Origin of the sequence: Marinobacter sp. NP-4(2019), assembly GCF_003994855.1 — a bacterium.
Taxonomy (GTDB): Bacteria; Pseudomonadota; Gammaproteobacteria; order Pseudomonadales; family Oleiphilaceae; genus Marinobacter.
This window is the reverse complement of record NZ_CP034142.1, coordinates 173,015-403,700: the sequence shown is the minus strand read 5'-3', so window position 1 is coordinate 403,700 and position 230,686 is coordinate 173,015. Positions and strand designations below refer to the sequence as shown.

Here is a 230,686-nt window from a genome sequence, read left to right as displayed (position 1 = left end):
GGAGCGCAAAGCCTGGCTGCTCGACCATGAGGCAAAGAACCTGAAGCTCGTTTAATCCAGTGGGGCTGGGCATTTACATCGATAACGGCCACAATCACGACACGGATGTCCCTTGTAAGGATCAGGAGCCCAGCCGAACATGCCACCACAGACGACCCACGCCCAGCCCCCGGGCGCGCAGGAAGACAAACGCGCACTCTGGTCCTGGGCTTTTTACGATTGGGCCAACAGCGCCTTTTTTACCATCATTCTTACCTTTGTCTTTGCCCAGTATTTCAGCGTGTCGGTGATGCAGGATGAAGTCGCCGGCACCAACGCCTGGGGCAACATCGTGGGCATCTCCGGTGTCTTTATCGCGATTCTGGCGCCGATACTGGGCGCCATTGCGGACCAATCAGGGCGACGCAAACCCTGGTTTATCAGTTTTACCCTGCTGTGCGTGCTTTCATCCGCCATGCTGTGGACCGTGACACCCGATCAAAACCAGTTCTGGAACGCCGCGCTATGGGTAGGCCTGGGCACCCTGGGCGCCGAGTTCGCGTTTATTTTCTACAACTCCATGCTGCCGGACCTGGCCAGCCAGGAACGCACCGGGCGCTGGTCAGGCTGGGCCTGGGGACTGGGTTACGTGGGAGGCGTTCTGAGTCTGGTGGTCGCGCTGTATGGCTTTATCGAGACCGACGCCAATCTCTTCAACCTGGACCGGGACAAGGCCGAACACATTCGCGCCACCTTCGTTCTCGTGGCGGTCTGGTATATGGTGTTCGCATTGCCGGCGTTCATCTTCATCCCGGACCGGCCATCCACTGGCCTGGGCCTGGCGGCCGCCACCCGCGCCGGGTTCGGGCAATTAAAGGAATCCATCGCCCACGTCCGCCAGTACAAGGACATTGTACGTTTCCTGATCGCCCGTATGCTGTACACCGATGGGCTGGCCACCATTTTTACGTTCGGGGGTGTGTACGCTGCCGGCACCTTCAACATGAGTCCTACCGAAGTCCTGCAATTCGCCATCGCCCTCAACGTGACGGCAGGGCTCGGCGCCCTCGGATTCTCCTGGATTGACGACGCCCTTGGCGGTCGTAACACCATTCTGCTGGCATTGGTGGGGCTGGGCAGCAGTGCCCTGGCCATCCTGCTGGTGGACGGCGCCACCGCCTTCTGGATATGGGGCATGATCCTGGGTATTTTCGTGGGGCCGTTGCAGTCCGCCAGTCGCTCACACCTGGCCCGCGTCGCACCACCCCACCTTCAGACCCAGATGTTTGGCCTGTTTGCCTTCTCCGGCAAGGCAACGGCCTTCGCCGGCCCCCTCCTGGTGGGCTGGGTCACGGCAGTCACCGACAGCCAGCGCTGGGGCATGAGCACCATTCTGCTGTTCCTGCTAATCGGCTTCCTGCTGATGCTGACGGTACCGGCAACCGAGACCAAAGAGGTCGAAGAAGCCGCCTAGCGCCCAGCGCTTTCCGGTGCCGCCCACAGCGGCACCTCGTCACGACTGGGCGGCTGCCAGTCCTGCTTCATCACGTGACTGAGAGTGTCTTCCAGCTTCATGAACAGCTCACCGTAACGGGGGCTGAAACTGATTCCGGATTCGATATCTTTCCAGGCTTCGTGCAGTTCCGCCTCATGGGCCTTCTCGTTGTTTACAAAGGCCCAGGTCATCTGGCGGGCACGCAGGGGGTGTACGCCAAACGCCGTAAGCGCCTGTCCGCCCAGCTCCAGGGCGGAATGATAGGTCTCACTGACCACGTCATCGGCGCCCGCGTCCCGCAGGTCGTAGCCATGGCCCCGGTCGAAGGCCCGCGCCAGAATCCAGACACCCGGAAAGTGTTGCTTGACGTGGTGCACCAGGGCCACCGCTCTCTCCCGGTCGTCAATGGCTACCACCAGCAGACGGGCATTGGCGATACCGGCGGTTTCCAGCAGGTCCATCCGGCTGGCGTCGCCAAAGTAACTCTTGATGTTGATACGACGCAGGTTCTCGATCTGGTCCAGCGCCAGATCCAGCGCCACAATCGGAATGTTGTTGGCCCGCAGCAAGCGGCAGACAATCTGGCCGAACCGCCCCACTCCGGCCACAATCACCGGTGCCTGTTCCTCAATGGTGTCGGCATCCCGTTGCTCGTTACGGGCTTCACGATATCGCGGCAGGATCAGGCGGTCATAGGCAATGAACAACAACGGCGTGAGGAACATCGATAGCGCTACCACCAGGGCCAGTACCTGGGCAATGTCCATGGGAATCACCCGGTTCTGCATACTGTAGGTCAGCAGCACAAATCCGAACTCACCGGCCTGGGCCAAGCCCAGGGTAAACAACCAGCCGTCCCGGCCACGGAGGCCAAACAGCAGCGCCAGCAACAGCAGAACCCCGACCTTGACCACAATTACCAACAGCCCCAGCGTCAGCACCGTACCCCACTGCGCCGACAACACATCGAAATTGATGCCGGCACCGACGGTGATAAAGAACAGGCCAAGCAGCAGCCCCTTGAAGGGCTCGATGTTGGCTTCCAGTTCATGGCGGAATTCACTGTTGGCCAGCACCACGCCGGCCAGGAATGCGCCAAGGGCAGGCGACAGGTTCACCACACTCATCAGCGCCGCAATGCCAATCACCAGCATCAGCGCCATGGCAGTGAACACCTCCCGCATACCGGACTGCACCACATAGCGGAACAGCGGCCGGCTCAGGTAGTGCCCGCCCACAATCACCGCCGCCACCGCGCCAATCACAACCAGCCCATGGGCCCAGCCGGGCAGGTCCGCCACCAGACTGAAACTGCCATGGTGACCGGCATCCGCCGAGCCAACGGCGGCCACCTCTGAGATCGCCAGCAAGGGAATCAGCGCCAGCATGGGAATAACGGCAATATCCTGGAACAGCAACACCGAGAAGGCCCCACGACCACCCTCGGTCTTGCTCAGACCTTTCTCATTCAGAGTTTGCAGGACGATGGCAGTGGAAGACAGGGAGAAGATCAGACCCACGGCAATGGTGGTTTGCCAGGGCAACCCCAACCACCAGGCGATGGCCATACCCGCGACAGAGGTCAAGACCACCTGCAGGCCACCGAGGCCCAGCAAGCGGACCCGCATGGCCCACAGGGATTTCGGGTCCAGCTCCATGCCCACCAGGAACAACATCATCACCACACCAAATTCGGCGAAGTGTTGGATTGTGGCGGTTTCCTGGCCCACCAGGCCGGTCACCGGCCCGATGATCACCCCGGCCACCAGATACCCGAGCACCGAGCCCAGCCCCAGGCGCTTGGCCAACGGGACCGCGACAACCGCCGCCAACAGATAGATAAACGCCTGGATAAAGTATTCCGTCATTGGTGCTGTTCCGCTTGATCGATCGGGAGAGATTCCGTCAGGTTAGCGAAGGATCAAACTTTCGGAAACCGTTCTTTCCGGAATGCTTGACTGAATACATCGCCTTGTCGGCCTGGGACATCAGCGTGCCGAAATCGTCAGCGGTACCGGGAAACGTTGAAATGCCGATACTACAACCCACGGTGACTGTCTCCTTGTTCAGCGCTACCGGCTCGCTGACCTGGGCAATAATGCGTTCTGCAAGGGGCTCAAACGGATAAGTGTTGGCATCGTCCGTGGTGCCGTCCACCAGAAAGGCAAACTCATCGCCCCCCACCCGCGCCACCATTTCACCCGCCCGCTGGACCTGCCGGAACCGTTCCGAGATCACCTGCAGCAGGTGGTCCCCCGCCAAGTGTCCATGCCGGTCATTGACCTCTTTGAAGCCGTCGATATCAACCAGGTAAAGCACCACTTCGCCTGTCTGGTTCCGACGTTGCAGGGCAATGGCACTCTCGAGACTTTCTTCGAATGCCGCCCGGTTGTGCAGCCCCGTCAATGAGTCGTGGGAAGCCTTGTGAAGGATTTCCGCTTCCTTGCGACGGTCTTCGGTGATATCGCGGGCAATCGCAAACAGTTTGGTTGTGACGTTGGTAATGGCGGGACAGTACCAGGCAATCCAGCGCCAGCTTCCGTCCTTGGCCCGATAGCGGTTCTCAAAACTGACACTGTCGTACCCGGCCCCCAGCCCCTCCAATTCCCTGGTCGTTCTGGTCACGTCGTCCGGATGGACAAAGTCCACGAAAGGGCGGGACAACAACTCTTCTTTGGAATAGCCCAACGCGTTGGCGAACGCGGCATTCACCCGCTTGAAGTAACCATCCAACCCGGCAATGCACAGCATCTGAACCGAATGTTCGAAGAACCACTCCCACTCCCTCAGGCTTCGGTGGTACCTCTCCAGCTTGCTGGACAGCTGTTGCTTACAATCCAGCAAATCCTCACGTTCCTGCTCCAGCACTCTGAGCCTGGACTCAAGGCGCTCCAACCGCTCAGCCTTTTTCCGCAACCTGGCGATAATCTTGTTATCTGGATCATTCGCCGTGCCCATAAGCGCAGCCTCCGTACAACAACCTCCACCCGCCAGGAGTCATCGCCAGGCGCGAAAATGTGAAAGCTCACATTTTCAACATAGCACTCGCCCATCGAATTGTGAACATTCGTTCATGTTTAATACTACTAACCATCAGAATCCATTCTGCAAGGGTGCCGCCAGGCGTTCATCGCTTCCAGCTGGCGGCGCATTTGCCGTACATGGCTGCCATCCCAGTAGAGTTGGCGACACGGGGTACAGACCCACACTTGTTGTGCCCCCGCCTGGAAGCGCGGGGATGGAAATGCTGCATTTCCCACTCGCTGGCTGTATGAAGCGGGGTATTACAGTTCTTGCAGCGACTGAAAGGCGCGAAGCACCAGTCCAGATCCAGCTTGAGGGTCAGCTCCCGCAGATGCGCCTGCTCATCCTGACCCGCCAGATAAAGAACGTATAATGGGGCGCAGGCAAAATCCAGAAGGTCCGCATCCGCGGTGACCAGCCAGCGCTGCTCAGCACGAGCCTGATCCATCAACTGCCGGTCTGGCGAACCCAGAACGGGCATGGACGCATCGTAACCGGCAACACGTAGCCATTGCGCCAGACCATTCAACATCTCGTCGCATAGAAAACGCAGCGGTGCCAGTGAACACAGGCTGCCTTCAATCACTTTCATGAAATCCTGACCGAAATCTGCTTTGCCCCCTTCAGCTTAGCTGTTTTCAGCGTCGGGCTTCAGCCTTTAGGGACGTATGGCCGCACATCCCAGCAGAAATAACGTTTCAGGACGCTGTTCGCTTCCTGTTCTTTCTGACGCCAGCCGTAAACCTTGGGCTTACTGGTCTCAATCGCGAGGGTGCCAAAGACCAGCCAGTCATAAATCGCCAGTGTGGAGGTCACATTCTTGGCTGAGTTGGGACCACGGGCGTGGTGGTGATGGTGTTGGGTCGGGAACACCAGAATATGAGCCAACGCCCACATCGTCTTGCGCACCCAGGCCCAGCGGTGATTATGGAAATACAGATCGTAATTCCAGTTGACGTGGGTATGGGCCGCCCAGAGGCCCTTGAATGCGGTCGCAATCAGAAAGACATCCACCAATCCCAGGTAAAGGCACAGCAGCTGGAAGGTGTAGTTAGGCATGATCAACCACCAGGCCCACCCGTTGACGAACGTTTGCGTCACCGACAGTTGCCCCTTGTTATCCAGACCACCGGACATGTGGTGCGGCCGGTGACTCATCTTGTAGAACGCCTGTATCCACTGGAGGACCCTGTTGTTGGGGCGGCGCCGGTGCGCGAACAGGTGGAAACTGCCATGGATGAACTCCTCCACGCAGAAAAAGACAATCAGCGTCGGCCAGAAATACGCCTGCTCAAGCCACGCCAGCGAACCGGCGCTGCCCGGAATCAGCGTTGAAAGGACCAGTGTCAGCACCAACAATACCAGTGGTCGCTGAACCGCCACCATCATGAACGTGGCGAGAAACGCCATCCGCCAGTCCTGCTTGCTCTTGCGCCCCTCGCGGGTGCGGCCACTGACGACCTCCCAAAGGGCGGTCAATACGATAAAAGACGTTACCAGCATCGTCAGTTTTTGATCGTCCATTTTTGTTCTCCCAGACAGTCAGTGCAGGTATGCACTTTCGACCTTAATGGCGCCCCATATATTTTCCTATTCAATATTTGGTATAAGTATTATCCATGAAGCTGAACTTACGAAGTGTCGACCTCAACCTGCTGCCAGTGTTCGATGCCATCATGGACGCCGGCCAGCTCTCCCGTGCCGCCGAAACCCTGGGCATGAGTCAGCCGGCGATCAGCGCTGCCCTTCAGCGCCTACGCCATACCCTGGGCGACCCCCTGTTTGTGCGCACACGTCAGGGCATGCTGCCGACCCCACGGGCGCGGGAACTGCACGACAGCCTCAGCCAGCAACTGGCCGCCATGCGTGACACCCTGGACCCGGCCAATCGCTTCGTGCCTGCCACCAGCCAACGTCACTTTCGTGTGCTCAGTAATGACTATTTCGAGATGGTGATATTACCCCCGCTGCTGGCACGCCTGCGGACAGAGGCACCGAACGTGGTGGTGGAAGTGGCACTGGCCGGAGACGACCTCACACAGACCCTCGGTACCGCCCAGGCCGATCTCGCCGTGGACGCCTTTGGCCCTGAAAACGATCAGTTACACCGCCAGGTGCTGATGGGGGAACGGTTGGCCGTGGTTGCAAGGCAGGGGCATCCCACCCTGCAGGGCAATTGCAGTAAACAGCAATTCCTGGATGCCGAACACGTGGTACTACCGGAGCGGAACCGCCGCCTGCCGCTGGATCAGATCCTCAATGAACCGGGCTGGCAACGTCGTGCCGGTGCGCGGGTCACGCAGTTTGCCAGCATGCTGGCCACCTGCAGCCGATCCGATATGATTGCCACCGTCCCCCTGCGCCTGGCGCAACAATACGCCCACGCGCTGGGGCTTCAGACCCTGCCTTTTCCCGCCGATATTCCGCCGTTGCCGGTATACCTGCTATGGGCCCCCGTGCTGGACAACGACCCTGCCCACCAATGGTTTCGCCAACGATTGATGGAGAGTGTCATATGATTGAGCCACATCACTTTCAACAGTCCGAGATGTGAGCCATAGTTAACGTATGAAATCGCAAAACGCGAGCGGCAAGGAGAACAGTCATGAGTGAAGAGGAGTACAAGCAGCTTCACCCTATACTCCATGAGGTTACAAAAACCTACGTGGATCTCTACACCAATCGTCCCAACGAGAAGAATCGCGAGAAGCTGATCAAACTGGAGAAGCTTTTGCACGAACACCTGGAGAAGATCCAGGCAGCGGCCAAGGAAAAAGACAAGGAAAAGGACAAGGACTGAATGTCGTTACAGGTGGCCAGGAACGGAGGCGCGAATTGCGCCCACCATTCCTGGCCCAGATCCCGATAGCGAGGATGGTCCGACTGAGAGTCAGGCCGCCAGCAGTTCGGCAATCCTGTCATTTGCTTCGGCAAGGCTCTTGTCACGTGTCTCATCACCGATATTCAGCCCTTCGGCATGAATGATTTCCACGTCGGTGATGCCCACGAATCCGAGGTACTGGCGGACCAGTGCAGTCTGGGCATGATCATCACCGTAAAAACCACCCCGGGTGATAAACACGTAGGCTTTCTTGCCCTGCAGCAACCCTTCCGGCCCCTGCTCGGTGTAGCGGAACGTCACCCCGGCCCGCGCAACATAATCCATCCAGGCTTTGAGCACCGAAGGAATGCTGAAGTTGTACATGGGGATACCCAGCACCAGCACATCGGCTTCCTGTACCTCGGCAATCTGCTTGTCAGCAAACGCCACCATCTCCTGCTGCTCCGGCGTACGTTCAGCCTCAGAAGTCATCAGCGCCCCGAGCCGTGCCTGATCCAGGTGGGGAATATTCTCTGTCGCCAGGTCACGACTGATCACACGGGCATCTTCCTGCTGTGCCTGCCAGCGCTCGACAAACTGTTGAACCAGTTGCGAGGACTGACCAGCGTCTTCAAACAGGCTACTCTGAATCTTCAATAATGTTGTCATCATCTCTCTCCTGCGTTTCTGCCTATTGGGAACGGGAATGAGAGAATTAAAACATTGATTAATTAGATTCTATAGTTCAAAGTTTAGCCCAATTCTATCTAATATTTTGATCATATATGGAGCGCCTTCCTTCCCCCCATATCACCCTGGAGCAATGGCGTTGCCTGGTGGCGGTCGTGGAAGCCGGCGGTTATGCCCAGGCGGCCGAAAAACTGCACAAGAGCCAGTCCTCGGTGACCTACGCCGTGCAGAAGCTGGAGCGCCTGCTGGATATCAAAGCGTTCCAGATGGACGGCCGACGGGCCATTCTGACCCCGGCGGGTGACATGCTCTACCGGCGGGCCCGACAATTACTGGAGGACTCAGCCAACCTTGAAAGGGCGGCAGGCAAGGTGTCGGCCGGCTGGGAAAGTGAAATCAATATTGCCGTGGAGGCGCTTTACCCCACCTGGTTGCTACTGGAGAGTTTCGACCGTTTCGGCAAAGAAAGCCCCCATACCCGCATCAACCTGTACGAAACCATCTTCCAGGGTGGTCCGGAGCTGCTGCTGTCCGGTCAGGTGGAGCTGGCCATCCTGCCCGAAGTGCCGGCCGGCTCCAATGGCAAGGCGCTACCCCACACATCCCGCATTGTCCCGGTCGCCCATGCCGACCACCCCCTGCACCACCTGGGCCGCCCGCCAACCCTGAACGACCTGCGCAAACATCGCCACCTGGTGGTGCGTGACACCTCACAACAACGCGATAGCCGCACCTCTACCGTGGACGTGGCGCAACGCTGGACCGTTTCCAATATGGCCACCTCCATTGGCGCCGTCTGCCGCGGTTACGGTTTTACCTGGCTGCCAGAGGATAAAATCCGGCATGAACTGGCGTCGGGTCTGCTGAAACCCTTGCCCCTGGGCGATGGCGATGCCCGTTTTGCGCAACTCTATCTGATCTTTCATGACCCCAGCCAGATCGGCCCCGGCGTCAGACGCCTCGCGCAAATTATCGAAAAAGATGCGCTGCAGGCCGGCTGCAATAAAACATAAGGCCGCACGGTAAATGATTGAATCATCGTGTCACTGGTAGAATAGCGCCAATCAACACCGGACAAAGAGGCTAGCAATGACGCCAAATTACCTGCGCACCCAGGTTGTAACCGGCAGCGAGTTGGATCCTTGGCTCCAGGCGGTGGCTGAGCTGCGCATTCGAGTCTTTCGCGACTTCCCCTACCTCTACGATGGCTCGCTGCAATACGAGCGCGATTATCTGAAAACCTATGTGGAGTCCGACACAGCGATCTGCGTATTGGCCCTGGACGGCGACCGGGTCATCGGCGCCTCGACGGGTTTGGCCATGACCGACGAAACCGAGGAGTTTCGCCAGCCGCTGGTAGAGGCCGGGCTGGATATCGATTCAGTCTTTTACTGCGCCGAGTCCGTGCTACTGCCGGACTACCGCGGCCATGGCCTGTATCGGGCCTTTTTCGAGGAGCGGGAAGCTCACGCCCGCCAGCTGGGCAAGACCCTCAGCGTATTCTGCGCCGTGCAGCGGCCGGAGAACCACCCACTGAAACCGACGGATTACCAGCCGCTTGATCCGGTCTGGAAACGCTTTGGTTACCAGCCAATGCCGGAGATTCAGGCAACCTTTCCCTGGAAAGACATCGACCAGCCTGTCGAGACGGATAAGCCGCTGATGTTTTACCGGAAATACCTGGACCGTTGAGGGTGCTGCTGTAAAAAACCATATCAGTTCGAATCATATCAACGCCTGAGCTCAGGGGCGTTTGAGGCGGCGGCCGTTTTTGCGGTAGTAAAAATGGGCGACGGGTCAAAAGTCCCCTGCAGCGACTCGTTGGGCGGCCAGGGCACGGACTTAACCCCGTATTTCATCGGCCCGCCGGAAATGCGCCATTTGGTCCGTGAACGCTTTCCTGAATGCCGGTCGGTCTGTCACACGTGCTACGTAGGCTTCGGTTGCACTTCGGTCGCCGAAAGCACGCACTTTCGGCACGCGCAGCACATCAGCCATTAACAGATCCGCAATCGTGAACTGGTTGGCCGCGAGCCAATCTCGCTCGCTCAAAACTTCCTCTAATTGATCAAGACGCTTACCCATCCACCCCGCGAGATCATTTTCTGCGTCACCAGACATCGTCAAAAACCACCAGGGCACGCTGACCATTTCGATCGAATTTAGTGCGGCAATCACCCACTGCAGCGTTTGAGCTTTTCCAACAGCCTCAGTAGGCATCAATTTGTCACTCTTCTGGGCGAGGTGCAGAAGACACGCACCGCTTTCGAACAGCTGTAATTCTCCGTCGCTCAGAAAGGGAACCTGGCCAAAAGGCTGTTGCGTAAGATGATTGGTCTCGCGGTCATCAAATGGCACCGTTTTTACTGCATAGTGAAGTTCTGCCTCCTCGCACGCCCAGCGCAACCTCAGGTCCCGCACAAATCCGCGGGGACCCTCGGGCACCCAGTCGTAGGTCCAGATAGTCAATTCGGTCATTCTCTAATCCTCTCGATAAGCCGCCCAGCGTGTCCGCTCGCGCATAGGTGCCTCTATGAGTCAGTTTGATCCGATCACGATCCCATTGCCCTCGCTATCGCGGAACTGCGCGAACGTCTCGCTCGGGTTCCACGGTGCTGTGGTTGGTGGTTTTGTAAAGTGGACGCCTTTCTTATTCAGTTCCTGGTACATCGCATCAACGCTATCCGCGATGAGAACCAAACGCGGCGTATCCTCATTGCCTTCATCCTGCCGCTTTGTAAACATGATCCGGGTCTCAGCGCCCGGGATCTCCAGCTCAATCCAGCGCCATTCCCCCATATACGGCGCGTCCTGCGCGACCTTAAGACCGATCTTCTCTGTATAGAAGCGCAAAGCGCGATCCTGATCCATCACGGGTAGTTCAGCAAACTTGACGAACTTGAGCATCATTGCCTCCTAATTCTTCTTCCGCCCAGCACTCAGGCGGCTCGGCCAGCTTTGGAGCGCCAGCGGAGAGACCTCTCCGCGTTTAAACTGTTCGCTTCATACACATTAAACCACTCGCCTTAATCTTAGAGTCTCCACTCGAATTCGGCATAGGACTCACCCTCCAACTTCGCACCAGTCGCCTCAAAGGCGCGACGTGCTGCCACGTTCATCACGTCGGTGCCTGCCCAGATTAGCCTCACTCGGTCCTCTTGGCCGCATTCGATGAGAGAGTGGATGAGCGTGGTGCCAACGCCTTTGCGGCGATGGTCGAAGCGAACCTCAATGTCATACAGGTAGATCAACTCACCGCCCGTGACGACATCAGGGAAACGATATGCGCTCAATAAGCCGACAGGGTCACCATCCGCCTCGGCAACGACCAAATAACAGCGCGAGTCACCAAGAGCCTGGGCAATCTCTCGTTGGGACACCAATGGTCCTTCACGATCTTCTTCCGCAACAACCACTGAAACAGCCCTGGACCAAAGACTCTCTTCACCTGATGTAAGTCTATGAACTTTCATAGTTTAAGCCGCCCAACGAGGCTGTAGAAAAACTCGATTTCGAGCCGTCCCCAGCGCCTGTTATCTAAAATTTTTATAGCGGCCATCAGCTAGCTGATTATCGCCATTTCAATGTTCAGCCATCAGTTTCGGCCCTTTGACGGTCACAGTGCCGGTATTACTGGCATTCAGCGGCCACATTTCTGGCCTTCCACTCTTAGCATTACGCCGCCAACCGCCCGTAATTCGCCAGCTTTTCAATATTGTGCACCAGGCAGTATAGCTGCCACTGGCCCTCGCCAAAGGCCTGGGCGTCGATGATGACCTGGTGTTTCTTGTCCACCGTGGCCACGCCGTTGTAGCCCTGGATCGTGCCCTTGCTGGTGGTCATCTTGGCGCTTTCGTTATCGGTGAGGTTGCTCTTCACTTCCTTGCTCCGCTTCCCCCGGCCCATCCGTGGGCGGTTCGTCTTTAGGAAGCGGTCCACTTTCTTCGCGGCCTCATCCAGCGAGAGGATGGTCTTGGCTCGTCGGATGTCCCGGTCCAGCTCAGCTTCGGTCTCTGCCTCGTCCCGCTCGTAATGGGCCTTGAGGTGATAGCGAACCAGGCCTCGCAGCACCACTGCATCTCGCGACTGGACGTGATGCCCTTGGAGTAAGCAAACAGGATGATCTTGAGCAGGATGGCCGGATCGTAGGCCAGCCGGCCGGTGTCTTCGTTGCGATACTTGGGATGGAATACCGCCAGGTCCAGCTTGTGCTCAATCAGGTAGTGCACCGCATGTTCAAAGGTGCCGGGCTGGAGCTGCGTAGCGGCGGAAAACCGGTCGCTGTGCAGCCGATTGTTAAATCCTTTTGCGTACGGTATCCTGACCATGATCAATATCCTGTACAGGAGCAACTTTATGGATGCCATTAGCTACACAGCCGCTAGAACCAATCTAGCAAAAACCATGGAGCAGGTCTGTGAAGACCATTCCCCTGTGATCATCACCCGGAGCAAGTCGCCGTCAGTGGTAATGATCTCCCTGGAGGACTACGAGGCGCTGCAAGAAACTGCATACCTTCTGCGCGCACCAAAAAACGCACGGCGTTTGCTGGAATCCGTTGCCGAGCTGGAGCAAGGCGGCGGTCAAGAAAAGGAACTTCTTGAATGAAACTCATCTTCTCCGAGAACACCTGGGAAGACTATCTGTACTGGCAAAAAACCGACAAAAAGATCCTTAACCGAATCAACAAGCTGATCAAAGAGACCAAGCGAGAACCGTTCGAAGGTGTTGGTAAACCAGAACCCCTCAAGCACAGCCTGGCCGGCTACTGGTCCCGGCGAATCAATGATGAACACCGAATGGTGTACAAAGTCACGGATGACGCTTTGCTTATCGCCCAGCTCCGGTATCACTACTGATTTAACGCTTTTGTTCAGCGGTGCCCTTGTAGCGCAGCGAAAAGGGCATCCGGTGGAGGGCCTCATGGCCCGGAACGAACTGCCACAACTGGTTAGGCATTACTCAATTTCCAGCACCGCACGGGGCGACAGGCAGTTGGCCTGCTATAGTTCGCTGCCAATCGGTAGCAACTTCCTTGGAACTGAATGTCCCTTGTAAATCCCCGCTAGGAATTGGCACCCAGATTGTCGACCTCGAAAACTCACGATCACCGACAACAATGCGGACCGTTTTGCCGATATTTGCTTCCGTGAGAACTCCCAAACTTTTGGTACCAACTCCTGTTAATTTGACGAACACCGGCCAGCCATGATCTGTCTGCTCCCCAACTACAGATTTCTACAAACTCACCCAGTTCATGGTCGCATCGATCATTTTTCCAGTTGCCAACGCCACAAACCCTACTTGAACTGTACGTATATACAGCACCAAAAAAGGACTTGTATTCATGGATGACATTCCAGTCCCACTACCAGCTATCCCAACCCGGTTCATGGATCGTTTCCGTGCATTCATTCGCGCCCGGCACCTGGCCTATCGCACCGAGAAAACCTACTGCAACTGGGTGCGGGAATATATCCAGTTCCACAACAAGCGCCATCCGGAAACCATGGGGTCGGAAGAGGTCAATGCCTGACCGTCCTTAGTTCCGCTCCTGTTCTTTTAGTGCCGCTAGTGCTGCCTTCAGCTCAAGGTTTTCCTGGGGCTGCCCCCAGCCATTGCCATGCACCAGTTCCTCAATCGGTAACCGTGAGCGCCAGCCCTTGGCCTGCAGTTCCGGCTGGTCCAGAAATTCGCTGACATAGCCCAGGCACAGGTACGCCAGCGGGTAGACCTGTTCCGGCAGGTTAAGGGTGTTGGCCAGCTTCTGCTGATCCAGGATGCTGACCCAACCCACACCGATGCCTTCGGCTCGGGCGGCCAGCCACAGGTTCTGGACTGCCAGGCAGGTGCTGAACAGGTCGGTTTCGACGATGGAGTTGCGGCCCAGTACGTGGGTGCCGCCGCGGCTGCGGTCGCAGGTGATGCAGAGGTTGATGGGGCTTTCGAGGATGCCCTGTAGTTTCAGGCTCCTGTATTGGGTGTTGCGCTCGCCGGTGTAGTTGTCGGCGGCCTTGCGGTTTTCCTCTTCGAAGATGTCGAGGACGGACTGGCGCACCTCGGTGCTGTCGATGACGATAAAGTCCCAGGGCTGCATAAAGCCCACGGAGGGAGCGTGATGGGCGGCGGTGAGCAGGCGGGCCAGAACGTCTGCCGTGATCGGGTCGGGCAGGAACTGGGAGCGGACGTCACGGCGTTCGTGGATGGCGCGGTAGAGGCCCTGGCGCTCTTGGTCGGTGAAGGGGCGGTTGGGGTTGGTCATTGGTTTGGGGTGTCCTGGTTGGGTGTCGGGTTACGCTGCGCTAACCCGACCTACGTTTGGTTCGGTCGTCTGCGTTGGTGGTTTGTTTGCCCAGGCCTAGCAGGTTGCGTAGCCAGTCCGTGTCCAGATGGTCTTCCACCAGGTCGGCCAGCCGGTCGAGTTGTTGTTGGCGGTGTTGCTGGTAATTCACGGCTTCACCGGCCAGATCTGTGGCGGCATCCAGGCCCGCCCAGCGCAGGATCGCGGTGCAGGCTTCGGGTTGATCGAAGATGCCGTGAACGTAGGTGCCCGCTACCAGACCATCGTCACTGATGGCACCGTCCGGTTTGTCGTCCAGTTCTGCCATGGGTGATGACAGGGCCGGGCCGGTGGTGACGCCATTGTGCATTTCGTAGCCGGTGAAAGGGGCTTTATCCGGGTCGATGGCGAGGGTGCCGGCCACGTTCTTCAGCTGTTTGCCGGCCACCATGCGGGTGGTCATGTCCAGAAGGCCCAGGCCTTCGGTGCTGCCGGCTTCGCCTTCCAGTCCGTCCGGGTCTTGTACCTCGCTACCCAACATCTGAAAACCACCGCAAATGGCGAAGACTTTGCCACCGTATCGCAGGTGCCTGCGGATCGCCTGGGGCCAGCCCTGGGCCTTCAGCCACTGCAGGTCGTGGCGGGTGCTTTTGCTGCCGGGCAATAAGATCAGGTCCGCCGGGGGGATGGGCTGGTCCGGGCCGATAAACTGGAGGTTCACGCCGGGGTGCAGGCGCAGGGGGTCAAAGTCGTTGTGGTTGCTGATGCGGGGCAGTACCGGGACGATCACGTTCAGCGCGCCAACCTCGCTGCTGCCGCTGGTGCCCACGCTGTCTTCAGCGTCGATCACCAGCCCGTGCAGGTAAGGCAGCACACCGGTCACGGGTTTGCCGGTGCGTTCGGCGAGCCAGTCCAGCCCCGGTTCCAGCAGAGCAATGTCGCCCCGGAAGCGGTTGATGATAAACCCCTTGGTGCGTGCCCGTTCGCTGTCGGACACCAGTTCCAGGGTACCGACCAATTGCGCGAACACGCCGCCCTTCTCGATATCACCAACCACCAGCACGGGGCAGTCCGCCGCCTCGGCGAAGCCCATGTTGGCGATGTCATTGGTGCGCAGGTTGATCTCGGCGGGGCTGCCGGCGCCTTCGGCGATGATCACGTCGTAACGGGCGCTCAGGGCACGCCAGGCCTCCATCACCGAGTTCATCGCCTCGGCCTTGTAGGCGTGGTAATCCAGCGCGTCCATGTTGCCGTGGACCCTGCCCCGCAGGATCACCTGGGCGCCGCAGTCGCTCTGGGGCTTGAGTAGCACCGGGTTCATGTCGCTGTGGGGCTCCAGGCCACAGGCCAGGGCCTGCAGGGCCGTGGAACGGCCAATCTCGCCGCCGTCGACGGTGACGGCGCTGTTCAGGGCCATGTTCTGGGGTTTGAACGGCGCCACGGACACGCCCTGGCGCGCCAGCCAGCGGCACAGGGCGGCCACCACCGTGGTCTTGCCGGCGTCGGAGGTGGTGCCCTGTATCATCAGTGTGGTCATGGGGTCCGGCCTGTTACAGCTCTACGCCTTTCTGGGCTTTTACACCCTGGTCCTTGAAGGCGTGCTTGACCACACCCATTTCGGTCACTGTGTCCGCCAGGTCCACCAGTTCCTTCGGTGCCGAGCGGCCGGTGACGACCACATGCTGCATTTCCGGCCGGGCCTGCAGATCATCCAGTACCCGGTCCAGGTCGATGTAGTCGTACTTCAGGGCGATGTTGAGTTCGTCCAGCAGGATCAGATCGTAGCTGTCGTCCTTCAGCATGGCGGCGGCCACGTCCCAGGCGGCATTGGCGGCTTCCACGTCCTGTTCCCGGTTCTTGGTGTCCCAGGTGTAGCCCTGGCCCATGACGTGGTAATCCACATTGGGCAGGTCCCGGAAGAAGGCTTCCTCACCGGTGCTGAACGCACCCTTGATGAACTGGACGATGCCCACTTTCATGCCATGGCCCAGGGCCCGGGCCACCATGCCAAAGCCGGAGCTGCTCTTGCCTTTGCCGGGGCCGGTGAGCACCAGCAACACGCCCTGCTCTTTCTGGGCGCGGGCGATACGCTCCTGCATGATTTTCTGCTTGGCTTCCATGCGCCGGGCATGGCGCTCAGGATCTTTAGCACGTTCACGCATGAGATTGCTCCTTCGCTGTCGAGGCCGGGGTCAGAGACTCACCCCGGAAAATGGCCGCCACCAATTCCGGTGCGGAAGGGAAATAACCATGAAAATAGCTGGCCACCAGGCCGTTGTGGCAGAACACCGGCTCAGCCTCGGTGCCCGCCAGTTTGCGGGTCCGGGCCCATGGGACCCAGTTGGTGTCCAGGCGGGAATGATGATAGGTGTGGCCCCGCAATTCACCCTGCTCCGTGGCCAGACTTTGCAGTCCCAGTGCCTGCAGCTTGCCCGCCATTTCCACACCGCCGGGCATCAGCCCCAGCAGATGGTGGCTTTCGCCGTTCTTGTCTATCAGGGTTTCGCAACAGGCCATCAGGCCACCGCATTCGGCCAGGATCGGCTTGCCGGCTGCATGATGCTGACGAATCGCCTCCAGCATCGGTGTGTTGGCGGCCAGCACGGCGCCATGCAGTTCTGGGTAGCCGCCCGGCAGCCATAGGGCATCGGCTTCGGGTACCTCGTTGTCGGTCAACGGCGAGAAGAACATCAGCTCCGCGCCCATGGCGTGCAACAGGTCGAGGTTGGCACGGTAGATAAAGCTGAACGCCGCATCCCGGGCGATGGCGATGCGCACATCCTCCAGCAGCCGGGGTGCCGGTTCCGGTTTTTCCGCAGACAGGGTAACCGGCTGCGGCAAGCCGTCCAGCCCGGCCTCGGCCAACACCTCGGCGGCGGCATCCAGACGCTGGCCCAGATCATCCAGCTCGCCGGCCTGAACCAGCCCCAGGTGTCGATCCGGAATGTTCATGGCCTCGTTGCGGGGAATCGCCCCCAGCAGGTCGATACCTTCCGGCAGGCTTTCCCGCAGCATGTCCCCGTGGCGGGCGCTGCCAATGCGGTTGGCAATTACCTGATAAACCGGCAACTCCGGATCAAAACTCGCCAGCCCCAGGGCGACTGCCCCAAACGTCTGAGCCATGCCCCGGGCGTCGATCACCGGCAACGCCGGAATGCCCATCAGCTTGGCCAGATCCGCACTAGACGGGTCGCCATCGAATAACCCCATGGAGCCTTCCACCAGGATCAGGTCCGCATCCTGGGCGGCCTCAGTCAGCCGCCAGCGACACTCATCCTCACCGGTCATCCAGGGGTGTAATTGGTACACCGGTTGGCCGGAGGCGACTTCCAGCACCATCGGGTCCAGATAGTCCGGCCCATGCTTGAACACCCGAACTTTTCGCCCGGCATTCCGGTGTAACCTGGCCAGGGCTGCAGTCACCATGGATTTACCCTGACCGGAGCCAGGGGCGGTAATCATTGCTGCAGGTACAGTTGCTTTCATATAAACGCTAGGTTCGCCTACCACTGAATTTGGGCGGCCGGGGGCGGGTACAGCCTTCCGGGACCGTCAAAAACATGGATGTTTTTGTCGAGCGTACAGGGACGTATTCACAGCGTGTCCCGGAAGGCTGTACCCGCCCCCGGTCGCTACTCCCAAGCTTAAGATTTAACAGGCACAAACACCGGAGCCCCATCAGCTTCCACAGTAATCAGTTTCTGGCCATAGAGTCGTTCAAGCGCCTCCGGCACCAACATCCGCTCCGCCGGTCCCCAACAGGCATCGCCATTGGGGTACAGCAACAACAGATGGTCACACCAGCGGGCCGCCAGGTTCAGGTCGTGCAGACACATAAAAATGGATCGTCCTGAACGAGCCTGCTCGGTAAGTAACTGCAATACCGACACCTGATGATGCAGGTCCAGATGGTTGGTGGGTTCGTCCAGCAACCAGGTGTCCGGCGCCTGGGTCAGCACCGTGGCAATGGCCACGCGCTGGCGTTCGCCACCGGATAAGGTGTTCACCAGGCGGTCACTCAAATGGCCCACATCCAGTTGTTCCAGCGCCTGCCGCGCGTGGCGCTCATCGTCCCCGGACTCCATCTGCCAGGGGGACAGCCACGGGTGACGACCGATCAGCGCGGTTTCCAGTACCGTGGCGGGAAAGCCATCCTGCCGTTCCTGAAACACCAGCCCCAGTTGTTGTGAAATCCGCCGGCGCCGAAGCTCAGTCAGTGAGTGCTCACCTAAATGAACTTCCCCATGACGCGGCGCCCGCAAGCCCGCCAGGGTATGCAGCAGTGTGGTCTTGCCGGCGCCATTCGGGCCCAGCACGCCCCACATCTGCCCCGGCTCTACCTTGAAATCCAGGGGCTGACCATCGCCCCGACCGGGAATATCAATCACCAGTTCGTTTGCCCGTAACGGATTCATCAGCGGCTCCGGTACAGCAGGTATAGGAATGTCGGTACGCCCAGCAGGGCGGTAATTACCCCCACCGGCAACTGTTCCGGCGCGATGACCACCCGCGCCAGGGTGTCCGCCAGCACCAGCAGGGTGCCGCCGGCCAGGGCGCAGGCAGGCAGAATCAGGCGCTGGTCGTTACCCAGCACCAGCCGCAGCATATGGGGCACCACCAGACCCACAAAACCGATACTGCCGGCCATGGTGACCGCGGTCGCGGTGAGCAGACTGGCAAGGATGTAGATCGTCCACTCCAGCGGTCGCACAGCCACCCCCAACGCGGCCGCCTGCATAGGCCCGCGAGCCAGCACGTTCAGGCTTCGGCCCAGCGGCACCAGCAGCAGGCACACCAGTAACAGGAAGCCCAGCGCCGGCCAGGGCGAACGGGCGTAGGACACATCCCCCATCAGCCAGTACAGCATCCCGGGCAGGCGCTGGGCCGGACTGATCGCCAGCATCAGGGTGATTACCGCGCCCCAGCCGGCGGCCACCACCACACCGGTTAACAGCAAACGGGACGGTGTCCAGCTTCCGGTACCGTGGGCCAGGCCAAACACCATCAGGGTGGCCAGCAGGGCGCCGGCAAAGGCCGAACCGGAAATGATCAAACCGCCCAGCCCGGCCAGCATCGCGAGCAGGGCGCCGACGGCAGCGCCACCGGACAAGCCCAACACGTAGGGATCCGCCAGTGGATTGCGCAACAACACCTGCATCAGGGCCCCGGCCACCGCCAATAGCCCGCCGGTGGCAAACGCTGACAGGGTCCGGGGCAGGCGCAGTTCCAGCACCAGAGTCTGCTGCAGGTTGCCGCCTTCCCCCAGAAGTACCGCCAGTACCTGCCCCGGCGCCACACTGACACTGCCCGTGCCCACAGACAGCACCATCGCCGCCAGACTGGCCAGCGCGAGGATCAGCAGTGGCTTGAGCAGCGGCCGGCTCACGGGCGTAGTCTCCGGTCAGCGCTTGGCACGGGCTTCGTCCAGTTTCTGGCAAAACAGCTTTGAACCTTCCAGCATACGCGGCGTCGGGCGCTGTACCAGGGACGGCGGAATGAAATAGAGATTGTCCCTGGCGGTGGCTTCAATACCGGGGAATGCCTCCCAGCGGGTCAGCCAGTGCCGGTTCTCTTCCCCCATACCACCGGCCAGGATGGCTTCGGGGTTGGCGCCGATCACCGCCTCCGGGCTGATCCGTGGCACCAGCCGTTCCAGCTCACCGAAGACATTGACGCCACCGCACAGGGTGATCACCTTTCCAATCAGGTGCTCGTCGTTCACCGTCATCAGTGGTTCGTCCCAGACCTGATAGAACACCGGCACTGGCTCCGAATTGCGGTATTGGCGTTCCAGTTCGGCGATGCCCCGGCGGAAACGTTCGGCTTCAGCGAAGCCTTCTTCTTCAGTGCCTGCCAGGGTGGCCAGCCGTTCAATGGTGTGGGATACCGCTTCAAACGTGCGGGGCTCGATGGAGAACACCGGAACCCCGAGATCCTTGATGGCCTCAAGCTGCTCCGGCGGATTGCCGGTGACCCAGCCAATCACCAGGTCTGGCTGCAGCTCCATCAACCGCTCCAGATCCATGCGGGTATGGCTGCCCACGGAGGTGACCTTTTTGGCTGCTTCCGGGTAGTCACTGAAGGACACCACCGCGACCACGTGTTCTCCGGCACCCGCGGCCCAGACCAGTTCGGTGGCTCCGGGGGACAGGGCCGCGATCCGGCTGGCCCGCTGGTCAAGGCAGACTTCCGTGCCGGTGTCATCGGTGGCACAGACCTCAGCGGCGTGAACAGGCGCCTGCCACAAGGCCAGCACGGCTGCAGCAATGGCCGTCAATCGTCTGGAAACATTCAGCATGAGGCTGTCCGGTTAGTCGGGTTCTGGCAATCGTCATTGGCAGCAGCCCCCAGAGGATAGGCGGTCGAGCCTCCCTTGCGGGCGGATTCAAAGGCTTCCCGCTGTTGCGGATCAAGCTGTTCCGCCACCCAGTCCATCAACGGATGGTCCGGCCGGGTGTGGCCGCTGCCGGGCAAGCCATGGTCGATGATATTGCCGGCAAAGTCACGAGCCAGGGCTCGGCGGGTGAACACATCCGCCTCCCAGAATCCCCGCTTGGCCGCCAGCAACGCAATGGCCTGCATATGGGTTTTGACGTGAACATTGTGCCCCTCCGCCAGGAACTCATCCAGCCCCAGGTTATGGCGATCCTGGAAGTACACTTCGTTGATCTCGTCCCACATGCTGGAGCGCAGCACCTGAGGACTCGTGACCTGCCAGCCCCAGAGGTTGTCGAGAAAATCGCTGCCCATGGTGCGGGCCCCGGCATAACCATGCTCCATCAGCGGCGCCAGCCATTGCGGGTTGAGGTTACGGGCGCGCAGCTCCACCTGCAGCGCGCGCTGCAGTGAGTCGACCCGTGGGCTTTTCGGATCTGCGTACTGCAGTACGCGGTTCTGTGGGGGCTCGCCGCGCAGGTGTTCGACCGCGTTGGAGAGGCCGCCCTGGAAGTCAAAACCGTCGTCGTTATCCAGCAGACCATAAAGGTGGCTCGCGCGCCCCAGGTAGGTGTGATTGACGGTGTGCAACTGGCGATCAAAGGCCTGGTGAGCGGGCTCGCCCTGACTGCCCTTGCCGTAGACATGGCCCATGCGACGGCGGTAGGCATCGCCCAGTTGTTTCCGATCCTGCCAGGCGCCGGTACGGGTGGCCAGTCGGTTAACGCCGGCGCCATAGGCCCCCGGTGCGGTGCCGAAGACCCGGTGGGCGGCCTCTGCGCCGGCATCACGCGCAGAGGCTCCGGCCGCCATCAGCACCCGTGTATCGGCAACCCAGCGGGCCGCGACCCCGTTGACGGCCAGGGTTTCGTTACCACGTTCGCGCATGGCCACCGGCAGATCCGACAGGGCCTGGTCCAGGGCTTCCACCATGTCCGGGTATTCCGCTTCTATGGTGTTCGCCGCGCCGGCCAGGGCGTAGCGGGAGGCCAGGTCCAGCCATTTCAGTTGGCTTTGATAAAGATCCCGGAACAGCCCGGAAGTGGTGAAGACCACGTTGCGTCGAACCGGGGTCTCGGTTTCCGGCCCGGCGGGCAGGCGCTCCAGCCCCTTGACGATGCCCCGGCTGTTCCACACTGGCCGAATGCCCAACAGTTTCATGCCGAAGGCGATCATTACACCTTCGTCGCGCACGGTGTCGGAGGCCCAGAGCACCAGGGCATCACTCTCGCCCGGCTGTTTGCTCTTGTCGGCCACGGCGGCTTCCGCCAGTTCGGTCGCCAGGGACCAGGCCACGCGGGTCGGAATCAGGTCATCGGACAGGGCGTGAAAGTTGCGCCCGGTGGGCAATACCGCCGGAGTTCGCAACGGGTCGTTACCCTGCCCCGGTGCCACAAAACGGCCGTCCAGCGCGCCGAGGAGACTCTGGCGCTCGGCCGCCGGTGATGCTTCCAGGTTCTCTCGCCATTCGCTCTCGGGCGTCCCGGCCTTACCCGCCATGGAGTCCAGCATGGTCTCCACCATCTCGGCACTCCAGTCACGGCCGAACACGTGCAGCCCCAGGGGCATGAAGTGTTCCTGCATATCGGTGACGTAGTGGCCCGCTTCGTGGACCAACAGGTCGGGGGACAACTCATCCACCGAGACTTCGTCCACCGCCAGGCCCATTTCGCTGGCGATTTCCCGTTCCAGATCTTCGCCGATATCCAGTACCTGGATTTTCTCCCGTAGCATGTCCAGCGCCCGCTCCCGCGTCGGGCTGTCAGGCTCGTTGGCGGACTCCCAGGTTTCCACCAGCTGACGCAATTCCAGCAAGTCATCGTAGAGTTCGGTGGCCGCCAGCGGCGGGGTCAGGTGGCTGATCATCACCCCCAGGGCCCGGCGCTTGGCCTGTATACCCTCGCCCACGCCGTCAACAATGTAGGGATAGATCAGCGGCAGGTCGCCACCCAGCAGGTCCGGGTAATCATCCCCGGTCAGCCCGGCGCGGCGGCGGGGCAGGAATTCCCGGGTGGAGTGACGCCCAACGTACACCAGGGCGTCCGCCTGATAGTGATCCCGCAGCCAGTGGTAGAAGCCCACGTATTGATGGGTCGGCGGGAAGGTGGTGTTGGCGTGCAGCAGTTCCTCGTCCACTTCCCAACCACGCGGTGGCTGCGGGCCGATAAAGATGTTGCCGAAGCGCAGGCCGGGGAAAATCAGCCGGTCGTCCACCACCATGGAGTGCCCCGGCGCCTCGCCCCAGCCCTTGAGGCCGGGTATGCCGGTGTTGGCCAGGGCATCGCGGCGGGCCTTCAGTTCATCCCGATGACCGCCCTCATTCAGCCGACGCTGCCAGAGCGATTCGTACTCGTCCAACCGGGTCAGGGCGCTCTTGCGGTTGGGGTGCTGGAGGTGTTCAATCAAATGACGCAGATCGCGGATGCCCCGGTTCAACAGCCCGGTCGCCAGGTCTTTCTCGCCCATACCGTGAGCCTGCTCCAGCCGCTCGTGCAGATAGCCCAGGGGACCGTGGGCCATTTCCTGCTGCACCACCGCCGGCAAGGTTTCCAGATAGCGCCGGTAGGTGTCACTGTCCATGGAGGCTACCTGACCCGCCATTTCCCGCAGCGCCCGGAGATCATCCGGCAGGCTCACGCCGCGCTGCTGGATCAGATCGGTCAGGGCCTCCGGACCGTCCGGCAGCGGGCCGGTGGTGTAGCCCTCGGCCTTGAGCCAGGTCAGCATCTCGTAGAGGGAGGCGGGCACATCCAGGTTGTCCGCACCAATGTTCTGGCGCCCCGGCGGGTGGTTGTAGTAGATGATCGCCACGCGCTTGTCAGCATTGGGTTTGGTTTGCAGAACCTGCCAGCGTTTCAGGCGATCGGCCACGGCGGCCACCCGGTCCGCTACCGGTTGTGTCAGGGTCAGGGCCACGCCGGTGCGTTCGTCGATCACTTCCGGTTCAGCGGTGGCCAGCACCATGGGCTGACTGACACCCTGCAGTTCCGGCATGGCCAGTTTGTAGTGCACCTTGTCTGCCGGGATGCCGTCCACTGACAGCTGCCACTGGTTAACAGTGCGTGAGGCCAGTCGCAGCCCCTTGATCACCGGAACGTCCAGTTGGGTCAGCGCCTCGGTGACCTGGCGCCGGCCCTCACCGCCGCCAACGGTAAAATCCTGCAGGCTGACAATGCCGGTCAGGGTCGCCGGCCCAGTGGCTTTTTCCAGGGTACGCACCGCTTCCAGGCTGGCGCCGCCCCAGCGGGACAGGATGGCAAAGCACTGGATACCCCGGGTTTCCAGGGCGGCACAGGTGGCGTCCAGCAGGGCCCGGTCGCCCGGGCGGTCACCACTATCCAGATCCAGCAGAGTGACCACAGATCCGGGTTGCAGCTCCAGATCCCTGACATCCTCCACGGCTTCCCCGTTACGGTAGTAGCGAATCAGTGCCCGCGGTGGTAGGTCGGGCACGGTCAGGTCATGGCCAGCCTGCACCAGCAACCAGCGCAACAGGCCATCCAGATGTTGCGGAGTGCGGCCCTGATAAAGGGCTCGTCCGTCCAGCCAGGGGGCTTGATGCGGAAACTGTTGGCGCAAGGCCTTCCGGTGGGCCTTCACATCTGCGCCCGGCTCCGGGGCTTTCATCAGATCGTTAAGGGCAGAGGCATCGAGCCCGTCCAGCACCGCGCGCCCGTCCAGCCTCGACAACCGGGTCAACGCACGGTCGCCGTTGACGGCCAGTATCGGAAACGAGCGATCTGCCGCCTGATCCCGAACCGCCTGTTCAAGCCGCCCCACCTGATCGCCGAAGACCGCCGCCAGCAGCAGGGCATCAGCACGGCCGACCAGTTCATCCAATGCCTGGTTGTCCAGGGCAGCCAGCTGTTCCGGTGTTCGCAGTACGACCCGGTGGTCCGGATTGGCGACCAGGAATCGTTCCGCCCCGGCAGCCATTTCCGCCGCCGATCGTTCCGAGACCACGCCAACGACCGTGGCACCGAACACCGGGGTCGAAAGCAGCACTGTCAGTGCCAGGAAAAAGGCGAGTGCCGGGCCATTGATGGTTTGGTCTGGACGCGTGTAGTTCATGCCTTTGCCTCTCCGGGCCCGATCAGATGTCGTAACGGATGGTCAGCATCGCGGTGCGACCGGCGGCAACGTACTCGCTTCCATCGAAGCGCAGGGCCGTGGCGTATTCCCTGTCCAGGACGTTGTCCACCGTCAGGTTTGTGGTCCAGTGACTGTCAATCTGCCACTTTGCCCGCAGGTCCCAGGTGGCAAAACCGGCAATGCGCTCCTCATTATCGGCATCGTTATAGCGGTAGCCCTGCCCCTTCACCGTTGTGCCCAGGGACACCTGGCCAAAGGCCCGGTCCACATCCACCCGGAACTGCTTGGCGCTGCGGCGACGAATGCGGTTATCGGTCTCCTGATCCCGTGGGTCGGTGACCGAGGCAGCAGCCTGCACGGTCCACGCGTTCAGCTCCAGGCCAGCGCTGAGCTCGGCACCCCGGATACGCGCTTCGTTCACATTGAACGGGGCGAAGCGGCCGTCCTTCATGGTGAACACAATCAGGTCGTCAGCATCAGTCTGATAAATGGCGGCGTCCCAGAACCAGTGGTGGTACTGCCCGCCAATGCCCAGCTCCACGCTGCCGGCGGTTTCCGGTTGCAGGTCCGCGTTACCGAAGCCCGGGAAGTAAAGATCGTTGAAGGTGGGTGCGCGGAAGGACGTACTGTAGCTCACCCGGGCCCGATGATTCCGGTCCAGGTCAACGCCCATGGCCACTGCTCCGGTTTCCTCGCGGCCAAAGGCCTCATTGTCGTCCGCCCGCAGGCTCAGTTGAAAGTCAGTGGGACCGAAATTCAGCAGGGCCTGACCAAAAATGGCGGCGTTGGTGCGGCTGGATTCTTCATATTCGGTGGTGCTGTCAACTTCATCCACCAGCAGTTCACCACCCACAATGTACTCGTGACGACCGATGCTGATCTGGTTTTCCCAACGAGCACTGCGCGTCTTGGTGTCGAAGGTGCTGTCGCCGAAGGTATCGCGGTTGTCGGATTCATCGAGGGATTCCGCCAGCAGGATGCGGCTGCGCCAGTAATCGCTGATGGGCGTGTCCAGACGGAAACCGAGGGTCTGGATGGCGAAGTCGGTGTCACCGCCCTCGAATTCGGTATTGCCCTGGGCCCGCATGAGGACAACGCCAGCCTCACCGCCGGAGTCAAACTGGTGGGCAACGGACGCGAGGGCCGAGCTGTTGCGAAAGCCCTTGTCTTCACCGCCTTCCACGATGGCGGTGCCGTCGGTCTCCAGGTGGCTGGCGCTCAGGCTGTATTTCATCCGGCCTTCGGTGCCGGCGGCTCCGGCGGTGTATTCCTGCGTGTTGAAATTGCCACCACCGGCCTGGACCCAACCTTCATGGCCGGTCGGCGCACTGTGGGTAAAAGCCTGGATAACGCCGCCAACGGCATCGGCGCCGTAGAGGTTGCTGCGCGAACCCCGCACAATTTCCACTCGCTCAATCATCTGCGGCGGGAAATACTGCCAGGCGGCACTGCCGCTGGTGGCCGAGCGCAGGCGCACGCCATCCACCAGGAACACGGTGGATTCGCTGCCGGTACCCCGGGTGTAAACACTGATGTTCTTGCCGAACGATCCGTTACTGGAGATGTCCAGGCCTGGCTGTCCTACCAGCAACTCCTCGAAAGTCTGGGGCTGCAGGCGTTCGATGGCCTTTTCATCAATGACGGTAACAGAGGAGTCGCTTTCGCCCCGGGTTTTCGGGCCCAGGGTCGCGGTGACCACAATCGGGTCCAGCGTGGATTCGGAAGTTTCATTGCCCAGGGCGGGCTGGGTTGTGATCAACAGGGTTGCCGCAGACAGGGTCACGGTCGGTAGTGCGTACTTCATCTCAACGTCCTCATTCTCGTGCACGCCCGCACGAATGGATTAGGTAATGACGTTGGGGCAGGCAATCAGGTAACGGGAGAAGAAGCAGGTGTTCGGGGAGCATCCAGGTCGGGTTGGAGTAGCCGGCACCTGCCATACTGTCGCCCACCGCAACGTCTGGCAATTTCAGGCCGGTCTCCGGGCTTATGAGCGGTCTGCCTCGGGCACACCCGGGTGATCGCCTTCCCATACCCTCAGGGGGCACAGTGGCGCATTCGATCACCGTTGACTCAATTACCGTTGCGGGGGCAGCGCCGGAATCCAACCGGCTTCCCGTTTCACCCCTGTGTCGCTTTGCACGGGGCACCTGAAAAAGTGCGGCAAGGCTAGCAATCGGTTAACGATTGGTCAATGACATTCGGCAAGCTATCAGGGCCTGCGACAGCCTTTCCCACTCCGTTTCGGATCCAGGTAATCCAAACCGCAGGGCCGGCGGCTGATCAAACTGACGAACAAGAATGCCCTGCCTGGCCAGCGCGTCGGCCAGTTCTGCCGAGCGCGGGTGCTGAAAATAGCGAAACAGCAGGCTTCCCCCGGAACCGTTCAGGCCGTGAGCAGCCAGCAACCGTTCCAGCCGCTGACTGTCCGCCAACAACCGCTCGGCTGTGGCGGCTTGCCAATGGTCATCCGCCAGGGCCAGCCCCATCACGTAGCGGGCGGGACCACTGACTGTCCAGGGGCCAATCGAGTTCCGCAGGCGTTCCGCCAGCGCGGGTCCGGTCAACACCGCACCGGCCCGTACGCCCGCCAGGCCAAAGAACTTACCAAGAGAGCGCAACACCACCAGGCCTTCCCGCCCGGTCGCAAACCCCAGACTCAGCTCCGGGCGGCCATCCACGAACGCCTCATCGACGATCAGCCAGCCACCCCGGTGCTGCAGCCGTTGATGCCAGCGCAAAAGTCGGTCTGGCTCGATAGTCTCTCCGGTGGGGTTGTTGGGATTGATCCAGACCAGCACATCTAGGTTATCCAGCCAGGACTCATCCTCACCGGTGACCTGTGCCCCATCCAGGCTGACCACCCGATGCCCGGCACAGGACCAGCTGTGACCGTGCTCCCGATAGCCGGGGCTGGGAACACCCACACGGCACGAGACCCGCAACCGGGGCAACGCCATGATTGCCTCCTGGCTGCCGGCCACCGGTACACAGGCAGCGTCAGCGGGAGCCCCCGCCCACTGTCGCACGAGGGCTTCGAGGTCATCATCCGGCTCCGGCAACCGCTGCCAGACCTCCGGCGGCATATCCGGTACCGGCCAGCCGTTGGGGTTTATACCGGTGGACAGGTCCAGCCACTGATCGCGGGGAATGCCCCAGCGTTTTGCCGCTGCATTGAGTCGTCCGCCGTGTTCCGGTGCAGTCATGCCCCTACCCCCAAAAGAAGTCCTGCCACAGCAAACAGAGTGAGCACACCTAGCCAGAGCCAGACACCCATCCATACCATGCGAAGGGCACTATCCACCGTGTCCGCACTGGCCGCCGGCCCATGCCCCAGCACCGGTCGCTGCTTTATGCCCGAAGCATAGGGCGACGGACCGCCCAGAGTGACAGCCAGAGCCCCGGCACCCGCGGCCATTACCGTTCCGGCATTGGGGCTGTCCCATTGCGGCGCCTGGGTCCGCCAGCAACGCCAGGCCAGGCGGGTGTTACCTAGCAAGGCGTAGGTCAGTGCCGTCAGACGGGCAGGCACCCAGTTCATCACATCGTCCAGCCGGGCGGCCACCCGCCCGAAATACAGATACCGTTCATTGCGATAGCCCCACATGGCATCCAACGTGTTGACCATCCGGTGCAGCAACACTCCGGGAATACCCGCCACCAGAAACCAGAACAAACTGGCAAACACCGCATCGGCCCCGTTTTCCAACATGGATTCACTGGCCGCCGCAGCCACACCCTGTTCATCCAGCTCGCTGGCCTTACGGCTGACAATCCGCCCCACCTGTTCCCTTGCAAGTTCAAGATCGCCGCTATGCAACGCATTCGACACCGCCCGACCATGCTCCGTCAGCCCTCTGATCGACAGTGCAAGGTACAACACCAAAGTTTGCAGCAGCAGATACACCCATACGTTCAGCGTCCATCGCAATAGCTCGGCCACCATCAGCACTGGCAGCACTAAGATTAATACGCCCAGCAGCCCCAATGATATTGACCGACCTCTATGCGTCGGCGACCGGTTCAGCCATCGTTCCACCAACCCCGCCAGACGTCCGAACCCCACCAGCGGATGCCAACGACGTGGCTCGCCGAGCCCGCGATCCAGTAGCACAGCAAAAAGGCAAACAATCACGGAGAAAATATAGGCATTCAAATTGGCAGAATCTCTCTTAAGCAGACAAACCTTGGGAGTGAGGAATTGGTTGGGTAGGGCTCTCCAAAACACGCTGTGAATACGTCCATGTACGCTCCGCTCCGCCATCCATGGCTCCGCAGGGTTTTGGAGAGCCCTACCCAACCAATTCCCCAGACTATGGGCGTTCGTGATCAGGCAGGAGTTTAACCGAGTCACCGTCAGCCTTGACACCTTTTCGGACCGGGTAGACCATTCCCTGTTTTCACCGGCCAGGAATACTCCATGCCCTCACTGCCTCAGTGCTGGATCCACCAGCCCCGAAAACCCGACACACAAATTGTCACGCTGGCAACAGAACGCCAGCAGGTTCTGACCAAGCCACCGGGGTCCTTGGGAAAGCTCGAACAACTGGCCATCCAACTGGCAGGTCTGCAGAGAACTGAACAGCCGACGGTGGATCCCCTACGAATCACCGTGTTTGCCGGCGACCATGGTGTGTGTGAGGAAGGTGTGTCCGCGTTTCCGCAGGAAGTGACAGCGCAGATGATCGCCAACTTCGCCGGTGGTGGCGCCGCCATCAGCGTGATGGCAAAACAGCTGGATGCGTCGCTGGAAGTAGTGAACCTGGGCACGGTTGGCGAGGTGCCAGTATTACCCGGTGTCCGGGATGAACAGATCGCACCGGCGACGGCCAATCTGGCGGTGACCAACGCGATGACCGAAGACCAGGTGTGCGCCGCACTGGCCAGTGGCGACGCGGCGGCAGAACGCGCTGCTGACGCCGGCAGTCGGTTATTTATTGGCGGCGACATGGGTATTGGCAACACCACCAGTGCCGCTGCCCTGGCCTGTGCCCTGCTGAATCAGTCACCGGAGCAACTGGTTGGCCCCGGCACAGGTCTGGACAAAGCAGGGATTTCCCGTAAAAGTCAGGTGGTGGGCCGGGCACTGGAAAGACACGGTAAAAACACCGATCCTTTGACAGTACTGGCCTCTCTCGGCGGCTTTGAAATTGCCGGGCTGACCGGCGCGATACTGGGTTGTGCGGCGCGGGGCATTCCGGTGCTGGTGGATGGCTATATCGTCTCGGTGGCCGCACTGTTAGGTGTTCACCAACAACCCGCCCTGCGGGATTGGCTGTTGTTCGCACACCGCTCAGCGGAACCGGGACACACCAGGGTTCTGGAGGCTCTGGACGCAGACCCGCTGCTGGATCTCGGCATGCGACTGGGCGAAGGCAGTGGCGCGGCGGTGGCCGTTCCCCTGCTGCGGGCAGCCTGTGCCCTGCACAACAACATGGCCAGTTTTGCCGATGCCGGTGTCAGCAATAAAGACGCTACGTCCTGAAGGACCCTGATGAAAAACAGCACCACAACCATTGACCTGATCCGCCACGGCGAACCCGCCGGGGGCCCGATGTTCCGGGGCAGCCAGGATGACCCTCTCAGTCAGCTGGGATGGCAACAGATGCGGGCCGCCATATCCGAAAACGATGAATGGGACCTGGTGGTTACCTCGCCGCTACTGCGTTGCCACAGGTTTGCCAGGGAGCTTGCGACCGACCGGCAGCTCCCCCTGGAACAGGATGATCGTCTGCGGGAAATCAGTTTCGGTGACTGGGAAGGCATGACAGCCGACGCCATCCTCGCTGACGCCCCGGAGGCGCTGACCCGGTTCTGGAACGACCCTGTCGCCCATCCGCCACCCGGCGGTGAAACGATAGCCGGGTTTCACGCCAGGGTGGCGGATGCCTGGCATCACTGGTGTCGTGAAGCGGCAGGGCAGCGTGTTCTGGTGGTGTGCCATGGCGGTGTGATCCGCATGATCCTGGCCGAGGTCATGGGCATCCCGCTGAACCGGAGTTTCTCAGCCCTGTCGGTTCCCTATGCCTGTCGCAGCCGGGTGCGAATTGACCAGTCGGAGCACGGTGTTTTCAGTTGCCTGCTGAGCCATGGTTCCTGAGAACCATCACCCCTTGAGCCACAGCGGCTGTCCCGCCACGCTCATGACTACCCGGTCACAGGTGGCCGCAATCGCCTGATTCAGCCAGCCCAACTCATCGCAGAAGCGACGGGTCAGGGGATCCATGCCAATGGTCCCCAGCCCCACTTCGTTGCTGACAATGGCGACACTGCCGGGGTAGTTCCGCAATGCCTCCAGAAACGCCTCGCGCTCTTGACCAAAGGTCTCCCCACCAGCAAACAGCAGGTTGCTGACCCACAAGCTCATGCAGTCGACCAACAGGAAGGGTGGAAGGCGCTCACCCTCATAGGTTTTCAGGACACTGGCAAGCCTTAGCGGCTCTTCCGCCAGTCCCCAGCGGGCTGGACGACTGTCCACGTGTCGCTTCACCCGCTGCGCCATTTCCTCATCCCCCACCGTCGCCGTGGCAACGTAGACCACCGCATCGCCGGATTCGGTTGCCAACCGCTCAGCCAGCGCCGTTTTTCCCGAGCGGATGCCCCCGATAACGAGGGTTTGAGAAATACCCATGAATGCTCCTTCGGGTTCAGTCGATGTGATCAAAAAACGGCCCAATGTGACGTAGTTCACACTTTTTCAATATGCTACAAACTATCACGTTATCCCGGAGAAGGGCCTTTCCGGGCGACCACAACAATAATCGAAATGCCTCAACAATAAAAAAAGAATTGCCGGGCAAACCGGTAATGACGACGAATGAGAGGTTCACATGAACTATAAGAAACGGCCCATGCGTACAGCATGGGTATTGGCTGGTGCGCTGTTGATCACCGGATGTGGCGGCGCCGATGGTGGCAACGACAGCAGCCCGCAGCAGGGACCATCAACACCTTCCAACGATCCTGTTGTTTCCTCGGACACTGAAACCTTCAGGAAACAAGACCCGATTGACCGCTATAGCTTCGCCAATGGCTGTTACACCCTGGAAGCTGGCGGCAATTACCTGAGCGCCGACCCGCAATCGGGCCAGTACGCCACTACCCGGGATGCCGCTCAGGCCACCGCATTCAGGCTGCGTCCCACGCGCCTCGGCGCCTATCTGATGATGTCCGGATATCAACGCAACAGCGGGGAAGTTGGTCGGTTCGATTTGCTTGGCATCAGCGATCCCGCCGGTGAATTCCTGGACGAGGCCGGCAATTTCATCGGCGAAATTTCCTATCTGGTCGCCGGTCTCGGTGACACCACCAACCTGGTCCTGGATCCGGTGGCGCCGCTGGGAGATGCCCTGCGTTCGATCGGTGAGAGTCTTGAATTCACCGGCGACCAGCTCGGTGACACCACCGTCAACCCCTCGCTGGCCATGGTCAGTTCGCCCAGTGATCTGGCGGTATGGCAGTTGCAGCGGCTGGGCGATGAACAGCGCTATACCCTGGCCTCCGACGTCACCGGCCTGATGCTGGCAACCACGGATGACGGCCTCGCGCTGGTGTCTCCTTCCGTGATTGATGAATCCGGTGCCTTTGCCCTGCGTGAGGCCAAGGGTTGCGACCATTACCCGGAAGCGGAACTGAATGCCGAGATTCTCGATTCGAAAGGTCCGGCGATCTACCTGAAAGAAGTGGAGCGCTTCCGCCAGGTGAAAGGCATTGATAAGGACGACGTCTTCGGCTTTGTCGACACCCACTCCCACATCTCCGCCTATGAGTTCATCGGCGGACGGGTGAACTACGGCGCGCCCTTTCACCGCTTTGGCGTCACCCATGCACTCCATGACTGTGAAGCCGTCCATGGTCCCTGGGGCGCCACCGGTTTCGTTGAACTGGCCACCAGCGGCATCGGTCTGCACGACACCCAGGGCTGGCCCACATTCAATGACTGGCCCCGCTACAACTCCCTGCAACACCATCAGAGCTATTACCGCTGGATGGAACGGGCCCACCTGGCGGGCATGAAGATCCTGGTGAACCATCTGGTGCACAACGAGATTCTCTGCCGCATCAATCCGCAGAAACAGAATGACTGCGACCCCATGGAATCCATCCTGCTGCAGATCCAGCGCATGTACGAGATGCAGGACTACATCGATGCCCAGCACGGCGGACCGGGGAAAGGCTGGTTCCAGATCGTCACCAGCCCGGCCCAGGCCCGCGATGTGATTGATGACGGCAAACTCGCCGTGGTACTCGGCATCGAGATGTCCAAGGTCTTCAAGTGCGGCGAATTCCTCGGCGTGGCCGAATGCACCCGTGAAGACATCGTGGAACGGCTGGATCAGTTCTACCAGCTCGGAGTCCGTAATATCTTCCCGGTTCACAAGTTCGACAACGCCTTTGGCGGCCACCTGCCGGACCTGTCCACCGGCATTGGCATCGGTCCGATTCTCTATGCCGGCAACCTGCTGGAAACCGGTCATCCGGTGGAATTCGAGGAATGCCCCGAAAGCGTCGAATACACCGGAGGCGAGCCGGACCAGAACGCCGACCTGCAACCCTTCGGCCTGTTCGATCAGTTGCTGTACCAGATGGACTACCTTGGCGAGCGTTTCCCTGAAACCCCGGAGGAAATGGCCGCACTCGACCCGCGCCGGGGCACCGACCAGCTCTGTAACCGTCGCGGCCTGAGCGATCTGGGGGACTTCCTGATCAAGGAACTGGTGCGCCGCAAGATGATGATCGAAACCGACCACATCAGCCGCAAGGCCGCCGCGCGGATTCTGGAGATTACGCGGCCACTGGATTATCCGGTGATCAACAGCCACGGCGGCTGGGGCGGCACCGAGGCCCTGCGGGATCGTATCGCGGCCCAGGGCGGCATTACCGCCTCCTTCGGCGGCACCCGCGAAGACTGGGTGCGCAAGCTGACCCGGGATGGTAACCGCCCGCGCCACGAAGACCTCAAGGTGGGCCCTTTCGGTGGCGCAGGCTTCGCCTCCGACGTTAACGGCATTGCGCAGCTGGCGTCCAATCCTGGCACCGCCGAGGACGAAGCTGGCCTGTACCCGTTCACCTCGATCGACGGTCGGGTCCGTTTCGATGTGCAACGCACCGGGGATCGGGAGTTCAGCCTTTACGACGGCCGCGGTGTGGCTCATTACGGCCTGTACCCGGACCAGATCGAAGACATGATCCGCAACAGTGATGCCGATCCCGAACAGATTGACGACGCCATCAATCAGCTTTTCACCTCCGCCGAAGCCTACCTGCGGATGTGGGAACGGATTGAAAACGCGCCGCTATAAGAACAAGGACAAGACTATGAACCCAATAATACGAACCAACAGCTCGAAGCGCTGGCACTCGGGACTTATCCCAGTGGTAACAGCCGCCCTCCTGCTTTCCGGCTGTTTCGGTGGCAGCAGCGGCTCGTCGGATTCGACGGCGGCCAACGACAACACCGGAAACAATAGCGACGTGGCCGGAGAACAGGTTGACCGTTTCAGTGACGGTCGCACCTTCCTGGTGGAACCCGGCCCCGATGCCACCTACGACATGGTCAACGCGATGATCCAATTGCGCCCGGGAGATACCCTGGAGTTCGGCTGCGGCTTCATCGAACTGAACCACGGCCTGCTGATTCAGGCCACCGAAGATGTGCTGATCAAGGGCTGTGGCAAGGACAACACGGTGTTGTCCTTCCGCAACAGCGATAACGTTACCGGCCTGGAGGCGCTGAATGTGCGCGGTATTACCGTGCAGGACCTGACCATTGCCGACTCGCCGGGGGACGCGTTCAAACTCAAGGGCGTGAAATGGGGCACCCTGCTCAATGTACGCGCCATCTGGTCCGGCGGTGGCGAACCGATCACCGCCAGTAACTACACGGATAGGCTGCACGTGCAGTGCACCAACCCGCCGCTGAACGAAGGCGACCCCACGCCGGATTACATCCCCAGTTCCGCCAGCGGACGCTACGGCATCTACCCGGTGGAATCGGAAAATATCCTGGTGGATAACTCGGAATCGGTGGGCGCCTCGGATGCCGGTATCTACGTCGGCCAGACCAACACCGCCATCATCCGCAACAGCCGCGCGGTGTATAACGTCATGGGATTCGAGATCGAGAACGTCCAGGGCGGCGAGTACGACAGCAACCTTGCCGAGTGCAACACCGGCGGTTTTCTGATCTACGACCTGGAGAACATCACCCAGTACGGCGATACCTCGGTGATGCTCAACAACACGGCCCGCAACAACAACACCTACAACTTCGCCCACAGCGGTCTGGTCTCTGCGGTGCCCCGGGGCACCGGCTTCATCACCCTGGGCTATGACAACATTGAGGTCTTCAACAACACCTTCGAGGACCACAGCACCGCCGCCGTGATCTACACCAGCTACGAGCTGATCGACGGCGAGGGCAAGACCTCGGACAAGAAACTGGACCCGTACACCGAAGGGCTTCATATCCACAACAATGTGATGCGGAATTCCGGTTACGACCTGCCTCCACCCAACTTCGAAAAAGTGGTGTTGGAAGGCCAGGTGGAAACCGTGCTGCCCACCCTGATCGGTCTGAAAAACATCACCAATCCCGGCAAGGGCGCCCACATCGTCTGGGACGGTCTGCTGGATGAACTGGACGAGGATTGCCCCTACCCGGTGGACGCCAACGGTGATCCCGTGCCGGCCGATGAGAACGGCAAACCCATTCACACCAATGAGCACCCGAACCCGTCGTGCCACTACAACGCCTACAAGTTCAACGCCAATGGCGAGCGCAAGCTGCCCCAATGGGGCTCGTGCTTCCATGACAACGAACTGGCCGCCGACAGCCAGGCCTACATGAACTTCCACGGTACCGAAGGGCTGGAACTGGTACTGGCGGCGGCTGAACAGGACGCCAGCATTCTCACCCTGGAAGGCCTGCAATCGGTTCTGGAAGGCCTGGACGGTGTGGTGGCCGATACCGATATGTCGGTTCACGACTGCCAGGCCCGCTTTGGCAAGCTTCTGCCACCGCTGCCCCGGGTGACCATCCCGCCGTTCGAACCCAGCGGTGCCATCGATCCGGCACCCAGTGACGAATACATCAATCGGCTATGCAGCAAGCGCGGCAAGCCCGGCAGCGTCAACCGGAATGCCCTGGAAGTGAACTGCCCGACCCTGGACCAGTACAACCTGTTTGCCGATCCCCACGACCCCCGCAGCACCCCGAATGAAGGCGGCGTGCCCTTCGTGCTCAACAGCAAGTTGTTTTCCGACTACGCCACCAAGTACCGGGTCGCCTTCGTGCCACCGGGTACCAAAGCGGTTTATGTGGATGGCCAGGGTGGCAGCAACGTCAATGGCACCATTCACTTCCCCACCGGTACGGTGATTGCCAAAACCTTTGCCTTTACCGATGAGAGCAAGGGCACCGAAGAACTGGTGGAAACCCGCCTGTTGATCAAACGGGTCAGTGAGAGTGGCAAGGCCTTCTGGGACGGCCCCACCTACATCTGGGAGAAAGACAGCGAAGGCAAACCGGTGGCAAAACTGGCCCTGGGTGGCGGCACCCGAGCGGTGAGCTGGCATTATCAGGACCAGATCACCGGTGAGCTGATGGCGGGCAGCACGGACAACTACGCCATCCCCAACGCCAACCAGTGCATCACCTGTCACAGCAACGATGACGTGGAATCCGGCAGCGCCCCCATCGGCCCGAAACCCCGCAACCTGAACCGCGCCTATGCGCCGGAATCCGCATTCATGGGCACCCGCGGCCAGGGTGGTTTCCCACGGGTCAACCAGCTCAAGTACTGGCAGGACCAGGGCATTCTCACCAACGTACCGGACCTGCAGATTGATGGTCGTGGCATTGCCACCAATATCGAGCGCCTGCCCCACTGGAATCTGGCCGGCGACAGCGGTGAAGCCGCCGGCTCCGACGCCGATGTGGAAGCCCGCCTGCGAGCCTACCTGGAGGTGAACTGCCAGCACTGCCACAACGACCGCGGTGCCGCGTCCAACACCGGTTACTACCTGGATCACTACCGGGAGGTGGACGCCGGCTACGGCATCTGCAAGAAGCCCACTGCCACCGGCGGCGGTTCCTGCGGTCGCCAGCACATCGTGGTACCGGGCGACGCCGACAGTTCCATCGTCTCCTGCCGGGTCACGGCCAGCGCCGATCCGCAACGGCAAATGCCGCCCATCGCCCGCAGCGTCACCCATATGGAAGGTGTGGAGCTGATCAACTACTGGATCAACAACGTGGTGGACAGTGACTACGCCAACGGCGATGCCTGTAGTAACGGCAGTATCCTGCAATCATTAACGCCCTGATCCTCAAGACCGGGACCTACCGCAAGTGCACTGGTAAGCTGTCACGCCCGCTTACCAGTGCACGAGCCATAAAACCCTCCACCAAAAGCTTATTAGACATCATGTTATCCAAAATGTGCTAAAATAGTGGCAAATCGGATAACAGGATATCTAAACCATGCTATCCCTGATCAGCCCCGCGGACGTTCAGCAACGGCTCGCCAAGGCCCTGCGAGAAAGGCGGGAAGCCCAACGACTGTCCCGACGAGCCCTGTCGGAACGCAGCACGGTGCCCGAGCCGACCATTAAACGCTTTGAAACCACAGGGGACATTTCCCTGCGTCAGTTTCTTATTCTGTGGAGTTGCGTTGACGACCTGAAAAGACTGGATGAACTGACCCGGCCAGCCACCAGTTTCCCAAAATCCATTGATGAGGTGCTGTCATCGTGAGTCACTTCACACCAGTGCAAAAACTGCAGGTCAGCCGCCGCATGGCCAACGGTGACTGCGTCCCTGTCGGCACCCTGGCACAGAATCGCGACGGCGTATTTTTCCAGTATGATCGGGATTACCTCAACTGGGGGCACAGCCTATCCCCCTTCAACCTGGCCTTTGATGACTCAGTACAGGCCGCGCCACGGGCGCCCCACGGCGGGCTGCATGGACTATTCGCAGACTCTTTACCAGATGGCTGGGGGATGCTGTTGATGGACAGGGTGTTTCGCCGGCAGGGCATACTGCCGAACCAGCTCACCGCCATGGACCGCCTCGCTTACATTGGCGATCGGGGCATGGGGGCGCTGGTTTTCCAGCCGGTGTCCGAACTGGCTCCGAATGATGGCGAGCACACCATCGACCTGACCGCCCTTGGTCGTCAGGCGGTTGAAGTCTTTGAAGGGCAAACCGATGAAGTACTGAAAGAACTGGCGCAAGCTGGCAGCTCAGGTGGCGCTCGTCCCAAGGCCCAGATATACCTGGGAAGGAGGGGATTCGAAGATGTCAGCACCCTGCCCGCCCCGGGCCGCATCCCCTGGCTGGTCAAGTTCACTTCCGCCTCCCTGGCTCTGGGCCATGAGGAAGGCCTGTGCGAGGCGGCCTACCTGACCCTTGCCCGACAAGCAGGTATCACCGTTCCCGAATGGCAATTGATCCCGGCCCCCGAGACAACCGACGCCATCGCCTGGCTCGCCCTGAAACGTTTTGATTGCCACCCCAACCTTTCCCATCAGGGGCGCTACCACCTGCAAAGCGCCTGTGGACTGCTGGATGCGGATTTCCGGATGCCCTCGCTGGACTATGAGGATCTGATCAAAGCCACCCACATCCTCTGCAAGAGCATGCAGGCAGCCCGGGAGCAATTCCGCAGGGCATTGTTCAACCTGTTTACCGCCAACCAGGACGACCACAGCAAGAACTGGTCATTCCTGATGGACGATCTGGGCCACTGGCACCCAGCGCCGTTCTACGATCCCACCTTCAGCCCCGGGCCCCATGGCGAGCACAGCACCGCCTATCAGGGGCATGGCAAGCGACCACCACTCAAGGCCATACAGGCCATCGCGGCGCATGCTGGCTACGGCCGGTGGTCCGACGTTCGCCATGTCATCCGGGAAGTCGTAGACGCCATCACGGGCTGGGAGCATGAGGCCAAGGCCCTCGGCGTGTCCGCCAGCACCCGGAAACTGATAGCCAGGCATTTGGACCAGACCCGCAAAGATAACAACCACCTGTTGCAATAGCGACGGACCCAATGGCCCCTCCGCAGCCCTGCTGCTATATTGCTCCCTGAGAACGCCAAACGCGACAGCCGTTCAGGGAGACTCCATGCAGGCAGAGCTTATCGACATCCGCAACCATCTGGCCCAACATGCGCCGTTTGACGACATGCCGGAGGAGATGCTTGATAAGGTGGTCTCAAGCATCGAGATCTCCTATTTCCGCGCGGGTACACCCATCCTTGAAATTGGTCAGCGTAATACCTGGTTGTTCTATGTGCGCAGCGGCGCGGTCGAGATCTATCGCCGGTCTGGTGAACTTTACAGCCGAATGGGCGAAGGGGAGTTCTTTGGCCAGTTCGGATTGCTGATGCATAAGACCGTGCGCTTCCCGGCGAAAGCGATCGAAGACTGCCTGATCTACCGGATTCCCGACACGGTTTTTCAGTACCTGTGGGAAAACGACGAGAGCTTCGCCGATTTCGCGGACACTGAGGGCCGAAGCCGGCTGCGCTCTGCCCTCTCCCGTCGGGAAAAGTCCAACGCACTGATGACCGCGAAGGTCACCCGCCTGATCGCACGGAAACCGGTCACCGCGCCCTGCACCGTACGCCTTCAGGAGGCCGCGCGCATCATGACCGATCAGGGGGTGTCCGCGCTGCTGCTGATGGACGAGGAAGGGGACCGGCCAAAACTCAAGGGCATCATCACCGACCGGGATCTGCGCACCCGCGCCGTGACCGAGGCACTGCCGTCGGAAACGCCGGTCAGCGAAATCATGAGCGATGACCCGATCACCACCCGCGCTCGAAGCTTTATCTTCGAAGCCATGCTCACCATGCTGCACAACAATGTGCACCACCTGCCGGTGATGGATGACGATGAAGTTCGTGGTGTGATTGCCCTCTCGGACATCGTCAAGTACGAGAGTCAGAGCAGCCTGTTCCTGGTCAGCAACATCTACCACCAGCAGAATGTCAAAGGGCTCAAAAAGATCAGCCGCGAGGTTCGTGACAGTTTCGTGCGCATGGTGAACGAAGATGCCAACTCCCATATGATTGGCAGTGCCATGGCCGGTATCGGCCGCAGCTTCACCCAGCGCCTGCTGGAGCTGGGTGAAGAGAAACTGGGGCCGCCACCGGTGCCTTACTGCTTCATGGCCCTTGGGTCCATGGCCCGTGACGAACAGCTGGTGGTGACCGACCAGGACAATGCCATGATCCTGGACGACAGCTTCGACCCCAAAGAACACGACGAATACTTCCTGGCGCTGGCAAAGTTCGTCAGCGACGGTCTCGACGCCTGCGGCTATGCCTACTGCACCGGCGACATCATGGCCACCAACGAGAAATGGCGTCAACCACTGAAAGTCTGGAAATCCTACTTCATCGACTGGATCGAAAACCCCAAGGCGGAGGCGCTGCTGAACAGCAACATTTTTTTCGATCTTGACGGGATCTACGGGAAGACTGAATTTGCCGAGGAACTTAAAACCCTGGTTGCGGAAAAGGCCAGCCACAGCCAGCGCTTCCTCGCCATGCTGGCCCGCAATGCGCTGAACCGTACCCCACCGTTGGGCTTCTTCCGCACCTTTGTGATGGAGGAGGACGGTAAGCAAAACAAGACGTTCAACCTCAAGCGACGCGGCACTGCGCCCCTGTCAGACCTGATCCGGGTACATGCCCTGGCCTGCGGGTCCCGGGCACAGAACTCCTTTAACCGACTCAAGGCCATCGCGGAAACCAAGCTGATTCCGGAAGACGGTGTGGGTAACCTGCGGGATGCCCTGGAATTCATTTCCATTGTCCGTATTCGCCACCAGGCACTGGCCATCGAAGCGGGACGGGAGCCGGATAATAACGTTCGCCCGGAGGATCTGTCACCGTTTGAACGCAGTCATCTGAAAGACGCGTTTCAGGTAGTCAGTAACGCCCAGAAATTCCTGAAATTCCGCTACCAGTCCCAGGTGGGCCGGCATGGCTGATCAGAAGAATCCTGACCCGGAATCCAACGAAACCTGGCCGGAACTGTTCGAGCAGCTCGCGGCAGAGGCCAGGGATCCCCGACTCAAGGCCTTTTACCAGGCCGGTTGTGTCGCGCCAGACACGCCCCTGGCCGATACCCCGCTGGTGGCTCTGGATTTCGAAACCACTGGCCTGAATCCCGATGAGCATTCCATCGTCAGTATCGGCCTGGTGCCTTTTTCCGTCGAAGGCATTCAACTCGGCCAGGGTCGCCATTGGGTCGTCCGGCCACAGTTGCCACTGCACCAGACCTCCATCACCATTCACGGCATCACCCACACGGATATTGATAAGGCACCGGATTTAGATGACGTCCTGGCGGAGATACTGGAATCCATGGCGGGAAGAGTTGCGGTGGTCCATTACCGCAGTATCGAACGGCCGTTCTTCGATGTGGCGATGCGGTGGCGACTGAACGAGGGCATTCGTTTCCCGGTCATCGACACCATGGCCATCGAGGCCCATTTGTATCCCAATCGACGGCCAACACGCTGGCAAAAACTGAGGGGCATGCAACCGGTGTCCATCCGTCTCGCCGACAGCCGGACTCGTTACGGCCTGCCCCACTACCCGCCTCACAATGCACTGATCGATGCCATTGCCACGGCGGAACTCCTTCAGGCCCAGGTCCACCACCATTTCGGCGCAGACACCGCCGTCAAGGATTTATGGTTGTGACGCCGCCACCGGGCTACCACTGTCCGGTTTCACCTCACTGATATACTGGCCGTAGCCCTCTTCCTCCATCCGCTCCAGCGGGATGAAGCGGAGCGCGGCTGAGTTCATGCAGTAACGCAAGCCAGTGGGTGGCGGACCGTCATTGAACACATGCCCAAGGTGTGAGTCGGCAATGGCACTGCGAATTTCCGTGCGAGTCATGAACAGAGAGCGGTCCTCTTTCTCAACAACCACGTCATCCGCAATCGGTCGAGTAAAACTGGGCCACCCGGTGCCGGACCTGTATTTGTCCCTGGAGGAGAACAGCGGCTCTCCGGACACCACGTCGACATACAATCCCGGGCGTTTCTCGTCCCAGTATTCATTGGCGAATGCCCTTTCGGTGCCGTCTTCCTGGGTCACGTAATACTGCTCTTTGGTCAGCATCCGCTTGAGCTCTTCATCGTCCGGCTTCACAAACGACTGCAGATCTCGCGCATTGTTCTTCATGTTGTCCTCCTCCGGCTGATACTGGGAGTAGTCAACTTCCTGCTCGTCACCCCAGACCTTTTCGATGAACTGGTAACGGCCGGAATTGAAGGTGTAGAACTTGTACCGCACCGGGTTCTTCTTGTAATAATCCTGGTGGTATTCCTCGGCGTCGTAGAAAGACTTGAAAGGCACGATTTCAATCACGACCGGGTCATCGTAACGACCGGACTCTTTCAGAGCCCTCACCGAAGCCTCGGCAGCGCGCTTCTGCTCCTCATTGTGATAAAAAATCGCGGGCCGATACTGGCTGCCCCGATCCACATACTGACCCTTTGCATCAGTCGGATTTGCAGTGCGCCACAGAGCCTGAAGCAGGCCTTCGTAGGTGATGACATCCGGATCGTAATAGACCTGGACCGCCTCGGTGTGGCCGGTACGACCGCCAGAGACCTGTTTATAGGAGGGATCTTTTTCGTCACCACCACTGTAACCGGATACCACCTCGACAACCCCCGGCACTTTCTCCTCATACATTTCTTCCACACACCAGAAACATCCGCCGGCGAAGGTTGCTATCGCCAAGTCAGGATCGTCGGGTGCGTATTTTGAGTCCGTCTCATTGGAAGCGCCAACCTGGAAACCGATCAGTGCCAGGGCCGCTACCATGGACATCAATAACAGATACCGTTTCATAACCTTAACCTCTTGCCCTTTGTGTACTGTGACCAGTTTGCACGGAATTCATCACACCACTTTCCCCAGTTTATTACGTTTGTATAACGCCGGAGAGATCATTGCGGATGCAGGCAACTCAGTTCGAGGGTTTGACCGGTAACCGTATACAAAAGGATGCGCCGCCGGAATTCAGGTTTTCAACAGTGATATCGCCCCCCTGAAGGGTCATGATCCGGCGGGCAATCGCCAGCCCGAGGCCGGCATGGCCGCCTTCTCCGTCGGAAGATTCACCGCGGTAGAACGGGTCAAAGATGTGGGGCAGGTCCTGCTCCGGTATACCGGGGCCACTGTCCCGTACGCAGACTTCGGGCAGGCCGTCCGCCTGCCCGAATGCCACTTCGATCCGCCCTCCGGCCGGACTGTAGGCGATGGCATTACCGATCAGGTTATCCAGTACCCGCTCGGTCATGGCGAGGTCCGCATAGGCCAGGGGCTGATCCGGATCACCTTTGACGACCAGCTCCAACTGTCTGCTGCGCGCTTCCCGCCCATGCTTCTGAACCACATCATGCACCAGCTCCGCCAGCGGGAAAGGTTCCGGTACCGGCTGCTTTTCCCGGGCTTCCAGGGCGGCCAGTTCGAACAACTCATCCACCAGACGGCTCAAACGCCGGCCTTCCTTCAGCGCAATGTCGAGGAATCGGTCCTATTCTTCCGGGCTGAGGCGATCCCGCCGCAGTTTCAGACTTTCAATGTAGCCCTGCATAGACGCCAGGGGCGTGCGCAGGTCGTGGGACACCTGGGCCACCAGTTGGCGGCGCTGAGCATCCTTTTCCGTCAGCTGTTCGATCTGGGAGGCAATGCGGCGGGCCATGTCATCAAAGGTGACACCCAGGTAGTCGATTTCGTCACGTACCACGGGCCGCCGGTCACGCCAGGTACTGACAGGCTTCCGGCTCATGTCACTGTGCTCGAAATCCTCCACCAGCCGGGTCAGTAATGTCAGTCGACGGGTCAGCAACCGGAAGACCGCCAGCCCCGCAATCATCACCACCGCCAGGCTGACCAGCAGGGCCCAGGCGCTCAGCTCCAGCAACTGGCCGCCACGGGCCATGGTTTCCGCAGCGTCGTATTCCTCCCCCCGGAGCACCACGTAGAGATAGCCTTGCGGATTCTCCATTGATGGCACGGGGGTCACAGAAAAAACCTTCTGCCGATCATGGCTGCGGGGATCATCGCCCAACACGGGGTAGCGGCTCATATCGTCCATTAACCGCCGAATGGGCTCCAGTGAGACCTGCTTGCGCTTGATCTTTGCCGGGTCGGCAGAGTAGGAAAGGATGGTACCGTCCAGATCCAGCAGATAGATTTCAATGCTGGGATTGATGGTCATGTATAACGCGAACAGCTCTTTCAGGGCGCTGCGGTCAAGCTCTCCCTCATTGACCAGGTTTCTGTCCGACACCAGGTTTTTCGCCAGGTCCCGGTGCAGTTCCTGGTTCACCGACGCCGTGTACTCCCGCAGCGAGTACAGACTGATAAAGGTGTACAGCAGGCCGACGGCCAGTAACAACAGGAACAGCCCCAACGCCAGCCGGGTATAGAGAGTCTTCACCATGGATCAGTCCCGAAAGCGATAGCCAACCCCCCAGACGGTCTCGATAAACTCCGGTCGGGCCGGGTCTTGCTCAATTTTCCCGCGCAGGCGGTTGATGTGGGTGTTGACGGTATGCTCATAGCCTTCATGGTTGTAACCCCAGACCTTGTCCAGAAGCTGAGCGCGGCTGAACACCCGGCCCGGATGGCTGGCGAAGTGCCAGAGCAGGTCGAACTCCCGTGCGGTCAGTTCCACCTCCTGCTCCCGCACAAACACCCGACGGCGAGCTGGGTCGATGCGTAACCCGTCGGTCCGCAGTTCGCTACTCTCTTCACTCCTGGTATTTTCGGCTGGCACTGACGCCATGGCATCCACACGCCGGAACAGGGCTTTCACCCGTGCCGACAGCTCGGCTACGCTGAAGGGTTTGGTGAGATAGTCGTCCGCCCCCATTTCCAGTCCCAGCACCCGGTCCAGTTCCGTGCTTTTCGCCGTCAGCATCAGCACGGGCACGTAACCCGGGCCGGAGCGTATCTCGCGGCAGACCGAAAGACCGTCCATTCCGGGCAACATCAGGTCGAGAACCACCAGGTCAATATCCCCCTCACGGAAACGCTCAAGCCCGGTATCCCCCCGGTCGCACAGAATGGGGTTCATGCCCAGATCCGCCACGTGCATGCGCACCAGCTCACCAATGCCCGGGTTGTCCTCAACAATCAGTACGTTTCGTGTCATAGGTTCCTGGCTCTGGCACCCCTCGGAGGCATCCGCTTAATTCATGGAATCCGACTTCTTGTCCATGTCGTCTTCCTTCATGTCGTCGTGCATGGCCTTGTCGTCCTTCATGCCCATTTCATCATCCTTCATGCCCTTGCCGTCTCCGGACATGTCATCGTCTTTCATACCGTGGCCCATGGCGTCCGACATGTCATCCTTCTTCATATCATCATGCTCCATTGACTCTTTCATGTCGTCGTCCATCATGCCACCTTCGGATGCCATGTCGTCTGCCTGGGCGACGCTGGCCATCAGGCCAAACATACACATTGCTACGATTGTCATGAACTTGTTCATAGTGATCTCTCCCCAAGTGATTGAGCCTGCCGGACTGACAGGCTCGGTAACTATCCTGGGGGCACGCCATCACGGGAGAATCACAAGGTATTAAACAGTGTATAGCGGAAAGTTCACAAATCTGTCACGCCGCCAGCATCCCTCCAGGCGGGGTGCGGCCCCAACTCGGCACAACGTGCAATTCCCTGAACAGATCTTCCGGGGTAGGCTTTGGACATGACACTGGACATTTCGTTGATTCCGGCCCTCATAGCAGGCTGTCTGTTTAGTCGTTAGAATGAAATAAAATACCGATACGAGGTTGCAGTGACAGAAAAAACAACAACAAGAGCGACACCAGCGGACGCCTTCCGACGTGCACGGAGGATGTGGCTGAAGGGTGAAAAAATTCACCTGGCGTCTTTGTCCGCAGAACTGAATATTGGAAGGGCCACCCTGTTTCGCTGGGTCGGCAACAAAGACTTGCTTATTGGGGAAGTGCTCTGGTCGCTCTATGAACCCCTGAGATTGGAAGCCCTGAGCATAACGCCGGGACAAGGGGTGGATTTTGTGGTTGGCGTCTACCGCCATATCAACTCTACCCTGCTGCATTCCGAGCCACTGCGGCGCTTTATCCGCGAAGACCCGGAGTATGCGCTGAAGATACTCACCTCGTCCCAGTCCACCATTCACAGCCGTACCGTGGAGGCCAATACCCGCACGCTTCGGGATCAGATGGCATCCGGGTATATCAATCCGCCGCTGAACATCAACAGCCTGTCCTACTTTATGGTGCGCCTGGCCGAGTCCTGCCTGTACAGCGATATCATCAACGGTCGCGAACCTCGCGATGAGGAGTTGGAGGACGCCTGTACGGCTGTGCGCATTCTTCTCGGCGGGAAGGCCTGAGCTTTTGGGCTGGTCCCGAGGTGGGGGTACCTTTTCTTCTGGGAAAAATAACTCGCCTTGCTCAGACATCTTTTTCCCGGCAGAAAAGGTACCCCCACCCCGTGACCGACCGGACTTCCGGGTGCTTCTGTCGGATTACGGCTATCGCCTAATCCGACCTACATGAAAAAGGCCTCGTACAATTCCCGTAGGTCGGATTAGCGGAGCGTAATCCGACACCCAGTTATCAAGCCCTCACAACTGCAACGACCGTACCTCCAGAAACTCTTCCAGCCCCCACTTGCCAAACTCACGGCCAATGCCGGAATGACCGAAACCGCCGAACGGGGCCATCGGGTTGAAGGCGCCGCCGTTGACGAACACCTGGCCGGTGCGCAGTTTGCCCGCCACCTGCTTCGCCTTGTCGGCATCCGCTGACCACACCGCGCCGGACAAGCCGTACTGGGTGCCGTTGGCGATGCGGATGGCTTCCGCTTCATCGTTGTAGGGAATCACGCACAGTACCGGGCCGAAGATTTCTTCCTGGGCCAGGCGGCTGTCGGGTTTGACGTTGCCGAACACCGTAGCCTTGACGAAGTAGCCTTTGTCACAGCCTTCCGGCGCTTCCGGTCCACCGGTGACCAGGGTATGCCCCTCTTCGATACCGAGTTTGATGTAGTCGATGACCTTGTCTCGCTGCTGCGCCGAGGCCAGCGGACCGAGGCGGGTGGTTTCTTCCAGCGGGTTGCCCGGGGTCATCTTGGCGACGGCGGCGGCTGCCAGTTCACAGGCTTCGTCGTGCTGTTCCGCCGGAACCAGCATGCGGGTCAGTGCGGTGCAGGTCTGGCCGGAATTGAGCAGGCAGTTGTTGACCGTGCCTTTCACCGCGGCGGCCAGGTCTGCATCCGGCAGGATCACCGAGGCGGATTTGCCGCCCATTTCCAGGGCGATGCGCTTGAAGTCATCGGCAGCCGCATGGGCAATCAGGTGGCCGGTGCGAGTGGAGCCGGTGAAGGACACCATGCGCACGTCCGGGTGTTTGATCAGGGTGTCGCCCACGGTCTGGCCTTCGCCACACACCAGATTGAATACCCCTTTCGGCAGGTCGGTGCCGTCCAGGATTTCGGCCAGGATGTAGGCGCTCTGGGGCGCGATTTCCGACGGTTTGAGCACCACCGTGCAACCGGCAGCGATGGCTGGCACGATTTTCAGGATGACCTGATGCAGCGGGTAGTTCCACGGCGTGATGCAGCCCACCACGCCGACGGGCGTGTACTGCACTTCCGAGTTACCGGACTGCTCGCTGAACGGGAACTCCGGCAGCAGCTTCAGGTAGGTCTTGGTGATGGTGGCCGGCAACCCGGCCTGGATACCGGTGGCCAGCTTGATGGGCATGCCCACTTCCCGGCAGACGGTTTCGGCGATTTCACCGGCGCGCTCTTTCAGCCCTGCGTGAAGCTGTTCCAGCACCTTGATGCGCTGCTCCAGGGTGCTTTCAGACCAGGTTGCGAACGCGTCATCCGCAGCGGCGATGGCCTGTTCCATTTCTTCCCGGCCGGAAGCCGGGACTTTGGCAATCACCTCACCGGTGCCGGCTTCGTGCACGTTAATAGTATCGCCGGCCCAGTTCACCCATTGGCCGTTGATGTAATTCTTGCTGAGATCGTTCATTCGGTCACTCCTGTGTCTGTCTGGAACCGTCACTCGAAAACGATGACGCCACGGGCGTTCTTGCCTGCCAACATATCATCGAACGCCTGGGGTGCGTCATCAATGTGGTAAGTCCGGGTGACAAGTTCGTCGAGTTTGAGTTTGCCAGCCTTGTACAGCCCCAGGATACGGGGGAAATCGTATTGTGGACGGGCGGAGCCCAGCCAGCTGCCTTTCAGCACCCGCTCATCCGCAGGCAATGTCAGGGTGGTGATCGAGGTTTTGTCCTTCGGGTCCGAGACACCCACCACCACGGCAGTACCACCACGGCCCAGGCATTTGTAGGCCTGTTCCACCACCGGGCCGGCACCGACGCATTCGAAAGCATAGTCCACGCCGCCGGTAAGTTTTTTCACGGCCTTGGCGCCGTCCTCCACTTCGCTGATGTTGATAGTGTGGGTGGCGCCGAACTCACGGGCCATTGCCAGCTTCTTCTCGTTGTTGTCCGCCGCGACAATCATTTCCGCGCCGGCAGTGACACAACCCTGAATGGCGTTCAGGCCCACGCCGCCGATGCCGAAGACGGCGGTGCGGGAACCGGGCTCGACTTTCGCGGTGTTGAACACGGCACCAACGCCGGTCATTACCGCACAGCCCACCAGGGCGGCGTTCTGCATGGGTATGGTGTCATCCACTTTGACGCAGTTGTCCACGTGCATGGTGGCGTATTCGGCCATCACGCCGCAGGCGCCGAAGACATTGAGGTCCTCGCCATCCGCGCCTTTGGTGCGAACGGTGCCATCGGGCAGGGTGAACATGGCTTTGCGGGCATTTTCACAGAGCACCGGGCGGCCACGTACGCACTGGCGGCACTTGCCGCACATGGAGATGAAGGAACTGACCACATGGTCGCCTTCCTGAAAGGCGGTGACGCCCTCGCCCACTTCAACAACAACGCCGGCGGCTTCGTGGCCGAGGACCAGGGGAGCGGGGTAGGGAATCTTGCCGGTGGTGGCGGACTGGTCGCTGTGGCAGACGCCGCAGGCACCGATCTTGATGGTGATTTCGTCCCGTTTGGGGCCTTCCACGGTGATGGTCTCTACCTGAACGGGCTGACCCCATTCGCGGCAGACGACTGCTTTGGCTTTTCTGTCCATTCTTTTTAGCTCCTCGGTTTACGTAGCCTTCTTGTTTTGGGGGCTGTTCGCGGGGTGGGTTCCCACCCCACTCCACGACCGTTCTGACAATGTTGGCTTTATCGGATTAGCGAAGCGTAATCTGACAAACAAAGTCTCCGCTAAAATTCAGAATCCTGCATACCCAGCGCCGTGGTATCCACGGCACTCAGCAACCCTGACAGACTGAGCACTTTCGGCAATTCATACCGCGCAAAATATTCACAGGCCTTCACCTTACCCTCGTAGAATTCGGCTGTCTGCTCACCATTGCCTTCCAGTCCGGCAATGGCCTTGATGGCCTGTCGCAGCCAGAGCCAGCCGACGACGGTGTGGCCGAAAGCTTCGAGGTAGAGCGAGGCGTTGGCCAGGGCTTTTTCCACGTTGCCGTTGGTTTTCTCGGCGTTGATGGCATCGGTCGCGGTGGCCATGGATTTCACGGCCCGGTCGAGATGGTCGGCACACAGCGCCAGCCGTTCGTATTCACGGGCCTCGATGATGGTGGCTTCGATGCGCTCCATCAACGCCTCGTAAAACCGGCCGCCGGCCATGGAGACCTTGCGGCCCAGCAGGTCGATGCCCTGGATGCCGTGGGTGCCTTCGTGAATGGGATTGAGACGGTTATCCCGGTAGAACTGCTCGACGGGATACTCGCGGGTGTAGCCGTAACCACCGTGCACCTGGATCGCCAGGCTGTTGGCTTCCAGGCAGAACTGGGACGGCCAGGATTTGATGACCGGTGTCAGCAGATCCAGCAGGCCGGCGGCGAGTTGGCGCTGGTCTTCGGTCGCTCCGTGCTTTTTCTCGTCCACCAGCGTAGCGCCCTGCAGGCACAGGGCCAGACCGCCCTCCACGTAGGCTTTCTGGGTCAGCAGCATACGGCGAATATCGGCGTGGCGGATCAGTGGCACCTGTGGGGTATTGGGGTCTTTCTCGCCCACCGGACGACCCTGTTTGCGATCGCGGGCGTACTCGAGAGCGTGGAGGTAGCCAGTGTAGCCGAGCATGACTGAACCCAGGCCGACGCCGATGCGGGCTTCGTTCATCATGTGGAACATGGCCGCCAGGCCATTGTTGGGCTCACCCACCAGATAACCGACAGCCCCGTCCTTCTCACCAAAGTTGAGCATGGTGGAGGTGGTACCCCGATAGCCCATCTTGTGAATCAGCCCCGCCAGCGCGACGTCGTTGCGTTCCCCCAGGCTGCCGTCCTCATTGACCAGCACCTTGGGCACGATAAACAGGGAAATGCCTTTCACCCCGGGAGGGGCATCCGGTAGACGGGCGAGTACCATGTGGATGATGTTGTCACTCAGCTCATGGTCACCGGCGGAAATGAAGATCTTGTTGCCGAACAGGCGATAGCTGCCATCGTCCTGCGGCTCCGCCCGGGTACGCAGGTCACCGAGGGAGGAACCGGAATGGGGCTCGGTCAGACACATAGTGCCGAAGAACCGGCCGGCCATCATTGGCTCGGCGTATTTTTTCTGCTGGTGCTCATCGCCCTGGGCCATGATCAGGTTCGCCGCCGCAATCGTCAGCCCGGCGTAACCCTGGGTGCCCACATTCGCACCCTTGAGCATACCCACGCACATCTGCGCCACCGCCGCCGGCAGCTGCATACCGCCACGTTCGTAGTCCTGGCCAGCGGCCATCAGGCCGGTATCACGCAGGACGTCCAGCGCCTTCTTGACCTCCGGGCGCATCTCCACCCGACCGTTTTCGAACCTGGGCTCTTCTTCGTCGACCAGGCGGGCGTGGGGCGCAAACTCTTCTGCGGCCACCTTCAACGCCAGATCGAGTGCAGCCTGAAGCGTTTCACGGTTGTGATCAGCATAGCGTTCATATCCCAGGGTCTGTTCGACTTCGTGGAGTTCGAACAACTGGAACGCAAGGTCCTGAGTGTTGATGATTTTTTGTTGCATGAGGTTTAAACCACCTCGAACAAGCCAGCAGCGCCCTGACCACCACCGATGCACATGGTTACCACCACGTACTTGGCACCGCGACGCTTGCCTTCGATCAGGGCATGGCCGGTCAGGCGCGAGCCGGTGACACCATAGGGGTGACCTACTGCAATGGAACCACCGTTTACGTTCAGCTTCTCCATGGGAATGCCCAAACGATCGCGGCAGTAGACCACCTGTGAGGCGAAGGCTTCGTTCAGCTCCCACAGATCGATGTCATCCATCTTCAGACCGGTACGCTCCAGCAGGCGCGGGATGGCAAAGACGGGGCCAATACCCATTTCATCCGGCTCACAACCGGCCACCGCAAAGCCACGGAAGATGCCCATGGGTTCGATGTTGTTCTTCTCCGCGTAGGTGCTGTTCATCACCGTGCACACGGACGCGCCGTCTGACAGCTGGGATGCGTTACCCGCCGTGACGAACTGGTCGTCCCCACGCACCGGGTTCAGCCCCTGAAGGCCCTCCAGTGTGGTGTTGGGGCGGTTGCACTCATCACGAGTCAGAGTGACATCCTTATAGCTGATGTCCCCGGTTTCCTTGTCTTTCACCATCATGGAGGCATCGAACGGCACGATCTCGTCGTCGAACTTGCCAGCTTCCTGAGCCGCGGCGGTGCGCTGTTGGGAGATCAGGGCGTATTCGTCCTGGGACTCACGGCTGACGCCATAGCGCTGGGCCACGATGTCGGCGGTTTCAATCATCGACAGGTACAGCTCGGGCTTGTGCTTCATCAGCCACTCGTTGGTGGCGTGAAAGCTGTTGAGCTTGTCGTTCTGAACCAGGGAAATGGATTCAACACCACCCGCCACCATGGCCGGTACCTTCTCGGAAACCACGCGCTGGGACGCCATGGCAATGGCCTGCAGACCAGAGCTGCAGAAGCGGTTGATGGAAACACCGGCGGTGGTTACCGGCAGGCCGGCACGGATAGCCGCCAGACGCGCCATGTTCTTGCCCTGGGCGCCTTCGTGGAACGTGGCGCCGAGGATCACGTCTTCAACAATGCTCGGGTCGATGCCCGCACGCTCAACGGCATGCTGAATAACGTGACCAGCCAGGTCCACGCTGTGAGTGTTGTTCAAAGCGCCGCGGTAGGATTTACCGAGGCCGGTACGGGCGGTGGAAACAATAACGGCATCAGACATAACAGTGTCCTTCAAAATCAGAGTACGGGTAGGTCGGGTTAGGCGAAGCCGTAACCCGACACCTATATTGAGCTTTACATCTGGGTTGTCGGATTGCGGCTTCGCCTAATCCGACCTACGGGATATACCCCAGAAGTAACGGTGGTTCCGGGGTGGGGTGCCTTTTCTGCCGGGAAAAAGATGTCTGAGCAAAGCGAGTTATTTTTCCCAGAAGAAAAGGCACCCCACCCCGGGACCGGCCCCCACACCAGCAGGCTAGTCCTTAAAGATCGCCGAACTTGCGACCTTCAGCGACCAGCTTCTCCAGCAGGGCCGCCGGCTTCCACTGCTCACCACCCAGGGTGTCGTGGAAGTTCTTGACCGTGCTGAGGATGGTGTCCAGACCAACCTGGTCAGCCCAGAACATGGGGCCACCACGGTAGGCCGGGAAGCCGTAGCCGTAGATCCACACCACATCGATGTCCAGTGAACGATCGGCGATGCCCTCTTCCAGAATCTTCGCACCCTCGTTGATCATCACGTACATGCAGCGCTCCAGGATCTCCTGATCGCTGATTTCACGCGGCGTAATGCCCTGCTCCTTGCGGAAATCGGCGATCAGCTGATCCACTTCCGGATCCGGGATCGGCTTGCGGCTGCCTTCCTCGTATTTGTAGACACCGGCCTGGGTCTTCTGGCCCAGGCGGTCCATCTCCACCAGCTTGTCCATCCAGCTCGGAGGTACATCTTCACCGGCATTACGACGCTCTTCGCGGATACGGTAACCGACATCGATACCGGCCAGATCCGACATGGCGAACTGGCCCATGGGGTAACCCAGATCGGTCAGCACCTTGTCCACCTGCTGCGGGCTGGCACCTTCGTTCACCAGCGCCATGGCTTCAGCACCACGCTTGTGCAACATGCGATTGCCGACAAAGCCGTGGCAGTTGCCAACCAGTACGCCGACTTTCTTGATCTTCTTCGCAACGGCCATCACCGTGGCCTTCACTTCATCGGACGTCTTGCTGCCACGCACGTTTTCCAGCAGTTTCATGACGTTCGCCGGGCTGAAGAAGTGCATACCCACCACGTCTTCCGGACGCTGGGTGGCCGAGGCAATTTCGTCGATATCCAGGGTGGACGTGTTGGAGGCCAGGATGGCGCCGGGCTTACACACCTCGTCCAGCTTGCCGAAGATTTCTTTCTTGATCGCCATGTTCTCGAACACGGCTTCAATCACCAGATCCACATCCCTGAAGTCGTCATAGGTCAGGCTGCCATTGATCAGCGCCATGCGCTCTTCAACCTGCTTCTGGGTGATGCGACCTTTCTTGGCGGAGTTCTCATAGTTCTTGCGGATGATGCCGAGGCCCTTGTCCAGGGCTTCCTGCTTCACTTCCACGATGGTTACGGGAATACCAACATTGGCGAAATTCATGGCGATACCGCCACCCATAGTGCCGGCACCAATGATGCCAACGCTGTTGACGTCGCGGACCGGCGTGTCCTTGGACAGACCTTTGACCTTGGAGGCTTCGCGCTCGGCAAAGAAGGCATGAACCAGGCCGGCACGCTGCGGCGATTCCATGCACTCTATAAACAGTTCGCGCTCGCGCTTCATGCCCTCATCGAATGGCAGATTGAAAGCCGCTTCCACAGCATCCACGCACTTGAACGGCGAGAACAGGCCACGCGCTTTCTTCTGCAGACCGGCGCGGAATTGGTCGAAAATCTCGCTGCCTTTATCGGCTTCGATTTTGTCGGTCAGGTCGCGGACGCGACGGGCCGGCTTGCCTTCGTCGGCAATCTTTTGCGCGTACGCCACGCCAACGGCCTTGATATCGCTGCCGTCTTCAACCGCATCGACAATACCCAGAGCCAGGGCATCGTTGGCGCCGACAAACTCACCGGAGGTGATCATTTCCAGCGCTTTCTGTGCGCCAGTCAGACGCGGCAGGCGCTGGGTACCACCGGCACCGGGCAACAGACCCAGCTTCACTTCCGGCAGGCCAACTTTGGCGCTGCTCAGGGCCACCCGGTAATGACAGCCAAGGGCGGTTTCCAGGCCACCACCGAGGGCGGTGCCATGAATGGCGGCGACGATCGGTTTGTCGCTGTTTTCATACTGATCTATAACAGAAGACAGCCCCGGCTCCTGCATGGGCTTGCCGAATTCGCGAATATCGGCGCCGGCAATAAAGGTACGGCCCTCGCAAACCAGCAACAGAACTTTGGCGTCTGCGTCGTTCTGCCCCTGCTCCAGCGCGGCCACCAGGCCGGAACGAACCGCATGGCTCAGGGCGTTCACTGGCGGGTAGTTGACTGTGATGACACCAATGGCGCCTTCCCGGTTATAAGTTACGACCTCAGACATAATCTCTCCTCGCCTTCTATGGAATGTAGTTTTAACAAGCGAAACATAAGTACGATTTAATACAAGTTTTCGGCAGGTTTCAACCATGAATTAAAATGCAGGCACAAAAAAACCCCAGAACGAATTCTGGGGTTTCAGGCATCTCAACTTTGGGGGGAAGGCCCGGGCGGGGGATCTCCCTCCGAAACACGCTGTAAATACATCCCTGTACGCTCGGCTCCGCCATCCATGGCTCCGCACGGTTTCGGAGGGAGATCCCCCGCCCGCCCCCCCGTACTTTGTCAGCTAGCCGGTAAAATCAAACGCCAAGCGACTCAATATCACTCGCCAGCATCGCCAACTGGTGAGCGATGGACTCACGCAGCTTTTCTCCCGAGATCAGGTAGGAGGGCGCGGCTGAGGTCAGCACCATGATGGTGCCATCCTGAAGGTGGATGGGTACGCCGGCGGAGTTGATGTTGCGATCCCATTCGCCCAGGGACAGACAGAAGCCGTGCTGCTTGAAGTCCTCCATCGCACGGTCAAGCCCTTCTTTCTTTTCCGGCCAGACATCCGGGCCGTACTTCGCTTCCATGGCATCGTCGATCAGCTTGCGGCCCTTGTCGCTGATGGCGCAGTAATAGGCGCGACCGGCCGACGTTGTGGCCATCGGCAACTTCAGGCCGATGTCCATGCGCAGCAATGATGCTTCCGGCGGCAGGCGGTTCTCGACATAGATCATGTGCAGGCGGTCGCGGCAGGTCAGGCCCACGGACATGTTGGTCTGACGGGCAAACTCATCCATGTAGGGCTTGGCCAGCTGGCGCACCTTGAGGTTGGACACGTAGGCATAACCCAGGGCCAGCACGCCGGAACTGAGCTGGTACTTTTCCAGCTGGGCGTTGTAGCTGAGGTAACCCAGTTTTGTCAGAGTGTAGGTCATGCGGGAGACTGTCGGCTTTGGCAAGCCAGTCAGCCGGGCGATGTCCTGGTTACCGAGGATGACCGATCCCTGACTGAAGGCACGGAGTACATCCAGGCCACGGGAGAGCGCTTCTACAAACTTGCGGTCTTTTTCCGGTTTCACCGGTTCACCATCTCCGGAGGCGACCAACAACTCCGGTTTTGTGGTTTCTGCTTTTGTCATAAACTGGCGTCCTCCAACAGCTGCGCCTGATCCGGTGTGCCCGGGATACCCGGTGGTAGTCAGATAATAAGAAAAGTTGCGGTATTTTAATCGCTGCAGATAGCAAGTACCACAAACCATTATCAAAAGCCGTGCCAAACATGAAACACTCTTCCTTTATGTTTCACTTTTCTTTCGCCGGCACACCACAACACCCCGGGTTTACGAATGTATTTCGGTATATTATTCTGCAAAGCGAAATATAGTAAACAAAATTAATGCAACTGACGATCCCCGGAGAGCCCATGAAAGTTCTATTCGTCGCAGGAGACCCCAAGCCGGAGCGCTGGACCGTGCCCATCAAGGAGCTGCTGCCGGAGGCCGAGGTTCACGTTTGGGACGCCAATGGCCCGGCCGTGGATGCCGATTACGCCATTGTCTGGCAGCCGCCGGCGGAACTGTTTGAACGCGAGAAGAAGCTGAAGGCGGTATTCAACCTCGGCGCCGGCATCGACGGCCTGCTGGCGGTCCCCAACCTGCCGCCTCATCTCCCGGTGGTGCGCCTGGAAGATGCCGGTATGTCCGTGCAGATGGCGGAATATGTGCTTCACCAGTTACTGGAAGCCAGCCGTGGCATGGAGACTTACCGCGAACAACAGAGGGAAGGGATCTGGAAAATTCACCGACCGATCAAGCGCAGCGAGTGGCCGGTCGGCATCATGGGGCTTGGCCACATTGGCAAACGGGTGGCACGCACCCTGGCAGATCTGGATTACCGGGTTAACGGCTGGGCGCGCAGTGAGCACGACCTGGATGGAATTACCACCTTTGCCGGCGCGGATAACCTGTTCGGATTCCTGAAATCGACCCGGGTGCTGGTCAACACCCTGCCGCTGACCGATGAAACACGCGACATCCTCAACTACCAGCATCTCAGCCAACTCATGCCCGGCGCGGTGGTGATCAATGTTGGCCGTGGCGAGCACCTGGTGGAAGACGATCTGCTCCGGGCCATCGACGACGGCCATGTGGCACGTGCTTCCCTGGATGTATTCCGACAAGAGCCGCTACCCTCGGACCATCCATTCTGGCAGCGACCGGAGATCACCATCACACCGCACATATCCGCCCGCACCCTGCGGGATGCCACGCTGGAACAGATTACCGGCAAGATCCGCGCCCACCACAACGGCCAGTCGATTACCGGCATCGTGGACACCAGCCGAGGCTACTGACAGCCAAAACAACCGCGCCGGCCACGCTTCTATCAACCCATGGCCGGCGCCAACACAAACACTCCCCACAACATCAGCAACAATAACGGGATGGACAGCAACACAAACAGCCCGTTCCAGCCAAACGCCACCACCCAGCGCGACACCTGACCAAACCGTGACAACAACATCACCGCCGGCCCGAACGGTGACAGCATCATCGCCAGGGAGAAACCGATCACCAGCGCCACGGCGATGGGCAGAGGATTCACGCCTTCCGCCACTAGTTGCGGCATCAGGCCTGCCTGAACACTCAACACGGTAATCGGAATGATGCCAATAGCCGAGAGCATCGGCATCATCAGCAAACCGCAGATCGCCAGTAACAACACACCCAGCTCACCCGAGGCCATACCGGCCAGGACGTCTGCCGGAATCACCGCCACCAGCGCCACACCCAGCCCGGCGGAACCGGCAAAGATGGACATTTCATTGCTCATTCCCAGCATGTTGTCGGACGCTTCCCGCGCCACTGCGGCCGGCGCACCGTCATGCCAGAGCATATAAAGGAGGGTGACCACCGGCACGGTCAGCATGGCCGCGACGGACACTCTCAATTCCGTGAACTGCACCAGCAAAGCCATGCACGTGAAGATGACCAGCACCAACAGTAACAATCGCCCACTGCCGGCCGGCCAGCTTTCCAGCGGCTCGCGCTCGCTGCTGACCAATCGGAAACGCCTGTGCTCCAGCAGCCAGCCGACCAGGATCAGCAGAATCGCGCTGCCAATGCCGTAGGGCAGCAGGCCGGACCAGCTCAGTGTCGGCACTTCCCGGGTAATAATGGCCACCGCAACACTGGTGGGTGCCACCAACGGCACCAGTGCGAACCCCCGCAGGGTACTGATCAGCACACTACGCAGCCAACGCAGGCGCGAGGCACCGGTGATACCACGTTGCCTCAGGGTATCCGCCAGGGTGCCGCAGAGCAGATTCATCACCCCGAAACTCAGCACCGAGGCAATGCCACAGCTCACCACCGCGTATTTGGGATACAACAATGCCGGACGACCACCCAGCAATACGTCGTGTATACGCTGCAACACTTCAAGCCGACGCACCAGGCACTGCATCATCCCCAGGCTTCCCAAAAACGCGGCGTAAAAGGCGGCATTGGACGCCGCCCGCAACAGATCGTCGCCCCCCAACTGCCCGACAAAGCCCAGATAGCCAATCACCAGCAGTGAAATCAGGAACAGGTAGCGGGAATAGGCCTGCAATTTCCTCAGCGCCAGCAAGAAATAAAGTACAAACAACACGCCGGCGAACGTACTGAGATGCGGGGTGGAGAGACCAAGCGCCACAAGTTCCAGCAGAACCGCAACGGGAACCAGAAAACGGCTCATAACAGATTCGCGCCCTTCGATGATGGTATCGGTTGCATTTCACACAGACCCGGATTAGTCTTTAACAACCAATATACAAAACTTAATTCCGCTATACGAAACTATATCAACACTAATGACATGACAACCCCCAGCCCTTTCCTCCTTATGAAGGGAAGATCACAATGGGATCATGTCTTCTGATGAAACGGGAGATGCCATGAGCGCATTTATCTATGACGGGTTAAGAACCCCCTTCGGTCGACACGCCGGCGCACTCGCCAAGGTGCGGCCGGATGACCTGCTGGCCAGCGTCATCAAGGTATTGGTAGAACGTAATGCGTTTGCCGCGGACGCCTACGAGGATGTGATTGCCGGCTGCACCAACCAGGCTGGTGAAGACGCCCGCAACCTGGCCCGCCATGCCGGCCTGATGGCTGGCCTCCCCGTGGAAACCGGCGGTCTGACCGTTAACCGCTTGTGCGGTTCCGGTCTGGCGGCGATTATCGATGCCTCGCGGGCGGTTCGTTGCGGCGAAGGCGATCTGTTTGTCGCCGGTGGCGCGGAAAGCATGAGCCGCGCTCCGTTTGTCATGGCCAAGAGTGAGAGCCCGTTCAGCCGCGACTTCCGCGCCTTCGACAGCACCATTGGCGCGCGTTTCCCCAACCCCCGCATTGAAGCGGAATTCGGCGCCGACACCATGCCGGAGACCGCCGACAATATTGCCCGGGAGCTGGACCTGAGCCGCGATTCCGTGGATCAGTTTGCCGCCCAGAGCCAGGCCCGCTATGCCGCCGCCCTGAAGGACGGCTTCTATAATGAAGAGATACTGGCCATCGACGTGCCCCAGGGCCGGAAAAAACCACCGGTCAGCGTGAGCGCCGATGAGCACCCGCGCCCCCAATCGACCGCTGAGGCGTTGGCCGGGCTGCGCCCGCTGTTCGAAGGTGGTGTGGTTACCGCTGGCAATGCCTCCGGCATCAACGACGGCGCTGCGGCCCTGATCATCGGTTCCCGCGAGGCGGGCGAAAAAGCCGGTATTCAGCCCCGCGCCCGCATCGTATCTGCCGCCATCGCCGGGGTTTCGCCGCGGGTCATGGGCTACGGTCCGGTACCGGCCAGCGAAAAAGCCCTCGCCCGTGCGGGTCTGACCATCAACGATATGGACGTGATCGAGATCAACGAGGCGTTCGCCGCCCAGGTTCTCGGTTGCACCACCAAACTGGGTATTGACCCGACTGATTCCCGGCTGAACCCCAACGGCGGCGCTATCGCCGTTGGCCACCCCCTGGGGGCATCCGGCGCAAGGATCGCATTGACCGCCACCCGACAGCTCGAACGCAGCGGCGGCCGTTACGCATTGATCAGCATGTGCATTGGCGTCGGCCAGGGCATTGCTGCTGTTATTGAACGAGTGACTGACTAATCTTTTGAGGAGATACACCATGGCTTCCGCACCCTGGGATGACCTGCTGCAATTCGACAAACAACTGGATGAAACCGAGCGTCAGGTCCGGGACAGCATCCGTTCCTTCTGTGATCAACGTCTGATGCCGGGCATTATCGAGGCAAACCGTCACGAGAAATTCGACCGCGCCATCTTCACCGATATGGGCGAACTGGGCATGCTCGGCGCGACCCTGCCGGAAGAATACGGCGGCCCTGGCCTGAACCATGTCTGTTACGGCCTGATTGCCCGTGAAGTGGAGCGGGTGGATTCCGCCTATCGTTCCGCCCTGAGCGTGCAGTCTTCATTGGTTATGTACCCGATTTTCAGCTACGGCCAGGAAGCGCTGAAAAAGCGCATCCTGCCGAAACTGGCCTCCGGCGAATACGTCGGCTGCTTCGGCCTGACCGAGCCCAACCATGGCTCTGATCCGGGCGGCATGGAAACCCGCGCCAAGAAAGTCGACGGCGGCTACCTGCTGAGCGGCTCCAAGATGTGGATTACCAACTCCCCCATTGCCGACATCTGTGTGGTGTGGGGCAAGCTTGATGGTGTAGTGACCGGCTTTGTGATCGAGCGTGAGGGCGCCAAGGGCCTGGAAACACCAAAGATTGAAGGCAAATTCTCACTGCGCGCCTCCGACACCGGCTCCATCTTTATGGATGAAGTGTTTGTACCGGAAGAGAACAAGCTGGAAGTGGAAGGCCTGAAGGGTCCGCTGAGCTGCCTGACCAAAGCCCGCTACGGCATCAGTTGGGGTGCCCTGGGTGCCGCCGAGTTCTGCTGGCACGCTGCCCGCAACTACACCCTGGAGCGCCAGCAGTTCGGCCGCCCGCTGGCTGCCAACCAATTGATCCAGAAGAAGCTGGTGGACATGCAGACCGAAATCACCATCGGCCTGCAAGCTGTGCTGCAACTTGGCCGCATGATGGACGCTGGCGTTGCCACTCCGGACTCTGTGTCCCTGCTCAAGCGCAACAACTGCGGCAAGGCCCTGGACATTGCCCGGGTTGCCCGCGACATGCACGGCGGTAACGGCATCTCCGACGAGTACCACGTGATTCGTCATGTGATGAACCTGGAGGCGGTGAATACCTATGAAGGTACCCACGACGTCCACGCCCTGATCCTGGGTCGTGGCCAGACGGGGATTCAGGCGTTCAGCTGATCCAGCAACGCTCCCGTTAAAAGCAGAGCTCCGGCTCTGCTTTTTTTATGGCCACAAAAAAGCCCCGCAGCGGGGGAACACTGCGGGGCAAAGCAAAGGAGTGCAAAAGCACCTGAGAATCGTTTGTTAACTCATAGCAGGCTTTGCAACGGCGGTTCAGAACCGCAGGGTTGCAGAGCCCATGACTTGCTCATATTGTTCGCGGCTGCTGGTGGCGATCTCTCCGAAATCCCAGTATGCGTATTCCAGCCCCAAGGTCAGTTTCGGGTGGGCCGACCACAGCAGGTTGGCGTGGACCGAAGTGGAGGTGTCGAAATAGCTCAGGGTACCAGCGGGCGAGGCCTCCAGGTCATCCACAATTTCCAGGTGGGACACCGACAGGGTGCTGCGCCAGTTCGGGTTCCAGTGGTGGCGGTAGGCCGCGGTGGCCCCATAGCTCTTCAGCGGTTTTACGTCGCCGCCGGCCTGGGCTGCCAGATCGACATCCGGGTAGGTGAACAGTCCGATGTAGCGGCCCAGGGCGCCGTAGTTATACTGCAACTTCAGGTCGTCACGGCCTACGGTGGGAATGCGGGCGCTAACTGAAACCGCACCGGTCACCTCGGTTTCATCGGCGGCGTCATCTTCCAGACTGCGCAGCAAACCGGCAATGGAGTATATGCCGTAACTGTTACGCAGCTGGTACCGTGCCACCAGGTCCGGGTAGGACTGATCGTCATAGGAGTTGCTGCCGAAGCCGTCTTCGGGGTTCTCCAGAGCGACCATCAGCTTGCCACCCGGCGCTGCCATGTTGTAACGCACCATGGGCTGGCGAGTGTAGATGAAGGCAGCCTGCTTACCCTGGTCAAGGATTTCCGGCAGGGCAGCCAGTTCGGAGAAAGTGGTGTGGGTCTGGCCAAAATCCCAGTTATTCCAGGAACCGTAGGCCTGGCGGAGACGGGGGGCGTAGCTGTTGGAGACCACCTCGTTACCCGGCGCATCGGCACCCTGGTTGAAGTCCATCTCCAGGTAAGTGGTCAGGTCATGCCCCGCCACATCCAGAGTCTTGGTGGCCAGGCTCAGGCGGGTCTCGCGGGCGCTGAAGCCGGTTTTCCAATCGCTTTCGCCGTTTTTCGCCGCGTTGGCAAAGGAACGAGCCAATCCAACAGAGTAGGCATTTTCCCAGCCATTTCCATTAGAGCCGGCCAATACGTCAGCCTTGATAAAGCCGCCGATGGTCACAGTGGTGCTGCCAATCCGGATGCCGTTACCGTCCCTTCTGAGATAGTTGTTTTCTTCTTCCATCTTAGACTCTGCCGGAACCTCCAGCCTGGATTCCAGTTGCTGGACGCGCTGGCGAAGCTCTTCCAGTTCAGAACCCTGGGCCAATGCACTGCCCGAGCCCATGGTCACCAGGGGCAGCCCGGCAAGGGCAACGGCACGGACGAGTGGACGTGTCTGGAAACGGGTTGTTGTTGTCATCTCAAACCTCTTAACGGAGTTGATTGCATGTCGTTGTTATTGAAATTCCGGCGCTGGCACTGGCTCGCACCAAATCAAACACGCTGTTTCACTGTGCGGTATTTAGTGATTTTATAATTTCGCATAGCAGTACCAGCTTCCGTGTTTGCGAATATAGACGATGCATTTGTCATCAACAAGGGGTTGAAACCAAATTTTGATGAAAGTCGTAGTTACTATGTGTTTTCTTGTTTCATTATCATTGACAGGGACACAACCTTTGAAAGATCATTGAGTAATTCTGCTATGCGGTATATATTTTCGCTGTAATGCATTGACGAGGTCTATCCGATGAACATGAACTACACGGCCGAGGAACTTGCCTTCCGTGACGAGGTAAGAGCGTTCCTGGATGAGAAACTGCCGGCAGACATCGCCGCCAAAGTGAAAGGGTTCCGCCGCCTGTCCAAAGAGGACCATCAGCGGTGGCAGAAAATTCTCTGCGAGCAGGGCTGGTACGCCACTCACTGGCCGGAAGAGTATGGCGGCGTAAAGTGGACACCGGTTCAGAAGCACATCTGGGACGAAGAGTCCTGCCGTTACGGCGTTCCCCGCTCCATCCCGTTCGGGGTGAACATGGTGGCGCCGGTGATCATCAAGTTTGGTAACGAAGAACAGAAGCAGAAGTACCTGCCACGCATCCTCAGTGGCGAGGACTGGTGGTGCCAGGGTTATTCCGAACCCGGTGCCGGCTCCGACCTGGCATCGCTGAAGACCCGCGCGGTGCGTGATGGCGATCACTACATTGTCAACGGCCAGAAGACCTGGACCACTCTGGGTCAACACGCCAACATGATTTTCTGCCTGGTGCGCACCAACACCGAGGTCAAGAACCAGGAAGGCATTTCGTTCCTGCTGATCGACATGAACACACCGGGCATTACCGTGCGCCCAATCATCACTCTCGACGGTGAGCATGAAGTCAACGAAGTGTTCTTCGAGGATGTGAAGGTTCCGGTGGAAAACCTCGTCGGCGAAGAAGACAAGGGTTGGACCTACGCCAAATACCTGCTGACCTATGAGCGCACTGGCCTGGCCGGCATTGGCCAATCCAAAGCAGCGCTGTCGCACCTGAAGGAGCTGGCTTCGCGCCGCCTGAAGAATGGCCGCCCGCTGATTGAGGATCCGTCATTCAGCCAGCGCATTGCCAAAGTGGAAATCGACTTGACGGCCGCGGCCATCAGCAACCTGCGCATCATTGCCTCGGTCGAAGGCGGCGGAGTACCGGGCGCGGAAAGCTCCATGCTGAAAGTGAAAGGCACCGAGATCCGCCAGACCATCAACGACCTGGCCCGCCGCGCGATCGGCCCCTACGCACTGCCATTTGTAGAAGAAGAGCTGGATCTGAATTACGACGGCGAATTCCTGTCGGACGAAAACGCCGCGCCGCTGGCGGCCCACTACTTCAACAACCGCAAGCTGTCGATTTTCGGCGGATCCAACGAGATCCAGAAGAACATCGTGTCGAAAATGATTCTCGGGCTTTAAGGAGGCGACCATGGATTTCCGACTCAACGAAGAGCAGCAGATGCTGCAGGACACCGTGGCCCGCCTGGTGCGCGGTGAATACAGTTTTGAAAAGCGCCTGGAGTTCAGCGAGACTGAACTGGGCTTCAGTGCAGATTTCTGGCAGCAGCTCAGCGAGCTGGGCCTGACCGCCGTGCCCTTCTCCGAGGAAATGGGCGGCTTCGGCGGTGGCGGCGTGGAAATTCAGTCCGTCATGTCCGAGCTTGGCCGCGGCCTGTGTCTGGAGCCGTATCTGCAGTCCGTTATTCTGGGCGGTGGCCTGATCGATCAGGCCGGCAATGACAGTCAGAAAGAGAACTGGTTGGCCGGAATCGCCAGCGGCGAGCTAAAAGCGGCCGTGGGTCTGCAGGAGCCCCAGAGCTTCTATGACCTGAACAACGTTGAAACCCGCGCCGAGAAAAACGGTGAGGGCTATGCCCTGAACGGTCGTAAGGCGGTGGTGATCGGAGGCCACTGTGCCGATCTGATCATCGTTTCCGCCCGCACCTCAGGCGACAGCCGCGATGCCAAAGGCATCAGCCTGTTTGCCCTGAGCCCGGAGACCGCCGGTGTTGAGCGGCGCAGCTACCCCACCATCGACGGCTCCAAGGGGTGCGACATCACCCTCAATAACGTCCAGGTCGGCGCGGATGCGCTGCTGGGCGAGGAAGGCAACGCCGCTGACGTTATCGAGTATCAGGCCGGCCGTGCGATCGCTGCCCTGTGTGCCGAAGCCGTGGGTGTGATGGAAATGGCCAACGAGCTGACCCTGGACTACCTCAAACAGCGCAAGCAGTTTGGCGTACCCATCGGCAAATTCCAGGTGCTGCAGCACCGCATGGTGGACATGATGTCAGAGCTGGAGCAGGCCCGTTCCATGGCCATCCTGGCCGCCAGCGTTGCCGACGGCGAACAGAGTGACGAGCGTCGTCGCATACTGGCCGCGGCCAAGAACGTGATTGGCCGCGCCGGTCAGTTTATCTCCGAGGCGGGCATCCAGTCACATGGCGGTATCGGCATGACCTGGGAATACAATTTTGCCCATTACGCCAAGCGGCTGATCACCATCAACCACCAACTGGGCGACGACGACTTCCACCTGGAACGTTACGCCTCCCTGCTGCAGGCCAGCTAACAGGCTGCGGACTTGTGAGCCTGAGGTCTCTCTATCCAGTCAGAGGCCTTTTGCGGGGGTGGCGTCAGCCACCCCCTTTTTTATGCCGTACACTACGGGAAACAGCCGTCACAGATTGAGGAGATCATGATGACAACAACAAGCGATCTAACACAGCAACAGGATCTGAGAAAAGCCGAATGGAAAGTACGCGCCGAACTGGCCGCGGCCTACAGACTGGTCGCCCTGTTTGGCTGGGACGATCTGGTCTTCACTCATCTGTCCGCCCGGGTGCCGGGACCGGATCATCATTTTCTGATCAACCCCTATGGGCTGCTGTTCCATGAAATCACTGCATCCTCTCTGGTAAAAGTGGACAAGGACGGGCAGGTGGTGGAGTCGGGTAACGTCAGCCGTGTGAACCCGGCGGGCTTCACCATTCACAGCGCCGTACACATGGGCCGCGAGGATGCCGGTGCGGTGATGCACCTGCACGCTCCCGACGGCGTAGCAGTCTCAGCCCACCGTGACGGCCTGCTGCCCCTGAGCCAGACTGCGATGCTGTGCCTGAATCACCTGAGCTACCACGATTACGAGGGCGTGGCCCTGAATCTCGACGAACGGGAGCGACTGATCAGGGATCTGGGCAACAAGTCGATGATGTTGCTGCGAAATCACGGTGTGCTGACAGCGGGCAAGGATGTACCGGAAACCTTCACCTATCTGTATTTCCTGATGAAGGCCTGTGAGATCCAGGTCAAGGCCCAGAGCTGTGGTCCGACCTACATGCCATCGGAACAGGCTATTCAGACCACTGCTGACCAATCACAGGCACTGGGCGGTGCGGCCGCGCTGACCTGGCCGGCCCTGGTGCGACTACTGGACAGCAAGAATCCGGGTTACGCCGTTTGACTCTATAGCCTCGTACCTGGTGCGCAAGCAGGTGGGGAGACTCGTCCGGGACACGCTCGCTTCTGCTTCAAATACTCAGCTTCCATAGATAAAGGACGCAGACATGCTTTCAGTTGAATTAAACGATCTTGAAAACTTTCGTGGCACAACGATCGGCCACAGCCCCTGGAAAACCATCACCCAGGAAATGATTCAGGCCTTTGCCGATGCCACGGGCGATCATCAGTGGATTCACGTGGATGTGGAACGGGCAAAACGGGAATCGCCCTGGAAGAGCCCGGTGGCTCATGGTTTTCTTACCATATCGCTGATTCCTTTACTGAATCAGGAAGTGATTGACGTTCGGGGCAAAAGCGCCAGCATCAATTACGGCATGAACAAGCTGCGCTTACCCGCTGCAGTGAAGTCCGGGTCCGCTATTCGCACAAAAATGGAGCTGCTGGATGTGTCCACGGTGGACAACCAGCGCATGATGGCCACCTATAAAACGACAGTGGAAATCCAGGGCGAGGACAAGCCGGCGTGTGTGGCGGAAAATCTGGTGATGTACGTGGCCTGATACCTCCCGGCTCCGGGTGCAGCCATGACCTGGCAGTGCCAGGATTCTCGCTCACAAAACCATGGCTTATCGGCGCACTGGCGCTGCTCCGAGATGGGCGCCACCGTCGATCAGAATGGTTTCACCGGTCGTGAGATCACCACCAATGATCAGGCCAAGACAAATATCCGCCACCGTCTCCGGAGAGGCGGTGGCGTGCAACGGCGCAGCCGCCCTGGTTTTTTCCAGCATGGCGTTGTACTTGTCTTCGCCAAGCCCCTTCTTCAGCCACTCGCCCTGCACAAAGCCAGGGCACACCGCATTGACACGGACCTCTGGTCCCATGACCCGGGCCAGTGACCGGGTCATGGTCACCAGAGCGCCTTTCGATGCGGCATAGGCGATGGAGCTGCCGATGCCCGCCAGACCTGCGATGGATGCCATGTTGATCACGTGGCCGGAACCATTGGCGCGCAGGGCCTGCTCTGCCGCTCGGGTCATCTGGAAGGGCCCCACGGTATTAACGGCGTATTGATCCAGGAAGTCCTGTTTGTCCAGCCCTGCGAGGTTGGCGTGGTCGCAGAACTTGGTGGTACCGGCGTTATTGACCAGTATATCCAGGCGTCCGAACTCTGCCAGAGTTGCTTCCACCAGCCCGCGACAGTCGGCATCCTCGGCCACGTTGGCGCGGAAAACCAGGGTCCTGACGCCGTACTTTTCACAGTCAGCGGCCACCGCGCGGGCACCGTCTTCGTTGTTGCTGTAGTTGATCGCCACATGACAGCCATGCTCGGCAAACAGGCGCGCGATGGCCGCGCCGATGCCCGATGACGAACCGGTGATAATGGCAACAGAGTCTTTGAGTTTCATAGATAGTACCGCTGTTTTAATCTTTGGATTCCGACCAGGACGTTCGCATCACAGTGCCGAACTCTACAACGCCCGCAACAACAAAAAGGGGCAAGCCATGGTGGCCTGCCCCTCTTCAGCGGAAAGCGTGTTACTTGATGGCTTCCCGCACGATCTTGCCATCTTTCACCACCGCCAGCGTGGTGTCGGTGACAAAGCCTCCGTTTTCAGTCACTTCGGTGACTTCATACGGGTTCTTGCTCACATCCATGCTCTTCAGGGCATCGCCGACTGCGGCACGAAGGGTTTTCGGGTCGGTGGACTCGGTCACATCCATGGCCTCCACAAGAGCATGCAGCGCCAGGTAATTGTAGGCCGCTTCGGAGCCGGGCATCTTGTCGAACTCAGCCTTGTAGCGCTCGATGAAGTCTTTCGCCGCATCGGTTTCATACACGCTCAGTGGCACCACGCCGATAGCGCCTTCCAGCATGTCCAGGCCACCAGCGACCTTGGCCACTTCATCAATCTTGGCCTGATCCATGACGATGAAGCCGCCCTGAAAACCCATCTGACGTGCCTGCTGTACCACCAGGCCAGTGGGCTCGGAGGCGCCACCAACAAACATCACGTCCGGGTCCTCAGAGATAATGCGGCTGACGCCGGTAAAGAAATCCGCCGACTTGTTGTAGTCCATGGGGTTATCGGAAACGACTTCCCCCCCTTGGATTCCCACTCTTTCTTGACCATGGATCCCCAGATCTTGGCGTACTCGTGAGTAGCGCCGCCCATGCCCAGCTTCTTGCCCTCATGCGCCAGGGCGTAGTCGGTAAAGGCTCTGACGTAACCATCAAAGGTGGGCGGAATGCGCAGGGTCAGACTGTTTCCCTTTTCGGTGATGCTGGGCACGCTGGAATAGGCCATCACCAGGAAATCATCTTTCTCGTTGAAGTCCTGCAGGGCAAAAATACCACCGGAATGAGGTACGAAGATCGCCGAGACGTTGGATTCCTGCTTCAGGCGCTTGGCGTTGGTGGCCGCCTGAGCCGGTGAGTACCGGTCATCCAGGGAAACCAGGTTGACCGTGGTCTTCTCACCGTTCAGGTCAAAGCCACCCGCAGCATTGATTTCCTCCACGGCCATCCGCAGTCCGGACAGGGTGTTTTCGCCGTACAGGGCAGCGCCGCCGCTCAGCGGACCGGTAAAACCAATATTGACTTCGCCCGCCATGGCGCCGGCGGACAGACTCATACCAAGGGTCGCCGCCGCGACAGCCTGACCCAGTTTTTTGGCTATTTTCATTGTTGTCTCCTGGTTGTGTTGTGCGTGTCTCTCTATTTGTTGTTTGAGGCCGGTCAGGCCCCGATATACGCCTTGCGAACCTGCTCATTGCCAAGCATCGCTTCACGGTCACCTTCCATAACAAGATGGCCGTTTTCCATCACGTACGCTCGGTTGGCAATCTTGAGGGCTGCAAACGCATTCTGCTCAGCCAGCAGCACGGTAGTGCCCAGGCTGTTGATCTGTCTGATGGTTTCGAACATCTGCTTGACCACCAATGGGGCCAGCCCCAGGGATGGCTCGTCCAGCATCAGTAAGCGCGGACGGCTCATCATGGCGCGACCGATGGCCACCATCTGTTGCTGACCGCCGGACAGCGATCCAGCCGGCTCATTGGCCTTGTCTGCGAGGATCGGAAACAGCTCCAGCACCTCATTCAAGCGCTTCCGGTTGCCCTGACGATCCCGACGGTGCACATAGGCACCCATCATCAGGTTCTGCATCACGCTCATCTCGGGGAATAGTTTGCGCCCTTCGGCGCACTGCACCACACCGTTGGAAACGATCGCGCTGGCTTTCATTCCGTTGAGCTGCTTATCCTCGAAAAGAATGTCACCGGCGGCTGGCTTCACCAGACCGCTGATGGCGTTGAACAGGCTGGTTTTACCCGCGCCGTTGGCCCCAAGCAGCACCACCAGTTCCCCGGTATCCACGGACATCGTGATATCCGTCAGGGCCTTGAAGCTGCCGTAGCAGACGTCGACATGATTAAGCTGCAGCATCTTCATCACCTCCCAGATACGCCTCGATCACCACCGGATTGTTACGAACTTCCTCCGGTGTGCCTTCGGCGATCTTTTCACCGTGGTCCAGCACCATAATCTTGTCCGCCAGGCTCATGATCATGTCCATCTTGTGCTCGATCAGACAGACGGTCAGCCCCTTTTCGTCCACCATCTTGCGCATCAGCGCGGCAAAACCGACGGTTTCCTCCGGATTTATCCCGGCGGCCGGTTCGTCCAGCAGGACAATCTTGGGATCGGTAGCCAGCGCCAGCGCAAAGGCAACGCGCTTGCGCTCTTCCTGGGTGATGTCGGCGATGAACTGCCCGGCCACGCGGGTAAGCCCTACAAACTCAAGGGCTTCCATCGCTTTGTCCCGCGCGGACTTTTCTTCCCGTTGCAGGCGCTTGCTGTTGATCAGCACGTCCCAGAGCCCGGACTTGGTACGCAGTCGATGCCCAACGATCAGGTTATCCAGCACGGTCGCCTGTTCGAACAGGTTGGTGGTCTGGAAGGTCCGCCCCACACCGAGGCGTGCCACCTTGTCGCTGGGCAATGTGGTGACATCCACACCGTCCAGAAGGATGCGACCAGACGTCGGCTCATGCATACCGGAGATCAGGTTGAAGAAGGTGCTTTTCCCGGCGCCGTTCGGGCCGATGATGGCGTTGATTTTGCCCGTTTCGAATTCCACCGAGACATCGTTCACAGCCGCCAGGCCGCCAAACATTTTGGTCAGATGTTCTACCTTAAGCATTGCTTTCCGCCTCCCTGGGTTGAACCGTGCTCACTTTGCTTTCCTCACGCTTCTTTCCAGGCACCAGCGCCTGGGACTTGCGATGCATCCAGGTCAGGAACGAACCGGCGATCCCCCTCGGGAAGAAGATCACCAGCAGCACCAGCAGCGGACCGAAAATGATCATCCGGTACTCTTCCAGGAACTGCAGTGACTGGGTGATCCACACAATGCCGATGGTACCCAGCAACGGCCCCATGATGGTGCCGATACCGCCCACCAACAGGTAGGTGATCATGTCGAACGTATGGTTGATATTGGCCTCGTCCGGGCCGATAAAACGAACCATCCCGGCGTACAGGGCACCCGCCAGGCCGGCGTAGGTGGTGGACAGGACAAACGCCAGGACTTTGTTGCGCATCAGGTTGATGCCCAGGGACTGGGCCAGCTCGTCACCGTTGCGAATGGCGAGGAACGTCCGCCCCAGCAGGGACTTGGACAGCCGCCCCATGAACCAGATGGCGAACACCAGGAACGCCAGCACCAGGTAGTAGAACGGCGTGGTGTCGGTGAAATCCACCATGCCGAAGCCGTAGGGGGCGGCGATATCACGAACGCCAATGGCGCCGTGGGTCAGCTCTTCCCACTTGTCGATCAGCAGGAAAATGATAAAGCCCACACACAGGGTAAAGATGGCGAAGTAGTGCTCTTTCAGACGCAGCGACACAACACCCACCAGAAAACCGAGCACGGCCGTCATAACCAGGGCCGCCGCGAAGGCGGGCCAGAAGCTCCAACCATAATCGGCGGTCAGCAGGCCCAGGGTATAGGCACCGATGGCAAAAAAACCACCGTGAGCCAGATTCAGTTGGCCGCAAAAGCCGGTGATAATATTCAGGCCGTAGACCGCTATTGCCCACACAAAGGCGGTGGCCATCACGTAAACCTGGTATTCGTTCGCCGCGAAAAACGGGAACAGCACAGCAAAGGCCAACATCAGGTACTTGGCAGCTGGTGTCATCAGCAGGGATGCAAATTTGAACATGATCAGTGCGCCCCCTTCGCGAACAGGCCTTGTGGACGAATGGACAGGATCAGCACCAGCAGACCGAAGGCGATGATGTCCTTATAGGATGTGGAGATGTAGAACCCCCCGAGCGCCTCGGCGAAGCCGATAATCATACCGCCGACGATGGCACCGGGAATGCTGCCCATGCCGCCGAGGATGATGATCACGAAGGCTTTCATGATGACCAGGTGGCCCATGGCGGGGTACACCAGGTTGATCGGCGCATAGAGAGTCGCGGCAAACGCGGCCAGCACCCCTGAAATGGCAAAGGTCATCATCGCCACACGGTTGGCATCAATCCCTACCAGGAAGGCACCGTCCCGGCTCTGGGCCATGGCGATGATGGTCGCACCGGTCATGGTCTTGCGCAGAAACAATTGCAGGGCCACCACCAGCACAAATGCGCCGGCAATAATCAGCAGCCGCTGTTCAGGAATAATCAACCCGTCGAAATTCAGGATGCCGGTAAACGGCGAAGACATGCGGCGGAAATCCGAGCCCCAAAACATCTGCACCACCGCTTCTAGGAACAACAGGATGCCTATAGCAGCGATCTTGTCATGGATCGGCGGCGAGTGCCTCAGGGGGTGGAACACCAGTCGCTCACACAGTACCGCCAGGATGGCGACCACAATGGCGGAACCAGCCATGGCAACCCAGTAATGCACTCCCAGATCCACCATAAAGAAGTAGGACATGAAAGCGCCGACCATATACAGCGCACCGTGTGCGAAGTTCGGGATATGGAGTATCCCGTAGACCAGGGTCAGCCCCAGGGCTACGAGACCGTAGATACTCCCCAGGGTTAACCCGTTGATGATTTGTTGAAAGAAAAGGTTCAAGTGTGCTCCTCCGCTGTTTTGTTGTTGTAGCGAGTTATGCGGTTTTGGGCAGGGCCTTGCGGCCCTGCACCAGCATTATGAGACAATTACACCGAACGTCTCGGATGTCAATATTTAGAATTTCATTCCGCTTAGCGAAACATGATGCAAAGTAAAGCCCATCAGGCCTTGCTCTTCCACTCCTCTTCCTGCAGCGCACGCCACATCAGCTTGCCCGTGGGTGACTTTGGCAGCTCATCCAAAAACTCAATGATTTCAGGCACCTTGTAAGCCGCCATTTGCTCCTTACACCAGCTGACAATGTCCGCTTCGGTGGTCTTTCCGTCCGCATCCGGGGTCAGAACAATGCAGGCCTTTACGGTTTCTCCGCGCTTGGGGTGCGGCGAGGAAATGATGCACACCTCGTGGATCGCCGGATGCCGGTACATCAACCCTTCCACCTCCGAAGGCCAGACCTTGAAACCGGAAGCATTGATCATCCGCTTGACCCGATCCACCATGAAGAAGTAGCCATCTTCGTCGTAGTAGGCGAGATCGCCGGTACGGAAGAAGCGCTTGCCGTCTATTTCCACAAAGGCTGCCTCGGTCTCGGCCGGACGATTCCAGTATCCCAGGGTCACCTGGGGGCCGTTGGAGACAATCTCACCAACCTCACCCGGGCCTTTCTCTTCCAGGGTCTCCACATCAATAATGCGGCTGTCGACATCGAATACCGGGATGCCCAGGCACTGGGGCTTGGGGTGGTCCGGCGGATTGATATGGGTAGCGGCCATGGTTTCCGACAGCCCATAGCCCTCGATGTAGTCCAGCCCCGTCATGGTCTTGAGTTTGGCGGCCACCGCTTCCGGCATCGCCGCACCACCGCCGCCGATGGTGTTCAGGCTGCTCAGGTCATACTTACCAATGTCCGGATTAGACAGGAAATCCACCGCCATGGTGACTATGTTGGTCCAGCCGGTGACCTGGTAACGCTCGATCAGCCGGGCGGCAGTGGTACGGTCCCAGCGCGTCATGATGACGGTGGTTGAACCGCTGTAGATGGGACCATTCATAGATCCGGTCATGCCGGTGACGTGGAAAAACGGCAAGGTAGCCAACTGTACGGTGTTGGCCGTACTCAGATTCCAGAACGCACGATGCACGGCGGTGGCCATGACACTGCGATGGGTGTGCATGCAACCCTTGGGCGCGCCAGTGGTGCCAGAGCTGTAGGGAATCACCGCCAGGTCGTCCGGACCGGCCGTGTGCGCCGTCGGTTTATGGTCCGCGGCCAGCGCCTGCTCCCAGGTCACAACACCCGGAACCTCTTTGGACCAGGCTGGGGCGGCCACTTCCGCCGGCAGCTCCAGGTCAGTGTCCGGATCGATGTATGTATTGTAGGAAGCAACCACGATCTGGTTCAGGTCCGTGCTGTCCAGCAGCGGCGCGATAAACCCTGCCAGTTCCTGACCGGCGAGGCACACACTCGCGCCGGTATCGGCAATATAGTGCTCCAGTTCGGCAGCCCGGTTCATCGGGTTGACCGGAATCACCACGGCATCGGCGCGCAGGATCGCGTAGTAGGCAATCACATACTGGGGCGAGTTCTGCATGTAAAGCAGCACACGGTCACCCTTTTTAACGCCTTGGGCCTGCAAGTAGCCGGCCATCGCTTCCACTTCAGTCAACAGCTGGCGGTAGCTCATGGGCGCGTCGTAATAGATGATAGCCGTATGGTTCGGGTACCGAAGGGCGGAAATTTCCAGGTTGGTGAAAACGCTGGTGTCTGGCAACGTCAAGGATTTCGGTAATTCTTTTGGCCAGACTTGGTGATGGCGTGTAAATGTCATTGTTGTGATCCCCTCATACAAATCAGTGGGCCGCCGTAGCGGCCAGCTCAAATACCTCGGAGCCACCGGGCAAGGCTTCCGAATGACGCAACGGTGTTATGGCAATGGCTTTTTCACGCAGCACAGTGACATCTTCATCCGGCGTCCGGATGTGCCGGGAGCTGCGATCAAACCCCAGCCACCAGTAAGGCAGGCTGCGGGCATCCCGCCCCGCCAGCAGGCGGGGACGCTGAATTGAACCGGTGGACTGGCGACACCACCGGGCCTGTCGAATCGCATCGGCGTTGCAAGCCGGAAAGTTCACATTCCAGGCGCGGCTGTCGCCGGGTTGCCAGAGCTTGCGGACAACCTGTTCACCGAAGACCGCCACCGGCGACCAGTCCACACCCTCACGACTCAGGAAGGCCTGACTCAGGGCGATGGCGGGTATACCCATGTGCTCGGCACTGAGCACTGCACCCACGGTTCCGGAGTACTGCACTGAGTCACTGATGTTGGCGCCACAGTTCACCCCGGACAGCACCAGGTCCGGCGGGGTCTCCCCGAACCACTGGGCCAACGAATACAACACACAATCGGCCGGTGTGCCGGACACGGCGTAACGGTTCTCACCTTTTTCATACACCCGCAGCGGATCGTGGATGGAAATGCTCTGACCGGCGCCACTGCGATCATGCTCCGGTGCCACCACCCAGACCTCTTCCGCCAGGTTGCGGGCGATACGCTCGAGAATCGCCAGGCCCGGAGCGTTGATGCCATCGTCGTTGGTAATCAGAACGCGACGGACGATAGATATGCTCATGACCGGTCTCCCTCACTGGCAATTTTCCAGCCCACCTCCGCCAGCTGGCTTGCGCGCTTACCCACTTGCAGGGCATCGGCATTGGCGGCATTACCTTGCAGCGCGCGGGCGTAAACGCCCTGAACAATCGCCGCCAGACGGAATAGCGAGAACGCCAGGTACACATGCCAGTCGGCGATACCATCACGGCCGGTCTGTTTGCAGTAACGGGCAATGGTTTCCTGCTCATCGGGAATGCCCAGTGCCTCCAGGTCTTCCCCCAGCAAACCACGGGAGCCTTCCATATCCGACGGCAGGTGGTACGGCAGACAGTAGTACGCCAGGTCCGCCAGCGGGTGGCCAAGCGTCGAAAGTTCCCAGTCAAGAATGGCGATAACGTCCGGCTCGTCCGGGGCCAGCATCAGATTACCGAAGCGATAATCGCCATGGGCAATGGCACACTCATCGGTAGACGGCAGGTTCTCCGGCAACCACTCCATGAGTTTATCCATGGCGGGCATATCGTCGGTCTTGGACGCCAGATACTGTTTCGTCCACCGGGCAACCTGCCTGGCGACATAGCCCTCCGGGCGACCAAAATCACTGAGTCCGACGGCGTTCACATCTACAGAGTGCAATGCAGCCAACGTATCGATGGCCGATATGTGCGCAGGCATCCGTTCCCGACGGTCCAGCGCCCGCAGCGCCGGATGGCTGACAATCCGGCCTTCGAGAAAATCCATAACGTAAAATGGCGTGCCGATGATGCCGATGTCTTCACACAGGACTCTGGTGGCAGGCACCGGCACGTCGGTGTGTTCGGAAAGAGCCCGCATGACTTTGTATTCCCGCTCTACCATGTGAGCGGATGGCAGCGTTTTTCCGGGCGGCTTTTTGCGCAGCACGTATTGACCGCTGTCAGTATCCAGTAGAAACGTGGGATTGGACTGCCCACCCTGGAACTGCTTTACGCCCAGCGTTGTCCCAAAGTCCGGAATGGCTTGCTGAAGCCAGGCCAGGAGTTTGGCTTCATCGAATTTGTGGGCTGGCAGGACGTCTACCAGTTCAGGGTTCATGCTCATCTTTACTGTTGCCTTCATTTATTACGTATCGGCCCGGTAATGGGGGCAGCGGCAGGCAGGTGGGGGTGTCTTTGCTCCGGGAAAAAGAACTCGCTTCGCTCAGACACCTTTGTTCCCTGCACAAAGACACCCCCACCCACCTGCCTCGGCATACTATCGGTGATGCCTGCTTAACAAATCGTTTCGCCGCCGTCGGCGACAATAACCTGTCCGGTGATATAGGCGCTGGCCTTGGTGGACAGGAAAACGGCCAGGCCGGCGATATCGACCGGATCGCCGATTCTGCGCAGCGGGGTTTTGTCCTCGGCGCGCTTTACGCGGACCGGGTCTTCCCAGAGAGCCTTGGCGAAGTCAGTCTTGATCAGGCCGGGGGCAATGCTGTTAACACGGATGCCTTTTGGGCCCCATTCCACCGCCAGGTTACGCGCCAGAGCTGCTTCTGCTGCCTTGGAGACGCCGTAGGTACCGATGGTGGTGTTGCCGCGGATACCGGCAATGCTGGAGAGCAGTACAACAGCCCCCTCGCCTTTTTCCGCCATCTGCGGAAGCACCATATTGGTCAGCCAGAAGGTGCCTTTGACGTTGGTGTCCATGATCTTGTCCCAGGCGTCGTCGGTCATTTCGGCGGTGGTGCCATAGACCGGGTTGGTGGCAGCATTGCACACCAGTACGTCGATGGACCCCCAGGCTTCGTTGGTCTTGTCCACCAAGTTTTGCAGGTCTTCTTTCTTGCCCACGTGACAGGGAATGGCGATGGCCTCATAGCCCTGCTCTTTCAGCTCGTTGGCGACCTGTTCACAGGCGTCGGCCTTGCGGCTGGAAATCACGACTTTGGCGCCCAGGCGGGCCATTTCTTCGGCGATGGAACGGCCGATGCCTTTGGTGGAACCGGTGATTAAAGCGACCTTACCGGTCATATCAAAAAGCGGGTTAGTCATAACATGATCCTCATACTCAAAACTTTGGGATCGAGCGGGAAGGCCCCTTCCCGACCGTTCAATCCCCCGGAGTACCGGGCTGAAAAAATTACCGGTACTGCTTCAGTTCAAGCTTGGCCACCGAATCCAGATGCACCTCATCAGGGCCGTCCGCCAGCCGCAGGGTCCGCACCTTGGCCCAGGCTTCCGCCAGGAAGGTGTCCTGGGACACACCGGCGCCACCGTGAACCTGAATTGCACGGTCAATGACCTTCAGCGCCATGCTCGGCGCAATCACCTTGATCATCGCAATTTCCTGACGGGCCACCTTGTTACCGACGGTGTCCATCATGTGCGCCGCCTTCAGCGTCAACAACCGCGCCTGCTCAATCTCGATGCGACTGCGGGCGATGTCCTTGCGGATGGAATCGAAGCTGGACAGCGGCTTGCCGAAGGCTTCGCGGGCATTGGCACGCTGGCACATCAGCTCCAGCGCGCGCTCGGCAACGCCAATGGTACGCATGCAATGGTGAATTCGGCCCGGCCCAAGGCGGCCCTGGGCGATTTCAAAACCACGGCCCTCACCCAGCAGAATGTTCTCCACCGGCACCCGCACGTTGTCATAGTGAATCTCGGCATGGCCGTGAGGCGCATGGTCGTAACCAAACACCGTCAGCGGGCGAATCATCTTCACGCCCGGGGTGTCCAGCGGCACCAGGACCATGGACTGCTGCTTGTGCTTCTCGGCATCCGGATTGGTCTTACCCATAACAATGGCAATCTTGGAGGTGGTGGTCATGGCACCGGAAGACCACCACTTGCGGCCGTTGATCACATACTCATCGCCTTCGCGGCGGATTTCACAGGCGATATTGGTGGCATCGGAAGAAGCCACGTCCGGCTCGGTCATGGAGAAACAGGAACGTATTTCGCCATTGAGCAACGGCTTCAGCCACTTGTCCTGCTGTTCTTTATTACCGTAGCGGGCAATGGTTTCCATATTGCCGGTGTCTGGCGCGGAACAGTTGAACACTTCTGGAGCCATGGCCGAACGGCCCATGACTTCGCACAGGTGCGCGTACTCGTAGTTGGTCAGACCGGCGCCGAACTCGCTTTCCGGCAGGAACAGGTTCCACAGACCGGCAGCCCTGGCCTTGACCTTCAGTTCCTCAATGATCGGCACGGGAGCCCAACGGTTCTCCGCCTGCTCGACCTGCTCATGGTGCTTGTGTTCATTCGGATAGATATGCTCATCCATGAATTCGTTCAGCTGCGCCTGCAGCTTCTTCGCCTTGTCAGACAGTTCAAACATGTCCGCTACCTCTCATTGTCGTTGGTTCGGTAAACTGGTGTACTTCAGGCCAGTCGCTGGTGTTTCCGTATTCACGGGTTTCAGACCGGCACCCCTTCAGGGCCCTCACTGCCGGAACGGATACGGAAGGTACCTTCCCCCATGGCCAGCAGGTTGCCTTTGTCGTCATGGATCTCGCAGCTACTGTTGAAAATGCGGGAACCACCGGCACGCTTGCGTCCGGTCGCACGGATTACGCCACCAGAACACTGTCCGGTGAAGGTGGTGGTCATGGTCAGGGTCAGCGCCTTGCGGCGCCGTCCCGGATAGGGACAGTAGGTGCCCGCGTCAGCCATCACGATATCCATCAGGGAGCTCAGCACCCCTCCGTGAATGACGCCCGCCAGGTTCAGGTGCTCAGGCCGGACCTCAAGTTCGATAACGGTCTCGCCATCCACCCAGGACACATGGTGATATCCCAGCAGATTGTGAAAGCCCGGCAGGTCTTTGGCACTGGTAATAAGGTGCTGCTGGTTATTCATCAGACTTTCATTCCCGGCAGGTTAAGAGAAGCGGTGTTACCACCATCCACGGGCAGTGCCTGACCGGTAATGTAGCTGGCATCGTCACTGGCCAGAAACAGGATGGCCGCCGCGATTTCCTCCGGTGCACCGTAGCGGCGCAGCTCGCAACGGGAGCCCAGCTTGTGAGCCTTCTCATTAGCGCGGGCATAGTCGAAAACCGCCTGGGTCATCCCGGTTTCTACCAGCCCCGGACACACGGCATTCACGCGGACATTATCCGTTCCCAGATCACAGGCAGCCGTCATGGTGAGGTTGATAACCCCCGCCTTGGACGCACTGTAGGCATTACCACCGGCACCGGAACGGATACCTGCCACGGAGGCGGTATTCACGATTGATCCCAGCTTCCGGGCCTGCATATGGGGCGCCACATGCTTGATAAACAGCATGGTGCCGATCAGGTTTACCGACAGGACTTTCTCCCATTCATCGCGATCATTCCCGGTGATACCCGGGTGACCACCGCCGGTACTGGCAATACCGGCGACATTACACAGCACGTCAATCCGGCCGAAGGTGGCAATCGTTTCCTCAACCAGTGATCTGACCTGATCTTCGTCGGCCACATCTCCGATACGGCGCAGAATTTCAGCACTTTCAGGAATGAGGCTTTCGGTATCCAGCAAGCCCGCTTCGGAGCGATCCATCATCACAACCTGTGCCCCTTCGCGGGCCAGTCTGACGGCGGTGGCCCTGCCGATGCCGCTACCCGCCCCGGTGACGATGGCTACTCGATTATCGAAACGCCCCATGCCGATGCTCCTTTTTTGTGGTTTGTTGCGTCGTCATAAAATTCATCTTGACTGTAATTTGTCACGCCACCCGCTTTTGAGTCAATATATTCGGAAGTTAATTTCACTAGATAAAACACAATAACACCGAGAGGCGGAAAAATGAAAAGCACACAGCACATGCCTGTCTACGCTCCTGTTGACTCCGAGGAAACCATGGAAGCCCTCGGCCACCGTATCCAGCAGCTGGCGACGGAGCGCCCGGACCATATCGCACTCATTGATGGCGAGACTCAGCTCAGTTGGCGGAAGCTGGTGGAGCGCGCCAACCGCATTGCCAACCGGTTGAGGTCCGCCGGACTGGAGCAGGGTGATGCCGTGGCAGGGTTATCGGAAAACAGCATCGACTACGTCGCGCTGTACCTGGGCACTTTGGTGGCCGGCGGCTGCATGGTGCCGCTTTCAGGCATGGCCAGCGGTGACAGCCTGGCGTTGATGCTGGAAGATTGCGGTGCCCGCTTCCTGTTTGTATCCGAAAAGAATGCCTCGCTGTTTGCAGACGTCGCCGACAAACTCGACACTCTCGGCCCCGATCAGTGCATCGGACTGGATGGTCGTGGCCCGGGGATGAGCCAGGATCTTGAGTCCTGGCTGGGCGATATCGACGCCAGGCCCGACCCGGCGCCGGTGACCCTGGATGATCCGTTCAACGTCATTTACAGCTCCGGCACCACCGGTACTCCCAAGGGCATTCTTCACGACTACCGTTTCCGCCAGCGCCAGATGGTCCGTATGAGCCGCTTCGGACTGGACGGCGATGCCATTAACCTGGTCTCCACGCCGATGTATTCCAACACTACCCTGGTGTCCATGCTGCCCACTCTGTTCCACGGCGGCACCCTGGTACTCATGGCGAAATTTGATGCCCGGCGGTTCCTGGAACTGGCCGAACGCTACCGCGTGACCCACGCCATGTTGGTGCCGGTCCAATATCAGCGCATCCTGTCCGATCCGGAATTCGATCGCTTCGACCTGTCCTCGTTCCAGCTCAAGCTCTGCACCAGCGCGCCCCTGGGAGCGAACGTCATCAGGGAAGCCATGAAGCGCTGGCCTGGCAACATCCGGGAGGTGTACGGACTGACCGAAGGCGGCATTTCCACCAGCCTGGACTGCGCCGCCCATCCAGATAAATGGGACTCGGTCGGGACACCAACAGAGGGCGCCGAAGTCCGGGTGATCGACGAGGACGGCAACGAGTTGCCTCAGGGCGAAACCGGCGAGATCGTGGGCCGCGCCATCTCGATGATGCGGGGGTATATCAACCGCGAAGAACAAACCCGAGAGATGCTCTGGACCAGTCCCGAAGGTCTGGCGTTCTATCGCAGCGGTGATATGGGGCGCATCGACGAAGACGGCTTTGTCTACATTCTGGACCGCCGCAAGGACATGATTATCTCCGGCGGGTTCAACATCTATGCCGTGGATCTGGAAAAGGTGCTGCAGGCCCACCCCGCTGTCGCCGATGTTGCGGTGATTGGCATTCCCAGCGAGCAATGGGGGGAGACACCACTGGGGCTGGTCGTGCGCAAGCCCGGCCACACGGAGGATGAAGCAGAGATCCTGGACTGGGCCAACGGGCAACTGGGCAAGACCCAACGACTGGCGGCCATTGAGTTCCGCCCGGAACTGCCCCGCTCCACCATCGGCAAGGTGCTGAAGCGGGAACTGCGGGAACCCTACTGGTCTTGAACCAGTGATGTCGCGCGTTAACCACGATGAGCTCCTCCATGAACTAAACTTTGGTAATCGATGTCGACGACTATCCTATTGCAAAAAACAAAGTGTGTGATAGATTCAGGCACACGGATTCATTCTGCAGTCATTAGTTCTGCAGAGCGAAATTACGAACAGGACGTCCAACACAATAATGATCGAGGTCCAACTATGAAAATGCTAACCACCGCCAGAAAAAACCTGACCGTATACGGCTCCGCCCTGGCTCTCGGCCTGGCCGCCGCCCTGTCCAGCGCCCCGGTTACCGCCGAGGAAACCTACACCTGGAAGGTCCAGTCCCACTGGCCGGGCTCCAGTAGTTCCTATGAAGACAGCCTGGTTCGCCTCAAGAATATTATTGAAGAGCGCACCGATGGCCGCCTGGAACTGGAGCTGTACGAAGCCGGCTCACTGTTCAAGGCCAAGGAAATCTTCAACGCTGTCAGCCGGGGCATTCTGGAAATGGGTACCATTTCCCCGGCCTATGCCCAGGACAAGATTTCCCTCGCCGGTATCGCTTCCGGCCTGCCATTCGCCTTCCGTAACGTCTGGGAAGCCGCCTATTTCCACCAGGGCCTGGGCTTCGAGCAGATGCTTCGCGATGAGGCCGCCAAGCATGGCGTTTATTGGGCAACCGACAAGGTCTACCCCACCGAGATGGTGGTTAAGCAGCCGATCAAAAGCTGGGATGACTTCACCAAACTGAAAATCCGCTCTTCCGGGGCACTGCAGACCTTCCTGACCGAAGCCGGTGCCGCCGCATCCTACATCCCGGGTGGTGAGCTCTACACCGCGCTGGACTCGGGCATTGTCGACGGTGCCCACTGGGGCGCTTCCCAGGGCGCCTTCTCCATGGGTCTGTATGAAGTGGCCAAGCACCACGTACAGCCGGCTCTGAACATTGCCGGCACCGACGTCATCATTGTCAGCCAGAAGGCCCTGGACAAGCTGCCAGAAGACATGCAGAAGATCGTCAAGCAGGCGCTGGCTGAGCAGTTCTGGTTCCGAACCAATGAGTACCTGTACAAGGAACGCATCACTCTGGCCAAGGCCATTAACGAACACGGCGTGCAGGTCAACACCCTGCCGGATGATGTGCAGGATCGCCTGACCCAGACCGCCCAGAGCCTGTGGGATGAGGAAGGCAAACGCAGCGACAACGCCAAGAAGGCGCTGGAGATGCTGAAAGACTACCTGTCGGAGCTGGGTTACCTGTAAGCGCCTGACACCTGAAACCGGCCGGGCCAGTTCATTCTGGCCCGGCCTTGCTTATGAACTCACCGTTTCCCGGAGAATACCAATGGGTGTGCTGACTGCATTCATGCGAGGGGTAACCCGCCTCAATGATGTTATCGGGCGCGGGATAGCGCTAATCGTTTTCGCCATGTTCGCGTTCCTGATCATGGAAGTGGCCTTCCGCTATCTGTTCAACTCACCCACCGTGTGGACCAACGAACTGACCCAGATGCTGTTCGGCATCTACGCGGTCATGTCGGGTGGTTACATCATGGCCCATCGTGGCCATGTGAATGTCGATCTGCTGCATTCGCACCTGCCACCTCGCGGTCAGGCCATCCTCGACATTCTGACCTCGGTGGTCTTTTTCATCTTTACGCTGGCGCTGTTGTACTTCGGCTACGATATGGCGAGCGAATCCATCGCCAGCTGGGAAACCTCCTATTCCGCCTGGAACCCGCCTATCTGGCCCGTGAAGGCAGCCATTCCACTGGGCACTGGATTACTGGTTCTGCAAGGCATCGTCAAATTACTGGAAGACATCGCAGTGGCCTTCAACCTCAGTTACTACACCCCCGAACCCCAGGAAGACGAGAAAGGAGAGGCACTGTGAGCATTGAAGTCCTGACCCTGCTTTTCTTCGGCTCCCTGCTGTTTTTCCTGCTGCTCGGCCTGCCGCTGGCCTTTGTGCTGGGCGGCGTATCCGTGGTCTTCCTGTATTTCACCTGGGGATTCGATTCCTTCTACATGGTGTCCTCGCAGATCTGGGGCACGATGGAAAGCTTCACCCTGGTGGCGATCCCCCTGTTCGTGTTCATGGCGATGATCCTGGAGCGAACCGGGGTCGCCAAGGATCTGTACCGCATGATGCACCTCTGGTGCGGTGGCCTGAGGGGTGGTCTTGCCATCGGTACTCTCGGTATCTGTGCGGTATTTGCTGCCATGGTCGGTATCAGTGGCGCGGCAGTGGTCGCCATGGGTACCATCGCACTGCCGTCCATGCTGGAACGGGGTTATGACAAGAAGATGGCCCTGGGTGTGATCAACACCGGCGGCGGCTGGGGCATACTGATTCCCCCCAGCATCCTGATGATTCTTTATGCCCTGATCACCGGCGTATCCGTGGGCAAGATGTTTGCCGCCGGCATCATGCCGGGTATTCTGCTGATGGTGCTGACCGCCATCTATATCCTGGTGCGCAGCCACCTGCAGCCCGAACTGGCACCCGCCCTGCCCAAAGAAGAGCGCGGCACCTGGCCAGAGAAGCTTCGGGCCCTGCGAGCGGTGCTGCTGCCCATCGGCGTTGTGGTCATGGTGCTGGGCTCCATTATCGGCGGCATCACCACACCCACCGAAGCCGCCGCCATGGGTGTGCTCGGCGCGCTGATTTCCGCGGCTGTGTACAGGCAGCTCAAGTGGAGCATCCTGCAGGAAGCGGCGGTCCGGACCTTCAAGCTTACCGGCATGATCATGTGGATCCTGTTCGCGGCCCACGCCTTTAGCGCCGCCTATCAGAGCATGGGTGCCCAGGACCTGATCGAGAGCCTGATGAACATGATTCCCGGCGGGCCCTGGGGCATCATCATCGCCATGATGGTCATCATTTTCTTCCTGGCCATGGTGCTGGACCCGGTCGGCATCATGCTGATCACCCTGCCGGTGTTCATGCCGATTGTGGAATCCCTGGGGTTCGATCCGATCTGGTTCGGCATCCTGTTCGTGATCAACATGGAAATCGGCTACATGACACCGCCGTTCGGTTTCAACCTGTTCTACCTGAAGGGCGTGGTGCCACCGAGCATCACCATGAAGGATATCTACTCTTCGATCATTCCCTTCGTCATCGTCGAAATTGTCGGCATTATTCTGATCATGATATTCCCGGAAATCGCCACCTACCTGCCGGATCTGTTCTTCTGAGCTGATCCGGCTCATCACCGCCCCTGAGGACTCCCTTGGGGGCGGACACCTTTATCAATAAAAACAACAGTCTCAGGGAGCATATATGCAGTTGCTGACCCGACTCTACGCCAATCTTCCGATTGGCCTTAAGCTGGCCTCCGGCTTTGCCATTCTCATTGTCCTGTCCGTTGCCCTGGGCCTGATCGGTATTGGAGCATTGGACACGTACGGCGACAGTGCAACAAACGCTGCCAAAACCAGTGCCATTGAAAGAGCCATTCTCGCTGCACGAACCGAGGAGAAAAACCTTCTGCTCCGCGGCGACACCGGGTTCGCCGAGAAAGCCCAACTCAGTCTGGAAACAGCGGAAAAGACCGCCACGAAGCTCGCCGACAGCGCCGGGCCAGCAGACCCTCGTCAGACGGAGCTCCTGGCCGCGATCATTGAGGGCACCCGTCGCTACTCTGACCTGCTGACGGAAGTCAGCGAGGTATTGGCGCAAACCGAAAATGCCAGAGAGCAGCTCACCCTGAATGGCCGCATCCTGGAAGCGCAAATGAATGCGGAAGATCGACTCTATCTGGCGTCTGCGATCTTCAAACAAATGAGACGGGATGAGCGGGCATATCTGCAAACGGGAAATCCCGATGCCCTGACCCAGTTCAACAACCGGCTGGAGCGGGCCCAAGCCTCCATTCGCTCCTCTTCCCTGAATCAGGACGAAAAAGACAAGGTAAACGAACTATTTGACGCCTACGCCAGTTCCTTCCTGGCCTTTGCCGAGCACACCAAACTCACCGATATCCTGGAACAGGAGATGGTGACCACCGCCCGCCAAAGCCTGGAAGCCAGCAATACCCTCCAGCAACAACAAGTAACTGCAATGAGAGGCGAACGACAGCAGGCCCGCCTGATCATGGCGGCTTCTACCGTCACCATCATCCTCCTTGGACTACTTATGGCCTGGCTGTTGACCCGCCTTATCACCAGACCGATTCGCGAGGCGGTGATCACGGCCCAGCGTGTTGCGCGGGGGAATTGCGTGCCGACGTTCATAGCAATCACAACGATGAGACGGGGCAATTACTGAACGCACTCGGCACCATGATCGTCAACCTGCGCGAATTGGTTAACCGCATCAACAGTAACGCAAACGAAATTGCCTCCTCGTCGACCCAACTGTCATCCGTCACTGAACAGAACAGTCGGGGTATGACGGAGCAGCTGGACCAGACCGACCAGGTCGCCACGGCGATGAACGAGATGGTAGCCACCGTTGGCGAAGTCGCTCTCAGCGCGGAAGAAGCGTCGACTGCCGCAACCGATGCCAGTGACAAAGCCAGCACCGGGGAGCGGGCAGTGGAGGAAACCCTGACCCTGGTTACCGATATGAACCAGCAGGTCGAACAGGTCACGGCACGTCTGGGGACTCTGCAGGAAGACACCCGTAACATCGGCACCGTGCTGGACGTCATCAAATCCGTGGCGGAACAAACCAACCTCCTGGCTCTGAACGCCGCCATTGAAGCCGCCCGCGCCGGTGAACAGGGCCGCGGGTTTGCCGTGGTTGCCGATGAGGTTAGATCACTGGCACAGCGCACCCAGAGTTCCGCACAGGAAATTGAGGGACTGATTACCAACCTGGTGAACAGCGCAGAAGAAACCGGCATTGTGATGGAAAGTAGCGCACGCCTGGCAGGTCAGACGCTGGACAGCGCTCATTCAACGGGTAAAGCCATTCAGCAAATCACCCTCGCCGTCGACAATATTACTCGCCTGAACCAGCAAATCGCCACAGCTGCAGAGCAGCAAACCTCCGTCGCGGAGGACATCAACCGGAGCGTCACCGCCATCCGCGACGTCAGTGACCGAACGGCTGCCTCGACAGATCAGGTATCGAGCGCCAGTGCCGAACTGGCGAATCTGAGCGCGGGTCTGCGTCAGCATGTTGCGCGCTTTGAAGTGTAGCATCCATTTTATGGATGCCCCCCTACACCAGGATCCGGCAGCAAATAACACTCCGGACACCGGCCAGGAAGGGGAAACAAGAGGGCAGGCCGGCTGGCCTGCCCTCTTGTCTTACGCCGTCAGGTTGTAAACAAACACAACGGCCACCGCAATCGGTGTCACAAAACGGATCAGATTATACCAGAGGGCAAAGCTGCCACTCTCCAGCGCCAGATCCGCCTTCAGGGACTCTTTCGCGACAAACCAGCCAACAAATACCGCCGTCAGCAGGCCGGACAACGGCAGCATGACGTTAGCGGTAAAGAAATCCAGCAAGTCGAAGATGGTTTTGCCTTCAAAGCGCTCGAACATACCCAGCGGCGCAAAACCAGACCACTCGTTAAGGGACAGTATCGAAGCGATACCCAGCAGCCAACAGGCAACGCCGACCAGGATAGCACTACCCACACGGCCCATGGACAACTTTTCCTCGACCCATTCAACCACCGGTTCCAGCAAGGAGATTCCGGACGTCCACGCTGCGAACAGAAGCAGCACAAAGAACAACGTCCCAAACAGGCTACCCAAGGGCATCTGACCAAACGCCAGAGGCAGGGTCTGGAAGATCAGGCCGGGGCCGGCACCGGCTTCCAGGCCATTGGCAAACACCACCGGGAAGATGGCCAGACCGGCCAGTAGCGCGACCACCGTGTCCATGATGGATACGGTCACGGCAGTTCGGCCAATGGAAACGTCACGGCTGAGATAGGAACCGTAAGCCATCATGATCGCCATACCCAGACTCAGAGTAAAGAAGGCATGCCCCAGGGCTATCAGTACGCCATTGACGGTCAGTGCACTGAAATCGGGGGTGAACAGGAAGCTCACTGCCTGGCCAAAGCCGTCGGTCGTTGCCGCATAACCAACCGCCAGAAGCAACAGCACAAACAGCGCCGGCATCAGGATAGTGACCGCCCGCTCAAGACCGGACTTGAGGCCACGCGCGACCACAAAAATAATCAACGCCATGAACAGGGTGTGCCATGCCAGCAACAGAGCGGGACTGGCGAGCAGATCACCGAATAGTGCGCCAATGGCATCCGCATCCTGGCCGGTAAAATCACCGGTGGCTGCGTGACCGATATAGGAAGCAGCCCAGCCGCCAATCACGGAATAGAAGGAAAGAATAATGAAGGCCGCCAGCACACCGACAATCGCCGAAACACGCCAGGCTGGCGAACTGAGATTACGTTCCGCCACCAATCGCATACTGGTCACCGGGTTATGGCGACCGTTACGACCGATGAATACTTCCGCCATCATGATGGGAATACCGATGATGGCGATACACAACAGATAAACCAGTACGAAGGCACCACCACCATTCTCACCGGTCACATACGGGAACTTCCAGATATTACCAAGGCCAACGGCAGAACCGGTCGCGGCCAGAATAAAGGCCAGCCGTGAAGACCACATGCCACGTGGGGCTGCAGCCGGATTATTGTCAGTCATGTTTTCATCCTGTGCTTTTGGCTGAGGAATCATTTTATTTGGATTTGCCGGAGACAGCCTCCGGCAATTGGGGCAGGATTTTGCCAGTAGTCGCAGGTGGATGCCAGTTAACCGGGGCGCAGCACATGACAGCTCGACGCGCCCGGTATGCTAACCAACCGTTTTTACTTTACAAAGCGTGACACCAGGTCTTTCAATCCGTGTGACATTTCACTCAGTTTTGTACTGCTGCCCTGGGCGGAGTTGGCCTGCTCGGTGCTGTTATCCGCCAGTTCCGCGATGCTCACAATCTGACGATTGATCTCATCCGATACGTGGCTTTGCTCTTCAAAGGCCGCGGACATGCTGATAAAGCTGTCGGAAATGTTCTGGATGGCCGACACAATGTCCCGCAATGAGGTTTCTGCCTCGCGGACTTTTGCCAACCCCTGGCCAGCCACTTCCTCACCATCACGGGTTGCAGATACCGCCTGTTCAACCTGTTGGCGGAAATCGTCAATGACTTCCTGGATCTTCACGGTCGACTCCCGGGTCCGACTGGCCAGGGTGCGGACTTCATCCGCTACCACCGCAAAGCCCCGCCCTTGCTCTCCGGCACGGGCTGCCTCGATCGCCGCATTAAGTGCCAGCAAATTGGTCTGGTCTGCAATGTCGGAGATCAGATTGGCGGCTTCCCCGATGCTGTTGGTGGATTCGCCCAGTCGGCCGATCACCTCACCGATACCGTTAACCCGCGTCACCAGTTGCTCAATGGCTTCGAGCGCCTCCTCACTACGCTTGCTGCCCGAGGCGGCAAAGCTATTGGCTTCCTCAGCATCGCGGGCATTAGCGTTAACCGTTTCCGCGACTTCCTGAATGGAAGCAGTCATTTCGTTGATTGCAGACGCCGTCTGGTCGGTTTCCGCGCGCTGCCGGGCGATGGCCTTGGCACCCTCAGTGATGTATCCATGGGATGCTTCGGCCTGCGCCGACAATAGTTCCGCCTGATCCTCAATACGGGCCAATGCGGTGCGAATACGAGCGTCTTCGCTCAGCAATACCATCGAAAGCTGGGAGAACAGGCCACTCTCGTCACTGTATGTCCGGGCCACCACGGGATCACGGAACGCATCCGCGCGAAGCTTCAGAATCTGATTCAAACGACCGGTCACGGATTTGAAAACAAACGTCGCCCCGATGGCGTGGCCAGCAACGATCATGGCAGCAGCCAGTGCTTTTTCACCCATGGCCAATGCACCCAGGCTCAACGCCAGGGACAGCAAAAATGGCCAGCCGGACTTGAGTATGGAAACGATCCGGCTCTGAATGCCAACAATGGAACGTCCCGCGTTGATGCGCTTGTACAGATTCTCTGCGCGGCTGACCTGTTCCCGGGTCGGGGGAACACGAACCGATTCGTAACCCACAACCTGTCCATTCACACTAATCGGTGTAACGTAAGCACTCACCCAGTAATGGTCACCGGACTGGGCTCGGTTCTTTACCACCCCCATCCAGGCCTTGCCAGCTTTCAGGTAATCCCACATACCCTTGAATACGGCCTGCGGCATATCCGGATGGCGAATGATGTTGTGGGCCTGACCAACCAGCTCCTCGCGGCTAAAACCGCTGATCTCGGCAAATTCATCGTTGCAGTAGGTGATAACCCCTTTCAGGTCAGTGGTGGTGATCAGGCGACCGCCCTCACGCATTCTCACTTCCCTTTGGGTAACCGGCAGGTTTTTTCTCATATCGACATCCGTCTATTTAGGCGCTTTGGCAGCAGTTTTTAACCAGATAGTTGCAAGGTAGATTAGTATCACAGCTCTACCAAAGGCTACTACCATTGTCTGGTTACCAATGTTATCGGCCAGTAACGGAAAACTTTTAGTTCGAAAGTTCACGTAATAGCGAGACGGGCCCGGGGATGAAAGCGGGCGTTGAGCCACAGGGAAGCCGCAATCACAGCGCCCCCGAGGGCCAGCCGCATCAGGTCAGCATCCCGGTTCCAGATCAACAGGTTAACCAGCAATCCCGCTGGTACCAGCGCGTTGTTCATGATCGCCAGAGTGCCTGCGTCAACATGACACCCCCCCGGTTCCACAGAAACAGGCCAACACCGGAGGCCGCCAGCCCCAGCCACGCGAGAATGCCCCATTGCAGACCGGTTTCCGGCAGCCGGCTGCTGTCGCCAAAAATCAGGAATGAGGGCAATGCAATGAGCAGTGCACCGAAGAAGAAATACCCGAAAGTACGGAAAGCGGGAATCTCAGACGGGTAATGACGCATGACATGCTTGTAGCCCACCTGCCCGGCGGCAAACGTAAAGTTGGCCACCTGCAACAGCAGGAAGCCGGTAATGAAATCCTGACTCAAGCCATCGTAGCGAATAATACCGGCACCCAGCGTAGCCACGGCGGCGGCCAGCAAAGCCACGGGCGAAAACCGGCGAAACATGGCATCATCAATCAGAGTGACATACAACGGCGTAAAGATTGTGAACAGCAATACTTCCGGCACCGTGAGATAGCTGAAAGACCGGTAGAGACACAGGTAGGTAATGCCAAACTGCAGCATGCCGGTCACCAGGATACCCAGTTTCTGGCCTGTAGCGACACCGCGCCAACGGGTAAACGGCAGGAACACCAGAGCCGCCAGCAGAACCCGCGTTAATACGGCGAAGTCACTGTCGACCTGACCAGCGAGAAACTCACCGATCAGGCTGAAAGAGAATGCCCAGAGAACCGTTACAAAGACCAGAAGACCCATAAACCCGACGCCAGTTGTTCAGAAAAGCGGCACTTTACCGCTTCGCTCCCGGGGCTGTACAGCCATGCACGACCATTCGCCTATACCGGAAAAGCGGTATGCCGGTGACGACGCTGTTCGGTTACCATGCCCACTGACACAACACCGGTTCAACCTCCCAAACCGTCAAGGCAGCATCACACCCCATGGACGAGACCCATCAGCCCCTACCCGCCAGCCGACAACCACTGATCCAGCGGACTCTCACTGAGTGGCGAACCCTGGCAATACTGGGCGGGCCGATTCTGATCGCGCAACTGGCACAGATGGCCAATGGCGTGATTGATACCGTCATGGCGGGTCATGCCAGTGCCGAAGACCTGGCGGCAGTGGGTATCGGCAGCAGCCTCTGGATGCCGTTGTTCCTGTTTTTCATGGGATTGCTGGGCGCCCTGCAGCCCATCATTTCCGGCTACAACGGCGCCCGCACCACCGACAGGATCATGCCCGCCACGTGGCAGGGGCTCTACATTGCTGCCGCCGGCTCGGTGGTGATGATCCTGCTACTGACCCACGTGCATCCCGTTCTGGACCGACTCAACCTGGAACCCCATACCGCCAGCATCACCCAGGGCTATCTCGACGCCTTTGCCTGGGGTGTGCCGGCCCTGTTGCTGATGACCGCCTTGCGGGGACTGACCGATGGTCTGGGACATACCCGTGTGATTATGGCCTTTGCGGTCTTGAGCACCCTGCTCAACCTGCCACTGAATTACATCTTCATCTATGGCAAGCTGGGGCTGCCAGCCATGGGGGGCGTGGGCTGTGGTTGGGCCACTTCGTTATCCAACGGTGTCGCCGCCATTGCGTTGCTGGTGTATCTGAACCGCAGCGAAGTGTACCGGCGTTTTCACCTGCTCGCCGACCGGGTAAAACCGGATCCCGCGGGCATTCGCTACATCCTGAAAATCGGCGTGCCTATTGGCTTCACGATTTTTGTCGAAGCCAGCCTGTTCTCCGTCATCGCCCTTTTCCTGGCACCACTGGGCCCGGTGGTGGTCGCTGGCCATCAGATTGCCCTCAACGTGGTGTCCCTGGTGTTCATGCTACCGCTGAGTATTGGCATGGCCCTGACGCTCAGGGTCAGCTTCCTTGTCGGTGCGCGGGCGCCTGACACTGCACGATTGATTTCCCGCAGCTCACTGATCCTCGCAGCGACCGTTGCGCTGGTGTTTGCCACCCTGTTGTTCACCTTTGCGGAGCAGATTGCCGCACTGTACACCAGCGATACTGCGGTCAGGGAGGTGACGGTCAGTCTGCTGATGTTCGCGGCACTGTTCCAGATTGCCGACGTCATTCAGGTCACCTGTATCAGTGCCCTGCGGGGCTATAAGGACACCGGCATTCCCATGTTTATCATGCTGTTTTCGTTCTGGCTGGTGGGGTTGCCATTGGGCTACGCGCTGACCTTTACCGACTGGCTGGTACCGGCCATGGGAGCGGCGGGGTTCTGGGTGGGGCTCACGGGCGGGCTGACATCCGCCAGCATCCTGCTGGGATTGCGACTGTTTTTCTACGCTCCGAAAGCCTAACTATCTGAAAGCAGGACTAAGCCACATGCTCAATCTCTCATTTAAGCATTAGACAAAAACTCACTGAAGCTTTCATCCAGTTCGCCCTCGTATTGCTCCAGAGCGTAACCAACGTCGGCAGCCAGCAAATCCAACAGAACGAAACTGTTAACTCCTGCATCCTCGCTTTGACTCGCTCTGAGTCGTTGACTCATTCCGAGATTCAATTGCCGCAAGTCCGCATATATCCGGCGCAGACCCTGTAGGCTCCAATCCGCTTTTTTGTTGTGCTGATCCCGCAGATATTGCCCCAACAAATAGGTGCTAAAAGCACGGACTACCGTTTCTTCAGGGGAACTGAGGGGGAGGTGGTGTCTGGCCATTGGTCGAAGGATGGCTGTCACCGGACAGCCCGAGAAAGGTCCAATCAACCCCAGCAACGATCCCATTGCACGCTGCAGGGTTGTTTCCGCGCGGACTTCACGGCCACGCACGTTTACAGAAACAGATACCGGTTCGTGGGAAGGTCTGTCAGCGGTAGCCCTGGCCGGCTCCAGGAGCGCCAATGCGTATGGACAGTACCTTACTTCATCCGTTGATAATGGGCAGTGACTACACTGGCAAAATCCCAGACGCGTCCACTCGGGAAGCTCAGCACTGCGTTTATGGCGCTCAACCTCCATGGCCACTTCGCATCGCCACTCACTGCCATCACTGAACTCAAACCGATATTGCACATTGTTGCCAGGCATATAGCCTCCTCTGTTAGAAGCAAACATCCCACGCCTGAGCGCAAACCAAAACCTCTTTATGAATTAATTAACTTAATTCCTTAATCCAGATACCAAAAATAACGTTGTTACTATTTCATAGGCTCTATACTTGAATCAGTTCACATTTTCGCAAAACAACTTTCAAAATGGGTTCATCCGTCTCACCTTGGCTGGTCTTGCGCACTGCATAACAGTATTGGAATCGAACAGGCTCAGTATATGCCAAAAACAGGACATTCCGCACCGGAACAGGAAAAGCTGAACGAGAGGCTGGAGCAGGCAAATCGCCAGCTGCTGCAATCAGAGAAAATGGCAGCCATCGGGCAACTGGCCGCCGGCGTAGCCCATGAAATAAACAACCCCGTCGGCTATGTTTACTCAAACCTCCAAAGCCTGGAATCCTATCTTTCAGATTTATTTCGGCTCACCGATGCGGTGGATTCCGCTGCGTCTATCGACGACTTGAGGGCAATCAAACAGAACATTGACTACGATTTCCTCCGGGATGACCTGAACGATTTGCTGGCGGAATCCCGGGAAGGTATCGAGCGGGTTAAAACCATCATCTCCGCCATGAAAGACTTTTCTCACATTGAGGAGGAGGAGTTCAAGCCTGCCGATCTTCACCGTGGCATCGAAACCACGCTGAACCTGGTGAATAACGAGTTGAAGTACAAGGCTGAGATTATCAAGGAGTTTACCGACATCCCGGAGGTGGAGTGCATCATCTCGCAAATCAATCAGGTAGTGATGAATCTGCTGATCAATGCGGCGCATGCTATTGATGATTTTGGGCGCATTACGATCAGAACCCGTCATCAGCAAGATAAGGTAGTCGTCGAAGTTGAGGATACAGGCAAGGGTATTACGCAAGATAATCTCAACCGAATTTTCGAGCCCTTCTTCACAACCAAGCCGATTGGCAAAGGCACAGGACTTGGTCTCTCCCTCTCGTTCAATATCATCGAAAAGCACAACGGGCGCATTGACGTTCACAGCGTTCCCGGTGAAGGCACCTGTTTCAGGATCACGCTTCCAGCGTCACAGCTCCAGCGCACGACCGATGGTAAAACGGATCACGGAAGAGTCTGATCATGGCCGATTCACTGCCCACTACCGCTCGGCTGCTGTTGGTGGACGATGAGGAAAACATTCTCCGGAGCCTGCAGCGAATCCTTCGTAAGGAACCCTACGAGCTGGAGACGGCCACATCTGGTGAAGCCGCGCTATCCATGATGGAGGAACAGAAATTCGATCTGGTGATCTCCGATGCCCGGATGCCGGGCATGGACGGTCCGACGTTGCTTGCGAGGATCAAGAAAAAATGGCCGTACTGTATTCGAATTCTGCTGACAGGCTATGCGGATGTCACCTCCACGATCAGGGCGATCAATGAAGGACAGATTTACCGATATATCAGTAAACCATGGGATGACGAAGAGCTGAAGCTCATTGTCCGTCAGGCGTTGGCTTTCCAGTTTTCAGAACGTCGCCGCCTGGCATTGGAAAAACTTACACGCAAGCAGAACAAGGAACTCAAGGCGCTCAACGCCAATCTGGAAAACAAGGTGCTGGCTCGCACGGAGGAACTGAAAGAAACGGCTGACATGCTGGAAGCTGCGTACACTGAGCTTAAACAAAGCTATGTAACCACCACCGAGGTTTTCTCGAACCTGATCGCCAAACGCCTGCCGATTCACAAGCAGCCCAACCCTCTGGTCATTACCATGGTGAAAGCCTTCGCCGAGTACCACAATCTTGATGAAGATCTCTCCCGGGATCTTTCAATGGCGGCCGCGCTCTATAACCTCGGCAAACTGGGCTGGCCCGATGAACTGTTCTTTGCACCATCGGACCTGCTAAGTCGCGACCAACGTCTGGAGTATCTGAAATACCCGGTCAACGGCGAACAATTGCTAATGTCCCTGGAGCCTCTGAAAGAAACCGCACGGATCATTCGCCATCACCAGGAAAAATGGAACGGCTATGGTGTGCCGGAACGTTTGCAAGGCCAGGACATCCCCTACGGTTCCCGTGTCTTGCGGCTGGCTGTGGATTTCATTGAGTTGCAGTATGGCCTGATCCTCGAACGGAAGGTATCACGGGATAATACCCTGAAACTGATCAGGCGTTACAAGGACCGCCTGTACGACCCTGAGATCGCCGACCAGTTTCTGGAGGTCTGCATTGAAGTCGCTCCAGACGTGGAACACGATGACCCGGAAATTCTGGTGCTTGACACTCTGCGGGTGAAGCCCGGCATGGTGCTGGCAAAAAATCTGTACGCGGCCTCTGGCATGCTATTGCTTAACGAGGGCAAGGAACTGACTGCCCCTCTTATCGATAAGCTCGCTTCCTTCGAAAAAGGAGAACCGGACGGATACCGCTACACTCTGTATGTACACCGTCCGGATGACGAAGAAACGGAGAACAAATCATGATCAAGATCCAGCTGGTGGATGACGAGCCCAACATCCTGAGCGCACTCAAGCGTCTACTGAGGCCACAAGGCTGGGACGTCCACACCTTCGAGACAGTTGAATCGGCGCTTAAGGGGCTGCTGGAGCATGATTATGCCGTTATCGTCTCGGATTACCAGATGCCCACTGCGGACGGAGTGACTTACCTCCAATTCGCCAAACAACGACAACCAGATGCCATGCGCCTTGTACTGAGTGCCCACGGCGATCGCAACTCCATGATCAAGGCCATAAACCAGGCGGAGGTCTACCGGTTTCTGTCAAAACCCTGGGATGAATACGAAGTGGTCGCCGCAATCAAATCCGCGATTGATCTTTACGAGTTAAAAACCGAAAACCGCCGGCTTATAGCGGAGATTCATGAACAGAGACAGATGCTCTGGGCGCGGGAGCGGGAATTGCTCAGGCTGGAATCAGAGAATCCAGGTATTACCCGTGTCAAGCGGGATACAGACGGCTCTGTCCTCATCAGCGATAAGGGACTTTGATTAAAAAAATATGGCTGAATATACCCCGGAAGACAACAAACTCGCCCTCAAGGTGGTGTTTTACGGTCCGGCCCTGAGCGGAAAGACCACTAACCTGATGCAATTGCACTCTCTGCTGAACCCGGAGCGCAAGGGTGAACTGATGGTGCTCGAAACCCGGGATGACCGCACATTATTCTTCGACATGCTCCCCATCGGCCTGAAGAGCGATTCCGGTCTCGACCTGCGTCTGAAAATGTACACCGTTCCTGGTCAGGTCCAGCACGACAGCACCCGCAAAGCCGTTCTCTCCCGTGCGGACGGCGTTGTCTTCGTGGCAGACTCACAGCCCAGCCAGCAAGACAATAACGCCACCGCTTTTGGCAATCTGGAAGAAAATCTCGAAAAAGTCGGTCTGGACATCGACACACTCCCGCTGGTGGTGCAGTTCAACAAGCGGGACATTCCGGGCGTGATGGATGAAACTGAACTGCAGGCGCGCTGGTCCGTCACGCCCTGGTCTCCACTGATTATGGCTTCCGCCCTTCAGGGGCAGGGTGTCATCGAAACCTTGCGAACCCTTTTGGATCGACTTTACACCGAGGTCGATAGCGAGTTCGATCTGGATGCCCGCCACGGCATCGGCCGCGACCTGTTTATCACCAGGCTAAGTGCCAGCCACGAGGTGGCCCGTGCGTAATTTTGAAGACGATCCCACCCTGGATGATCTGCTGACCGCAGAGCAGCTGCAGCGCCTGAACCATGCCCTGAGCGCACTGTGCCGCAAATCTGTCACTATAACGCCACACCGACAGGAGGACGCCGTTGCCGTCGAGTTCAACCTGGAAACCGTTGGCTGGTTGTCCGGCGGTGCGTCCCCGGGGGAACGGCAGGCAGCGTCCGAGTTGGTGTCGTTCCTGATGATGTTTGTCGCCAAATATCGGTTGGCGGCAAACCTCCACCACGACACCACCGAGGCAAGTTATGCCGAGCTTCAACGACAGAATGAGGCTCTGAAAGCCTCTGAAGCCCGCTATCGCGAACTGTCCGACCAGCTGCAGCAACGTGTCGACGAACAGGTGGAAGTCATCCGCCAGACCCAACAGGACCTGTACGAAAGCTCCCGTCTTAGATCCGTCGGCCATTTGGCAGCGGGCGTAGCCCACGAGATTAATAACCCCATCGGCTTCATCTCCAGCAACCTGAGGGTGGCAAGGGACTACCTGGAAGACCTGCAAGGCCTTCTACCCAATACAGAAGCAAACCGTGAACTGCTGGATGATTTCAACGACCTGATCGGGGAATCGGTAGATGGAGCAAAGCGTATTGCCAGCATTGTTTCGGACCTGAAAACTTTCTCCAGCATCGATCAGGCCGACTACACCCTGTGTGATGTCAATGAATTGCTCACCAGTGCCATTCACCTGCTCCAAACTGAACATGGCCATCAATTGCACATAATGGAAAGGCTGGACGATTTGCCCAAAATTTCCGGTCACCCGGGACGCCTATCTCAGAGCCTTTACAACCTGCTGGACAACGCCGCCCATGCGCTACTGGATGCCAAACCGAAAAAAGGCCAGGGCCGCATCCTGGTGAAAACCACCGTTCGGGACAATGAGGTGGGCATTACTATCCAGGACAACGGCTGCGGCATTCCCGACGCCAGTCGCAGCCAGGTGTTCGATGCTTTCTACACCACTCGTCCGGTCGGTTCCGGCACAGGCCTCGGGCTAACGGTCACCCGCGACACAGTTCGCGCCCACCGGGGCACCATAAAGATAGACAGCCGGGAAGGAACAGGCACACGGGTAACCCTGACCTTGCCGGCGACATAAGGACCTCCCATGGCGAAACGTTACGCATCACTGTTCCTTGGCCAGGAGAACGGCAACGAATCGGAACCAAAGGAAGAGAAAAAGGCGCCCTATCGGATACTGTTGGTCGATGACGAACCCAACATCCTGGCTTCATTGCGCCGGGTATTCCAGCGCGAAAACTATGAGCTGTTGTTTGCTCGCGATGCTGAAGAGGCCTTGCGAATTCTGGAGAAACAACCTGTCGAACTGATCATGACCGACTTCATGATGCCAGGCATGAACGGAAGCGAACTGCTACGGGACGTGCGCGAGCGATGGCCCCAGACCATCCGCATCATGCTTACCGGTCAGGCCAACACCGACGCGGTGATGGGGTCCATCAAGGATGGTGCAGTGTACCGGTTTATTCTCAAGCCCTGGAACGATGACGACATTCGCCTGACCATCGCCCTGGCGCTGGAACAGTATGAACTGATCCAGCGTACCCGCTCACTTGAACAACAAACGGAAAAGCAAAGCAAGGATCTGGAAACCATCAGCAAGCTGACGGCCACCAACCGCAGTCAACTGGCGATCCTGCTGCACAAGAAAGGCTGGCTGAACCCGCAGCAGATCCAGCAATTGCACCGGGAAATGCAAAGTCAGAAAACCCCCGTGGTGCGCCAGCTTCTCAAGCACGAATGGGTCGATTTCCGCAAGGTGTACGAAATGCTGCGGGATGACATGATGTTCGAGGAAATTGACCTGCGGGAATTCCAGCCGGACCCCAGCCTCCTCTCTTTGGTTCCCCAGAAGATCTGCACTCGCCAGCTGGTATTACCGTTGCGGGTACAGGGTCAGCGACTGAGACTGGCCATGGTCGACCCCATGGATATAAACCTTATCGACGAGCTGGGTTTCATGACCGGCTACACGATCCATCCGCTGCTGTGCGAAACCTCGCAGATGCAGGCCAAGCTGTCAGAAATTTTCGGAGAAACCAACGACCTGGATGAGATCGCCACCAAGGTAGGCACAGACGATCCCTATGAGGGCATCGAGATTGTTCTGGATGAAGATACCGAGAAGGAATCTTTGGAACAGTTGCTCGGTAGCTCCGAAGAACCACCGGCGATCCGCCTGGTCAATGCCATTATCCTGGAAGCGCTGCGCCTGGGAGCAAGCGATATCCATGTGCACCCGCGTACCAAATCCCTGGTGGTTCGCTACCGGATTGACGGCGTACTGCAGGACAAGATCCATATTCCCACCAACTTGCTGATGTCCGTGGTATCGCGCATCAAGGTCATGGCCGAGTTGGACATTACCGAACGTCGCAAACCCCAGGACGGCCGTATCACCGTAAAAACACCCATGCGGATTGTCGATCTGCGTATTTCCACACTCCCCACTATTAATGGAGAGAAAGTGGTGATGCGAGTTCTGGAACGCCAGTCCTCAGCGCAATCCCTGGAAGATCTGGGATTGTCGGAGCACAACCGCAAACGACTGATGCACGTGGTGGCCAAACCCCAAGGCATTATTCTGGCCACCGGTCCTACCGGTAGCGGCAAAACCACAACCCTGTATGCCCTGCTGCAGCACAATGCGTCCCCGGAACGCAATTACGTCACCATTGAAGACCCGGTGGAATTCCACGTCGACATGGCCGGCCAGGTGCCGGTAAAGGAGCGAATTGGGCTGAACTTTGCCAGCGTGTTAAGGGCCATCCTGCGGCAGGATCCCGACGTGATCCTGCTGGGGGAAATCCGCGATGAGGAAACCGCCGATGTCGCATTCCACGCCGCCATGACCGGGCACCTGGTGTATTCCACACTGCACACCAGCTCCGCAGCGGCGACGGTTGCTCGCCTGCTCGATTTGGGCCTCAAACCGTTCGTGTTGGCCTCAGCCCTTGAAGCCATCATTGCCCAGCGTCTGGTACGCCGAATCTGTTCGAGCTGTCGCGAGGAGATTGCACCGCCCATGGAAGTTCTGGACCAACTTGGCCCAAAGTTTACGGGTGCCAACCTGACCTTCTATCAGGGCAAGGGCTGTGGAAAATGCCACAAAGGTTACAAAGGAAGAGTCGCAATTCACGAAGTGCTGACCATGAACGAAACTTTGAGAATAGCCATCACCGAAGGCGCCAGCGCGATGCAGATTGAACATATCGCGCAGGAGCAAGGCATGGAAATTCTTCTGGATGACGCATTGAAAAAACTTAAGGATGGACTGACCACGGCAGACGAAATTCTTCGACTGTTAGGGCCGCAGGTGTTGAATGGCTGAACGTCAGCTCACTTTCTGGTTTTGTCTGACGTTAGCATTGTCGATCTCATTGGCGGCGATAGGCGTCACTGTTCTGTTTGACGCAGCCACTCTCCACAATGGAGCTGTTGGTCGCATTACGCTGAACCCTGGCAGCGGTTTGATGGCTATTGCCATCAGTATTGCCCTTTTTGCGGTTCTGTTCAGGTTACGGATAGTCGCGACTGTTACTTCAGCGACGATTATTGTGATGGCTTTTTTTTTCGCAGCCATACACCACCTCCTGCCCACGACAATTGCCGTTCACAACTACCTTGATAAGTTCCATATCAGCCCGGCAGTTTTTGTTGTCGTTTGCGTGATGGCTATTTGCGTATTAAGCGCCATCCACCTCACCCGGGGGTGGCTGGTTGGCTTGATTGCAGCCCCCGTAATAATGATTATCGGCCTCCTGTCCCTGTTATCTTACTGGCATCCACAGCTTGCTCTCATGAACCTGGGCAGCATCCCGGAAGCAACGATTGTCGCCAGCCCCCTGGCCATACTGACAAGCCTGACGCTCCCCTTCCTCTTCCACTTAAATAAGTCCACCCCCCCCTGTTTTCCCGGGGATTAGTATTGGTCGGTGTTCTGGGGATCACCATTACCACGATTACCTGGTACATCATGCGCTTGCATGCCAGTGAACACCTACAGCAGCGGGCCGAAACCCTGGCGATCCAGATGCAGGCTGCCGCTGATTCTGCTGTCAATCTCAAGTTGGCCCTGTTTCAGCGGTTGGCCGAGCGATTCCAGTTAGTGGATGGCCTGCCCTCTGATCACCTGTGGCAGCAGGAAGTGAATAGCTATTTTCGAGATTTTCCCGAGATTCGCCTGATCACCATACTCGACCAGAAAATGCGACCGGTAAAGACGGAGTCACGTTCGCCGGACGACCGCTTCTGGATCCATGACTTTCTGGGGTTACCACAAAATCAGGCCTGGCTGCGTCATGTGAGTGAAACCAACGTCACTCACCTTAGTACACCCGAAAAAGATTCGCCGGATACGTCGTATGCTGTCATTGCCGCTCCCTCCGCCAAGCTCCAAAACCGCTCCTGGCTGGTGGTTGCAACCATGAACCTCAATGAAGTCTTTAGCGAGCTGCAGCAAAGGAGAAGGGGGGCGTTGGAGTTACTCGTTAAATCCAGCGGGCAGACTATTTTCGATTCCACTGATGGGGCTCGTCCTGAAGACAGCCATTCGCTGGCGACACAGGATATCTACACCCACCATGACAGCGAATGGCAGATCGAAGTTTTCACAACAGACCGCGCATTGCATGGTGATGAATTCTATCTTCCTCCCTTGATTCTCTTTACCGGACTGGGGCTGAGTTTCCTGATGATGCTCAGCCACTTTTTCTGGCGTGAATCCGCCCACCACTCCCGGCGCCTGTCCACACTCAATGAGACACTGAATCGTCACCTGGAGAAAGAACGACATCTCAGACACACCCATGAAAGAATTTTGGAATTCTCCCGGGAAATCCTTTGTTCTATCAGTCACGAAGGTGTGTTCACTGCCGTCAGCCCTGCCTGTAAAACCGTTCTCGGCTATTCCCCCCAAGAGCTGATTGGCACCCGATACGATCAATTACTGCTGCCAGAGCACAAAGCGTCGGCTGCTGACGAAATCAGGCGACTGGTGACGGGTGAAAATGCAAGGACTCAAGATCTTAAAACTCGCCTGAGGCATAAGAACGGCCATACGGTTACACTTGCCTGGACAGCAGAATGGTCAAAGGATGACGATGCCCTGTTCTGCGTAGGTCGTGACGTCTCCAATGAACTGGCGGCGGAGATCCTCACTCACGAACGAGAACAATTCTTCTCTCTCTCCCCCGATATGTTCTGCATAGTAGACCTGAATAGTCACTTTTTTGAGGTGAACCAGAGTTTTGTGGAAACCCTGGGTTATGAAAGAAACGAGCTTTTGGGCACTTCCTACCTGAAACTTATCCACAAGGACGACAAACACGCCGTCGTTGAAGCAGTTCGGTCCCTCGTAGCAGGCAACATTGTTAATGACCTTTATGTTCGCGCTCTTCACAGAGATGGAACGGAGCGTTGGCTACAAATCAACGCCATCCTCAGTGCCGATGACCTGATCTACACCGTGGCACGGGACATCACAGAGGCTCAAGCCATTCAGGAAAAGCTCAAAGAAAGTGAAGCTCTACTTCGTATCGCGGAGCAATTGGCCCAGGTTGGTGCCTGGATTGTTGATATATCGTCCGGAAAGACCTTATGGTCTGATGCCGTGTGCGATATACACGAAGTTCCCAGAGGGCATCTGCCTGACATTGAAGAGGCTATCCACTATTACATTCCGGAACATCAGCAACGGATCAAGGAGGCTGTGGAGCTTTGCATCAAAACCGGCGTTCCATACGATGAAGAGCTGCAAATCCGCACCGCTATGGGGCGCCTTCGCTGGGTAAGAACAATTGGACACGCAGTGAAGGATGCGAAAGGCAACATTACCAGGCTACAAGGTGCATTTCAGGACATAACCGGAAATCGCCAGGCCACGGAACAACTTCGAAGATACGCAGAAAGACAAGCCACGATCTTCGAAAGCATCACCGACTCCTTCTTTACTCTGGATAAGGACTGGCGATTCATTTACGTAAACAAGCGTTCAGAAGAAACCCTGCGCAGAAGCCGCGAGGAACTTTTGGGCAGGACGATCTGGGAGTGGTTCCCCGAAGCCATCGGATCAGAATTCGATGACCAGTATCGATATGCCATGGAAACCGGGGAATCGGTCTCTTTCGAGGCCTACTACCCCCCCTTGAGGCAATGGTTCGAAGTCAGTGCATACCCGTCCGAAGAGGGCCTGTCCGTCTATTACCGTAGTATCAACGAACGCAAAGAAGCCCAGGAGAAACTCGAAACCACACTTCAGGAACTGGAGCGCAGTAACAGGGAACTCCAGGACTTTGCGTTTGTTGCCTCGCACGACCTTCAGGAGCCGCTGAGAAAAATTCAGGCATTCTCTGACCGCCTGATCAGTAAGTCGGATCGGTTAACCACTCAGGATCAGGACTACCTCAAGCGGATGCAGTCCGCCGCTATGCGAATGCAGGCGTTGATTCTCGATTTGCTGAGCTACTCCCGGGTAACAACCAAGGCCAAACCCTTCGTCAACTGCGATACCAACCAGATATTGCAGGATGTTCTCCAGGACATGGAGACAACGATTGCACGGGAAAACGCCGTACTGGAGATATCTGGCTTACCCCCGATTCACGGAGATCCGACGCAGATCCGCCAAGTGCTGCAGAACCTGGTGAGTAATGCTGTCAAATTTCATCCAAATAATCAGCCGCCGAGGATTCTGGTCTACGCTGAAAATGAGACACCGGACGGGTGGACACTGGTGGTTCAGGACAACGGTATAGGTTTTGACCCGAAGTATGTGGACAAGCTGTTTCACCCGTTCCAGAGGCTTCATCAAAGGCAAGAGTACACCGGCACAGGGATAGGCATGGCCATCGTCAAAAAAATACTGGATCGTCATAACGCATCGGTGGAAGTGGAAAGCGCCCCGAATGCTGGTACGACTTTCAGGATTCGGTTTATAGCGAACCGAAAGGAGGCCCTCGAAAAAGATGAATAATCAGGATGTATCACCCTTAGTTCTCGTTGCAGACGACGATCCGGATGATCGCCTGCTGATACAGGATGCGTTTGATGAGCGGTGCAAAGAGTGCCACCTTTGCTTCGTGCGGGATGGTGACGAACTGATGCGGTTCCTCAACGGCGAACCCGGGGTTGTGACACCGGAATCCTGTCGTGGATTACCAGACCTGATCCTGCTCGACCTTAACATGCCCCTGAAAGATGGGCGACAAGCCCTGCTAGAGATCAAATCCGACCCAAGCCTGAGAAAAGTACCGACGGTGGTATTGACCACCTCCGGCGCCGAGGAAGATATCGATGAATGTTATGAGCGGGGAGCAAATTCTTACATCATAAAGCCGGCGCGGTACTCAGAATTGCTGGATGTTGCCGAATCATTGAAGAAATATTGGGTAGATACCGTCCGTCTACCCGGGAATGCGGATAATCATGAGTAAATCTGATCCTGAACTGAACATCCTCCTGATCGAGGACGACGAAGACGATTACCTGATCACAAAGGATCTGCTTCAAGACATCGCCCCCGTTCGCACAAACCTCGACTGGTACAGCACCGCCAGTACGGGACTTGAAGCACTGAAAACCAGAACCTATGCCGCAGCCCTGGTCGACTTACGCCTTGGCCCGGATTCAGGACTTGATCTTATTCGCGACGCCAAACGGTCGGGCATTACGACTCCAGTAATTCTGCTGACTGGTCAGGGCGACGAGGAGCTGGATGTCAGGGCGGTTGAGCTCGGTGCGACTGATTATCTGGTCAAAGGCATGCTGGATGGTCATACCCTGATCAGGAGCATCCGCTATGCCATTGATCGGGCGATAGCTACAGAAAGTCTTGCCAACAGTGAGGCTCACTATCGTTTGTTGTTCGAGAACAATCCGGCCCCGATGTGTCTGATGCACCCTGACACTGAGCAGTTGCATTCGATGAATCGCGCTGCCCGGGACCTTTATCAATACGACAACGATTCTGTATGCAGCCTGAGTCTTGACGACTTGAGAACCAGTCATAACCAAACGGATTCTCTGAGTTCGGAAGACATTTTATTAACCAAGGGGGCAAGACTGGAGAGCCACCAAAGCAACTCGGGCAACAGGATACTGGTTGAGATTATCAGCCGGGACATTGAAATCAACCATCAGCCTCTGCAACTTCTGATGCTCACCGACATCACGGAACAGGTTGAAAGTAGTCGCCAATTGCGCCTATTGAAGCGCAGTATTGAATCCACAACCAATGGTATCGTGATTGCGAATGCAAACGCTGTGGACTTACCCATTATTTACGTGAACCCGGCCTTTGAGCATATAACCGGCTACTCTAAGGAGGAATCTCTCGGACAAAACTGCCGCTTTCTCCAAGGGACCACCGCTGATCCTTTCAATGATGGTGCCTTGAATGAAATACGTGAGGGACTCAAAAAACAGAGCCCGGTTAAGGTTGTCCTACGCAACTATCGAAAGGACGGCATCCCGTTCTGGAACGATTTATACCTGGCACCAATTCCGGATAACAAAGGCCAGGTGACCCATTTCATTGGCGTCCTGAACGATATTTCGGACCGTAAGTCTGCAGAACATCAGTTGGCCTATAATATCAGCCATGATGTCCTGACAGGCCTCCCGAACCGCGCGCTACTGGAGGACCGGCTCACCCAGGCATGCCAGTTTGCGTCCCGATATGGCCGAAAAGTTGCCGTTCTGTTCGTCGACCTGGACGGCTTCAAACTGATAAACGATTCTCTTGGTCATCGTTTGGGTGACAAGGTATTGACCGAGGTCGGGAAGCGTCTGGCCCAAATGGTACGATCGGGAGATACCGTGGCGCGCATCAGCGGAGACGAATTCATTATCCTGCTTCCCGACCTCGCGCACACCAACGACGTATTGCAAGTTGTCGAAAAGCTTATCAGGGAACTCTCTGTTCCTTACAGGGTTAATGACCATACTCTTCACCTTACAGCCAGTATTGGCATCACCACCGATGACGGCGATATCTGCACCCCCATGGAGCTATTACAGCAAGCAGATATGGCAATGTATCGGGCCAAACAATTGGGAAAAAACACCTACCAATGGTATTCCACAAACCTGAATGCGGAGGCCAATTACCGAGTCAGGCTGAGAAATCAGCTGCAGGACGCTATCGATAACGACAACCTGACATTGTTCTATCAACCCATAATTGACGCGAGAACGGGTCATCCCAGATCGCTGGAAGCTCTGGTCCGCTGGGACCACCCGGAACTGGGGCTGGTTTCCCCTGCCGATTTTGTTCCTCTTGCGGAAGAGACCGGGCAAATTATGGGGTTGGGGACGAGGGTTCTGGAGCAAGCATGCCGCGATACCGTGCATTTGCACTCCAAGGGGTTCAGACACTGCAGCGTGGCAGTCAATGTATCACCGGTCCAGCTGCGCAAAACCGGATTTACCGATATCGTAAAGCAGGCTCTCAAAGCATCCGGACTCCCACCGGAAAGTCTGGAACTGGAGATCGTGGAATCCGCAGTACTGTTCGACACTGATCAGGTCATCAGCACGCTACGTACAATCTGTGATCTTGGCGTTAAGGTTGCAATTGACGACTTCGGAACCGGCTTTTCGAGTCTCAGCTATATCAAACTGCTTCCAGCAAGCAAGATCAAAATTGACCGGTCATTCATTAAAAACGTCATCAAGAACCGAAGCGACGCTGCTATTACACAGGGGGTCATTTCCATGGCCCACCACCTTGGCCTCGAAGTGGTAGCCGAGGGCGTAGAAACGGAAGCACATGCAGCATTTCTTCGGAAGCATCAATGCGATTTGCTACAGGGCTTTGCGTACTCTAAGCCAATACCATTTCAGCAACTTCTGGAATACCTGCACTCGCATTATAATAAAACACCACTTCCCTATACTGGACCAGACGCTGCAGAGGAGCAGAGAACGTTACTTCTTCTCGACGATGAAGCCAACATTCTCCGAGCACTAACCAGAGTCCTGCGACGCGATGGTTACCGGATACTATCGACGACCAGTGTGCATGAGGCTTTTGATCTGCTTGCCCAGAATCATGTACAGGTGATCATTTCGGATCAGCGAATGCCGGAGATGTCCGGCACCGAGTTCTTTAGCCAGGTCAAGGCACTCCATCCTGATACCGTGCGCATCGTGCTATCTGGCTACACCGACCTGAAATCCGTCACGGATGCCATCAACGAGGGAGCAATATACAAGTTCCTGACGAAGCCGTGGGATGACAAGCAGATAAGGGAACATATTCAGCAAGCCTTCCACTACTATGCTCTCATGCAGGAGTAGCCTGAGAACATCGATGTGGCCTCCGTAGCTTCTGGAGTTACCCTCGAGTTTGGCGTTAGACTGCGATGCAAGAAAAACAAAGCTCAGGAAATCAACCCGTGTCGAATCTTGTCCGTATCGCACCCGGCGCCCTGGTGGTGGGTAAACCCCTGCCATGGACGGTATATGACGTTGAAGGTAACGTGCTGTTGCGCCAAGGCTACGTTATCCAGAATGACATGCAGCTTGAGCAGCTGTTTGACCGGGGATTGTTCCACCCCCGCAAGATTGAGCGTGAACAGGAGGAAATCCTCGAGGATACTCGTCAGCGTAATCCTTTTGCCGATTATCCGGTACTGTTACAGACTCTGGAAGCGACCCTGAACGCCATCACCTCTGGTGACGACAGCGCAGAAAAGCGCCTGCTCGGCCTGACCCGTCTGATTGAGAAAACCTGCGACGAAGCGCCGGATGCCTCTCTGGCATTGATCCATCTGTATTCCGTCGAACCCACCATTCACGAACAGGTTCTGTTCTACGCCATTCTCTGCCACTTCACCGGGCAGACATTCGGACTGGATAACAAACGCACTAGCCTGCTCACCAGCGCGGCCCTGGTCGCCAACCTGGCGCTGGTGCCTGTAGCCGATCAGTTAAACGCTTCCCGCAAAATCCTCAATGGAGAACAACGCGCGGTCATACGCAAGCATCCTCAACGCAGTGTCAACGCCCTGTATGCTGCTGGCATCCGAAATCCGGCCCTGTTCGACATCATTGCGCAACATCATGAGCAATCGGACGGCTCCGGATATCCGAAAGGGCTCAGCGGTACTGAAATTCGGGCGGAAGCGGAAATACTCGCGTTGGCTGAACGCTATGTGGCAATGATCACCAAACGGGCCTATCGGGAGCGGATGACCATTACCGATGCCCGCAAACTGGTCGCCAGTCTGACCGACGGTCAGTTACGTCCGGCCATCCCAAGGGCTCTACTGGCGGTACTGACAGAGTATCCGCCCGGCACCCTGGTGCGGCTCGCCAATAATGAGGTGGGTGTCGTGACCCAACGCCCTGTCCGCCACCTGGGTCCCTTTGTCAAAGCCATTATCAGCCCACGGGGCAACCGTTACAGCGGAACGTTTGAGCGGGACTGCAGCCTGCTCGAGTTCAACATCCGCGCTGTGGAGCAGCCCGACATCATGCCCTCCATGGATTTCAGCCTGATCTGGGACTGGCACTAGAAACAGCCGTCTACTTCAGACCCAGGGCCTCGGCATGGTGATCCAGATGATCATCAATAAACGAGGCAATGAAGAAGTAGCTGTGATCGTAGCCCCTGTGCATTCTCAGATTGATGTGGTGATGCATTTTCTCACAGGCATCGGCCAATACATCCGGGTTCAGCTGGCTATCCAGAAACTCGTCGGAGGTGCCCTGATCAACCAGAAGCGGCAGTCGTTCCCGTGCGGTCGGAATCAACAGCGTCGCATCCCATTCTTCCCAGCGACTCCTGTCGTTGCCCAGGTATCCGGTGAACGCTTTTTGCCCCCAGGGACATTCCGTGGGATTGGCGATGGGTGCAAATGCTGACACCGATGCATAACGCCCAGGATTTTTCAGGGCGCAGATCAGGGCCCCATGACCACCCATGGAATGGCCACTTATGGCGCGTTTGTCGGTCACCGGCAGCTCGCTTTCCACCAACTGCGGCAGTTCTTTCACCACATAGTCATACATCCGGTAATGCGGTGCCCACGGCTGTTCCGTCGCATTGATGTAAAAGCCGGCACCCGTGCCGAAGTCATAGCTGTCGTCTTCACCGGGAAGCCCCAGCCCGCGCGGACTGGTGTCCGGACAGACGATCGCCATGCCCAGCTTGGCCGCATGCTTCTGCGCCCCCGCTTTCTGCATGAAATTCTGGTCGTTACAGGTCAGTCCCGACAACCAGTAAAGCACCGGGACCGGGCGAGGATTATGGCTGACCGCCAGCGGCGGCAGGTAAACGGCAAACTCCATGGTACAGCCCAGGGCTGCCGAGGTATGACGGTAACGACGGTGTTCACCATCGAAACAAACGTTGGTGGATAGCAGTTCCATGATGACCTCGGTTAAGGGTGCAAACGCTGATCAGTCTTCCGCTTCAGCGTATTTTGGTAATTCGATGCCACAACCGGACCTGGCCAATTCAGCCAGTATGGCGGAGCGAGTCACGATACCGACCAGGCGCCCATGATCCACCACCGGATAGACCTTGGGTTTGCCCGCACCCAGATTCTGAGCCAGGTCCACCATGGCCATTTCCGGGGAGATCGTCACTGGTTCGCGGAACATCACGTCATCCACGATGGGATCTCCCTCGCAATGGTAGCTGCTGACCAGTAATGCGTGGATGCAGTCCTGCTCCGAGATAAACCCGATGACCTTGCGGTGCTCATCCACTACGGGCAAACCGGTAACGTGATTCCTCAGAAGCGCCTTCACGACCCGGGTTAAGGGCTCACCACATCGAATCGGTTCGATGTGATTCCACATGACATCAGAAGCTTTTAATGAGCGCATGGGTCACCCCCGCAGTTATCGTTCCGAAGTAACGTCGCAGAACCGACACGTTCTCCTATAACCATAGGCAATGGGGGCGAAAAGTGAAAACACAAAGGAGAGGATATTGTGAATACTCTCCTCGAGGCAGGTTCCGGTATCAGGAGGGAGCACGCATCACCGACAGGCTTATGGCCGCAAAGCGTTCCAGCAGGGGAGCTGGCAGGTCATGCCCCATACCATCGATCAATTCCAGGCGGGCATGGGGAATCAGGTATTTCAACTGCTGCGCAGACACCGGTCGTACCAGTGGATCGGCCTTGCCATGAATAATCGCCGTCGGCACCCGAATCCGCCGGCTCAGGGACGACAGGCTGCCCGTGGCCAGAATCGCCCGGGTCTGACGCAGGATACCCGCCGGATGGTAGCTGCGGCGGTATTCCCGGATCAATCGCTCACGAACTTCATCCTCCGCCGGTGGGAATGCCGGGCTCTGGATCAGTTTCCAGAAATCCAGGGAGCGGGCCACCACCGATGCTTCGTCGTGTCCCCTGGCACCGACACCGGCCAGTCGCCAGATCAGCCTGGGTTTGGGCATCGGCAGCCGCGGACTGTTGGTCGACGTCATGATCAGGGTGGCACTGCGCACCCGCTCCGGCCACAGTGAAGACACCAACTGACTGATCATGCCGCCCATGGATACCCCAACCAGGTGTGCGCTTGGCAAACCAAGGGCGTCCAGGACGCTAACCGCATCCGCCGCCATGTCTTTCAGGGTGTAGGGGGCAGGAATCGACAGCCCGACCCGGGAACGCGCCATCATTGCCACCGGATGGCCCTCCAGCCGATCCTTCAGGTGCGAGGACAGGCCAATATCACGATTATCAAAGCGGATCACGTGATACCCCTCATCCACGTATCGGTCCAGCAGGGCCTCCGGCCACAGTGTCATCTGGGCGCCCAGCCCCATAATGAACAACACCGGCTCCCCCTCGGGATCGCCCCGTGTTTCCACGCAGAACGACAGCCCGTTGGCATCGACAAATCGATGATTCACAGCATGGGAGCTGGCGGGTCCGGTTTCCGGATTCGCCTGTGCGACAGCGCTTTGGGACATCGGTCTTCCTCATAAACAAGCCGGATTGCTTATCAAACAGTACCGCAAATGCAGTGAAATCCAATCACTTTGATGACATTCCCCGGTGTTCAACCGGCAAATTCCCTGACCAGGCGGTTTACAGACAGGAATATCCGACTAAACTCAATCAGTTATACCCTTACAAGGGTGAAAACCATAAAACCGTCTTTGGCAACAACACAGGGAGATCCCCATGGAAGCCATTGAAAACTTTGTAAGTGCAGTAAACGGACTGGTCTGGGGCCCTCCCATGCTGGTCATGATCCTCGGCGTGGGGCTTTTCCTCAGTCTTGGCTTGAAACTGATGCCGGTGCTCAAACTCGGTGCGGGTTTCAGGCTGATGTGGAAAGGCCGTTCCGGCGCGGAAAGCGATGGCGAGATCCCGCCTTTCCAGGCATTGATGACCGCCCTGTCCGCCACCGTAGGCACCGGTAACATCGCGGGTGTTGCCACCGCCGTCTTTCTCGGTGGTCCCGGCGCCCTGTTCTGGATGTGGCTGACCGCCCTGGTGGGCATGGCCACCAAGTACTCCGAAGCGGTTCTTGCGGTTCGCTTCCGGGAAGTGGACGAGCGCGGAGCACACGTCGGTGGTCCGATGTATTACATCCGTAACGGGTTGGGCAGTAAGTGGGCATGGCTGGGTGTGCTGTTTGCCATCTTTGCCGCCATTGCCGGCTTCGGTATTGGCAACACGGTACAGGCCAACTCCGTCGCGGACGTGCTGAACGCCAATTTCGGCCTGCCTCACTGGATGACCGGGGTGATCCTCATGGTTCTGGTGGGCATGGTGCTGATTGGTGGCATCAAGCGTATCGGTCATGTGGCCAGTTCCCTGGTTCCGCTAATGGCCATTTCTTATATATTTGTCGGCCTGATCGCCCTGGCGGTCAATGCTGATCAGATTCCCACGGCTTTTGCGCTGGTCTTCAAGCATGCTTTCAGCCCGGTTGCCGCCGAGGGTGGTTTTGCCGGCGCAGCCGTGTGGGCGGCCATTCGCTTTGGTGTCGCCCGCGGCATCTTTTCCAACGAAGCCGGCCTCGGCTCCGCACCAATCGCCCACGCCGCCGCACAGACCAAAAACCCGGTGACCCAGGGTATGGTGGCCATGCTGGGCACCTTCATCGATACCATCATTGTTTGCAGCATCACTGGCCTGGTTATCATCACCTCCGGTGCCTGGACATCCGGCGAAACCGGCGCGGCCCTCACCTCACTGGCATTCGAAGGTGGCCTGCCTGGCTTTGGTAACTACGTGGTAGCCATCGCGCTCGCCATCTTTGCTTTTACCACCATTCTCGGCTGGTCGTTCTACGGGGAGCGATGCGTTGAGTTCCTGTTTGGCGTCAAAGCCATCGTGCCGTACCGTGTGCTGTGGATACTTGCCATTCCGGTTGGCGCCACCATCAACCTGGGCTTCATCTGGTTGCTGGCAGACACGCTTAACGCGATGATGGCCCTGCCCAACCTGATTGCATTGCTGTTCCTAAGCCCGATTGTGTTCAAACTGACCCGTGAACACTTCGAGAAAGAGAAGGCACTCGGCGTCAACAATTGATCCAGTGCTTCAGTGACTATACTGTTGTCATAAGCTTCACCGAAGGAGGTTACGCTATGAGTTTACGTCTGGGAGATACCGCACCGGATTTCGAACAGGACTCCACCGAAGGCAAGATCCGTTTTTACGACTGGCTCGGCGACAGCTGGGGCATCCTGTTTTCTCATCCTGCGGACTTTACACCGGTTTGCACCACCGAACTGGGCCTGACCGCCAAGCTTAAAGACGAGTTCGCAAAGCGCAACGTCAAGGTCATTGCCCTGAGCGTGGATCCGGTTGAGTCACACCATGAGTGGATCAAGGACATCAACGAAACCCAGGGCTGTTCCGTGAACTTTCCGATCATCGCAGACCATGACCGGAAAGTGTCCGACCTGTATGACATGATCCACCCCAATGCCAATGAGACCCTGACCGTGCGTTCGTTGTTCGTCATCGACCCCGCCAAGAAGGTAAGGCTGATCATCACCTACCCGGCGAGCACCGGTCGTAACTTCAACGAGATACTAAGGGTCGTTGACTCGCTGCAACTGACCGACAATCACAAGGTGGCAACCCCGGGCAACTGGGAAAGCGGCAGCGATGTGGTCATCGTGCCGTCGTTGCAGGACGAGGACGAAATCAAGGAGCGTTTCCCCCAGGGCCACAGGGCGGTAAGGTCCTATCTGCGGATGACGCCGGATCCCACCTCCAACTGGAGCGGTGACTGATCATTCGCAGTCTATAACGAAAAATGCCGGGCATTTGCCCGGCATTTTTTTATAGAGAACGCGGTATCAGAAGGCGGGAACGACCGCACCCTCGTACTTCTCCATGATGAAATCCTTCACCGCGTCAGACTTCAGGGCATTCGCGAGCTTCTGCATGGCGTCGCTGTCCTTGTTGTCCGGACGGGCAACCAGAATGTTGACGTAGGGTGATTCGGAACCCTCAATCACCAGCGCATCCTCCGACGGGTTCAGGCCCGCTTCCAGCGCGTAGTTGGTGTTGATCAGCGCAACGTCCACCTGCCCCAGGATACGCGGCAGGGTGGCAGCTTCCAGCTCTTTGAACTCCAGGTTTTTCGGATTGTCGGCAATATCCCGAGGTGTGGCGGTGATCTTGCTTTCATCTTCAAGAGTGATCAGCCCGGCCTTCTGCAACAGTAGCAGCGCACGACCGCCGTTGGTGGGATCGTTGGGAATCGCCACTACTGCACCGTCTTCCAGCTCATCCAGTGATTCGATCTTGCTGGAATAAGCGCCGAATGGCTCCACGTGCACACCGGTCACGGTGACCAGATCGGTGCCACGGCCGTCATTGAATTCGTCCAGGTACGGCTGGTGCTGGAAGAAATTGGCGTCCATCCGCTTCTGATCCACCTGAATGTTCGGTTGGATGTAATCGGTGAATACCTTAACGTCCAACTCGACACCCTGCTCGGCCAGCTGCGGCTTCACAAATTCCAGAATCTCCGCGTGGGGCACCGGGGTAGCCGCAACAGAGAGTGTTTCTGCTGAGGCAGCAGAAGAGAAAGTAGCAACGGCGGCCAGGGCCACCAGGGTTTTCTTGAAGTTCATAAGCACGTTCTCCTGTGGGACTATCGGGCAATTTATTGAGCTTTTGAGTACGGCCCACGGTCGGCAACACCTTCCGAAAAACGCCCGTAAATACGTCCATGTAGGGCTCGGTCGCGCCATCCTTGGCGCTCCACGTTTTCGGAAGGTGTTGCCGACCGCGTGCCTATATCCGGCTATGTCGATTTACTTCCGGCTGAAATACAGAACGAGACGGTCGCCAGCCATTTGCAACAACTGAACGAAAATGACCAGTAGCGCTACAGTAATCACCATGACGTCGGTCTGGAACCGTTGATAACCGAAACGGATGGCCAGGTCACCCAGGCCACCGCCGCCAATGACACCAGACATGGCGGCATAAGACACTAGTGTAATCGCCGTTACGGTAATGCCGGCGATAATGCCCGGCAGCGCCTCTGGCAGCAAGGCACCGAAAATGATCTGTCTCACGTTAGCACCCATCGCCTGGGTTGCTTCAATGATGCCACGATCCACCTCACGCAGCGACGTTTCCACCAGCCGGGCAAAGAACGGCGCACCACCGGCTACCAGCGGTGGAATGGCACCGGCGACGCCGAGGGACGTACCGATCAGCATCACGGTAAACGGAATCATCACGATCAGCAGGATAATAAAGGGCACCGAACGCAGCACGTTTACCACGAACGACAACACTGCGTAGGCCGCCGGCTGCTCCAGCAACTGGCGCTTGCCGAACAGGAACAACAGCACGCCGATCGGCAGGCCGATCAGTACGCTGAACAGCAGCGACATGCCCACCATCACCAGGGTATCCCAGCTGGCAATGCCGATTTCGGCCCAGTCCACGTTGGTCAGTAAACCTTCCATCAGCGCACCACCTCCACGTGAACTTCTGCCGCTTCCAGTGCCTTCATCGCCACGTCCAGGTCACCACCGACCAGGGACAGGGTCAGTTGACCGTAGGGTGTGTCCTTGATGTGGTCAATGCGGCCGGAGAGGATGCTGAAGTCCACGCCGGATTCCCGCGCCACGCTACCCAACAGGGGCTTGTAGGTGGACTCACCACGGAAGGTCAGGCGCAGGATACGTCCGCTGGCCTTTTGCAGGTCTTCCTGCAATTCGTCATGGTCGATGTTTTCGCTCTCGAACACGAAGTCCCGGGTGGTGGGATGTTGCGGATGGAGAAACACGTCGCTGACCGCGCCCATTTCCACCACTTCACCGGCGTCCATGACCGCTACCCGGTCGCAGACCCGGCGCACCACATCCATTTCATGGGTGATCAGCACGATGGTCAGCCCCAGTTCGCGGTTGATGTCCGCCAGCAGGCGCAATACAGATTGTGTCGTCTGGGGATCAAGGGCGCTGGTGGCTTCATCGCACAACAGGATCGTCGGGCGACAGGCCAGGGCACGGGCAATACCCACTCGCTGTTTCTGGCCGCCGGACAACTGCGACGGGTACTTGTTGGCGTGATCCGTCAGGCTGACCCGGGCCAGCAATTCCTCCACCCGCTCGCGAATCTCGGTGCGGGAGTAGATGCCCGCGAGCTTCATCGGAAAGGCAATGTTGTCTGCCACGGTCTTGGAGGACAGCAGATTGAAGTGCTGGAAGATCATCCCGACCTTGCGACGGAAAGCCCGCAGTTCGGCGGCGTCGTAGCCGGTGATGTTTTCGTCATCAACAAGAATGCGACCGCCGGTGGGCGGCTCCAGCAGGTTAATCAGGCGAACGAGGGTGGATTTCCCCGCGCCTGAGTGACCGACGATGCCAAACACCTCGCCGGTTTCAATGGTCATACTGGTGGGATGCAACGCAGGGATCGCCCGCCCGCCTACCTGGTATGACTTCTGGACCTGGTCAAATACAATCACGGATCAGCCTTGTCAGCGCCTTGTGGGTGCAGTGTTAAAACCGGCCATTATAGCCTAATCCCTGGCCAAACCCGAATTGACGGCACTTGGTATATCCCCGTACACGTTCTGTTACCGACACCCAGCACTCCGCTGGGCTAAACTCGGGTAATAAAAAGTCTTTCAATCCCGAGGCGTGCGCCAGAGTGAACCGATAACGTGACCACAAGAACCGATACTCCGCCCTCAAGGATGAACTCTACCCAGGCATGGGTCAGTTATCTCAGCAAGGTTGAACTGCCGGTATTGGCCAATAGCCTGAAACGGATCAGCGAACTGACCGACAGTAAGAACAGCACGGTCAATGAACTGGCCAACGTGATACTCAATGACGCCCAACTCACCTCCCAAGTCCTGAGGCTGTCCAACACCGTTTTCTACAACCAGACCCGAACCCAGGTCAGCACCGTCAGCCGCGCGATCACCCTGATTGGCTTCGACTCGGTGAAATCCATGGCCATCTCTTCGCTGATTGTGGATGCGCTGCTGCAACGCAATGACCGGCCCCACCTGCTGCGATGCCTTGCCAGAGCCATTCATGCCGCCGTTCAGGCCCGCTGCCTGATGCCCAGACGCAACGAAAACGCCCTGGAAGAAGTCTTCATCGGGGCGTTGCTGATGAACATTGGCGAACTGGCATTCTGGTCCTGCGAAACCGCGCAGGCCACCGAACTGGAGCAGCGGTTGCGATTGGAAGAACCGCCGGTGGACGCTCAGAAAGCGGTATTGCACAGCACCTTCACGGAAATCACCCGGGGCCTGGTGGATGCCTGGGCGCTGGGGCCGTTCATCAAGGATGTAGTCTCGCCGGGCCAGGCCAATTCCATGGCTGCCAGCCTGGTACGTCACTCGGTGGACATGGCACGGCTGTCGGAAAAGGGGTGGCGCGGTGCCGAGATGGACAAGGTGCTGGAACGCCTGAGCAAAGACACCGGCGAGACGCCTGCCGCCATTCGGGATCAGATCAAGGTCAACGCGGAAGAAGCCGCGAAAGTGGCGGTTTCCCTGGGCATTCCCCAGGTCACCGCACTGATGCCCGGCAGTCAGGAAGGTAACAACCGCCAGTCAGCCCAGGCACCAACCATGGACCCGGCGCTGCAATTGCAGATCCTGCGGGACCTGACCCTGAGTCTGACCGAAAAGCCGGATATCAACGAGGTCTGCCAACTGGTGATCGAGGGCATTCACCGGGCCATTGGCATGCAACGGGTGGCCTTGTTGATGGCCGACAAGAGCGGCCAGAACCTGACCCCCAGGAAGGCCGGCGGACGCGGCACGGAAAACTGGCGCGAGGACTTTATCATTCCCAGGGATGGTACTGGCCCACTGGGCAAACTGATTCCCCACGCAAGCTGTGCCGTGTTCAGGCCTGGCCCCAGTGACAGCGGCGTACCCTACGATCGCTGGCTGGGCAAAGTGCCGGCGCTGATCGGCCCACTGACCGCCAAGGGGCGGCTTGTCGGCCTGTTTTACGCCGACAACGCCGCCGGTGATTACGTGCCTTCGGACGAACAACTGACGGCGTTCGGGCATTTCGTCCAGAACGCCCAGCTGTGCATTACGTTGCTGGCATCCAACTGAGCACCACTCTCACCGGAGTCACAGCTCGTAGAGCTTGGTAACATGGAGGATCGGGCCGGTTGGCGCGCCGGTTGGCGAACCACCACGTGGCTCAAGGCTGATAGCCAAAGTACGGCTCTGACTCAGGGTTTCACGAGCTTCGTCCGTGAGTTCCACCTGATACACCTCCCCCACCGGAATCACCCCCAGTGACAGCGGATCGCCATTGTCCGGCACGATCCACAACTCGTAGTCCTTGCCAACCTCGGCCGACGTTGCGGCCACAGACCTCAACCGCAGACGGTTATCGCGACCGGATTCACTCACCAACCACAGCGGATCACTGACGTCTGCCTGAACAATCGCACCGGACAGCGTCGGCTCCGGGGCGGGCTGCTGAACCAGCATGACCGCCAGCACCACTGCTGCCGCCGTCGCGAGCAGGCTCCAGGCTGGCCAGACTCTGTTTGCCGCCTGCCTGGGCGCGGGACGTTTCGTTTCCTGGGGCCAGAGCCGCTGCTGGATCGCCAGCCACACGGATTCCGGCGGCTCCCGCTCCGGCACCCGATCACCCAATTGCCCGAGCTTTTCCTCCCAGTACCAGACTTCCTGCCGGACCCGCCCCGACTCCATCATCCAGCGTTCAAAGCGGTTTCTCGCTTTGCCCTTCAACGAGCCAAGGACATACTCAGCGGCGAGACTTTCGATTCTTTCCGGCGTCTTTTTCATCGTTCCAGGCACCTCTTCAACGCCATCAAACCACGGCGGATCCAGCTTTTGACGGTGCCAATAGGCGAACTCAGCGCCTGGGCCAGTTCGTCATGGGTGAACCCCCGGTAGTAGGACAACAGGATACTGTCTCGCTGGACATCGCTCAGTTCGTCAAGGCAGCCAGTCAGCTGTTCTGCACCGGCACGTCGTAACGAATGGTCCAGGGGACCGCTGCGGGGATCCTCCACCTGCTCCAGGTATTCGTCTCCGGCGGTTTTTCGCACGGCGCGGGCCCTCATCAAATCGAGGGTGCGGTAGCGGGCAATGGTCAACATCCAGCTCAATGGTGTCCCCCGATCACTGTGATACTCCCCGGCATGATGCCAGATCTGCACAAACGCATCCTGCAAGGCTTCCTCTGCCAGTTCCTGATGTCCCGCCAGCTTGAAGCACAAGCCGAACATTCGTGCTGCAATCTTCTCGTACAGTCGCTGAAACGCCTGACGATCGTTACGGGCAACCGCCACCAGCAGCGTCATCAGCTCTTCCTGTTCTACTTCTGTGTTTATCATTGCGTTCTCCGCACCGTGTTCTTCCACTGACCTATTGCCTACTACGTTTCCCCGTCCGGTCAGGATGCACCCGCGTCCGGTTAGGCCCACTCAATTTTTTCTTTGTGACCTGCATCTTTTTTTTAAGCCGTACCGTTTCTCCGTATGCAACACCAACAATAGATGAGGAAAACGGAATGAACACAGTAATTAAACGCTCCGGCCTCGCCCTCGCGATTGCCGGAATCTGTCTGACAGCAGGCACAGCCTCTGCCTCCAGCCACCGCGAGGCGCCGTTCATCACCGAAGTTCCCAAGGTTGATGGCACCGACTTTTACATGTTCCGAAGCTACGAAAGCGGTCGGGAAAATTTTGTCACCCTGATCGCCAACTACCTTCCGCTTCAGGACGCGTACGGCGGTCCCAACTACTTCGACCTGGACGAGGACGCCATCTACGAGATTCATATCGATAACTCCGGCAACGCCCGGGAGGACATCACCTTCCAGTTCCAGATGCAGGATGTTCTCAACGACATTCAACTGGATGTTGGAGGCGAAATGGTTTCTGTGCCGCTGAAGAACATTGGCGACGCCACCGACAATGCCAACGTGCAGATGCGACAGGAGTACACCGTCACCGTTATTCGTGGCGATCGGCGCACCGGCACACGCCAGATGGCCACCAACGCGACCACCGGCACGGAAACGTTCGCCAAGCCACTGGATAACATAGGTGGAAAATCCTTCGCTGACTACGAAGCCTATGCCAACCAGCACATCTTTGACATTGCGATTCCCGGATGCGGTACCGAGGGCCGGGTTTTCGTAGGTCAGCGCAAGGAAGCATTTGCGGTGAACCTGGGTGAAATCTTCGACCTGGTCAACACCAACCCACTCGGTCCGCGCAATGGTGAAGGCGCGGGGGATCTGGCCGACAAGAATACCACCTCCTTTGCACTGGAAGTGCCCACTGCCTGCCTGACCGGCAGTGCCCAGACTGCCTCGGGTGACCCGGTCATCGGAGGTTGGACCACCGCCAGCGTACGTCAGGCACGTGTGCTGAATCCGGCGCCAAGCGCCAATGGCAAGGGTGCAACGGTGGAAGGCGGTGCCTACACCCAGGTTTCACGGCTGGGTATGCCGCTGGTCAACGAGGTGGTTATCGGCCTGAAGGACAAGGATCGGTTTAACGCCAGCGAGCCCAAGGATGATGGCCAGTTCCTGACCTATGTGACCAACCCGACACTGCCCGAGTTGTTGGAGATTCTCTTTGGTGTGACAGCCCCCAACAACTTCCCGCGGAACGACCTGATCACCGCCTTCCTGACCGGTGTTCCGGATCTGAACAGTCCCGATGGCGTCACCGCTTCAGAAATGTTGCGGCTTAACCCGAGCATTGCCACCACTGCCGCCGGCGCGCAGAACGACCTGGGTGTCCTCGGCGGGGATAACGCAGGTTTCCCCAATGGCCGCCGCCCGGTTGACGACACCGTCGACATTTCGCTTCGCGTTGCCATGGGCGTGCTGGCGGATCCCGCCGACGCTCCCGATGGTGACCTGGAGTACACCGACGGTGTACAGCTGGACCCAACGGAGCTGAGAACCGCCTTCCCATACCTGGCAACACCGATTGCGGGTTCACCTAATGACATCTGAGGGAGGGACAACCATGACACTCCGAATTGGGATTGCCCTGATCGCAGTACTGGCACTGGCAGGCTGTTCTGACGGCTCCAGCAATGGTCGGGGATTGGGTCTGTCGGTTGATTTCACCACCTTTGTGAAGAATGAAATCAAGCAGACCGACAACGAACGCAACGCGGTTAACATCAACGAACTGGAGTTCATCTTCAATGATCAGGACAACGAACAGGCCTATGACGACCTGTTTTGAATCCTGCGGGCTCCGCCGTCAGTCTGACTCCGATCCTGGGCTGACGGCCTTCTACCCTGCGCTGCGGCGCAGGGCTTTTTCCATCGTCTTGCTGATCACAGCGCTGGCCATGGAAACGGCACTGGCTGCTCCCGCAGCGATTGAAACAGAGTTCAACGATCAGGAAATACTGATCACGCTGCCCCCGGAAGCATTAACACCCGAGACACATCCAGATTCGGCACCGGCGCTAGCCGACCACGTTCAGGATTACCTGCTACAGGCACGTTCCCAGGGGGACCCACGCTACCTGGGCTATGCCCAGGCGTTATTCGAGCGCTGGCCAGAAAGCAGAATGACCGACCGACTGAAGATTCTCCGCGCCACACTCAATCAGAGTCTTCACCGTTTCGAGCCCGCCCGCGAGGAACTGACCAACATCCTCAGCGCGTCGACCAGTGATCACCGGCATATCAACCAGGCCCGGCTGACTCTGGCCAACCTGGAACTGGTGCAGGGCAACTATGAATCCGCACGTTCCCATTGTCAGCAATTGGCGGATGATTTTCCCGGCCTGATTGCGGCCAGTTGCCTGGCCCAGGTGGAGGCACGAACCGGCAACCCGGAAACCGCTTACCAATCTCTTCTGGCGCAGACACGCCGGTCACCCACCGGCGATACCAGCAGCCGGACCTGGGCCCTCGGCACCCTGGCCGACATTGCCGCGCAACTGGGCAGACCCGAAGCCGAAGAACACTGGCGCCAGGTGCTCACCCTTACACCAGACGACCTCTACACACGAACGCAACTGGCTGACTGGCTGCTCGAGCGGGGCGAAAATGAAGCGGTGATAGAGCTGACCGAGCAATACGAACAGGTCGACTCCCTCGCGGTCATCCGCGTCATTGCCATGAAGCGCCACCGGCATTCCGACGCCGGAACACTCTCCGCCAGGCTGGATGAACGCTTTTCTGAGGCACGCTGGCGCGGCACCCTGCTGCACCAGCGGGATCTCGCACGTTACGCCCTGGACGTTGAAGGCAATGCCAAAGCTGCCCTCGCCCACTCCCTGGCCAACTGGCAGGACCAACGTGAACCTCTGGACACCCGCCTGCTGCTCCGCGCCGCAAAATCAGCCGGTCGCGATTCGGTTTCGGCCGACGTCAGGGCCTGGCTGGATAAACATAACCAGCGCGATGCCCGCTATCCGGAGGTGCGCTCATGATGCCCGGGCTTCTTCGACTCACCCCGGTCCTTGCCGCGTTACTGTTCATCGCGATGCCGGCATGGGCTCACAAGGCCAGTGACAGCTTTATTTATGTCGACCAGACACAATCACAGGTACGCATTGATCTCGCCCTGCGAGACCTTGCCCTGGTATTGCCTCTGGACCGCAATGGGGATGGCAAACTCAACGGCGCCGAAGTCCGCACGGGTCGCGTCGCCATCACCCGGCTGGTCGATCAGGGTCTGGCCCTCAGCAACGACAGTGGCGCCTGTCGGTTGACCGGCAGGCAATGGGGCCTGTCCCGCCACAGCGACGGCCCCTACGTCGCCGGGCGCTACCAGGTTGCCTGTCCGGACAATCAGGCACCGGAGTCCCTCACATACTCGCTGCTGTTTGAGCAGGATCCCCTGCATCGGGCACTGGTCAGCGTGACTGACCGCCAGGGTGAAAGCCTCGGTGTATTGGCGCCCGATGACCGAACAATGCCTCTGGGCACCGGCGCCAGTACATTCGGCAACAGCCTGAAACTGTTTGCCAGCTTCCTCTACGAGGGCATCATCCATTTGCTGATCGGGCTCGACCATATTCTGTTTCTGCTGGTACTGATGCTGCCTGCCACCCTGCCAATGAACACCCGCCGGGCATCCGCTCAGCATTACGATCTCAAACCCCGTTTACTGGAGTTGGCAGGCATAGTCACGGCCTTCACCGTGGCGCACTCCATCACCCTGGCATTGGCGGCACTGAATATCGTGACACTGCCCATCGCCTGGGTGGAAACCGTCATTGCCCTGTCCATTGCCGTCGCTGCGCTGAACGTGTTCTGGCCGATCCTCGGTCGCAAAACCTGGAAGCTGGCCTTCGGGTTCGGACTCATTCACGGCTTCGGTTTCGCCAGTGTGCTGGGGGATCTGACATCCGGCGTATCGCAGACAGTCATCGCGCTGGCTGGCTTTAACCTGGGTGTGGAACTGGGGCAGCTGGGCTTATTGGTGATTCTGTTCCCGCTGCTGTACCTCTGCGGCCGGTTCCGGCTCTACCAACGTGCCGCAGTACCTGCCGTATTGCTGATGGTGGGCGCTCTTAGCCTGTACTGGGTGGCTGAACGGGCCACCGCTATCTAGCGGCTAGTGGAACCTGAATAAACGCCCGGCGCCATTACTGTCGTCGGGCGTTTCCGTCAGCTTGTTGTTCAGCAGGGCTCAGTGCAGGGCGCGCATCTGCCTTGGGTAGAGCGCTGCACTCACCTCCGGCTCTTCCAGCAGATCTGCCAGCTCGCGATCCACTTCGGTTTCTTCACCCTCATCCGGCAACGGCTCGAACAAGGTGCTCAGCCAGGCTGTCACGGACGGAGCTTCATCCCGCTTGTAGTCCGTCGACAGGGCCTTGATGCGGCGGAATCCGATGATACGTTGGTGCTTGGGATCCCGGATTTGCTCAAACCCTCGCCAGTAGACGTGGTCACGGGTGTGCAGCTGCACGAACAGTGTGTCGATGGGGTCGGAGGGCTCGGCCTCCTCAGCGTTATCTTCCCTGGTTGCCCCGGCGGCATCCGCAGTCTCGTTCTCGGGTTTCTTATGGCGAATGGTGGTCCAGGCGGGATAGAGCACCGCCACGGCGTCTGCTTCCACATGCTCGCGGGCAGCACGGAGGATTAAACCCCAGCGAGCCTTGTCGGCATCGGTTTCAAGAGAATTGATGGGCAAGTCGTAGCTTTGTTCACTGGACAGGACAATAGCCATCATCGGGGCATCAAGCTCCCCCATGGCCTCGGCCTGTGCTACAGATACCAATTCGTCGATTGCCATCGGTTGGTTCATAAGACGCTCGCCTCCTCGATGCCATCAGGGTCTGTCAGGAAGACTGAGGCCTTCCTGACTTACAGCATAGCCTGTTCCGGCTATAAAGATAAACGTGGAATTGGCCGGGACGGATCACAAACCGGAAATGCAACCCTGCCCGCCAACGCCGGGCGTCAGTTGATCCCTTCTTCCAGTTTCTCATACCGGGAGAACCAGGGATTGGCTTCTTCCAGCTGGGCCGCCAGTTGCAACAGCAATCCTTCGCTGCCATGGGCACCCCCGAACTGGACACCAACCGGCAGGCCCGACGACGTCCAGTGCAGGGGCACGGACATCGCCGGGGTTCCGGTCAGATTCGCCAACTGGGTGAAGGGCGTGCGGGCGAGGTTTTCCATGGCCATCTGATCGACCTGGCCGCTCTTGTGCACCAGCTTGCCGGCCTTCAGTGCCAGCATCAGCCTGGAGGCGAGTTGCAGGTGGGACGGTGTCTCCAGCTCTCCAATCTTCGCCGGGAGCTGGCCGGTGGTCGGGCACAGGTACAGATCAAACTGACCGAAATACGCCCCCAGGGCGCGGGAGAAATCGTTCCATTGCTGGCGGCGGCTGACATACTCCGGCAACGGCAGGGTACGTCCCAACATGCCTATCAACCGGGTGTCCAGCTCGAAATCATTCTCGCTGGCACCAAACTCCACTTTCGCCTTTTCCATCAGCACCGACACTTCGCCGAAATACAGCCCCAGGTAACAGCGGGCCAGTGCCATACCATCAAATTCGGGGCCGGCATATTCCACATGGTGGCCCAGGCTTTCCAGCAAACGCGCGGTTTCCTCCACCGCTTCCACGCATTCCGGTGCCACCTCGGTCTGGTAGGGCGACGTGGTAAACATGCCAATGCGGAGTTTGTCCGGCGTCCGGCGCACCAGGTCCGCATAGGGTTCGGAGGGCGGTGGAATCACGAACGGGTCACCGGGCGCCGGCCCGGCCAGCACGTCCAGCATGGCGGCACTGTCCCGAACGGTGCGGCTGACCACATGATCGGTGGAAGCACCGGTCCAGGCCTCCCCCACAAAAGGCCCGGAGGATATACGACCACGAGAAGGCTTAAGCCCGAACAATCCGTTATAGGCGGCCGGAATACGGATAGAGCCACCACCGTCATTGGCACCAGCCATGGGCACAATGCCGGCGGCCACCGCCGCACCGGAACCGCCACTGGAACCACCAGGCGTCAGGCCGGTATCCCAGGGATTGCGGGAGGGGCCCCAGAGAATGGATTCGGTGACCGCTTTCAGGCCAAACTCCGGGGTGGCGGTGCGTCCGAGAAAGACCAGGCCACCTTCCCGGGCGCGGCGGACAAACTCCGAATCCCTGGAAGCAATATTGTTTTTCAGCCCGCGACTACCATAGGTACACGGTTGACCTTGCTGCTCCTGGGCCAGGTCTTTCAACAGCAGGGGAACACCGGCAAAGGCCGCCTCCTTGTCGTATGACTGGGCCAGGGCTTCGGAAAACTGCGGGGAACAAATGGCATTCAGGCGGCCATTGACCTGATTTGCACGCTCGATCGCCGCTTCACATACTTCCCGGGACGACACGTCTCCCCGGCGAATCAGGTCCGCCAGTGCCACCGCATCGTATTTTTGGTATTCGGATTGCTTCATTGTTGCTTCCATTTGTTATTCTGAGATCTGAGGAGTCACGGGTATAACGTTTATGAAGACAAGACTCAATAGTCGCCTCCTGACTGTCCTGTTTGTCCCGCTTGTATTTTTGGCGACCCTGGCCAGGGGGGCGGAGTCGGTGGATGACTGGAAAGACGTCGTTCGCAGCTCACCCTACTGGGTCAGTCAGGGCGTCTACGACAACATTGTCACTATCCGGCGCTGGGTGCTGAAGGAATCCGGTTACTGTTCCGATAGCGAACGACACATCCTGTACAACATGCGCGGGCAGTTCCTCGGCTATATGAACGATGGCAAAGACCGTGAGGAGACCCAGAAGCGACTCAATGAGACCCGTGCCCGGCTGGCAGCGGAAGGGCGTGCCGACACCTGGGCGCAAGGTAGCGAGGGCACCACCGGCTATCCCTTTGCCCTGGCGTGCGATCAGCCCCACGTTAACCTTGAGGAAGCCAGGGCCCGCTATCTCGGCACCCTGCCCGCCGACCTGGTCTGGGGCGACTGGGATGACCTTAGCTTTGCTTCCGCTGACAGCCCGCAGTCCCTCCACAACGCGTTATTGTATGTATACAACACCCGCAAACAGCAGCAGAGGGTTGATCTGCCCAGAGAGTTGATCCGCTATCTCGGCGGCCAGGTGCTGATTGAAAGCGGCGGTCAGCAACGGGCACACTCCACCGCCAATGCCCGCGGCATTCTTCAGTTGTCCCCACCAGCCCTGAAAGATTGCAGGATTCAGCCCGTTCACTACTGGCACCGACTGGCGCAAATTGACTGTGCCCTGCGCCTGATTGACCAGAATGCGCGCAACCTGCAACCCGCCTTTGAGGAACGTTTTGGTCATTTGCCACAAGCCAAGCAGGATCGCCTGTTTACCCTGATGCTGGTACAGGCCTATCACGGCGGCGCGAATCGCGTGAGGAGCCTGCTGGACGACGACAACCTGTCCAAACCGGCGGCCTATTTTGCTCAACATCATGATAACTATACGGCTGGGGATATCGCGTTCGGCATGATCTTCCATAACCTGGGCCGGGACCGGTTCGGACTGGCCTCGCTGTATTATGTGGCGGATGTGCAACTGGCCACCGAAGCCCTGTGCAACAGCCCGAAACTCAAGGATACCGACTTTTGCAACTGACCGCCGGCAAACACTCGTGGAGCTGATCCTGATCCCGGAGAACCTGTCTCCCTACATCGCGGTGTTCCTGCTGCTCGCCTCCGCCATTACTTCGATGATTACTGCCAGCCTGGGGGCCGGTGGCGGGGTGTTGTTGCTGGTGCTCATGGCCATGTGGGTACCTCCCGCGGCCATTATCCCGGTGCACGGCATGATTCAGCTTGGTTCCAACGCGGGGCGGGCGGTCCTGGCGCGCCGCCACACCGACTGGAAAACCATTGCTGCCTTTGCCCCGGGGGTCATCGCTGGTGCCGGGCTGGGTGCCTGGCTGTTAGTGGACCTTCCCGCCCACCTTTGGCAACTGACGATAGCCCTGTTTGTGCTGTACCTGTGCTGGGGGCCAAGCCTGCCGAAAGGCGCATTCGGGCCTTTCGGTGTCTTCCTGGCTTCGACGGTCACCAGCTTTGTCAGCCTGTTCGTAGGTGCAACCGGCCCCCTGGTCGCGGCGTTTATCAAGCAGATGCATACCGAAAGGTTTACCACCGTCGCCACCTTCGCCACCGCCATGTGCCTGCAACATGCGCCCAAGGCACTGGTGTTCGGGGTCGCCGGCTTTGTCTTCCATGATTGGCTGGTGTTCATTCTGGGTATGATTGCCAGTGGCTTTGCCGGCACCTGGATTGGCCTGCACATGCTCAGGACCATGAGCAACCGGTTGTTCAGCCTGGCTTTCAACATTCTTCTGACAGTGCTGGCACTCAGACTCCTGTGGCAAGCGGCCAGTGCCGGCCTGTTTTGACCGGGAAGGAAATCAGGGCTCGGGAACCGGCACCACAACGACTTTGTTGCGCCCTTGAGCCTTGGCGATGTAGCACCCCTCATCGGCACGGGCCACCACCTCCCGGGGTCCGGAATCCCCGGGCGACAACCCTGTCAGGCCAATGCTGGCAGTCACCCCGAACGAGCGTCCGTCCTGCTTGATGCGCAGCGCCTGAACACCCGCGCGGATTTTTTCCGCCAGCACCTCGGCACGATCCAGCCCGCAGGCCGGCAGAATGATACCGAACTCATCTCCGCCCAGGCGCGCCACCGTGTCTGACTGACGTACGGAGTCCTTGAGCAGGTCCGCCAGGCGTTTCAGCAGGTCATCCCCAAGCAGGTGCCCGCCTTCGTCATTGATCGGTTTGAAGTAGTCCAGATCAATCAGCATCAACACACTGACGGACGCCTGCTCGTCAACCTGGCCCAGGCATTTCACCAGTGCAGCACTAAATGCCCGCCGGTTCAGCAACTGGGTCAGGCTGTCGTGAGTGGCTTCCCAGGACAGCCGCTCTTCCTGGCGCCGGCGTTCGCTGTCATCCCGCAGTACAAATACCAGCCGTTCATTTTCCTGGCCCTTGCGCAGGTGCAACATGGTGAGATCGATATCAAAGATCTGCCCCCTGGCATTACGCAGGGTCACATACAGGCTCTCAAAGTCTTCGCCCGCGAGAAAATCCGGGGCTTGCCACTGACGCTCCTCATTTTCGATGACGATGCGTTCGAAGAAATTCTGATTCTCGCAATTCTCCCCATTGCCGATGAACGAACACGCGGCGCGGTTGGCGTAGCGGATCACTCCGCCGGTATCCACCATCAGCACGCCTTCCTGCAACACCGCGAGGATGCTGTCCGCCCGCTGCTGCTCTTCCCTTAGCGCCTGCTCGACTTCCAGTTCATGGGTAATATCCCGCACGACCGTGATGGTCCCCAGGGATTTTTCCGGCGTCTCGATCGCAGCCGTCATCACATCCGCCCAGATTGCCTCGCCGGAGGAACCACGCAGCAACCGGAAACGCCCGCGGAACACCTCGTGGTTACGCAAGGCGGCGTACCATTTCCGCAACGCATGCTCCCGATCATCCTCATGGACACCCGCAATCAGATACTTATGGAGCAGCCCGTTGCCGACGCTGTCGGTAATTTTTTCAAAGGTCGGATTCACAAACTCTATCCGGCCCAGGACATCTGTCTGAACAATGCCAATGGGGGCACTCTGGGTCAGTGAACGGAAAAACGCTTCCCGCTCAGCCAGTGACGACAGCACCTCATCCCGCTCCTCCATCACCGTATTGAAGGTTTCCGCCACCTGGCGGATTTCCCGTACGCCCGTGACGTCCACCGGTGTCGTACGGACCCCCAGGTGTCGCTCGGTAATCTGGTGTCCGAGGACATCCATGGGCGTCATCAGCCGCCGAAACACCACATAGGCGAGGGGGGCGAGCGTAACGATCACCACCAACAACACCCATAGCAGGTTATCCAGCAGGCGCCCGGCGGGCGCAAACGCCTCCCTCGCGGGCCACACGGCGGCAACAAACCACGGGACCTGGTCCATCTGTTTCACCGCCATGATGGTCTGATCGCCGTCACCATTTTCCGAATCGAGAACCCCTTCAAATCCGGACATCGCCTGCTGCAGGGCGGCATTCCTGGCCGGCACGGGTTCCATCACGACACCGGTCCTGCCATGGGCCAGGGTAATGCCAGCCCGGGAGGCGACACCAACATAGCCGGATTTGCCGATACGTACCCGACCGACATCCCCCATGAAATTGTCCGCATCGAGCAGTATCGCGCCCGCGATCATCCCGATAAATTGGCGGTCATGATCGAAGACAGGGGCAGTAATCATGACGACTGGCTCATCCTGATAGAATGATCGGAAAGGCTGGCTTATGACGGGAGTCAGTTGCCGGGACGTTTTTAGGAAATACTCCCGGCCACTGACATCCCGGCCTTTCTGGGCATACGCCTCCGGGTACTCGGCAAGGATCCTGCCATCGGCGCTGACCAGGAAAAACGCATCGAACAGATGACGCAAAGCTATCTCACGGCGAATCAAAATGGTGGCCCGGGAGTGCATGACATCCTCACTCATACTCAAGCCTTCGCTGATTTCGGCCAGGATGGCCAGGCGTTGTGCAAGTTTGTCATCCAGTTCCCTTGCGACGAGACCGGCAATGGTGACCACTTCGGCCTTCGCCTGGGTTTCCAGTTCACCCTGACTGACCAGAGTGCCAGCAACCGTGACAACAACCGCCGACAGAACGATAACAAGAATGACGAACGCAACGGCACGGTTTACCAGACTGCCCAACCAGCGTTTAATCAGCACAGCGACGCGACTCCGGACACACAGAAACAAGATAGCCCGCTCTGTAGTAAGTGATAGAGATGATTAAGCACAGGTTAGTTCACGGCTATTGAAGTTAACGACATGGTTTCAGAATCTTAACAGACCCCCTACCTCATCTCAGGTTACAAAACTTGAATATTTAGTGATAATCGTTATTATTTAGATCTATTTATTCGTTTCGAGGCAAAACCATGTCTGAAGTTCCCCTTGCCAACTCTCCGGAAACCCTGGCGACACCGCTCAGCCAGCTGATAGACATGGGTGGGCCCGTGATGGTGGTTTTGCTTGCGCTGGCCGTTGCAGGGGTGGTGACTTTTATCTATCTGATGCTTTTTGGCGCCTTCTACGCCCCGCGCCTGACCGGAAAACTTAAAAACGCGATTACCTTTTGGCAAGAAAACCTGTCTGATCAGGCCCCGAAACGGCTTCGCAACCAGGCAAGTTTCTGGTCACGGCTGAATCCTCTGCACCACCTGTTGGCAGACACCATGGAAAACCAGTTGGCGGGCCGTAGCCCACAACAGGTGCGTGAGACCGCAGCCCGGGACGCACAGCGATCCCTTGAACCGTTCGAGGCACCACTGAAGATCATCGAAGTGATTGCCGCCCTGGCCCCCCTGCTGGGCCTTCTGGGCACGGTTCTCGGTATGATGGAAGCCTTCAGCGCCATGGCCGCAACCGAAGGCCGGGCCAATGCCAGCCAGCTCAGTGGCGGCATTTACGAAGCGCTGACCACCACGGCGGCCGGTCTGGTGGTGGCCATCCCCTTCGCCGCGCTGGCGGCCTGGATCGAATTCCGCCTGCGCCGGATCCACAAAACCGTCAACGGCGCCCTGGTCAGCGTGCTTGCCGTCGACCCGAACAGCCAGCAGGATACGATTTACTCCGCTGCTGACGAGGCCCCGGAACCGGCAGCCGATGCGGCTGCGCAACCCACCCGCGAAGTCGCCACCGAGTCCCGGAGCCATCTGGCACATGCAACTGGTTGATCCGAGGCCACGCCGCCCGATACCGATCCGGATAACACCGCTGATCGACGTCGTCTTCATCCTGCTGGTGTTCTTCATGCTCACCAGTCGGCTGCTGCCGGTGGATTTTCTGGAACTGTCCAACAAGACAAGTGATACCAGTCCCACCACCGGCGAGCCGATTCCGGAGCTTCGGGTGTTGACCGATGGGCGTCTGGAATGGAAAGACCAAACTCTCACCCTGCCAGAGATCTTGCCCACGTTGCAGGCAAACGGGATTCAGGAGGTGAACGTCAGTACCGCACCGGAAACCGGGCTCAACCACTTCACCCTGACCTTGAGCAGGCTTGAGGATCAGGGCATTACCGCCCACTGGAAACGGACACCGGTATCCGGGAGCCGCCCGTGATCGAACTGGTTCCACCGCCGGCGACGTCCGGCAAGACTCTGATGGAGCGTGTGGAAGACTCTCTTCTGCCGCTGATCAACCTGGTGTTCCTGCTGCTGATGTTCTTTATCGTGGCCGGACAACTGGCGGATACCCCCTTACCGGAACTGCCGGCTGCAGCCCAGGCCGAAGGCCGGCAACCACCCCATGCCGATCTCATGATCTCGGCCGACAAGGGCTGGCACATCGACGGCGAAGCGGTCTCCAGGGAAGCCCTACCCACCAGGCTTCCCGCCCCGGACGCATCCACGCCGCTGAAGATTGCCGCTGGCGAAAATGTGCCCATGTCGGACCTCGAGGACTTGCTTCAGCTGCTGGAGGATAACGGCTACACCGAAGTCATTCTGCTGACGGAGCCCATGCACTAATGGTGGCAAACCGCAAAGTAAGGGGACTGTTTCTGGTTCTGGCCGTCTTGATTACCGCTATAGCGGTGGTTGTTGCGATGCCTCGCAACGTGCCGCCGCTAGCCTCCCTTGGCGAATCATCCGTCAACACCGCTCCGGCCATGAAAATCTCCCTCGCGGGCGCGCCCCGTAATGAAGCCCCCAAGGAAGAGCCCAAGGAACAGCCCGTCGAGCCAGAGCCAGAGCCAGAGCCAGAGCCAGAGCCAGAGCCAGAGCCAGAGCCAGAGCCAGAGCCAGAGCCAGAGCCAGAGCCAGAGCCAGAGCCAGAGCCAGAGCCAGAGCCAGAGCCAGAGCCAGAGCCAGAGCCAGAGATTGTGCCGGAGCCAGAACCGGAACCACAACCCGAGCCGACGCCAGAGCCGGTGAAAAACCCTGCCCCTGAACCGGTGGAAGAAACGGATCTTCCGGAAGCGGAGGAATACGCCGAAGACACCACGGAAGAGAGCGCCGAGGACAGCAGCGCTGATCAGCAGGTTGAACTCAGCGCCGGTAATTCCTCGGAGGTGGACAATTACCTGACCCGACTGAGCCGCCACCTGAGCCGATATTACGAATACCCCCGACGGGCCCGCCGGCTGGGGCAGGAGGGTGCACCGGTGATCATCTTCGAGTTCAGTCGCGACGGCACCCTGCTGAGCCATTCCCTGAGAAACTCATCGGGCCATGAGCTGCTGGACGAAGCGGCCATGGACATGCTGGAACAGGCTGCACCGCTACCAGAAGTTCCTGAATCCATGCAAGGTAAAAGCTTCAGCTACGCGCTCCCGGTGCGCTTCCGGTTACGCTGAAGCCGGGTAATTTATTGCCCGGCCAGCAATCCCCCGCCTGACCCGAAGCAAGCTCTTGCCCAACCACCTCACACGCACCGGCACCAATACAAACTAGCCTTTGTTTTTAAAGACTTTTCCAGTTCTGGCACAGCTCTTGTTATGACGTGGACCGTCCAGGGAAGAACCCGGGGACATTTATTCATTCACACGTCATGGAGCATGACTATGCCAACTCCTTGTTATATCAGCATCGAAGGACAGACTCAGGGCAACATCACCGCTGGCGCATTCACTTCCGACTCTGTCGGTAACATCTACGTGGAAGGGCACGAAGACGAAGTGCTTGTTCAGGAATTCAGCCACGTTGTCACCGTTCCGACCGACCCACAGTCCGGCCAGCCTTCCGGTCAGCGCGTCCACAAGCCGTTCAAGTTCACCTCTGCACTGAACAAGGCCACCCCGCTGATGTACAACGCCCTGGCATCCGGCGAGATGCTGCCGAAGGTCGAGCTGAAGTGGTACCGCACCTCCGTTGAGGGCAAACAGGAGCACTTCTTCTCCACGATTCTGGAAGATGCCACCATTATCGACATCAACTGCAACATGCCGCACTGCCAGGACGCCGCCAGCGCCGACTTCACCCAGTTGGTCACCGTTTCCCTGTCCTACCGCAAGGTGACCTGGGAGCATGCCGTTGCCGGTACTTCCGGTGCTGATGACTGGCGTTCGCCGATCGAGGCATAAGAACCACAAGCTTTTGGGGCCCTTAGGGTCCCTTCTCTTTTTTCAGGGATGAAAATATGAATACTCAACTATCCGGCGAGGACATTGATAAGATCAGAGCAATCATGAAGGCATTTTACGGACAATCGGTTGCAACGGGATTCACTGAGAGCAGCGTAACAGAGGAAACCGTTCGAGCGATCGCCCACATGCTCGTTGAAACAGTCGACTGTAGTCGATGGGTTGATGCAGTTCCAACTCCGCAGGACTTGCTAAGACCGACCCGGACGATCACTAAATGGGCTCTGCGACTGATTCGCGAGGCTGGGAAACCTTTTCTACAGAATCAAGTAAGAGTAAGCTGGCTTTGCCGAAATGTCCGTTCTGCCCAGTTCAGAACTTCCATCGAAACGACATTAAGATGAGAATCGCATCATGCCAAGGATCGGTCTAGTTGTAGCTTTTTTTCTCCTGCTTTCAGGCTGCGCTTCACATTCTGCTCTGACAATTCAACCCCACAGTCAATTGGCTATAGAAGTGCCAAGCGATATGTTTTCCTCCATCAAGGTGAGGGACGGCGAACTTCTTTTTCTGACGAACAATCAAATCATTGGTTTCGTCAAATCAGATGAAATCCCCAAAGCAGTGCGCTCGGAAAAAGCAGCGGACACGGCACTTACCCTTTTTGAAAGCGTCTCAGAAGGCTCTCAAAAGCCGTCATGGATAGATCACGTTCCTGAGGCTCAGGTGTTTGGAGTAGTTCAAGGAGATTTTCGAACGATATTTATCGTGCCCAACGGCTCCGAGCAATTTCTCGTTACCTTCCAGGGGCCATCTGAAAGCTCAAGGGCAATTCGTATTAATGGCGCCAAGGTCTTCAATTAGACAGGCATATTGATAGGGAATGTCTGCATCAATCCCTATCCGATAGACCTGCAGCGTGATGCCGACTATCTCGACCTGCTCGATACCTTCACTGAACGCCCGCCCGGAGAATCAGACTAACTGTCACCACTTATTTATATCTGGTGACAGTTAGTCTGATTCCGGGCGGTGGTTCAAGCGGCAGCTTCGTCTGAGGCTTCCGCTTTCTCGCGCAGCATGGACGGTGGTAACCTTAAGACCACCCATCGAAGGAAAACGAACATTCAGGTTTGCTCACGATGACCATCTCCAGAAATAACGCTATTGGCCTGGGCAAACTGATGTGTTCGGTCACCGAAGAATTGCTGTGGCAACCAGCCGCCAGCTGGATCAGGGCGCGCGGCCGTGGCGGTTCGCTGCTATGCCGGGTCGGCTCCGGCCAGGCTACTTACCACCGTTACGACCCCCGAACCAGGCAGCATCAGATTACCTATGGTGTTCGCATGATCATCGCCAAGCAGCAGGCTGAAAGTGCCATGGGCTGGCTCTCAAGCCGGGAAATCCAACAGCGGGGGTATTTCGGCGGCGAACTGACCACTCTCAACCTGCTGGCACACACCTGTTGCCATGAGTTTGCCCACCTGCTGCAATACAGCGCTGGCAAACGCTTTCATGGATCGGTGCACAACCGCCATTTCTACGAGATTCTCGATCAGCTTCATGAAAGCGGAGGCGCGCGGGCAACGAGGGATTACCTGGCTGAGCTTGCCCGGCAACAAGGGCTGCCGCTGCCTCACGAGCCGTTCGAGATCATCCAGCCCCGACAACTGGCGGCCAACTGGCAGGTAGGGGATGAGGTCCGATTTGACCATGGCCGCAGCCAGCACCATGGCAAGATCATCCGGGTAAACCGGAAAACCTGTACCGTGTCAGGTATCGGCCCCTCACGGGGACTCCGCTATCGGGTGCCGGTATCATTATTGGGCACTCCAGACGGTTAACCGGTGGTTTCTTCTACCCGCGGCGTGGCTGGCCCGGCGGTCTGTTGTTCCACCAGTCCCTTCAATTCCGGCAGGCAAGAGCCACATCCGGTACCGCACTGCAATTGCTCGCCCAGCAGCTCAACACTGTCGGCACCTTCCTCGATGGCCCGGCATATCTGCTTTTCCCCGACCTGGTAACAACTGCATACCAGAGCACCGATGTCCTCGGTGTCGACCGAGCGGGCCGCCAGCAGGCAACGACGGGTAGCTTCGCCCAGCTCCTCCATCGTAAAACAGTCGGCGAGCCAGTCCACGGCGGGCAGGAGCGTTGGGTCCCGCTCCACCATCAGCACCGCCTCCAGTTTGCCCTGCGACAATCGGGCTGCCCGGAACCGGCCTTGCCGCTGATCCTGCATCACCAGTTGCGGTCGGCCACCCAGCCACTCCTGAACCATGGCCGGCCAGTCAACGTTGGTGCGCCCCGCCAGCCACCAGCTATCACAGGCGTCCAGGGGCTGCATCGCCCAATAATCCGCCCGCCAGCGCCGGGGCCGGTTCTTGCGCACCAGTAACCGGCCGTGCCAGCGTGCAGGCCAGCGCGTCAGTCTGCCCCGCCCATGCTTGGCTTCGGGCTGGCCGGAAAGCGGATCCGTAATACTCCGGGTCAGGGCGGTGGCGACCCCCTCTCCGGTAAACTGTCGATTCCAGTGAATCGGCACAAAAACCTCCCCCTGCCGCTGGCCCGGGTTGATATGAACCCGGCCAACAAACTGCCCCTGATCGCCTTCCAGGGTGGCCAGCCCATTCGCCTCCACACCCAATGCTTCCGCATCCCTGGGGTGGACATCCACGAAAGGTTCAGAGCGATGAGCCAGCAGACGGGATGCCCGTGCCGTGCGGGTCATGGTATGCCACTGGTCACGAATCCGCCCAGTATTGATAATCATCGGGAATTTGCCATCAGGCTGTACTTCCGGCAAGCGGGTCTTGACCGGCACCAATCGGGCGCGTCCATCGGCGGTGGCAAAACAACCGTCGGTGAACAGCCTCGGGGTCGTATTATCCGGACCTTCCCGCACCGGCCATTGGGTTGGTTGTAGTGAGTCGTAGGCGCTATCGCTCAGGTTCGCGAGACCGGAAATATCAAAGGCCCGGCTACCGTCATTCTCGTAGCCGGAGAGCGCCGCATGCTCACGAAAGATATCCGCAGGGCCGTTATAGTCGAAACAGGCCCTATGCCCCAGGCGCCCCGCCACGGCGGAAAGTATCCACCAGTCCGGCTTCGCCTCACCCGCAAGGGGCAGGAACCGGCGCTGGCGCGAAATACGACGTTCAGAGTTGGTGACCGTGCCGTCTTTCTCTCCCCACCCCGCGGCGGGCAACAGGATATTGGCGTAGTCCGTGGTATCCGTGTGGCGGATGCAGTCGGACACAATCACCGTCGGACACTGTTCCAGCGCCTTGCGGACCCGGGCGGATTCCGGAAGGCTCACTGCAGGGTTGGTTGCCAGGACCCACAACACCTTGATCTCGCCCCGCTCGACCGCATCGAACAGCTCGACGGCCTTGAGCCCTGGTCCATCGGCCACGTTATCGCATTGCCAGAAACGAGCCACCCGGTCCTTTGCGCCCGGGGTGTCATAGTCCATGTGGGCGGCGAGGGTATTGGCCAGGCCACCCACTTCACGCCCACCCATGGCGTTGGGCTGCCCGGTCAGGGAAAACGGACAGGCCCCGGGCTTGCCGATGCGGCCAGTAGCCAGGTGACAGTTGATGATGGTGTTGCACTTGTCGGTGCCGGAAGCGGACTGATTGACACCCTGGGAGAACGCGGTCACCGTCCGTTGCTGCTCGGTGAACCAGCGATAGAAGACTTCTACGTCATCCCGCGCAAGGTCACAGGCTTCGGCAACGAATTCCAGAGTGGGTGCCGCCGCCTTCGCTTCCGCCAGCGTCTCTTCAAATCCACTGCAATGGTCAGCAATGAATGCTTCATCAATCGCCCCGGCTTCCGCCAACCACACCAGCAGCCCGTTGAACAGGAGGGTGTCGGTCCCCGGTTTCAGGGCCAGATGGAGATCTGCCAGATCACTGGTGGCGGTCTGGCGGGGGTCGATGACCACCACCTTCCTGCCCGGACGGGCTGACGCCTTCATGCGCTGATAAAGCACCGGATGGGCCCAGGCCGCGTTGCTGCCAGTGAGTACCAGCAAGTCCGCAAGCTCCAGGTCCTCATAACAGCCGGGAACCAGATCCCCGCCAAAGGCCCGTTTGTGGGCCGCCACCGCCGATGACATGCAAAGTCGGGAATTGGTGTCCACATTCGGGGTACCGATGAATCCCTTCGCCAGCTTGTTGGCCACGTAATAGTCTTCGGTCAGCAGCTGGCCCGACAGGTAAAAGGCAACCGAGGAGGGGCCGTAAGTCTCCACAGCGGTTCGAATGGCATCGGCAACCGTATCAATCGCCTCCGGCCAGGTTACGGTGGCGCCGGCCACTCTCGGGGCCAGCAGCCGGCCATCGTCGCCCAGGGTTTCTCCCAGGCTCGCGCCTTTGACACACAGGCGCCCGCCGTTCGCGGGATGGCTCTCGTCACCAGCCACTTCCGGCTTTCCCGCGACAGACGCCACCACACCACAACCCACCCCGCAATAAGGGCAGGTGGTCTTTATTTCGTTTTCCTGGTCACTCAGAGGCACCAACATGTCTGCTCCACTGATGAAAGGCCAACAAAAAAGCCCGCCATGATCCCACCTTGCCTGACGGAGGAATCGTGACGGGCTTCGTTGCCTGCATCCGTTTAATACTCTGTGTCTGTATAGAGTGGTTAGCAAATCGGGGGCCAGGCCGACAAAGTGCCTGATAACCAACAGCTTGGCGGAAATGTGGCCGGTACACCGGCTGCTGGCGGCCACATTGTGGTGCATATTCCGCACTTCGTGCACAGGTGAGAGGCACCACACGCTGCTGTCGAACCGGCCATTACGCCCAGAGAGCGCTCTAACCTCCTGTTTTCCGGCCACTCGCCATGTATGGCAGATAAATTGCTGTATCCGGGTTGTGAACGTCCGATAACGGACTCAAACCAAACGCTATGCCGCGGAGTGTCGATCATTCCGCGTTATGAACATCGAGGAAACGTCATGCAGTCATCAGAGTCTTTGCGAATTCTACTGATCGACAACAATCCGGAGCGCGCCAGTAAGGTGTGTGCGGCCCTGACCCACAGCGGTCATGAAGTCATCCGCCAGCGCCCCGACGCAACCGGACTGACGGCCGCTGTCGCCCGTGATCAGCCGGATATGGTGATCATCGATATGGACTCCCCGGATCGCGACACCCTGGAAAACATGAGTACGTTGAACGACCATGCACCACGGCCCATCGTCTTCTCCGCGGACCAGCCCGGCGATCGCGCCACCATTCAGGCTGCGGTTCGTGCCGGCGTCAGCGCCTATGTGGTCGACGGCATCAAACCCGAGAGCGTCCGCTCAATCATCGATTCCGCCATTGCCCAGTTCGAATCCTTCCAGGCCCTGCGGACCGAACTGGCGGAGACCCGCGGTGCCCTTGAGGATCGCAAGTACATCGAGAAGGCCAAGGGCCTGATCATGAAACACGAGAACTGTGACGAAGACAGCGCGTTCCAGATGCTGCGGTCGGCGGCCATGGACCACAGCGAACGTCTTCCGGATATGGCACGTCGGATTATCACCCTGCTGGAGGGGCAATCGGCCGCCCCGGCGGTAAAAAAGGCGTCCTGATCACCCGAGGCGAATCTGCTCCCATGGCCATTCCCACCCCCATCCGTCGCCACACTGTCTTTCATCTCAGGCTCGGATTCGTGCCGCTGCTCGACAGCGCCCCCCTGATCATGGCCCAGGAAATGGGCCTGTTCGAGGCCGAAGGGCTGAGGGTCGAGCTGGTTCGTGAGAGCTCATGGGCGTCCTTGCGGGACAAGATCAGCTTCGGTCTCCTGGAAGGCGGTCACATGCTGGCCCCCATGCCACTGAGCATGTCCCTGGCAACGGATCGCCCCAGGGTACCGGTGACCACCGGCATGGTATTGAGCCGCAACGGCAACGGCATCACTCTGGGCAACGATCTGTTTGATAGACTGGTCCTGTCCGGCGTTGACCTGAGACAACCGATTGAAACCGCCCGCGCATTAACCCGGCTCGCAAGGAAGCGCCAGAAGCCGATCCAGCTTGCGTCGGTTGCTCCGTGGTCAAGCCACGATCTGCAACTCCGTGACTGGCTCGATTCCGCCGGAGCCGTTAACGGCGAGGATTTTCACATCATCCCGGTGTCACCGGTACAGATGATGGACGCCCTTCGGAGTGGCGCCATCGAAGGCTGTTGCGTCGGCGAACCGTGGAACAGCGTCCTTGAACGGCGCCAGCTTGGTCATATCCTGCATTCCGGGCACCAGATCTGGCAAAATGCCCCGGAGAAGGTCATGGGGCTTCGGGCCGACTGGGCCGAGCAGCACCAGGAAATGCATCGCCACTTGATTCGCGCGCTTCTCGCTGCCTGCCGCTGGCTGGACAGCCCCAACAATCACGCCATGCTGGCGCGGATTCTCGCCCGCCCGGAATATCTTGGGGAATACTTCAATCGCAACATTGGCGAGCAGTTTCCCCTGCACCCGGCCGGTGGTAACAGTCCGTTCCACCCCAGGCTGCACCAACATTTTTTTCACAACTCGGCCAACTTTCCCTGGCTTTCCCAGGCCCATTGGCTGGCCACACGCCTGATTGCTCATCAGCAGCAACTGGCACACCTCGATATGCCGTCGATACAACGAATTTTCCGCCCCGATATCTTCCGGGAGGCCGCCGGCTCCCTGGGTATAGATGCACCGGTTATCGACAGCAAAACCGAGGGACAACATCCCTGCGCTTTTACACTGAATGGTCAGTTCGGTCCTGTGGATGTCTCCAGCGATTCCCTGCTGGGAGAACAGCTTCACGACTGGCAAGCCAGCCCGACCGTGCCCGCAAACAAAGCCTGACGCACCAATAACGCTCGCCTTTGCCGGGCCCACAGCCCTTGCCAGCCTCAAAGACACAACAAAACTCTTTATTTTCAGAATCTTAAAAACATGGCACGAGGCCTGCAAAGACAACTAGAGATGACATTTTACCGATAACCAACCAGGTTTCCCGGGCATCGACGCCCGTTTCCCATTAGTGGGGAGCGGGCGTTTTTTGTTTGGGGAAAAGCAAACTGCGGGAGAGACTCATGAAGCTGAAGACACTGGCAATCTCACTACTGATACTGGGTGGAACCGGCACGGTTCAGGCCGACATCGGACCGGCGGAGAAGCCGGACCTGAAACTGGGCTTTATCAAGCTCACCGACATGGCGCCGCTGGCCGTTGCCTGGGAGCAGGGCTTCTTTATGGACGAAGGCCTGTTTGTGGAACTGGAAGCCCAGGCCAACTGGAAAGTGCTGCTCGATGGGGTGGTGACCGGTTCGCTGGACGGCGCCCACATGCTGGCCGGGCAGCCGCTGGGTGCGACCATTGGCTACGGTACTCAGGCCGACATCATCACCGCTTTCAGCATGGATCTGAACGGTAACGGCATTACCGTATCCAACGATGTCTGGGAACAGATGCGCCCGCACATCGACGATAACGACGACGGCCAGCCGGCGCATCCGATCAGTGCATCCGCCCTCAAACCGGTCATTGAGCAGTACCGCAACGAAGGCGAGCGCTTTCGCATGGGGATGGTGTTCCCGGTTTCCACCCATAACTATGAACTGCGCTACTGGCTGGCGGCCGGCGGACTGAACCCCGGCTACTACGCTCCACAGCGTGGCGATACCAGTGGCACACTGGAAGCGGATGTTCACCTGTCAGTGACACCGCCGCCACAGATGCCCGCCACCATGGAGGCCGGCACCATCCAGGGCTACTGCGTCGGCGAACCCTGGAATCAACAAGCGGTGTTCAAGGGCATCGGCGTACCGGTGATTACCGATTACGAGATCTGGCCCAACAACCCGGAAAAAGTGTTCGGGGTAACCGAAACCTGGGCGGAACAATACCCCAACACACACCTGCGTCTGCTGCGCGCGCTGATTCGCGCCGCTCACTGGCTGGATGCGAATGACAACGCCAACCGGGAACAAGCGGTGAAGATTCTCGCCCGCTCAAATTACGTCGGCGCCGACGAGGAAGTGATCGCCAACTCTATGACCGGCACCTTCGAGTATGAGAAAGGCGACGTGCGTGAGGTACCAGACTTCAATGTGTTCTTCCGCCATTACGCCACCTACCCGTACCCGTCGGACGCCATCTGGTACCTGAGCCAGATGCGCCGCTGGGGCCAGATCCCCGAACCCAAGTCCGATGATTGGTATATGGAGACCGCCGCCAAGGTTTACCGCGCGGACATCTATAAGGAAGCCGCCCGCTCACTGATCGAGGATGGCACCCTCAGTGCGGAAGACTTTCCGGACCTGGACGCGGAAAACTTCGCCCGTCCCTACCAGGGTGAGCTGATTGACGGCGTTGCCTTTACCCCCCGGGAGCCAAACGCCTACATCGACAGTTTCGACATTGGCCTGAAAGGGTCACAAACCCCTTAATTACGTGATTGTCAGGAGAGATCCCATGACCACACTCAGCCAGACCGATCAGACACCGGCTGCCACACACTGGCTCCGTACACTGACCGACAAACTGCCCCGGCCGAACCTGGCCGACTCCGGTCGCCAGCTGCTGCTTCCGATCATCGGTATCCTCCTGTTCCTGGGGTTCTGGCACCTTGCCGCGCCGCAGGTACAGACCTCCCTCGGTGCGTTTCCGGGACCGGCGGCGGTACTGGAGCAATCGGGCCAGCTATGGCAGGAACACAGCGACCAGCGGGAGCGAGCGGCCCAGTTCATCACCATGCAGGAGCAACGTAACGAGCGCATTCTCGCAGAGAATCCGGACGCAGAGGTGAAAATTCGCCCCTATCCGGGCGCCCCCACGTTTATTGATCAGGTGGTAACCAGCCTGGGCACGGTGCTGGCCGGCTTTGTACTGGCAACACTGATTGCGGTACCCCTGGGCATCGTAATCGGGCTCAACCGCCACTTTTCGGCGGCGGTGAATCCACTCATACAGATCTTCAAACCGGTCTCGCCGCTGGCCTGGCTACCTCTGGTCACCATGGTGGTCTCAGCGACCTACGTCAGTGACGATCCAATGTTCGAGAAATCGTTCGTGACGTCGATGATCACCGTCACTCTGTGCAGCCTGTGGCCAACGCTGATCAATACCAGTGTCGGCGTGGCAGCGGTCAATCCGGACCTGCTGAATGTCTCGAAGGTTCTGCGGCTGTCGTTCTGGACCCACGTTCGCAAGGTGGTACTGCCGTCTTCGGTACCGATGATTTTCACCGGCCTGCGGGTTTCGCTGGGTATTGCCTGGATGGTGCTGATCGCCGCCGAGATGCTGGCCCAGAGCCCGGGCCTGGGTAAGTTTGTCTGGGATGAGTTCCAGAATGGCAGCAGTCAGTCGCTGAGCCGGATCATGGTGGCGGTGCTCGCCATCGGTTTCATCGGGTTCCTGCTGGACCGAATCATGCTGCTAGTTCAGAAAAAGGTTGCCTGGAATGAGTGATTTTTCATTTTGGTGCATGCCGCCCCGAGCAAGGATGGCCTCACGGGACACGCTGTGAATACGTCCCTGTACGCTCGACAAAAACATCCATGTTTTTGACGGTCCCGTGAGGCCATCCTTGCCCGGGGCTCCGCAGACATTTGAGGATATCGCCATGAGTAACAAGCCACATCTTGAATTAACCAATGTCCAAATGGCCTTCGATACCCCCACGGGTCCGTTTGTCGCACTGGAAAACGTGGACCTGAAGATCCGCAAGGGGGAGTTCGTGTCCCTGATCGGTCATTCCGGCTGCGGCAAATCCACGGTGCTCAATATTGTCGCCGGGCTGTTGCAGGCCACCCGTGGCGGTTGTGTGCTGGACGGGCATGAAGTGGATACGCCGGGGCCGGAACGGGCGGTGGTGTTTCAGAATCATTCGCTGATGCCCTGGCTGACGGTGTATGAAAACGTCGAGTTGGCGGTTCAGCAGGTATTCCGTAAAACCATGAGCAAGACCGAACGCCGCGACTGGATACTGCACAATCTGAATCTGGTGAATATGGGACACGCCCTCGATAAGCGCCCCGGTGAGATTTCCGGGGGCATGGCGCAACGGGTGGGGATTGCCCGGGCGCTGGCGATGAAACCCAGCGTGTTGCTGATGGATGAGCCGTTCGGAGCACTGGACGCCCTGACCCGGGCACACCTGCAGGATTCGCTGATGGAGATCCAACAGAACCTTAACAGCACCGTGATCATGATCACTCACGATGTGGATGAGGCCGTGCTGCTGTCCGACCGCATCGTGATGATGACCAACGGCCCCGCTGCCACGGTGGGGGAGGAGCTCCACATTGATCTGCCCCGGCCCCGTAACCGGGTCACCCTGGCGGACCATCCGGAGTACGTGCATTACCGTCAGGCAGTGCTGTCCTTTCTGTATGAAAAACAGTCTTTCCCGTCCAAACAGGATGCGCCAGCGGACGAACCCGAGGCACGAGCGTCCGACCAGGACCCTGGGCAGTCATCGGGCACCTTCACGGTGCACGCCGCCCCGTCGGGGCGCACGCACGCCGGGGCGGAAGTGGAGGAGAGCGCCTAACCTGTTGTTTAAATTAACCTAATAATGTTGGCACGGAGTTCGCTTTTACCTGTTTAAGGATGAATGTCCCGGCTAAGGATCGGCCGGACCATCAGATCATTAGTGTTGGCATTGGCGCCGAACCATTGAATCCCTCCGGGGGTGAGATGCTTCGGCTTTTTTTGTTTGGATAGAAAGGGGATGGCGACCATGAACACCGGGGCACGACAAACCCTCGTAATCTGCGGCCATGGCATGGTGGCCCAACGGCTGCTGGAAAAGCTGGTTGCGCAGCCACACCAGCCGTTCAACCGGATTGTGGTGTTCAATGGCGAGGCCAGTCCCGCCTACAACCGGATCCAGCTGTCCGCCCTGTTGGCCGGCGATACCAGTGAGAAAAGCCTGGTGCTGAAACAGTCCGACTGGTTCCAGCAACACAATATCGAGATTCACCAGGGTGACCCCGTTGCCGCCATCAACCGGATGGAAAAAACCGTCACCACCGCCAGTGGTGTGGTACAGGACTACTCCCGCCTGGTGATTGCCACCGGCTCCCGCTCAGCCAGCCTCGGGATCCCCGGCGAAGAGATGGCAGGCGTGGTCGGCTTCCGTGACCTGCGGGACACCCGCAAATTGATCAATATCAGCCAGCGGCACCGGCGGGCCGTGGTGATCGGCGGCGGGTTCCTGGGCCTGGAAGCGGCAGAGGGCCTGCGCAGTCGTGGGATGTCGGTTACTGTCCTGCATCGCAGCAATCACCTGCTGAACCGTCAGTTGGACCCGACCGGGGGAGCCCTGCTGGAAGACGCCCTGACAACCAGAGGCCTGGCCATCCGCACCCGCACCTCCCCGGTTGCCCTGTTGGGCAGGGATTCCATTCGTGCGGTTCAGTTGGACGATGAAACCCTGATCAGCACCGACCTGGTGGTCATCGCCGCCGGTATTTCACCCAATGCCCAGCTGGCCCGGGACGCTGGCCTGGACTGTGATCGGGCCATCCAGGTTGATACCCGGCTGCGCACCAGCGACCCGAATATCTATGCCGTTGGCGAGTGCTGCCAGGTCGACAAGCAGACCTTCGGGCTGGTGGAGCCTGGTTACCAACAGGCCGAAGTGCTTGCCCAGGTGCTTTGCGATGCCAACAGCGATGCCACTTTTGAACCGTCGGTCATTCCCACACGACTGAAGATCAGCGGCATTCCCATTTTTTCCTGCGGCCAGACACAGCCGGACGGCGACACCGAATCGGTGGTCTGGCAGGACTACGAAACCAATCGCTATTGCCGCCTGCTGATCCGCAACCAGCGCCTGACCGGCGCGGTCCTGTTCGGTGAAACCACGGACGGCCCCTGGTACAGCGAACGCATTCAACAGGCCGATGACATCAGCCCCATCCGGGCCCACCTGGCCTTTGGCAAACATTACTGCGACGCCGCGTGATGCCGTCGGTGAAAGAGAGAGGAAATACCATGAGCAAACAAACCCTGATCGTGATCGGCAACGGCATGGTGGGTCACCATTTTCTGGAGCAATTGACCAGTTCGGCTGCCGCTGACCGCTTCGATATCAAGGTGTTCGGCGAGGAAAAGCTGCTGGCCTACGACCGCGTGCACCTGTCCGAGTATTTCGGCGGCTCTACTCATGCTGACCTCGCTATGGGTACCGCCGACTGGTACGCAGAGAACAACATCGACCTGCATCTCAACGAACAGGTCACCGCCATCGACCGGGACCAGAAGACCGTGACCACGTCCGAGGGCACCTACGGTTATGACGAACTGGTACTGGCCACCGGTTCCTACCCGTTCGTACCGCCGATCAAGGGGAACGAGCACCCGCATTGCCTGGTGTACCGCACCCTGGAAGACCTCGACAGTATCCGCGCCAGCGCCAAAGGCGTTAAAACCGGTGTAGTGGTCGGCGGTGGCTTGCTGGGGTTGGAAGCGGCCAATGCCCTCAAGAGCCTGGGTCTGGAAGCCCACGTGGTGGAATTCGCCCCGCGTCTGATGCCGGTACAGCTCGACAGCGATGGCGGCGCCCTGCTCAGGCACAAGATTGAGGAACTGGGTGTTCAGGTTCATACCGAGAAGGCCACCACCGAGATCGTCGAAGGCGAAGACTGCCGCCTGCGGATGAACTTCAGCGATGACAGCCACCTGGAAACCGACCTGATCGTGTTCTCCGCCGGCATCCGCCCCCAGGACGCGCTGGCCCGCTCCAGTGGCCTGGAGATCGGCGAGCGTGGCGGCATCGTCATCAACGATCAGTGCACCACCTCCGATCCGCACATTCACGCCATTGGCGAATGCGCCTTGTGGGGCGGCAAAATCTTTGGTCTGGTGGCCCCGGGCTACACCATGGCCCGCACCCTGGCAGCCGCACTCAACGGTGACAGTGAAGCTGCCTTTACCGGCGCTGACATGAGCACCAAGCTCAAATTGCTGGGCGTGGACGTGGGTTCCATTGGCGATGCCCACGGCCAGACCCCGGGCGCCCGCAACATCCGCTTCAACGACGAGCAGGCCGGGCACTACCGCCGTATGGTGGTCAGCGAGGATGGCAAGACCCTGCTCGGGGCCATTCTGGTGGGCGATAACGGTCCCTACGACACTCTGTTGCAATATGCTCTCAATGGCATCACCCTGCCGGACAATCCGGAATCCCTGATCCTGCCGGAAAGCGAGGGCGGCGCGCCGGCCCTGGGCCCCGATGCCCTGCCGGAAACCGCTTCCATCTGCTCCTGCCACAACGTCACCAAGGGCGATATTTGCGGCGCGATTGATGCCGGTTGCAGCGACCTCGGAAGCGTTAAAAGCGAAACCAAGGCCAGTACCGGCTGCGGCGGCTGTGCCGCGCTACTGAAGAATGTCGTGGACAGCGAACTGGAAAAACGCGGCGTGGAAGTGAGCAAGGACATCTGTGAACACTTCCCATACAGCCGCCAGGAGCTGTTCCACCTGGTGAAGGTCAATGGTATCCGTACCTTCCAGACCCTGATCCGCGAGCACGGCCACGGTCATGGCTGCGACATCTGCAAGCCGGCCGTCGCCTCCATTCTTGCGACTTGCTGGAACGAGCACATCCTGGCCACCGACCACGTGCCGTTGCAGGACACCAACGACACCTTTATGGCCAACATGCAGAAGAACGGCACCTATTCCATCGTGCCCCGTGTACCCGGTGGTGAAATCACCCCGGACAAGCTGATTGTGCTGGGCGAGGTGGCCAAGGAGTACAACCTGTACACCAAGATCACCGGTGGTCAGCGGGTGGACCTGTTCGGTGCCACCCTGAGTGAACTGCCGGAAATCTGGGAAAAACTCATTGCCGCCGGCTTCGAAACCGGCCATGCCTACGGTAAGTCCCTGCGTACGGTGAAATCCTGCGTCGGCAGCACCTGGTGCCGCTATGGCGTACAGGACAGTGTGGGTATGGCGATCTATCTGGAGGAGCGCTACAAGGGCTTGCGTTCGCCCCACAAGATCAAGATGGCGGTGTCCGGCTGCACCCGAGAATGCGCCGAAGCCCAGAGCAAGGACATCGGCGTGATCGCTACCGAGAACGGCTGGAACCTGTATGTCTGCGGCAATGGCGGCATGCGCCCGCGCCACGCCGACCTGTTTGCCACCGACCTCTCCGACGAGGAACTGGTCCGCACCATTGACCGGGTGCTGATGTTCTATGTCCGTACCGCGGATCGCCTGCAGCGCACCAGTGTGTGGATGGAGAATCTGGAAGGTGGTCTGGACTACCTGAAAGAGGTGGTACTGGAAGACAGTCTGGGTCTTGGCAAGGAGCTGGAAGAGCACATGGAAAGCATTGTGGGTACTTACCAGTGCGAATGGAAAACGGCGGTGGAAGATCCGGAAAAACGCAAGCGCTTCCGCGAGTTCGTCAACGCGCCGGAGAAGAAGGACCCGGTGCAGCAGTGGACTACCGAGCGGGATCAGCGCCGGCCTGTTTTGGAGTCTGAGTCTGCGTAGCCTGCTGGTTTTGGGGTGGAGTCTGCTTAGCCCGCTAGCAATGCGGGTGGAGCGAGGGGCACGGGGGTGTTTTTCTTCTGGAAAAAGAACTCGCTTCGCTCAGACACCTTTTTCCTGACAGAAAAACACCCCCATACCCCTCACTCACGTGACTGTACAGATATATCTAGGGATTACTTTGGAGACTGATTATGAAAGCTCGCACTAGCTGGGATGTAGTTTGTAAGGTGGAAGATCTGGTGCCGGAATCCGGTGTTGCGGTCTGGACCGAAGATGGCCCTGTGGCGGTGTTCTACCTGCCCCACCGGCTGCCGGCGCTGTTTGCCATCAGCCACACCGATCCGTTCAGCGGCTCGAACGTTCTGGCCCGGGGTATCACCGGTGACATCCAGGGTGAACCGGTCGTGGCGTCCCCGTTATACAAACAACACTTCAGCCTGATCACCGGCCAGTGCCTGGAAGATGAAACGGTGACCGTCAAAACCTACCCGGTGCTGCTGGACGGCGACCAGATCCGACTGGAAGTACCGGTGCTCCAATCAGAAACCGTCGCTGCCTGAGCAAACGGTTGACGGGAGTTGGTTGCCATGTTTCCTGACCGGGGTTTACCAGGGGTCAATTCCCTCCCGACACGGCTAGGGTAAGATCACGGAAAATCCAACAACAAGGATGGCCCCGTGAAGCCACTCAGCCCTGCCGACCAGATGTTTCTCTGGCTGGAAAAGCGCCAGCAGCCCATGCACGTTGGGGGACTCCAACTGTTTTCCTTCCCGGAGAATGCGCCCGAGGACTATGTGGCACAACTGGCGGACCAGCTCCGTGAACACACCACGGTCACTTCGCCCTTTGACCGCCGCCTGGACAGCAAATTCACTCAACCCGTGTGGGTGAAGGATGATCAGCTGGATCTGGAGCATCACTTCCGGTTTGAAGCATTGCCGACACCGGGCCGCATTCGCGAGTTGTTGTCATTTGTGTCGGCGGAGCACTCCCATCTGATGGACCGGGAGCGGCCGCTGTGGGAATTCTACCTGATTGAGGGCCTGAGGGAGCGCCAGTTTGCGGTGTATACCAAGGTTCACCATTCCCTGGTGGACGGCGTATCGGCCATGCGCATGGCCCAGCGCATGCTTTCCCCGGACCCGGAACAGCGCGACATGCCCCCTATCTGGGCACTGCCTCCCAGAGCCAGACATTCGTCAGACGCTGGAGGGATGTCATTATGGCGCAGCATCGGGCAACTGATCGGTGAGTCCGGCAAACAGCTGGGCACTGTACCCACGGTCGCCCGGGAACTGCTGAAAACCGTCAACCAGGCCCGCAAGGACCCGGCGTACGACTCCGTATTTCACGCCCCCCGCAGCCTGTTCAACCGGAAGATCACCGGCTCCCGCCGCTTTGCGGCCCAGTCCTACTGCCTGAAACGCATTCGCGCGGTCGGCCAGGCTTATGGAGTGACGGTGAACGATGTGGTCATGGCCATGTGCGCCAGCGCCCTGCGCACCTACCTGATGAACCAGGATGAACTCCCGGAGCAGCCGCTGATCGCCATGGTGCCGGTCTCCCTGCGCCGGGACGACAGCGAGGAGGGCAACCAGGTCGGTATCATCCTCGCCTCGCTGGGCACCCATCTGAGCGACCCCGCGGACCGGCTGATGCACATCCATCACGATGTCAAAATGGCCAAGGATCGCTACTCGACGATGTCCTCAGAGGAGATCCTGAACTACACCGCCCTGACGCTCGCGCCGGCGGCGTTCAACCTGCTCACCGGTATGGCACCGAAGTGGCAGACCTTCAATGTGGTGATTTCCAACGTGCCGGGGCCTTCGGAAGACTGCTACTGGAACGGCGCCCGAATGGAAGGCATGTACCCGGTATCCATCGCCATGGACCGGTTGGCCCTGAACATGACCCTGACCAGCTACCGCGACCAGATCGAATTCGGCCTGATCGGCTGCCGCCGCACGCTGCCGAGCCTGCAGCGGATGCTGGATTACCTGGAAGAGGGATTGAGGGAACTGGAAGTGGCTGCGGGGAACTGAGTTTGGGTGGCTGAGACCTTCTGCTGCCTTCTTCCAAAACACGCCTACAAGCACATCCCTGTGGGCTCGGGTCGGGCCATCCCTGGCCCTCTACGGTTTTGGAAGAAGGCAGCAGAAGGTCTCGTCAGACTCCGGAGAGGCTTTCCTCAGGAGATCAGCTGAATTTAACTTGCTGGTTTCGCTCTGAAATCTGACCGTTCAGTGTCCAGAAGTCGTAGAGCACGCCAACCAGAAACAGGCCACCGGTCAGCAGGTAGATAATCCCGGTAATCCACTTGCCCATGTACATCCGGTGCAGGCCGAACACGCCGGTAAAGGTCAGCAGAAGCCAGCCAATGTTGTAGCTGACCTCGCCTTCCCGAAATTTCAGATCCGCCTCCCGGTCCATCGCCGGAATCAGGAACAGATCAATGATCCAGCCGATAAACAGCAAGCCGAGGGTGAAGAACCAGATGGTGCCGGTAATCGGTTTGCCGTAGTAGAAGCGGTGGGATCCTAGAAAGCCGAAGATCCAGAGGAGGTAACCGAAGAGTTTGCTGTGTGTGTCTTTTTCGGGTGACATGGTGATTCCTGGATTAGTGGTGGTTTGTTTCGGAAACCTCAGGGCCCCAGCTCAGGCGCCGGATCCGGCCCGTCTTCGCGGAATTCGCTGGCCGACTTCCCGGTCCACTTGCGGAAGGCCCGGCTGAAATTGGACAGGTCCGCATAACCCAACTCGTAGGCAATCTCGCTGACCGACTGGTTAGTGTACCGCAGCAACTGAATCGCCCGGTCCTTCAGCACCGACTCCAGAATCTCGCGATAGGTCGTATCCTTCTCCGCCAGACGGCGTTTGAGTGTCCGCGACGACACGCAGAAGCGCTCCGCCATGGCTTCCAGGGAAGGCAATGGACCCGGCGTCATCCGCAGCATATTGCGAATCGCCAGGGTGATGTCTCCCTGGTCCTTCAACGCCTTCTGCAACTCGAATTCGCACTGCTCCCGGGCCATGCGGGAAGCATCCGCGTCCGCCAGCCGCATGCGCACATTCAGCAGAGCCTTCGGGAACACCATCATTTCTTCAGGCTTGCCGTATTCGAAACGTACCGGCAACTGATGCGCAAAGCGGGCGTAATAATCCGGCTCGGGCTTGCTCAGGTGTACGGTGACCCCTGGCAACTTGCCGTCAGTCAGCGCAAAACCGCGCTTTTCAGCGTCCTCGCGGTCCAGCAACTGCTCGGTCAGCATAATCAGGGTGGCACTCACGGTTTCCGCCAGGAACGGGTACAGCCCCGGCACATCGAATTCGGTACGAAGCTGGACCAACACATTCTCACCCGCCTCGGACTGGCTCATGCTGAGAAATGGCGCACGAAGCTGCAGATAACGGCGCACCGAATCCAGGGCATCGGCAAACGTCGGGCTGGTCAGTGCAGCAAATCCCAGGGTGCCATGAATGGTCAGCCTGAGTTCCCGCGCCAGCATGAAGCTCAGGCCATCCTTGCCCGCCAGGTTCAGTGCCCGCTCAGTCATCAGAATGGCGTCGGTCACGAACACCCGGCTGTCATTCGCCTTCAGGTCTTCCGCTGAAAAGCTTAGCCCCTCGTACAACGACCGGTCGTTGTAGCCGAGCTGTCGCACAGTTTCAGCCATGACTCGCATATACACGCCAGGCACCAGGAAAAACCCCAGCATTTGCCGTTCTTTGTCCGGGCTGGTGTTCGCCATAGGTTGTCCTTATGGGTGTTTTGGGGAAGTTATCCTGATGCTAACAGAAGCCAGCGACCACGGCACTGGGGCTGGAAGCACCTGTGATACTGTCATCATAGTCAATTTAAACCGCCCCCTCTGTCCCAACCTGAACGATGGCCGTCCTCTTCACGCATTCACAGTTGTCGTTGACTTACCCAAACTGCAGCCATGACATCAGCCAAAGCGTTCAGTCGCAGAGGAGTATGAACATGCTGAGAACAAAAACTGCAGAGTCCAGGGCGCCGGTTTCCAACACACCGGATAACGTTTCCATCAAGCCCCAGCGTATGGGCTTCGAGTTTGGTGAAAAGGTCCCCCGTTACTGGCTCGACAACAGCTACATCCTGAGCCACACCATGAACGCACTGTCTGTGCTGTTCCCCCAGGGTGAGCAGTTCTTCGTGGATTCCGTGCGTTACTACCGCGACCAGATCGACGATCCCAAGCTGAAAGCGGAGATGCGCGGCTTTATCGGTCAGGAAGCCATGCACTCCCTGGAGCACGACGCCATGAACCAGCACGTGCGGGATCAGGGCATGCCCGTGGAAGAGCTGGAAAAGCACCTGGAAGTGGTTCTCGGCATTGCCAAGAAACTGCCCAAACGGCATCAGCTGGCCATTACCTGCGGACTTGAGCACCTGACCGCGATGATGGCGGACATGCTGCTGGAACGCAGTGACGTTCGTGAGGACATGCACGAAACCATGCGCCCCCTGTGGATGTGGCACGCCATTGAAGAGACCGAGCACAAGGCTGTGACCTACGACGTGTTCCAGCAGGTAGGCGGCACCTATGCAGAACGCTCCTTCTACCTGGCCTTCAGCACCGCGATGCTGGGCGTGATGGCAAGCTATTTCACTACGCGGATGATGCTGAACGATCCCAAGCACTTCTCACTGAAGGACACCGCCAAGGGACTGTGGCGCATGTGGGGCAAGAACGGCACATTCTCCAGCCTGATTCCCACCTGGCTGGAATACTTCAAGCCCGGCTTCCACCCCTGGGACCATGACAACAGCGAACTGATCGCCAGCTTCAAGGAGCAGATCAGCGAGCATATCGCCCCCCAGTACCAGAACGGTAACCGCCGCACTCTTCAATAACCACTGCGGTCGGTCATGCGGCGTCAGGGTCGGGTTATGCGAGCGCGTAACCCGACCGAATAACTTCCCCTCTTTGCCACAACCGCCATTCACCAGGCTGGTAAATATCCCATTTTTCGTCCGTCGTCAGCGGCTCGGTCACGATGACACTGACAATGTCGTCGGGCGTGGTTTCCGACTCGAAGTCCACAGTGACATCGGCATCTTTCAATCGCGCCGGACCAAACGGCGCACGGCGGGTAATGCTCGCCATTTTGGTGGTGCAGTAGGTAAACAGCCAGTCGCCATTGCTCAACAACAGGTTGAACACGCCCTCACTGGCATAGTTCCGGGATAACGCCACAAGACGATCCACCACTTCGTCAACCGGGGTCTCACGGTCACAGTGCTGGCGAAGATCGTTGAGGATATCGCAGAACATGGCTTCGCTGTCTGTCGTGCCCACTGGCTCGTAGAAGCCCGGCGGCGAGTGGAACGAAGATAATTGGCCGTTATGGGCAAACACCCAGTAACGCCCCCACAACTCCCGGATAAAAGGGTGGGTGTTGGCCAGACAGATCTCACCAACATTGGCCTGGCGGATGTGGCAGATGGCCACCTCGCTCTTGATCGGATGTGTCTGGACCACTTCGGCAATACGGGAGCTGGCACTGGCACCCGACTCATGAAAGGCTCTCACGCCCTTACCCTCATAGAACGCGACGCCCCAGCCGTCCTTGTGGGGACCAGTCTGCCCGCCCCGGCGGGTCAGGCCGGTAAAACTGAAACACAGGTCGGTCGGGGTATTGGCACTCATGGCCAGCAATTCACACATAGCTTCCTCTGTCAGCCCGCCAGTACTTCACCATACAAGCTGGTCGGGCCTGCCCGTGCCACACGGTTGCGGCCAGCCCGCTTACCACTGTACAGACAACGGTCGGCCACGCGAAACAGGGCTTCCGGTTGACGGCCATGATCTGGCCACTGGGCAATACCAAAAGACGCGGTGACGCGGATCCTGGCCTCACCATAGACGAGCTCACTGTCAGCAATACGCTGACGCAGTTCATCCATCAGCTCAAAGGCATCAGCCGGTCTGACGTCCCTCAGGATCAAACCGAATTCCTCGCCGCCGAGACGACCAACGGAATCCGTCACCCGCAAACGCTCCATCAGGCAATGACCAATATTCCGCAATACATGGTCCCCGGCGTCATGCCCCATGCTGTCGTTCACCACCTTGAAATGATCGATATCCATAATTACCAGGGCGAAGCCGGTGCCACTGCGTTCGCACTCGGCAATGGTGCGGTTCAGCTTATGCTGGAAACTGTTGCGATTCGCCAGGCCGGTGAGGGCGTCGGTCTGCGCCATGGTGACCAGCCGCTGCTCTGCTTCTTCCCGGCGAATCTCATACATATGCACGAACGTCAGCATCAGGGTGCCACAAAGGACCATATTGAGCAGGTCAATCATCACATGGGGACTGCCAATGGCCCCCAGGTGAACAAAATAGATGACACAGCCCACGATCATGAACGGCACACTCAGAATCAGGCCCTCATGCTTTCCCAACAGCAGGTACGCCAGCACCGGCATCATCAGCACCCAGACAAACGCCGACACCGACGCTTCCGGTAACAGCATGATCACCAGGAAGAAGGAAAACAGGGTCACCAGATACCCATAAATCCATTGCTGCAGATGGGGGGACGTGCGCAGGCGGGCCATGCCAAAAAACAGCAGGGCACTGGCAAGCAATTCGATTGTTGCGACCCACCAGAAACCGTTCAGTAACTGCAGGCAGGCAAAAATAACCAGTGACGAACCGGTTATCAGAAACAACAACCGCATTAATGAGCGGCGATGATTGTCGCGAAGACCCGAGCGGCTCAGTTCCAGTGTAGCCCCCAGATCGGAGTGATGAGGCGTATTCATGCTGACTCTTTCCCTAGATGAACAGCAAGTATAGGAGGAAAACTCTGTATGTAAAATGTACAGCAGATTGCGATCCAGTCGCAACCTGCTACACGCTACATCATGCCTCAGACATACAGATTTTTGCGGGAGAATCTCGCCACCAGCGGCTGGTAAGCAGACCCCAACAGGCGGTTGATGGCATCGATGCCCCAGGCATCCGGTCCCACCAGAATGCGGGATTCATCCTTGAGAATACCTTTCACAATAATCTCGGCAGCCTTGTCGGGCGTGGTCATGGCCAGCTTGTCAAAACCCTTGCGCTGGGCATCGGCATTTTCCGATTTACCCATACGGGCGGCGTTGGCAATGTTGGTCCGGATGCCACCGGGATGGACACAGCTGACGGCCACCGGCTGGTTCTCCAGCTTCATCTCCTGACGCAGGGCTTCGGTAAAGCCTCGCACGGCAAATTTGGCGGCATTGTAGGCGCTTTGCTTGGGCACCCCAATCAGGCCGAACACGCTGGATACGTTGACCACATGGCCGTCACCGGACGCGATCAGATGAGGCAGGAAGGCGCGGGTTCCGTGGGCAACGCCCCAGAAATCGATGTCCATCACCCATTTGAAATCATCATCGGTCATTTCACGGACGGTGGCAGACAGGGCCACACCGGCGTTGTTGATTACCAGGTTCACCTGACCAAAATCCTTGGCGACTTCTTCAGCATGGGCGTAAATGGCGTCACGGCTGGACACATCCAGCCTGTAGGTTTTGACGTCGGCGCCACCCAGCTCCTTCGCGGTTTCCGCCAGACCGGTTTCATTCACGTCCGACAGGGCAAGGCGACAACCACGGGCAGCCAGTGACTTGGCGAGCGCGCGACCAATGCCGGAACCTGCACCGGTAACAACCGCAACTTTGTTCTTCAGATCTTTCATGGCCGGGGCCTCTTCATTGTTTTAAAGTAATTACTCTAACAGGTGTCCGGTTCCTGACCATGGCATAAGAGGTCCCCGGTCGCGGGCACTCAGGCCAACCGTGAGAGCCATGCTACAATCCATCGCGACTTTCCAAACCAACCACTGACGGATATTACCTGTATGGAATGGAGTCTCACGCATTTCTGGCTGATCCTGGCCCTGATTCTGAGCCTGGCAGAGCTGGCCTCCGGCGTCCTTGTGCTTCTGGCCCTGGGTGTCGCGGCGGCGCTGACGGCATTGCTGGCGTTCGTCGGCGTGTCTTTCGAGTGGCAGCTGGTGGGTATGGGGGTGTTTTCAGGCATCCTTGTTCCTGTCGCCATTCTCTGGCTTCGCCCCCGGTTTTCCCCGAAAGGCGTCGCCTATGGCACCACCGGCACCGGCGTCGAACATGGCCGCCGCTACCATTGTGAACGTCGGGATTTCGACGGCGCCATCGGCATCAAGGTCAACGGCGATTTCTACCGGATCCGTACCAGCGATACCGGGTTCACGGAATTGCCGGAAGGCACGGAAGTCATTTTTGAACGATTCGACGGCACCACCGCCGTTGTCCACAGCGTCAATCACACGGAGTAACGAGTATGGAAGCCTTTCTGTCCCCCGGACTGATCATCAGCCTGGTTCTGGTTGTCATCGGCATCGCGATTATCGCCAAGGGTCTGGTGATTGTGCGCCAGTCCGAGGTCATGGTGATCGAGCGCCTGGGCTCCTTCAACCGGGTACTGGAAAGTGGTGTCAACATCATCATCCCGTTTATCGAACGCCCCCGGCCGATCACCATGATTCGCTACATGCGCATGGGGGATGACTATCACCCGGTTACCAGCGATGAGACTCGCATCGACCGGCGCGAAACGGTGATGGACTTTCCCGGCCAGCCGGTGGTCACCACCGACAATGTAACGGTCAAGATCAATGGTGCCCTGTATTACCAGATCATCGATCCCCGTCGCGCCGTGTATGAAGTGGCCAATATGAGCCAGGCGGTGGAAGTGCTGGCGAAGACGACCCTGCGTTCAGTGGTGGGCAAGATGGAACTGGACAAGCTGTTCGAGTCCCGCAGCGAGGTCAATAATGCCATCCAAGCGGAAATGGAAGAGCCGGCCTCCAAGTGGGGGGTCAAGCTGACCCGGGTGGAAGTTCAGGACATCAGCATGCCCGAGGAAGTGGAAGAAGCCATGCGTTTGCAGATGGCCGCTGAGCGGAAGCGCCGTGCCACGGTGACCGAAGCGGAAGGTGAGAAAGCTGCCGCCATAGCCATGGCCCAGGGCCAGCGGGAATCCGCCATTCTCAACGCCCAGGGCGACAAGGAATCGGCTATCCTGCGTGCCCAGGGTGAGCAGGAGTCCATTCGTCTGGTGCTCAGCGCCATGGGCGAAACGGAAGAGAACAAGCAGACGGTCATTGGCTACCTGCTGGGTCAGAGCTACATCAAGGTGTTGCCGAACATGGCCAAGGATGGCGAACGGGTATTCGTGCCTTACGAATCGTCCGCACTGCTGGGCTCCATGGGCATGTTCCGTGAGCTGGCGGGCAGCCCGGAAGACCTGGTGCGCCAGTCGGTCCAGCGTGATGGCCTGAGGGGCGGGATGGTTGCCTCCTCGGGCGCCGCTTCCTGACCGGGGATTACTCCAGCAGGTTATCCAGGGGTTGCTGGTAACCGGGAGCAAACACCTCCATGAAATAGGCAACCTCTGGCAAGCCGTCCTGCTCCAGCCGTCTGGCGATTTGCTCGGCGGCTGGTTCAAATTCCTTGTTACCGGTGCGAATCTCCGCCTGACATTTTAGCCAGGCCGACAGCCGGTCCGCAGCCTTGATCAACTCCTGCTCCTCTGCCGACAAGCGGGATTCCCTCACATAGGGGGCGAAGTCCTCCCTCAGGTCGTCTGGCAATAGCGCCAGCAGTTCCGCCTCTGCCTTGTGCTCGATGTCCCCGAAAGCCGCTCGCATGACCCGCGAGTGATATTTGACCGGCGTTGGCATATCCCCGGTTATAACCTCGGTGGCATCGTGATAGAGGGCCGCCGCCGCAATCCGGTCGGCGTTCACCGAACCGCCAAAATGCCGGTTACGAATCAGCGCCAGGGCATGGGCCAGGGTCGCTACCTCCCAGGAATGGGTGGCCACATTCTCCTCGATGGCATTACGCATCAACCCCCAGCGCCTGATCCAGCGCAGGCGTGAGACATAGGCAAAAAAGTGGCTCAGGGGGCGGCTCACTATGACAGTTTCCTTTTACTCATGTGTCTATACTTGACCCTTTATGACCAGGATACTCTAACGGTATTCTAGTCGACGCTCATACCTATACCCTGAGATTACTATTGTGTCACTTCTCCATATATTAAGAAGCAAGGTTCTGGTGGCGGCACTTTGCGCCGTGGGGCTGACTCTCTCCGCAGCCAATGCCGAGACCGAGATCCGGGTGGGCGTGTATAACTTTCCCCCCATCGCGAACATCAACGGGGATAATCAGGTCACCGGCTTGCTCGCGGAGACGCTGGAGCGACTCGCCAGGGCCCATCAGGACATCCGGTTCAAAATCATTCACACGTCCCCTCAGCGGCGCCATCTGGATTTTGAAGCCGGTCTGTACGACGTTATTTTTTTCGAGAGTCCTAACTGGGGCTGGCAGGCACACAATTTCGACGCCACCATACCGATACTGACCGATGAGGATCTCTATCTGGCATTAAAGAAACCCGGTCGTGATATGAGTTTTTTTGATGACGTGAGCAAGCGGCGGATCGTTGCTATCTCCGGATACCACTATGGTTTCGCCGATTTTGAAACCAACAATTCGGAGCTGGAAAAACGATTTGATATCGAGTTTTCCGACAGTCATCGGCGCAACATTAATCTGATTAAGGCCGACAGGCCCTCAGTCGCGGAAGTCGCGGTTATCAGCCGCGCCTATCTCCAGCAGCATCTGAAACGCCATCCGGAAGACTGGGACACCTTTCTGATATCCGAGGTCCCGGATCAGTCCTATGATCTGTCGATCATTACCCACACAGACGCGCCCATCGACGCCGAAGGCATGATCCGGCTGTTTGAACCGCTGATGGAAAGCGGGCAGTACCGACTGCTCGTCGAGCAGCGGGGGTTGCAGCTACCGCCAGGCTTCCTGACCGGTTTTCCCTACCAAAACTGAAGCCGGCTATCGCGCATCCAGCGCAAACTCAACAGCAACCTGGCCCTGATCATCCGCCATGGCGTCCCGTACCGGGTCCAGTAAAAACAGCTGTTCGGGCGCAACGTCATACTCCTCCAGCATTTGCCGCCGCAGCCAGACACCGCGGGCGGATGCCAGGTTTCCCAAGGCCTCCGGGGGCAATGAGCGGTCGCCGGCCAGGTATTCCTGGCGCGCCTGCTGCCAGGCTTCATCGCTCAGGCTTCCCCCGTTCTGCTCCTCCAGCCGCTGTTTCAGCAGCGCCAGTCCATCGGCCTCCGGTGCCACCACACCCCGGATATTGAGCAACAACGCAGGCCGCTCCGCCAGCGCATCCGCAAGGGCATCCAGTTTCGCCTGCTCACCCTCGGCCAAGGCCACCTGACCTGCCAGAAAGTTGACCTGGCTCAGTTCCTCCCCGGACAACCCCGCCAACTCCGCAACCGACCCCAGCACGCTGAATGGCGACGCCGCAGCCTTGGCGAGAATATTCACAAACGCCCGCATCACCACTTTGCCGACGCTGAAATCGGGATCGTCCAGATTGCCGCTGATCGGCAGATCGATTTCAATCACGCCCTTGCGGTCCCGCAACAGCGCAAGCCCCAGTTTGACCGGTGCACCCACCGCTTCTTCACTTGCTACCGGCTGCCCCAGCTCCAGTCGGTCCATTACAATCATGTTGGCGGCTTCGATACGACTGCCGGCGATTTCATAGTCCAACTCAAGGTTGAGCTTGCCGCTGTCCACGCCATACCCAAGGTAGCGTCCGAAATAGGGTGACAGGTTGGGCAGGGAGGCGTTTTTCATCTCCAGGCTCAATTGGCTGAGGTCATCGGTACCCAGTGTTCCCAGGGAGCCCTCGAAGTTTAGATCGGAAACGCCGTCCACCCGGCCGCGCACCGAGACCTTGCCCTGCTGGGGAGCAATATTACTGATTCCGGTGACCGTGCCATTCAATTCGTCGAAGGTGGTGGTGAACGACGGATCAAGGGTGCGATCGGTGTAGGACACAGTGCCTTCTTCCAGCAACAACTGTTCTATGCGGAAGATAAAATCCGGTTCCCCGTCCCTGCCTGCCGTCGAGACCTCCGCTTCAGAATCGGCTGGCGCTGCGGAAGCAGGGACAATCCGTTCGATATTGTGGAGACCATCGCCACCGCGCACGACGTTCACCGCGGGCTCACTCAGGGTAATGGTGCTGATTTCCAGGCGGGCCGGATGCACGTTGTATTCAAGCGGTGCCAGGCGAAGTGTTTGCCAGGCCAGCAAGGGATCATTGGAGTCCGGCAGTGTCAGATTGAGTCCGGCCACTTCCGCGGTACCGCTGAACGTACCGGTCAACGGTTCCTTCTGGCCGTCCAGGTCGAGATTCCCGTCCAGCGCCAGCTGCCCGCTTCGCACGTTCAGGTTCGCCGCCTCACGGATATAGGGTTCAAAGGTCGCCAGCTGGACACCGGAGCCGGTCACGCCGGCTTCCAGGGTAAACGGCTGTATCGTCGCCTGACCCTCCAGACCCAGCGAACCACCGTCGGCAAGGGTTCCTTGCAGCCGGTAACGAATGGGTTCCTCCAGCTCATGGCTGACACCACCCAGGCTCAGGGACAGGTCCTCAACCGCGATATCCGCCGGGGTTTCCAACTGGCGGTCCCGCCATTGCACACGACTGTCAGACAGCTCCACCCCGGCGATGGACCACAGGAATCCGGCACCGCCGGCTGCCGAGCTGTCAGTGTCTGACTGCTCTTGCGCGCCTTGCTGCAGTGGAGCCAACAGGTCAATCTCGCCTTCGGCACCGCGTGCCAGCGCCAGATCCAGGGCGTCCACAGTGATCATGCCAATGTCCGCCCTGCGACCCGTCAGACTAAATCGAATCTGATCAACGGACAGGCGCCCGTTCTTGAGGGCAGCATCCTCCTGTTCCCCGTCCAGTGCCAACACCAGCTCCTCAAACTCCAGCAACCCATTGCCAGTATCCAGGTACAACTGCTCCGCCGCACGTAATTCATAATCGGTACTGACGGTCACGTTCCCACCCCTCAGGTCGTATGGTATATACGGCTTCAGGAAATGCTTCAGCGTTGCATGATCAATATCCGCAACTCGTATAAAGCCTTGTGAATACAGAGGGTTGATGCTCAGGTCGCCCTCCCATTCGATGGTCTGGCTACCCAGTGCCGCCAACAGGTAGTAATTGCTCTGGGTATCATCCCGCTGCCAGGTGGCCAGATCGTTAAGCGTCAGGTCCAGGGGTGAAATCCGGAATTCGGCGAACTCTTCCTTGCTGAAATCCCGGAACAGCAGCTCACCACCATTGATGGTGATTTGCTGGAAGTACAGCTTTGGCGGCGCGGCAGTCCCGTCTTCTTCCGGTTCCGACTCAGCAGGCGCAGGGTTGGCCTCACTCCAGTCCCTGGCGAAATTCACACTGTAATCGTCCAGCAGATCCAGCCGGATAAAGGGCTCCTTGAGCTCAATGGCCTGCAGCCCCACGACGCCTGTGAACAGCTTCCAGAACCCCAGGTCGACAAACAGCCGGTCAAACCCGATGACTTTCTCGCCCTCCGCGTCGTCCGCCACCAGGGTGCGGATATCCAGGCTCATACTGAAAGGATTGGTCCTGATCTCCTCGACCTGCGCTTGCCAGCCCATCCGCTGTTCCAGCTGTTCCGGGACAAAACGTTGCAGCCACCAGGGGAGCAGAAAAAAGCCGGCCAACGTATACACCAGCAACAGCAACACCAACCAGAACCAGATCTTTCTGTACACAGGTTTTTGCGTTTTCGCCTTGGCCACAGCAGAACTCCCCGATTGTTGCCCGTCAGTTTCCATCACTCGCCAATCCTGAAAGAATAGACCACCGTATCCTAATGCTTGCAATAGTACTGAAGACTCACCCTTTACGACAGGATCCATCCGATGGATATCAGCGACATGCGACGCGACTTCGAGAGTGAAGGCCTCGACCGGGACGCGCTGGATGATAACCCGATAAGACAGTTCCATAGCTGGTTCGACGACGCACGAGCCGCGGGCATTCTGGAGCCCAACGCCATGTCCCTGGCGACCGCCGGCAGCGATTTAATGCCAGACCTGAGAACAGTGCTGCTGAAGTATTATGATGAACGTGGTTTTGTTTTTTATACCAACTATGGCAGCCGCAAGGCCCGGGAAATGGAGCAGAATCCGAGAGCGGCCCTGCTGTTTCCGTGGATCGGGCTGAATCGCCAGGTAAAAATCCAGGGCACCGTGGAGAAAGTGAGCAAGGCAGAATCCCTGCGTTATTTTTCCTCCCGCCCAAGGGGCAGCCAGATTGGTGCCTGGGTCTCGGAACAAAGCAAGGCCATTACCTCCCGCGGTCTTCTTGAGCAAAAAGTGGCGGAAATCAAGCGCAAGTTCAGTGAGGGTGAAATCCCACTGCCCAGCTTCTGGGGGGATACCGGGTGATACCGGAGCGCATTGAATTCTGGCAAGGCCGGCCCAGCCGTCTCCATGATCGTTTTGAATACGTGAGGCAAGGTGATGGCTGGCACATCCAGCGGCTGCAACCCTGAGCACGCGCCCATCGCACCCAGCACCCAGCACCTGATCCGAAAAGGAGCCCTTATGGATGAGAACAACCGTTGCCCCTGGTGTGGAACCGATCCACTCTATACCGACTACCACGACACGGTATGGGGACGCCCCGAATTCGATGAACTCGCACTGTTCGAAAAGCTGTGCCTGGATGGCCAGCAGGCCGGCCTGAGCTGGATTACCATTCTTCGCAAACAGCACAGTTACCGGTCCGCGTACGACGGCTTCAACCCGGAAAAAATTGCCCGTTACAGCGATCAGAAAGTGGAGCAGCTGCTCGGCAACCCCGGCATCATTCGCAATCGGCTGAAAGTCCAGTCGATCATCCGCAACGCCCGAAGTTTCCTGGACCTGAAAGAGCAGGGCGTTGATTTCAGCGATTTCCTGTGGTCCTTCGTGGACGGCACGCCGATTCAGAACCACTGGCAGACGCTGTCCGAGGTGCCGGTGACCACCGCCGAGGCCGAGGCCATGTCCCGCGCTCTGAAAAAAGCAGGCTTTAACTTCGTCGGGCCGACCATTGTCTACGCCTTTATGCAGGCCACCGGCATGGTCAATGATCACCTTGTCAGCTGCCCGCAACACCGGGAGTGCCAGGCACTGGCGAATTGATCCTATTGCTGCCGGGGATCGTAAGTACTGGCGTACCACGTCACCCCGGAGCACCATGGTGAAAACAGCATTCAACAAACCCGGTAATAGCCACGACAATACCCTCGGGATACTACCTTTTGGTCATTACTGTCTGGGGCAGGCATCGTGATTGCGGTAGCCCGACTTGCGGTTCTTGTTGGCATTCTCGGACTGCTGCCTTTCGTGGCAGCAGTGCTGTCGCTCTTCCTTGTCCCGTCGCACAGCGTAGTAATCATCGACTGGTTCTATTTGTACAGCGCCGGGATCCTTGCATTTATGGGGGGCGTATACTGGCCCATTGCCATGCAGCTGGAGAACCGTTGCTATCCGCTTTCGCCCCTGGTAACGATGCTCCTCAGCCAGGTGTTCTTTCTTTCAGCCGGTCTCGGCCTGTTACTCGTAACAGTCGGGCAAATAGCGCTGTATACCACCGCGTATCTGGCCCTTTACCTTGTCGATGCCCGATGGATGAAAGCCTTCTGGCCAGCATGGTACCTGAGGCTACGACTGGTCCTCACTGCTGTTGTCGTGGCCTGTCAGGTTACCGCCGGCGCATGGTTCTTTACGGCCCATTGAGCGGCGCCACCCCCAGTCTTGACTGAAGTTTGCGGATGGCCGCCTTCTCAATCTGTCTCACCCGTTCGCGGCTGATGCCCAGATCATCAGAAATGACCTGCAAGGTGTCAGGCTCTGACATTCCCAGCCCGAACCGACGGGACAGCACCGTTTGTTCCCGCTCCGTCAATTGGCCCAGAATCCCAGCCAGGGTCTTTTTCCGGTCCCGCTGCGCCATGGAGTGTTCGGGCGCCAACTGCTCATTGGCGCTCAAGCTGTCACTCAGGGTGATGTCCGCACTGCCGGAAACCGGCGCATCGACCGACAACTCCCGGCTTGCCAGTGCCCGCAGCTCACCGATACGGGAAGGCGATGCCTCCATTTCCCTCGCCAGTTCACTCTGAAGAGGGGCACGCCCCAGAGCCTGGTGCAACCGCATGGAGACCTTGCGCAACTGGCGTATCTCATCGACGACGTTTTCCGGCGTATGAACCAGACGGACGCCGCGTTGGAGACAACGCTTTACCTCTTCGCTGATCCACCAGTAGGCGTAAGTGGAGAATCGAAAACCCCTGGTCGGATCAAAACGCTCCACCGCCTTGATCAGCCCCACGTTCGCATCCTGTATCAGGTCCGCCATCGGAATGCCGTAGTGGCTGTAACGGCGGGCAATGTGAACCGCCAGACGCAGGTTGCTCTCGACCAGCCTGGTACGACAGGCGCGGGCAAGATGATAGGCACGGCGACATCGGGTTGAGAAAGTGCAGGCATCGCCAAGACTGCCAACGATTTCACGGTAGGTCTGCGGGGTATCGTCAGGTAATGCCAGTTCGCGGCCAATGACCTGATAACTCCGCGTGAGTTGACGCACAAGGCGTTGCTCGCCCTTGTCTCCCAGAAGTTCATACCGGGACGCATCCCTGAAGTACAGCCCCACCAGGGAATCCGTTTCACCATTTGGGGTTAGAGTCGGGGACGGTCCCGGCCTGACTGACTTGGTCATGGCTTTGGTACCGTTCAAAAATGTACTCAAAGATACGATTGGGGGCGGGGTGTGGATTCCCCGGACGGAGTGACTGGTTCCGTCCGGGGGTAACGCCGGCAGGTATTACGCCGCGACGATGGCGTACTCGTGGTTGTGCGGTTCGATAAGAACACCGTGAAGGGCGACGATGGCCTTCTCATAGTGATCCTCGTCCACCACAAACTGGATGTCCACCTGACGCATGCACTGGTGCAGGGCAAGAACACTGATGTCCTCGTCCGCCAGCGCCTTCACTGAGCGAGCCAGGATGCCCGGCACTTTCATGTCACTGCCAATGGCGGAAACCACAGCCACCTTGCGGGTATTGATTTCCGCATTCGGGAACTCTTCCTTCAGCGCCTTGACCACCCGCTTGACGTGTTTCAGCGTGCTGCCGACATAGTGGGTGATGGTGTTGGCGTTGGTGTCCTTGGACATGAAGCGAACCTTGAAGCGGCTCAGCACATCAAGGATGCGGCGGTCGGAGCCCGGCTCACCCTGCATGTCCTGGTCGAACACCTCAATGGCGAATACGCCCTTGGCGCCTGCAATGATTTCCACCTGGGGCTTCTCACTGACGTAATCGCCGGTGATCAGGGTACCGGTATGCTCCGGCTCAAAGGTGTTCATCACCCGCAGCGGGATTTCGTTCTGGCGCATGCCCTTGCCGGCACGGGGGTGGATAGCTTCCATACCCAGGTTGGCCAGCTGGTCGGCGACGTCATAGTTGGTCCGGCCCAGCGGCACCACCTTGTCAGCACCAACAATATTGGGATCGGCGGAACTGAGGTGGTATTCCTTGTGGATAATCGCCTCGCGGGCCTCGGTGATCACCGCCACCCGGCTGAAGGTCATCTCGCTGTAGCCACGGTCGAAAGTCCGCATCAGACCTTCCTTGCACTGGGCATACCCGGTCACGATGGGCAGTTCCCGGGTCAGGTCGACCGCATCGAACGCCTGCTTCAACTTCTCATCCAGCGGCAGCAATTCATTGTCGCGCCAGCCAGTGAGATCCACGAAACGGGCATTGATGCCTTCCTGCTGAAGCTTCAGCGCCGTGTTGAAGGCACTGTGCGCCTCTCCGATACCGGCAAGCATTTCACGTACAGTCAGCAGATGCTCTTCCAGCTGGAACTGACCATAGGAACACAGACGCTGCAGGTCGATCAGGCAACCGCGAACACCCTCAATACGGTCGGTGATGAACTGGTCCGCCTGCTGTTTGAGCATGGGATCCTCAAACAGCTCACCGTTAATATCGGTCAGGAACTTCACCAGTTTGGTGAGGTCGTCACCCCAGGCCCAGTCGGATTCAGCATCGGCAAACAGGGCATACACGCCCGGCTCACCGGTTTTCTTGTGTTCCAGCAATTCATTGGTAACGCCACCGTAGGCGGACACCACAAAAATGCGCTGGTACAGGTCTTCCTTGCTGCGTCCACCGATGATGATGTTGTCACGGACGGCCTCGTAATTGCTCATCGAGGTGCCGCCGATCTTTTCTACGGTATGTTGTTGGGTAGTCATAGTGTCGCCTTCGCTATCCTGCAGAATGAGTGTCTGGATGAGGGAAGCGCCTTACGACGCCTCGCTGATCCCCTCCTGCATGATTTCGTCCACACTTTTTGCCAGCAGCTCGGCACCTTTCTTCAGGTCTTCCTCGCTTGTGGTCAACGGCATCAGGCACTTGATCACTTCGTCGTTGGGACCACTGGTTTCGATAATCAGGCCATGCTCGAAAGCACGCTTGGTAATCGGACCTGTTACATCGGCATGTGTGGCTTCAATACCACGCATCAAACCGCGTCCCTTCATTTTGAACTCACCCGGGTACTTGTCGCAAATCGCCTGCAGGGCGTCGCCCAGAACCTTGGTTTTGGCCTTCACTTCGTTGGCGAATGCATCGTCTCTCCAGTAGGTCTCCACTGCGGCACGTGCCGTCACAAAGGCCATGTTGTTGCCACGGAAAGTACCGTTGTGCTCACCGGACTCCCACACGTCCAGCTCCGGCTTGAACAATACCAGGGCCATCGGCAGGCCATAGCCACTGAGAGACTTGGAGACAGTGACGATGTCCGGCTTGATGCCAGCGAATTCAAAGCTGAAGAACTCACCGGTGCGACCGTTACCGGCCTGGATATCGTCCAGAATCAGCAGGATATCGTGCTTCTTGCACAGCTCGGACAGCCCCTTCAGCCACTCGGCGCGGGCCGCATTCAGACCGCCTTCGCCCTGTACTGCCTCAACGATCACGGCAGCCGGCAGCTCAACACCGGAGGAGCTGTCAGACAGTACCTTGTCCATGATTTCCAGGGTGTCCACGTCATTACCGAGGTAACCGTCGTAGAACATGAAATCGACATTACCCAGCGGCGTCCCGACACCACCCCGGTGATGCTTGTTGCCGGTCGCGGCAACGGCACCCATGGTCACCCCGTGGAAACCGTTGGTGAACGAGATAATACCGCTACGGCCCTTGACCTTGCGCGCCAGCTTCATGGCCGCTTCCACGCAGTTGGTACCGGTGGGGCCGGTAAACTGCATTTTGTAATCCAGGCCACGGGGATCAAGGATGTACTTCTTGTAGGACTCGATGAAGTCGTGCTTGGCAGTAGTAAACAAGTCAAGGCCCTGGCTCACGCCGTCGGCCTCTATGTACTCCAGCAGCGCTTTCTTGAGGATATCGTTGTTGTGGCCGTAGTTCAGGGAACCGGCACCGGCCAGGAAATCCAGGTACTCTTTGCCATCTTCGGTGTACAGATGCGCGTTCTTCGCGCGGTTAAAAACCACCGGAAAGGCGCGGGAGTAAACGCGTACTTCGGATTCGGTCGACTTGAAAAGTTCCATTGTCTTGCCTCTTAGCATGTCAGGTTCGAGGTAGAAGTGGGGCGGCCCATCGGGTTACGTCGCGATCAGCCAGCCACACGTTGGTTAAAGCCTTCTGGCAGACCTACCTCAGTGGTCTGCCGGCTACTCCAGATAGCGGTCAATGACGCCTGGTCAGTAACAGACTCTCAGACTGGCTTGGTAAAGGGCCCGATGCGCAGCAGGAATTCGGAATCGTGCTTGCCGCCAAAGTGGGTCTCTTTCTCGAAGTGCTCGTGGTAGGTGAGCTCGGCTCCCAGGTCACGGGCAAATGAGCGGAACAGTGCCCAGGACGCTTCGTTGTCCTCGGTGATGGTGGTTTCCAGGTGCGTCACGTTCTTACACGCATCCCGGGCCACGATCTCTTTCAGCATCCGCTTGGCCAGACCCTGTCCACGACCTTTCTCGTGAACGGCCACTTGCCAGACAAACACGGTTTCGGGCTGTTGGGGAGGGATGTATCCGGAGATAAAGCCGACCAGATCGCCGTCCTTCTCCGCGGCCACGCCGGCCTCGGCAAAGTGGCTGCACTGCAACAGGTTGCAGTAAATCGAGTTGGGGTCCAGCGGCGGGCATTCAGCCACCAGCTGGTGGAGCCTGTAGCCATCATCTTTCACAGGTGTGCGAAGGGTGATGGCGGTGGTATTCGAGCCTTCTGATGTCATAGCGTGATCAATTCGCGTCAAAAAATTAGGGTTAAATTATATAGACCACAAAATATATTTCAAGTTGAGCCTGAATGACCTGCGCTGAACAGGCCACACTTGTTCTATTAGAATAGACCGGATTGAAGCAACCGCCAGTGACAAATTGATTACGAATTGGAAGGAAAAACGATATCTACCGGGCTCAGGGAGGTGCCTGAGATAATACGGTTGCGGTAGGACACCGCCGCCGGTGAGCCATCCGGCCAGAGCCGGTCGAACTGCGGCAACCAAGCCTCCAGATCATAGGAAACAGGCATCAGCGAAATGTTCAGGCCACGATGCTCAATGCCCGTCACAGGCTCGGCCAGGGGGCTTGTGAAGCCCAGGCGAGTAATCAGCCCACGGGGGTCCGACAGCAGATTGCCCATGCCCGCAGAGCCATTATTGGCCACCACACGAAACCGCTCATCGACCATCCCCGACCACAGGACGGGAAGGCACGTATGGGTGGACACCATCACGTCCGCATCCGACTCTCTGAACCATTCTGCCAATGCCAAATCGTTGCCCGCCACAAAAGATTCGTGGGCCAGTCCCCAGCCTGCCAGTGACTCCGGGTCGCCGTGTAGCACCAAAATATTTAGGCCTCCAAACATCAGACACCGATACCTCGGCAATCCGGACAGCTGTTTTTGCACATCCGGATGTTCACCGGCCAGCGCCTGGAGCCGCTCCATTATTCGGTTGGAACGCTCAACGACGCCCTGGTCGACATAATCCGGATAGGCACAACCACAACCCGCACCTGCGCTGGGAGTGGCCAGTTCAAAATCCACATTACCCAGGGTCACCGTATGATCCAGTACCCGGTTATTGATCTGCCGGAACAACGTGTCACTGGCATTGAACCAGTTGAAGTCGCCATTGAAGACCAGTTTTACCCGCTGGCCCTGGTGTTCCTCTGCCAGGGCCATCCGTTCAATTTCATCCAGGGCGAAGGGGTTACCGTACAGCCCGCCGATGATATACAGCACATCCTCGGACACCTGACTGACTTCCCGGCAAAGAGCAGCCGGGCTGTAGCGGTAGGCCAAGGGGCAACTGCGACCTTCAGGATCAGCCATGCCTAGACACCACTGGTAGCCAGGGATTTGCCTGCGAGGCGCCTTAGCACCAGCGGCAGGAAGAACCCGGCGGAACAGATCAGGAAGCCGTAGGCATTCACGCCAAGCAGCATGGCGTATTTGCCGTCACCAATGGCCCAGCCTGACGGAATCAACCCGGCGGCCAGCAGAACCCCCAGCCCCAGACCGGTCCAGAAACTCAGATGAAAACTCCAGGGCGACCAGCGGGTAAAGCCATAGAACAGGAACACCGGCGCCAGCCCCATCACCATGGTGCCGGAGATGGTGGTGGCCTTGAGAATATCGGTACCGGCAAACATCGGCAGGTTACCCAGGAACGCAAACACAATCATCACCACCGCACCAACACGCATACTCGGCAACTTGTCCTTTGCGCGCTGAGCCAGCCGTGGCAAATCCACCGCCAGCGATTTCGCCAGCGAGGTAAAGGTGGAATCCAGCGTTGAGCCTGCCGAAGTCATCATCACCACACTCATAAAGAACAGCGCCGCCAGCCCCAATGACTGCCCCACAGCCGCCGGCGCATTACCCATGGCGTCAATGCCGTTCAAACGGGCGTGAACACCCACCAGACTGAAGACAAACACCGCCACAAAACCCAGCAGCCCGGCCACCACAAAGCTCTTGAGCATGGTCTTTTCCTTGTTCACAAAGCCCCGATCGGTCAGCACCGGATCGTGGAACGGGTAGCTGAACAGCTGCAGCAGGGCTACCAGAAGCAGATCAAAGCCGGCGTTAAGCCTGAACTCGCCATTACTCAGCAGGGCACTGGTATCGTTGGCCGGAATGATCAGGAACAACACCGCGCCAACGAAGAAGACAAACACAAAAGCCTGAATAACATCGGTAAAAATCGATGACCGCAACCCGCCCTTGAGACTGTAGGCCAGTGTAAACACAGTGAACAACATCGCCGCGGCATAGTATTCCCACTCACCCGGCAACCCGAAGTAACCGCCCACCACGGCGGTATTACTCCAGACCTCGTTATACAACCGAATCAGAATCGCCGCCGCAAACGCCAGACTGGCCAGCCGCCCAAAGCGGGACGTCAGAAAATCCTGCAGGCTGCGGGCGCCGGTCTGGGTACGAATCAGATAAATCACGTAACCGGCCACCGGAATCGACAACCAGTAACTGGCATAGGCCAGGCCACCGACCACACCATAGGCCGCACCCAGGTTGGCAGCATTGGTCACCGACTTGGCAAAAATCCAGCTGATAAAAATACTCGCCGTGAGTGACCACTGACCCACCGGGTTACCGTGATCATCAGCGCCTTTATAAAACGAATTCGCGTTCTTGCTCTTCGGCGACAGGGCATACATAACCACGCCGTATACCAACAGGAATCCCCAGAACAGGGAGGCTTCAGTGAAGTTCATTGTTCATTTCCGGTTCGTTGTCTTTGGGGGCAGGCCGGTAAGGGGTGGGTATGGTTTTCCAAAACGGAGAAGCGTGGCTTCTTTGAATGTTTTGGAAAACCATACCCACCCCTTACCGGCCACCATGCTTTGGCAATCGCCGTCTGAAATACCACTTCAGTCAGACACGGCCTTTGGGGTTGGGGAGACCCTCCAAAACAGTCAGAGAAGCCACGGTTCTCGTTTTGGAGGGTCTCCCCAACCCCAAAGGCCGCAACTCCAAGTTCTCAGGCTAAACCGAAGCCCGGAAAATCAACCAGGCTCCGAACAACTGGCACCAAACCGATAACAGGCAAAACACCGGTGATGCCGCAACATGATGCGTTCATCCATGCTCTCGGCCAGCGACCCGCCCAGATCGTACTGGGGATCATCGTCCACCAGCGTGCAAGCATACACCCGAACCTGATCGCCCTTTTTCACCAGCATCCGTGTGTAGGTACACATGAAATGGGCCCGGCTTTCCTTCGTCGGGTACTTCTCCATGCAGGTTTCGGTGATTTCCGGGCTGCCATCTTCGGAGCCCGGTGTACCCAGATCCGGGAAGGCGGTGAACGCCAGATTCTCGGGAATACGCCATTCACGGAAAATCTCGCGGAACGCGGCTTCCACGTCAGCGGGAATCTCATCTGGATCGGTCTGGCGGGCGATGGATACCTTGAAGCCCTGTTCGATCAGCCAGCAGATGCCATCCAGCGCCTGGTCAAAACTGCCTTCGCCGCGATCCTTGTCATGGCGGGCACGGTCCGGAAAGTCCAGACTGACACGGAAATGGATTTCATAGGGATTGTCCAGCAACGGCAGCAGCTGGTGCTGGCGCTTGTGCAGCGGCTCGGTGGCGTTGGTAAGCACGAAGCAGGGCCGGTGCTGGCTGGCGTAATCGAGGATGTTGACGAAGTCCCGGATCACGAAGGGCTCGCCGCCGGTGAACGAGAACTGCTCCACGCCCATATCGATGGCTTCATGGATAAACGGTTTCACATCGCTCAGTTTCATGCCCGGAATCCGACCGTCACCAGGGTGAGACCCTTCCAGGCAGAACGGGCAGGCCAGGTTGCAGGCGGTGCCGGTATGGATCCACAGTTCTTTCAACTTATCCGCGTCAATATAACCACGCGGGTCGCCGTTGCGGGTGTGGGTCCAGCTGTCGAACGCCCTGGGTTCGAGGACTTCCACGGCCGGAATGCGCTTACTTCGGGCCGGTCGGGTTTCGATCAGGGGCATAGGTACTCCTCGGTGTTTTCGTGTTTTTGCCACGGCGCCAGCCGTGCAACTTTTCCAGCAGATTCAGGACAGCCTGAGGTGCGTGGGCACGTTTCCACTCGCCGGCGGCGTATTTGGCCGATTCGTTCCAGGTCGGGTACGGGTGGATCGTTCCCAGAATCTTGTTCAGGCCCAGGCCGTGTTTCATGGCCAGGGTGAATTCCGCGAGGATTTCCCCGGCATGGCTGCCCACCACCACCGCGCCCAGAATTCTGTCCTTGCCCGGCGGGGTCAGTACCTTGATAAAGCCAAAGTCCTCGCTTTCGGCAATAGCGCGGTCCAGGTCATCCAGGCCATAGCGGGTGACTTCATAGGCAATTCCTTTCTCCTTCGCTTCCGCCTCACTGAGGCCCACGCGGGCCACTTCCGGTGAGGTGAAGGTCACCCAGGGCATCACCCGGTAATCCACCCTGAAACGCCTGAACTGTCCGAACAGGCCGTTCACCGCCGCGTACCAGGCCTGGTGGGCCGCCGCATGGGTAAACTGGTAGGGGCCGGCCACATCACCACAGGCAAAGACGTTGGGGAAGCGAAGACTCATGTCTTCCTCCACCGGTACGGTGCCGTTGGGCAGGGTCTCAACGCCGATGTTACTGAGGCCCAGGCCTTCGGTATTGGCTGCACGGCCGACGGCCACCAGCACCTCGTCAAAGGCAATCCGGATGCGTTCGCCCTGATGCTCGCAGTACACCACTTTCTCCCCGTCCTCGACCGCGAACTCTTTTGCAGCGTGGCCCAACCGCAGGTCGATGCCGTCCCGCTCGAACTGTTTACGGATCAGCTCGGAGACCTCGACGTCTTCCTTTATCAGCAAACGATCCGCCATTTCCACCTGAGTCACCCTGCTGCCCAGTCGGGCAAAGGCATGGGCCAGTTCGGAGCCTATGGGTCCGCCGCCCAGCACCAACAGGCGCTCCGGCTGGTCCTGTAACTGCCACAGGTTGTCCGAGTTAAGCGGGTTCATTTCCTTAAGCCCCGGAATCGGTGGCATCGCCGGTTTGCCGCCGGTGGCGACCACAATACTGCGAGCAGTCAGTCGCTCGGTGCGGCCATCGTTGTGTTTTATCTCCAACTCCCAGGGAGATACGAACGTTGCCTCGCCAAAGATGCAATCCACACCCAATTTTCGATAACGGTCGGGGGAATCGTGGGGCTCCACTTTGGCAATTACCTCCTGCACCCGGTGCATGATGTTCCTGAACGAGCCTTTTACCGGCACCGATTCCAGACCATAACGATTGGCATGGCGCAGGGTATCCGCTGCCTTGGCACTGCGAATCAGCGCCTTGGATGGCACACATCCGGTGTTCAGGCAGTCGCCGCCCATCTTGTGTTTTTCGATCAGGGCCACTTTCGCTTTCACCGCAGCGGCAATATAGGCAGAGACCAGACCGGCAGAGCCGCCGCCGATCACCAGCAGGTTGTAGTCAAAGGATTCCGGCTTTTGCCAGCCCGCGTACACCCGGCGACGACGGATAAAGCCCACCACAAATTTTGCGATCAGCGGGAACAGCCCCAACAAGGCAAAGGACAACAGGAGCTCGGCCGACAGGATATCCCCGGTGGACTGAATTTGACTCAACTGGGTGCCGGCGTTCACGAACACAAACGTGCCCGGTAGCATCGCCGCCCAGCTCACCAGCGCATAGGTGCGCAGTTTCATCGCGGTCAGCCCCATGGCGAGGTTGATCAGGAAGAACGGAAACACCGGCACCAGCCGCAGGGTCGCCAGGTAAAAGGCACCGTCCTTTTTAATGCCGCGATCCATCTTGGCGACGGTGTCCCTGTAACGTTCACGCAACGTGTCACGGAGCAGGAAGCGGGCGACAAGAAAGGCAATGGAAGCACCAATGGTAGAAGCGACGGACACCGCAGCCAGGCCGTAGATATTGCCGAAGAATGCGCCGCCGGCCAGCGTCATGATGGCCGCCCCGGGTAGCGACAGCGCCGTAACCACCACGTAGATGGCCACAAAACCGAGCACTGCGACCACCAGATTCCGCCCAATCCAGCTTTCCAGAAGCTGTTGGTTATCCTTGAGATTCTGCAACGTCAGCAGTTCATCACCGCCGCTGGCAATAAACCCGATGACCACCGCCACAATCAGGGCGACCAGAATCCATTTTTTCGATGTCATGAAGTAATCCTTGTTGCCTGAAATCCGATGCCGCTATGACACGCGATTGGTGAAAGTGTTACAGAAAAATTGAGATTGGCTGGTCTGCAACCCTTGAACTTTATTTTGTTTTACGTGATCAGGTCATGGAATGTGTCAACCTGAGCTCATAAATGTCTAACAAATTGATCACAGCACTGGTCGATATTCGCCGGGAACTTTTGGGGAAATCAACGAACTCATTGCTATTCTTGAACACTTACTCATAAAAGGAAACCGCATGACTGGCACGGATGATCCTGACGAGAACACACTGATCTCAAGGCTGAAGTCGGGCGATCAGCAGTCATACCACGAAGCGGTGCGAGCATACACCCCGGGCATGCTTGCGGTCGCGCGCTTCTACCTTGATCGTTCAAGCGCTGAAGACATTGTTCAGGACTGCTGGGTGACGGTCATCGACGCAATTCAGACATTCGAGGGCCGTTCGGGGCTAAAAACCTGGCTTCACCGCATTGTGGCCAATCGCTGCAAAAACAGGCTCAGATCGACCAAACGCGAAGTCCCGATCGACTTTACCGATAGTCTGGATCCGGATCTGGAAAACCGCTTCAACGCCTCCGGCCGCTGGGAAATGCCTCCCAAACTGCGGTTTGACGAATCCGCGGACACCCTGATGGAGAACGGCGCGCTCAGCGACTGCCTGGACAAACACCTCTCGGCACTGCCTGAACCCCAACGCTCCGCACTGATGCTGTACGAAGCCCACCAGCATAAATCCGCCGATGTGTGTAACATTCTGGACGTCAGTGCCTCTAACTTTCGTGTGCTTTTACACCGTGCGCGACAGAAGATATTTCTCATGGTAGAGACGTTCCAGGAGACGGGTGAATGTTGATGTGCAGGGATCTGGCCTTGATCGCCAGCGATTACATTGATGGCGAACTTGGCACCGCCGGGAAATTGTCCGTAAAAATGCACCTGATGATGTGTGGTAATTGCCGGACTTTCATCGGCAACCTGCGCGCCAGCACAGAGCTCATGAAAGCCCATAGCTCGGGCGCGGTGGACGAGGAATATGTTCGCCGCATTGATGAGCGCGTCGCCGAAGCCCTTGAGGCGAAGGAACAGGGCGACGATCAGACGAAGCACTAATCCGCTTCAAACACACCGGTATCCGGATGGAAGGTATACCAGGCAAACCAGAAAGCCCGGGTTGCGGGGAGGAGTTTACCGGTTTCGTCACGCAGTTCGGCGGACGGTACGTTCGGATCGTAGTGAACACGAACAACCTTTCCCCCGATCCGGTCTTCCAGTATGCCGTCGTGGTTCGCCAGCTCCGGGAAAGGCCAGGCCTTGCTCTCACCATTGTGGGTCCAGCCCAGCACCCAGGTCTTGGGGTGATACTTGCGGCTAGTGTGGGAAACCGGGAAGAACATGCGCTCTGAGTGGTCATAGTCGCCATAGGGGGACTTTCTAAAATCGCGGCGGTGACCGGTGTCCGTCGAAAGCACAAGCCCCCGGGAACCCACTCGTTCCCTCCAGCTCTGCCAGAGCTCATGGCGAACCGCGACCGACTCCAGTTCCGTACCCGCCAGCGGGCCGGATATTGCCCGCCCCTCAATCTGCGACCAGAGCGACTCGGTCTGGTGGTCGTACATCAGCAGGTCGCTGTTGTAGAGTAAACCGGAAACACCGAAGGTTAACTGACGGCCGTTTACCACCGGATCAAAGGCCATTCCCGTGCCGCAGAGCGGGCAAAAGGTAATCAATACCGGGGCACCGTCGATATCGTGATTAACAATTTCGTGCCAGTTCAGGATGCCTACAGGGTAAGCGAACCGGTGGTCCCTCCGGTCGTAGGTCAGCATCAGGTCGTTGGCGCGCCAAAGCGATGCCTCTTCCGGACGCTCGAACTTCGGATCGTCTATTGAGGGAATACCATCACGTGGTGGCCCACCACGAAGGATCTCATCAACCGGTATCAGCGACTCGCTCAGGTCAAATCCATTTTTTTCAGTTGCCGCAGCGTATTCAGCTCCCGCAAGGAACAACAGTAAAAACAAACCACGGAGGCACACGGACGATCCTCTCAACATAACGCTCTCCCCAATCAGGATACCGGTACATAAAATGACACTGGAATCACGGGAATGTTACGCGGTTCACTATTTGTCCCTCCGGGCATCCTCAACCCTATAATCTGCAGGAGGTATCGATGCTTTTGAATTGGCTGTCACGGCTTCTTGCCGCCTATCTCTCGAAGCAGATCACCCGTCACTCCATCAGGACGTCGACCTGGGAAGCGCTGCAGGAGGCACTGCAACCGGGAGACGTACTTCTGGTCGAGGGGGATACGCGAATCAGTGTCGCGATCAAGTACCTTACCCAGTCCACCTGGTCACACGCAGCGTTGTACCTGGGTCCGGAAGCGGGACTTGGAGAAGCAGAAGGTGAGCCACGGGTACTGGTTGAAGCGGATCTTCAGGAAGGCATTCGGACCATTCCGCTGTCGTTCTACCGCCATGCCCATACCCGGATCTGCCGGCCGGTGGGACTCAGTGAGAATGACATTCGTCAATTGACGGACTACGCCATTAGCCGCATGGGACACCAGTACGACATGAAGAACGTGTTTGACCTGGCGCGCTATCTGTTTCCGACGCCTCCGGTACCCACACGTTACAGACACAAACTGCTGGCGTTCGGGAGTGGGGATCCGACGCGGGCCATCTGCTCAACCTTTATTGCGGAAGGGTTTCAGCTCCTGAGATACCCGATCCTGCCAATTGTAAGAACACTCCCCGCAGACGACCCGGACTGTGAGGATTGTGTTATGGAGCGCTTCCGTCTCCGTCACCATTCCCTGTTCACACCAAGGGATTTCGATGCATCCCCCTACTTCCGGATCGTCAAACCCACCATTGAAACCGACTTTGACTACAGAACCATCGACTGGGAGGACCAATAGAATTCCGGCTCCGGCTTGCCCAACAAAAAGCCCTGAAGCTCATCACACCCCGAGGCGATCAGCCAATCCACCTGAGCCTGCGTTTCCACCCCTTCCGCAATCACCTGGAACCCCAGACTATGCGCCATGGAGATCATAGTGCGACACAGCACCTCATCCTGCTCGTTATCCGGTAAGCCGGTCACAAACGCACGATCAATCTTGATGCGTTTGACGGGTAAGGCCTTCAGGTAGGCGAGGGACGAGTAGCCGGTACCAAAGTCATCCACCGCCAGCTGAATTCCCAGGGAGCGAAATCCCTCCAGAATCTCCAGTGCCAGGGAAACGTCCTTCATGAGTGCGGTTTCAGTGATTTCCAGTTCCAGATAATCAGGAGCCAGATTGTGGAACTCAAGCACACTGGCGATATGCTCAACGAGAGATCGATCCGAAAGTTGACGAGCCGACACATTCACCGCCATCCGGCCCTGAAAGCCGTCGTCTACCCAACGCTTCATGGTCCCGATGGCTTGCTCTATGACCCACCGCCCGACAGGAATAATCAAACCGATTTCTTCCGCTAGTGGCACGAATTCATCGGGAGACACGATACCGCGAATCGGATGATACCAGCGCAAAAGCGCTTCATAGCCAACACATTGCCCCGCACAATCACACTGTGGCTGGTAGTGGAGTGCGAACTGCTCGCTTTCCAGGGCACTGCGTAAATCTTTGACCATATCCTGCCGATGCTGAACCTGCTCACCCAGGTCTGACGCGAAAAACTGAATCTTGAGATCTGCCGATTTCTTTGCCCGATGCATGGCAATCTCGGCATGGCCCAGCAAGGTTCCGGCATCCTCACCATCTACGGGCGTCACCGCAACACCGGCACTGACATCGCATTCGTAATTCACACCTGAGACGCACACCGGAGCCATACAACTACGAATAACGGCAGCAATCTCCGCTTCCAGCTGATTGTATTTCGGTCCCTGCTCCGGCGTCAGTAACAGCCCGAACACGTCTCCTCCGAGGCGAGCCACGCAACCAGGCTCACTGTTGAACCTGGCCAGTCTGCGGGCAATCTCCTGCAGTACCCGGTCCCCGACTTCGTGGCCCGCCAGACCGTTCAATGCCTGAAAGTCATCCAGGCCGAGGACAACCAGCGCCGACGGCCTGACATCCGCCATGGTCGGCTCGGCTAAAGTTTTGGTCAGACATTCTTCGAACAGAGAGCGATTAGCCAACCCCGTCAGTTGGTCATACAGACTGCGAATATGCAACTCCTGTTCCGTCCGTCTGAGCGAACGTGTGCGCTCCGCCAACAGCTGATCCAGACGCTGGTTCAGGGCCTTTAAGCGGTTCAGGTATGAGGCGTTCTGTTTCAGCATGCGATTGAAGGTCGCTTCCACCTCACCAAATTCGTCACAACGCTCCGGTTTTCGGACATACATGAGCGGATGCTCAGCATCCTCACCGGCGCTGACGATACGGCTGCGCAATCGTAATAATGGGGACAACATCATGCGGTCGACAACGGCCATAGTCACTACCGTTACAAAGACGGCAATAAGCAGTGAAAGTCCGAGTATTCTCAGGACAAAGGAGGTCAGCTCATCGGAAACGCCCGTAATATCGATTCGCGCTCTGACCGGATAATCCCCCAGCCATTGCCCTGAGTCCCAGGCAAGATCAAGTCGGTTACTCTCAGCACGAGTCAGGTCCCGCAACCTCCCTGCGGCGCCCCCTGGATCAACCACTGGCTCCCCGGCGGTCAACCAGCGCTCTCCAACCATCAGTTCAATGCCCGTGATTCGGGAACTTTCAAGCAACCGATTCAGCGAATCAGTGGTCACCGGCCCAGGCTTGGTTGCGAGAAACGTGGTGAGGGCCTGGCTCGCCAGCGTGGCATGTTGACGCAGGAGATTTTCCTCATGGTTACGGTAGGAGGGAACAAGGATGATGGATTCAATAACCAGAATGGCCACAAACGCCGCCATGGTGAGATTTCGGCACAGGCGACAGGCGATCAGTTGCTGCCCCCATTGCAGAAATGATTGCCAATAATCCCCGTGGCGCGGGGAGGTGACATTGTTCCCGAGTTCAAGGTCTGGTTCAGTCCCCGCCTGCGATTTCATCGCCTGCCCCCCCCATTTGGTGGATACTCCCTACACTTAGCATCGACACTCCGAAGTTGCGGTTGTTACAGGGCAGGCTCGTTTATGACTGATTGAAGATGAGATCAGAAAAGGGGTGGAGACCAGCTCCACCCGAAAGGTTGGTTCCCGACCAACAATGCAGTGTGGTTCTACTTACTTCTAAATTTTTCCTGTTCAATCCGCATGTACTCGGTTAACGCTGCCAGCTCTTCCGACGCCCAATCCAGAGGCTCCGAGGCCATGGGCGCTACCATGCAGATCTGGACCATTTCATCGAGATGGACCATGTCCATGCCGAAGTCGGATTTTCCCATTGCCACAAAATGCGGATAATCATTCTTGAAAGTATCGGCGTAGCCCGCACCGCTGGTGTGGCATGTCGCACAGGCCAACCCGTTGGAGGACAAGGTAGTGTCGTTAAACAGGGTTTCACCCTTTTTAGCCAGTGAATCGGCATCACCCTCATAGGGCTGGTACCCCTCGGGTCGCCGTACGGCTTGCTTCATGGCTTCAGAGACACCTTCGCCTTCAGCCTCTCCCTCACCTTCAGCTTCCCCCTCCGCTTCTCCTTCACCTTCTGCCTCACCCTCGCCTTCTGCTTCTCCCTTAGCCTCTCCTTCTCCCTCAGCTTCACCTTTGGCTTCACCCTCAGCCTCGCCTCGGGCTTCACCTTCGGCTTCTCCCTGTGCCGCTTCAGCTGACGGAATCAAGTTGAATCCGTTATCTGATACCGCCGTCGCACCGGCCATCGCCACGACCGTCATCACCGGCACCGACACCATCAGGTTTCGGGACAGTTTTCGCAGGAGTTCCTTACGATTTGTATCAGTCGACATTTGATCACCCTCCGCCAGTTATGTTTGTGGGTACTGCTTGGTCACGCGCTCTTCGCCATATGCACTTGCTGCAAATGCCGTAATGTTGATGGGTGAACCCCGAATTCGTCGCTGACTTCAACGCCCTCCTGTTCTGCCAGCATGGCGATAATGGCCATATGGTGAACCGTGTGGCTGGCAAGGAAGACCAGCTCCCGGTCGATACTGGTGGATACCAGACGGTCATGGTCGTCGCTGACATGCCGCATCAGAAGCGGCGTTCGGTGCCGGGCTGCCATCAACTGGCCGAGCGAGTTAACAATTGCCAGAAGTCTGTTGCAGGCCGCATGTTTGTCCAGCTCGAGAGACTCTTCCCTTTGTCGGTTTTCGTAATCAAGTGCCCCGGAGGATTGCTCATCCACCGTTCTCAGAAGAGCCAGGTAATGGTCAATGATGTGACGTACATGCTTTCCGATCACATGTTGCTTCTTCGCCCCGAAGGTTTGTCGGTACACCTGTCCGGGTAACATCGCAAGAAAGTCCGTTAGCTGATGGATCGCGTGTGCATTCTCAGCAACAAGATCGGCACAATTGATGGATTCGGAACTTGAATTCAGCATTTTTATTCACCCGTATCATCTGGGTTGATTCGTATCTCGACGACGTCATATCCAGGGAGGGCCAGTGGGCCCCGGTGCAAGGAAGGTATTCCCTGCCCGGGCCACTGCCAGTTGATCCGGTGAAAGCAGTCCGGGTCAGCCCTCGGCCTCGCCTTCCGCTTCTCCTTCACCTTCTCCCTCGCCTTCTCCCTCGCCTTCTCCCTCGCCTTCACCTTCGGCCTCACCTTCGCCTTCGCCGTAGCCTTTCTTGGCTTCGCCTTCACCTTCGCCATGGGCTTTACCCTCGGCCTCGGCTTCTCCGGCGGCCAGCATCAGGTACTCACTTTCCGCATTGACGTCAGCGGCCGTGGCACTGAAGGCGGATGCGCCAACAACAACCGCAAGGATCGGGCCGGTGTAGCTGATTCCCTTGGCGAGCTTTCTCAACAACTGTCTTTTCTGGGTATCTCTGGACATATGCTTTCCTCTTTATCCGTTTCGGTGGTTAACACCGGGCCACTTGCCCGGATTCGTTTCAGGCGGAGTGACTCACGCCCTGCGCTTCCTGTCCCAGTGGCAGATTCGCCACTGCGGTATCCAGGTGATTGGCATCCACCAGATATCGATCGATACCCGCGAGCCAGTCCGCCAGTCGCGAGAACGCCGCAGTCCCCAAAGGTTGCCCGTCAGCCCCACAGCAGCCGGGGATGAAATGGCGCATGGTTTCGCTTACGGAGAGTCTTCGAATACCTGTCTTTTCCCGCAGGGAGACGTGGCTGGGGATAAGCACTGCCTGAATCCGGCGCGTTTCTCCGGCCAAGCCGGAAGAAGCGGCCTGAAGCACCATACCGCTACCATCAGCCAAGTGATGAATCGGCGAAGCGTAAGGTTTTCCGGCGGCATCCGCTTTCGACTCGGGCACCTGAGCCGGTAGCCCCAGCACTGAACAAAGCCCGTCCACATCCTCCGGGATTCTGATGGCACGACTGAACCCCGCATCCAGATGGCTCGCGATCTCCAGAGCGGGCAGATCACCCAGCTCCCGGTCGCTGTTGGCGATCAGGACGGCACTTTCAGGATCGTCCGGGGCGGCAACCACACCGGCATCGAGAATAATCTCTCCTCGATCCGCTGCCCGGCGGGTCAGGCACACCATCACGGCAGGCGCCACCCGGGAGAGTGCCAGCCGTGACTGAATGACTTTACCGTCCAGAATCAGCGTATATCCCGGCGTATCACGGACGATTTCCAGTCGGGATTCAGCCCCCTGCGCGGATTCTCCCAACATGGGCACAAGCAGGGACTCAATCCGGTTGATCAATGGCTGGCTGTCAGTGCAGAGTTCGACCCGAAAGGCCCCGCACTCAAGGACCCGGGAAAATTGCACAGCCGTGCCATGGCTTTCTTCTTCGACAGCGCGCGGCACGACACTGACCGACGAACCGGACGGGTCGTCCTGCACCAGCAGTTGATGACCGACCCAGTCCGCCAGCGAATTCCAGACGTCCCGGCGAATGGCCCAGATATCCGGCCGGTCCGCTGCTTCGGAATCAATCGAGTCATTCAGGGCATCCGCGATCTCATCCGGTGCGGCGCCGTCTGTCGCCATCAGCCAGATCAGGGAGCCGGTCTCATTCAGTGCGCTGAGATGACCAAGGCGGGTGTCATAAACGTACACACAATCGTCGCTGATCATATCTTCGGCGTAACGCCGCCTGAGCGTCGGTTGCGTGAGCGGCTCACCAGAGATGGCCTGTGCCAGAACCCAGTCTTCCAGACGCGGCAAGGTGTAGAAAGGCAGGTAACGGGCCGGGATATCCGAGGGCAGCAGCCGTTTGAAATTGCCCGCCCGCGACAGCTCTTCCGTGGTTTCCACAATCAGTTGTTGCTCGGGCGTGCCGGTGCTGTCGGAGTCAGTCTTGCCGTTCAATCCCACCAGGCTGACCAGATCCGCCACCAGCGAGCCCTTGATAGCCTCTTCGATCTCGCCACCACTTTCGGGACCGGCACAGACTTCCAGCGACGGGCTGAGGTTGCATTCACAGATCCAGGGTTTGAGCTGGTCATCGATCAGGCAATCAATGCCAAGCAGTTCGTAACACCCCCGGGTATCCGCGCCGATCGCTCTGGATCTCTCCCGCATGGCCTCCACCGCGGAGAGGCAGGTCAGCGCAACCAGGTCTTCAATTTTGGCAAACAGGACGTCATTGTCGTGGCCCTGCTCCCGCAGCCAGGCCCGGTAGCGCTCCAGGTCAACAAACTCCACCGGCACCTCGGCATCGAGGTTCAGGGCATTAATGTCCGGGTTGGTGAGATAGCTGTATGGGTTGTCTGCGTTTTCCTCGTCATAGGGTTCAGAGGCAAGTTTGGCAAAGCCCTGACGATAGAGATAAACCCGCAAGGGCGCGACGGAAGTTATGGCGACGTATAGGCGCAGTACGTATTTGCGCCCGCGCATGGTGTGGGGGTTGTCAATGTACTCCTGGACCATCCACGAGGAATCCAGCGGAATGTTCGCCGGATCCTGAACCAGCTGGATGCCCTTGCCCCGCGCAGCATTCTTGGGCTTGAGCAGCCAGCGCTTTGACGGGTTGTCAAAGGCTTCCTGCTGAAACTCATGGTAATCCTCAGGCATGGAAAAAACCCGGGGCACAAACTGCAGCCGGTCTGTCAGATAAGACGCCCCGCGCTGTTGAACCTCCACCCGCTCCCGAAGCGTAACCAGACTCTGATAGAGCCGGCTTTTAACCGTCAGGGCGTTGTTTCCAGGAATGTGGTTGATCTTGCAGTCAGGCCCGACCTTGCTGAAGTATTCCGGGTCCGGCATACCAGTGTACCAACAGGCATCCCACTCCTGGGGATCTTCTCCGGCCTGCCAGCACGCTTTATCAAGTGATGATTCGAAAAAACGGTCCTGCTCGTAGGTCCGCTTGCCACCCATCCAGTAGTGTCGAGTCATATCGGATTACGCTCCTGTACCGTAAACTTGTGCGCCCTGAACTTGCCTTGATTTGTATTGCACTCCTCTATCGACACACCAGATCGACAGGCGTTACACATCAATGGCAATTTCTTTCCGTTCCTATGGGAGACACAGGGGATGCGGGGTTGTTACGGATAAATATTCACTTGACCTGTATGCAACTCACAGGTTTTATATTCCCAATCCGTACCAAAACTCAGTTCAAGCAGCCGGAAAGCCTGACTTGCCACACACAGCACTCCATAGAACCGTTATAAATCTGCTGTTACTGGCAATGGTGATGCTGCCTGTGCTGGCGTTCGGTCAATCCTCACAGGAAATGACCGAACACTCGTCCCGGACTATCCACATGGCGAAGATGGATTGTTGTGCTAATGAGCAGCACAACGCCTCCATGAATTCTGAACAGGGCACGGCCTGTGGCGACATGACACCGGCAGGTTGCACCCTAGCGGCCAGCCTCGGCAGTTGCAGCACCATGATCTCAGCGCTGGTCTCCGCAAAGGATAATGTGCCCACACAATCATCCTTTGAGCTCAATAGCCTTCCCCTCCACGATCGCTATCTCAGCATTATCCTGGACACCCTGACGCCTCCCCCGAATTCCTCCAAAGCCTGATACAAGTCTTCTGAATGGATTCACCCGTCTGGAAAGACACGGACGGGTGCTCATGAGCTTTAAACAAGGAAACATCAATGCGCATTGCCTTTGTGGCGATAGTGATCGCTATTGCCTTTGGTCTTGGCTGGCTGACAAGTCAGCAAACAATGCCAATGGCCCAATCCAACGACTCCAGCACATCCGCTGAGGATTCGACCCAGGAAGAGCCCCTGTACTGGGTCGCCCCCATGGACCCCAATTACCGCCGCGATAAGCCCGGCAAGTCCCCCATGGGAATGGATCTGGTGCCGGTATACGAGGAAAAGAACACCGGGCGAGACGATGGCGGGGTGCAAATCAACGCCGCAGTCAGGGCCAATCTGGGCGTTAAAACCGGTGCCGTGTCCCGTGGACCGGTCTCCATCCCTGTCCGCACAGTGGGTTATGTCACCGATAATGAGGACGAACTGAACCACGTGCACAGCCGCATTGCCGGTTGGGTCGAGGTTCTGCACGTTCGTTCGCTGGGAGAGAAGGTCAGCCGGGGAGAGCCGCTGTACGAGATATATTCGCCGGAACTGGTGAATGCCCAGCAGGAATTCCTGATGTCCGAGCGCCTCCGGCGCGGTTCAGAGACGACAGCAACAGGAGGAAAGCTGCGCTCCTTCGGTATGACTGATTCCCAGATCGCCAACCTGAAAAAAACCAGCAAGGTCCGGGAGCGCATCACCGTATTCGCCCCCGGCTCCGGTTACGTGGCCGCTCTGCCAGTTCGTGCCGGCATGTACGTGCGCCCGGATACCGAGATCATGGCCATCGGCAGCCGCGATTCCGTCTGGGTGATCGCCGAGTTCTTCGAGCGACAGGCCGGGCTGATCGTGGCAGGCCAGCCTGTGGTATTCACCACGCCGTCCATGCCTGACACCCAGTGGCAGGGCACCATTGATTATGTCTACCCGGAGCTGGATGCCAGAACACGGACCCTGCGGGCACGGGTGCGCGTTCCCAATACCGACGGCCGGCTACGTCCCAACATGTTCGTAAACCTCACCATGGACGCGCCCATCGGCGATGACTTGCTCACCATCCCACGCCCGGCACTGATCCAGCGCAGCGACAGCAAGCATGTGCTGTTGGCCGAAGAGGATGGCTATTTCCGCCCGGTGCCCGTAAAAACCGGCCAGGAAGCCGGCGACCGTGTCGTGGTTGCCGAGGGCCTGGAAGAAGGTCAGCAGGTGGTAGTGTCCGCCCAGTTCCTGATCGACTCCGAAACCAGTCTTGAAGCCGCCATGTTAAGGCTTGAAGCGGAAGAGCAAAGCAGCGGTGACACCGAGTCAGACAGCTCGCCGTCAGAACTGATCGAAGGCGTCGGCCGGATCACCGAACTGGATAACGAAGGTGCCTCAATCACCCTCGAGCACGCCCCCATCCCGGAACTGAGCTGGCCCGCCATGACCATGGCGTTTGATCTCGCCGAGTCCGTGAATATGGACGCCCTGAGCCCCGATCAGACCGTCAACTTCGGTTTCCGGGAGACACCGGAAGGCTATCTCGTAGAACGCATTGAATCTGCGCATGACGCGCAATAACCACTGGAGAAAACCATGAACCTGAAAACCCTGATGACGGCTGTTGTATTCGGATTAACCCTGGGCCCTGCTCTGGCAGTGGCCGGTAACAGCATGGACTCCATGTCCGGCATGGACACAAAAGAGTCCGCGGGCCCGGTCCAGAGCCGGGGCGTGATCACCGCGATCAACACCGAAAAACGCAAAGTGACCTTGAACCACGAGCCTATTCCGGAGCTGAACTGGCCGCGCATGACCATGGGATTTTCCGTGGCGCCAGAGGTGGACCTGAACGGACTGCAAAAAAATGACTCCGTCGCTTTCACCCTGACACCGGCGGATAAAGGACAGCAAGTGACCGCCATTAGCAAACAATAGTAATAGCGCCGGGGGCGCTGCCATAGGCGCGCTCCCGACTGTAACCAAACCGGATTCAGCCGATGATTAACGCCATTATCCAGTGGTCGCTTCATAACCGATTTTTTGTGCTGCTTGCCACCCTCATCCTGACGGGGTGGGGGCTCTATTCCGTTAAAGAAACGCCCATTGACGCCATACCGGACCTGTCGGACGTGCAGGTGATCGTCAAAACACCTTATCCCGGCCAGGCGCCACAGGTGGTGGAGGATCAGGTTACCTATCCACTAACCACTGCCATGCTGTCGGTACCGGGCGCCAAGACTGTTCGAGGTTATTCCTTCTTTGGCGATTCCTTTGTTTACGTCATTTTCGATGACGACACCGACCTCTACTGGGCCCGTTCCCGGGTGCTGGAATACCTGAGCCAGGTGTCCGGGCAACTGCCGGATGCCGCCAAACCGGAACTCGGGCCGGATGCCACCGGCGTTGGCTGGGTGTATTCCTACGCGCTGGTGGACCGCAGTGGGCGGCATGACCTGTCAGAACTACGGGCCATTCAGGACTGGTTCCTGAAGTTTGAACTGCAAACCGTGCCCGGGGTGTCCGAAGTGGCCAGTGTGGGCGGCATGGTCAAACAGTACCAGGTGGTGGTGGACCCGGATCGGCTGCGCGCCCACGACATAACCCTGCAGCGCATCCACGCCGCCATCAACAACGCCAACCAGGAAACCGGTGCCTCGGTGGTGGAGATGGCCGAGGCGGAATACATGGTGCGGGTCACCGGTTACCTGCAGAACGAAGATGATCTGCGACAGGTCCCCCTGGGCGTTAATGACAATGGCAAGCCCCTGTTGCTGAAGGATATGGCGGATGTGCAGCTTGGCCCCCAGATCCGTCGCGGTATCGCCGAACTGAATGGGGAAGGGGAAGTAGCGGGCGGCATCGTGGTGATGCGTTTCGGGGAGAACGCACTGGAAACCATCGAGGGCGTCAAACAACGCCTGGAGGACATCAAGGCCAGCCTGCCAGACGGTGTGGAAGTGGTCCCCACCTACGATCGTTCCACACTGATCAACAACGCGGTGGATAACCTGTACGGCAAGCTGCTGCAGGAGTTTCTGGTGGTCATCGTGATCTGCGCGGTGTTCCTGTTCCACCTGCGCTCCTCACTGGTGGTCATTGTCAGCCTGCCGGTGGGCATCCTCGCGGCCTTCGTGGTGATGCATGCCCAGGGCATCAACGCCAACATCATGTCCCTCGGTGGTATTGCCATTGCCATCGGCGCCATGGTGGACGGGGCCATTGTGATGGTGGAGAACGTCCATAAACACATGGAGCGAACCCCGCTGACACGTAAAAACCGTTGGGCCGTGATGTTGCGGGCCGCTGGCGAGGTCGGGCCGGCGCTGTTCTTCTCACTGATGATTATCACCGTAAGTTTTCTGCCGGTATTCACCCTGCAGGCTCAGGAAGGGAAACTCTTCGCCCCCCTGGCCTTCACCAAGACCTACGCCATGGCAGCGGCCGCGGGGCTGGCCATTACCCTGGTGCCGGTGCTGATGGGCTATTTCATCCGTGGCAAGGTGTTGCCCGAGCATCGCAACCCCATCAACCGGCTGCTGATCACACTGTACAAGCCGGTGATCGGCTATGCTCTGCGGCGGCCAATGCTGATGCTTGCCGGCGGCCTGTTGGTGCTGGTGATCGGTTTCTGGCCGGCCAACAAAGTGGGCAGTGAATTCATGCCGCCCCTCGACGAGGGAGACCTGATGTACATGCCCACCACCTATCCCGGTATTTCCATTGGCAAAGCCCGGCAGATTCTGCAACAGACCGACAAGCTGATCGCCAGTATTCCGGAGGTGGAGACCGTGTTCGGCAAGATCGGCCGCGCCGAAACCGCGACTGATCCCGCTCCCCTGACCATGATTGAGACCTTTATCCAGTTCAAACCCCGGGATCAGTGGCGGCCCGGCGTGACACCGGAGTCCCTGCGCCGGGAATTGGACAGAGTGGTCAAACTCCCCGGCCTGACCAACGCCTGGGTGATGCCCATCAAAACCCGCATCGACATGCTCTCCACAGGAATCAAGACCCCGGTAGGCATCAAGGTGGCCGGTCCGGATCTTGAAGTGATCCAGGGCATAGGGGAAGAGCTGGAGCGGGTGCTGTCCGACATACCCGGCACCGCCTCGGCCTTCTCCGAACGGGTGGCCGGCGGGCGCTACATCAAGGTGGACATACAGCGGGAGGCTGCCGCCCGTTTCGGACTGAATATCGAGGACATCCAGTCGGTGGTTCGCACCGCGATTGGCGGCATGAACGTGGGCAGCACCGTGGAAGGCCTCGAACGCTACCCCATCAACCTGCGTTACCCCCAGGACTACCGGGATTCGGTGGAGCAGATGCGCCTGCTGCCCATGGTAACGCCCAACGGTCAACGCATTGCCCTGGTGGACGTAGCGGACATCCGCATCGACCAGGGGCCACCGATGATCAAGTCGGAAAACGCCCGCATCAATGGCTGGACCCTGGTGGATATCGAGGGCCGGGACCTGGGCAGTTGGGTCACAGAAGCCCGGGAACGGGTGCGGGACACGGTCGAACTGCCGGCAGGCTACTCCCTGACCTGGTCCGGCCAGTACGAATACATGCAGCGCGCCAAGGAACGCCTGACGATGGTGGTACCCCTGACCCTGGCCATTATCATCATCTTGCTGTACCTGAATTTCCGCAACCTGACCGAGGTGGGCATCATCCTCGGCACCCTACCATTCGGCATGATCGGCGGTATCTGGCTGATGTACCTACTGGGCTACAACCTGTCCGTGGCTGTAGCCGTGGGCTTTATTGCGCTGGCCGGGGTGGCCGTGGAAATCGGGGTGCTGATGCTGGTGTACCTGAACCAGTCCCTGCATAACGCTCTGGAGACTGTGGATCATCAGCCAGCCAGGCTGTCGGCGGACGCCCTGCGCCAAGCCATCAGTGATGGCGCTGCCCAGCGGGTGCGCCCGATCATGATGACCTTTGCCGCCATCGTTGCCGGCCTGATTCCCATCATGCTAGGCAGTGGCACCGGTTCGGAAGTGATGCAACGGATCGCCGGCCCGATGATTGGCGGCATGATCACCACCCTGATGCTGACGCTGCTGCTGATTCCGGTGATTTTCTATCTCTGGCAGCGTGCCCGCCTGAAAAATCTTGCCAGAAAAGGAGCCACCCTATGATCCGACACACCGGAATTCAGACCGTTCTGGCGGTCCTTATCACACTATCTACGCCGACAGTCGCCGAACCACCTGAAACAGTGGAGCAATGGGTTGAAGAGGCAATGACCAACAACGCCACTCTGGGCGCCCTGCAATCAGCCATCGAAGCGGCGGAAGCCGACGTGGAAGGCTCAGACAGCTGGGCAGACCCTATGGTCAAGTACGGCCTGGCTCCCGGAACCCTGGAGGGACCCAATATGGTCGGGCACCGGTTCGAGGTCAGCCAGAAATTGCCCTGGCCGGACCAACTGTCGGCGTCCCGCGAAGCCTCGAAAGCTGGCGTGAGTGCTGCCAGGCACGACAGCCTCTGGCAAAGCAGAAAACTGACCGCCTCCGTAAAGGAGGCCTATGCCCGCTGGTGGTACTCGAACCAGGCTATTGATCTGCATCACGAAACCCGCGCCCTGGTGGAACAGTTAGCCGAGATTGCCAGACAGAGACTGGATTACGGCGAAGGCTCGCAGAGCGACTTACTCCGTATAGAAACGGAGCTGGACACCCTGGACACTCAACTGGTCGGGCTGAAAGCCGAACAAGCCCGGATCTCTGCCAGCCTCATCCCATTGCTGGGCCGCCGCCCCCAACCGTCCAGACTGACACTAACCGTACCCCCTCACACACCAATGGCGGCAGACAACCCGGCGGAAATTGATCACCCACTGGTTCAGGCCGCCGAGGCCCGAACAGCCGAAGCGCGCGCCCGGCTGGACGCTGCAGAAATCAGCCGCAGACCTGTATTTACCGCCAGTGCCGGCTACAACAGCCTGTGGGCGGATGAAAGCAAACGCTGGATAGTGGGCATAGGCGTACAGGTTCCGCTGAGCGGGCAGCGACAGAAAAGTGCCGTTCGCAAGGCCACGGCCGAAGTATCACAACACCAATGGCAAACTACCCAGGTTCACCGTGACCTGCTGGCTTCAATCGGCGATATGACAGCCGCCGTACAGGCAGGCCATGGACGACTGGAGATCCTTGATGAGCGGCATATTCCCAACCAGCGTGCGCACTGGGAAGCCAGCCTGAACGAACTGGCCACCGGCGCAGGCAGACTGGAGAACGCCATCAACAGCGCACGACAGCTCACCGGAGTGAAACTCACACGGGCTGCGGTCATCCGCGACCTGTTCAGCGCCAGGGCACGCTACGACGCTCTGTCACCCACGCAAACCAACTCACTACCACACTGAAATATCAAACTGAAAGAGGATCCACCATGAAACTACTACTCGCCGTTCTTTTCACATTCGCCCTGTTTCCCGCTACCGCATTAGCGGCTCCGGAGACAGGTTTCTGGGAAATCTGCAATTCCATGATGTCTGGCATGGGCTGGATGATGTTACCAATGATGATCATGCCACTGCTGCTGATTATATTGTTGGTGCTCGCAATTCTGGCGCTGATCAAATTCTTGAAGAATTAACCATACTCATTAGCCAATATGCGGCTATTCTGAGAGGAAAGTACGCATGATTCTGATGGAAAAAATCATCGGTTATTTTCATGCAGTAGCACTCCCGGCTATGACTGAGGGTAACCCCTTCAAGGACAAGTGAAGTGCCGGGATTCAGTGAACCAAATTACTGGTTGTTTGTCAGAGCCACGTAACTCGACCGTTTGGTGCTTGAACTCAAGATGACCGCAACGAACCGCCAAATCCTTTCTGTGCTGCTATCACTGCTTCTGGTGATGAGCGGGCCGGCGCTGGCTATCTCGCAAATGGCGGGCGCGGCAATGATGGATTGTGGCTCCATGGTGATGGATCAGGTTGAAAGCGCCAGTTCTCAACCCGATGCGGGAAGCGATTGCACCCTCGTTCCCGGCATGCCCTGCCCGAGCGCCAGCGGACTGAGCAATTGCGGCGTCAGTGTGGGTCTTTTACTCTCAGCTCCCACGGGATTATTTGACACCGACGCCCAACCGATGCGTAGTGCCCGCGCATCTCTCTACCAGGATCCGTTCCTGGCTTCTGTTACGCCTCCTCCAGAACATCACTCCTGAATCTGACCCGGATTTTCGCCCTTCGCGGCGAATTCATTAACGGCAATTCTTGCAACATTAACTGTTTAAAAAAGCCTCATGCTTTCTTTCATTCGTCACGGGGCTTTAACTGGAGTGAATCAAATGCGCAATTCAAAGATCAAGCTCACAATCACAGCAATGTTTCTGGCCGGTACCATTGGTACCTTCTCTGTATTTGCCCATGAGGGCGAAGGAAAAGGCATGATGTCCTCGGAAGGTATGGAGGGAATGGGCGGCATGATGGGGATGATGAACATGATGTCTGACATGTCCCCGGAAGATCGTAAAGCCATGACCGATGCCTGCATGAAAATGATGCAAAGCCACGGCAACGACAACATAGACGGCGCCAACAAGAATGAAGGCGCCGAAACCAGTTAAGGGTTGGGGCAACGTCCCGAACTAACATCCATTGCCCGGGGAAGCCAAGGCGACCCCGGGCATTGCGTTGCCCATTACGGATTCGAATCGAGGATTATCATGAAGACGAAAAAAATTGCCCTGTATACAAGTGTGGCCGCCATCGTTCTTGCCGCTGGTGCCGCCACGCTTGCAATCCAGACTGGTGAGCCCGCCAAATCGTCAACCCCCGTGGCGTCCACTGGAGAGGCAGGCCCGGCCATCACCATCTACAAGAGCCCCAATTGCAGCTGCTGCCAATCCTGGGCGGAGCACCTTGATGCCAATGGCTTTGAGGCCAGCATCGTTGAAACCGACAACCTCAATGAGGTCAAGCAGACCCATGGCGTGCCTCGTGAAATGGCGTCCTGCCATACTGCATTAATCGGTGATCTGGTGATTGAAGGGCATGTGCCGGCCAATGATATTGTCGCTTACCTGGACAATCCCGAGTTGAATACGATCGGCCTTTCAGTACCCGGTATGCCCCATGGCACCCCCGGCATGGAAACCGGCCGTAAGGACGATTACCAGGTCTTCGCCTTCAGTGCCAATGGCCAGCAACGGGTTTTCCGTGAACATAAAGATTACTGAGGTCAGTACTATGAAAGCGATGGTTTATGGCCTGAACTCTGCCCTCTCGCGTCTTTTCCTGTTCGCACTGGTCGTTGCCATGCCGGCCCTGGTTCACGCCCAGTCTGCGGCCGATGGCCAACCAGTGAAGGCACTGACGACCAGCTCGTCAGGCGCCCTTCTGGTGCTGCGGGACAGTGGCCTGTTTGCCATTGAAGGTGGCAAGACCACCGAGATTGCGCTACCTGCGGCTGATCGGGGCGCTCAACCCACGTCCCTGGCCAGGGGGGCGGACGCAAGTACCTACCTGGCAGGTCCTGGCCTGGGCGTCTGGCGCTATGACAGCGTCGGTGAGCGCTGGCAATCCCTCAACGACACCTTGCCGGATCTCGGGGTCACTGCCATTGCCGCTCACGCCACCCAGCCGGACACCCTCTACGCCTACCTTGGCAAGGACGGCATGTTTCGGTCCCGGGACGGCGGCGCCGAATGGGTGAAAGTCGATAGTGGTCCCCGGGAGCCGGTGCAGGCCTTCCTGCACTCAGACATGCCCGGCAGCATGGAAAGTGGCTGGCTGTTTGCGGGTACCACCCGAGGTGTCGCCCGTTCCATGGACTGTTTCTGCTTCTGGGGCGATGCGGGTGATCTGCGGGGCACTGTGTCTGCCATCAGCTATGATCCTGCGGCTCCGGAAAACGTCTATGCCGTCGTTGAGGGGCAGCTTCATCACAGTGCCGATGGTGGTGAAACCTGGACAGACCTGGCGGCACCCCAACCCGTGACCGCGCTCGCCTTCTCGCCGGCACAAGGGCTGGTGGTGGGCACTGAACATGGGGCGTTGCTTGCCCATGGCGACGCTGGCGAATGGACGCCCGTCGATGAATAAAGGGATCTACTTGCTGGCCTTGCTCGTTGTGCCAGTGCTTGCGGGTGCCTCAGGCGGGTCTGCAGGTGCCAACAACGCACCAACGGACGTCGCCCAGGGTCGCCAGATCTATGAGCAATACTGCGCAGCCTGCCACGGATGGCAGGGCGAAGGCGCCGCCAACTGGGAAAAGCCGGATGATAAGGGAGAAATGCCTCCGCCACCTCACGATGAAACCGGCCACACCTGGCGCCACAGCGATGCCATGCTGTTCAAGATGATCGCCGAAGGGTGGCGACACCCTTTCAATAAATCCGACCGGCTCACCATGCCTGCTTTCGGTGAAAGTCTGACCGACCAGGAAATAGCCGCAGTAATAGAGTACCTCAAGACCCTCTGGACGGATGAACAACGGGAATACCAAGCAACAGAAAGCCAATAGCACCTTCGCTGACCCATCGCTCCGATAATGCAAAGGTGACAACATGCGCGGTTTTCATATCATGCCTCCTGCGGCAAGCGCCGTAATGTGCCTTACGTCCTACTGACCACCACTCACGCAGATTGTTACAGTGATTCACAAGGAAGAAATACTTGACCTGGAGTCAACTCCAGATCTTATGCTTGTTATAAACCAACGATCCAGGGTGCAGGACACATGCACATTAACAAGAACTTCCTTCTCGCCTTGCCATGCCTTGCTACCGTGATGTTGCTCACGCCCACCGCCTACGCCCACGATCCCGTGTTCGGTGTAGGCCCCCATGTGCTTTTCAAGGACGGTTTCGAAATGCATCTGGGCGCGCACCGGGAAAAGTCCGACGAGCGCGAGACAGAGGCCGAACTTGAACTCAAGTACGGCATCACCGGCGATTGGGTCGCCGGTATCGGCACTGGTTACGCCCGCTCAGAAGGGCATGGGGACACGGACAGCGGCCGCAGCCCTTCCACACTTTCCAGCAAATACCGGTTCTGGCGCGAAGACACCTTTGGTACCCAGGAATCCGCCGCGATGTTCGGCAAGGTCATTCTGGATGACGGTGATACCGGCCACGACGGCGCCGCCGAACGCGATGGGAACGATTACCTGCTGGGGCTGACCTACGGGTATGAAGGGCGCAAGTGGTACCGCTGGGCCTCGGTGCGTCGCCGTTTTAACGCCGATACGGCCCACGGCGCTGAACGGCCGGATGTATGGCGAGTGGACCTGGCCGGCGGCATACGACCCACACCGACTGAATACCATGAGCCGGACTGGGTATGGATACTGGAACTGAATTACGAACATACCGAACACCTCCCGGGCCCTGGAGATGACTCGCGGCGTATCGGCGGTGACCAATGGTTTCTCTCGCCGGGCCTGATGTGGACCCTCCGCAATTTTGCCGTCAAAACCGGCGTACAGCTGCCTGTCCATGACGATCTCGCCGGCAATCAGGATGCCGACGATTACCGCGCGCTGGTCGAGCTGGAATGGCATTTATAGGAGTCAACACAATGCAAACATCAAGCACGCGAACATGGTTATCGATCCTCCTGTTATCTGCGCTGGCGTTGCCAGCCTGGTCGGCGGACAGGGAATATCAATTGCGGGTGGATGGCCTGGCCTGCCCTTATTGCGCCTACGGCATCGAAAAGAAAATCAGGGCGCTTAACGGTGTGGATGAAGACAGCGTGACCATCCGGATCAACGAAGGGCTGGTGGTGTTCCAGGCTGACACGGAAGCCCCCATCGGCGAAGCCAAACTCAAGCAACTGATCAACGATGCCGGATTCACCCTGCGCTCCTTTGAACATTCGGAGGAGAAATGAGCAACCAGCACACCGTTATTGTTGAGCTCCTGGCCGCCTCGGGCTGTGGCCATTGCCAGAAAGCCCGGGCGCTGGTGAAAGAGACCATTGCCGAACTGGGCAACCATCAAGTTCAGTATCGGGAAATCAATGTGGTGGAGGACATCGATTACGCCGTGCGGTTGGGGATGCTGAGTACGCCAGCCATTGCACTGGACGGCAAACTGGTGTTTCCCTCGCCACCCTCCAAGGCCAAACTGCGCCAGGCGATTCTGGACAGGTTGGGGGAGTCCTGACAGAAGGGCCGAAAGAGCCAGCTCACGAAATTATGCTTGACCTGGAGTCAACTCCAGGCATTAGGCTGAAACCATGCATTCGTAGCAAGAGGTTTCGTCATGTTTACAAGACTGTCCCTGTTGCTGGCAGGCCTGATATTCAGCGTTGCCGCGCTGGCCGCCGACAATCAATACGTACTGGGCGTGAAAGGCCTGGCGTGCCCGTTCTGTGCCTATGGGATCGAGAAGCGTCTGAACAAGGTTGACGGCGTCACCGACATACAGGTCGACATCGGCGATGGCGTGGTGCGCGTCACCCTGCAAGAGGGCAAGACATTCACCGAGGAGCAGGCGGATCAGGCCGTCAAGGAGGCCGGCTTCACGTTGCACTCCTTCTCGCGGGCAGAAGGCGAACCGGGAGGCAACGATGCGTACTGACATCCATCCCATGGGCACGCTGGCGCTGGTTGGCTTCCTGCTAGCTGGTGCCTCTACGGCACATGCCGCCCCTAACACCTTCAATACCGCCCTCCCGGTGGCCGAAGGGCAATCCATCTGGCGCGAGCAGCTTGTATTACGGGAGCGCTCCGACAGCGGCCCTATGGATCGCAAGGTCTCGGTACAGGCCTTGGGCAGCGTACTGGCTTACGGCGTGACCCCGAAGCTTGCAGTGTTCGGCGTGGTTCCCTACTTCTTCAACAAGGAACTGGACGTCACCACACCAATGGGCCGGATCAACCGTGACACCGGCGGCATCGGCGACGTCTCGATATTCGGCCGCTACACCGCCTATCAGGACGACTTCATCGGCGGCACCTTCCGCATCGCCCCGTTTTTGGGCGTCACCGCACCCACCGGCGACGATAACGACCGTGATCGCTTCGGCGAGCTGCCGCGACCGCTGCAGGCGGGCGATGGCGCCTGGGATGGATTCGGCGGCGTGGTAACCACCTACCAGACGCTGCAGTACCAGGTCGATGCACAGTTGCTCTACCGCGAAAATGGGCGTCACGATGGCTTCGCGCGAGGCGACGAAACGCATTTCGACGCCTCGCTGCAATACCGGATCTGGCCGCGCAGTCTGGAAAGCGTGTCCGGCACGCCGGGCTTTGTCTACGCCCTGCTGGAATCCAATCTCGTCCACCGCGAGCGCGACGAGGCAGGCAGCAGTACCGATGCCAATTCCGGCGGCACCCAGTGGCTGCTGGCGCCGGGGTTGCAATACATCAGCCGGCGCTGGGTCGTCGAAGGCACGGTGCAACTGCCCGTGGCCGAAGACCCCAACGGTGACGCGATTGCGGACGACTACATCGTACGCGTCGGCTTTCGTCGCAATTTCTAACGTGCCGAGTTGATGGGGAAGCTTATGCGGATGACACAACCAATACATTACAGGGTTGCGATCATCGTTGCGGCACTGTTGCTGAGCGGCTGCGGTGCCGTCAACTGGAATCAGGAACCACCCTACCAGCGGGACGTGAGTTGGGGAGAAAAAGGCAGTGCCAAGGGCCAGTTCAACGATCCCACCGGCATCGCAGTGACCGCCGACGAGGTATTTGTCGCGGACGCCCGCAACAACCGTATCCAGGTCTTCGACAAGCAAGGCACGTTCAAGCGGGCTTTCGGCAATCAGGTGCTCGGCCGCCCGATGAACATGACCATCGCCGGCGACAAGCTCTACGTTCCTGACTATTTCAAGGACGTGATTCACGTCTTCTCGCTGGACGGCGAATACCATCGGGCGATTGCGGCCGAGGATGGATTAAACAGCCCGGGCGGTCTTGCCGTACGCTCCGACGGCACACTGCTGATCGCCGATACCTATGCCCAGCGCATCGTCCATCTCGCTCCGGACGGCAAAGTGCTGAAGAGCTGGAATGGCACCGGCATCGGTGCCGGTGACTTCAACTATCCCACCGACGTAGCCGTCGCACCCGACGGTGGCTTCTACGTGGCCGACGGCTACAACGACCGGGTCCAGCAGTTCGGCGCCGACGGCGAGTTCATCCGCAAGTGGGGCGGCCCGTTCGCCATGAACATCTTCGGGCCGTTCAAGGGCTGGTTTGCCACCGTGACCTCGGTGGCCGTCGGTCCCGACGGGGCCGTCTATGCCGCCGACTTCTACAACGACCGCATCCAGAAATTCACGGCAGAGGGTTCATTTCTGACCGCCTTCGGTACCCCGGCCAAGGGCCCCGGTCAGTCCGAGATCGCGGTGGCCGTGGACATCGACGGCACCGTATGGACCACCAATTTCGCCGGCAACCAAGTGGAGAAATGGCGACCGGCGGAAACACCTTGATCTGGGTGTAGGGAGGGCATTGATGGATACCGTGGCCTGGATGCAAATGGGCGGACTCGCCGGGCTCAGCGCGGCCTTGTTGGCCGGTTTCCTGTTCAGCTTCACACCGGTGGCCTTCGCCGCCATTCCCGTTGTATTGGGCTACGTCACGCACGCGCGGGCATTGCGGGAAGCCGTCAGCTATGGGTGCGCCTTCGCCGCCGGCCTGATCCTGACTCATGTGGTACTGGGCGTCAGCGCCGCATTGGGCGGCGCCTGGGTCCAGGATTTTCTGAGTCGCCAATGGAACGTGGTGCTGGGGCCGTTTTTGATCCTGCTTGGTCTACTCTGGACCGGCTGGCTGAAAATCCCCTTGCCCTGGCTACCGTTGCGCGGCAAACGTGTGGCCACGCTCTGGGGTGCTTTTATCCTCGGCATACCGTTCACGGTGGGGATCTGCCCAATGTGCTCACCAGGCCTGTGGATCGGTCTGGGTGTCAGTGCCTCAATCGGGTCCGTGGTTTATGGTGGACTGTTGATGCTGGCTTTTGCCCTCGGACGGGTTATTCCCTTCGCGGTGGGCGCGGTCAGCATTGGCTGGCTCGAGAACCTGCAATCGATGGGGCCCTGGCGTCGTGCGTTCGAAACGCTGGGAGGGATTACGCTGATGGCAGCCGGCCTCTATGTCCTTAACCAATATTACGTCTGGATCTGAACGATGATAAAAATCGGCAAGGTCGTGGAAACATTAAGTATCAGCGCCGATACCCTGCGTTACTACGAAAAAATTGCGCTGATGCCCAAGGTGCACCGCAACAACAATGGGGTACGATTCTATAGTGACAAGGACCTTTCGCGCCTGCGCTTTATCAAGCGTGCTCAGAAGATGGGATTCAGCCTGGAGGAAATCGCGAACCTGCTCAGGTTCCGGGAAAACCCACAAAACGCCAAACCCCAGGTGCGGGAGCTGGCGCACCAGAAATTGACGGAGATCGAAGAACATCTCACGGAGTTGAGTACCTTGCGGGACGAACTACAGTTATTGACCAACCTCTGTGGGGCCAACCCGGACAGCTGTCCCATTCTCGACGAAATCGACAAGGGCTGAACGGCTCTGGTACGCCTAGCAGGACCCTTTTCCCATTGAGAACCTTAGAGGCCATTCCTTGTCGTAACCTGCATGGTTGTTAACATACCCGCGGGAGCTGACCATGAAACACCAGCAGTGCGGTCAGGATTACCAGCCCCGACTACGTCTTCTTCACCACAGCCTTGTTGGCCCTGTACGAAGCCAGCTCCGATATCCTCTGGCTGTATCAGGCAATCGCCCTCGATTACACGCTGGAACAACATTTCGAAGACCACAAGAACGGCGGCTTTTTCATGACCAGCAGTGATCATGAAACCCTGTTGACCCGGGAAAAGCCCGCTTACGACGGCGCCGAGCCTTCCGGCAAACCTTTTTACCCAATCGGATACTGGCGGTGGTGGAAGAGGGTGCGATGTTGGCGCGCCAGGCCACCATCATCCCGTTACTGGAGGACAAGCGGGCGCTGCAAGGCAAGGTGACCGCCTATGTCTGCGAGCAGGGTATGTGTGAGCTACCGGCTCAGGATGTCAGCACCTTCGTCGAGCAGATCACTCGGATCGAACCGCTCTTTGGTACTAGCTAGCCGGCGCAGCAGGACAATTGCTTCACGTCCTTGCTGAACGTCTGAGCGCAAAGCTTCAGCCCTTCCACCATGGTGAGGTAGGGGAACAGCTCGTCGCCGATCTCCTGTACGGTCATACGGGCCCGTAACGCCATCACCGCCGTCTGGATCAACTCACCGGCTTCCCCCGCCACGGCCTGAACACCCAGCAAGCGACCCGAGCCGCGTTCTGCCACCATTTTTATGAAACCTCTGGAATCGAAATTCACCAACGCTCGTGGCACGTTCCCCAGATCGAGCGAACGGGTTTCCACGTTGAAGCCCTGCCTGACGGCCTCGGCTTCGGTCAGGCCGGCGGTGGCCACCTGCGGATCGATGAAAATCACCGCCGGCATGGCGCTGAGATCCAGGGTAGCGTCGCCTCCGGTCATATTCACGGCAGCCCGGCTGCCTCCGGCGGCGGCGACATAGACAAACTGGGGCTGATTGGTGCAGTCGCCGGCGGCATAGATTCCCCGCACGGTGGTTTGCAGGTGTTCGTCCACCAGAACTGCTCCCCCCTTGCTTTCAACGCCAATGCTCGCCAGGTTCAGGGTCTCGGTGTTTGGTGCCCGTCCGGTCGCCACCAGCAGTTGATCCGCCCGCAAGGTGCCTGCGTTGGTGTCCACCACGAACTCGTTGTCGCGATAGTCCACGCGACTTGCCTCGGTCTGTTTGAACACTTCAATGCCCTCGCGGCGAAACGCCGCCTCCACCGCGTCACCCACCATCGGGTCTTCCCTGGACAACAGGCGGCTGCGGGCCAGCATCGTAACCTTGCTCCCTAGCCGGGCGAAGGCCTGGGCCAGCTCTACCGCCACCACTGAGGCGCCAATAACGATCATCCTCCGGGGAACCTCATCCAGAACCAATGCACTGGTAGACGTCAGATAGGGCGTATCCACAAGGCCGGACACCGGCGGTAATGCGGGCCGTGCACCGGTGCCGATCAGAGCCCGGTCGAAGTGAACGGCTTGCTCACCGCCGTCATTCAATTTGACGGACAAGCTATGGGCATCGATAAACCGGGCTTCGCCCTGCAATACCGTAATAGCTGGATGGTCACGCAGAATACCCTCGTACTTGGCATCACGCAGTTCGTCAACCAGGTTCTGCTGTTGCGCGAGCAAGGCCGGTCGGTTCACCTCTGGCGACTTTGCGCTCAGGCCATCATCAAACGGGCTTTCGCTGCGCAAGTGCGCGATGTGGGCGGCACGAATCAGGATTTTTGACGGTACGCAGCCGATATTCACGCACGTGCCGCCGATGGTTCCCTTCTCAATCAGGGTAATACGCGCGCCGCGCTCGGCGGCTTTCAGGGCTGCCGCCATGGCGGCGCCACCGCTGCCGATAACGGCAATATGCAGGTTGTTGTCACTCATGAGCGGGGCTCCCCGAAAGAGGATTTGTTGTTACTGTCGTTAGAGAGGGCATCGTATTGTTTCTTACGCCAGAGTGCGTAAGCAGTCAGGCCGAGAAAAATTGCCAGGGCCGGTAGCAGTACAAAGTCCAGATAGCCAGTTATGGCACTCAGGCCCACTACTCCCAGAAAAATTACAAGGATTGGCGTGAAGCAACACAAGGCGACAATCACTGTGCCAATGACACTGACACGTAGCAGAGTTTTCGGATTTTTCATCATCACTCACCGCCCGCATTCGAGGGCTTTTGCGTGGAAGGGTAGCCAGCATTCCCGGTAGCCTGAGTCAGCGTATCAACGGATGTGACCGAGTCATCGAAGGTCACCACCGCCTCTTTGTTCTCGTAACTGACCTCCACCCTAGTCACGCCATTCACCTTCCCAAGGGCCGTTTTAACCGTGAGTGGACAGGCCGCACAATTCATGCCCGTCACTGAAAGGGTCACCGTTTGAACAGCAGCCAGAGTGGGTGTGCTGAGCAAAGTGATCAATACCAAAAGTATAAAACGCAGTTTCATAAAGGAATCTCCTGTCAATAAAACAGAGGCAGAAAATAAGGGAACACGAGGGCAATCAGTACCAGTACCAGCACAACGCCGAATATCACTTTGTAGGCTGTGCGAACCCGGGGTATAGCGCATACTTCCCCTGGCTTACATTCTTCCCGGGGACGAAAGATCCGACGCCACGCGAACAACATGGCTACCAGGGCAAGCACAATGAACACTGGACGATAAGGTTCGAGCGCAGTCAGGTTGCCGATCCAGGCGCCGGATACGCCCAGAGTCACCAAAACCAACGGGCCAAGGCAGCAGGCAGACGCCAATATCGCCGCCAGACCGCCCGCTAACAAAGGCGCTTTGCCATTCACCGGTTTCTCCATGGGAACTCCGTATCGTTAATTCGGTCGATACGATAAGCTTACTTCCGTACCTGACTACGGAGTCAAACACATGACTGAAGCAACTAAATCCATGACTATTGGCACCCTGGCGAAGGTGGCAGGCATCCATGTGGAGACCATCCGTTATTACCAACGCCGGGGCTTGGTGGAGATACCGGAGAAACCCTATGGCGGGATCCGGCGTTATGATGAGAAAGCGGTGGCCCGCCTGCACTTTATTCGCTCAGCCCAGTGGCTGGGCTTCAGCCTGGAAGAGATCGGCGAACTGCTGAAGCTGGAGGATGGCACCCATTGCGACGAAGCCCGGACCCTGGCCGAACACAAGCTGGATGATGTGCGTCGCAGGATCGCCGGCCTGAGGCAGATGGAGGCCACCCTGGATGACCTGGTGGAACGTTGCCGCTGCAGCCGGGACCCGCAGCGGTGTCCGATGATTCACTCGCTCTACACCGACCTCAGCGACGCAACCGTAAACCCTGATACGTAGGCGTTAACAACACCCTCCCTGACTGGCGCCTTCGTCATCGCCCTGATCATCACCATTCCCAAAAGGCACGTCGGTACCGCAATCCTTGAAAATGCCAAAGTGAGTGTCGCCGTCGCCAATAAACTCGAAATGCTCGGCAAAACGGGTGTCTTTCAGCATACGGTGAGTGTTACCACACACCGGGAACACCTTCCCCGCCGGAATGGCATGGTGCTTGTCGAGATCAAACTGATGCGGATGGTGCGCGATGGTGCCACGATAGATCACCGCCTGGCCATAATCCTCACAAGCCGGCTCCAGCCCTTCCAGCTTGAACAATCGGTAGGTAGCCGAGAAGAAGCGGATAGGGCCAGTTTTCTCCTTTTGGGCGCTATTGTTAATGGTAATCGGGCTGTCTGTCACCAGACGCGGGTCCGCGAATCCGGCGGCTTTGGCCATATTCTCGAAATCGTTCCAGTAGAGCGCGCCACTGAGGCATTCGCCGTATAACACCGGATCGTTGACCAGTGATGCCGGGATTCTCCGATCCGAATAAACGTCCGAGAAATACATTTCGCCGCCGGGTTTCAGCAGGCGGTAGGCTTCCCTCAGGACCGCAGGCTTGTCCGGAGAAAGGTTGATCACACAGTTGGAGACGATGATGTCAAAGCTGCCCGGCTCCAGATCCAGTTCGTTTAGCTTTTCGATGTAGCCCTTCAGGAACCGGACATTGGGTTTAGTAAAACCAAACACCTCGGCATGGTAATCCACGTGCCGACGCGCCACCTCCAGCTGTTCATCGGTCATATCGACGCCAACCACTTCCCCCGACTCCCCGACCAGGGCCGCCAGTGCATAAACATCCCGACCAGAGCCGCTACCAAGGTCAAGAATCCGCATGCCTTCCAGCTGTTCCGGTGTGACCAGGCCACAACCGTAATACTTTGTGAGCACTTCATCGTGGATCTTGCCAATAATGGGCTTGAGATGATTGGGCATGGCCTCGTCAGTGCAACAGGCATTGGTTTGCAGGTCATCGGTTTTTTGCAGCACTTTGCCGTAATAGTCCTTCACCTGATCATGGACCATGGTATTCCTCACTCTGTCGTCAAGTTATGAAAATGTGTTCAAGGGGCCTGCCTCTGCACAATTCCTTAGTGTCATTGCCCAATTCTAACCCCAGTCTATGCTTTAGGTACGATACACGTCGGAAGGAGGCACTATGAAAACGCTATTGGCCACAATGCTGATGATCGTCTCCCTGTTCGCAAGCGCACCTTTGCTTGCGCAGGATAACCCGTTAAGAGTCGGGATGTCTGGCCAGTATTTCCCGTTTACCTTTGTGGAACAGGATCAACTCAAAGGTTTTGACGTCGACATCATGAACGCCCTGGCCAAGGAAATGGGCCGTGAGATCAAGTACGAAACCGCCAACTTCTCGGGCCTGTTCGGCATGCTGGAGTCCGGGCGCATCGATACCGTCGCCAACCAGATCACCATTACCGAGGAACGCCAGAAAGCCTATATTTTCAGCGATCCCTATGTCTATGACGGCGCCCAGGTAGTGGTGAAGAAAGGCAACACCGAGATTCAGGGCGTGGAAGACCTCAAAGGCAAAACCGTTGCGGTGAACCTGGGGTCCAATTTCGAGGACTTGCTGCGGGAACTGCCCTACGCTGACGAGATCGACATCAAGACCTACGACAGCAACCTGGAGCGGGATACCGCCCTCGGTCGGGTTGACGCCTTCGTGATGGACCGGGTCAGTGCCAGCCAGATCATCAAGGAAAAGCCACTGCCGCTGGCGCTGGCCGGCCCGACGTTCTCGCAGATCACCAACGCCTATCCGTTCCGCGATACCGAGGCCGGACGGGCCCTGCGGGACGAGGTCAACCAGGCCCTGGCGACCCTGCGGGACAACGGAACCCTGGCGTCCATCTCTGAAAAATGGTTTGGCACTGACATCACACAGCCCTGAGGGGCACACCGGGGGCTGACTTCCTATGGACGTGTTGAACGTCGACTACATGCTCGGGCTGGTACCTGTGTTGCTCAGGTACCTGCCCCTTACATTGCAGCTGGCGGGCATCGGCATGGCACTGGCGCTGATCCTCGCCTGCCTGTTTGCCGTTGTCCGGGTACTGCGTATTCCGGTGCTCAATCAACTGACCATCCTGTTCATTTCCTTCTTCAGGGGTACGCCCCTGCTGGTGCAGCTGTTCCTGTTCTATTACGGGTTGCCGCAGCTGGTCAGTGCACTGACGGTCATCGACGGCATCACCGCGACCATCATGGGCCTGACCATGCACTTTTCCGCCTACATGGCCGAATCCATCCGCGCCGCCATTGTCGGTGTTGATCGCAGCCAGACCGAGGCCGCGCTGTCGATCGGCATGACCAATGGCCAGCTGATGCGGCGGATTGTTCTGCCCCAGGCCACCCGGGTCGCGCTGCCCACGCTGATGAACTACTTCATCGACATGATCAAGGCCACTTCCCTGGCGTTCACCCTGGGTGTGACGGAATTGATGGGCGCCACCCAGAAAGAGGCTTCGGGCAGCTTCCTGTACTTTGAGGCGTTTATTGTCGCCGCCATCATCTACTGGATCGTGGTCGAACTGCTGTCCAAGGTGCAACACTACCTGGAAATCCGTCTGAACAAGGCCTATAGCCGATGATCAAACTGGACTCACTGAGAAAGCAGTTTGGTGATGCCGTGGTACTCGACGGCATCGACCTCACCATCGAGAAAGGCGAGATCGTCGTCATCATCGGGCCCTCGGGTACCGGGAAATCCACCCTGTTGCGTTGCATCAATTTCCTGGAACAGCCCACCGCCGGCACGATCACCGTAGGCGACCTGACCGTAGAGGCGGACAAGGCCAGCCGGGCGGAAATCCTCGCCATGCGCCGGCAGACCGCCTTTGTATTCCAGAATTATGCGTTGTTTGCCAATAAGACCGCGCTGCAGAACATCGCCGAACGTCTGCTGGTGGTGGACCGCTGGCCGAAGGAAAAAGCTTATCAACGGGCCCGGGAAATACTGGAGCAGATCGGTCTGGCCGACAAGGCGGATGCCTATCCCGCCTCCATGTCCGGGGGCCAGCAACAACGCGTCGGTATTGGCCGCGCCATGGCCGCCGGCGCGGAAGTCATTCTGTTTGATGAACCGACATCATCCCTCGACCCCGAGTGGGTGGAAGAGGTGTTGGGGCTGATGAAACAGCTGGCCTCAGAGCGCCAGACCATGATGGTGGTCACCCATGAAATGTCGTTCGCCCGGGACGTGGCCGACCGGGTGATCTTTATCGACGGCGGTCGTATTGTGGAACAGGGGCCACCTAGCGAGATCTTCTACCACCCGCAGGATCCCCGAACGAAGGACTTTCTGAAGAAGATCCTGGCCACCAATCCTGTATAACAGGTCACCTAACGCTTTGGCGCCGTTACCAGGTTTCCCCGAACGGCCGGATATCCAGCTCAAAGGTCCAACCGGAAGGATCCTGCTGGCAAAGAGTCCAGACGGCATCGGCCACCGCGGAGGGCTTGACGAAGAAATCGTCCGGCTTGTCTGACAGCATCTGTCGGGTACGGGGAAGGTCCACCACGCCATCGATTACCACAGTGGCGACATGGATTTTCTCCGGCCCCAGCTGGCGGGCCAGTGACTGAGCCAGACTGCGCTGGGCCGCCTTGGCCGAAGCAAAGGGTGCGGTGTTGGCCCGCCCCCGGGTCGCCGCCGAAGCGCTGGTGATGATAATGCTCGCGGTGTCATGCTGACGCAACTGCGGCAACGCCGCTTTGGTGGCGGCGACCAGGCCCTGCACATTGATACGCCAGTTGGACTCGAAATCTTCCAGGCTGGCCTCTTCCACATTCTTGAACACTCCGCCGCCGGCGTTATACAGCACGACGGATACCGGTCCGAGTTGGCTCTCGATCGCCGCGAACACGGTCGTGATCTGCTCTGACTCCATCATGTCACAGGGAAAGGCATGGGCGCCGGCGACCGATTCCTCCAACTTCTTGAGGAAATCCTGGCTGCGGGCAACCATCGCAACCTGAAAGCCCTCATCGCTGAAACGCCGCACAAAGGCCTCGCCATTGCCCGGTCCCACACCCATCACAACGCATACCTTGTTCATCCTATCTCTCCCACCGGCGGTACCGGTTAGCCTGGCAAGGCCACTCTGGATTGCCAATTCTTGAACGATCATTATGAATTCAATCACACCGGATGCATAGACAGTTCTGTATGGTGTAACGCATCCGACCATTCGAGTATCTATACCTCGTAGAACGTGGCCTTACAGGTTTCGGAAAGGCCGTTATCTCAGCCAATAGCGGCCCTTTCACGCCGAATAAGTACTTACCCTACATTTCGATATTGATAATCAATTACATTTAGTTTAGATTTCGCACCTTTGGTAAATTCAACCATCAAGGTGTCGATGATGTCTCCCCAGATCAACAAGCTGCGTTACGCACTGATTCTTGCGCTGGGATGCGCTTCAACCGCTACGGCCCAGGAAGGGGCAGATCAGAACCCACAACCCCTGGATACACTGGAGGTAACCGCCACCCGCGGCCTCGATTCACTGAACGTAAACCCCGGCGCCGTAACGGTTGTCGATCGGGACGCGATCGAAAAGCAGGCCTCTTTGGGTGGCAACGTTGGCGATATCCTTGCCAAGACCGTTCCGGGCCTGTCGCCCTCTACCCATGGGCTGACCACCGTGGCCCAGACCCTGAGGGGCCGCAACCTGTTCGTTCTGATCGACGGGATTCCCCAGACCATCAGTCTGCGTGATGGCTTGCACTCGTTGAATTCCATTGACCCATCATCCATTGAGCGCATCGAGGTTATCCGTGGCTCCACCGGTGTTTACGGATTCGGCGGTACCGGCGGTATCATTAACATCATCACCCGCAAGAATGAAAAAGGGGCGCCACTTTACCGCACCGTACTGAATGGCGGCTTCTCCACCGAGCACATCAAGGACAGCGAGCAATTCGGGTTGGCCCAAAGCGTGACCGGCGGCTCCGGCGACTTTGATTATCAATTCCGGGGAGCCTATGAGCAGCGCGCCTCCTTCTTCGATGCCGATGCCGACCGCATTCCACCGGATCCAAACGGCCAGGGTGGTATTGCCGACTCCCGCGAATTTGACCTTCTGGCCAAGCTCGGCCTTGACCTGGATGCGGATAAGCGCCTCGAACTGACCACCAGCTATTACGACATCAAACAGGACACCAACTATGTCCTTGAGGCCGGTGTGCACGGAGAGCGGAAGACCCGCGCCGTTAAAGGTGACCCGGGCGGCAAGGATCAGGGCACCGAAAACCTGAATGTGAACCTGACCTACAGCGACCGCCAGTTGTTCGGCGACACCTCACTGGGTGCGCAACTGTACTATCGCGATTTCATGACCCGCTTCGGATACTTCGCCACCTTTTATCCTGGTGGCGGCCAGTCACTGACCGAGTCCGAACGTATCGGCTCACGGTTCGATTTCGAGACACCGTTTGATCTGATGTCCGGTGCCAAAGTGCTCTGGGGTCTGGATACCCTGCTGGAAACCACCTCCCAGCCACTGGAAGACGGGCGGACCTTCGTGCCGGAAATGGACCAGAACAGCGTGGCGCCGTTCCTGCAGGCGGAACTCCGGCTGGACCCAAAGTGGACCGTCAACGCCGGTGTCCGCTACGAAAAATTCTGGTTTGAAGTGGACGACTACACCACTGTCTTTGGTGCGGATGTCGAAGGCGGAGAGCTGGAATACAGCGAAACCGTGTTCAATACCGGTGTCCGATATCAGGTGAACAATGTCTGGGCCGCCACGGCCAGCTTCTCCCAAGGCTTCACCGTACCGGAAATCGGGCGCACCCTGCGCCAGCCCCAGCAGGGAACCTCACTGGATCAGATCCGTCCCGAGCCCCAAGTGGTCGACAACTACGAGCTGGGCACCGAGGCCGTATGGGATCGTGCGGATCTCGCCCTGACCCTGTTTTACAGCGAGTCTGACCTGGGCACCAGCCTTGTTGCTGCCGGTCCCAACGAACCCATCCCGGTTCTTAGAAGCCCTGAGCGCATCTATGGTTTTGAGGCGGAACTCAACACCTATCCGACCCGTGACCTGAGTGCCGGCGGTACCTTTAGCTGGATGGAAGGCAAGGTGGATTCCGATGACAATGGCAGCTACGACACCTATCTGCTGGGTAACAGGATCCCACCGCTCAAGGTGACCGGCTACGTGGAGCATGATACCACCGCACGCTGGACCAATCGCCTGCAAGCCCTGGTGGTTGGTGACCGCGACCGCTTCAGCGGCAGCGGGTTCGGGAAAGGTGAAGTGGAATCCTACACCGTACTGGACCTGACCAGCCGGTGGCAGACCGGAAATGGTGACATCACCCTAGCGATCAACAACCTGTTGAACGAAGATTACTTCCCGGTGATTTCACAGATCTACAACTTCGACACCCAGTACACCCAGGCGCCTGGCCGCACGGTCATGCTGACCTATGGGATCGACTGGTAAGAGTGAGCGTATGCACGGGGTTATCCCCGTGCAACCACGACATCAGGCCGCTGCTACAGCGGCCTGATGTTGTTTACCTTCCAGCAAAGTGAGGGTGTGGGGCCCTCATCGAGGTCAGCACAGGTATCCACCCGCATCACCTCGGTGGTGCCACACTCGACAATTAACGCCCCCGCAGCATCGGCCGCCATCCAGTCCACCCGCACGGTCTCCGCCTCGCCCTTACCGGAATCCGGCTTGGTCTCGACCGTCAGGCGTGCGGTAATCCTGCGTTCCGACAACCACTCCAATGCCGCAATCTCGGCGCACTGTTGGGGCTGGCTCAGTTGGGAGTGCCCGCGATAGCAGGGCAAGTAGGGGACCCCTTCAGCTTCATGCTCAAGCAGAGGCAAGACATGCTCCGGCGCCACCCGGCCGTATTTGCGCATGGCAGGAAACACCATCACGCTGGCCGACAGCCGACATCCTCCCAGGTGGGAGCTCTCCCAGACCTCAAAGGGCAAGTCCCGATCGTTTACCGTGGCCGCAAGCTCACGATAGGCCGCGTAACCGAACTTGGCGCAGCACTTGTCTTTCTTGCCGTGGGTACAACAAAGCACCAGTGATTGTTTCATCGGTGTACCAGACCAACTGGCCAGATCACTGCCGGATTCCACCGCAGCCAGGAAAGCAACAAGATCGCTCCGATCCACATCGAAATACCGGCCTTCCGGCAACTGATAAATCCGATGGCTACACGCTGACCAGCCGCGCCGGTCGATCAGGTTAACCCGCCGGCCACCGGCGGCAAGCCGCTCTATCTGCTGGCTCAGTTCCTCATCCATATCAACGGCCAGACGGAGGCTGCGGGACCATTTCGGACGGGGCCAACTGATGAGCAGGTTACTGGCGACATGGGTTCCTGTCCCAGCGAGGGGGTCACCGGCCCGAAGACTTTCGATGGAGCAGAACTGATGGTCGGAGGCACTCATACGGTTGCTGCCAATGGTCCGACGCCCCGGGAGGTCGCCAACGAATTTTTCACCGGCACACAAACCGGGCGACCACTGATAGGCTCATGAATAACCTGCGCATCCAGATCGAACACCTCTTTCAGGTTCGCAACCGTAAAGACGTCCTCGGGGGCACCATTGTGCAATATCTTGCCTGCTTTCATCATCACCAGCCGATCTGCGTAGGCCGCCGCCAGGTTCAGGTCGTGCAGGACCACCAGCAGCGTTCGGTCCCGATGGTGTGCCAGTGACACCAGCAATTCTAACAGGTCTACCTGAACTTTCAGGTCAAGAAAGGTGGTGGGCTCATCCAGCAACAACAGATCCGTGTCCTGGGCGAGCACCATGGCAATCCAGCAACGTTGGCGTTGCCCGCCACTGAGGGCATCCACCGGACGGTCGGCGAACTGGCTGACATCGGCAACCGCCATGGCCTCTGCCACAGCGGCTTCGTCACGCCGGGACCATTGGCGCATCAGGCTCTGGTAGGGGAAGCGCCCCAGACCGACCAGTTCCCGCACCGTTAACCCATCCGGTGCGGACGGGCTCTGTGGCAGGATGCCGAGACGTTGTGCCACCAAACGGGTAGATTGCCGGTGAATATCCGCGCCGTCCAGCAGCACCTTTCCCGCGCTGGGGTCCAGAGTCCTTGCCAGGGTTTTCAGCAATGTTGACTTGCCACTGCCGTTGGGACCAAGCAATACGGTAACGCTACCGTCCTGGAGGGTGAAATCCACATCCGTCAGGACCTGGCTGCCGTTGTAACCAACCGACAACGCCTCACCACGCAAGCGATGGGAATCAGCGGGCAATGAGCTGGAAGAATGTTGATCGAAGGGCATATGAGCGTCGCTTTCCGGGATACGCAGATGATATTATCTCCTATTCTCATTATCAAATCGGTCCGTCATCACCGACCATTAACCAACCGGATTTATCATGCTCCGTTACGCCGGCCTGCTCCTGATCTCTACGGGATGGCTGTGGCCAGTCCCGGCAAACGCTGTGGACGCTATCACCACCGTGGAACACGCCCTCGGCAAGACAACCATTGAGGGTAAGCCCGAGCGCATTGTCTCCCTTTACCAGGGCGCTACCGATACTGCCGTTGCTCTGGGTATCGAGCCAGTGGGGGTAGTCGAATCCTGGACCGAAAAACCCATGTACCGCTACCTGCGGGAAGACTTGCCAGACGTCAGCTTCCTCGGACTTGAAACCCAACCGGATCTGGAGCGGATTGCCTGGCTGTCACCGGACCTGATCATCGGCGCCCGCAACCGTCACCGGACCATCTACCCACTACTGACCCGCATTGCACCCACCGTCGTTCCCCGAGAACTCTACAACTTCAAGGCACTGTTGAAACTGATGGCGGATGCCACCGGGCGGACAACGCGGGGACAGCAACTGCTGGATCACTGGCAAAACCGGGTAGTGGACTTCCAGACCCGGATCCGCCGCAAGCTTGGTGACCGCTGGCCCCAGGAAGTAGCGATCCTCAGCTTTCGCGCCGATCACGCACGCATCTACTACGGCGGCTTCGCCCGCACGGTTCTTGATGAGCTGGGATTCGTGGCACCGCCAGCCCACCGCGAGGACGGCTGGGGTATCAAACTCACCAGCCAGGAAAGCATTCCGGCCATGGATGCCGAGGCAGTGTTTATCTTCATGGACAACGATCCCTCAGTACAGCGCACCTACGAAGCCTGGACCAGCCACCCGCTGTGGCAAAACCTGCGCGCGGCCCAGCGCGGCGAGGTCTACCGGGTTGATCCCGTGACCTGGAACATGGGCGCCGGCATTATCGCAGCCAACCGTATGCTGGACGAACTGTACCAACACTACGGTCTGGAACAGCCTGACGCCCGGGAGTGTGCCCAATGCTGACATCTCTGTTCGCGCGGACTTCCGGCGCGCTGGCTTGCCTGTTTCTGTTGCTGCTGGCTGCCACGTCGAGTCTGCTGTTCGGGCACATTCAGGTGTCCTTCGACAAGCTCCTGGGGAGCCTTCTGGATTACGACCCCGGTTCCCTGGAGCACCTGGTCATTCGCACCGAGCGCTTCTCCCGCACCGTAACGGCGCTGATCGTCGGTGCCGGCCTGGCAATCGCCGGCGCCCTGATGCAGACACTTACCCGTAACCCGCTGGCGTCGCCCGGTATTCTTGGCATTAATGCGGGGGCCATGTTTTTCGTCGTGGTCGGCGCCACGGTGTTCTCACTTGTATCTCCGTCCGAACTGGTATGGGCGGCCTTTGTCGGCGCGGCCATAGCCGCACTGCTGGTGTATTTCCTGGGCCAGGAAGCGCGCAGCGGCATTTCCCCTGTGCGGACGGTTCTGGCCGGTGTCGCCGTCACCGCCCTGTTTGTCTCCTTCGCCCAGGGCCTGCTGATTCTCAACCAGGACCGTTTTGAGAGTATTCTGTTCTGGCTGGCCGGATCCGTGTCCGGGCGCGAATTGGATGCGGTGCTGCCCCTGCTGCCGGTATTCGCCATAGCACTGGTCATCGCGTTGCTGCTGTCCCCCCAACTGAACCTGCTGGGGCTGGACGACGAGGTCATCCGCGGCCTGGGCCTGAGAGTGGGCCAGGTGCGGTTGCTGACCGGTCTGGTGGTGATTGTGCTGGCAGGAACCTCGGTGGCCATGGCCGGGCTGATTGGATTTGTCGGTCTGATTGTGCCCCACATGGCACGGGGGCTTTTCGGAACCGATCACCGCTGGGTACTGCCAATGGCGGCATTGCTCGGAGCCGCCCTGTTGCTGGCCGCGGATACCGTTGCGCGACTGGTCATTCCGCCACAGGAAATCCCGGTGGGGGTGATGACCGCCTTGCTGGGCACGCCGTTATTCCTCCACCTCGCACGACAGGTGAGAAAGTCATCATGACCCGTTCCGTTGTTCTCCGCACACCCGGTGACCGCTGGTCGGTAAAACTGAATGTCCGGGTCCTGGGTGTCGCACTGGCCCTATCCGTCCTGCTCGCCGCCAGCAGTCTCCTTGCCCTGAGTTCGGGCAGCCATCCCGCGTCCGTTGCCGAAGTTCTGGAGGCACTGGTATCCCCCGGCACGTCCGACCTCGGACTGATCGTTCTGGAAATCCGCTTACCCAGGATTGTCATGGCCATTCTGGTGGGCGGCGCCCTGGGATCCGCCGGCCTGATTCTCCAGGGCCTGGTAAGAAACCCGCTTGCCTCCCCGGACGTTATCGGCATTACCAGTGGCGCTTCGGCAGCCGCTGTGCTGTTTCTCTGGCTCGGTGGGGTGACCGGAACCTCTCTACTGCTGGCGCCCGTCGCCATGGGCGGGGCATTCGCTGTCGCCCTATGCATCACCCTACTGGCCTGGCAAAAAGGCGTTAGCCCTTCGCGGCTGGTTCTGGTCGGTGTCGGGCTTGCGGCCGCCCTGACCGCCGTCACCACCCTGTTGTTGGTGCTCAGCCCCGACTCAACCGCGATGGACGCGTACATCTGGCTGACTGGCAGTCTCTATGCGTCGCAATGGCATGACGTCACGGCACTGGTGCCCTGGCTGGTACTGTGCTGGCCGCTGGCATTGATCAGGCTGAGGCATCTGGATGCCCAATCCATGGGGGATGACATGGCCCGGGGTCTGGGCAGCGCCTTGCAGGGGCATCGGCTGATGTTCCTCATTTTGGCAGTGGCCATGGCGGGGGCAGCCGTAGCCTATGCCGGTGCGGTCGGCTTCATCGGCCTGATCGCCCCCCATATGGCACGCCGCCTGATCACCAGTGGGTATACAGGGCTGTTGCCGGTATCGGCGCTGATCGGGGCATTGATTCTGCTGTACGCGGACTGGATCGGTCGGGTTGCCTTTATACCAAGGGACCTGCCCGCTGGTATTTTTGTCGCTGGTATTGGCGCACCATTTTTCGTATATCTGCTCTACCGGCTCAGGCGCGATGGATCCTGATAATACTGCAGGAAAGGAGAAACGCCCCCGGGGCAGATAACCCCGGGGTTCGTTTCAGGATTGAGAGTGGCAGGTCTTCAGAAGTCCAGTTGGTAACCCAGTGTGATGGTTCGGCCACGCCCCTGGAAGTAGTACTCGTCACTGACCCGTGCTGCCTGGGAATAGTAAGTGAAGTAGTCCTTGTCCAGCAGGTTCTCGACGCCCAGGGACACTTTGCCCGCCCCGGTTTTGTAGGCGACAGCGCCGTCCAGCAAACCATAACCATCGAAGTCCAGCTGGTCACCTTCCACATCGCGGTCGAGGAACTGGCTGAACCGCAGGTGGCTTGAAAGCGCCCCGGTCCAGGCCGCTGACCAGCTCAGACGCAGGGTTTCCGGCGCGATACTGATGCCACTCAACTTGGTATCAACATCACCATCGCCGTCGGTGTCGGATTTACCGGATGCGTAGGTGTAGGAAAACGCCAGATTGTGTGCGGCGGTCAGATCCGCATCGGCGGTGACTTCCACGCCCTTGATCTCGGTCTTTTCCCGGTTGCCGACCCAAACGCCGTTTTCCTCGGTCAGTCGCTCACCGAAATCCGAGTCCGACTCGTAGTAGCTCACTTCCAGGTGATAGCGGTCCCAGTCGAATCGGGTACCGATCTCGCGGTTGTCGGTGACAATCGGCTGAAGCTGCAACAAGTTGTCGACGTCCTGGCCCGGGTCACTGATGCCCCTGAGCACCCGTCCCACATCCGGCATGCCAAAGCCTTCGGAGTAGTTGGCAAATACCTGCGCCCAGTCAGTCAACTGGTAGACCACACCGGCGTTGAACAGGGTTTCGTCAAAGTCCGGGTTCCCCCCCTGAACCGTGACGTTGTCCTGGGTGACATTGCTGCGATCAATGGTGTTATAGGTGTCTACCTTGAGTTCGGCCTGTTCATGGCGAACACCACTGTGCAGGGTCAGGCTATCAGTAACCGCGAGGTCACCCTGCAGGAAGGCCGCGTAGTTACGGAAGCGGGATTCCGGTACATAGGTGCGACCGGTGTGCACCAGATTTTGCTGGGTCTCGTCCTGGAGAACGTCCAGTCCCGCGGTCAGACTCAGGCGGTCATCCAGTAAACCGCTCCGGGTGAAAGTGAATTTACCGCCAAGCTTGTCGGACTCGTTACGGGTCTGGTCAAAGCGGGCATTGCCTTCCGCGTCCTGATAGGGAAAGAAGGGAGTGGTGGCAAACTGGGCCCGGAAAGTCTGGCTGTACAGCTGAACGTCGACCTGATTGCCCAGCCAGTTGCCATGGGAGTATGAGAGACGGGCGGTAGTGACCTCGTTGTAACCGGGATCCCCGTCCGGATTGCCCTTGCGGGCCGTGGTGGGTACACCATTGGCGCGATCACCGGAAACCGGCTCATAGTCGCCATTACCTTCCAGCTTGAAACGGTTGATGAAAAACTCAACATTCTGGTCATCATCCAGCCAGTAACCGAGCTTGGCGAGCACATCATAACTTTCGGAGTTCTGGATTTCCCCCGGATAAGCCACACCTATAGGACGATCCTTGCCATCGTAGAACACGCCGCGCTCCTGGAAGCTGCCACCAACCAGATAGTCCCAGCTGCCCTGCTGACCACTGACACGATAACCGACCTTGTAGCCCTGGCCATCGGATTTGACATCGTCATCGGTGGTTACACTGGCGGATACCGATTGGTTGACCTTCCCGCTCTCGGCCTTTTTGGTCACGAAATTAATGATGCCGCCAGTAGCGCCGAGGCCGTGCTCGGCACTCGCCCCGTGAATCACCTCGATGCGTTCCACCAACTCCAGATCGATGGTGTAGCTGTCACGGGCACTGTCCCGTAGCGGATTACTCTGAGGCACGCCATCCACCAGGAACAGTGGCGATCGGCCCCGGAACGTCTCACCGGCGTTGGAGAGTTTTTGCCGGCCCGGGGAGTAGGAGGGGATCAGATTGCCAAGAACCTCGCCGGGGTCATTGGAAATCGACAGCTGCTGCTCAATCTGTTCCCGGGTGATGATGGTGGTTTTCTGGGGCGTTTCCCCAGCGGTGCTTTTATTACGGGTCGCGGTGATAACCAGGTCGGGCAGACTGACGGCGTTATCATCCGCGGAGTTATCGGCCTGTGATTGCGCCAGTCCCATCCCGGGAACGGCCATCGTCATAGCCAGAAGCAGGACTCGTGACTCCGGAGTTTTCATAAGCATTTCTCGAATGGTTAGTGCATTTCGCCTGCATCCCGTCGGGATGACAAACGTTACCTCAAGTTAATGAGGTGCAAATGCTAACGATTCCCATTAAGAAATGCAAAGGATGAATTAATTCATCACGCGGTTCACCTGCTCTACGAAAGCCGCGGGCAGCACATCGATCACCGGGCGCTGGTCGCCGCTCATTTCCGGCGCCGGGATTGCCGGTTCGGTTGCAATGATGGCGGGATTTTCCGTCCAGTGCAGCAGTTGCAACTGGCCATCGGCCTGCTCCACCAACGCGGTACAGTGCTCTACCCAGTCGCCGTCGTTGCAATAGAGGCCTTCGGTGCTTCTGAGGAAACCAGCGGAGTGAATGTGGCCGCAAATAAACCCGTCATAGTGGCCCCGCTCGGCCGCGGTGAGAGCCGCCAGTTCAAAACGGCGAATGAAGGTGCGTGCCTTGCCGATACGGCTTTTGACCCAGGCCGCCAGCGACCAGTAGGGCTTGCCATTAAGCCGACGCCAGGCATTAAACCAGCGATTGAGCCGCAGCAGGAGTCCGTGGGCACGGTCCCCCACCAGCAGCATCAATGGGCTGCAGCGCACTACCTGATCGAACTGGTCACCGTGGCAGACCAGGAATCGCCGACCATCGGCGGTGGTGTGGATGGCTTTGTAACGGATGTCGATACCGGAGATCGTCTGGCCACAGAAGCGGCGGACAAATTCATCGTGATTGCCCGGCACATACACCACCCGGGTCCCGGTTGCGGCCAGCTCCATGAGCTTGTGGACAACCGCCTGATGGGACTGCGGGAAATGCACGCGCCGCTGCATCGCAATCAGGTCAACGATATCCCCCACCAGGTAGAGGGTCTCGCAACGGACGTTGTTGAGGAAATCCAGCAGATAGTCCGCCTGACAATCCGCCGTCCCCAGGTGCACATCGGAAATGAACACGCTCCGGTAGTTCCGCATTTCGTCTCCCACCCTTCAGCCATGCTGGATATGGCTACTGTCACAAAGGTGGGTGACAGAAACATGACAATGAGACGACGTTTTCAAGACGTGTGCCCCGCGAACCGGAGCACGCCGTCAGCCCGAATCAGATCAACGCAGATCCGGATTCAGGGTGTAGGTCCCGGTAACCCGGGCACTGGCCAGTACATGGCCGGCCATGGCCTCACGCACATCGTTGCCATCGAACTCGCCGTCCAGGCCCAGACTCTCCACATCCAGGGCGTGCACCTCATAGTGGTAATGGTGAATGATTTCATCGTTCCAGGGCGGGCAGGGGCCATCGTAGCCCGCGTAGGTGCCTGCCATGTCAGGGTTGCCTGCCAGAAACTGGGTATAGTTGTTGATGCCACGAATGCCGATTGGCCCCGGGCCGGGTTCCTTGCCCTTGGGAATGACGCCGTCACTGTCCTCACCCTCGGGAATCCGGCTGGTATGGGCCGGTACATCCACCAGTAACCAGTGGAAGAAATCCACCCTCGGAATGTCCTTTGAAACGGTTTTGCCTTCCTGGTTGACATCATCGGCCACACTGGGCACATCCGGATCAAACATCATGACCACAAAGCTGCGGGTGCCATCCGGTGCGCCCTCCCAGCTGATTTCCGGGTTGCGGTTGGGACCGAAACTCATGTGGTCTTCCTGACTGTAGACCCCGAACGCGAACTTCTCCGGGATGGGTTTCCCCTCTTCAATACCTCGAACCTGCAGTTTCACGGTGTTGCCTCCTGTTATTGGTTGGCCTTTATCTCGGTAACGGTATCCGGATTACCTCTGTTCTGTGATAAAAAGGTTTTAACAATGGTGGTGTCCTTATGTCCAGATTAGCAGACACCGCCGCCACTACCCGAGAGCCAGTCATCCCGCATGTTCAACAAAGGCGAGATCATCCATCACACCCGCGATGCCCTGGGGAGTATCCTGGTGATCGACTACCGCAAGCACCGGGTCCTGACCTTCAACTCGGTGTTTGAACAAAGCAAGATTGACCGCCGCTTTCCCCACCTCCCGGTGCACGAATACAATCGCGCCATGATGTTGCCGGCGGCGTTTGCCAGGCCCCGACATGTCACCATTCTGGGTCTGGGCGGCGGGGTGATGGTGAACGCGTTCCACCACCTGTACCCGGACTGCCGCATTCACGCGGTGGAACTGAGGCAGGCGGTTCTGGATGTGGCCCTGGCGTTTTTCGACCTGCCGGACAGCGATCGCCTGGCCGTCACCATAGCCGATGCGCGCAATGCCCTGGCAGCCCTGCCGGATACCAGTACCGACATGATCCTGGCAGACCTCTATAACGCTGACCGCATGAGTCCTGCCCAGTCCCAGCGTCAATTCGTGGATGAATGCAGCCGGGCGCTGACCGACCTTGGCTGGCTGGTGCTCAACTATCACCGCACACCCGATCCGGAAGGCCCCTATTTCCGCCAGCTCAAACAACACTTTGCGGTGCTGCTGATGTTCCGAAGCAAGAGCAACAACACCGTGATATACGCCAGCAAGCATCCTTTCGATGCCCTGCATTCCAGAGACCCACTGCTGGCGGACCTGGAAGAACGCCTGCCCATCGATTGGCGCAAGCTGATGACCAGAGTCAGTCGGCTGTAGCCTGGCCGTTCAGGTCCATTTTTCCCGGGGCGGGCGGTAGTGCCGCATCTGGTCCAACAGGGTTTCGGGGTCCTCCGACTTGATGAGCATGTCGATGTATTCCTGCTTCAGGAAGCCGGCCCGCTCCATCGCAGACACCATCGTTAGTAATGGATCATAAAAACCATTGACGTTGTAGAGCGCGCAGGGCTTTTGATGGAACCCCAACTGGCCCCAGGTCCAGGCCTCGAAGATTTCTTCCAGGGTGCCGATTCCGCCCGGCAGGGCAACAAAGCCATCCGCCAGTTCCGCCATTTTCGCCTTGCGCTCGTGCATATCCTTCACCACGTGCAGTTCCGTCAGGCCACCGTGGGCCAGTTCACGGGCACGCAGGTGTTCGGGGATCACGCCGTAGACCTTCCCCCCGGATGCCAGCACGGAATCCGCCACAATCCCCATCAACCCGACATGACCGCCACCAAAAACGATATCGGCACCGTGACTTCCGAAAAACGCACCCAGTTCGCGGACCTTATCGGCATAGACTGGATCATTTCCGCTTCGGGAACCGCAATAAACAGCGATTTTCATCGAATCTCCTCACAAAGTAGCAGTCGGGTGGCTCCGAGGTCGCATTGAGCCAACAGCCGAAAACTCTAGCATGGAAGTTTGGATAACAAGAACCGCAGGAGTACCCCCATGGCAGGGCGCATCGTGTTGCTTCTTGCCTGCCTGTCCTGGTTAACAACGGCCCATGCGGAGCTTTCGGAGGATAGGCGGGCATTAATCCAGGAGTTGTTCCCATCAGCGACCGTCATCAAGGGCAAGTTGCCGGAATTTCCGGTCTACCCGGTGTACCAGTTACAGGAACTGTTGGGCTATGCCTACGTCTCCACCGACTTTACCCGTCTCCAGGGGTTTGCCGGCAAACCGATCAGACTGCTGATCGGACTCGATACCCGTGGCCGGTTTACCGGTGTTAAGGTCCTGAATCACCATGAACCGGTTTTCCTGCACGGTCTGGGTGAAGAACCCCTGTTCCAGTTTACCGACCAGTACGAGGGCCGTTCACTGCGGGAACAGATCATCGTTGGCACCTCGAATTCCAGCCATTCAGGCCGGGATGCCGGCGGCAACGTGGTGTACTTTGATGGCGTCAGCAAGGCCACGGTATCGGTGCTGATCCTGAACGACACCGTCCTGTCCTCCGCTTTGCAGGTCGCACGCCAGAAACTGGAAGGCTTCGCCCAGGCCGCGCCAACCCGGGCCAAGCCGGATTTCTATGAGCCACTGTCCTGGCACCAGCTGATCGATCGGGGCTATATCGGCCACTGGCGAGTAGGTGGGGCATCGGTTGAAGACGCTGTCGGGCGCCCGCTGTCCGATTACCCCATGGATATCGAGCCGCCCGAGGGGGAGCCCTTCAGCGAGATCTTCTTTGGTTACATCAATGCGCCCATCGTCGGTCGCAACCTGCTGGGTGACGAAGGCTATCAGCAAATCATGGAAAGGTACGAAGACGGCGCCCAGGTGTTGGCGGTGTTTTCCCGGGGCAGCTTCCTTCATGTTGCGGAAGACTTTGTACCGGGCAGCACCCCTGATCGCATAGGGCTGACCCAGAACAATCTCGCGGTGGAAATGCGGGACCTCAATCTGTTGGGTCCAACGCTCCAGTTACAGGCCACGGGAATGCCCGCCTTCGATGCCAGCCATCTGTTCCGGGTCGGCGGCAGCCTCGGTTTCAACCCAGGGGCAGAGGCCACCCTGAAGCTGAACGTCGCACTCGCGCGTAACCACCTGATGGTGGATCGCACCACCTTCGACATTCCGGTCCGGTTCAACAACGACCTGTTTGAAACCGTTGAAATCGCTGCGACGCCGGAAGACACGCGGGAGCCGGTATGGGTCGGTTTATGGAAGGAACGCTGGTGGCAAATCTCTGTTCTGGTGATTAGCCTTGCGGTTCTCACGGTTTTTTTCGCCAAACAGAAAGCCCTCAGTCGCTACCCCAGGCTGGTACATCGTTTCCGCTGGGGCTTTTTGTTCTTTACCCTGTTCTTCATTGGCTTCTACGCCCAGGGCCAGCTCTCGGTGGTCAATATCTACACCCTGTTCCTGGCCATCTGGGACGGCTTCTCACTGGATGTCTTCCTGTTGGACCCGGTGATCTTCATCCTCTGGACCTACACTTTCATTACCCTGTTTATCTGGGGTCGGGGCCTGTTCTGCGGCTGGCTCTGTCCGTTCGGGGTGTTGCAGGAAATGGCCGCCTGGCTGGGCGAAAAGCTGAAGTTCCGGCAGGTCAGGGTGCCGGAGCGCTGGCATCGCCGACTCATCCTCTTCAAGTATCCGATTCTGCTGGGTCTGGTGGGCACCGCGTTCTATTCGCTGACCCTGGCGGAACAGCTGGCGGAGGTGGAGCCCTTCAAGACCAGCATTACCTTGGGCTTTGTGCGCTACTGGCCGTTTGTCGTTTATGCAGTGGGACTGCTGGTGATCGGTATGTTCATCCACAAGTTCTATTGTCGATACCTGTGCCCTTTGGGCGCCGGGCTCGCGGTGCTGGGCCGGTTCCGGTTGTTCAGCTGGCTGGATCGGGTCGAGCTGTGTGGCAACCCCTGCCAACATTGCAAGAACGAATGCGGGATTAACGCTATCCGCAAGGACGGTCGGGTGGATTACGATGAATGCATCCAGTGTCTGGAGTGTGTGGTGATTCTGCGGGATGAGGACCAGTGCGTGGACAAGCGGATCCAGAACAAGAAACGGGAAAGGCAGGCGAATATACTGGCAACGGATGCGGGCTAAGCCCGCATCCTTCCTCATGCCAGACCTGGCAATTACTTTTTATGCCACTCGAACTTCCTGAACGGCTCATCAACCGGCGTTTCGGCGATATGGTTGATGTAGTTGCTCATGGTTTTCTGTGAGAGCACCAGAATCACTTCCAGAACCTGACGAAGGTTGTAGCCCGCGCCAAGGAACGCTTCAAGATCTTCCTTGCCGACATTGCCTTGCTTACGCATGACCGCCAGGGTGAATGTACGTAGCGCCTCCAACTTTTCGCTCGGTAGCGGGGTTTCATCACGAAGTGCGTTAATAATGTCGTCCGACACCTCCATCATCTTGGCAATACCGGTATGGGCTGGTACGCAATAGTGGCAGGCATTCTCCACGCTGATGGTCTGCCAGACCACCGTCTTCTCGTCGTTATCGAAGCTGCTGTCCAGAACCAGTTGATGAAGCTTCTGGTAGGCCTCGAGTACCCCCGGCGCTTCCGCCATGACCGCATGGAGGCTGGGAATCATGCCAAAGCCTTTGAGCGAATTTTCCAGCAGGGGTTTGGATTTCTCCGGAGCCGAGTCCATATCGTGAAAGGTGAAATCTGTCATAACCATCTCCTTTTTGAGTGATCGTTCAATTACCCTTCAACCCTATCTGTTATTGAGCATGCGCTCAAGATATAATTGAGCGGTCATTCAAACAGAATGTTGGTGGATCGCTGATATGGCCAGACACGCACGCTATGAGCGAAAAGTTGCCCTGGAAAAGGCTGTTGGCCTGTTCTGGGAGAAGGGCTACCACGGCAGCTCGATGAAACAGATCGAGCACGCGCTGGATATGCGCCCCGGCAGTATTTACGCCACATTCGGCAGCAAGGACGGGCTGTTTTCGGAAGCGCTGGCCTCCTACGCCGAACGCGGTGGCCGGGAAATGGCGGCCCATCTTGAGCAGTACGATTCCATCGTGGACGGCCTTCAGGATTACCTGCGCACCATTGCCGCCAGCTGCGGCCCCGATACAGAAGCGCCATCACGAGCCTGCATGATCGTAAAAACCCTGCTGGAATCCAGCAACACACACAGTGAATTGGCTGTCCAGGCCAACAGCATTCTGTCCGCCATTGAACACGCCCTGAAAGCCGCGCTGGAACAGGCAAAGAGCCGGGGAGAACTGATTTCAACAGCGGATTGCAGTCGTCTGGCCCGGCTACTCCAGGCACAGATCATGGCGTTGCGGGCCATGGCCGAGAGAGGGCTGACGAGTGAGCAACTAAAGGCTCTCGGGGACGACATGGCGGCCATCCTGGATGGATACCGTACCCACCACTGACCCCGTCGGTAAGAGTTGAGGAACAGCGGGACATTGGTCCAATTGTACCTGCTGCCCTCTCCGCGTTAGTATTATCGCGCCAGTATTAGCACCCTACCTTTCATTCGTTTCCAGTGAGGACAGCCAAGCGCTTTTGCCCGAAGAGCGCTTGGCTCTCTTCACTTAAAGGTCTGATTGTCATGGATAACCTTCATCACATTGTCGTGGTCGGCGGTGGTGCCGGCGGTCTTGAGCTTGTCACCAGCCTGGGCAACAAACTTGGCAGGAAACGCCGGGCGCGCATTACCCTGGTGGATGCCGGCCTGACCCATGTCTGGAAACCCCTGCTTCACGAAGTGGCCTCCGGATCACTCGATGCCAGTGCCAACGAGATCAACTACCGCGCCCATGCCCAAAAGCACCACTACGAGTTCCAGCTTGGCTGCATGAGCGGACTGGATCGTGACGCCAAACAGCTGGTGATCGCACCCTTTCACGATGAAGACGGCGTGGAAGTGGTTCCGGAGCGTCGCATCAGCTATGACACTCTGGTGGTGGCTGTCGGCAGCACCGCCAACGATTTCGGCACTCCCGGCGCCCAGGAGCACTGTCTGTTCCTGGACAGCCTGATGCAGGCTCGCCGTTTCCATAACCTGTTGCTCAATGCTTTCCTGCGCAAGAACCACGATGCCAACCAGGGTCAGTCCCACGAACTGCCCATCACCATCATCGGCGCCGGGGCCACGGGCGTGGAACTGGCAGCGGAGCTGCGTCTGGCCTCGCGGGAGTTACCGGTCTTTGGTATGAGTCATCTGCAGCCATCGGATGTTTCAATTTCCGTTATCGAGGCGGCTGACCGAATCCTGCCGGCCTTGCCCGAACGCCTGTCCGCTGCCGCCACCCGTGAACTGGAGCGGCAAAGCGTCAAGGTCATGACCGGACAACCGGTGAGCGAAGTGCGCGCGCAAAGCATTGTGATGAAGGACGGCACCGAACTGCCTTCGGAAATGACCATCTGGGCCGCCGGTATCAAGGCACCCGGCTTTCTCGCGGAGCTCGATGGCCTTGAAGTGAACCGGGGCAACCAGCTGATGGTGGAGCAGACTCTGCAAACCACCCGTGACAACAGCATTTTCGCCCTGGGTGACTGTGCCGCCTGCCCCCAGCCGGATTCAGACAGACCGGTGCCGCCAAGGGCCCAGGCCGCCCACCAACAGGCGGATGCACTGTTCAAGACACTCTGTAACCGACTCGAAGGCAAAGAGGCCGTGCCCTTTGTCTACAATGATTACGGCTCATTGATCAACTTCAGTCACTACACCACTGTCGGCAACCTGATGGGCAACCTGTCCGGGCGCAGCATGTACATTGAAGGCAAGGTGGCTCGCCTGTTCTATGTTTCCCTCTACCGCATGCACCAGGTCGCCCTGCACGGATTCCTGAGGACCGGCGTGATCTGGCTGATGGACAGGATCAACCGCGCCATGCATCCGCGGCTCAAACTGCACTAACCAATTCGTTAATCCACTGAGCCCCTGAGAGCCTTGAGAGCAAGGCGCGGTGGCGAAGGTTTGGTGGCCCCAAATCAAGCCGGCGCAACACCGCTCTCAAGGCCCTCAGGGGCTCAGTCGCTGGACCCAGTCAATCATCGGGGCGGGGTAGATACCAAGCACAAGAATCACCACAGCCAGGGCCATCAGGGTCAGGCCGCCAATGCGACTGCCCCAGTCATTGGTGACATCCCGGCGACGCATACCGGGCTCCGGCAGGTACAAGGTCACCATCACTCGCAGGTAGTAGTACAGGCCGATGGCACTACCTGCGACAACCCCGCCCACCAGCCACCAGCGGCTGTCGGCAACGCCCAGGGCAATCACGTAGAACTTCCCGATAAAGCCAGCGGTTAACGGGATGCCCGCCAGTGACAGGAAGCTGACAGTCATCACCGCGGCCAAGTAGGGGCGCCGCCAGAACAGGCCGCGATAAACCGGCAATCCGTCGGCGTCCTCGCCGCCGAACGGGCTTGAGACCAGAGTAACCACACCAAAGGCCGCCAGAGTGGTGACCAGGTAGGTAATCAGGTAGACGCCGGTGGTTTCCGTAGCCAGGGTATTGCCCGCGACGATTGCTACCAGCAGATATCCAAAATGGGCGATGGATGAATAACCCAGCAGTCGCTTGAGATTGGCCTGAAACAGGGCCAGAAGATTACCCCCCAACATGGTCAGTAGCGCCAGTACTGTAATCAGGGTCTGCTGCCACTCACTGCTAAAGACCGGTGCCGCCAGCACCAGCCTTAACAGCACCACGAACACCGCCAGCTTGCTGACGGTGGCGAGGAAGATGATGGCGGGCGCCGGCCCTCCCTGATAAACGTCGGGTGTCCACAGGTGAAAGGGCACCACGGACAGCTTGAAACCCAGCCCAACCACCATCAGTACAGCGCCGGCAAGCATCCAGGCATCCGGTGCCTGCACCAGCGCTCCGGCCACACCGGCCAGATCCAGGTAGCCGGTGCGGGCGTATATCAGCGCCATACCAAACAGCAGGAACGCCGTGGCCGCAGCCGACAACAACAGATACTTGATACCCGCTTCCAAAGAGCGCTCGGCGCGATAGCTGTATGCCAGCATGCCGTACAAGGGCATGGACAGAAGCTCCAGGCTGATAAACAGCATTGCCAGGTGGTTGCTGGCCACCAGCGCCAGAGCACCAGCGGTGGCGCACAACAGCAGCAGATAAAACTCATCCTTCGGCCCGATGTAGCCGGTCAGGTAATGATGGCTCAGGATCACCGTCACCAGCGCCGAGACAAGAATCATCGTGCCAGCCATGACTGCCAACCCATCCACCTGCATCAGAGGCGGGGAACTTGTCGCCGGAGACGTCAGGGGCAGCGCCAACAGACCAAAAGCCAGGCCCGCCGCCGAGACCAGGGCGGTAACCGCGTGATTCCGCTGCCAGGCAACCCCGAGCATGACGATCACCGCCGTCGAAGCGACAATGATCAGGGGCAGTACCGTGACAAGGTGCGCGGTCGTCAGCATCAGCGCACCTCCCCGAAAACCCCGGCCACGCTTTCTCCGGCAAACAACTCGGCAGTGGCACCGGACAGACCGGCGGTAATGTCCAGTAAGGGCTGGGGATAGAGCCCGACCAGAATCACCAGCGCCAGCAGGGTCAGCATCATCAAGTACTCTCGCCAGTCCGGCCCCGCCAGCGCTCCCTGCCGGTACACGGGCCCGAAATGCACCCGCTGCATCAGAGTCAGAGAATAAATGGCAGCAAGCACCAACCCGGCACTGGCAATCACCACGACCACTGGAGCGGTCGGAAAGGTGCCGAACAGAATCATGAACTCGCCGACAAAATTCGCCGTTGCCGGCATGCCCAGCGATGCCACGACAAAGCACAGCGTGAACCCCGGCAAGACCGGTATCCGGCCCCAGAGGCCGCCCATGATGGTCATATCACGGGTATGGATGCGTTCATACAGCTGTCCGCTCAGGATGAACAGCCCGGCCGAGGAAAAGGCGTGGGCCACCATCATCACCACCGCTCCCTGAATCGCCAGTGTGGAGCCGGAGTAGATGGCAATCAGCACAAAGCCCATATGGGAAATACTGGTGTAGGCGATAAGCCGCTTGATGTCCTGCTGGCCACACGCCAGTACCGCGCCATAGATGATACCGATCAGGCCCAGCGTCATGGCCACCGGCGCAAAGGCCCGGGACTCCTCCGGGAACAGAGGCAGGCCGAAGCGCAGCATGCCGTAAGCCGCAGTTTTCAGCAGGATGCCTGCCAGATCGACACTGCCGGCGGTCGGGGCCTGGGCATGGGCGTCTGGCAACCAGCCATGGAAGGGCACCACCGGCAGTTTGACGGCAAATGCGACAAAGAAGCCCAGCATCAGCCAGGGCGCCATCGCTTCGGGCACGTCCGCCTGGCGCAGGGCCTCATAGCTGAATGTCCACTCGCCGCTGTTACCGAAATGAATAAACACCAGTGACAAAATCGCCACCAGCATCAACAGGCCGCTGGCCTGGGTATAGATAAAGAAGCGGGTGGCAGCACGAATGCGGGTTTGCCCTGGTGAGCCGCTGTGGCCCCAGAGCGCAATCAGGAAATACATGGGCACCAGCATCATTTCCCAGAACAGGAAAAACAGAAACAGGTCGAGCGCCAGGAAGACCCCCACGACACCACCGAGGATCCACAACAGGTTCAGGTGAAAGAAACCGATGCGATGGGTGATCTCCTGCCAGGAACACAGCACGGCCAGCGCGCCGAGGAAACCTGTGAGGGCCACCAGGATCAGCGACAGGCCGTCAATGGCGAGGTGCACTTCAACACCGAAGCGGGGAATCCAGGGTGTCCGCCATTCCAGCAGCCAGTGGTTCTGGGCCCCCTGGGGAAAAGTAAAATCTCCGGTAACCCACAGCCAGAGGCTGATCACCAGCACAAACAGCATGGTCGCCAGGGCAATCCACCGTGGTACCTGCTCGCCCCAGCGATCCGCCTGCCAGCACAAGAGACCGCCCAGAAAAGGAATCAGAATCAGCCAGACCAGGATCATGCGACACCCTCCGGGAACAGGACCAGCGCCAGCAGAAGCACCGTGGCACCCAGAATCATCACTGTCGCGTAGCTCCGGACCCGGCCGTTCTGGGCCCGCACCAACCCACCATTGAGGAGTTTGGCCAACAGCGCCAGCAGGTTGAGCGTCATGTTCACCAGGTCGTACCTCAGCATCCGGACCATATGTTGCCAGGGCCTGACCAGAAGCCGGTCATACAGGGCATCAAATCCCCAGGCCCGGTGCCACAGCGACCACAACAGGGCGCCCAGGCCATGACCGGCCTGGCGACGCAGCCACTGGAGGCGGGCCAGAAACAGCCAGCCCGCCGTTACCAGGCCCGCGATCACGGTGCTGGTGGCCAGTATCTGGAGCAAGGTGTGCCCGGCGTCGGTGCCGGCTCCGGGCGGCGCCGGGAACAGGCCACCGAGATGTGGATACAGCCACGCGCCCAGAACGGTGGATAAAACCGCCAGCACCACCAGAGGCAGGTGATGGGTCAGCGGGTTGGTGCCTGGCTCGGCGTTACGGGCGTTGTCGCTGCCACAGTCTCCGTGGAAGGTCCCGAGAATCAATCGCACCGTGTAAATACAGGTCAGAAACGCGCCCAGCAGGCCCGCCAGCAAAAGCCCCTGCTCGCCGGCAGCCATGGCTTGCCAGAGAATTTCATCCTTGCTGTAGAAGCCAGCCGTTACCAGCGGAAGGGCCACCAGGGCCGCGCCGCCCACCAGGAAACCGCCATAGGCGACCGGCAGCCGCTTTCGCAGGCCGCCCAGTCTGGCCATGTCCTGTTCGTGGTGACAACTGATGATCACGGCACCGGCCGACAGGAACAACAGCGCCTTGAAAAAGGCATGGGTGACCAGGTGGAAAATGGCCGCGTCAAAGGCACCGACCCCGAGCGCCAGAAACATGTAGCCGATCTGGCTCATGGTGGAATACGCCAGGATCCGCTTGATGTCGGTCTGGGCAAGAGCGGCAAACGCCGCCAGCAGCAGCGAGACCGCACCAATCACACCGACCAGCCAGAGCACATCCGGCGCCAGCAGGAAAACGCCGTTCAGCCGCGCGATCAGGTAGACCCCGGCGGTCACCATGGTGGCCGCGTGGATCAGCGCCGACACCGGGGTCGGGCCCGCCATGGCGTCCGGCAACCAGGTGTGCAGCGGCAGCTGGGCCGATTTACCCAGGGCCCCGCCAAGCACCAGCAGCGCAACCAGGCTGACGGTAGGATCACCGACCGACCAGACTTCGGAGGCCCGAACCATCACCTGCTGGATGTCCAGGGTACCCAGATCCCGGAAGATCAGGAACAAACCCAGCGCCAGGAAGACATCGCCGATCCGGGTCACCACAAACGCCTTGAACGCCGCTCGGCCGTTGGCGCTGTCCTGGTAGTAATAGCCGATCAGCAGGTAACTGCACAGGCCCACACCTTCCCAGCCCAGGAACAGCAGCAACAGGTTGTCCCCCAGTACCAGGATCAGCATGCTGAAGACGAACAGGTTCATCCAGGCATAGAAACGGGTGACCCCCGCATCCCCCGCCATGTACCAGGCGGCGAACAGGTGAATGAAAAAACCGACGCCGGTAATAACCGCCATCATCACCAGGGCCAGGCCATCCACCGCCAGGCCGATAGCAGGCCTGAACGCACCCGCCTCGATCCAGGTCCAGAGCGTAAAACGCAGGGTTTCGTCGCCGCCGGCATGGAGCGCAATCGCCCAGGCCGTCGCCAGCGCCGCCAGTCCGATACTGGCAACACCGATCACAGAAGCCAACCGGGGCCCCAGACGACCGCCGGAAAAACCCAGCAGCAGGGTACCGATCAGGGGAAGCGTAAACGACAGGGTAACGGCCAACTCCATCATCCACGCATCCTGCTGGTCAGATCCAGATTCAGGGACCGCACACGCTGGTAGAGCTGAATCATCAGTGCCAGCCCCACCGCGGCTTCAGCGGCCGCCAGGGTAATCACCAGCAGGAACATGGCCTGGCCATCGGGCTGTTTCCAGGCCGTGGCGCCCACCACAAAGGCAAGGGCCGCCGCATTCAGCATGACCTCCAGACTCATCAGTACGAACAGCATGTTCCGTCTCAACATCAGCCCCGCCAGACCCAGCACAAAGAGAATGGCGGCCAGGATCAGACCGTGTTCCACCGGGATGCCCGACATCAGTGACCACTCCTGTTTCGTAACGGATTCGAACGACGCCCGACATGAGAGGCTGCAATCAGCGCCCCCAGTAACAGCAGCCCCGACAGCTCAACCACCATAAGCCAGGGTCCGAACAGGGTCAGAGCCACCGACCGTGCGGTCAGCAGGTCGCCCGCAATGACCTGAGCCATGTCCCCCCGTATCAGCAGGGTCACCAGCACAGCCAGGAGGATGACTGCCAGAATTGAGGGGCCAACCCAGTGGCGCGGGTGGCGCCAGCCCGCGCTGTCGCTGTCAGCGTCCGGGCCCAGGTTGAGCATCATCACCACAAACACGAACAGGACCATGATGGCACCAGCGTAGACAATGATTTCCAGGGCTCCCGCAAAGGGTGCCCCCAGGGCAAAGAACACCAGGGCAACCGCAATCAGCGAGACAATCAGGTACACCACCGCATGCACCGGATTCTTGCCGGTGATCACACCCACTGTGGCCAGTACCGCCACCAGACCACTCAGATAAAATGCCAGTTCCATGGATTCTCGCCTCCCGGGTTATGGCAACAAGGAACGCACGTCCACTGGCTCCTCCTCATTCAGAGCCTGGCCCTTGTCCTTACCGCCGATGGCCATCCCCGCCACCTTGTAGAAGTGGTAGTCGTGATCCTTGCCCGGCCCGTTGATCAGCAGATCTTCTTTCTCGTAAACCAGTTCCTGCCGGTCGTACTCGCCCATCTCGAAGTCCGGGGTCAGCTGGATCGCCGAGGTGGGACAGGCTTCCTCACACATGCCACAGAATATGCAGCGGGAAAAATTGATCCGGAAAAACTCCGGGTACCAGCGACCGTCCTCCTGCTCCCCCTTCTGCAGGGAAATGCAGTCCACCGGACAGGCCACCGCACACAGGTTGCAGGCAACGCAGCGTTCCTCGCCGTCCGGATCGCGGGTCAGCACGATCCGGCCCCGGTAGCGGGGCGGCAGATAGACTTCTTCTTCCGGATAGTTCACGGTCTCCCGCTTGCGGAAGCTGTGCATGAACACCATTCCCAGGGTCCGCAGCTGGGTCCAGGTCGCCGGTACCAGCCACAACACGGATTTGATATATGGGACCTTTTCTTTCTCCATGACGGGATCCTCCTCAGCCTTCGGGTGCAACCAGCAGCATCACCGCGCCGGTTGCCAGCAGATTGATCAGGGTCAGGGGCAGACAAATCTTCCAGCCAAAGCTCATCACCCGGTCATAACGGGGCCGCGGCAGTGAAGCCCGCAACAGGATGAACAGCATCAGGAAGAAGCCGGTTTTGATCGCAAACCAGAGCACCGGTGGTAGCCAGGGGCCGTGCCAGCCGCCAAAGAACAGGGTCACGATGAGGGCGGACACCAGCACCATGCCCACATACTCACCGATAAAGAACAGGCCGAACTTCATGCCGGAGTATTCGATGTGATACCCGTCCGCCAGCTCCTGCTCGGCTTCGGGCTGGTCGAAGGGGTGGCGGTGAGTCACCGCAATGCCGGCAATCAGGAAGGTGCTGAAGCCAAAAAACTGGGGAATGATGAACCAGAGTCCTTCCTGGGCGGCGACAATCTCGCGCATGTTGAAGGATCCGGCCAGGGCCACCACCCCCATCAGCGACAGACCCATGAACACCTCGTAGGAAATCGTCTGGGCCGACGAACGCAAGGCGCCCAGCAACGCGTACTTGTTGCCACTGGCCCAGCCCCCAGCAGCACGGCGTAAACGTTGATTCCCGCCATTGCCAGGAAAAACAGCAAGCCGATGTGCAGGTCCGCAATGCCCCATCCGGGCGTTATCGGAATGACGATGAACGACAGCAGCAGGGAGGCAAAGGCGATCACCGGTGCCAGCAGGAACAGTGGCCGGTCCGCAAACGGTGGAATCCAGTCTTCCTTGAAGAAAATCTTGATCATGTCGGCCACCAGCTGCAGGGTTCCAAATGGCCCGACACGGTTGGGGCCGTACCGGTCCTGCCAGAGCCCGAGCAGGCGACGCTCGACAATGGTCAGGGCGGCACCCAGCAGCACCGCACCCAGCAGAATCACCAGTGCCTGGAACATGGCCCAGAAAATCGCCTGCCATTCCGGTGTCAGCCAGCTCATGGGCGCACCTCCTCACCGGGTGTCGGCGTGGATCCCGGGCCCACGGTCAGCGTGACCGGGCCGCCCCCAATCCCCACCGGAACCGTGCCCGCCGGCAGACCCACCAGCCCCTGGGGCCAATCCACCGGCACACGGGCCGGCAGCGTCACGCAAGCCTTCTCGGCAGTTACCGTGACCAGTCCGCCCGGCTCGACACCCAACGCTGTAGCCTCGGCGTCCGAGAGCAGCAGCACCGGGGACTCCATCCGCTGACGAATGGGCTCCGCCCGGGCGGAGGTTTCCTCGCCGCCGAACAGGCAGGGCAGAACCAGGGCCCGGCACTCCTTGTCGGACGGCCGAAAGGCCGCCGGAATGTCACACTCGTAGTTATAGTGGCCAGGCCGCGGATCGAGTAGCCGGATGCCCGGGTCGCCCCCGCGCAAATGGCCGCCCACTTCGTCGGTGAACTTGTTCCAGGCCTGGGGTGAATTCCAGCC

General features: G+C 58.6%; 209 protein-coding genes, 6 pseudogenes and 1 riboswitch (2 of these 216 cut by a window edge). Of the genes and pseudogenes, 110 read left to right on the top strand and 105 right to left on the bottom strand.

Annotated elements, in window-relative coordinates; genetic code table 11:
- Nucleotides 1–55, top strand: the end of a protein-coding gene (locus EHN06_RS01790; protein ID WP_127329624.1) for a methylated-DNA--[protein]-cysteine S-methyltransferase. It extends 467 nt beyond the left edge of the window; 55 of the gene's 522 nt are visible here — the last part of the coding sequence; the start codon falls outside the window, past its left edge; the stop codon is at nt 53–55.
- 84 nt (nt 56–139) lie between these two features.
- Complete coding sequence (locus EHN06_RS01785) at nt 140–1,453, top strand: MFS transporter (RefSeq protein ID WP_127329622.1); 1,314 nt, start codon at nt 140–142, stop codon at nt 1,451–1,453.
- On the opposite strand, the gene EHN06_RS01780 is transcribed toward EHN06_RS01785, so the two are convergent.
- From EHN06_RS01780 to EHN06_RS01765, 4 genes and pseudogenes are all read right to left on the bottom strand, one after another.
- Nucleotides 1,450–3,342, bottom strand: coding sequence for a monovalent cation:proton antiporter-2 (CPA2) family protein (locus EHN06_RS01780; protein WP_127329620.1), 1,893 nt, complete (start codon nt 3,340–3,342; stop codon nt 1,450–1,452). The genes EHN06_RS01785 and EHN06_RS01780 overlap by 4 nt on opposite strands.
- A gap of 37 nt (nt 3,343–3,379) precedes the next feature.
- Complete coding sequence (locus EHN06_RS01775) at nt 3,380–4,432, bottom strand: diguanylate cyclase domain-containing protein (RefSeq protein ID WP_127329618.1); 1,053 nt, start codon at nt 4,430–4,432, stop codon at nt 3,380–3,382.
- A gap of 128 nt (nt 4,433–4,560) precedes the next feature.
- Nucleotides 4,561–5,030: pseudogene (locus EHN06_RS01770) on the bottom strand (Mut7-C RNAse domain-containing protein).
- A 119-nt stretch (nt 5,031–5,149) separates the two neighbouring features.
- The gene (locus tag EHN06_RS01765; RefSeq protein ID WP_127329614.1) at nt 5,150–6,022 is read right to left on the bottom strand and encodes a sterol desaturase family protein; all 873 of its coding nucleotides are present in this window, start codon (nt 6,020–6,022) and stop codon (nt 5,150–5,152) included.
- Between the two features lie 95 nt (nt 6,023–6,117).
- Between EHN06_RS01765 and EHN06_RS01760 the strand changes: the two genes are divergently transcribed.
- Nucleotides 6,118–7,017, top strand: coding sequence for a LysR family transcriptional regulator (locus tag EHN06_RS01760; RefSeq protein WP_127329612.1), 900 nt, complete (start codon nt 6,118–6,120; stop codon nt 7,015–7,017).
- An 86-nt stretch (nt 7,018–7,103) separates the two neighbouring features.
- Nucleotides 7,104–7,298: a hypothetical protein gene (locus EHN06_RS01755; protein ID WP_127329610.1), complete on the top strand. Its 195-nt coding sequence runs from the start codon at nt 7,104–7,106 to the stop codon at nt 7,296–7,298.
- Between the two features lie 90 nt (nt 7,299–7,388).
- Here EHN06_RS01755 and EHN06_RS01750 read toward each other — a convergent pair whose 3' ends face one another.
- Entirely contained in the window at nt 7,389–7,991 is a 603-nt protein-coding gene (locus EHN06_RS01750; RefSeq protein ID WP_228257392.1) for an FMN-dependent NADH-azoreductase, read from the bottom strand.
- A 113-nt stretch (nt 7,992–8,104) separates the two neighbouring features.
- On the opposite strand from EHN06_RS01750, the gene EHN06_RS01745 reads away from it, so the two are divergent.
- Nucleotides 8,105–9,022, top strand: coding sequence for a LysR family transcriptional regulator (locus EHN06_RS01745; RefSeq protein ID WP_127329608.1), 918 nt, complete (start codon nt 8,105–8,107; stop codon nt 9,020–9,022).
- A gap of 76 nt (nt 9,023–9,098) precedes the next feature.
- Nucleotides 9,099–9,701 (top strand): GNAT family N-acetyltransferase, encoded by a 603-nt coding sequence (locus EHN06_RS01740; RefSeq protein ID WP_127329606.1) that lies wholly within the window; start codon nt 9,099–9,101, stop codon nt 9,699–9,701.
- Nucleotides 9,702–9,851: 150 nt separating this feature from the next.
- On the opposite strand, the gene EHN06_RS01735 is transcribed toward EHN06_RS01740, so the two are convergent.
- The 4 genes and pseudogenes from EHN06_RS01735 to EHN06_RS21660 all read right to left on the bottom strand — a co-directional run.
- Nucleotides 9,852–10,487, bottom strand: a complete 636-nt coding sequence (locus EHN06_RS01735) for a glutathione S-transferase family protein (RefSeq protein WP_127329604.1) — start codon at nt 10,485–10,487, stop codon at nt 9,852–9,854.
- A 60-nt stretch (nt 10,488–10,547) separates the two neighbouring features.
- A complete protein-coding gene (locus tag EHN06_RS01730; RefSeq protein WP_206075709.1) occupies nt 10,548–10,919 on the bottom strand; it encodes a VOC family protein in 372 nt (123 codons plus the stop codon).
- Between the two features lie 122 nt (nt 10,920–11,041).
- Nucleotides 11,042–11,482: a GNAT family N-acetyltransferase gene (locus tag EHN06_RS01725; RefSeq protein ID WP_127329602.1), complete on the bottom strand. Its 441-nt coding sequence runs from the start codon at nt 11,480–11,482 to the stop codon at nt 11,042–11,044.
- Between the two features lie 268 nt (nt 11,483–11,750).
- A pseudogene (locus tag EHN06_RS21660) lies at nt 11,751–12,268 on the bottom strand (transposase); the annotation flags it as partial.
- Nucleotides 12,269–12,365: 97 nt separating this feature from the next.
- Here EHN06_RS21660 and EHN06_RS01715 point away from each other — a divergent pair.
- The 3 genes from EHN06_RS01715 to EHN06_RS01705 all read left to right on the top strand — a co-directional run bounded on the left by EHN06_RS01715 (nt 12,366) and on the right by EHN06_RS01705 (nt 13,545).
- On the top strand, nt 12,366–12,617 hold the full coding sequence (locus EHN06_RS01715; RefSeq protein ID WP_127329600.1) for a type II toxin-antitoxin system Phd/YefM family antitoxin: 252 nt from the start codon (nt 12,366–12,368) through the stop codon (nt 12,615–12,617).
- Nucleotides 12,614–12,868 carry a Txe/YoeB family addiction module toxin gene (locus tag EHN06_RS01710; RefSeq protein WP_127329598.1) on the top strand — a complete coding sequence of 85 codons (255 nt, stop codon included), beginning with the start codon at nt 12,614–12,616 and terminating at the stop codon, nt 12,866–12,868. The genes EHN06_RS01715 and EHN06_RS01710 overlap by 4 nt, the downstream gene beginning before the upstream one ends.
- A gap of 488 nt (nt 12,869–13,356) precedes the next feature.
- Nucleotides 13,357–13,545 carry a site-specific integrase gene (locus EHN06_RS01705; protein ID WP_228257391.1) on the top strand — a complete coding sequence of 63 codons (189 nt, stop codon included), beginning with the start codon at nt 13,357–13,359 and terminating at the stop codon, nt 13,543–13,545.
- A gap of 6 nt (nt 13,546–13,551) precedes the next feature.
- Here EHN06_RS01705 and bluB read toward each other — a convergent pair whose 3' ends face one another.
- The 11 genes from bluB to cbiB all read right to left on the bottom strand — a co-directional run bounded on the left by bluB (nt 13,552) and on the right by cbiB (nt 28,960).
- Nucleotides 13,552–14,271 (bottom strand): 5,6-dimethylbenzimidazole synthase, encoded by a 720-nt coding sequence (gene bluB, locus EHN06_RS01700; protein WP_127329596.1) that lies wholly within the window; start codon nt 14,269–14,271, stop codon nt 13,552–13,554.
- A 40-nt stretch (nt 14,272–14,311) separates the two neighbouring features.
- Nucleotides 14,312–15,826 carry a cobyric acid synthase gene (locus tag EHN06_RS01695; RefSeq protein WP_127329594.1) on the bottom strand — a complete coding sequence of 505 codons (1,515 nt, stop codon included), beginning with the start codon at nt 15,824–15,826 and terminating at the stop codon, nt 14,312–14,314.
- A gap of 13 nt (nt 15,827–15,839) precedes the next feature.
- Entirely contained in the window at nt 15,840–16,451 is a 612-nt protein-coding gene (gene cobO, locus EHN06_RS01690) for a cob(I)yrinic acid a,c-diamide adenosyltransferase (RefSeq protein ID WP_127329592.1), read from the bottom strand.
- Entirely contained in the window at nt 16,444–17,775 is a 1,332-nt protein-coding gene (locus EHN06_RS01685) for a cobyrinate a,c-diamide synthase (protein ID WP_127329590.1), read from the bottom strand. Before EHN06_RS01685 ends, cobO begins: the two co-directional genes overlap by 8 nt.
- A gap of 158 nt (nt 17,776–17,933) precedes the next feature.
- Entirely contained in the window at nt 17,934–18,704 is a 771-nt protein-coding gene (locus tag EHN06_RS01680) for an ABC transporter ATP-binding protein (protein ID WP_127329588.1), read from the bottom strand.
- Entirely contained in the window at nt 18,704–19,618 is a 915-nt protein-coding gene (locus EHN06_RS01675; RefSeq protein WP_323053026.1) for an iron ABC transporter permease, read from the bottom strand. The genes EHN06_RS01680 and EHN06_RS01675 overlap by 1 nt, the downstream gene beginning before the upstream one ends.
- A gap of 72 nt (nt 19,619–19,690) precedes the next feature.
- Nucleotides 19,691–20,587 carry a cobalamin-binding protein gene (locus EHN06_RS01670; protein WP_127329586.1) on the bottom strand — a complete coding sequence of 299 codons (897 nt, stop codon included), beginning with the start codon at nt 20,585–20,587 and terminating at the stop codon, nt 19,691–19,693.
- On the bottom strand, nt 20,581–24,795 hold the full coding sequence (locus tag EHN06_RS01665; protein WP_127329584.1) for a cobaltochelatase subunit CobN: 4,215 nt from the start codon (nt 24,793–24,795) through the stop codon (nt 20,581–20,583). The genes EHN06_RS01670 and EHN06_RS01665 overlap by 7 nt, the downstream gene beginning before the upstream one ends.
- 22 nt (nt 24,796–24,817) lie before the next feature.
- Entirely contained in the window at nt 24,818–26,620 is a 1,803-nt protein-coding gene (locus tag EHN06_RS01660; protein ID WP_228257389.1) for a TonB-dependent receptor plug domain-containing protein, read from the bottom strand.
- A 150-nt stretch (nt 26,621–26,770) separates the two neighbouring features.
- Nucleotides 26,771–26,985: riboswitch (cobalamin riboswitch) on the bottom strand.
- An 11-nt stretch (nt 26,986–26,996) separates the two neighbouring features.
- Nucleotides 26,997–28,022, bottom strand: a complete 1,026-nt coding sequence (cobD, locus tag EHN06_RS01655) for a threonine-phosphate decarboxylase CobD (RefSeq protein WP_127329582.1) — start codon at nt 28,020–28,022, stop codon at nt 26,997–26,999.
- Entirely contained in the window at nt 28,019–28,960 is a 942-nt protein-coding gene (gene cbiB, locus EHN06_RS01650; RefSeq protein WP_127334311.1) for an adenosylcobinamide-phosphate synthase CbiB, read from the bottom strand. Before cbiB ends, cobD begins: the two co-directional genes overlap by 4 nt.
- A 285-nt stretch (nt 28,961–29,245) precedes the next feature.
- Here cbiB and cobT point away from each other — a divergent pair, with 285 nt between their 5' ends.
- On the top strand, nt 29,246–30,301 hold the full coding sequence (gene cobT / locus EHN06_RS01645) for a nicotinate-nucleotide--dimethylbenzimidazole phosphoribosyltransferase (protein WP_416332572.1): 1,056 nt from the start codon (nt 29,246–29,248) through the stop codon (nt 30,299–30,301).
- Between the two features lie 9 nt (nt 30,302–30,310).
- Entirely contained in the window at nt 30,311–30,916 is a 606-nt protein-coding gene (locus tag EHN06_RS01640; RefSeq protein WP_127329578.1) for a histidine phosphatase family protein, read from the top strand.
- A gap of 6 nt (nt 30,917–30,922) precedes the next feature.
- On the opposite strand, the gene cobU is transcribed toward EHN06_RS01640, so the two are convergent.
- The gene (gene cobU, locus EHN06_RS01635) at nt 30,923–31,447 is read right to left on the bottom strand and encodes a bifunctional adenosylcobinamide kinase/adenosylcobinamide-phosphate guanylyltransferase (RefSeq protein ID WP_127329576.1); all 525 of its coding nucleotides are present in this window, start codon (nt 31,445–31,447) and stop codon (nt 30,923–30,925) included.
- Between the two features lie 199 nt (nt 31,448–31,646).
- Between cobU and EHN06_RS01630 the strand changes: the two genes are divergently transcribed.
- From EHN06_RS01630 to EHN06_RS01605, 6 genes are all read left to right on the top strand, one after another.
- Nucleotides 31,647–34,118: a membrane dipeptidase gene (locus tag EHN06_RS01630; RefSeq protein WP_127329574.1), complete on the top strand. Its 2,472-nt coding sequence runs from the start codon at nt 31,647–31,649 to the stop codon at nt 34,116–34,118.
- A gap of 73 nt (nt 34,119–34,191) precedes the next feature.
- Nucleotides 34,192–37,143 carry a parallel beta-helix domain-containing protein gene (locus tag EHN06_RS01625; RefSeq protein ID WP_206075707.1) on the top strand — a complete coding sequence of 984 codons (2,952 nt, stop codon included), beginning with the start codon at nt 34,192–34,194 and terminating at the stop codon, nt 37,141–37,143.
- A 157-nt stretch (nt 37,144–37,300) separates the two neighbouring features.
- Nucleotides 37,301–37,573 (top strand): helix-turn-helix domain-containing protein, encoded by a 273-nt coding sequence (locus EHN06_RS01620; protein WP_127329570.1) that lies wholly within the window; start codon nt 37,301–37,303, stop codon nt 37,571–37,573.
- Nucleotides 37,570–38,862, top strand: coding sequence for a type II toxin-antitoxin system HipA family toxin (locus EHN06_RS01615; protein ID WP_228257388.1), 1,293 nt, complete (start codon nt 37,570–37,572; stop codon nt 38,860–38,862). Before EHN06_RS01620 ends, EHN06_RS01615 begins: the two co-directional genes overlap by 4 nt.
- An 85-nt stretch (nt 38,863–38,947) precedes the next feature.
- Nucleotides 38,948–40,822 (top strand): putative nucleotidyltransferase substrate binding domain-containing protein, encoded by a 1,875-nt coding sequence (locus EHN06_RS01610; RefSeq protein ID WP_127329568.1) that lies wholly within the window; start codon nt 38,948–38,950, stop codon nt 40,820–40,822.
- Complete coding sequence (locus EHN06_RS01605; protein ID WP_127329566.1) at nt 40,815–41,540, top strand: 3'-5' exonuclease; 726 nt, start codon at nt 40,815–40,817, stop codon at nt 41,538–41,540. Before EHN06_RS01610 ends, EHN06_RS01605 begins: the two co-directional genes overlap by 8 nt.
- Here EHN06_RS01605 and msrB read toward each other — a convergent pair.
- The 5 genes from msrB to EHN06_RS01585 all read right to left on the bottom strand — a co-directional run bounded on the left by msrB (nt 41,529) and on the right by EHN06_RS01585 (nt 45,345).
- Nucleotides 41,529–42,704, bottom strand: a complete 1,176-nt coding sequence (msrB, locus tag EHN06_RS01600; protein WP_127329564.1) for a peptide-methionine (R)-S-oxide reductase MsrB — start codon at nt 42,702–42,704, stop codon at nt 41,529–41,531. The two genes, EHN06_RS01605 and msrB, sit on opposite strands and share 12 nt — an antisense overlap.
- 118 nt (nt 42,705–42,822) lie before the next feature.
- Nucleotides 42,823–43,353, bottom strand: a complete 531-nt coding sequence (locus tag EHN06_RS21355) for a sensor histidine kinase (RefSeq protein WP_228257387.1) — start codon at nt 43,351–43,353, stop codon at nt 42,823–42,825.
- A gap of 39 nt (nt 43,354–43,392) precedes the next feature.
- Entirely contained in the window at nt 43,393–44,304 is a 912-nt protein-coding gene (locus EHN06_RS21350; RefSeq protein ID WP_228257386.1) for a cell wall metabolism sensor histidine kinase WalK, read from the bottom strand.
- Nucleotides 44,305–44,307: 3 nt separating this feature from the next.
- Nucleotides 44,308–45,018 (bottom strand): response regulator transcription factor, encoded by a 711-nt coding sequence (locus EHN06_RS01590; RefSeq protein ID WP_127329562.1) that lies wholly within the window; start codon nt 45,016–45,018, stop codon nt 44,308–44,310.
- A 36-nt stretch (nt 45,019–45,054) separates the two neighbouring features.
- A complete protein-coding gene (locus tag EHN06_RS01585) occupies nt 45,055–45,345 on the bottom strand; it encodes a hypothetical protein (RefSeq protein WP_206075706.1) in 291 nt (96 codons plus the stop codon).
- A gap of 378 nt (nt 45,346–45,723) precedes the next feature.
- On the opposite strand from EHN06_RS01585, the gene EHN06_RS01580 reads away from it, so the two are divergent.
- Complete coding sequence (locus tag EHN06_RS01580; RefSeq protein WP_206075705.1) at nt 45,724–46,245, top strand: QsdR family transcriptional regulator; 522 nt, start codon at nt 45,724–45,726, stop codon at nt 46,243–46,245.
- A gap of 234 nt (nt 46,246–46,479) precedes the next feature.
- On the opposite strand, the gene EHN06_RS01575 is transcribed toward EHN06_RS01580, so the two are convergent.
- The 6 genes from EHN06_RS01575 to EHN06_RS01550 form a co-directional block, all read right to left on the bottom strand.
- The gene (locus EHN06_RS01575; RefSeq protein ID WP_127329556.1) at nt 46,480–47,895 is read right to left on the bottom strand and encodes an aldehyde dehydrogenase family protein; all 1,416 of its coding nucleotides are present in this window, start codon (nt 47,893–47,895) and stop codon (nt 46,480–46,482) included.
- Nucleotides 47,896–47,924: 29 nt separating this feature from the next.
- Entirely contained in the window at nt 47,925–49,031 is a 1,107-nt protein-coding gene (locus EHN06_RS01570; protein WP_127329554.1) for a zinc-binding dehydrogenase, read from the bottom strand.
- A gap of 140 nt (nt 49,032–49,171) precedes the next feature.
- Nucleotides 49,172–50,974: an acyl-CoA dehydrogenase gene (locus EHN06_RS01565; protein WP_127329552.1), complete on the bottom strand. Its 1,803-nt coding sequence runs from the start codon at nt 50,972–50,974 to the stop codon at nt 49,172–49,174.
- 5 nt (nt 50,975–50,979) lie between these two features.
- On the bottom strand, nt 50,980–52,164 hold the full coding sequence (locus EHN06_RS01560; protein WP_127329550.1) for an acetyl-CoA C-acyltransferase: 1,185 nt from the start codon (nt 52,162–52,164) through the stop codon (nt 50,980–50,982).
- Between the two features lie 262 nt (nt 52,165–52,426).
- Nucleotides 52,427–54,520 (bottom strand): 3-hydroxyacyl-CoA dehydrogenase NAD-binding domain-containing protein, encoded by a 2,094-nt coding sequence (locus tag EHN06_RS01555; RefSeq protein WP_127329548.1) that lies wholly within the window; start codon nt 54,518–54,520, stop codon nt 52,427–52,429.
- 298 nt (nt 54,521–54,818) lie between these two features.
- On the bottom strand, nt 54,819–55,646 hold the full coding sequence (locus EHN06_RS01550; RefSeq protein WP_127329546.1) for an IclR family transcriptional regulator: 828 nt from the start codon (nt 55,644–55,646) through the stop codon (nt 54,819–54,821).
- Nucleotides 55,647–55,930: 284 nt separating this feature from the next.
- On the opposite strand from EHN06_RS01550, the gene EHN06_RS01545 reads away from it, so the two are divergent.
- Nucleotides 55,931–56,860, top strand: coding sequence for a 2-hydroxyacid dehydrogenase (locus tag EHN06_RS01545; RefSeq protein ID WP_127329544.1), 930 nt, complete (start codon nt 55,931–55,933; stop codon nt 56,858–56,860).
- 32 nt (nt 56,861–56,892) lie between these two features.
- Here the strand turns inward: EHN06_RS01545 and EHN06_RS01540 are convergent, their stop codons facing one another.
- Nucleotides 56,893–58,245: a hypothetical protein gene (locus EHN06_RS01540; protein ID WP_127329542.1), complete on the bottom strand. Its 1,353-nt coding sequence runs from the start codon at nt 58,243–58,245 to the stop codon at nt 56,893–56,895.
- Between the two features lie 199 nt (nt 58,246–58,444).
- Here EHN06_RS01540 and EHN06_RS01535 point away from each other — a divergent pair, with 199 nt between their 5' ends.
- Both EHN06_RS01535 and EHN06_RS01530 read left to right on the top strand, forming a co-directional pair.
- Nucleotides 58,445–59,650 carry a 3-oxoadipyl-CoA thiolase gene (locus EHN06_RS01535; RefSeq protein WP_127329540.1) on the top strand — a complete coding sequence of 402 codons (1,206 nt, stop codon included), beginning with the start codon at nt 58,445–58,447 and terminating at the stop codon, nt 59,648–59,650.
- A gap of 19 nt (nt 59,651–59,669) precedes the next feature.
- Nucleotides 59,670–60,839, top strand: a complete 1,170-nt coding sequence (locus EHN06_RS01530) for an acyl-CoA dehydrogenase (RefSeq protein ID WP_127329538.1) — start codon at nt 59,670–59,672, stop codon at nt 60,837–60,839.
- A 156-nt stretch (nt 60,840–60,995) separates the two neighbouring features.
- On the opposite strand, the gene EHN06_RS01525 is transcribed toward EHN06_RS01530, so the two are convergent.
- Nucleotides 60,996–62,300, bottom strand: coding sequence for a DcaP family trimeric outer membrane transporter (locus EHN06_RS01525; protein ID WP_228257385.1), 1,305 nt, complete (start codon nt 62,298–62,300; stop codon nt 60,996–60,998).
- Nucleotides 62,301–62,630: 330 nt separating this feature from the next.
- Between EHN06_RS01525 and EHN06_RS01520 the strand changes: the two genes are divergently transcribed.
- From EHN06_RS01520 to EHN06_RS01505, 4 genes are all read left to right on the top strand, one after another.
- Nucleotides 62,631–63,827: an acyl-CoA dehydrogenase family protein gene (locus EHN06_RS01520; protein ID WP_127329536.1), complete on the top strand. Its 1,197-nt coding sequence runs from the start codon at nt 62,631–62,633 to the stop codon at nt 63,825–63,827.
- A gap of 10 nt (nt 63,828–63,837) precedes the next feature.
- Nucleotides 63,838–64,980, top strand: coding sequence for an acyl-CoA dehydrogenase family protein (locus EHN06_RS01515; RefSeq protein ID WP_127329534.1), 1,143 nt, complete (start codon nt 63,838–63,840; stop codon nt 64,978–64,980).
- Nucleotides 64,981–65,109: 129 nt separating this feature from the next.
- A complete protein-coding gene (locus EHN06_RS01510; RefSeq protein ID WP_127334308.1) occupies nt 65,110–65,871 on the top strand; it encodes a class II aldolase/adducin family protein in 762 nt (253 codons plus the stop codon).
- Between the two features lie 103 nt (nt 65,872–65,974).
- Nucleotides 65,975–66,430 carry a MaoC family dehydratase gene (locus EHN06_RS01505; RefSeq protein ID WP_127329532.1) on the top strand — a complete coding sequence of 152 codons (456 nt, stop codon included), beginning with the start codon at nt 65,975–65,977 and terminating at the stop codon, nt 66,428–66,430.
- Between the two features lie 66 nt (nt 66,431–66,496).
- Here EHN06_RS01505 and EHN06_RS01500 read toward each other — a convergent pair whose 3' ends face one another.
- From EHN06_RS01500 to EHN06_RS01440, 13 genes and pseudogenes are all read right to left on the bottom strand, one after another.
- Nucleotides 66,497–67,279 carry an SDR family NAD(P)-dependent oxidoreductase gene (locus EHN06_RS01500; RefSeq protein ID WP_127329530.1) on the bottom strand — a complete coding sequence of 261 codons (783 nt, stop codon included), beginning with the start codon at nt 67,277–67,279 and terminating at the stop codon, nt 66,497–66,499.
- 130 nt (nt 67,280–67,409) lie between these two features.
- A pseudogene (locus tag EHN06_RS01495) lies at nt 67,410–68,485 on the bottom strand (ABC transporter substrate-binding protein).
- A 125-nt stretch (nt 68,486–68,610) separates the two neighbouring features.
- Nucleotides 68,611–69,318 carry an ABC transporter ATP-binding protein gene (locus tag EHN06_RS01490; protein ID WP_127329528.1) on the bottom strand — a complete coding sequence of 236 codons (708 nt, stop codon included), beginning with the start codon at nt 69,316–69,318 and terminating at the stop codon, nt 68,611–68,613.
- Complete coding sequence (locus tag EHN06_RS01485; RefSeq protein ID WP_127329526.1) at nt 69,305–70,075, bottom strand: ABC transporter ATP-binding protein; 771 nt, start codon at nt 70,073–70,075, stop codon at nt 69,305–69,307. Before EHN06_RS01485 ends, EHN06_RS01490 begins: the two co-directional genes overlap by 14 nt.
- A complete protein-coding gene (locus EHN06_RS01480; RefSeq protein WP_127329524.1) occupies nt 70,068–71,099 on the bottom strand; it encodes a branched-chain amino acid ABC transporter permease in 1,032 nt (343 codons plus the stop codon). Before EHN06_RS01480 ends, EHN06_RS01485 begins: the two co-directional genes overlap by 8 nt.
- 2 nt (nt 71,100–71,101) lie before the next feature.
- Nucleotides 71,102–71,965: a branched-chain amino acid ABC transporter permease gene (locus EHN06_RS01475; RefSeq protein WP_127329522.1), complete on the bottom strand. Its 864-nt coding sequence runs from the start codon at nt 71,963–71,965 to the stop codon at nt 71,102–71,104.
- Between the two features lie 161 nt (nt 71,966–72,126).
- Nucleotides 72,127–73,794: a long-chain fatty acid--CoA ligase gene (locus EHN06_RS01470; RefSeq protein ID WP_127329520.1), complete on the bottom strand. Its 1,668-nt coding sequence runs from the start codon at nt 73,792–73,794 to the stop codon at nt 72,127–72,129.
- A 22-nt stretch (nt 73,795–73,816) separates the two neighbouring features.
- Nucleotides 73,817–74,596, bottom strand: a complete 780-nt coding sequence (surE, locus tag EHN06_RS01465; protein WP_127329518.1) for a 5'/3'-nucleotidase SurE — start codon at nt 74,594–74,596, stop codon at nt 73,817–73,819.
- Nucleotides 74,593–75,657: a phosphotransferase gene (locus EHN06_RS01460; RefSeq protein WP_127334307.1), complete on the bottom strand. Its 1,065-nt coding sequence runs from the start codon at nt 75,655–75,657 to the stop codon at nt 74,593–74,595. Before EHN06_RS01460 ends, surE begins: the two co-directional genes overlap by 4 nt.
- A gap of 170 nt (nt 75,658–75,827) precedes the next feature.
- Nucleotides 75,828–76,595: an SDR family NAD(P)-dependent oxidoreductase gene (locus EHN06_RS01455; RefSeq protein ID WP_127329516.1), complete on the bottom strand. Its 768-nt coding sequence runs from the start codon at nt 76,593–76,595 to the stop codon at nt 75,828–75,830.
- Between the two features lie 88 nt (nt 76,596–76,683).
- On the bottom strand, nt 76,684–77,886 hold the full coding sequence (locus tag EHN06_RS01450; RefSeq protein WP_127329514.1) for an acyl-CoA dehydrogenase family protein: 1,203 nt from the start codon (nt 77,884–77,886) through the stop codon (nt 76,684–76,686).
- A gap of 80 nt (nt 77,887–77,966) precedes the next feature.
- On the bottom strand, nt 77,967–78,407 hold the full coding sequence (locus EHN06_RS01445; RefSeq protein ID WP_127329512.1) for a PaaI family thioesterase: 441 nt from the start codon (nt 78,405–78,407) through the stop codon (nt 77,967–77,969).
- Nucleotides 78,407–79,201, bottom strand: coding sequence for an SDR family NAD(P)-dependent oxidoreductase (locus EHN06_RS01440; protein WP_127329510.1), 795 nt, complete (start codon nt 79,199–79,201; stop codon nt 78,407–78,409). Before EHN06_RS01440 ends, EHN06_RS01445 begins: the two co-directional genes overlap by 1 nt.
- A gap of 141 nt (nt 79,202–79,342) precedes the next feature.
- Between EHN06_RS01440 and EHN06_RS01435 the strand changes: the two genes are divergently transcribed.
- The 6 genes from EHN06_RS01435 to EHN06_RS21340 all read left to right on the top strand — a co-directional run bounded on the left by EHN06_RS01435 (nt 79,343) and on the right by EHN06_RS21340 (nt 86,059).
- Nucleotides 79,343–80,929, top strand: a complete 1,587-nt coding sequence (locus EHN06_RS01435) for a class I adenylate-forming enzyme family protein (protein ID WP_127329508.1) — start codon at nt 79,343–79,345, stop codon at nt 80,927–80,929.
- A gap of 195 nt (nt 80,930–81,124) precedes the next feature.
- Nucleotides 81,125–82,171: a TRAP transporter substrate-binding protein DctP gene (gene dctP / locus EHN06_RS01430; RefSeq protein ID WP_127329506.1), complete on the top strand. Its 1,047-nt coding sequence runs from the start codon at nt 81,125–81,127 to the stop codon at nt 82,169–82,171.
- An 82-nt stretch (nt 82,172–82,253) separates the two neighbouring features.
- Complete coding sequence (locus EHN06_RS01425; protein ID WP_127329504.1) at nt 82,254–82,802, top strand: TRAP transporter small permease subunit; 549 nt, start codon at nt 82,254–82,256, stop codon at nt 82,800–82,802.
- Nucleotides 82,799–84,109 carry a TRAP transporter large permease gene (locus EHN06_RS01420; RefSeq protein WP_127329502.1) on the top strand — a complete coding sequence of 437 codons (1,311 nt, stop codon included), beginning with the start codon at nt 82,799–82,801 and terminating at the stop codon, nt 84,107–84,109. The genes EHN06_RS01425 and EHN06_RS01420 overlap by 4 nt, the downstream gene beginning before the upstream one ends.
- 85 nt (nt 84,110–84,194) lie before the next feature.
- Entirely contained in the window at nt 84,195–85,181 is a 987-nt protein-coding gene (locus EHN06_RS21345) for a hypothetical protein (RefSeq protein ID WP_228257384.1), read from the top strand.
- Entirely contained in the window at nt 85,130–86,059 is a 930-nt protein-coding gene (locus tag EHN06_RS21340) for a methyl-accepting chemotaxis protein (RefSeq protein WP_228257383.1), read from the top strand. Before EHN06_RS21345 ends, EHN06_RS21340 begins: the two co-directional genes overlap by 52 nt.
- A 111-nt stretch (nt 86,060–86,170) precedes the next feature.
- Here the strand turns inward: EHN06_RS21340 and EHN06_RS01410 are convergent, their stop codons facing one another.
- From EHN06_RS01410 to EHN06_RS01400, 3 genes and pseudogenes are all read right to left on the bottom strand, one after another.
- Complete coding sequence (locus EHN06_RS01410; RefSeq protein WP_127329500.1) at nt 86,171–87,553, bottom strand: sodium-dependent transporter; 1,383 nt, start codon at nt 87,551–87,553, stop codon at nt 86,171–86,173.
- 164 nt (nt 87,554–87,717) lie between these two features.
- Entirely contained in the window at nt 87,718–89,283 is a 1,566-nt protein-coding gene (locus tag EHN06_RS01405) for a PAS domain-containing methyl-accepting chemotaxis protein (RefSeq protein WP_127329498.1), read from the bottom strand.
- A 149-nt stretch (nt 89,284–89,432) separates the two neighbouring features.
- Nucleotides 89,433–90,301, bottom strand: a pseudogene (locus tag EHN06_RS01400) (carboxylate/amino acid/amine transporter).
- Between the two features lie 185 nt (nt 90,302–90,486).
- Here EHN06_RS01400 and EHN06_RS01395 point away from each other — a divergent pair.
- Nucleotides 90,487–91,872 carry an MATE family efflux transporter gene (locus EHN06_RS01395; protein ID WP_127329496.1) on the top strand — a complete coding sequence of 462 codons (1,386 nt, stop codon included), beginning with the start codon at nt 90,487–90,489 and terminating at the stop codon, nt 91,870–91,872.
- A 41-nt stretch (nt 91,873–91,913) separates the two neighbouring features.
- On the opposite strand, the gene EHN06_RS01390 is transcribed toward EHN06_RS01395, so the two are convergent.
- Nucleotides 91,914–92,603 (bottom strand): DUF6901 family protein, encoded by a 690-nt coding sequence (locus EHN06_RS01390; RefSeq protein ID WP_127329494.1) that lies wholly within the window; start codon nt 92,601–92,603, stop codon nt 91,914–91,916.
- 330 nt (nt 92,604–92,933) lie between these two features.
- Between EHN06_RS01390 and EHN06_RS01385 the strand changes: the two genes are divergently transcribed.
- The 11 genes from EHN06_RS01385 (at nt 92,934) to EHN06_RS01335 (ending at nt 107,850) form a co-directional block, all read left to right on the top strand.
- Entirely contained in the window at nt 92,934–93,716 is a 783-nt protein-coding gene (locus EHN06_RS01385) for a sensor histidine kinase (protein ID WP_228257382.1), read from the top strand.
- Nucleotides 93,717–93,718: 2 nt separating this feature from the next.
- Nucleotides 93,719–95,065, top strand: a complete 1,347-nt coding sequence (locus tag EHN06_RS01380; RefSeq protein WP_127329490.1) for an HD domain-containing phosphohydrolase — start codon at nt 93,719–93,721, stop codon at nt 95,063–95,065.
- Entirely contained in the window at nt 95,062–95,592 is a 531-nt protein-coding gene (locus EHN06_RS01375) for a response regulator (RefSeq protein ID WP_127329488.1), read from the top strand. The genes EHN06_RS01380 and EHN06_RS01375 overlap by 4 nt, the downstream gene beginning before the upstream one ends.
- Before the next feature lie 10 nt (nt 95,593–95,602).
- Nucleotides 95,603–96,271: a GTP-binding protein gene (locus EHN06_RS01370; protein WP_127329486.1), complete on the top strand. Its 669-nt coding sequence runs from the start codon at nt 95,603–95,605 to the stop codon at nt 96,269–96,271.
- Entirely contained in the window at nt 96,264–97,409 is a 1,146-nt protein-coding gene (locus EHN06_RS01365; protein WP_127329484.1) for a sensor histidine kinase, read from the top strand. The genes EHN06_RS01370 and EHN06_RS01365 overlap by 8 nt, the downstream gene beginning before the upstream one ends.
- A 9-nt stretch (nt 97,410–97,418) precedes the next feature.
- Entirely contained in the window at nt 97,419–99,662 is a 2,244-nt protein-coding gene (locus tag EHN06_RS01360; protein WP_127329482.1) for an ATPase, T2SS/T4P/T4SS family, read from the top strand.
- Nucleotides 99,655–100,257, top strand: a complete 603-nt coding sequence (locus tag EHN06_RS01355) for a hypothetical protein (RefSeq protein WP_127329480.1) — start codon at nt 99,655–99,657, stop codon at nt 100,255–100,257. Before EHN06_RS01360 ends, EHN06_RS01355 begins: the two co-directional genes overlap by 8 nt.
- Nucleotides 100,258–100,259: 2 nt before the next feature.
- Nucleotides 100,260–103,304: a PAS domain S-box protein gene (locus EHN06_RS01350; protein WP_127329478.1), complete on the top strand. Its 3,045-nt coding sequence runs from the start codon at nt 100,260–100,262 to the stop codon at nt 103,302–103,304.
- The gene (locus EHN06_RS01345; protein ID WP_127329476.1) at nt 103,297–103,764 is read left to right on the top strand and encodes a response regulator; all 468 of its coding nucleotides are present in this window, start codon (nt 103,297–103,299) and stop codon (nt 103,762–103,764) included. Before EHN06_RS01350 ends, EHN06_RS01345 begins: the two co-directional genes overlap by 8 nt.
- Entirely contained in the window at nt 103,757–106,630 is a 2,874-nt protein-coding gene (locus EHN06_RS01340; RefSeq protein ID WP_127329474.1) for an EAL domain-containing protein, read from the top strand. Before EHN06_RS01345 ends, EHN06_RS01340 begins: the two co-directional genes overlap by 8 nt.
- Nucleotides 106,631–106,728: 98 nt before the next feature.
- Nucleotides 106,729–107,850: an HD-GYP domain-containing protein gene (locus EHN06_RS01335; protein WP_127329472.1), complete on the top strand. Its 1,122-nt coding sequence runs from the start codon at nt 106,729–106,731 to the stop codon at nt 107,848–107,850.
- A 10-nt stretch (nt 107,851–107,860) separates the two neighbouring features.
- Here EHN06_RS01335 and fghA read toward each other — a convergent pair whose 3' ends face one another.
- From fghA to EHN06_RS01320, 3 genes are all read right to left on the bottom strand, one after another.
- Nucleotides 107,861–108,706 (bottom strand): S-formylglutathione hydrolase, encoded by an 846-nt coding sequence (fghA, locus tag EHN06_RS01330; RefSeq protein WP_127329470.1) that lies wholly within the window; start codon nt 108,704–108,706, stop codon nt 107,861–107,863.
- Between the two features lie 30 nt (nt 108,707–108,736).
- Nucleotides 108,737–109,168 carry a CBS domain-containing protein gene (locus EHN06_RS01325; protein WP_127329468.1) on the bottom strand — a complete coding sequence of 144 codons (432 nt, stop codon included), beginning with the start codon at nt 109,166–109,168 and terminating at the stop codon, nt 108,737–108,739.
- Nucleotides 109,169–109,307: 139 nt separating this feature from the next.
- Nucleotides 109,308–110,264, bottom strand: coding sequence for an alpha/beta fold hydrolase (locus EHN06_RS01320; protein ID WP_127329466.1), 957 nt, complete (start codon nt 110,262–110,264; stop codon nt 109,308–109,310).
- Between the two features lie 214 nt (nt 110,265–110,478).
- On the opposite strand from EHN06_RS01320, the gene EHN06_RS01315 reads away from it, so the two are divergent.
- The gene (locus EHN06_RS01315) at nt 110,479–111,840 is read left to right on the top strand and encodes an alanine/glycine:cation symporter family protein (RefSeq protein ID WP_127329464.1); all 1,362 of its coding nucleotides are present in this window, start codon (nt 110,479–110,481) and stop codon (nt 111,838–111,840) included.
- A 56-nt stretch (nt 111,841–111,896) separates the two neighbouring features.
- Nucleotides 111,897–112,550 carry a peroxiredoxin gene (locus tag EHN06_RS01310; protein ID WP_127329462.1) on the top strand — a complete coding sequence of 218 codons (654 nt, stop codon included), beginning with the start codon at nt 111,897–111,899 and terminating at the stop codon, nt 112,548–112,550.
- 66 nt (nt 112,551–112,616) lie between these two features.
- On the opposite strand, the gene EHN06_RS01305 is transcribed toward EHN06_RS01310, so the two are convergent.
- From EHN06_RS01305 to EHN06_RS01295, 3 genes are all read right to left on the bottom strand, one after another.
- Nucleotides 112,617–113,399: a MetQ/NlpA family ABC transporter substrate-binding protein gene (locus EHN06_RS01305; protein WP_127329460.1), complete on the bottom strand. Its 783-nt coding sequence runs from the start codon at nt 113,397–113,399 to the stop codon at nt 112,617–112,619.
- Between the two features lie 183 nt (nt 113,400–113,582).
- On the bottom strand, nt 113,583–114,248 hold the full coding sequence (locus EHN06_RS01300) for a methionine ABC transporter permease (protein WP_127329458.1): 666 nt from the start codon (nt 114,246–114,248) through the stop codon (nt 113,583–113,585).
- Nucleotides 114,248–115,255 carry a methionine ABC transporter ATP-binding protein gene (locus tag EHN06_RS01295; protein ID WP_127329456.1) on the bottom strand — a complete coding sequence of 336 codons (1,008 nt, stop codon included), beginning with the start codon at nt 115,253–115,255 and terminating at the stop codon, nt 114,248–114,250. The genes EHN06_RS01300 and EHN06_RS01295 overlap by 1 nt, the downstream gene beginning before the upstream one ends.
- A gap of 198 nt (nt 115,256–115,453) precedes the next feature.
- On the opposite strand from EHN06_RS01295, the gene EHN06_RS01290 reads away from it, so the two are divergent.
- Nucleotides 115,454–116,875 (top strand): HDOD domain-containing protein, encoded by a 1,422-nt coding sequence (locus EHN06_RS01290; protein ID WP_228257381.1) that lies wholly within the window; start codon nt 115,454–115,456, stop codon nt 116,873–116,875.
- Nucleotides 116,876–116,893: 18 nt separating this feature from the next.
- Here the strand turns inward: EHN06_RS01290 and EHN06_RS01285 are convergent, their stop codons facing one another.
- On the bottom strand, nt 116,894–117,583 hold the full coding sequence (locus EHN06_RS01285; RefSeq protein ID WP_127329454.1) for an anti-sigma factor domain-containing protein: 690 nt from the start codon (nt 117,581–117,583) through the stop codon (nt 116,894–116,896).
- Nucleotides 117,580–118,137 carry a sigma-70 family RNA polymerase sigma factor gene (locus EHN06_RS01280; RefSeq protein ID WP_127329452.1) on the bottom strand — a complete coding sequence of 186 codons (558 nt, stop codon included), beginning with the start codon at nt 118,135–118,137 and terminating at the stop codon, nt 117,580–117,582. Before EHN06_RS01280 ends, EHN06_RS01285 begins: the two co-directional genes overlap by 4 nt.
- Before the next feature lie 176 nt (nt 118,138–118,313).
- On the opposite strand from EHN06_RS01280, the gene EHN06_RS01275 reads away from it, so the two are divergent.
- Genes EHN06_RS01275 through EHN06_RS01260 form a run of 4 tightly spaced genes read left to right on the top strand, consistent with a single transcriptional unit; the run spans nt 118,314 to nt 122,343 of the window.
- Nucleotides 118,314–119,774, top strand: a complete 1,461-nt coding sequence (locus tag EHN06_RS01275; RefSeq protein WP_127329450.1) for a DUF4331 domain-containing protein — start codon at nt 118,314–118,316, stop codon at nt 119,772–119,774.
- Between the two features lie 13 nt (nt 119,775–119,787).
- Nucleotides 119,788–120,012, top strand: coding sequence for a hypothetical protein (locus EHN06_RS01270; protein ID WP_127329448.1), 225 nt, complete (start codon nt 119,788–119,790; stop codon nt 120,010–120,012).
- The gene (locus tag EHN06_RS01265) at nt 119,996–121,216 is read left to right on the top strand and encodes a hypothetical protein (RefSeq protein WP_228257380.1); all 1,221 of its coding nucleotides are present in this window, start codon (nt 119,996–119,998) and stop codon (nt 121,214–121,216) included. Before EHN06_RS01270 ends, EHN06_RS01265 begins: the two co-directional genes overlap by 17 nt.
- The gene (locus tag EHN06_RS01260; protein ID WP_228257379.1) at nt 121,213–122,343 is read left to right on the top strand and encodes a HupE/UreJ family protein; all 1,131 of its coding nucleotides are present in this window, start codon (nt 121,213–121,215) and stop codon (nt 122,341–122,343) included. The genes EHN06_RS01265 and EHN06_RS01260 overlap by 4 nt, the downstream gene beginning before the upstream one ends.
- A 78-nt stretch (nt 122,344–122,421) precedes the next feature.
- Here the strand turns inward: EHN06_RS01260 and EHN06_RS01255 are convergent, their stop codons facing one another.
- Nucleotides 122,422–123,039 (bottom strand): hypothetical protein, encoded by a 618-nt coding sequence (locus EHN06_RS01255; RefSeq protein ID WP_127329446.1) that lies wholly within the window; start codon nt 123,037–123,039, stop codon nt 122,422–122,424.
- A 155-nt stretch (nt 123,040–123,194) separates the two neighbouring features.
- Nucleotides 123,195–124,685: an amidase gene (locus EHN06_RS01250; RefSeq protein WP_206075704.1), complete on the bottom strand. Its 1,491-nt coding sequence runs from the start codon at nt 124,683–124,685 to the stop codon at nt 123,195–123,197.
- Nucleotides 124,686–124,737: 52 nt separating this feature from the next.
- On the opposite strand from EHN06_RS01250, the gene EHN06_RS01245 reads away from it, so the two are divergent.
- Both EHN06_RS01245 and EHN06_RS01240 read left to right on the top strand, forming a co-directional pair.
- Nucleotides 124,738–125,844, top strand: coding sequence for a hypothetical protein (locus EHN06_RS01245; protein ID WP_127329442.1), 1,107 nt, complete (start codon nt 124,738–124,740; stop codon nt 125,842–125,844).
- Nucleotides 125,845–125,860: 16 nt separating this feature from the next.
- The gene (locus tag EHN06_RS01240) at nt 125,861–126,622 is read left to right on the top strand and encodes a sulfite exporter TauE/SafE family protein (protein WP_127329440.1); all 762 of its coding nucleotides are present in this window, start codon (nt 125,861–125,863) and stop codon (nt 126,620–126,622) included.
- Between the two features lie 12 nt (nt 126,623–126,634).
- Here the strand turns inward: EHN06_RS01240 and EHN06_RS01235 are convergent, their stop codons facing one another.
- A complete protein-coding gene (locus tag EHN06_RS01235; RefSeq protein WP_323053015.1) occupies nt 126,635–128,980 on the bottom strand; it encodes a diguanylate cyclase domain-containing protein in 2,346 nt (781 codons plus the stop codon).
- A 212-nt stretch (nt 128,981–129,192) separates the two neighbouring features.
- Between EHN06_RS01235 and EHN06_RS01230 the strand changes: the two genes are divergently transcribed.
- The 7 genes from EHN06_RS01230 to EHN06_RS01200 all read left to right on the top strand — a co-directional run bounded on the left by EHN06_RS01230 (nt 129,193) and on the right by EHN06_RS01200 (nt 134,182).
- On the top strand, nt 129,193–129,990 hold the full coding sequence (locus tag EHN06_RS01230; protein WP_127329438.1) for a MotA/TolQ/ExbB proton channel family protein: 798 nt from the start codon (nt 129,193–129,195) through the stop codon (nt 129,988–129,990).
- Entirely contained in the window at nt 129,977–130,378 is a 402-nt protein-coding gene (locus EHN06_RS01225; protein WP_127329436.1) for an ExbD/TolR family protein, read from the top strand. Before EHN06_RS01230 ends, EHN06_RS01225 begins: the two co-directional genes overlap by 14 nt.
- Nucleotides 130,375–130,785 (top strand): ExbD/TolR family protein, encoded by a 411-nt coding sequence (locus EHN06_RS01220; protein WP_127329434.1) that lies wholly within the window; start codon nt 130,375–130,377, stop codon nt 130,783–130,785. The genes EHN06_RS01225 and EHN06_RS01220 overlap by 4 nt, the downstream gene beginning before the upstream one ends.
- Complete coding sequence (locus tag EHN06_RS01215) at nt 130,785–131,612, top strand: energy transducer TonB (RefSeq protein ID WP_127329432.1); 828 nt, start codon at nt 130,785–130,787, stop codon at nt 131,610–131,612. Before EHN06_RS01220 ends, EHN06_RS01215 begins: the two co-directional genes overlap by 1 nt.
- Before the next feature lie 207 nt (nt 131,613–131,819).
- Nucleotides 131,820–132,338, top strand: coding sequence for an Hcp family type VI secretion system effector (locus EHN06_RS01210; RefSeq protein WP_127329430.1), 519 nt, complete (start codon nt 131,820–131,822; stop codon nt 132,336–132,338).
- 414 nt (nt 132,339–132,752) lie between these two features.
- Nucleotides 132,753–133,202, top strand: coding sequence for a hypothetical protein (locus EHN06_RS01205; protein WP_127329428.1), 450 nt, complete (start codon nt 132,753–132,755; stop codon nt 133,200–133,202).
- A 278-nt stretch (nt 133,203–133,480) separates the two neighbouring features.
- Nucleotides 133,481–134,182, top strand: a complete 702-nt coding sequence (locus EHN06_RS01200) for a hypothetical protein (RefSeq protein WP_127329426.1) — start codon at nt 133,481–133,483, stop codon at nt 134,180–134,182.
- Here the strand turns inward: EHN06_RS01200 and EHN06_RS01195 are convergent.
- Nucleotides 134,179–136,869 carry a nitrate reductase gene (locus EHN06_RS01195; protein WP_127329424.1) on the bottom strand — a complete coding sequence of 897 codons (2,691 nt, stop codon included), beginning with the start codon at nt 136,867–136,869 and terminating at the stop codon, nt 134,179–134,181. The genes EHN06_RS01200 and EHN06_RS01195 overlap by 4 nt on opposite strands.
- 438 nt (nt 136,870–137,307) lie before the next feature.
- Between EHN06_RS01195 and EHN06_RS01190 the strand changes: the two genes are divergently transcribed.
- From EHN06_RS01190 to EHN06_RS01150, 9 genes are all read left to right on the top strand, one after another.
- Nucleotides 137,308–137,928, top strand: a complete 621-nt coding sequence (locus EHN06_RS01190) for an ANTAR domain-containing response regulator (protein WP_127329422.1) — start codon at nt 137,308–137,310, stop codon at nt 137,926–137,928.
- Nucleotides 137,929–137,951: 23 nt separating this feature from the next.
- A complete protein-coding gene (locus EHN06_RS01185) occupies nt 137,952–139,178 on the top strand; it encodes a CmpA/NrtA family ABC transporter substrate-binding protein (RefSeq protein ID WP_127329420.1) in 1,227 nt (408 codons plus the stop codon).
- 230 nt (nt 139,179–139,408) lie between these two features.
- Nucleotides 139,409–140,764: a CmpA/NrtA family ABC transporter substrate-binding protein gene (locus EHN06_RS01180; RefSeq protein WP_127329418.1), complete on the top strand. Its 1,356-nt coding sequence runs from the start codon at nt 139,409–139,411 to the stop codon at nt 140,762–140,764.
- 25 nt (nt 140,765–140,789) lie between these two features.
- The gene (locus EHN06_RS01175) at nt 140,790–141,785 is read left to right on the top strand and encodes an ABC transporter permease (RefSeq protein ID WP_127329416.1); all 996 of its coding nucleotides are present in this window, start codon (nt 140,790–140,792) and stop codon (nt 141,783–141,785) included.
- Between the two features lie 193 nt (nt 141,786–141,978).
- Nucleotides 141,979–142,869, top strand: coding sequence for an ABC transporter ATP-binding protein (locus tag EHN06_RS01170; RefSeq protein ID WP_228257506.1), 891 nt, complete (start codon nt 141,979–141,981; stop codon nt 142,867–142,869).
- A gap of 180 nt (nt 142,870–143,049) precedes the next feature.
- Entirely contained in the window at nt 143,050–144,288 is a 1,239-nt protein-coding gene (locus tag EHN06_RS01165; protein WP_228257378.1) for an NAD(P)/FAD-dependent oxidoreductase, read from the top strand.
- A gap of 8 nt (nt 144,289–144,296) precedes the next feature.
- Nucleotides 144,297–146,831: a nitrite reductase large subunit NirB gene (gene nirB / locus EHN06_RS01160; RefSeq protein WP_416332534.1), complete on the top strand. Its 2,535-nt coding sequence runs from the start codon at nt 144,297–144,299 to the stop codon at nt 146,829–146,831.
- 191 nt (nt 146,832–147,022) lie between these two features.
- Nucleotides 147,023–147,391: a nitrite reductase small subunit NirD gene (nirD, locus tag EHN06_RS01155; RefSeq protein WP_127329410.1), complete on the top strand. Its 369-nt coding sequence runs from the start codon at nt 147,023–147,025 to the stop codon at nt 147,389–147,391.
- A 117-nt stretch (nt 147,392–147,508) separates the two neighbouring features.
- Nucleotides 147,509–148,876: a WS/DGAT/MGAT family O-acyltransferase gene (locus EHN06_RS01150; protein WP_127329408.1), complete on the top strand. Its 1,368-nt coding sequence runs from the start codon at nt 147,509–147,511 to the stop codon at nt 148,874–148,876.
- A gap of 154 nt (nt 148,877–149,030) precedes the next feature.
- On the opposite strand, the gene EHN06_RS01145 is transcribed toward EHN06_RS01150, so the two are convergent.
- Together EHN06_RS01145 and EHN06_RS01140 are read right to left on the bottom strand one after the other, a co-directional pair.
- The gene (locus tag EHN06_RS01145) at nt 149,031–149,438 is read right to left on the bottom strand and encodes an NINE protein (protein ID WP_127329406.1); all 408 of its coding nucleotides are present in this window, start codon (nt 149,436–149,438) and stop codon (nt 149,031–149,033) included.
- Between the two features lie 38 nt (nt 149,439–149,476).
- Nucleotides 149,477–150,583: a helix-turn-helix domain-containing protein gene (locus tag EHN06_RS01140; RefSeq protein WP_127329404.1), complete on the bottom strand. Its 1,107-nt coding sequence runs from the start codon at nt 150,581–150,583 to the stop codon at nt 149,477–149,479.
- Nucleotides 150,584–150,816: 233 nt separating this feature from the next.
- On the opposite strand from EHN06_RS01140, the gene EHN06_RS01135 reads away from it, so the two are divergent.
- Nucleotides 150,817–151,710 (top strand): metal-dependent hydrolase, encoded by an 894-nt coding sequence (locus EHN06_RS01135; RefSeq protein ID WP_127329402.1) that lies wholly within the window; start codon nt 150,817–150,819, stop codon nt 151,708–151,710.
- A gap of 34 nt (nt 151,711–151,744) precedes the next feature.
- Here EHN06_RS01135 and EHN06_RS01130 read toward each other — a convergent pair whose 3' ends face one another.
- From EHN06_RS01130 to EHN06_RS01120, 3 genes are all read right to left on the bottom strand, one after another.
- Nucleotides 151,745–152,524: a class II glutamine amidotransferase gene (locus EHN06_RS01130; protein WP_127329400.1), complete on the bottom strand. Its 780-nt coding sequence runs from the start codon at nt 152,522–152,524 to the stop codon at nt 151,745–151,747.
- A gap of 11 nt (nt 152,525–152,535) precedes the next feature.
- Nucleotides 152,536–153,627, bottom strand: a complete 1,092-nt coding sequence (locus EHN06_RS01125) for a GGDEF domain-containing protein (protein WP_127329398.1) — start codon at nt 153,625–153,627, stop codon at nt 152,536–152,538.
- A gap of 107 nt (nt 153,628–153,734) precedes the next feature.
- Nucleotides 153,735–154,550, bottom strand: coding sequence for an SDR family NAD(P)-dependent oxidoreductase (locus tag EHN06_RS01120; RefSeq protein ID WP_127329396.1), 816 nt, complete (start codon nt 154,548–154,550; stop codon nt 153,735–153,737).
- A 162-nt stretch (nt 154,551–154,712) separates the two neighbouring features.
- Here EHN06_RS01120 and EHN06_RS01115 point away from each other — a divergent pair, with 162 nt between their 5' ends.
- Nucleotides 154,713–155,168, top strand: a complete 456-nt coding sequence (locus tag EHN06_RS01115) for an NfeD family protein (RefSeq protein WP_127329394.1) — start codon at nt 154,713–154,715, stop codon at nt 155,166–155,168.
- 5 nt (nt 155,169–155,173) lie between these two features.
- Nucleotides 155,174–156,211, top strand: coding sequence for an SPFH domain-containing protein (locus tag EHN06_RS01110; protein WP_127329392.1), 1,038 nt, complete (start codon nt 155,174–155,176; stop codon nt 156,209–156,211).
- Nucleotides 156,212–156,218: 7 nt separating this feature from the next.
- Here EHN06_RS01110 and yfbR read toward each other — a convergent pair whose 3' ends face one another.
- Nucleotides 156,219–156,812, bottom strand: a complete 594-nt coding sequence (gene yfbR / locus EHN06_RS01105) for a 5'-deoxynucleotidase (RefSeq protein WP_127329390.1) — start codon at nt 156,810–156,812, stop codon at nt 156,219–156,221.
- 106 nt (nt 156,813–156,918) lie between these two features.
- Between yfbR and EHN06_RS01100 the strand changes: the two genes are divergently transcribed.
- Complete coding sequence (locus EHN06_RS01100; protein ID WP_228257377.1) at nt 156,919–157,746, top strand: substrate-binding periplasmic protein; 828 nt, start codon at nt 156,919–156,921, stop codon at nt 157,744–157,746.
- 6 nt (nt 157,747–157,752) lie between these two features.
- Here the strand turns inward: EHN06_RS01100 and EHN06_RS01095 are convergent, their stop codons facing one another.
- Nucleotides 157,753–160,533 (bottom strand): DUF748 domain-containing protein, encoded by a 2,781-nt coding sequence (locus EHN06_RS01095; RefSeq protein WP_228257376.1) that lies wholly within the window; start codon nt 160,531–160,533, stop codon nt 157,753–157,755.
- Nucleotides 160,534–160,683: 150 nt separating this feature from the next.
- On the opposite strand from EHN06_RS01095, the pseudogene pdxH reads away from it, so the two are divergent.
- From pdxH to EHN06_RS01080, 3 genes and pseudogenes are all read left to right on the top strand, one after another.
- Nucleotides 160,684–161,318, top strand: a pseudogene (pdxH, locus tag EHN06_RS01090) (pyridoxamine 5'-phosphate oxidase).
- A 52-nt stretch (nt 161,319–161,370) separates the two neighbouring features.
- Nucleotides 161,371–161,952 carry a DNA-3-methyladenine glycosylase I gene (locus EHN06_RS01085; RefSeq protein ID WP_127329388.1) on the top strand — a complete coding sequence of 194 codons (582 nt, stop codon included), beginning with the start codon at nt 161,371–161,373 and terminating at the stop codon, nt 161,950–161,952.
- 147 nt (nt 161,953–162,099) lie between these two features.
- The gene (locus EHN06_RS01080) at nt 162,100–162,549 is read left to right on the top strand and encodes a DUF3429 domain-containing protein (protein ID WP_127329386.1); all 450 of its coding nucleotides are present in this window, start codon (nt 162,100–162,102) and stop codon (nt 162,547–162,549) included.
- On the opposite strand, the gene EHN06_RS01075 is transcribed toward EHN06_RS01080, so the two are convergent.
- The 8 genes from EHN06_RS01075 to EHN06_RS01040 form a co-directional block, all read right to left on the bottom strand.
- Nucleotides 162,536–163,531 (bottom strand): sigma-70 family RNA polymerase sigma factor, encoded by a 996-nt coding sequence (locus EHN06_RS01075; protein WP_127329384.1) that lies wholly within the window; start codon nt 163,529–163,531, stop codon nt 162,536–162,538. The genes EHN06_RS01080 and EHN06_RS01075 overlap by 14 nt on opposite strands.
- A gap of 105 nt (nt 163,532–163,636) precedes the next feature.
- The gene (locus EHN06_RS01070) at nt 163,637–165,079 is read right to left on the bottom strand and encodes an aspartate kinase (protein WP_127329382.1); all 1,443 of its coding nucleotides are present in this window, start codon (nt 165,077–165,079) and stop codon (nt 163,637–163,639) included.
- A 51-nt stretch (nt 165,080–165,130) separates the two neighbouring features.
- Entirely contained in the window at nt 165,131–166,399 is a 1,269-nt protein-coding gene (gene ectB, locus EHN06_RS01065) for a diaminobutyrate--2-oxoglutarate transaminase (RefSeq protein ID WP_127329380.1), read from the bottom strand.
- A gap of 167 nt (nt 166,400–166,566) precedes the next feature.
- Nucleotides 166,567–167,082: a diaminobutyrate acetyltransferase gene (gene ectA, locus EHN06_RS01060; RefSeq protein ID WP_127329378.1), complete on the bottom strand. Its 516-nt coding sequence runs from the start codon at nt 167,080–167,082 to the stop codon at nt 166,567–166,569.
- 149 nt (nt 167,083–167,231) lie between these two features.
- Entirely contained in the window at nt 167,232–168,188 is a 957-nt protein-coding gene (locus EHN06_RS01055) for a hypothetical protein (RefSeq protein ID WP_127329376.1), read from the bottom strand.
- Between the two features lie 2 nt (nt 168,189–168,190).
- Complete coding sequence (locus tag EHN06_RS01050; RefSeq protein WP_127329374.1) at nt 168,191–169,594, bottom strand: sodium:solute symporter family transporter; 1,404 nt, start codon at nt 169,592–169,594, stop codon at nt 168,191–168,193.
- Between the two features lie 291 nt (nt 169,595–169,885).
- Nucleotides 169,886–170,857 (bottom strand): radical SAM protein, encoded by a 972-nt coding sequence (locus tag EHN06_RS01045; protein WP_127329372.1) that lies wholly within the window; start codon nt 170,855–170,857, stop codon nt 169,886–169,888.
- Nucleotides 170,823–173,033 (bottom strand): FAD-dependent oxidoreductase, encoded by a 2,211-nt coding sequence (locus tag EHN06_RS01040; RefSeq protein ID WP_127329370.1) that lies wholly within the window; start codon nt 173,031–173,033, stop codon nt 170,823–170,825. Before EHN06_RS01040 ends, EHN06_RS01045 begins: the two co-directional genes overlap by 35 nt.
- 259 nt (nt 173,034–173,292) lie before the next feature.
- Here EHN06_RS01040 and EHN06_RS01035 point away from each other — a divergent pair, with 259 nt between their 5' ends.
- Nucleotides 173,293–173,910 carry an RNA polymerase sigma factor gene (locus tag EHN06_RS01035; RefSeq protein ID WP_127329368.1) on the top strand — a complete coding sequence of 206 codons (618 nt, stop codon included), beginning with the start codon at nt 173,293–173,295 and terminating at the stop codon, nt 173,908–173,910.
- A complete protein-coding gene (locus EHN06_RS01030) occupies nt 173,904–174,167 on the top strand; it encodes a zf-HC2 domain-containing protein (protein ID WP_127329366.1) in 264 nt (87 codons plus the stop codon). The genes EHN06_RS01035 and EHN06_RS01030 overlap by 7 nt, the downstream gene beginning before the upstream one ends.
- Here the strand turns inward: EHN06_RS01030 and EHN06_RS01025 are convergent.
- Nucleotides 174,164–175,111, bottom strand: a complete 948-nt coding sequence (locus EHN06_RS01025; RefSeq protein ID WP_127329364.1) for a DUF3179 domain-containing protein — start codon at nt 175,109–175,111, stop codon at nt 174,164–174,166. The two genes, EHN06_RS01030 and EHN06_RS01025, sit on opposite strands and share 4 nt — an antisense overlap.
- Nucleotides 175,112–175,230: 119 nt before the next feature.
- On the opposite strand from EHN06_RS01025, the gene EHN06_RS01020 reads away from it, so the two are divergent.
- Complete coding sequence (locus tag EHN06_RS01020; RefSeq protein WP_127329362.1) at nt 175,231–175,983, top strand: YiiX/YebB-like N1pC/P60 family cysteine hydrolase; 753 nt, start codon at nt 175,231–175,233, stop codon at nt 175,981–175,983.
- Here EHN06_RS01020 and EHN06_RS01015 read toward each other — a convergent pair.
- From EHN06_RS01015 to EHN06_RS00995, 5 genes are all read right to left on the bottom strand, one after another.
- The gene (locus EHN06_RS01015) at nt 175,953–178,103 is read right to left on the bottom strand and encodes a putative bifunctional diguanylate cyclase/phosphodiesterase (protein WP_127329360.1); all 2,151 of its coding nucleotides are present in this window, start codon (nt 178,101–178,103) and stop codon (nt 175,953–175,955) included. The two genes, EHN06_RS01020 and EHN06_RS01015, sit on opposite strands and share 31 nt — an antisense overlap.
- A gap of 170 nt (nt 178,104–178,273) precedes the next feature.
- A complete protein-coding gene (locus EHN06_RS21245) occupies nt 178,274–178,960 on the bottom strand; it encodes a c-type cytochrome (protein WP_127329358.1) in 687 nt (228 codons plus the stop codon).
- Between the two features lie 41 nt (nt 178,961–179,001).
- The gene (locus tag EHN06_RS01005; protein WP_127329356.1) at nt 179,002–179,559 is read right to left on the bottom strand and encodes a DinB family protein; all 558 of its coding nucleotides are present in this window, start codon (nt 179,557–179,559) and stop codon (nt 179,002–179,004) included.
- Between the two features lie 135 nt (nt 179,560–179,694).
- Nucleotides 179,695–180,015: a hypothetical protein gene (locus tag EHN06_RS21240; RefSeq protein WP_206075703.1), complete on the bottom strand. Its 321-nt coding sequence runs from the start codon at nt 180,013–180,015 to the stop codon at nt 179,695–179,697.
- A 58-nt stretch (nt 180,016–180,073) separates the two neighbouring features.
- Nucleotides 180,074–182,497: a PqqD family peptide modification chaperone gene (locus tag EHN06_RS00995; protein ID WP_228257375.1), complete on the bottom strand. Its 2,424-nt coding sequence runs from the start codon at nt 182,495–182,497 to the stop codon at nt 180,074–180,076.
- 247 nt (nt 182,498–182,744) lie between these two features.
- Between EHN06_RS00995 and EHN06_RS00990 the strand changes: the two genes are divergently transcribed.
- The 20 genes from EHN06_RS00990 (at nt 182,745) to EHN06_RS00895 (ending at nt 198,195) form a co-directional block, all read left to right on the top strand.
- On the top strand, nt 182,745–183,140 hold the full coding sequence (locus EHN06_RS00990; protein ID WP_127329354.1) for a hypothetical protein: 396 nt from the start codon (nt 182,745–182,747) through the stop codon (nt 183,138–183,140).
- Between the two features lie 77 nt (nt 183,141–183,217).
- Complete coding sequence (locus tag EHN06_RS00985; RefSeq protein WP_127329352.1) at nt 183,218–184,711, top strand: efflux RND transporter periplasmic adaptor subunit; 1,494 nt, start codon at nt 183,218–183,220, stop codon at nt 184,709–184,711.
- 15 nt (nt 184,712–184,726) lie between these two features.
- The gene (locus tag EHN06_RS00980; RefSeq protein ID WP_127329350.1) at nt 184,727–185,068 is read left to right on the top strand and encodes a copper-binding protein; all 342 of its coding nucleotides are present in this window, start codon (nt 184,727–184,729) and stop codon (nt 185,066–185,068) included.
- Between the two features lie 62 nt (nt 185,069–185,130).
- On the top strand, nt 185,131–188,277 hold the full coding sequence (locus EHN06_RS00975) for an efflux RND transporter permease subunit (RefSeq protein WP_127329348.1): 3,147 nt from the start codon (nt 185,131–185,133) through the stop codon (nt 188,275–188,277).
- Nucleotides 188,274–189,506, top strand: coding sequence for a TolC family protein (locus EHN06_RS00970; RefSeq protein WP_127329346.1), 1,233 nt, complete (start codon nt 188,274–188,276; stop codon nt 189,504–189,506). The genes EHN06_RS00975 and EHN06_RS00970 overlap by 4 nt, the downstream gene beginning before the upstream one ends.
- A gap of 26 nt (nt 189,507–189,532) precedes the next feature.
- Nucleotides 189,533–189,739: a hypothetical protein gene (locus EHN06_RS00965; protein ID WP_127329344.1), complete on the top strand. Its 207-nt coding sequence runs from the start codon at nt 189,533–189,535 to the stop codon at nt 189,737–189,739.
- 212 nt (nt 189,740–189,951) lie between these two features.
- A complete protein-coding gene (locus tag EHN06_RS00960) occupies nt 189,952–190,317 on the top strand; it encodes a hypothetical protein (protein WP_228257374.1) in 366 nt (121 codons plus the stop codon).
- A gap of 123 nt (nt 190,318–190,440) precedes the next feature.
- Nucleotides 190,441–190,719: a hypothetical protein gene (locus EHN06_RS00955; RefSeq protein WP_127329340.1), complete on the top strand. Its 279-nt coding sequence runs from the start codon at nt 190,441–190,443 to the stop codon at nt 190,717–190,719.
- A gap of 99 nt (nt 190,720–190,818) precedes the next feature.
- Entirely contained in the window at nt 190,819–191,331 is a 513-nt protein-coding gene (locus EHN06_RS00950) for a DUF411 domain-containing protein (protein WP_127329338.1), read from the top strand.
- 10 nt (nt 191,332–191,341) lie between these two features.
- Nucleotides 191,342–192,196: a WD40/YVTN/BNR-like repeat-containing protein gene (locus EHN06_RS00945; RefSeq protein WP_127329336.1), complete on the top strand. Its 855-nt coding sequence runs from the start codon at nt 191,342–191,344 to the stop codon at nt 192,194–192,196.
- On the top strand, nt 192,189–192,617 hold the full coding sequence (locus tag EHN06_RS00940) for a c-type cytochrome (RefSeq protein WP_127329334.1): 429 nt from the start codon (nt 192,189–192,191) through the stop codon (nt 192,615–192,617). The genes EHN06_RS00945 and EHN06_RS00940 overlap by 8 nt, the downstream gene beginning before the upstream one ends.
- A 216-nt stretch (nt 192,618–192,833) precedes the next feature.
- Nucleotides 192,834–193,661, top strand: a complete 828-nt coding sequence (locus EHN06_RS00935; RefSeq protein ID WP_127329332.1) for a hypothetical protein — start codon at nt 192,834–192,836, stop codon at nt 193,659–193,661.
- Between the two features lie 11 nt (nt 193,662–193,672).
- Nucleotides 193,673–193,987: a heavy-metal-associated domain-containing protein gene (locus EHN06_RS00930; protein WP_206075702.1), complete on the top strand. Its 315-nt coding sequence runs from the start codon at nt 193,673–193,675 to the stop codon at nt 193,985–193,987.
- Nucleotides 193,984–194,262: a thioredoxin family protein gene (locus tag EHN06_RS00925; protein ID WP_127329330.1), complete on the top strand. Its 279-nt coding sequence runs from the start codon at nt 193,984–193,986 to the stop codon at nt 194,260–194,262. Before EHN06_RS00930 ends, EHN06_RS00925 begins: the two co-directional genes overlap by 4 nt.
- A gap of 99 nt (nt 194,263–194,361) precedes the next feature.
- Nucleotides 194,362–194,679: a heavy-metal-associated domain-containing protein gene (locus tag EHN06_RS00920; RefSeq protein ID WP_127329328.1), complete on the top strand. Its 318-nt coding sequence runs from the start codon at nt 194,362–194,364 to the stop codon at nt 194,677–194,679.
- Nucleotides 194,669–195,583: a transporter gene (locus EHN06_RS00915; RefSeq protein ID WP_127329326.1), complete on the top strand. Its 915-nt coding sequence runs from the start codon at nt 194,669–194,671 to the stop codon at nt 195,581–195,583. The genes EHN06_RS00920 and EHN06_RS00915 overlap by 11 nt, the downstream gene beginning before the upstream one ends.
- A gap of 30 nt (nt 195,584–195,613) precedes the next feature.
- Nucleotides 195,614–196,543, top strand: coding sequence for an NHL repeat-containing protein (locus EHN06_RS00910; protein ID WP_127329324.1), 930 nt, complete (start codon nt 195,614–195,616; stop codon nt 196,541–196,543).
- A gap of 22 nt (nt 196,544–196,565) precedes the next feature.
- Nucleotides 196,566–197,237, top strand: coding sequence for a cytochrome c biogenesis CcdA family protein (locus tag EHN06_RS00905; protein ID WP_127329322.1), 672 nt, complete (start codon nt 196,566–196,568; stop codon nt 197,235–197,237).
- Between the two features lie 3 nt (nt 197,238–197,240).
- A complete protein-coding gene (locus EHN06_RS00900) occupies nt 197,241–197,630 on the top strand; it encodes a heavy metal-responsive transcriptional regulator (RefSeq protein WP_127329320.1) in 390 nt (129 codons plus the stop codon).
- Between the two features lie 376 nt (nt 197,631–198,006).
- Entirely contained in the window at nt 198,007–198,195 is a 189-nt protein-coding gene (locus EHN06_RS00895; RefSeq protein ID WP_127329318.1) for a hypothetical protein, read from the top strand.
- On the opposite strand, the gene merA is transcribed toward EHN06_RS00895, so the two are convergent.
- From merA to merT, 4 genes are read right to left on the bottom strand one after another with little or no spacing between them, the layout of a single operon-like run.
- Nucleotides 198,192–199,595 carry a mercury(II) reductase gene (gene merA / locus EHN06_RS00890; RefSeq protein WP_127329316.1) on the bottom strand — a complete coding sequence of 468 codons (1,404 nt, stop codon included), beginning with the start codon at nt 199,593–199,595 and terminating at the stop codon, nt 198,192–198,194. The genes EHN06_RS00895 and merA overlap by 4 nt on opposite strands.
- A complete protein-coding gene (gene merF, locus EHN06_RS00885) occupies nt 199,592–199,852 on the bottom strand; it encodes a mercury resistance system transport protein MerF (RefSeq protein ID WP_127329314.1) in 261 nt (86 codons plus the stop codon). The genes merA and merF overlap by 4 nt, the downstream gene beginning before the upstream one ends.
- 2 nt (nt 199,853–199,854) lie before the next feature.
- Nucleotides 199,855–200,151: a mercury resistance system periplasmic binding protein MerP gene (gene merP, locus EHN06_RS00880; RefSeq protein WP_127329312.1), complete on the bottom strand. Its 297-nt coding sequence runs from the start codon at nt 200,149–200,151 to the stop codon at nt 199,855–199,857.
- A 14-nt stretch (nt 200,152–200,165) separates the two neighbouring features.
- On the bottom strand, nt 200,166–200,516 hold the full coding sequence (gene merT / locus EHN06_RS00875) for a mercuric ion transporter MerT (protein ID WP_127329310.1): 351 nt from the start codon (nt 200,514–200,516) through the stop codon (nt 200,166–200,168).
- A gap of 70 nt (nt 200,517–200,586) precedes the next feature.
- Here merT and merR point away from each other — a divergent pair, with 70 nt between their 5' ends.
- Nucleotides 200,587–201,024, top strand: a complete 438-nt coding sequence (gene merR / locus EHN06_RS00870) for an Hg(II)-responsive transcriptional regulator (RefSeq protein ID WP_127329309.1) — start codon at nt 200,587–200,589, stop codon at nt 201,022–201,024.
- Nucleotides 201,025–201,027: 3 nt separating this feature from the next.
- Here the strand turns inward: merR and EHN06_RS00865 are convergent, their stop codons facing one another.
- Nucleotides 201,028–202,092 carry a methyltransferase domain-containing protein gene (locus tag EHN06_RS00865; protein ID WP_127329307.1) on the bottom strand — a complete coding sequence of 355 codons (1,065 nt, stop codon included), beginning with the start codon at nt 202,090–202,092 and terminating at the stop codon, nt 201,028–201,030.
- Between the two features lie 133 nt (nt 202,093–202,225).
- Between EHN06_RS00865 and EHN06_RS00860 the strand changes: the two genes are divergently transcribed.
- The 3 genes from EHN06_RS00860 to EHN06_RS00850 are packed head-to-tail and all read left to right on the top strand — an operon-like array spanning nt 202,226 to nt 204,424.
- Nucleotides 202,226–202,981 carry an amino acid ABC transporter substrate-binding protein gene (locus tag EHN06_RS00860; protein ID WP_127329305.1) on the top strand — a complete coding sequence of 252 codons (756 nt, stop codon included), beginning with the start codon at nt 202,226–202,228 and terminating at the stop codon, nt 202,979–202,981.
- Between the two features lie 25 nt (nt 202,982–203,006).
- Entirely contained in the window at nt 203,007–203,681 is a 675-nt protein-coding gene (locus EHN06_RS00855) for an amino acid ABC transporter permease (protein WP_127329303.1), read from the top strand.
- A complete protein-coding gene (locus tag EHN06_RS00850; RefSeq protein WP_127329301.1) occupies nt 203,678–204,424 on the top strand; it encodes an amino acid ABC transporter ATP-binding protein in 747 nt (248 codons plus the stop codon). Before EHN06_RS00855 ends, EHN06_RS00850 begins: the two co-directional genes overlap by 4 nt.
- A 25-nt stretch (nt 204,425–204,449) precedes the next feature.
- On the opposite strand, the gene EHN06_RS00845 is transcribed toward EHN06_RS00850, so the two are convergent.
- Nucleotides 204,450–205,148, bottom strand: a complete 699-nt coding sequence (locus EHN06_RS00845) for an SDR family NAD(P)-dependent oxidoreductase (RefSeq protein ID WP_127329299.1) — start codon at nt 205,146–205,148, stop codon at nt 204,450–204,452.
- Between the two features lie 279 nt (nt 205,149–205,427).
- On the opposite strand from EHN06_RS00845, the gene EHN06_RS00840 reads away from it, so the two are divergent.
- Entirely contained in the window at nt 205,428–207,545 is a 2,118-nt protein-coding gene (locus tag EHN06_RS00840; protein WP_228257373.1) for a TonB-dependent receptor, read from the top strand.
- A gap of 53 nt (nt 207,546–207,598) precedes the next feature.
- Here the strand turns inward: EHN06_RS00840 and EHN06_RS00835 are convergent, their stop codons facing one another.
- Both EHN06_RS00835 and EHN06_RS00830 read right to left on the bottom strand, forming a co-directional pair.
- Nucleotides 207,599–208,516: a sucrase ferredoxin gene (locus tag EHN06_RS00835; RefSeq protein WP_127329297.1), complete on the bottom strand. Its 918-nt coding sequence runs from the start codon at nt 208,514–208,516 to the stop codon at nt 207,599–207,601.
- On the bottom strand, nt 208,513–209,379 hold the full coding sequence (locus EHN06_RS00830) for an ABC transporter ATP-binding protein (RefSeq protein ID WP_127329295.1): 867 nt from the start codon (nt 209,377–209,379) through the stop codon (nt 208,513–208,515). The genes EHN06_RS00835 and EHN06_RS00830 overlap by 4 nt, the downstream gene beginning before the upstream one ends.
- A gap of 97 nt (nt 209,380–209,476) precedes the next feature.
- Between EHN06_RS00830 and EHN06_RS00825 the strand changes: the two genes are divergently transcribed.
- The 3 genes from EHN06_RS00825 to EHN06_RS00815 are packed head-to-tail and all read left to right on the top strand — an operon-like array spanning nt 209,477 to nt 212,465.
- Nucleotides 209,477–210,424: an ABC transporter substrate-binding protein gene (locus tag EHN06_RS00825; protein WP_127329293.1), complete on the top strand. Its 948-nt coding sequence runs from the start codon at nt 209,477–209,479 to the stop codon at nt 210,422–210,424.
- Complete coding sequence (locus EHN06_RS00820; RefSeq protein ID WP_127329291.1) at nt 210,418–211,422, top strand: FecCD family ABC transporter permease; 1,005 nt, start codon at nt 210,418–210,420, stop codon at nt 211,420–211,422. The genes EHN06_RS00825 and EHN06_RS00820 overlap by 7 nt, the downstream gene beginning before the upstream one ends.
- Nucleotides 211,419–212,465 (top strand): FecCD family ABC transporter permease, encoded by a 1,047-nt coding sequence (locus EHN06_RS00815; protein ID WP_127329289.1) that lies wholly within the window; start codon nt 211,419–211,421, stop codon nt 212,463–212,465. Before EHN06_RS00820 ends, EHN06_RS00815 begins: the two co-directional genes overlap by 4 nt.
- Before the next feature lie 77 nt (nt 212,466–212,542).
- Here the strand turns inward: EHN06_RS00815 and EHN06_RS00810 are convergent, their stop codons facing one another.
- From EHN06_RS00810 to EHN06_RS00800, 3 genes are all read right to left on the bottom strand, one after another.
- Nucleotides 212,543–214,669, bottom strand: a complete 2,127-nt coding sequence (locus EHN06_RS00810) for a TonB-dependent receptor (RefSeq protein WP_127329287.1) — start codon at nt 214,667–214,669, stop codon at nt 212,543–212,545.
- Between the two features lie 117 nt (nt 214,670–214,786).
- A complete protein-coding gene (locus EHN06_RS00805) occupies nt 214,787–215,638 on the bottom strand; it encodes a UDP-2,3-diacylglucosamine diphosphatase (protein ID WP_127329285.1) in 852 nt (283 codons plus the stop codon).
- Between the two features lie 132 nt (nt 215,639–215,770).
- On the bottom strand, nt 215,771–216,394 hold the full coding sequence (locus EHN06_RS00800) for a YbhB/YbcL family Raf kinase inhibitor-like protein (RefSeq protein ID WP_127329283.1): 624 nt from the start codon (nt 216,392–216,394) through the stop codon (nt 215,771–215,773).
- A 150-nt stretch (nt 216,395–216,544) separates the two neighbouring features.
- Between EHN06_RS00800 and EHN06_RS00795 the strand changes: the two genes are divergently transcribed.
- Nucleotides 216,545–217,285, top strand: coding sequence for a spermidine synthase (locus EHN06_RS00795; RefSeq protein WP_127329281.1), 741 nt, complete (start codon nt 216,545–216,547; stop codon nt 217,283–217,285).
- Between the two features lie 9 nt (nt 217,286–217,294).
- Here the strand turns inward: EHN06_RS00795 and EHN06_RS00790 are convergent, their stop codons facing one another.
- Nucleotides 217,295–217,855, bottom strand: a complete 561-nt coding sequence (locus tag EHN06_RS00790; RefSeq protein WP_127329279.1) for a TIGR00730 family Rossman fold protein — start codon at nt 217,853–217,855, stop codon at nt 217,295–217,297.
- Between the two features lie 108 nt (nt 217,856–217,963).
- Between EHN06_RS00790 and EHN06_RS00785 the strand changes: the two genes are divergently transcribed.
- Nucleotides 217,964–220,072, top strand: a complete 2,109-nt coding sequence (locus EHN06_RS00785) for a NosR/NirI family protein (RefSeq protein ID WP_127329277.1) — start codon at nt 217,964–217,966, stop codon at nt 220,070–220,072.
- A gap of 32 nt (nt 220,073–220,104) precedes the next feature.
- Here EHN06_RS00785 and EHN06_RS00780 read toward each other — a convergent pair whose 3' ends face one another.
- Complete coding sequence (locus tag EHN06_RS00780; protein ID WP_127329275.1) at nt 220,105–220,656, bottom strand: carboxymuconolactone decarboxylase family protein; 552 nt, start codon at nt 220,654–220,656, stop codon at nt 220,105–220,107.
- A 115-nt stretch (nt 220,657–220,771) separates the two neighbouring features.
- Between EHN06_RS00780 and EHN06_RS00775 the strand changes: the two genes are divergently transcribed.
- A complete protein-coding gene (locus tag EHN06_RS00775) occupies nt 220,772–221,377 on the top strand; it encodes a TetR/AcrR family transcriptional regulator (RefSeq protein ID WP_127329273.1) in 606 nt (201 codons plus the stop codon).
- Nucleotides 221,378–221,556: 179 nt separating this feature from the next.
- Complete coding sequence (locus EHN06_RS00770) at nt 221,557–222,867, top strand: NAD(P)/FAD-dependent oxidoreductase (protein ID WP_127329271.1); 1,311 nt, start codon at nt 221,557–221,559, stop codon at nt 222,865–222,867.
- A gap of 105 nt (nt 222,868–222,972) precedes the next feature.
- On the opposite strand, the gene nuoN is transcribed toward EHN06_RS00770, so the two are convergent.
- The 8 genes and pseudogenes from nuoN to nuoG form a co-directional block, all read right to left on the bottom strand.
- Nucleotides 222,973–224,406, bottom strand: a complete 1,434-nt coding sequence (gene nuoN / locus EHN06_RS00765) for an NADH-quinone oxidoreductase subunit NuoN (RefSeq protein WP_228257505.1) — start codon at nt 224,404–224,406, stop codon at nt 222,973–222,975.
- The gene (gene nuoM / locus EHN06_RS00760; protein ID WP_127329267.1) at nt 224,403–225,932 is read right to left on the bottom strand and encodes an NADH-quinone oxidoreductase subunit M; all 1,530 of its coding nucleotides are present in this window, start codon (nt 225,930–225,932) and stop codon (nt 224,403–224,405) included. The genes nuoN and nuoM overlap by 4 nt, the downstream gene beginning before the upstream one ends.
- A complete protein-coding gene (gene nuoL / locus EHN06_RS00755; RefSeq protein ID WP_416332533.1) occupies nt 225,929–227,803 on the bottom strand; it encodes an NADH-quinone oxidoreductase subunit L in 1,875 nt (624 codons plus the stop codon). The genes nuoM and nuoL overlap by 4 nt, the downstream gene beginning before the upstream one ends.
- Entirely contained in the window at nt 227,800–228,108 is a 309-nt protein-coding gene (gene nuoK / locus EHN06_RS00750; protein WP_127329265.1) for an NADH-quinone oxidoreductase subunit NuoK, read from the bottom strand. The genes nuoL and nuoK overlap by 4 nt, the downstream gene beginning before the upstream one ends.
- Complete coding sequence (gene nuoJ, locus EHN06_RS00745) at nt 228,108–228,626, bottom strand: NADH-quinone oxidoreductase subunit J (protein WP_127329263.1); 519 nt, start codon at nt 228,624–228,626, stop codon at nt 228,108–228,110. The genes nuoK and nuoJ overlap by 1 nt, the downstream gene beginning before the upstream one ends.
- An 18-nt stretch (nt 228,627–228,644) precedes the next feature.
- Nucleotides 228,645–229,214: an NADH-quinone oxidoreductase subunit NuoI gene (nuoI, locus tag EHN06_RS00740; protein WP_127329261.1), complete on the bottom strand. Its 570-nt coding sequence runs from the start codon at nt 229,212–229,214 to the stop codon at nt 228,645–228,647.
- Between the two features lie 13 nt (nt 229,215–229,227).
- Nucleotides 229,228–230,210 (bottom strand): annotated as a pseudogene (gene nuoH, locus EHN06_RS00735) (NADH-quinone oxidoreductase subunit NuoH).
- On the bottom strand, nt 230,207–230,686 hold the 3' end of the coding sequence (gene nuoG / locus EHN06_RS00730) for an NADH-quinone oxidoreductase subunit NuoG (RefSeq protein WP_127329259.1). 2,283 nt of this gene lie beyond the right edge of the window; the window shows 480 of its 2,763 coding nt (coding positions 2,284–2,763); the start codon falls outside the window, past its right edge; its stop codon occupies nt 230,207–230,209. The pseudogene nuoH and the gene nuoG overlap by 4 nt, the downstream one beginning before the upstream one ends.

Excerpts from the sequence above, each read along its gene's own strand:
- EHN06_RS01660 (WP_228257389.1), bottom strand. The coding sequence starts at position 26,620 with ATGAAGTACGCACTACCGACCGTGACCCTGTCTGCGGCAACCCTGTTG.
- EHN06_RS01755 (WP_127329610.1), top strand. The coding sequence starts at position 7,104 with ATGAGTGAAGAGGAGTACAAGCAGCTTCACCCTATACTCCATGAGGTT.
- dctP (WP_127329506.1), top strand. The coding sequence starts at position 81,125 with ATGAAAATGCTAACCACCGCCAGAAAAAACCTGACCGTATACGGCTCC.
- EHN06_RS01620 (WP_127329570.1), top strand. The coding sequence starts at position 37,301 with ATGCTATCCCTGATCAGCCCCGCGGACGTTCAGCAACGGCTCGCCAAG.
- EHN06_RS00975 (WP_127329348.1), top strand. The coding sequence starts at position 185,131 with ATGATTAACGCCATTATCCAGTGGTCGCTTCATAACCGATTTTTTGTG.
- EHN06_RS01425 (WP_127329504.1), top strand. The coding sequence starts at position 82,254 with ATGGGTGTGCTGACTGCATTCATGCGAGGGGTAACCCGCCTCAATGAT.
- EHN06_RS01410 (WP_127329500.1), bottom strand. The coding sequence starts at position 87,553 with ATGACTGACAATAATCCGGCTGCAGCCCCACGTGGCATGTGGTCTTCA.
- EHN06_RS01505 (WP_127329532.1), top strand. The coding sequence starts at position 65,975 with ATGCTTTCAGTTGAATTAAACGATCTTGAAAACTTTCGTGGCACAACG.
- EHN06_RS00805 (WP_127329285.1), bottom strand. The coding sequence starts at position 215,638 with ATGCGGAACTACCGGAGCGTGTTCATTTCCGATGTGCACCTGGGGACG.
- EHN06_RS01340 (WP_127329474.1), top strand. The coding sequence starts at position 103,757 with ATGAGTAAATCTGATCCTGAACTGAACATCCTCCTGATCGAGGACGAC.
- EHN06_RS01535 (WP_127329540.1), top strand. The coding sequence starts at position 58,445 with ATGAGCGCATTTATCTATGACGGGTTAAGAACCCCCTTCGGTCGACAC.
- EHN06_RS01550 (WP_127329546.1), bottom strand. The coding sequence starts at position 55,646 with ATGACAAAAGCAGAAACCACAAAACCGGAGTTGTTGGTCGCCTCCGGA.
- EHN06_RS01020 (WP_127329362.1), top strand. The coding sequence starts at position 175,231 with ATGCTTTTGAATTGGCTGTCACGGCTTCTTGCCGCCTATCTCTCGAAG.
- EHN06_RS01270 (WP_127329448.1), top strand. The coding sequence starts at position 119,788 with ATGACACTCCGAATTGGGATTGCCCTGATCGCAGTACTGGCACTGGCA.
- EHN06_RS00955 (WP_127329340.1), top strand. The coding sequence starts at position 190,441 with ATGCGCAATTCAAAGATCAAGCTCACAATCACAGCAATGTTTCTGGCC.
- EHN06_RS01215 (WP_127329432.1), top strand. The coding sequence starts at position 130,785 with ATGGTGGCAAACCGCAAAGTAAGGGGACTGTTTCTGGTTCTGGCCGTC.
- EHN06_RS01130 (WP_127329400.1), bottom strand. The coding sequence starts at position 152,524 with ATGTGTGAATTGCTGGCCATGAGTGCCAATACCCCGACCGACCTGTGT.
- EHN06_RS01280 (WP_127329452.1), bottom strand. The coding sequence starts at position 118,137 with ATGATAAACACAGAAGTAGAACAGGAAGAGCTGATGACGCTGCTGGTG.
- EHN06_RS01785 (WP_127329622.1), top strand. The coding sequence starts at position 140 with ATGCCACCACAGACGACCCACGCCCAGCCCCCGGGCGCGCAGGAAGAC.
- merA (WP_127329316.1), bottom strand. The coding sequence starts at position 199,595 with ATGAGTGACAACAACCTGCATATTGCCGTTATCGGCAGCGGTGGCGCC.
- EHN06_RS01120 (WP_127329396.1), bottom strand. The coding sequence starts at position 154,550 with ATGAAAGATCTGAAGAACAAAGTTGCGGTTGTTACCGGTGCAGGTTCC.
- EHN06_RS00775 (WP_127329273.1), top strand. The coding sequence starts at position 220,772 with ATGGCCAGACACGCACGCTATGAGCGAAAAGTTGCCCTGGAAAAGGCT.
- EHN06_RS00825 (WP_127329293.1), top strand. The coding sequence starts at position 209,477 with ATGCTCCGTTACGCCGGCCTGCTCCTGATCTCTACGGGATGGCTGTGG.
- EHN06_RS01245 (WP_127329442.1), top strand. The coding sequence starts at position 124,738 with ATGAAGACAAGACTCAATAGTCGCCTCCTGACTGTCCTGTTTGTCCCG.
- cobU (WP_127329576.1), bottom strand. The coding sequence starts at position 31,447 with ATGGGTATTTCTCAAACCCTCGTTATCGGGGGCATCCGCTCGGGAAAA.
- EHN06_RS01210 (WP_127329430.1), top strand. The coding sequence starts at position 131,820 with ATGCCAACTCCTTGTTATATCAGCATCGAAGGACAGACTCAGGGCAAC.
- EHN06_RS01745 (WP_127329608.1), top strand. The coding sequence starts at position 8,105 with ATGGAGCGCCTTCCTTCCCCCCATATCACCCTGGAGCAATGGCGTTGC.
- EHN06_RS01610 (WP_127329568.1), top strand. The coding sequence starts at position 38,948 with ATGCAGGCAGAGCTTATCGACATCCGCAACCATCTGGCCCAACATGCG.
- cobO (WP_127329592.1), bottom strand. The coding sequence starts at position 16,451 with ATGCGTGAACGTGCTAAAGATCCTGAGCGCCATGCCCGGCGCATGGAA.
- EHN06_RS01460 (WP_127334307.1), bottom strand. The coding sequence starts at position 75,657 with ATGAGCATGAACCCTGAACTGGTAGACGTCCTGCCAGCCCACAAATTC.
- EHN06_RS01115 (WP_127329394.1), top strand. The coding sequence starts at position 154,713 with ATGGAATGGAGTCTCACGCATTTCTGGCTGATCCTGGCCCTGATTCTG.
- EHN06_RS01075 (WP_127329384.1), bottom strand. The coding sequence starts at position 163,531 with ATGACCAAGTCAGTCAGGCCGGGACCGTCCCCGACTCTAACCCCAAAT.
- EHN06_RS01110 (WP_127329392.1), top strand. The coding sequence starts at position 155,174 with ATGGAAGCCTTTCTGTCCCCCGGACTGATCATCAGCCTGGTTCTGGTT.
- EHN06_RS00995 (WP_228257375.1), bottom strand. The coding sequence starts at position 182,497 with ATGACTCGACACTACTGGATGGGTGGCAAGCGGACCTACGAGCAGGAC.
- EHN06_RS00965 (WP_127329344.1), top strand. The coding sequence starts at position 189,533 with ATGAAACTACTACTCGCCGTTCTTTTCACATTCGCCCTGTTTCCCGCT.
- EHN06_RS01560 (WP_127329550.1), bottom strand. The coding sequence starts at position 52,164 with ATGTCTGATGCCGTTATTGTTTCCACCGCCCGTACCGGCCTCGGTAAA.
- EHN06_RS01175 (WP_127329416.1), top strand. The coding sequence starts at position 140,790 with ATGACCACACTCAGCCAGACCGATCAGACACCGGCTGCCACACACTGG.
- EHN06_RS01325 (WP_127329468.1), bottom strand. The coding sequence starts at position 109,168 with ATGCGCTCATTAAAAGCTTCTGATGTCATGTGGAATCACATCGAACCG.
- EHN06_RS01165 (WP_228257378.1), top strand. The coding sequence starts at position 143,050 with ATGGCGACCATGAACACCGGGGCACGACAAACCCTCGTAATCTGCGGC.
- EHN06_RS01360 (WP_127329482.1), top strand. The coding sequence starts at position 97,419 with ATGGCGAAACGTTACGCATCACTGTTCCTTGGCCAGGAGAACGGCAAC.
- EHN06_RS00960 (WP_228257374.1), top strand. The coding sequence starts at position 189,952 with ATGACCGCAACGAACCGCCAAATCCTTTCTGTGCTGCTATCACTGCTT.
- EHN06_RS01585 (WP_206075706.1), bottom strand. The coding sequence starts at position 45,345 with ATGACAATCGTAGCAATGTGTATGTTTGGCCTGATGGCCAGCGTCGCC.
- ectA (WP_127329378.1), bottom strand. The coding sequence starts at position 167,082 with ATGACATCAGAAGGCTCGAATACCACCGCCATCACCCTTCGCACACCT.
- merF (WP_127329314.1), bottom strand. The coding sequence starts at position 199,852 with ATGAAAAATCCGAAAACTCTGCTACGTGTCAGTGTCATTGGCACAGTG.
- EHN06_RS01680 (WP_127329588.1), bottom strand. The coding sequence starts at position 18,704 with ATGAATCCGTTACGGGCAAACGAACTGGTGATTGATATTCCCGGTCGG.
- EHN06_RS21350 (WP_228257386.1), bottom strand. The coding sequence starts at position 44,304 with ATGGTGAAGACTCTCTATACCCGGCTGGCGTTGGGGCTGTTCCTGTTG.
- EHN06_RS01370 (WP_127329486.1), top strand. The coding sequence starts at position 95,603 with ATGGCTGAATATACCCCGGAAGACAACAAACTCGCCCTCAAGGTGGTG.
- EHN06_RS00940 (WP_127329334.1), top strand. The coding sequence starts at position 192,189 with ATGAATAAAGGGATCTACTTGCTGGCCTTGCTCGTTGTGCCAGTGCTT.
- EHN06_RS01540 (WP_127329542.1), bottom strand. The coding sequence starts at position 58,245 with ATGAGCCGTTTTCTGGTTCCCGTTGCGGTTCTGCTGGAACTTGTGGCG.
- EHN06_RS01665 (WP_127329584.1), bottom strand. The coding sequence starts at position 24,795 with ATGAACTACACGCGTCCAGACCAAACCATCAATGGCCCGGCACTCGCC.
- EHN06_RS01305 (WP_127329460.1), bottom strand. The coding sequence starts at position 113,399 with ATGAACTTCAAGAAAACCCTGGTGGCCCTGGCCGCCGTTGCTACTTTC.
- EHN06_RS01265 (WP_228257380.1), top strand. The coding sequence starts at position 119,996 with ATGACGACCTGTTTTGAATCCTGCGGGCTCCGCCGTCAGTCTGACTCC.
- EHN06_RS01455 (WP_127329516.1), bottom strand. The coding sequence starts at position 76,595 with ATGACTAACCCGCTTTTTGATATGACCGGTAAGGTCGCTTTAATCACC.
- EHN06_RS01725 (WP_127329602.1), bottom strand. The coding sequence starts at position 11,482 with ATGAAAGTTCATAGACTTACATCAGGTGAAGAGAGTCTTTGGTCCAGG.
- EHN06_RS00860 (WP_127329305.1), top strand. The coding sequence starts at position 202,226 with ATGAAAACGCTATTGGCCACAATGCTGATGATCGTCTCCCTGTTCGCA.
- bluB (WP_127329596.1), bottom strand. The coding sequence starts at position 14,271 with ATGACCAACCCCAACCGCCCCTTCACCGACCAAGAGCGCCAGGGCCTC.
- EHN06_RS01250 (WP_206075704.1), bottom strand. The coding sequence starts at position 124,685 with ATGAAGCAATCCGAATACCAAAAATACGATGCGGTGGCACTGGCGGAC.
- EHN06_RS01670 (WP_127329586.1), bottom strand. The coding sequence starts at position 20,587 with ATGCTGAATGTTTCCAGACGATTGACGGCCATTGCTGCAGCCGTGCTG.
- EHN06_RS00920 (WP_127329328.1), top strand. The coding sequence starts at position 194,362 with ATGTTTACAAGACTGTCCCTGTTGCTGGCAGGCCTGATATTCAGCGTT.
- EHN06_RS00900 (WP_127329320.1), top strand. The coding sequence starts at position 197,241 with ATGATAAAAATCGGCAAGGTCGTGGAAACATTAAGTATCAGCGCCGAT.
- EHN06_RS01580 (WP_206075705.1), top strand. The coding sequence starts at position 45,724 with ATGTGGCTGAAGGGTGAAAAAATTCACCTGGCGTCTTTGTCCGCAGAA.
- EHN06_RS01045 (WP_127329372.1), bottom strand. The coding sequence starts at position 170,857 with ATGCCCCTGATCGAAACCCGACCGGCCCGAAGTAAGCGCATTCCGGCC.
- EHN06_RS00930 (WP_206075702.1), top strand. The coding sequence starts at position 193,673 with ATGCAAACATCAAGCACGCGAACATGGTTATCGATCCTCCTGTTATCT.
- EHN06_RS01695 (WP_127329594.1), bottom strand. The coding sequence starts at position 15,826 with ATGACCACACTGATGATACAGGGCACCACCTCCGACGCCGGCAAGACC.
- EHN06_RS01035 (WP_127329368.1), top strand. The coding sequence starts at position 173,293 with ATGACTGGCACGGATGATCCTGACGAGAACACACTGATCTCAAGGCTG.
- EHN06_RS01345 (WP_127329476.1), top strand. The coding sequence starts at position 103,297 with ATGAATAATCAGGATGTATCACCCTTAGTTCTCGTTGCAGACGACGAT.
- EHN06_RS01510 (WP_127334308.1), top strand. The coding sequence starts at position 65,110 with ATGACAACAACAAGCGATCTAACACAGCAACAGGATCTGAGAAAAGCC.
- EHN06_RS01630 (WP_127329574.1), top strand. The coding sequence starts at position 31,647 with ATGAACTATAAGAAACGGCCCATGCGTACAGCATGGGTATTGGCTGGT.
- EHN06_RS01450 (WP_127329514.1), bottom strand. The coding sequence starts at position 77,886 with ATGTTTGAACTGTCTGACAAGGCGAAGAAGCTGCAGGCGCAGCTGAAC.
- EHN06_RS01570 (WP_127329554.1), bottom strand. The coding sequence starts at position 49,031 with ATGGACAGAAAAGCCAAAGCAGTCGTCTGCCGCGAATGGGGTCAGCCC.
- EHN06_RS01355 (WP_127329480.1), top strand. The coding sequence starts at position 99,655 with ATGGCTGAACGTCAGCTCACTTTCTGGTTTTGTCTGACGTTAGCATTG.
- EHN06_RS00855 (WP_127329303.1), top strand. The coding sequence starts at position 203,007 with ATGGACGTGTTGAACGTCGACTACATGCTCGGGCTGGTACCTGTGTTG.
- EHN06_RS01205 (WP_127329428.1), top strand. The coding sequence starts at position 132,753 with ATGCCAAGGATCGGTCTAGTTGTAGCTTTTTTTCTCCTGCTTTCAGGC.
- EHN06_RS01170 (WP_228257506.1), top strand. The coding sequence starts at position 141,979 with ATGGCCTTCGATACCCCCACGGGTCCGTTTGTCGCACTGGAAAACGTG.
- EHN06_RS01470 (WP_127329520.1), bottom strand. The coding sequence starts at position 73,794 with ATGACATTTACACGCCATCACCAAGTCTGGCCAAAAGAATTACCGAAA.
- EHN06_RS01440 (WP_127329510.1), bottom strand. The coding sequence starts at position 79,201 with ATGGGGCGTTTCGATAATCGAGTAGCCATCGTCACCGGGGCGGGTAGC.
- nuoL (WP_416332533.1), bottom strand. The coding sequence starts at position 227,803 with ATGATGGAGTTGGCCGTTACCCTGTCGTTTACGCTTCCCCTGATCGGT.
- EHN06_RS01675 (WP_323053026.1), bottom strand. The coding sequence starts at position 19,618 with ATGGTGCTGTCTGTGGGCACGGGCAGTGTCAGTGTGGCGCCGGGGCAG.
- EHN06_RS01525 (WP_228257385.1), bottom strand. The coding sequence starts at position 62,300 with ATGACAACAACAACCCGTTTCCAGACACGTCCACTCGTCCGTGCCGTT.
- merT (WP_127329310.1), bottom strand. The coding sequence starts at position 200,516 with ATGGAGAAACCGGTGAATGGCAAAGCGCCTTTGTTAGCGGGCGGTCTG.
- EHN06_RS01030 (WP_127329366.1), top strand. The coding sequence starts at position 173,904 with ATGTTGATGTGCAGGGATCTGGCCTTGATCGCCAGCGATTACATTGAT.
- EHN06_RS01015 (WP_127329360.1), bottom strand. The coding sequence starts at position 178,103 with ATGAAATCGCAGGCGGGGACTGAACCAGACCTTGAACTCGGGAACAAT.
- EHN06_RS01135 (WP_127329402.1), top strand. The coding sequence starts at position 150,817 with ATGCTGAGAACAAAAACTGCAGAGTCCAGGGCGCCGGTTTCCAACACA.
- nuoJ (WP_127329263.1), bottom strand. The coding sequence starts at position 228,626 with ATGGAACTGGCATTTTATCTGAGTGGTCTGGTGGCGGTACTGGCCACA.
- EHN06_RS00950 (WP_127329338.1), top strand. The coding sequence starts at position 190,819 with ATGAAGACGAAAAAAATTGCCCTGTATACAAGTGTGGCCGCCATCGTT.
- ectB (WP_127329380.1), bottom strand. The coding sequence starts at position 166,399 with ATGGAACTTTTCAAGTCGACCGAATCCGAAGTACGCGTTTACTCCCGC.
- EHN06_RS00945 (WP_127329336.1), top strand. The coding sequence starts at position 191,342 with ATGAAAGCGATGGTTTATGGCCTGAACTCTGCCCTCTCGCGTCTTTTC.
- EHN06_RS00935 (WP_127329332.1), top strand. The coding sequence starts at position 192,834 with ATGCACATTAACAAGAACTTCCTTCTCGCCTTGCCATGCCTTGCTACC.
- EHN06_RS01300 (WP_127329458.1), bottom strand. The coding sequence starts at position 114,248 with ATGGAAGGTTTACTGACCAACGTGGACTGGGCCGAAATCGGCATTGCC.
- EHN06_RS01125 (WP_127329398.1), bottom strand. The coding sequence starts at position 153,627 with ATGAATACGCCTCATCACTCCGATCTGGGGGCTACACTGGAACTGAGC.
- EHN06_RS01775 (WP_127329618.1), bottom strand. The coding sequence starts at position 4,432 with ATGGGCACGGCGAATGATCCAGATAACAAGATTATCGCCAGGTTGCGG.
- EHN06_RS01445 (WP_127329512.1), bottom strand. The coding sequence starts at position 78,407 with ATGAATAACCAGCAGCACCTTATTACCAGTGCCAAAGACCTGCCGGGC.
- EHN06_RS01140 (WP_127329404.1), bottom strand. The coding sequence starts at position 150,583 with ATGGCGAACACCAGCCCGGACAAAGAACGGCAAATGCTGGGGTTTTTC.
- fghA (WP_127329470.1), bottom strand. The coding sequence starts at position 108,706 with ATGGAACTGCTATCCACCAACGTTTGTTTCGATGGTGAACACCGTCGT.
- EHN06_RS01500 (WP_127329530.1), bottom strand. The coding sequence starts at position 67,279 with ATGAAACTCAAAGACTCTGTTGCCATTATCACCGGTTCGTCATCGGGC.
- EHN06_RS01605 (WP_127329566.1), top strand. The coding sequence starts at position 40,815 with ATGGCTGATCAGAAGAATCCTGACCCGGAATCCAACGAAACCTGGCCG.
- EHN06_RS01310 (WP_127329462.1), top strand. The coding sequence starts at position 111,897 with ATGAGTTTACGTCTGGGAGATACCGCACCGGATTTCGAACAGGACTCC.
- EHN06_RS00865 (WP_127329307.1), bottom strand. The coding sequence starts at position 202,092 with ATGGTCCATGATCAGGTGAAGGACTATTACGGCAAAGTGCTGCAAAAA.
- surE (WP_127329518.1), bottom strand. The coding sequence starts at position 74,596 with ATGAGCATATCTATCGTCCGTCGCGTTCTGATTACCAACGACGATGGC.
- EHN06_RS00925 (WP_127329330.1), top strand. The coding sequence starts at position 193,984 with ATGAGCAACCAGCACACCGTTATTGTTGAGCTCCTGGCCGCCTCGGGC.
- EHN06_RS01740 (WP_127329606.1), top strand. The coding sequence starts at position 9,099 with ATGACGCCAAATTACCTGCGCACCCAGGTTGTAACCGGCAGCGAGTTG.
- EHN06_RS00915 (WP_127329326.1), top strand. The coding sequence starts at position 194,669 with ATGCGTACTGACATCCATCCCATGGGCACGCTGGCGCTGGTTGGCTTC.
- EHN06_RS01520 (WP_127329536.1), top strand. The coding sequence starts at position 62,631 with ATGAACATGAACTACACGGCCGAGGAACTTGCCTTCCGTGACGAGGTA.
- nuoK (WP_127329265.1), bottom strand. The coding sequence starts at position 228,108 with ATGTCGGGCATCCCGGTGGAACACGGTCTGATCCTGGCCGCCATTCTC.
- EHN06_RS01545 (WP_127329544.1), top strand. The coding sequence starts at position 55,931 with ATGAAAGTTCTATTCGTCGCAGGAGACCCCAAGCCGGAGCGCTGGACC.
- EHN06_RS00905 (WP_127329322.1), top strand. The coding sequence starts at position 196,566 with ATGGATACCGTGGCCTGGATGCAAATGGGCGGACTCGCCGGGCTCAGC.
- EHN06_RS01515 (WP_127329534.1), top strand. The coding sequence starts at position 63,838 with ATGGATTTCCGACTCAACGAAGAGCAGCAGATGCTGCAGGACACCGTG.
- EHN06_RS01730 (WP_206075709.1), bottom strand. The coding sequence starts at position 10,919 with ATGATGCTCAAGTTCGTCAAGTTTGCTGAACTACCCGTGATGGATCAG.
- EHN06_RS01050 (WP_127329374.1), bottom strand. The coding sequence starts at position 169,594 with ATGAACTTCACTGAAGCCTCCCTGTTCTGGGGATTCCTGTTGGTATAC.
- nuoM (WP_127329267.1), bottom strand. The coding sequence starts at position 225,932 with ATGATCCTGGTCTGGCTGATTCTGATTCCTTTTCTGGGCGGTCTCTTG.
- merR (WP_127329309.1), top strand. The coding sequence starts at position 200,587 with ATGACTGAAGCAACTAAATCCATGACTATTGGCACCCTGGCGAAGGTG.
- EHN06_RS01590 (WP_127329562.1), bottom strand. The coding sequence starts at position 45,018 with ATGACACGAAACGTACTGATTGTTGAGGACAACCCGGGCATTGGTGAG.
- EHN06_RS21245 (WP_127329358.1), bottom strand. The coding sequence starts at position 178,960 with ATGTCGACTGATACAAATCGTAAGGAACTCCTGCGAAAACTGTCCCGA.
- EHN06_RS00785 (WP_127329277.1), top strand. The coding sequence starts at position 217,964 with ATGGCAGGGCGCATCGTGTTGCTTCTTGCCTGCCTGTCCTGGTTAACA.
- EHN06_RS00780 (WP_127329275.1), bottom strand. The coding sequence starts at position 220,656 with ATGACAGATTTCACCTTTCACGATATGGACTCGGCTCCGGAGAAATCC.
- EHN06_RS01435 (WP_127329508.1), top strand. The coding sequence starts at position 79,343 with ATGAAAAGCACACAGCACATGCCTGTCTACGCTCCTGTTGACTCCGAG.
- merP (WP_127329312.1), bottom strand. The coding sequence starts at position 200,151 with ATGAAACTGCGTTTTATACTTTTGGTATTGATCACTTTGCTCAGCACA.
- EHN06_RS01735 (WP_127329604.1), bottom strand. The coding sequence starts at position 10,487 with ATGACCGAATTGACTATCTGGACCTACGACTGGGTGCCCGAGGGTCCC.
- EHN06_RS00850 (WP_127329301.1), top strand. The coding sequence starts at position 203,678 with ATGATCAAACTGGACTCACTGAGAAAGCAGTTTGGTGATGCCGTGGTA.
- EHN06_RS01190 (WP_127329422.1), top strand. The coding sequence starts at position 137,308 with ATGCAGTCATCAGAGTCTTTGCGAATTCTACTGATCGACAACAATCCG.
- EHN06_RS01315 (WP_127329464.1), top strand. The coding sequence starts at position 110,479 with ATGGAAGCCATTGAAAACTTTGTAAGTGCAGTAAACGGACTGGTCTGG.
- EHN06_RS00790 (WP_127329279.1), bottom strand. The coding sequence starts at position 217,855 with ATGAAAATCGCTGTTTATTGCGGTTCCCGAAGCGGAAATGATCCAGTC.
- EHN06_RS00770 (WP_127329271.1), top strand. The coding sequence starts at position 221,557 with ATGGATAACCTTCATCACATTGTCGTGGTCGGCGGTGGTGCCGGCGGT.
- EHN06_RS01320 (WP_127329466.1), bottom strand. The coding sequence starts at position 110,264 with ATGTCCCAAAGCGCTGTCGCACAGGCGAATCCGGAAACCGGACCCGCC.
- EHN06_RS01405 (WP_127329498.1), bottom strand. The coding sequence starts at position 89,283 with ATGAGAAAAAACCTGCCGGTTACCCAAAGGGAAGTGAGAATGCGTGAG.
- EHN06_RS01480 (WP_127329524.1), bottom strand. The coding sequence starts at position 71,099 with ATGTTCAAATTTGCATCCCTGCTGATGACACCAGCTGCCAAGTACCTG.
- EHN06_RS01200 (WP_127329426.1), top strand. The coding sequence starts at position 133,481 with ATGACCATCTCCAGAAATAACGCTATTGGCCTGGGCAAACTGATGTGT.
- EHN06_RS01385 (WP_228257382.1), top strand. The coding sequence starts at position 92,934 with ATGGCAGCCATCGGGCAACTGGCCGCCGGCGTAGCCCATGAAATAAAC.
- EHN06_RS01260 (WP_228257379.1), top strand. The coding sequence starts at position 121,213 with ATGATGCCCGGGCTTCTTCGACTCACCCCGGTCCTTGCCGCGTTACTG.
- EHN06_RS00795 (WP_127329281.1), top strand. The coding sequence starts at position 216,545 with ATGTTCAACAAAGGCGAGATCATCCATCACACCCGCGATGCCCTGGGG.
- EHN06_RS01395 (WP_127329496.1), top strand. The coding sequence starts at position 90,487 with ATGGACGAGACCCATCAGCCCCTACCCGCCAGCCGACAACCACTGATC.
- EHN06_RS01195 (WP_127329424.1), bottom strand. The coding sequence starts at position 136,869 with ATGTTGGTGCCTCTGAGTGACCAGGAAAACGAAATAAAGACCACCTGC.
- EHN06_RS01565 (WP_127329552.1), bottom strand. The coding sequence starts at position 50,974 with ATGCAACAAAAAATCATCAACACTCAGGACCTTGCGTTCCAGTTGTTC.
- EHN06_RS01575 (WP_127329556.1), bottom strand. The coding sequence starts at position 47,895 with ATGAACGATCTCAGCAAGAATTACATCAACGGCCAATGGGTGAACTGG.
- EHN06_RS01005 (WP_127329356.1), bottom strand. The coding sequence starts at position 179,559 with ATGCTGAATTCAAGTTCCGAATCCATCAATTGTGCCGATCTTGTTGCT.
- EHN06_RS01705 (WP_228257391.1), top strand. The coding sequence starts at position 13,357 with ATGGATGACATTCCAGTCCCACTACCAGCTATCCCAACCCGGTTCATG.
- EHN06_RS01685 (WP_127329590.1), bottom strand. The coding sequence starts at position 17,775 with ATGAAAGCAACTGTACCTGCAGCAATGATTACCGCCCCTGGCTCCGGT.
- EHN06_RS01375 (WP_127329488.1), top strand. The coding sequence starts at position 95,062 with ATGATCAAGATCCAGCTGGTGGATGACGAGCCCAACATCCTGAGCGCA.
- EHN06_RS01255 (WP_127329446.1), bottom strand. The coding sequence starts at position 123,039 with ATGAACCAACCGATGGCAATCGACGAATTGGTATCTGTAGCACAGGCC.
- EHN06_RS01285 (WP_127329454.1), bottom strand. The coding sequence starts at position 117,583 with ATGAAAAAGACGCCGGAAAGAATCGAAAGTCTCGCCGCTGAGTATGTC.
- EHN06_RS01225 (WP_127329436.1), top strand. The coding sequence starts at position 129,977 with ATGCAACTGGTTGATCCGAGGCCACGCCGCCCGATACCGATCCGGATA.
- EHN06_RS01145 (WP_127329406.1), bottom strand. The coding sequence starts at position 149,438 with ATGTCACCCGAAAAAGACACACACAGCAAACTCTTCGGTTACCTCCTC.
- EHN06_RS00815 (WP_127329289.1), top strand. The coding sequence starts at position 211,419 with ATGACCCGTTCCGTTGTTCTCCGCACACCCGGTGACCGCTGGTCGGTA.
- cobD (WP_127329582.1), bottom strand. The coding sequence starts at position 28,022 with ATGACTGCACCGGAACACGGCGGACGACTCAATGCAGCGGCAAAACGC.
- EHN06_RS01085 (WP_127329388.1), top strand. The coding sequence starts at position 161,371 with ATGGATGAGAACAACCGTTGCCCCTGGTGTGGAACCGATCCACTCTAT.
- EHN06_RS00980 (WP_127329350.1), top strand. The coding sequence starts at position 184,727 with ATGAACCTGAAAACCCTGATGACGGCTGTTGTATTCGGATTAACCCTG.
- EHN06_RS01055 (WP_127329376.1), bottom strand. The coding sequence starts at position 168,188 with ATGGCTGATCCTGAAGGTCGCAGTTGCCCCTTGGCCTACCGCTACAGC.
- EHN06_RS00845 (WP_127329299.1), bottom strand. The coding sequence starts at position 205,148 with ATGAACAAGGTATGCGTTGTGATGGGTGTGGGACCGGGCAATGGCGAG.
- EHN06_RS01715 (WP_127329600.1), top strand. The coding sequence starts at position 12,366 with ATGGATGCCATTAGCTACACAGCCGCTAGAACCAATCTAGCAAAAACC.
- EHN06_RS01040 (WP_127329370.1), bottom strand. The coding sequence starts at position 173,033 with ATGACATCGAAAAAATGGATTCTGGTCGCCCTGATTGTGGCGGTGGTC.
- EHN06_RS00835 (WP_127329297.1), bottom strand. The coding sequence starts at position 208,516 with ATGAGTGCCTCCGACCATCAGTTCTGCTCCATCGAAAGTCTTCGGGCC.
- EHN06_RS00985 (WP_127329352.1), top strand. The coding sequence starts at position 183,218 with ATGCGCATTGCCTTTGTGGCGATAGTGATCGCTATTGCCTTTGGTCTT.
- EHN06_RS01380 (WP_127329490.1), top strand. The coding sequence starts at position 93,719 with ATGGCCGATTCACTGCCCACTACCGCTCGGCTGCTGTTGGTGGACGAT.
- EHN06_RS01710 (WP_127329598.1), top strand. The coding sequence starts at position 12,614 with ATGAAACTCATCTTCTCCGAGAACACCTGGGAAGACTATCTGTACTGG.
- nirD (WP_127329410.1), top strand. The coding sequence starts at position 147,023 with ATGAAAGCTCGCACTAGCTGGGATGTAGTTTGTAAGGTGGAAGATCTG.
- EHN06_RS01070 (WP_127329382.1), bottom strand. The coding sequence starts at position 165,079 with ATGACTACCCAACAACATACCGTAGAAAAGATCGGCGGCACCTCGATG.
- EHN06_RS01555 (WP_127329548.1), bottom strand. The coding sequence starts at position 54,520 with ATGTCTGAGGTCGTAACTTATAACCGGGAAGGCGCCATTGGTGTCATC.
- EHN06_RS01765 (WP_127329614.1), bottom strand. The coding sequence starts at position 6,022 with ATGGACGATCAAAAACTGACGATGCTGGTAACGTCTTTTATCGTATTG.
- EHN06_RS01780 (WP_127329620.1), bottom strand. The coding sequence starts at position 3,342 with ATGACGGAATACTTTATCCAGGCGTTTATCTATCTGTTGGCGGCGGTT.
- EHN06_RS00970 (WP_127329346.1), top strand. The coding sequence starts at position 188,274 with ATGATCCGACACACCGGAATTCAGACCGTTCTGGCGGTCCTTATCACA.
- EHN06_RS00820 (WP_127329291.1), top strand. The coding sequence starts at position 210,418 with ATGCTGACATCTCTGTTCGCGCGGACTTCCGGCGCGCTGGCTTGCCTG.
- EHN06_RS01760 (WP_127329612.1), top strand. The coding sequence starts at position 6,118 with ATGAAGCTGAACTTACGAAGTGTCGACCTCAACCTGCTGCCAGTGTTC.
- EHN06_RS01185 (WP_127329420.1), top strand. The coding sequence starts at position 137,952 with ATGGCCATTCCCACCCCCATCCGTCGCCACACTGTCTTTCATCTCAGG.
- EHN06_RS21345 (WP_228257384.1), top strand. The coding sequence starts at position 84,195 with ATGCAGTTGCTGACCCGACTCTACGCCAATCTTCCGATTGGCCTTAAG.
- EHN06_RS00910 (WP_127329324.1), top strand. The coding sequence starts at position 195,614 with ATGACACAACCAATACATTACAGGGTTGCGATCATCGTTGCGGCACTG.
- EHN06_RS01640 (WP_127329578.1), top strand. The coding sequence starts at position 30,311 with ATGAAAAACAGCACCACAACCATTGACCTGATCCGCCACGGCGAACCC.
- EHN06_RS01025 (WP_127329364.1), bottom strand. The coding sequence starts at position 175,111 with ATGTTGAGAGGATCGTCCGTGTGCCTCCGTGGTTTGTTTTTACTGTTG.
- EHN06_RS01485 (WP_127329526.1), bottom strand. The coding sequence starts at position 70,075 with ATGCTTAAGGTAGAACATCTGACCAAAATGTTTGGCGGCCTGGCGGCT.
- EHN06_RS00810 (WP_127329287.1), bottom strand. The coding sequence starts at position 214,669 with ATGAAAACTCCGGAGTCACGAGTCCTGCTTCTGGCTATGACGATGGCC.
- EHN06_RS01275 (WP_127329450.1), top strand. The coding sequence starts at position 118,314 with ATGAACACAGTAATTAAACGCTCCGGCCTCGCCCTCGCGATTGCCGGA.
- EHN06_RS01490 (WP_127329528.1), bottom strand. The coding sequence starts at position 69,318 with ATGCTGCAGCTTAATCATGTCGACGTCTGCTACGGCAGCTTCAAGGCC.
- EHN06_RS00830 (WP_127329295.1), bottom strand. The coding sequence starts at position 209,379 with ATGCCCTTCGATCAACATTCTTCCAGCTCATTGCCCGCTGATTCCCAT.
- msrB (WP_127329564.1), bottom strand. The coding sequence starts at position 42,704 with ATGAAACGGTATCTGTTATTGATGTCCATGGTAGCGGCCCTGGCACTG.
- EHN06_RS01180 (WP_127329418.1), top strand. The coding sequence starts at position 139,409 with ATGAAGCTGAAGACACTGGCAATCTCACTACTGATACTGGGTGGAACC.
- EHN06_RS01230 (WP_127329438.1), top strand. The coding sequence starts at position 129,193 with ATGTCTGAAGTTCCCCTTGCCAACTCTCCGGAAACCCTGGCGACACCG.
- EHN06_RS01390 (WP_127329494.1), bottom strand. The coding sequence starts at position 92,603 with ATGCCTGGCAACAATGTGCAATATCGGTTTGAGTTCAGTGATGGCAGT.
- nuoI (WP_127329261.1), bottom strand. The coding sequence starts at position 229,214 with ATGGAGAAAGAAAAGGTCCCATATATCAAATCCGTGTTGTGGCTGGTA.
- EHN06_RS21240 (WP_206075703.1), bottom strand. The coding sequence starts at position 180,015 with ATGTCCAGAGATACCCAGAAAAGACAGTTGTTGAGAAAGCTCGCCAAG.
- EHN06_RS01530 (WP_127329538.1), top strand. The coding sequence starts at position 59,670 with ATGGCTTCCGCACCCTGGGATGACCTGCTGCAATTCGACAAACAACTG.
- EHN06_RS01750 (WP_228257392.1), bottom strand. The coding sequence starts at position 7,991 with ATGATGACAACATTATTGAAGATTCAGAGTAGCCTGTTTGAAGACGCT.